This is a genomic window from Photobacterium sp. HL06 (assembly GCF_059552575.1).
Window position 1 is genome coordinate 2,591,873 of the sequence record NZ_CM183914.1, and the last position, 230,686, is coordinate 2,822,558.

187 protein-coding genes and 3 tRNA genes (2 of these 190 cut by a window edge) are annotated in these 230,686 nt (G+C 47.1%); 65 read left to right on the forward strand and 125 right to left on the reverse strand.

Features of this window, described 5'->3' with window-relative positions; genetic code table 11:
* Both AC51G0_RS11910 and AC51G0_RS11915 read right to left on the reverse strand, forming a co-directional pair.
* Positions 1 to 656: the start of a terminase gpA endonuclease subunit gene (locus AC51G0_RS11910; RefSeq protein WP_496298674.1), read on the reverse strand. It extends 1,438 nt beyond the left edge of the window; 656 of the gene's 2,094 nt are visible here — the first part of the coding sequence; the start codon lies at positions 654 to 656; its stop codon lies off the left edge, out of view.
* Positions 637 to 1,107, reverse strand: a complete 471-nt coding sequence (locus AC51G0_RS11915; RefSeq protein ID WP_496298675.1) for a DUF1441 family protein — start codon at positions 1,105 to 1,107, stop codon at positions 637 to 639. The genes AC51G0_RS11910 and AC51G0_RS11915 overlap by 20 nt, the downstream gene beginning before the upstream one ends.
* A gap of 294 nt (positions 1,108 to 1,401) precedes the next feature.
* Between AC51G0_RS11915 and AC51G0_RS11920 the strand changes: the two genes are divergently transcribed.
* Positions 1,402 to 1,605: a hypothetical protein gene (locus AC51G0_RS11920; protein WP_496298676.1), complete on the forward strand. Its 204-nt coding sequence runs from the start codon at positions 1,402 to 1,404 to the stop codon at positions 1,603 to 1,605.
* Between the two features lie 58 nt (positions 1,606 to 1,663).
* Here the strand turns inward: AC51G0_RS11920 and lysC are convergent, their stop codons facing one another.
* The 17 genes from lysC to AC51G0_RS12005 form a co-directional block, all read right to left on the reverse strand.
* On the reverse strand, positions 1,664 to 1,939 hold the full coding sequence (gene lysC / locus AC51G0_RS11925; RefSeq protein ID WP_496298678.1) for an Rz1-like lysis system protein LysC: 276 nt from the start codon (positions 1,937 to 1,939) through the stop codon (positions 1,664 to 1,666).
* Positions 1,878 to 2,249, reverse strand: a complete 372-nt coding sequence (locus AC51G0_RS11930) for a DUF2570 family protein (protein ID WP_496298679.1) — start codon at positions 2,247 to 2,249, stop codon at positions 1,878 to 1,880. The genes lysC and AC51G0_RS11930 overlap by 62 nt, the downstream gene beginning before the upstream one ends.
* A complete protein-coding gene (locus AC51G0_RS11935) occupies positions 2,239 to 2,745 on the reverse strand; it encodes a lysozyme (protein ID WP_496298680.1) in 507 nt (168 codons plus the stop codon). Before AC51G0_RS11935 ends, AC51G0_RS11930 begins: the two co-directional genes overlap by 11 nt.
* Positions 2,726 to 2,995: an HP1 family phage holin gene (locus tag AC51G0_RS11940; protein ID WP_496298682.1), complete on the reverse strand. Its 270-nt coding sequence runs from the start codon at positions 2,993 to 2,995 to the stop codon at positions 2,726 to 2,728. The genes AC51G0_RS11935 and AC51G0_RS11940 overlap by 20 nt, the downstream gene beginning before the upstream one ends.
* A 342-nt stretch (positions 2,996 to 3,337) precedes the next feature.
* A complete protein-coding gene (locus AC51G0_RS11945; protein WP_496298683.1) occupies positions 3,338 to 3,601 on the reverse strand; it encodes a hypothetical protein in 264 nt (87 codons plus the stop codon).
* A gap of 160 nt (positions 3,602 to 3,761) precedes the next feature.
* Positions 3,762 to 4,565, reverse strand: a complete 804-nt coding sequence (locus tag AC51G0_RS11950) for a DUF2971 domain-containing protein (RefSeq protein ID WP_496298684.1) — start codon at positions 4,563 to 4,565, stop codon at positions 3,762 to 3,764.
* A 147-nt stretch (positions 4,566 to 4,712) separates the two neighbouring features.
* Positions 4,713 to 5,318: a hypothetical protein gene (locus AC51G0_RS11955; protein ID WP_496298685.1), complete on the reverse strand. Its 606-nt coding sequence runs from the start codon at positions 5,316 to 5,318 to the stop codon at positions 4,713 to 4,715.
* A gap of 203 nt (positions 5,319 to 5,521) precedes the next feature.
* Positions 5,522 to 6,604: a hypothetical protein gene (locus AC51G0_RS11960; RefSeq protein ID WP_496298686.1), complete on the reverse strand. Its 1,083-nt coding sequence runs from the start codon at positions 6,602 to 6,604 to the stop codon at positions 5,522 to 5,524.
* A gap of 58 nt (positions 6,605 to 6,662) precedes the next feature.
* Positions 6,663 to 7,415, reverse strand: a complete 753-nt coding sequence (locus AC51G0_RS11965) for a hypothetical protein (RefSeq protein WP_496298688.1) — start codon at positions 7,413 to 7,415, stop codon at positions 6,663 to 6,665.
* Between the two features lie 120 nt (positions 7,416 to 7,535).
* The gene (locus tag AC51G0_RS11970) at positions 7,536 to 8,156 is read right to left on the reverse strand and encodes a hypothetical protein (RefSeq protein WP_496298689.1); all 621 of its coding nucleotides are present in this window, start codon (positions 8,154 to 8,156) and stop codon (positions 7,536 to 7,538) included.
* Between the two features lie 556 nt (positions 8,157 to 8,712).
* Positions 8,713 to 9,306 carry a hypothetical protein gene (locus AC51G0_RS11975; protein WP_496298690.1) on the reverse strand — a complete coding sequence of 198 codons (594 nt, stop codon included), beginning with the start codon at positions 9,304 to 9,306 and terminating at the stop codon, positions 8,713 to 8,715.
* A gap of 4 nt (positions 9,307 to 9,310) precedes the next feature.
* Positions 9,311 to 9,640, reverse strand: a complete 330-nt coding sequence (locus AC51G0_RS11980) for a hypothetical protein (RefSeq protein ID WP_496298692.1) — start codon at positions 9,638 to 9,640, stop codon at positions 9,311 to 9,313.
* Positions 9,637 to 10,245 carry a DNA N-6-adenine-methyltransferase gene (locus tag AC51G0_RS11985; protein WP_496298693.1) on the reverse strand — a complete coding sequence of 203 codons (609 nt, stop codon included), beginning with the start codon at positions 10,243 to 10,245 and terminating at the stop codon, positions 9,637 to 9,639. The genes AC51G0_RS11980 and AC51G0_RS11985 overlap by 4 nt, the downstream gene beginning before the upstream one ends.
* On the reverse strand, positions 10,245 to 10,973 hold the full coding sequence (locus AC51G0_RS11990; protein WP_496298695.1) for an ATP-binding protein: 729 nt from the start codon (positions 10,971 to 10,973) through the stop codon (positions 10,245 to 10,247). Before AC51G0_RS11990 ends, AC51G0_RS11985 begins: the two co-directional genes overlap by 1 nt.
* Positions 10,973 to 11,722: a helix-turn-helix domain-containing protein gene (locus AC51G0_RS11995; protein ID WP_496298696.1), complete on the reverse strand. Its 750-nt coding sequence runs from the start codon at positions 11,720 to 11,722 to the stop codon at positions 10,973 to 10,975. Before AC51G0_RS11995 ends, AC51G0_RS11990 begins: the two co-directional genes overlap by 1 nt.
* Positions 11,723 to 11,772: 50 nt before the next feature.
* Complete coding sequence (locus tag AC51G0_RS12000) at positions 11,773 to 12,318, reverse strand: toxin YdaT family protein (RefSeq protein WP_496298698.1); 546 nt, start codon at positions 12,316 to 12,318, stop codon at positions 11,773 to 11,775.
* Positions 12,319 to 12,388: 70 nt separating this feature from the next.
* Entirely contained in the window at positions 12,389 to 12,574 is a 186-nt protein-coding gene (locus AC51G0_RS12005) for a Cro/CI family transcriptional regulator (protein ID WP_496298700.1), read from the reverse strand.
* Between the two features lie 74 nt (positions 12,575 to 12,648).
* On the opposite strand from AC51G0_RS12005, the gene AC51G0_RS12010 reads away from it, so the two are divergent.
* From AC51G0_RS12010 to AC51G0_RS12040, 7 genes are all read left to right on the forward strand, one after another.
* Positions 12,649 to 13,287 carry a LexA family protein gene (locus AC51G0_RS12010; RefSeq protein WP_496298701.1) on the forward strand — a complete coding sequence of 213 codons (639 nt, stop codon included), beginning with the start codon at positions 12,649 to 12,651 and terminating at the stop codon, positions 13,285 to 13,287.
* A gap of 160 nt (positions 13,288 to 13,447) precedes the next feature.
* Positions 13,448 to 14,134, forward strand: coding sequence for a hypothetical protein (locus AC51G0_RS12015; protein ID WP_496298702.1), 687 nt, complete (start codon positions 13,448 to 13,450; stop codon positions 14,132 to 14,134).
* 148 nt (positions 14,135 to 14,282) lie between these two features.
* Positions 14,283 to 14,534 carry a hypothetical protein gene (locus AC51G0_RS12020; protein ID WP_496298703.1) on the forward strand — a complete coding sequence of 84 codons (252 nt, stop codon included), beginning with the start codon at positions 14,283 to 14,285 and terminating at the stop codon, positions 14,532 to 14,534.
* Entirely contained in the window at positions 14,531 to 14,911 is a 381-nt protein-coding gene (locus AC51G0_RS12025; RefSeq protein ID WP_496298704.1) for a hypothetical protein, read from the forward strand. Before AC51G0_RS12020 ends, AC51G0_RS12025 begins: the two co-directional genes overlap by 4 nt.
* Positions 14,912 to 15,128: 217 nt before the next feature.
* A complete protein-coding gene (xisR, locus tag AC51G0_RS12030; protein WP_496298706.1) occupies positions 15,129 to 15,368 on the forward strand; it encodes an excisionase family protein in 240 nt (79 codons plus the stop codon).
* Between the two features lie 8 nt (positions 15,369 to 15,376).
* Positions 15,377 to 16,618, forward strand: coding sequence for a site-specific integrase (locus AC51G0_RS12035; protein WP_496298707.1), 1,242 nt, complete (start codon positions 15,377 to 15,379; stop codon positions 16,616 to 16,618).
* 10 nt (positions 16,619 to 16,628) lie between these two features.
* The gene (locus tag AC51G0_RS12040) at positions 16,629 to 18,998 is read left to right on the forward strand and encodes a YgiQ family radical SAM protein (RefSeq protein WP_496298709.1); all 2,370 of its coding nucleotides are present in this window, start codon (positions 16,629 to 16,631) and stop codon (positions 18,996 to 18,998) included.
* Positions 18,999 to 19,088: 90 nt separating this feature from the next.
* On the opposite strand, the gene AC51G0_RS12045 is transcribed toward AC51G0_RS12040, so the two are convergent.
* The 3 genes from AC51G0_RS12045 to AC51G0_RS12055 all read right to left on the reverse strand — a co-directional run bounded on the left by AC51G0_RS12045 (position 19,089) and on the right by AC51G0_RS12055 (position 20,936).
* Complete coding sequence (locus tag AC51G0_RS12045) at positions 19,089 to 19,244, reverse strand: hypothetical protein (RefSeq protein ID WP_496298710.1); 156 nt, start codon at positions 19,242 to 19,244, stop codon at positions 19,089 to 19,091.
* Positions 19,245 to 19,377: 133 nt separating this feature from the next.
* The gene (locus AC51G0_RS12050; protein ID WP_496298711.1) at positions 19,378 to 19,869 is read right to left on the reverse strand and encodes a hypothetical protein; all 492 of its coding nucleotides are present in this window, start codon (positions 19,867 to 19,869) and stop codon (positions 19,378 to 19,380) included.
* A 308-nt stretch (positions 19,870 to 20,177) separates the two neighbouring features.
* On the reverse strand, positions 20,178 to 20,936 hold the full coding sequence (locus AC51G0_RS12055) for a YggN family protein (protein WP_496298713.1): 759 nt from the start codon (positions 20,934 to 20,936) through the stop codon (positions 20,178 to 20,180).
* Between the two features lie 162 nt (positions 20,937 to 21,098).
* On the opposite strand from AC51G0_RS12055, the gene AC51G0_RS12060 reads away from it, so the two are divergent.
* Positions 21,099 to 21,581: a LabA-like NYN domain-containing protein gene (locus AC51G0_RS12060; protein ID WP_496298714.1), complete on the forward strand. Its 483-nt coding sequence runs from the start codon at positions 21,099 to 21,101 to the stop codon at positions 21,579 to 21,581.
* Positions 21,582 to 21,621: 40 nt separating this feature from the next.
* Here the strand turns inward: AC51G0_RS12060 and AC51G0_RS12065 are convergent, their stop codons facing one another.
* On the reverse strand, positions 21,622 to 22,314 hold the full coding sequence (locus AC51G0_RS12065) for a cation efflux transmembrane domain-containing protein (RefSeq protein WP_496298715.1): 693 nt from the start codon (positions 22,312 to 22,314) through the stop codon (positions 21,622 to 21,624).
* A 192-nt stretch (positions 22,315 to 22,506) separates the two neighbouring features.
* On the opposite strand from AC51G0_RS12065, the gene AC51G0_RS12070 reads away from it, so the two are divergent.
* Positions 22,507 to 23,391: a LysR family transcriptional regulator gene (locus AC51G0_RS12070; RefSeq protein ID WP_496298716.1), complete on the forward strand. Its 885-nt coding sequence runs from the start codon at positions 22,507 to 22,509 to the stop codon at positions 23,389 to 23,391.
* 141 nt (positions 23,392 to 23,532) lie between these two features.
* On the forward strand, positions 23,533 to 24,219 hold the full coding sequence (aqpZ, locus tag AC51G0_RS12075) for an aquaporin Z (RefSeq protein ID WP_496301932.1): 687 nt from the start codon (positions 23,533 to 23,535) through the stop codon (positions 24,217 to 24,219).
* Positions 24,220 to 24,319: 100 nt separating this feature from the next.
* Here the strand turns inward: aqpZ and ydiJ are convergent, their stop codons facing one another.
* A complete protein-coding gene (gene ydiJ / locus AC51G0_RS12080) occupies positions 24,320 to 27,388 on the reverse strand; it encodes a D-2-hydroxyglutarate dehydrogenase YdiJ (protein WP_496298717.1) in 3,069 nt (1,022 codons plus the stop codon).
* A gap of 131 nt (positions 27,389 to 27,519) precedes the next feature.
* On the reverse strand, positions 27,520 to 29,013 hold the full coding sequence (locus AC51G0_RS12085) for a bifunctional NUDIX hydrolase/phosphatase PAP2 family protein (RefSeq protein WP_496298718.1): 1,494 nt from the start codon (positions 29,011 to 29,013) through the stop codon (positions 27,520 to 27,522).
* A 160-nt stretch (positions 29,014 to 29,173) separates the two neighbouring features.
* On the opposite strand from AC51G0_RS12085, the gene AC51G0_RS12090 reads away from it, so the two are divergent.
* Positions 29,174 to 30,793 carry a VRR-NUC domain-containing protein gene (locus AC51G0_RS12090; RefSeq protein WP_496298719.1) on the forward strand — a complete coding sequence of 540 codons (1,620 nt, stop codon included), beginning with the start codon at positions 29,174 to 29,176 and terminating at the stop codon, positions 30,791 to 30,793.
* A gap of 44 nt (positions 30,794 to 30,837) precedes the next feature.
* On the opposite strand, the gene AC51G0_RS12095 is transcribed toward AC51G0_RS12090, so the two are convergent.
* Positions 30,838 to 32,829: a carboxylesterase family protein gene (locus tag AC51G0_RS12095; protein ID WP_496298721.1), complete on the reverse strand. Its 1,992-nt coding sequence runs from the start codon at positions 32,827 to 32,829 to the stop codon at positions 30,838 to 30,840.
* Positions 32,830 to 33,547: 718 nt separating this feature from the next.
* Between AC51G0_RS12095 and AC51G0_RS12100 the strand changes: the two genes are divergently transcribed.
* From AC51G0_RS12100 to AC51G0_RS12115, 4 genes are all read left to right on the forward strand, one after another.
* The gene (locus AC51G0_RS12100; protein WP_496298723.1) at positions 33,548 to 34,855 is read left to right on the forward strand and encodes an outer membrane protein transport protein; all 1,308 of its coding nucleotides are present in this window, start codon (positions 33,548 to 33,550) and stop codon (positions 34,853 to 34,855) included.
* Positions 34,856 to 35,377: 522 nt separating this feature from the next.
* The gene (locus tag AC51G0_RS12105) at positions 35,378 to 36,217 is read left to right on the forward strand and encodes a pirin family protein (protein WP_496298725.1); all 840 of its coding nucleotides are present in this window, start codon (positions 35,378 to 35,380) and stop codon (positions 36,215 to 36,217) included.
* A gap of 361 nt (positions 36,218 to 36,578) precedes the next feature.
* A complete protein-coding gene (locus AC51G0_RS12110; RefSeq protein ID WP_496298727.1) occupies positions 36,579 to 37,148 on the forward strand; it encodes a YfiR family protein in 570 nt (189 codons plus the stop codon).
* Positions 37,141 to 39,144, forward strand: a complete 2,004-nt coding sequence (locus AC51G0_RS12115) for a diguanylate cyclase domain-containing protein (protein ID WP_496298729.1) — start codon at positions 37,141 to 37,143, stop codon at positions 39,142 to 39,144. The genes AC51G0_RS12110 and AC51G0_RS12115 overlap by 8 nt, the downstream gene beginning before the upstream one ends.
* 73 nt (positions 39,145 to 39,217) lie before the next feature.
* On the opposite strand, the gene AC51G0_RS12120 is transcribed toward AC51G0_RS12115, so the two are convergent.
* The gene (locus AC51G0_RS12120) at positions 39,218 to 39,691 is read right to left on the reverse strand and encodes a DUF2947 domain-containing protein (RefSeq protein WP_496298731.1); all 474 of its coding nucleotides are present in this window, start codon (positions 39,689 to 39,691) and stop codon (positions 39,218 to 39,220) included.
* A gap of 168 nt (positions 39,692 to 39,859) precedes the next feature.
* Positions 39,860 to 40,075 (reverse strand): hypothetical protein, encoded by a 216-nt coding sequence (locus tag AC51G0_RS12125; protein ID WP_496298732.1) that lies wholly within the window; start codon positions 40,073 to 40,075, stop codon positions 39,860 to 39,862.
* Between the two features lie 435 nt (positions 40,076 to 40,510).
* On the opposite strand from AC51G0_RS12125, the gene AC51G0_RS12130 reads away from it, so the two are divergent.
* Both AC51G0_RS12130 and AC51G0_RS12135 read left to right on the forward strand, forming a co-directional pair.
* Positions 40,511 to 42,058, forward strand: a complete 1,548-nt coding sequence (locus AC51G0_RS12130) for a long-chain-fatty-acid--CoA ligase (RefSeq protein ID WP_496298733.1) — start codon at positions 40,511 to 40,513, stop codon at positions 42,056 to 42,058.
* A 226-nt stretch (positions 42,059 to 42,284) separates the two neighbouring features.
* Entirely contained in the window at positions 42,285 to 43,043 is a 759-nt protein-coding gene (locus AC51G0_RS12135) for a DUF3108 domain-containing protein (RefSeq protein ID WP_496298734.1), read from the forward strand.
* A gap of 22 nt (positions 43,044 to 43,065) precedes the next feature.
* Here the strand turns inward: AC51G0_RS12135 and AC51G0_RS12140 are convergent, their stop codons facing one another.
* From AC51G0_RS12140 to nrfB, 18 genes are all read right to left on the reverse strand, one after another.
* Entirely contained in the window at positions 43,066 to 43,317 is a 252-nt protein-coding gene (locus AC51G0_RS12140) for a hypothetical protein (protein WP_496298735.1), read from the reverse strand.
* Positions 43,318 to 43,336: 19 nt separating this feature from the next.
* Positions 43,337 to 43,897, reverse strand: a complete 561-nt coding sequence (locus tag AC51G0_RS12145) for a gamma-glutamylcyclotransferase family protein (RefSeq protein WP_496298736.1) — start codon at positions 43,895 to 43,897, stop codon at positions 43,337 to 43,339.
* Positions 43,898 to 43,920: 23 nt separating this feature from the next.
* Positions 43,921 to 44,829 (reverse strand): 5-oxoprolinase subunit C family protein, encoded by a 909-nt coding sequence (locus AC51G0_RS12150; RefSeq protein ID WP_496301933.1) that lies wholly within the window; start codon positions 44,827 to 44,829, stop codon positions 43,921 to 43,923.
* An 11-nt stretch (positions 44,830 to 44,840) separates the two neighbouring features.
* Entirely contained in the window at positions 44,841 to 45,548 is a 708-nt protein-coding gene (gene pxpB, locus AC51G0_RS12155; RefSeq protein WP_496298737.1) for a 5-oxoprolinase subunit PxpB, read from the reverse strand.
* On the reverse strand, positions 45,545 to 46,285 hold the full coding sequence (locus AC51G0_RS12160) for a 5-oxoprolinase subunit PxpA (protein ID WP_496298738.1): 741 nt from the start codon (positions 46,283 to 46,285) through the stop codon (positions 45,545 to 45,547). Before AC51G0_RS12160 ends, pxpB begins: the two co-directional genes overlap by 4 nt.
* Before the next feature lie 153 nt (positions 46,286 to 46,438).
* Positions 46,439 to 46,525 (reverse strand) — tRNA-Leu (locus AC51G0_RS12165).
* Positions 46,526 to 46,668: 143 nt separating this feature from the next.
* Positions 46,669 to 46,744 (reverse strand) — tRNA-Gly (locus AC51G0_RS12170).
* 15 nt (positions 46,745 to 46,759) lie between these two features.
* Positions 46,760 to 46,833 (reverse strand) — tRNA-Cys (locus tag AC51G0_RS12175).
* Between the two features lie 409 nt (positions 46,834 to 47,242).
* Positions 47,243 to 47,875 carry a bifunctional 4-hydroxy-2-oxoglutarate aldolase/2-dehydro-3-deoxy-phosphogluconate aldolase gene (locus AC51G0_RS12180; protein ID WP_496298739.1) on the reverse strand — a complete coding sequence of 211 codons (633 nt, stop codon included), beginning with the start codon at positions 47,873 to 47,875 and terminating at the stop codon, positions 47,243 to 47,245.
* An 18-nt stretch (positions 47,876 to 47,893) separates the two neighbouring features.
* A complete protein-coding gene (locus AC51G0_RS12185; RefSeq protein WP_496298740.1) occupies positions 47,894 to 48,787 on the reverse strand; it encodes a sugar kinase in 894 nt (297 codons plus the stop codon).
* Positions 48,788 to 48,974: 187 nt separating this feature from the next.
* Entirely contained in the window at positions 48,975 to 49,358 is a 384-nt protein-coding gene (gene gloA2, locus AC51G0_RS12190) for an SMU1112c/YaeR family gloxylase I-like metalloprotein (protein WP_496298742.1), read from the reverse strand.
* A 654-nt stretch (positions 49,359 to 50,012) separates the two neighbouring features.
* Positions 50,013 to 51,659, reverse strand: a complete 1,647-nt coding sequence (locus AC51G0_RS12195; protein WP_496298744.1) for a tetratricopeptide repeat protein — start codon at positions 51,657 to 51,659, stop codon at positions 50,013 to 50,015.
* Between the two features lie 362 nt (positions 51,660 to 52,021).
* Positions 52,022 to 52,495 carry a heme lyase NrfEFG subunit NrfF gene (gene nrfF / locus AC51G0_RS12200; protein ID WP_496298745.1) on the reverse strand — a complete coding sequence of 158 codons (474 nt, stop codon included), beginning with the start codon at positions 52,493 to 52,495 and terminating at the stop codon, positions 52,022 to 52,024.
* Complete coding sequence (locus tag AC51G0_RS12205) at positions 52,492 to 53,028, reverse strand: DsbE family thiol:disulfide interchange protein (RefSeq protein WP_496298747.1); 537 nt, start codon at positions 53,026 to 53,028, stop codon at positions 52,492 to 52,494. The genes nrfF and AC51G0_RS12205 overlap by 4 nt, the downstream gene beginning before the upstream one ends.
* A gap of 14 nt (positions 53,029 to 53,042) precedes the next feature.
* Positions 53,043 to 55,019 carry a heme lyase CcmF/NrfE family subunit gene (locus AC51G0_RS12210; RefSeq protein WP_496298748.1) on the reverse strand — a complete coding sequence of 659 codons (1,977 nt, stop codon included), beginning with the start codon at positions 55,017 to 55,019 and terminating at the stop codon, positions 53,043 to 53,045.
* Positions 55,020 to 55,248: 229 nt separating this feature from the next.
* Positions 55,249 to 56,208, reverse strand: coding sequence for a cytochrome c nitrite reductase subunit NrfD (nrfD, locus tag AC51G0_RS12215; RefSeq protein WP_496298749.1), 960 nt, complete (start codon positions 56,206 to 56,208; stop codon positions 55,249 to 55,251).
* A complete protein-coding gene (gene nrfC / locus AC51G0_RS12220) occupies positions 56,205 to 56,894 on the reverse strand; it encodes a cytochrome c nitrite reductase Fe-S protein (protein WP_496298751.1) in 690 nt (229 codons plus the stop codon). Before nrfC ends, nrfD begins: the two co-directional genes overlap by 4 nt.
* A gap of 11 nt (positions 56,895 to 56,905) precedes the next feature.
* Positions 56,906 to 57,508, reverse strand: coding sequence for a cytochrome c nitrite reductase pentaheme subunit (gene nrfB / locus AC51G0_RS12225; protein ID WP_496298752.1), 603 nt, complete (start codon positions 57,506 to 57,508; stop codon positions 56,906 to 56,908).
* Between the two features lie 566 nt (positions 57,509 to 58,074).
* On the opposite strand from nrfB, the gene nrfA reads away from it, so the two are divergent.
* Positions 58,075 to 59,505, forward strand: a complete 1,431-nt coding sequence (nrfA, locus tag AC51G0_RS12230) for an ammonia-forming nitrite reductase cytochrome c552 subunit (protein WP_496298753.1) — start codon at positions 58,075 to 58,077, stop codon at positions 59,503 to 59,505.
* A gap of 463 nt (positions 59,506 to 59,968) precedes the next feature.
* Here nrfA and AC51G0_RS12235 read toward each other — a convergent pair whose 3' ends face one another.
* From AC51G0_RS12235 to amrS, 4 genes are all read right to left on the reverse strand, one after another.
* Complete coding sequence (locus AC51G0_RS12235; protein WP_496298755.1) at positions 59,969 to 60,634, reverse strand: TPR domain-containing protein; 666 nt, start codon at positions 60,632 to 60,634, stop codon at positions 59,969 to 59,971.
* 146 nt (positions 60,635 to 60,780) lie between these two features.
* The gene (locus AC51G0_RS12240) at positions 60,781 to 61,224 is read right to left on the reverse strand and encodes an OsmC family protein (protein ID WP_496298756.1); all 444 of its coding nucleotides are present in this window, start codon (positions 61,222 to 61,224) and stop codon (positions 60,781 to 60,783) included.
* Positions 61,225 to 61,299: 75 nt separating this feature from the next.
* Entirely contained in the window at positions 61,300 to 61,608 is a 309-nt protein-coding gene (locus tag AC51G0_RS12245) for a glutaredoxin domain-containing protein (protein ID WP_496298757.1), read from the reverse strand.
* A 104-nt stretch (positions 61,609 to 61,712) separates the two neighbouring features.
* The gene (amrS, locus tag AC51G0_RS12250) at positions 61,713 to 62,789 is read right to left on the reverse strand and encodes an AmmeMemoRadiSam system radical SAM enzyme (protein ID WP_496298759.1); all 1,077 of its coding nucleotides are present in this window, start codon (positions 62,787 to 62,789) and stop codon (positions 61,713 to 61,715) included.
* A gap of 71 nt (positions 62,790 to 62,860) precedes the next feature.
* Here amrS and amrB point away from each other — a divergent pair, with 71 nt between their 5' ends.
* Positions 62,861 to 63,646 carry an AmmeMemoRadiSam system protein B gene (amrB, locus tag AC51G0_RS12255; RefSeq protein ID WP_496298760.1) on the forward strand — a complete coding sequence of 262 codons (786 nt, stop codon included), beginning with the start codon at positions 62,861 to 62,863 and terminating at the stop codon, positions 63,644 to 63,646.
* Positions 63,615 to 64,202, forward strand: a complete 588-nt coding sequence (amrA, locus tag AC51G0_RS12260) for an AmmeMemoRadiSam system protein A (protein WP_496298761.1) — start codon at positions 63,615 to 63,617, stop codon at positions 64,200 to 64,202. Before amrB ends, amrA begins: the two co-directional genes overlap by 32 nt.
* Positions 64,203 to 64,289: 87 nt before the next feature.
* Here the strand turns inward: amrA and AC51G0_RS12265 are convergent, their stop codons facing one another.
* From AC51G0_RS12265 to AC51G0_RS12290, 6 genes are all read right to left on the reverse strand, one after another.
* Positions 64,290 to 65,390 carry a DUF3541 domain-containing protein gene (locus AC51G0_RS12265; protein WP_496298762.1) on the reverse strand — a complete coding sequence of 367 codons (1,101 nt, stop codon included), beginning with the start codon at positions 65,388 to 65,390 and terminating at the stop codon, positions 64,290 to 64,292.
* Positions 65,391 to 65,574: 184 nt separating this feature from the next.
* A complete protein-coding gene (locus tag AC51G0_RS12270) occupies positions 65,575 to 66,183 on the reverse strand; it encodes an alpha-ketoglutarate-dependent dioxygenase AlkB family protein (protein WP_496298763.1) in 609 nt (202 codons plus the stop codon).
* Positions 66,184 to 66,200: 17 nt separating this feature from the next.
* Positions 66,201 to 67,331 (reverse strand): bifunctional 2-methylcitrate synthase/citrate synthase, encoded by a 1,131-nt coding sequence (gene prpC, locus AC51G0_RS12275; protein ID WP_496298764.1) that lies wholly within the window; start codon positions 67,329 to 67,331, stop codon positions 66,201 to 66,203.
* A gap of 171 nt (positions 67,332 to 67,502) precedes the next feature.
* Positions 67,503 to 68,573 (reverse strand): endonuclease/exonuclease/phosphatase family protein, encoded by a 1,071-nt coding sequence (locus AC51G0_RS12280; RefSeq protein ID WP_496301934.1) that lies wholly within the window; start codon positions 68,571 to 68,573, stop codon positions 67,503 to 67,505.
* A gap of 207 nt (positions 68,574 to 68,780) precedes the next feature.
* Positions 68,781 to 69,266: a hypothetical protein gene (locus AC51G0_RS12285; RefSeq protein ID WP_496298765.1), complete on the reverse strand. Its 486-nt coding sequence runs from the start codon at positions 69,264 to 69,266 to the stop codon at positions 68,781 to 68,783.
* A gap of 219 nt (positions 69,267 to 69,485) precedes the next feature.
* Positions 69,486 to 69,995: an O-acetyl-ADP-ribose deacetylase gene (locus tag AC51G0_RS12290; protein WP_496298766.1), complete on the reverse strand. Its 510-nt coding sequence runs from the start codon at positions 69,993 to 69,995 to the stop codon at positions 69,486 to 69,488.
* Between the two features lie 132 nt (positions 69,996 to 70,127).
* Between AC51G0_RS12290 and mobB the strand changes: the two genes are divergently transcribed.
* On the forward strand, positions 70,128 to 70,643 hold the full coding sequence (mobB, locus tag AC51G0_RS12295; RefSeq protein ID WP_496298767.1) for a molybdopterin-guanine dinucleotide biosynthesis protein B: 516 nt from the start codon (positions 70,128 to 70,130) through the stop codon (positions 70,641 to 70,643).
* A 217-nt stretch (positions 70,644 to 70,860) separates the two neighbouring features.
* Here the strand turns inward: mobB and AC51G0_RS12300 are convergent, their stop codons facing one another.
* The 11 genes from AC51G0_RS12300 to mocA form a co-directional block, all read right to left on the reverse strand.
* Positions 70,861 to 72,243: an NCS2 family permease gene (locus tag AC51G0_RS12300; protein ID WP_496298768.1), complete on the reverse strand. Its 1,383-nt coding sequence runs from the start codon at positions 72,241 to 72,243 to the stop codon at positions 70,861 to 70,863.
* A gap of 165 nt (positions 72,244 to 72,408) precedes the next feature.
* Positions 72,409 to 73,725: a guanine deaminase gene (guaD, locus tag AC51G0_RS12305; protein ID WP_496298770.1), complete on the reverse strand. Its 1,317-nt coding sequence runs from the start codon at positions 73,723 to 73,725 to the stop codon at positions 72,409 to 72,411.
* 206 nt (positions 73,726 to 73,931) lie between these two features.
* Positions 73,932 to 75,347 (reverse strand): nucleobase:cation symporter-2 family protein, encoded by a 1,416-nt coding sequence (locus AC51G0_RS12310; protein WP_496298771.1) that lies wholly within the window; start codon positions 75,345 to 75,347, stop codon positions 73,932 to 73,934.
* Between the two features lie 314 nt (positions 75,348 to 75,661).
* Positions 75,662 to 78,538 carry a molybdopterin-dependent oxidoreductase Mo/Fe-S-binding subunit gene (locus AC51G0_RS12315; RefSeq protein WP_496298772.1) on the reverse strand — a complete coding sequence of 959 codons (2,877 nt, stop codon included), beginning with the start codon at positions 78,536 to 78,538 and terminating at the stop codon, positions 75,662 to 75,664.
* A gap of 2 nt (positions 78,539 to 78,540) precedes the next feature.
* Positions 78,541 to 79,335 carry a molybdopterin-dependent oxidoreductase FAD-binding subunit gene (gene ygfM / locus AC51G0_RS12320; RefSeq protein WP_496298774.1) on the reverse strand — a complete coding sequence of 265 codons (795 nt, stop codon included), beginning with the start codon at positions 79,333 to 79,335 and terminating at the stop codon, positions 78,541 to 78,543.
* Positions 79,336 to 80,256: 921 nt separating this feature from the next.
* Positions 80,257 to 81,156, reverse strand: a complete 900-nt coding sequence (locus AC51G0_RS12325) for an FAD binding domain-containing protein (protein WP_496298776.1) — start codon at positions 81,154 to 81,156, stop codon at positions 80,257 to 80,259.
* Complete coding sequence (locus AC51G0_RS12330; RefSeq protein ID WP_496298777.1) at positions 81,150 to 81,620, reverse strand: (2Fe-2S)-binding protein; 471 nt, start codon at positions 81,618 to 81,620, stop codon at positions 81,150 to 81,152. The genes AC51G0_RS12325 and AC51G0_RS12330 overlap by 7 nt, the downstream gene beginning before the upstream one ends.
* Positions 81,617 to 83,803: a xanthine dehydrogenase family protein molybdopterin-binding subunit gene (locus AC51G0_RS12335; protein ID WP_496298778.1), complete on the reverse strand. Its 2,187-nt coding sequence runs from the start codon at positions 83,801 to 83,803 to the stop codon at positions 81,617 to 81,619. The genes AC51G0_RS12330 and AC51G0_RS12335 overlap by 4 nt, the downstream gene beginning before the upstream one ends.
* A gap of 14 nt (positions 83,804 to 83,817) precedes the next feature.
* Positions 83,818 to 85,146, reverse strand: coding sequence for a putative aminohydrolase SsnA (ssnA, locus tag AC51G0_RS12340; RefSeq protein WP_496298780.1), 1,329 nt, complete (start codon positions 85,144 to 85,146; stop codon positions 83,818 to 83,820).
* Between the two features lie 14 nt (positions 85,147 to 85,160).
* On the reverse strand, positions 85,161 to 88,277 hold the full coding sequence (gene ygfK / locus AC51G0_RS12345; RefSeq protein ID WP_496298782.1) for a putative selenate reductase subunit YgfK: 3,117 nt from the start codon (positions 88,275 to 88,277) through the stop codon (positions 85,161 to 85,163).
* A gap of 471 nt (positions 88,278 to 88,748) precedes the next feature.
* Positions 88,749 to 89,351 carry a molybdenum cofactor cytidylyltransferase gene (gene mocA, locus AC51G0_RS12350; RefSeq protein WP_496298783.1) on the reverse strand — a complete coding sequence of 201 codons (603 nt, stop codon included), beginning with the start codon at positions 89,349 to 89,351 and terminating at the stop codon, positions 88,749 to 88,751.
* A 68-nt stretch (positions 89,352 to 89,419) separates the two neighbouring features.
* Here mocA and yqeC point away from each other — a divergent pair, with 68 nt between their 5' ends.
* The 4 genes from yqeC (at position 89,420) to AC51G0_RS12370 (ending at position 93,092) form a co-directional block, all read left to right on the forward strand.
* Positions 89,420 to 90,241 carry a selenium cofactor biosynthesis protein YqeC gene (yqeC, locus tag AC51G0_RS12355; protein WP_496298784.1) on the forward strand — a complete coding sequence of 274 codons (822 nt, stop codon included), beginning with the start codon at positions 89,420 to 89,422 and terminating at the stop codon, positions 90,239 to 90,241.
* Positions 90,242 to 90,285: 44 nt separating this feature from the next.
* On the forward strand, positions 90,286 to 91,884 hold the full coding sequence (gene yqeB / locus AC51G0_RS12360) for a selenium-dependent molybdenum cofactor biosynthesis protein YqeB (protein ID WP_496298785.1): 1,599 nt from the start codon (positions 90,286 to 90,288) through the stop codon (positions 91,882 to 91,884).
* Positions 91,885 to 92,015: 131 nt separating this feature from the next.
* Positions 92,016 to 92,462 carry a MauE/DoxX family redox-associated membrane protein gene (locus AC51G0_RS12365; RefSeq protein ID WP_496298786.1) on the forward strand — a complete coding sequence of 149 codons (447 nt, stop codon included), beginning with the start codon at positions 92,016 to 92,018 and terminating at the stop codon, positions 92,460 to 92,462.
* Between the two features lie 66 nt (positions 92,463 to 92,528).
* Positions 92,529 to 93,092 (forward strand): rhodanese-like domain-containing protein, encoded by a 564-nt coding sequence (locus AC51G0_RS12370; RefSeq protein ID WP_496298787.1) that lies wholly within the window; start codon positions 92,529 to 92,531, stop codon positions 93,090 to 93,092.
* A gap of 128 nt (positions 93,093 to 93,220) precedes the next feature.
* Here the strand turns inward: AC51G0_RS12370 and AC51G0_RS12375 are convergent, their stop codons facing one another.
* Positions 93,221 to 93,670, reverse strand: coding sequence for a hypothetical protein (locus AC51G0_RS12375; RefSeq protein ID WP_496298788.1), 450 nt, complete (start codon positions 93,668 to 93,670; stop codon positions 93,221 to 93,223).
* An 829-nt stretch (positions 93,671 to 94,499) separates the two neighbouring features.
* Complete coding sequence (locus AC51G0_RS12380; RefSeq protein ID WP_496298789.1) at positions 94,500 to 95,321, reverse strand: DUF4037 domain-containing protein; 822 nt, start codon at positions 95,319 to 95,321, stop codon at positions 94,500 to 94,502.
* Between the two features lie 559 nt (positions 95,322 to 95,880).
* Here AC51G0_RS12380 and AC51G0_RS12385 point away from each other — a divergent pair.
* The 3 genes from AC51G0_RS12385 to AC51G0_RS12395 all read left to right on the forward strand — a co-directional run bounded on the left by AC51G0_RS12385 (position 95,881) and on the right by AC51G0_RS12395 (position 101,102).
* Positions 95,881 to 99,141, forward strand: coding sequence for a molybdopterin cofactor-binding domain-containing protein (locus AC51G0_RS12385; protein ID WP_496298791.1), 3,261 nt, complete (start codon positions 95,881 to 95,883; stop codon positions 99,139 to 99,141).
* A complete protein-coding gene (locus tag AC51G0_RS12390) occupies positions 99,138 to 99,626 on the forward strand; it encodes a (2Fe-2S)-binding protein (RefSeq protein ID WP_496298792.1) in 489 nt (162 codons plus the stop codon). Before AC51G0_RS12385 ends, AC51G0_RS12390 begins: the two co-directional genes overlap by 4 nt.
* Before the next feature lie 72 nt (positions 99,627 to 99,698).
* Positions 99,699 to 101,102, forward strand: coding sequence for a nucleobase:cation symporter-2 family protein (locus tag AC51G0_RS12395; RefSeq protein ID WP_496298793.1), 1,404 nt, complete (start codon positions 99,699 to 99,701; stop codon positions 101,100 to 101,102).
* Between the two features lie 73 nt (positions 101,103 to 101,175).
* Here AC51G0_RS12395 and AC51G0_RS12400 read toward each other — a convergent pair whose 3' ends face one another.
* Positions 101,176 to 101,841, reverse strand: a complete 666-nt coding sequence (locus AC51G0_RS12400) for an NAD(P)-dependent oxidoreductase (protein ID WP_496298795.1) — start codon at positions 101,839 to 101,841, stop codon at positions 101,176 to 101,178.
* 102 nt (positions 101,842 to 101,943) lie between these two features.
* On the opposite strand from AC51G0_RS12400, the gene AC51G0_RS12405 reads away from it, so the two are divergent.
* A complete protein-coding gene (locus tag AC51G0_RS12405; RefSeq protein ID WP_496298796.1) occupies positions 101,944 to 102,858 on the forward strand; it encodes a LysR family transcriptional regulator in 915 nt (304 codons plus the stop codon).
* Between the two features lie 27 nt (positions 102,859 to 102,885).
* Here the strand turns inward: AC51G0_RS12405 and pdxR are convergent, their stop codons facing one another.
* The gene (gene pdxR, locus AC51G0_RS12410) at positions 102,886 to 104,355 is read right to left on the reverse strand and encodes a MocR-like pyridoxine biosynthesis transcription factor PdxR (protein WP_496298798.1); all 1,470 of its coding nucleotides are present in this window, start codon (positions 104,353 to 104,355) and stop codon (positions 102,886 to 102,888) included.
* Positions 104,356 to 104,447: 92 nt separating this feature from the next.
* On the opposite strand from pdxR, the gene AC51G0_RS12415 reads away from it, so the two are divergent.
* On the forward strand, positions 104,448 to 105,110 hold the full coding sequence (locus AC51G0_RS12415) for a pyridoxamine 5'-phosphate oxidase family protein (protein ID WP_496298799.1): 663 nt from the start codon (positions 104,448 to 104,450) through the stop codon (positions 105,108 to 105,110).
* Between the two features lie 32 nt (positions 105,111 to 105,142).
* Positions 105,143 to 105,496, forward strand: coding sequence for a tRNA-binding protein (locus AC51G0_RS12420; RefSeq protein WP_496298801.1), 354 nt, complete (start codon positions 105,143 to 105,145; stop codon positions 105,494 to 105,496).
* 131 nt (positions 105,497 to 105,627) lie between these two features.
* Here AC51G0_RS12420 and AC51G0_RS12425 read toward each other — a convergent pair whose 3' ends face one another.
* On the reverse strand, positions 105,628 to 109,083 hold the full coding sequence (locus AC51G0_RS12425; protein ID WP_496298803.1) for a bifunctional diguanylate cyclase/phosphodiesterase: 3,456 nt from the start codon (positions 109,081 to 109,083) through the stop codon (positions 105,628 to 105,630).
* A 299-nt stretch (positions 109,084 to 109,382) separates the two neighbouring features.
* Between AC51G0_RS12425 and AC51G0_RS12430 the strand changes: the two genes are divergently transcribed.
* Complete coding sequence (locus tag AC51G0_RS12430; RefSeq protein WP_496298805.1) at positions 109,383 to 111,893, forward strand: bifunctional diguanylate cyclase/phosphodiesterase; 2,511 nt, start codon at positions 109,383 to 109,385, stop codon at positions 111,891 to 111,893.
* Positions 111,894 to 111,972: 79 nt separating this feature from the next.
* Here AC51G0_RS12430 and AC51G0_RS12435 read toward each other — a convergent pair whose 3' ends face one another.
* Positions 111,973 to 112,263 carry a putative quinol monooxygenase gene (locus AC51G0_RS12435; RefSeq protein WP_496298806.1) on the reverse strand — a complete coding sequence of 97 codons (291 nt, stop codon included), beginning with the start codon at positions 112,261 to 112,263 and terminating at the stop codon, positions 111,973 to 111,975.
* Positions 112,264 to 112,653: 390 nt separating this feature from the next.
* Here AC51G0_RS12435 and AC51G0_RS12440 point away from each other — a divergent pair, with 390 nt between their 5' ends.
* Entirely contained in the window at positions 112,654 to 112,776 is a 123-nt protein-coding gene (locus AC51G0_RS12440; protein ID WP_496298808.1) for a hypothetical protein, read from the forward strand.
* Between the two features lie 184 nt (positions 112,777 to 112,960).
* The gene (locus AC51G0_RS12445; protein ID WP_496298809.1) at positions 112,961 to 113,194 is read left to right on the forward strand and encodes a hypothetical protein; all 234 of its coding nucleotides are present in this window, start codon (positions 112,961 to 112,963) and stop codon (positions 113,192 to 113,194) included.
* A 9-nt stretch (positions 113,195 to 113,203) separates the two neighbouring features.
* Here the strand turns inward: AC51G0_RS12445 and AC51G0_RS12450 are convergent, their stop codons facing one another.
* The 10 genes from AC51G0_RS12450 to ygeW all read right to left on the reverse strand — a co-directional run bounded on the left by AC51G0_RS12450 (position 113,204) and on the right by ygeW (position 127,932).
* On the reverse strand, positions 113,204 to 113,824 hold the full coding sequence (locus AC51G0_RS12450; RefSeq protein WP_496298810.1) for a trimeric intracellular cation channel family protein: 621 nt from the start codon (positions 113,822 to 113,824) through the stop codon (positions 113,204 to 113,206).
* 81 nt (positions 113,825 to 113,905) lie between these two features.
* Complete coding sequence (locus AC51G0_RS12455; protein WP_496298812.1) at positions 113,906 to 114,526, reverse strand: DUF3157 family protein; 621 nt, start codon at positions 114,524 to 114,526, stop codon at positions 113,906 to 113,908.
* A gap of 135 nt (positions 114,527 to 114,661) precedes the next feature.
* The gene (locus AC51G0_RS12460) at positions 114,662 to 115,669 is read right to left on the reverse strand and encodes a sensor domain-containing diguanylate cyclase (protein WP_496298813.1); all 1,008 of its coding nucleotides are present in this window, start codon (positions 115,667 to 115,669) and stop codon (positions 114,662 to 114,664) included.
* Positions 115,670 to 115,893: 224 nt separating this feature from the next.
* Positions 115,894 to 119,520, reverse strand: coding sequence for a pyruvate:ferredoxin (flavodoxin) oxidoreductase (gene nifJ, locus AC51G0_RS12465; RefSeq protein WP_496298815.1), 3,627 nt, complete (start codon positions 119,518 to 119,520; stop codon positions 115,894 to 115,896).
* A 9-nt stretch (positions 119,521 to 119,529) separates the two neighbouring features.
* Positions 119,530 to 121,161, reverse strand: a complete 1,632-nt coding sequence (locus AC51G0_RS12470; protein ID WP_496298816.1) for an NAD(P)-binding protein — start codon at positions 121,159 to 121,161, stop codon at positions 119,530 to 119,532.
* A gap of 206 nt (positions 121,162 to 121,367) precedes the next feature.
* Positions 121,368 to 122,270: a carbamate kinase gene (arcC, locus tag AC51G0_RS12475; protein ID WP_496298818.1), complete on the reverse strand. Its 903-nt coding sequence runs from the start codon at positions 122,268 to 122,270 to the stop codon at positions 121,368 to 121,370.
* A 48-nt stretch (positions 122,271 to 122,318) separates the two neighbouring features.
* Entirely contained in the window at positions 122,319 to 123,761 is a 1,443-nt protein-coding gene (gene hydA, locus AC51G0_RS12480) for a dihydropyrimidinase (protein ID WP_496298819.1), read from the reverse strand.
* Between the two features lie 212 nt (positions 123,762 to 123,973).
* Positions 123,974 to 125,191 (reverse strand): YgeY family selenium metabolism-linked hydrolase, encoded by a 1,218-nt coding sequence (locus AC51G0_RS12485; protein WP_496298820.1) that lies wholly within the window; start codon positions 125,189 to 125,191, stop codon positions 123,974 to 123,976.
* A 236-nt stretch (positions 125,192 to 125,427) separates the two neighbouring features.
* The gene (gene dpaL, locus AC51G0_RS12490) at positions 125,428 to 126,609 is read right to left on the reverse strand and encodes a diaminopropionate ammonia-lyase (RefSeq protein WP_496301935.1); all 1,182 of its coding nucleotides are present in this window, start codon (positions 126,607 to 126,609) and stop codon (positions 125,428 to 125,430) included.
* A 135-nt stretch (positions 126,610 to 126,744) separates the two neighbouring features.
* The gene (gene ygeW / locus AC51G0_RS12495) at positions 126,745 to 127,932 is read right to left on the reverse strand and encodes a knotted carbamoyltransferase YgeW (protein ID WP_496298821.1); all 1,188 of its coding nucleotides are present in this window, start codon (positions 127,930 to 127,932) and stop codon (positions 126,745 to 126,747) included.
* Positions 127,933 to 128,338: 406 nt separating this feature from the next.
* On the opposite strand from ygeW, the gene AC51G0_RS12500 reads away from it, so the two are divergent.
* A complete protein-coding gene (locus AC51G0_RS12500; protein ID WP_496298822.1) occupies positions 128,339 to 130,096 on the forward strand; it encodes a sigma 54-interacting transcriptional regulator in 1,758 nt (585 codons plus the stop codon).
* Positions 130,097 to 130,188: 92 nt separating this feature from the next.
* On the opposite strand, the gene AC51G0_RS12505 is transcribed toward AC51G0_RS12500, so the two are convergent.
* The gene (locus tag AC51G0_RS12505) at positions 130,189 to 130,641 is read right to left on the reverse strand and encodes an RNA-binding S4 domain-containing protein (RefSeq protein WP_496298824.1); all 453 of its coding nucleotides are present in this window, start codon (positions 130,639 to 130,641) and stop codon (positions 130,189 to 130,191) included.
* Positions 130,642 to 130,763: 122 nt separating this feature from the next.
* Between AC51G0_RS12505 and AC51G0_RS12510 the strand changes: the two genes are divergently transcribed.
* The 5 genes from AC51G0_RS12510 to AC51G0_RS12530 all read left to right on the forward strand — a co-directional run bounded on the left by AC51G0_RS12510 (position 130,764) and on the right by AC51G0_RS12530 (position 135,526).
* Complete coding sequence (locus tag AC51G0_RS12510; protein WP_496298825.1) at positions 130,764 to 131,255, forward strand: NUDIX hydrolase; 492 nt, start codon at positions 130,764 to 130,766, stop codon at positions 131,253 to 131,255.
* A gap of 150 nt (positions 131,256 to 131,405) precedes the next feature.
* Positions 131,406 to 131,579 carry a hypothetical protein gene (locus AC51G0_RS12515; protein ID WP_496298827.1) on the forward strand — a complete coding sequence of 58 codons (174 nt, stop codon included), beginning with the start codon at positions 131,406 to 131,408 and terminating at the stop codon, positions 131,577 to 131,579.
* Between the two features lie 177 nt (positions 131,580 to 131,756).
* Positions 131,757 to 132,599, forward strand: a complete 843-nt coding sequence (locus tag AC51G0_RS12520) for a TPR end-of-group domain-containing protein (RefSeq protein WP_496298829.1) — start codon at positions 131,757 to 131,759, stop codon at positions 132,597 to 132,599.
* Positions 132,600 to 132,734: 135 nt separating this feature from the next.
* Positions 132,735 to 134,156, forward strand: coding sequence for a DEAD/DEAH box helicase (locus AC51G0_RS12525; RefSeq protein ID WP_496298830.1), 1,422 nt, complete (start codon positions 132,735 to 132,737; stop codon positions 134,154 to 134,156).
* A gap of 77 nt (positions 134,157 to 134,233) precedes the next feature.
* A complete protein-coding gene (locus tag AC51G0_RS12530; protein WP_496298832.1) occupies positions 134,234 to 135,526 on the forward strand; it encodes a rhodanese-like domain-containing protein in 1,293 nt (430 codons plus the stop codon).
* Positions 135,527 to 135,776: 250 nt separating this feature from the next.
* Here AC51G0_RS12530 and AC51G0_RS12535 read toward each other — a convergent pair whose 3' ends face one another.
* The 3 genes from AC51G0_RS12535 to torS all read right to left on the reverse strand — a co-directional run bounded on the left by AC51G0_RS12535 (position 135,777) and on the right by torS (position 142,037).
* A complete protein-coding gene (locus AC51G0_RS12535; RefSeq protein ID WP_496298834.1) occupies positions 135,777 to 137,942 on the reverse strand; it encodes a DUF6351 family protein in 2,166 nt (721 codons plus the stop codon).
* A gap of 457 nt (positions 137,943 to 138,399) precedes the next feature.
* Positions 138,400 to 139,038: an HAD hydrolase-like protein gene (locus tag AC51G0_RS12540; RefSeq protein WP_496298836.1), complete on the reverse strand. Its 639-nt coding sequence runs from the start codon at positions 139,036 to 139,038 to the stop codon at positions 138,400 to 138,402.
* A gap of 56 nt (positions 139,039 to 139,094) precedes the next feature.
* Positions 139,095 to 142,037 carry a TMAO reductase system sensor histidine kinase/response regulator TorS gene (gene torS / locus AC51G0_RS12545; RefSeq protein ID WP_496298837.1) on the reverse strand — a complete coding sequence of 981 codons (2,943 nt, stop codon included), beginning with the start codon at positions 142,035 to 142,037 and terminating at the stop codon, positions 139,095 to 139,097.
* A 101-nt stretch (positions 142,038 to 142,138) separates the two neighbouring features.
* On the opposite strand from torS, the gene torT reads away from it, so the two are divergent.
* The 4 genes from torT to AC51G0_RS12565 all read left to right on the forward strand — a co-directional run bounded on the left by torT (position 142,139) and on the right by AC51G0_RS12565 (position 146,812).
* The gene (gene torT, locus AC51G0_RS12550) at positions 142,139 to 143,212 is read left to right on the forward strand and encodes a TMAO reductase system periplasmic protein TorT (RefSeq protein WP_496301937.1); all 1,074 of its coding nucleotides are present in this window, start codon (positions 142,139 to 142,141) and stop codon (positions 143,210 to 143,212) included.
* A gap of 186 nt (positions 143,213 to 143,398) precedes the next feature.
* A complete protein-coding gene (locus AC51G0_RS12555) occupies positions 143,399 to 143,857 on the forward strand; it encodes a methylglyoxal synthase (RefSeq protein ID WP_496298839.1) in 459 nt (152 codons plus the stop codon).
* 378 nt (positions 143,858 to 144,235) lie between these two features.
* Complete coding sequence (locus AC51G0_RS12560; protein ID WP_496298840.1) at positions 144,236 to 145,669, forward strand: hypothetical protein; 1,434 nt, start codon at positions 144,236 to 144,238, stop codon at positions 145,667 to 145,669.
* Between the two features lie 156 nt (positions 145,670 to 145,825).
* Complete coding sequence (locus AC51G0_RS12565) at positions 145,826 to 146,812, forward strand: alcohol dehydrogenase catalytic domain-containing protein (RefSeq protein ID WP_496298842.1); 987 nt, start codon at positions 145,826 to 145,828, stop codon at positions 146,810 to 146,812.
* A gap of 60 nt (positions 146,813 to 146,872) precedes the next feature.
* On the opposite strand, the gene helD is transcribed toward AC51G0_RS12565, so the two are convergent.
* On the reverse strand, positions 146,873 to 148,963 hold the full coding sequence (gene helD / locus AC51G0_RS12570; protein WP_496298843.1) for a DNA helicase IV: 2,091 nt from the start codon (positions 148,961 to 148,963) through the stop codon (positions 146,873 to 146,875).
* Positions 148,964 to 149,156: 193 nt separating this feature from the next.
* Here helD and yccS point away from each other — a divergent pair, with 193 nt between their 5' ends.
* The 3 genes from yccS to AC51G0_RS12585 all read left to right on the forward strand — a co-directional run bounded on the left by yccS (position 149,157) and on the right by AC51G0_RS12585 (position 152,314).
* On the forward strand, positions 149,157 to 151,328 hold the full coding sequence (gene yccS / locus AC51G0_RS12575) for a YccS family putative transporter (RefSeq protein ID WP_496298844.1): 2,172 nt from the start codon (positions 149,157 to 149,159) through the stop codon (positions 151,326 to 151,328).
* A gap of 88 nt (positions 151,329 to 151,416) precedes the next feature.
* A complete protein-coding gene (locus tag AC51G0_RS12580; RefSeq protein WP_496298846.1) occupies positions 151,417 to 151,734 on the forward strand; it encodes an antibiotic biosynthesis monooxygenase family protein in 318 nt (105 codons plus the stop codon).
* Between the two features lie 64 nt (positions 151,735 to 151,798).
* Positions 151,799 to 152,314, forward strand: coding sequence for a GNAT family N-acetyltransferase (locus AC51G0_RS12585; RefSeq protein WP_496298848.1), 516 nt, complete (start codon positions 151,799 to 151,801; stop codon positions 152,312 to 152,314).
* A gap of 35 nt (positions 152,315 to 152,349) precedes the next feature.
* On the opposite strand, the gene AC51G0_RS12590 is transcribed toward AC51G0_RS12585, so the two are convergent.
* The 5 genes from AC51G0_RS12590 to AC51G0_RS12610 all read right to left on the reverse strand — a co-directional run bounded on the left by AC51G0_RS12590 (position 152,350) and on the right by AC51G0_RS12610 (position 157,874).
* A complete protein-coding gene (locus tag AC51G0_RS12590; RefSeq protein WP_496298850.1) occupies positions 152,350 to 152,793 on the reverse strand; it encodes a hypothetical protein in 444 nt (147 codons plus the stop codon).
* Between the two features lie 79 nt (positions 152,794 to 152,872).
* Positions 152,873 to 153,982, reverse strand: a complete 1,110-nt coding sequence (gene oleD, locus AC51G0_RS12595) for a 2-alkyl-3-oxoalkanoate reductase (protein WP_496298852.1) — start codon at positions 153,980 to 153,982, stop codon at positions 152,873 to 152,875.
* 36 nt (positions 153,983 to 154,018) lie between these two features.
* A complete protein-coding gene (gene oleC / locus AC51G0_RS12600) occupies positions 154,019 to 155,890 on the reverse strand; it encodes an olefin beta-lactone synthetase (RefSeq protein WP_496298854.1) in 1,872 nt (623 codons plus the stop codon).
* Complete coding sequence (locus tag AC51G0_RS12605) at positions 155,890 to 156,786, reverse strand: alpha/beta fold hydrolase (protein ID WP_496298856.1); 897 nt, start codon at positions 156,784 to 156,786, stop codon at positions 155,890 to 155,892. The genes oleC and AC51G0_RS12605 overlap by 1 nt, the downstream gene beginning before the upstream one ends.
* Before the next feature lie 38 nt (positions 156,787 to 156,824).
* Positions 156,825 to 157,874, reverse strand: coding sequence for a 3-oxoacyl-ACP synthase III (locus AC51G0_RS12610; protein WP_496298858.1), 1,050 nt, complete (start codon positions 157,872 to 157,874; stop codon positions 156,825 to 156,827).
* 262 nt (positions 157,875 to 158,136) lie between these two features.
* On the opposite strand from AC51G0_RS12610, the gene AC51G0_RS12615 reads away from it, so the two are divergent.
* The 5 genes from AC51G0_RS12615 (at position 158,137) to pfaD (ending at position 176,690) form a co-directional block, all read left to right on the forward strand.
* Positions 158,137 to 158,538: a thioesterase family protein gene (locus tag AC51G0_RS12615; RefSeq protein WP_496298860.1), complete on the forward strand. Its 402-nt coding sequence runs from the start codon at positions 158,137 to 158,139 to the stop codon at positions 158,536 to 158,538.
* Between the two features lie 846 nt (positions 158,539 to 159,384).
* Positions 159,385 to 167,112 (forward strand): phosphopantetheine-binding protein, encoded by a 7,728-nt coding sequence (locus tag AC51G0_RS12620; protein WP_496298862.1) that lies wholly within the window; start codon positions 159,385 to 159,387, stop codon positions 167,110 to 167,112.
* Positions 167,113 to 167,135: 23 nt separating this feature from the next.
* Positions 167,136 to 169,169, forward strand: coding sequence for a PfaB family protein (locus tag AC51G0_RS12625; protein ID WP_496301938.1), 2,034 nt, complete (start codon positions 167,136 to 167,138; stop codon positions 169,167 to 169,169).
* Positions 169,166 to 175,036: a beta-ketoacyl synthase N-terminal-like domain-containing protein gene (locus AC51G0_RS12630; protein WP_496298864.1), complete on the forward strand. Its 5,871-nt coding sequence runs from the start codon at positions 169,166 to 169,168 to the stop codon at positions 175,034 to 175,036. Before AC51G0_RS12625 ends, AC51G0_RS12630 begins: the two co-directional genes overlap by 4 nt.
* 16 nt (positions 175,037 to 175,052) lie before the next feature.
* Positions 175,053 to 176,690 (forward strand): eicosapentaenoate synthase subunit PfaD, encoded by a 1,638-nt coding sequence (gene pfaD, locus AC51G0_RS12635; protein WP_496298866.1) that lies wholly within the window; start codon positions 175,053 to 175,055, stop codon positions 176,688 to 176,690.
* Positions 176,691 to 176,756: 66 nt separating this feature from the next.
* Here pfaD and AC51G0_RS12640 read toward each other — a convergent pair whose 3' ends face one another.
* Positions 176,757 to 178,622: an MFS transporter gene (locus AC51G0_RS12640; protein ID WP_496298867.1), complete on the reverse strand. Its 1,866-nt coding sequence runs from the start codon at positions 178,620 to 178,622 to the stop codon at positions 176,757 to 176,759.
* A 406-nt stretch (positions 178,623 to 179,028) separates the two neighbouring features.
* Between AC51G0_RS12640 and AC51G0_RS12645 the strand changes: the two genes are divergently transcribed.
* Positions 179,029 to 179,775 carry an RluA family pseudouridine synthase gene (locus AC51G0_RS12645; RefSeq protein ID WP_496298868.1) on the forward strand — a complete coding sequence of 249 codons (747 nt, stop codon included), beginning with the start codon at positions 179,029 to 179,031 and terminating at the stop codon, positions 179,773 to 179,775.
* A gap of 496 nt (positions 179,776 to 180,271) precedes the next feature.
* Here AC51G0_RS12645 and AC51G0_RS12650 read toward each other — a convergent pair whose 3' ends face one another.
* From AC51G0_RS12650 to AC51G0_RS12665, 4 genes are read right to left on the reverse strand one after another with little or no spacing between them, the layout of a single operon-like run.
* A complete protein-coding gene (locus tag AC51G0_RS12650) occupies positions 180,272 to 180,661 on the reverse strand; it encodes an HIT family protein (RefSeq protein WP_496298870.1) in 390 nt (129 codons plus the stop codon).
* A complete protein-coding gene (locus AC51G0_RS12655; RefSeq protein WP_496298872.1) occupies positions 180,658 to 181,038 on the reverse strand; it encodes a cytidine deaminase family protein in 381 nt (126 codons plus the stop codon). The genes AC51G0_RS12650 and AC51G0_RS12655 overlap by 4 nt, the downstream gene beginning before the upstream one ends.
* A 29-nt stretch (positions 181,039 to 181,067) precedes the next feature.
* A complete protein-coding gene (locus tag AC51G0_RS12660) occupies positions 181,068 to 181,583 on the reverse strand; it encodes a GNAT family N-acetyltransferase (protein WP_496298873.1) in 516 nt (171 codons plus the stop codon).
* Positions 181,580 to 182,080, reverse strand: a complete 501-nt coding sequence (locus AC51G0_RS12665; protein ID WP_496298875.1) for a P-loop nucleotide/nucleoside kinase family protein — start codon at positions 182,078 to 182,080, stop codon at positions 181,580 to 181,582. Before AC51G0_RS12665 ends, AC51G0_RS12660 begins: the two co-directional genes overlap by 4 nt.
* A 478-nt stretch (positions 182,081 to 182,558) precedes the next feature.
* Here AC51G0_RS12665 and AC51G0_RS12670 point away from each other — a divergent pair, with 478 nt between their 5' ends.
* Positions 182,559 to 182,711 (forward strand): hypothetical protein, encoded by a 153-nt coding sequence (locus AC51G0_RS12670; RefSeq protein ID WP_170107630.1) that lies wholly within the window; start codon positions 182,559 to 182,561, stop codon positions 182,709 to 182,711.
* Positions 182,712 to 183,022: 311 nt separating this feature from the next.
* On the opposite strand, the gene AC51G0_RS12675 is transcribed toward AC51G0_RS12670, so the two are convergent.
* The 5 genes from AC51G0_RS12675 to AC51G0_RS12695 all read right to left on the reverse strand — a co-directional run bounded on the left by AC51G0_RS12675 (position 183,023) and on the right by AC51G0_RS12695 (position 192,578).
* On the reverse strand, positions 183,023 to 184,099 hold the full coding sequence (locus tag AC51G0_RS12675) for a toxic anion resistance protein (protein WP_496298877.1): 1,077 nt from the start codon (positions 184,097 to 184,099) through the stop codon (positions 183,023 to 183,025).
* Positions 184,100 to 184,107: 8 nt separating this feature from the next.
* The gene (locus tag AC51G0_RS12680) at positions 184,108 to 184,812 is read right to left on the reverse strand and encodes a phospholipase D-like domain-containing protein (protein WP_496298879.1); all 705 of its coding nucleotides are present in this window, start codon (positions 184,810 to 184,812) and stop codon (positions 184,108 to 184,110) included.
* Entirely contained in the window at positions 184,796 to 189,721 is a 4,926-nt protein-coding gene (locus tag AC51G0_RS12685; RefSeq protein ID WP_496298881.1) for a DNA repair ATPase, read from the reverse strand. Before AC51G0_RS12685 ends, AC51G0_RS12680 begins: the two co-directional genes overlap by 17 nt.
* A 56-nt stretch (positions 189,722 to 189,777) precedes the next feature.
* On the reverse strand, positions 189,778 to 191,871 hold the full coding sequence (locus AC51G0_RS12690) for a flotillin family protein (protein ID WP_496298882.1): 2,094 nt from the start codon (positions 191,869 to 191,871) through the stop codon (positions 189,778 to 189,780).
* 98 nt (positions 191,872 to 191,969) lie between these two features.
* Positions 191,970 to 192,578 carry a DUF1449 domain-containing protein gene (locus AC51G0_RS12695; protein ID WP_496298883.1) on the reverse strand — a complete coding sequence of 203 codons (609 nt, stop codon included), beginning with the start codon at positions 192,576 to 192,578 and terminating at the stop codon, positions 191,970 to 191,972.
* Between the two features lie 332 nt (positions 192,579 to 192,910).
* Between AC51G0_RS12695 and AC51G0_RS12700 the strand changes: the two genes are divergently transcribed.
* Entirely contained in the window at positions 192,911 to 193,549 is a 639-nt protein-coding gene (locus tag AC51G0_RS12700; protein ID WP_496298885.1) for a LysE family translocator, read from the forward strand.
* Positions 193,550 to 193,615: 66 nt separating this feature from the next.
* Here the strand turns inward: AC51G0_RS12700 and AC51G0_RS12705 are convergent, their stop codons facing one another.
* The 4 genes from AC51G0_RS12705 to treR all read right to left on the reverse strand — a co-directional run bounded on the left by AC51G0_RS12705 (position 193,616) and on the right by treR (position 198,596).
* A complete protein-coding gene (locus AC51G0_RS12705; RefSeq protein WP_496298887.1) occupies positions 193,616 to 194,245 on the reverse strand; it encodes a DUF1349 domain-containing protein in 630 nt (209 codons plus the stop codon).
* Between the two features lie 29 nt (positions 194,246 to 194,274).
* Entirely contained in the window at positions 194,275 to 195,951 is a 1,677-nt protein-coding gene (gene treC, locus AC51G0_RS12710) for an alpha,alpha-phosphotrehalase (protein ID WP_496298888.1), read from the reverse strand.
* Positions 195,952 to 196,023: 72 nt separating this feature from the next.
* Positions 196,024 to 197,454 carry a PTS trehalose transporter subunit IIBC gene (gene treB / locus AC51G0_RS12715; RefSeq protein WP_496298889.1) on the reverse strand — a complete coding sequence of 477 codons (1,431 nt, stop codon included), beginning with the start codon at positions 197,452 to 197,454 and terminating at the stop codon, positions 196,024 to 196,026.
* Positions 197,455 to 197,651: 197 nt separating this feature from the next.
* A complete protein-coding gene (gene treR, locus AC51G0_RS12720) occupies positions 197,652 to 198,596 on the reverse strand; it encodes a trehalose operon repressor TreR (RefSeq protein WP_496298891.1) in 945 nt (314 codons plus the stop codon).
* Positions 198,597 to 198,988: 392 nt separating this feature from the next.
* Between treR and AC51G0_RS12725 the strand changes: the two genes are divergently transcribed.
* Positions 198,989 to 200,155: a Card1-like endonuclease domain-containing protein gene (locus AC51G0_RS12725; protein WP_496298892.1), complete on the forward strand. Its 1,167-nt coding sequence runs from the start codon at positions 198,989 to 198,991 to the stop codon at positions 200,153 to 200,155.
* A gap of 112 nt (positions 200,156 to 200,267) precedes the next feature.
* Here the strand turns inward: AC51G0_RS12725 and AC51G0_RS12730 are convergent, their stop codons facing one another.
* The 6 genes from AC51G0_RS12730 to AC51G0_RS12755 are packed head-to-tail and all read right to left on the reverse strand — an operon-like array spanning position 200,268 to position 206,041.
* Positions 200,268 to 201,389 (reverse strand): hypothetical protein, encoded by a 1,122-nt coding sequence (locus tag AC51G0_RS12730; protein WP_496301939.1) that lies wholly within the window; start codon positions 201,387 to 201,389, stop codon positions 200,268 to 200,270.
* A 41-nt stretch (positions 201,390 to 201,430) separates the two neighbouring features.
* Positions 201,431 to 202,114, reverse strand: coding sequence for an ABC transporter ATP-binding protein (locus AC51G0_RS12735; protein WP_496298894.1), 684 nt, complete (start codon positions 202,112 to 202,114; stop codon positions 201,431 to 201,433).
* A 2-nt stretch (positions 202,115 to 202,116) separates the two neighbouring features.
* Positions 202,117 to 203,334: an ABC transporter permease gene (locus AC51G0_RS12740; protein ID WP_496298895.1), complete on the reverse strand. Its 1,218-nt coding sequence runs from the start codon at positions 203,332 to 203,334 to the stop codon at positions 202,117 to 202,119.
* Complete coding sequence (locus tag AC51G0_RS12745) at positions 203,324 to 204,553, reverse strand: ABC transporter permease (RefSeq protein ID WP_496298896.1); 1,230 nt, start codon at positions 204,551 to 204,553, stop codon at positions 203,324 to 203,326. The genes AC51G0_RS12740 and AC51G0_RS12745 overlap by 11 nt, the downstream gene beginning before the upstream one ends.
* Positions 204,554 to 204,571: 18 nt before the next feature.
* Positions 204,572 to 205,324 (reverse strand): outer membrane lipoprotein-sorting protein, encoded by a 753-nt coding sequence (locus AC51G0_RS12750; protein ID WP_496298898.1) that lies wholly within the window; start codon positions 205,322 to 205,324, stop codon positions 204,572 to 204,574.
* A 39-nt stretch (positions 205,325 to 205,363) separates the two neighbouring features.
* On the reverse strand, positions 205,364 to 206,041 hold the full coding sequence (locus AC51G0_RS12755) for a TetR/AcrR family transcriptional regulator (RefSeq protein ID WP_496298900.1): 678 nt from the start codon (positions 206,039 to 206,041) through the stop codon (positions 205,364 to 205,366).
* Positions 206,042 to 206,554: 513 nt separating this feature from the next.
* On the opposite strand from AC51G0_RS12755, the gene ansA reads away from it, so the two are divergent.
* Positions 206,555 to 207,643: an asparaginase gene (gene ansA / locus AC51G0_RS12760; protein ID WP_496298901.1), complete on the forward strand. Its 1,089-nt coding sequence runs from the start codon at positions 206,555 to 206,557 to the stop codon at positions 207,641 to 207,643.
* Between the two features lie 94 nt (positions 207,644 to 207,737).
* The gene (locus AC51G0_RS12765; protein ID WP_496298903.1) at positions 207,738 to 208,550 is read left to right on the forward strand and encodes a helix-turn-helix domain-containing protein; all 813 of its coding nucleotides are present in this window, start codon (positions 207,738 to 207,740) and stop codon (positions 208,548 to 208,550) included.
* 204 nt (positions 208,551 to 208,754) lie between these two features.
* On the opposite strand, the gene udp is transcribed toward AC51G0_RS12765, so the two are convergent.
* Both udp and AC51G0_RS12775 read right to left on the reverse strand, forming a co-directional pair.
* A complete protein-coding gene (gene udp, locus AC51G0_RS12770; protein ID WP_496298905.1) occupies positions 208,755 to 209,522 on the reverse strand; it encodes a uridine phosphorylase in 768 nt (255 codons plus the stop codon).
* A gap of 312 nt (positions 209,523 to 209,834) precedes the next feature.
* A complete protein-coding gene (locus AC51G0_RS12775; RefSeq protein WP_496298907.1) occupies positions 209,835 to 212,387 on the reverse strand; it encodes a zinc/cadmium/mercury/lead-transporting ATPase in 2,553 nt (850 codons plus the stop codon).
* Between the two features lie 222 nt (positions 212,388 to 212,609).
* Between AC51G0_RS12775 and AC51G0_RS12780 the strand changes: the two genes are divergently transcribed.
* Positions 212,610 to 213,401, forward strand: a complete 792-nt coding sequence (locus tag AC51G0_RS12780; protein ID WP_496298908.1) for a substrate-binding periplasmic protein — start codon at positions 212,610 to 212,612, stop codon at positions 213,399 to 213,401.
* Positions 213,379 to 215,841, forward strand: coding sequence for an EAL domain-containing protein (locus AC51G0_RS12785; RefSeq protein ID WP_496298910.1), 2,463 nt, complete (start codon positions 213,379 to 213,381; stop codon positions 215,839 to 215,841). The genes AC51G0_RS12780 and AC51G0_RS12785 overlap by 23 nt, the downstream gene beginning before the upstream one ends.
* Positions 215,842 to 215,877: 36 nt before the next feature.
* On the opposite strand, the gene AC51G0_RS12790 is transcribed toward AC51G0_RS12785, so the two are convergent.
* The 8 genes from AC51G0_RS12790 to AC51G0_RS12825 all read right to left on the reverse strand — a co-directional run bounded on the left by AC51G0_RS12790 (position 215,878) and on the right by AC51G0_RS12825 (position 224,524).
* On the reverse strand, positions 215,878 to 216,057 hold the full coding sequence (locus AC51G0_RS12790) for a hypothetical protein (protein WP_496298912.1): 180 nt from the start codon (positions 216,055 to 216,057) through the stop codon (positions 215,878 to 215,880).
* 82 nt (positions 216,058 to 216,139) lie between these two features.
* Positions 216,140 to 217,054, reverse strand: a complete 915-nt coding sequence (locus AC51G0_RS12795; RefSeq protein ID WP_496298914.1) for a pseudouridine-5'-phosphate glycosidase — start codon at positions 217,052 to 217,054, stop codon at positions 216,140 to 216,142.
* Positions 217,055 to 217,288: 234 nt separating this feature from the next.
* Positions 217,289 to 217,762: a response regulator gene (locus AC51G0_RS12800; RefSeq protein WP_496298915.1), complete on the reverse strand. Its 474-nt coding sequence runs from the start codon at positions 217,760 to 217,762 to the stop codon at positions 217,289 to 217,291.
* 9 nt (positions 217,763 to 217,771) lie between these two features.
* Positions 217,772 to 219,097, reverse strand: coding sequence for an ATP-binding protein (locus AC51G0_RS12805; protein ID WP_496298917.1), 1,326 nt, complete (start codon positions 219,095 to 219,097; stop codon positions 217,772 to 217,774).
* A 36-nt stretch (positions 219,098 to 219,133) separates the two neighbouring features.
* Entirely contained in the window at positions 219,134 to 220,549 is a 1,416-nt protein-coding gene (locus tag AC51G0_RS12810; RefSeq protein ID WP_496298919.1) for an SLC13 family permease, read from the reverse strand.
* A 324-nt stretch (positions 220,550 to 220,873) separates the two neighbouring features.
* Entirely contained in the window at positions 220,874 to 222,274 is a 1,401-nt protein-coding gene (locus tag AC51G0_RS12815) for an MATE family efflux transporter (protein WP_496301940.1), read from the reverse strand.
* 286 nt (positions 222,275 to 222,560) lie between these two features.
* Positions 222,561 to 222,983: a CBS domain-containing protein gene (locus tag AC51G0_RS12820; protein ID WP_496298920.1), complete on the reverse strand. Its 423-nt coding sequence runs from the start codon at positions 222,981 to 222,983 to the stop codon at positions 222,561 to 222,563.
* Between the two features lie 233 nt (positions 222,984 to 223,216).
* Positions 223,217 to 224,524 (reverse strand): DUF945 family protein, encoded by a 1,308-nt coding sequence (locus tag AC51G0_RS12825; RefSeq protein WP_496298921.1) that lies wholly within the window; start codon positions 224,522 to 224,524, stop codon positions 223,217 to 223,219.
* Positions 224,525 to 224,699: 175 nt separating this feature from the next.
* On the opposite strand from AC51G0_RS12825, the gene AC51G0_RS12830 reads away from it, so the two are divergent.
* The 4 genes from AC51G0_RS12830 to AC51G0_RS12845 all read left to right on the forward strand — a co-directional run bounded on the left by AC51G0_RS12830 (position 224,700) and on the right by AC51G0_RS12845 (position 229,120).
* On the forward strand, positions 224,700 to 226,628 hold the full coding sequence (locus tag AC51G0_RS12830; protein ID WP_496298922.1) for an ATP-binding protein: 1,929 nt from the start codon (positions 224,700 to 224,702) through the stop codon (positions 226,626 to 226,628).
* Positions 226,629 to 226,772: 144 nt separating this feature from the next.
* A complete protein-coding gene (locus AC51G0_RS12835) occupies positions 226,773 to 227,273 on the forward strand; it encodes a response regulator (protein ID WP_496298924.1) in 501 nt (166 codons plus the stop codon).
* A 76-nt stretch (positions 227,274 to 227,349) separates the two neighbouring features.
* The gene (locus tag AC51G0_RS12840; protein WP_496298925.1) at positions 227,350 to 228,342 is read left to right on the forward strand and encodes a 2-hydroxyacid dehydrogenase; all 993 of its coding nucleotides are present in this window, start codon (positions 227,350 to 227,352) and stop codon (positions 228,340 to 228,342) included.
* Between the two features lie 229 nt (positions 228,343 to 228,571).
* A complete protein-coding gene (locus AC51G0_RS12845) occupies positions 228,572 to 229,120 on the forward strand; it encodes a hypothetical protein (RefSeq protein WP_496298927.1) in 549 nt (182 codons plus the stop codon).
* An 88-nt stretch (positions 229,121 to 229,208) separates the two neighbouring features.
* Here AC51G0_RS12845 and dsdC read toward each other — a convergent pair whose 3' ends face one another.
* A complete protein-coding gene (dsdC, locus tag AC51G0_RS12850; protein WP_496298929.1) occupies positions 229,209 to 230,114 on the reverse strand; it encodes a DNA-binding transcriptional regulator DsdC in 906 nt (301 codons plus the stop codon).
* 100 nt (positions 230,115 to 230,214) lie between these two features.
* Positions 230,215 to 230,686, reverse strand: the 3' portion of a protein-coding gene (locus AC51G0_RS12855; protein ID WP_496301941.1) for a TfoX/Sxy family DNA transformation protein. 50 nt of this gene lie beyond the right edge of the window; the window shows 472 of its 522 coding nt (coding positions 51-522); the start codon falls outside the window, past its right edge — the gene reads right to left on this strand; the stop codon is at positions 230,215 to 230,217.

Consider the following 230,686-nt stretch of genomic DNA (forward strand, 5'->3'; position numbering starts at 1 on the left):
CCGGGAGAAGATTCAGCCATCACCATGCCGGATGACTTGGCATTTTGAACACGCATCAGCATCAGCTCGAATTTCGAACCCTCCTGGCCTACCGCATCTTCTGCACGATCGTAGTCAGTCGCGCCTGCATAACGGTAAGTCGAAGCTGAAAGGCTGGTTTCCGTCGCGGAATCCAGCTTAATGTTCATACCATTCTTAAATTTTTTAGAGGTGATATTGTCGTCTGATTTACGACCTGTGCGTAGCTTAGCTATGCCAGACGTCGCGCTAAAACAGCGTTCTAAGTCTATCTTCGACATATCCGCTGCTTTGGTTTTGGTACTGTAAATCAGCAGCATATCGCCCGGAGCCTGAGTAACGGTGTAGTTAATCCACCCTTCCACCATGGCCTTGGTTTTTCCCGAACGCGCAGGGCCAACCACAATCACCGCTTCATAAATACGGCGAGCCAAGCAATCAAGTGGCTCCCGCATATATGGCACCAATGACGACAGAAACTTAGTCACATCCGTACCGTCTGAAATCCATAGATCGTCGTCTGAGGCCTCTACTGGTGTCTTATTCGCTGGCGCACACAGGTAAGCCAGATTCCGGCGGATTGACTTCGCATCGGCAAACTTCACACCTAATCGAGCATCAAACTGATACAAGCTCATCAGATACCGCCTGTAAGTCGAAGTTCAATAACTGTTCTAACGCTTCCAGCTGCTGGGGCGTGGCGGTTGGAATGGCTGACTCAATGCGAGTAATCACTTTGTCTTTAAAGCTTTTAACACCGGAGATACACACCGCAATTTCACTTTCAAAGTCATCCCGGGTCACTAGTGCACCGGAGTCTTGCCCCAGATTGATTTTTTCCCGCTCAGCCTGAATGAATGCCCTAAGCTCAGCCGCTGTCGGGAAGCCCATCAAATCAGGAGCATCCGATTCTTTAACTGGCGCCTTACACAGATAAGGGGCAACCTGACAGACATCGTAAAGCGGTGTATTGCCCTTGAATGCAACGGGCTCGATGCCTGCAGCCTTAAGACGTTTTCGAACAGTCGAACGGTGAGAACCAAACTGCTCTAATTCACTGGTATTCCAGAGCCGTTTTTCATTGTTCATAACCATCCTCGATAAAAGTAATCCCGTCTCTCCGGGTGTCACGCCTTTTGCGCATCTGGCCGACGTTTCCATTAATGAGGCTCTTTCGGCCCTGCTTGTACCTTTTTGAATGACTCATTGCGCTCGCGTTTAAGGAGATACAGCCTGCAAGCTGATCACGGTCTTAGCTAACAATGAACACAGCGAGGTACCAACGCTTCTAGTTTCGTAGTAATCATGAAAGGAAAAAATAATGCTGCAGTTTGCATTGAGAGTGGTAGCATAAGCTATCGAGTTGAAACCTAAGGAAAGGTTATGTTCGAAACCACATTAGAAAAACGCGTAGAGCGTCTGACCAAACTGACTGCAGCTCTTGATGCCCTGAACGAGGCCGAAAAACTTTACCTGGCTGAGCCTGAAAGCGAATTTGCATTTGATGAGATCTGCAGCTTACAAAAGGAATACCGAGTTGCGGCAGCGGCACTTCATCATGCAGTTAAGCAGCTAGATTCAGACTAAAGCTAAAAGGAACGGGCGACTAAATATAACGGTGGACGACCACCCAATAGGTAATGACTTATTCGCCCGTATTCGGGTTAACGTTCGAGAAGCCGTAGAAAGTTCTCACACGTTGAATTTTGTTGGCGCATTCTTTCCAAGAAGCAAACCATAAAGGATCACGTTCAACCGCCTCACCATAGGTGGCGGGAGGCAATTCAAACGGTTGTAGACATAAGGTAAGGTCTGAAGCGGGAGGCTTAACAACCACCTCCCGATATTCAGTGACAATTTCAGTAGTAGTGCATCCGTTCAGTAACAGTGTCAGGCAAAGGCTGAGCATAACAATCTTCATGTTGTATCACCGTCCGAACCTCTTTCAACCTGACCTGAGCATCGCGCCTTAGCTTCATCACCTCACGTTGAGTTTCGTCTGCGGCCAGCTGGGCCACATCACGAGCCTGCATCAATCCCTGCACTTGATGATCAAGCGCTTGGTTCTTGGCAGTTAGTGACTCAACAGTAAGATTGGAAGCAATAAGCTGTGTACTTAGGTTCTGGTTGATTTGAGATTGGGAATAATTGAATAAGAGGCTAACAACAAGGGAAACACCAAAGCCCATACCAAGCCCTTTACCGAAGATCGGCCGGAGACTAGAGAGCATTCAAGCACACCTCCTTTTCGGCATTCCTGCGTCGAACCAAACCGTTAAGGCGTTTGCCATCGGCATACACCCAGCGGGTTAGCTCGTTACAGGCACCGGTATAGTCTTCAGCATTGAGCTTTTTCAGCAACGTCGATTGTTTGAAGTTCCCTGCCCCAACGTTAAAAATAAAACTGACGAACGCATCGAACTGATATTGTTCAAGGGGAACAGTTACTAGCTTATCAACCACGGCCTCTGCCGACTGCACATCGCTAACCAGGTTCTCGACCACATCTTGGTGTGTCACCTCTGAATTAGGCGTGACTCCTACCGTGTGACCGTAGCCGTTAGTCCAGACATTGGCAGAGCATTGATAGGTATTTAACTGACACCCTTCGTAATCCATGATCAGCTTAAGCCCGGCATCACTGGTTTGCAGTGTACCGGTTGGCAAAGCCGATAACAGACCAACGATAACAACAACAGCACAGCGTTTAACTGTTGATATCTTCATACAGCTCCCTCAACTGGGGATGCTGCTGCAACAACTTGAAGCTTTTCTTTCGGTAGTGGCGATTAATACAAAATGTACCAATTGCCAAACCAACACCGATAAGGGTTGCCCAATCTTGCAGAGAGAACGCCCCGAAGAAAGCCAACAGCCAGGCGAAGAAATACGCCAAGGCTGAATTGAGTTTTTCCTGCATGCTTTCCACCCATACAAAAAAGCGCCGCTGATCCGAAGACCAGAGGCGCTGATTCATGTTGATAGTGCTAAAACGGAAAAACCCCGCCAATTAGGCGAGGTTTTCCAACAATGGGAATTAAACGGCATTTAGCGGTGAGTGTCAACACTCACCCACAAGGTGTAGTGTTTATATGAAGCAGTTCACACTTCCCAGCACCAACCAACGGTCACATCGAAGCCCCCATTAGTGAAACATTAGAAGATTACCTAGTACCGAAAAAGTCAGCCATTCACACCATGCTTGTTGATAGCGATCTACAGCTTAAACGCATCTTCAAGGGTGACGCAGTGACCATTGAACTAGGGAGAAATCCAACCTTGAGCTGAAAATGCTGAGTGTAATACATCGTGTTGATTATTATGCCTCTGAATTCTGCGGTGCTTCTAAGGTTTTTGGTTCTTTGATACTCAAAAACTCAAAAAGCTCCCGTTTAATTCTGTGAACTTCCTGAATAGGTAGAATAAAATCGCCGTAATTAGTTTTACCTTCTATACCAATATTCATAATTTCTCGAACATTTGCCGTAGTTGTTAGCTGAATCCCATCATCTTGAACGTACACAGCTAAAACATTATCCATATTCAGGTAAAAATCGTTATCTAGTTTTAAGCCTCTAGCCACTTCTGTATTCCTCTTAAATTATTAATTTCGCCTCAGACATCCACCTGAGGCATCGCCTGCGATAAGGTGCCCCACACTGAACTAACAAAGCGCACCGAACTTCAAACCAAAACCACCAAGTGTAACGGGTCACCTTGATTGCTTTGTATGTGCGCCGAATTCACACATATGGTGAGCTAGTTTCTGATACTTTGATCATTTTACCCATTCCGGATAAAAACAACTCTTGAATCATGAAATTATTTCGTTTATCAACTAAAGGCCCTGTTCTAATAGATTTGATACATTCAGGAGTAATCGGGACATTAACATAGCGTGTAAGACCTGTTGCACAAGGTTTAATTTTTATATCTCTATTGTAATTATCTTGAAGAATAAAAAAACGGATTTCGGACTCAGCTTCAAATGATTTGTGTTTAATCTGAATAGTCACTTCTTGAAGCGCTGTAATATACCTTGAACTAAAATGAGCATGATCCATAAAGTCTGGATGTAATTGATTCATTGCTTTATACCACTCATTATCTCTTACTGATTTCACATAGTTTTTGAGTAAATCACGCTCTTCATCTTTGGAGTATACGCATTCATATGAAACAGACATATCATGTCGTAACAATTTGAATAATTGCTTTTCCAATTCTTCTTTATCAAATTCAATACAAACACCTAAGCCTTTTTGGGTATAGGATCTCCATTGACTCAAGTCATCTCCAAATTTAGATGTCGAGAAACCAAAAGATCTATATTGAAATTCATCAGTATTATTACGTTTAAAATAAAACTTAGAGTGAAGCTCAGATTCACTAAATTCTTTTTCATATAATTGATGTAAGAGTTCATCGTCAATCTTTGTTTCAAGGGGATCATTCATCATACCAAAGCTACCAAAATGTAATGACTTATTAGTTACAATGTTAAAAAGAGCCTCGATACTCGTATAATGGTAGCAAGAATTTCCCATAAATCACCTTAAAATTTATAAATAAATGCTTGACTGATATTTAGCTGGCACATAAGGTGCGCCCCACCGAACTCACCAAGCCAACTGAACTTCAAACCAAAACTGCCGAGTGTAAAGCGTCACCTTGATGGCCTTGTTAGCTGGATTTTACAGCCCATTTCTAAGCGTATTTTTTGTGCCTTCAGCTATGCTCTTTATTTCTGCTTTAATATTTTCTAATTTATAACACCGCCCACCTAAGTCTCCCCAAAGATCATGGTCAACTAGGTCAAAGAAGCTCTTTACACGTTCACATGACCATTCATGTGTTGAAGCAATGTAAATTTTGTCAATATGATCTTCTTCAGGCCAAAGTCGCATGTTTAAAATTTCAGCACTAATTGCATTTAGGAGCATAAGTTCATTCGCCACCTCTCCTGAGTCTGTAGAAAGAGACTTCAAAATGTCTGACTCAACGGCAATTTCTGACATTGTTTTGATTAAGTTGACCCGATGATCATTGACCTTTGTTGTATTGGGGTTTGCCCTTGCAAACAACATATTTCCTGCATACACGACGATTGCACATATGTGCTTTATCAAAACAACTTTTGTCGAGTAGATAGTGTCATTTCGTTTCTGAGCTCTCCATTGGTGATATACATAAAGAGCAAAAATTGTAGCTATAAAGCCGGCTCCTCCACCAAGAATGGTAAAGCTCAATGACAATAACTCCGATATTGTCATTACACCTTCAGGGACAGAAAGTTCCATCAACACTCCTGCCCAGATACCCCCGACAAGACCCAAAGTGAAAATTAGAGCCGACAATAGAATATTCCACATTACTTTTAACTATCTCCAACATTCATTTTTCAGCTAGACCCCTGCAATAAGGTGCCCCGCACCGAACTAACAAAGCACACTGAACTTCAAACCAAAACTGCCGAGTAAAACGGGTCACCTTGATTGCCTTGTTAGCAAGTTTCATCACGAATTTCAAATGGTAACAGAGTTGTAGAACAGCCATTATCTCCAGACAGTATTTTGTACACGATACTTTTTTCTTTGTTAGCTATCACATCATCAAGAACAGGAACGAACTTCTCATGGGTAAATGCATTTTTTTCTAAGCTATAATCAGCTAATGTCGCTGCAATTAAGTCAGGTACTCGATTAAATGAATCGTACCAAAGTTTACCTGTTTTTTCTGGCAAACCAAATGTTAGTTTTTCTTTATAATTTTCATTTTCCTTGCTCATTAGAACATGAAATAAGTTTTTTGTCAGATCGAAGATAACTGGTTTTTTGAATTTGGCAGCTTTATGACTAAGCATTGCATCCCTATCAGAAAACCAACCTATAACCTCTACATTCGAAGTAATACAAATTTGACGCACTATATATGCAGTTAAGTTCGATACTATTTCAATATTTCTTATATTCTTTAAATTAACACCTTTCTTCGACACTTCAGATAACAACACGTTATACGCACTTAAAAGATCACTATAATGTGTTTTTTCACCTTCATTCTCTATCCACATTTTAACTTGGTTAATTGCTGTGTTGTAGGAAGTTTGTAACATTGCCCTTTCATTAAATGGATCTAATCTCACATTTTTATCAACCAGTATCGATAAGTTCAAAATCTCACTTCTATTGATAAATTCAATAAAACCTTTATTCACTCTTTTGAGTTTCTTTATATCCTTAAATGAAAGCTCATCTATAGCCGCACCTAATTCAGAAAACTTACTTGTGTAAGGCATAATCGAAAACGTTATTACATCATTCGGCTTGTTTCTGTCGTCTAACACATAGTCACTAAAAATCATCCACTTAGAAACATCAGAGTTTCTATCAAAAAAACTTTCAAAATGTGTATAGCTTGATTTATTAAACGTATCATCGAAGTGCACCAAAAAATTATGGAGCGTGATACCTGCTTTATGTTCACCATGATGAACCTGTTCAAATTTTTCATTGATTAGTCTCATATATACCTCTAACTTGCTAACGCCGAACATAAGTTGCGCCACGATGAACTTACCAAGCATTCATAACCCACACCAAAAATGCCGAATAAAATGCGTCAACTTGATGTTTTTGTTAGGCTTATATTTCATTAGTATCGAAAGTTCTAAGCTCTATATCTAAACTCTGTTCCGTTAAAGCATTACGCCAAGCATCAACTACCATACTGAAGTCTTTATTGTTTTCGTCAAATACAAGCGCCAATATGAATTTTGTGTCAATTTGCATGTATTCCTTTGTTAACTTTGCCCTATATATAAACTCATCAACAGTTTTGAAAACAATACGAGGGTGAGCATAGTATTTGACTTCAAGAAATGTAGCCTCATGTCCAGGTTTAATATATCCCGCGTCGAAAGTGTATTTTTCTTGTCCAATACGTATGTTTTCATCGGGTTGAATATTCAACTCAGTTGACAACAAGTTGGTAACGTATCTTTCAGCCTCAATAATTTTATCTTTAACCTTTGTATATAATTTAGATGGTTTACCTTTTTCTAGAGGCTGTTCACCCGAGGCCTCCTGAACATCAATTCTAAGTTTGTTCTCTTTTTCTTCCGGAGTTAGCGTACTCAAAAAGGAACGATCATTCTGGTAATCACTTGGGCTGTATAATTTTCCGTGATGTTCTGTAACTAGTTTATAGAACACCCAAAGCACCGAAAACGGAAAAAGAACAATAAAAATCAAAATAGGCCAACGTTCTGCTGACTCTAATTTATCTGCCGATGATCCCAGCAGTAATGAAGCAAATCCATATATCATGGAAATGAAAAGAGCAACGATACCTAACGGATTTCTTGCAAAGTCTTTAGTTGTTTTTGAAAATTCCATCTTACCTCTTTAAAGCCTAACGCCGGGCATAAGGTGCGCCACGACTAACCTACCAAGCGCACCAAACTCCATACCAAAACTGCCGAGTGTAACAAGTCACCTTGATGCCTTTGTTAGGTTTCATTTCGCATAACTAAGGATTCTTTGCTCTAAGTTTCCGCGTGCAGTACAGGTAACACCATCTAATGTAGAAAAGTCTGTTTTTGTTGAAAAATCGAATATAAAGTTATCATTACCAGCATATTGATTACTGAAATTATGATATTTTATATCAACATCGATAACATACTTTGTATTAACATTAACTATCGTACCATCGCCCTCTGGAGCTAAATAGATATTAGTTCTACCATTAAGCCTTGAAGTACGAGTTGCATTAAATGCATTACCTTGTGAGTTAGTAAACGTATATCTTGCACTATCCGCAGGATCATAAGTATATGTTTTCTTTCCATGAGCATTAGAAAATTCACGCGTGGAAGTGCCACAGTCAACATAATCTGAAGGTTTACTTGTTGAGAATGAAACGTTAATTATTCTAGAGTTTTTTTCGATGTTGTTTATTACAAAAAAATCTGAAGATAAATTTTTAACCAAACGGTCCCAGACAACATCAAAGCTTTCGTTGATTATTTCTTGGTTTTTTATGTTATATGTCTGCGGCTTACTATAATTTAAATTTGATGTTGCACACCCTGCAAGGGTTATAGAAATTGCTGCTAGTGTTAAAGTTTTCTTCATAACTTTTATTCCTTATCCTTTTTTATAAATCCATTCTGAAACCTAACATTTTATTATACGAACTGTGTTCGTATATCTTCCTTATATCTCCAACTATACGAAGAAGATTATCGAACTACGTTCTTATATCTCGCTATCAGCTAGCTCTTCCAGCCTTACCTGCTCATGCCTACTGTACAATGCTCTATCCCCCCAGAAGCATGGTTTACTTTATGATACGAAATTGGTCGTACTTAGCCTTTTACCATCAACTCGCTCACGTAAAAAAGCGAAACATTGACACAGTAAGCATAGAAACCTAACGCATAACCATAAGCCACGACAATGTCAATATTACCAGACATATAAGCCTAAATAATAATACAATTTACTAGCATGTAAATACACTACATTCTGTACCGCAACATTAGCTCTGATATCGCAAACCAGTATTAACAGCCTGTATATGGTTTTGGGCTCTGAATGAAAATAGGGCACTAGTAGGGCAGTTTTAATGCACGCTATTGACATAAAATTTACTTAAGACAACTGCCCCGCCAGTTCGACGGGACATCCATCAAGCCACCTCCCTCCTCGCCTCTCGTTCTTCCTTCTCTATCTGGCCTTGAATTGCCAATAGCGCCGCTGTGCGATTACAGGTGAGCCAATCAACCATATTCTCTAGCACTGGTTTGTAACGATTAAAACGGCTGTATGTTACCGGTAGCGTCTGAGCAAAATAAGCGAAGCGGGTTTCATTAGTCCACTTAATGCGGCCACCTGTACAGCATGGGCACTTACGGCTGTGCTTGCACTTGGAAAGCACCTTCCCTGTCCCTTCGCATTCTGGGCAGATTTGCCCGAACTGCTGGGTTGCTTCTGCAATGGCTGTTGCACATAGAGCATTGAGCGCTTTATCTGGATAGGTACCTCGCCAGTTCTGCATTTCACGTAGAGCCTCGCCCATTGTGGCTGTATGCAGCTGCTTAAGGGCATGTACATCCCCTAATCCTTCCACGAACAGCAAAAGCCAACCTACAGGTGATTCACTCCAACATATACCGACAGCGGCTAACTGTTCTTCGACAGAAAGCAAAGACTGTCCGCCAGTTCTGGGGCCGTAGGTGATTCCCTTGATTCCAAATTTACCTAGCAACTTTTCAATTTTCATATTCTTATGCCGCCTCTTCGAGCGTTGTTACCATACTGGCTGGTACCAGACGGTAGTAATAAACTAACTTGCTATTAACGGTCTTACACATCCGCTGTTTAACCAATCCGGTATTGCTTGGCTTTACTTCCCGTAAACGGGCACTGATAGCCGTTTGTGTATCGAAACAGTCGAATTTGGTTTGGATCCGTTGTTCTAAATCCCTGAGTGTTGACCACTCAAGGCCAAGCGCTGAGGAAACTACCCTGTTAAATTGTGTATCAGCACTCAGTATCAAGCGCTTTTTCGTTTTCAGGCTTTCTACTGCCTGGCTAAAGTCTTGTTGGCTAGTCATGCGGCAAACTCCAATTTTTCACGAAAGTTGATGGTTAGCTCATCCGCAATACCACGCTTAAAACGGATCCGCTGTGTCACAGGAAAATACCCCGGAGTGAACAGCACAAACACGCTACCGAAGTTAACACCTGTCTTTTTTGTTACCCCGTCTGGTTCTACAAAGTTGTATCGTCCGTCGGGTTCATAAATGGCTGCGGCTTTACCCTCAACATATTCTAACCACCAACCGGTTAGCGGTTCATAAGGTAATAGCATCATGCCTGATTTCCCTTTCTTAGCCTCTTCTGCTGCCTTGCCGATAAATTCAGGCTTCATGTCAAACGGCGGGTTACACCACCAGTGAGAAACCCAATCGCATTGCAAGGCATCGAAGCCACGAACCTTCGCATTTGGATTCAATCGGAAAGCACCCTGCTCCCGGCTTCTGTCGAACCAATCCGGCGACACATAGCATTCAGCGCACTTTGTGGTTTCCGGCTCTGCTGCAACATCCAGTTCAAACGGGCGGCCATAGAGAGCCTGCGCATCCCAGAAACATTCCCACTGTGTTCCCCAGCGGTTCTTGTCACTTGCTGACGTGTTGCTCTTAACGAGAATAGGCATTACGCAGCCCTCCCCTTACAGCGGAAACTCTGCCAATTGAAAGTCACCCACTTACCGTCTTCCATGATGCGATCAACCGCGGCGCGCCCCAGTGTCTTAACCAGCTCATCGCTTTGCAGGTTGGTGATGATGCCTGTGGGACGTTCTTGGGTGTAGCGTTCGTCGATGATGCGGTTGATCATCACCCGTTCGTTATTACTGTTGTGCTGAACACCCAGCTCATCAATCACCAACAAATCAACGCTGCTCAGATACCGGATAATTTCCGTTTCGCTGATCTCGGCATCCTTGCGGTAGGAGTCGCGAATCTTCAGCATCAGCTCGGCCACGGTGATCACCACTACTGAACGGCGTAGCTGTAACAGCTCATTCGCGATAGCACAGGCCAGATGGTTTTTACCTGTTCCAGATGTACCCGCAAAAATGAAGCCTCCTGAACGTCGATTGATGTAATCATCCAGCAAGGTTCGGGATTCAGCATACGCTGCTCGCTGGCCTTCGCAGTGGGTGAAGTAATTATCAAACTTGCAGCCCTGATGGCGCTTTTTGATACCTGAGCGACCTATTGCCTTTGCGGCTTTGACCTGTCGGTTTTCAGCATCCAGTCGTTGCCTGTATGCCTCCGACTCACGTTGATGAATCTCAGCCATTTGCTCTGCGGTGTAGGGCTGAATGTGCTTAGGCATTGCCGTTGGCATCGATTTGGCTAAACGTTCCATGATGTTCATTAGTAACCCTCCGGTGGTCCATAGTTGCCATTGCTGGCGCCCATTCGCATGGTGGCTGAAGTCTGTTTGCTACTGCGCTCACTCGCCCACTTGTTGGCGTTGCGCATCCCGTTTCGCCAGGCGGCAATCCAATCGGTGTATTTTGAGCCCCGAGCAATCATGGCGTCGGCCCATTGGTTGGTTGCATCGTGAATATCCAGAGTGAAGCCCTGCTGGGCATACCACTGATGCATTTCAGCTGTGGCAGAAAAACCTGCTGGCAGTTCAGTTTTGGTTTTCTTGCGAGTCTGTTTTTCAGATGATTGTTCAGAATCTCCCGCTTGGGGGACTATAGGGGGATCTTTAATATCTGATGGATCTAATGATGGTTTGGGGTCAGCCTCCGGCCCACCTTTTGGCGTATTCTGACCTAGGTCAGATTTAGCCCTAGGGCTATTTCCGCCCTGTGGCAAATCACTGCTTTGTAGCTTTCTTACATCAATCCAATACATGTTGGTGTCGTTATTTTTAACACCCTCTTTGGACGATTTAATACGGCACTCTTTGGTGATGATCCGTTGTTCACAAAGGCTTTTGATTTGAGCCTTAATCGTTGAACGAGATACACCACACTTCTTAGCAAGGCGGTCTAAGCTCGGCCAGCAGTACCCTTCATCGTTAGCGAAATCAGCCAGGCAAAGCATGATCAACTTTGAGTTACCTTTCAGGTTGTCGGCATCCCATACCGCCGACATAACTTTTACGCTCATACTGGCTGGCCTCGATTGATAATTTGATAAAGATTCATTGCACGAAATCCTTACGCGGCTTTTGAAGCCATCAAGTTTTCTAAATATCCCATTAGTGGTTTATGAGAACCCTCGCTCTCCTGCACTTCTTTGTAAGCAGCACGGAGTTGGTCCAGCGTGGCGTTCTCTGGCAGCATCAGTAGCGTGGTCAGTGCTTCTGATGATTCTTTGGAGAAATGAGCTAACAGGCGGTCTCTCCCTGATATCGAACTATTGTCACCAACCGCTGCCACTGAAAAACCCAACGGATTGAGGAAAGTATTAAGCGCATCACAAGCTCGTTGTTTGGGCATGGCTGTTAAGATAGCTGGCAGAAGATCCATGATGTTGGCTTTGGCCTCGGCAGACACCCGCTCGTTGTAACGCCAGAAGTTTTGCGAGTTATTGGCATCATCGGCACCAGGTACTTTAAGAATGAGCTTCTTCGGCGCATCCGGCTCGTGGTGCAGATTTAGCTTGTAGTAGAAATGCGCTACTTTGTTGGCGACAAAATCTTTCGAGACTTCACAACGCCAACTTTCGATAGCGTTACGCATAACGCTTTTTAAACTAAGCATGGTTGTATCCTTACTTTAGGTTACCTGATTGGTTGCAATCACCTAATTCTTAGAGCGACTGTTAAGATGCCTAAGCTGCCTTCGAATAAAGACATGCCTCATACTTGAGCTTTCCATTAGTTAAGCGCTCAAGCCTAAGAGCTTGTTTCTCCGGTATGACGTCTTTCCATTGAGAGACTGAACCAGATGAGATTCCAAGTGCCTTGGCAATATTGATTTTCTTTTTAAAGTGTTTAATCACATCAGACTTAAGCATGACGCACCTTTTGTTAGAAAACTAAGATTCTAATCTTAGGAAACTAAGCAAGTCAATGTTTAGAATACTTAATTATGGAAATTTCAGATCGCATCAAAGAAAGGATGCAAGCCTTAGGGCTTAAGGGCGTCGATATAAGCAAAGCTACTGGTGTTTCTAGTGGTGGTGTTAGCCAATGGGTTAACGGCATGACTAAGCCAAGAGGTGAAAAGCTTATCGCGCTTTCAAGAGTTTTGGAGTGCCAACCTGACTGGCTTTTATTTGGTCAAGATAAAGCACAAAAGAAATCACTCAGCTCAAACGTAACCTATGGACCTGAGATTAAAGGGCACTTCCCTTTAATTAGCTGGGTTCAGGCTGGTGCTTGGGCCTCAATTGAAGAAATAAGCATATCTGAAGCAACCCGTTACCCCTGCCCAGTAAAGTGCAGCGAAGATAGTTTTGTGCTGAAAGTACAAGGTATTAGCATGGAGCCAGTCTTTAGAGATGGCGACCTTATTTTCGTTGATCCGCAGGCAGAATGGCGCCATGGTTCATACATTGTCGCGCGACTAGACGATAAGAATGAAGCGACATTCAAGCAGTTAATTCTTGAAGGCGGGCATAAATTCTTAAAGCCTCTAAACCCTAACTGGCCAGAGCAAATCATTCCTATTAATGGGAACTGCACAATTGTTGGTGTTGTAGTCTTTTCAGGAAGAACCTTTAGCTAGCCTACGCAACAATAGTCTTTTCTATCATTTCTAAAAAACCGCGATTAGTGGTTTTTTTTTGCCTACAAGATCTTAGATAACTTAAATATCCTCTTGACTTAAAATCTTAGATAACTAAGAATAATTGCAAATCAACGTTAAAGTTAACTAAGGAATCACCATGAAAGAACTAAATGAAATCGTCACAACCAAACTCGCCACCATGATAGACGACGGTTCTATCGAGAAGATGATTGAAACCCGTTTAGAAAAGCTACTAGCTGAAACCGTCAATTCTGCAATGGAAAGCTACAGCGATTTTGGCAGATCACTGACTAAGACAATCGAAGCATCGATTGGCACATCACTTAATAAAGTTTCGTTCCCTGAGTACAACCACTTTGTTGCTCAACTAGTTCAGGAGAAATACGGCCAAGCGCTAGACCAACATGCCGCATCTCTGCTTGATAAGTTATTAGAGAAAGAGCTCAACCCTGCCCCAGCAGTACTTGATGCTCAGAAGATGCTTGATGAAATCCAAGAATGTTGGGAAGAAAATGCGCACCATAATAATGGCGTAATTGATATCGACTGGGAGGAAAGTGACTCCGCTATCTACATGACAATCAACCATCCAGCATATGACTGGCAATCTCTCAAAGTTACTTTCTATAGCCACGGCGAAAAAGACTGCCAATACCACATCGGATATATCAACGAAGGTGATAAACGTATTAGCGGCAGCATTACCGGAGCAACTCGCGCAATGGGGTTAGCTGGTTACTTCTACAAGTTGTATTGCCGTCAAACCAAGATCAGCGGCCTGCAGGATATCTACGGCGACTGTATTGATGTTAGTGAGTATTAAAAAAGAAAACCCCGCTCAGGGACCAATCCGAACGGGGCATCTCGTGCAATGAGTCCTCATTGAGGCTCGCTATAAAGAATAACGCAGGGCTGACCACCCTGCAAGACCACAACCTGAATACAAACATTCACCTTAAGGAAATCGTGCAATGAGAGAACCAGTGAATAACAGCATTGAAGCCTTTATCGTAAAGAATATTGATAAAAAGCTACAAGAAGAGGGTTATCCCCCCTCCGAAATAGATCGCGGTATTAATGAAGCCTTACGTTTTTATCGTAGTACCACATCGTTTGCTAAAGGAAAAGTATTTGATAGCTGTTTAACTAAAGCGCGCCTCTTAATTAAACCCAACAAGAAAACCGCCACCCGCAGTAAGAAAACAAAGCAGGTGGCAGCATGAATAAAGATGAACGAAGGCGAGAACAAGGTAAACGTCGAGCCCAACGCCTGCGAGATAGACGGAAGGACACTGGCGTAACTAACTTTCCGCTTCCTCTGGATGAGCAGGAACAAGAAAGGCTTGATGATATCTGCGAGTTTTTCTCGCACCCAGGTAAACCAGTTAAACAAGCTGAAGCTTTACAGCTGATGATTCATCGTATCTACGCTGAAATTCCAGCAATACGCGAGAGGTTAGGCACCTGCAAGCACTGTGGTGAGTCACTGCCTGAAGGCTGCGCCAAATTAAAGCCAGGCGGTTTATTTAAAGGTGACGCTCGTTGTTGGCATACAACAAATAGGGTAAGGATTTTCGACCCATTAAATACGGAGGTTTAATGATGGAATATTTATCACCAATTATTTATGCCATTGGCTGTGTTGTTTTTTATGTCGGTTATTCGCTTTCTAATTATAAAGGGGAATAAACCATCTCCAAATTCTATTTGGAAATACCTCCTGAATATTAGCAATCACCCTAATGATGTCGGCACCAATTACAATGGTGCCGCTAACACTGTCGTCTGACCATCGGCTTTTAATAAGGAAACGTGCAATGAGTTCTGACATCTCTTTAATTACACCACCACCTAACAAATGGGTTGGTAGCAACTATATTGTATTTATGTTCGGCCTTACCGAAGATAATCTCGCGAATTATCGGCGCAATTGGATGCAAGGCAAACACTACAGAAAGATTGGCCCTAGTGGGCAACCTTCGCTAAAGAAAGCGAAAATTCTGTACAACTTACCTGAAATCAACAAGTGGATTGAATCTTACCCTCAGCACTTTTAGGAGTAACAATGCCCCCTAAGTCATTACCAACTGGCGTCGAGATTCACTCAGGTATGTTGCGGATTTGGTTTATGTATAAGGGGGCGCGATGTCGTGAATCGCTTGGCGCTCCCCCTACTCCAAAGAATATTCGCCTGGCCGCTGAAAAACGAACCTCTGTTTGCCATGCCGTACGTACCGGCACCTTTGATTACATCGAGTGGTTTCCCGAGTCCAAAAACGCGCTTAAATTTTCCAAACCAAAGCAGCGAGAAATCACGCTAAACCAGCTTTGCGATTTATGGCTTGAGTTAAAGCGTATCGAAGTCACCCCGGCCACAATGAAGAACTACGAGCAGAGACTGAAGCAAGTGCGCCTTCATCTGGACGGTAACGCACTTGTCACTGACATCACACAGGCCACCCTACTCGATCTGCGTAAAGCGTTTCTAGAAAGCTGCTCTGCATCCACTACCAATACCTATATGCGAACCCTGAAAGGGCTAATTGGCTTCGCCATAGACAATGAGTACTGTGATCAACGTGTGCTGAACGGCCTGAAGGAACTTAAGCAAGATAAGAGCAAACCCAATCCTCTTTCACAGAGCGAGTTTAGCCGCTTAATTGAAAGCTGCTTGAATGACCAGGACCGCAATTTATGGCAAGTGGCCGTGTATACAGGCATGCGCCACGGTGAGTTATTGGCTCTCGCTTGGGAAGATATCGATCTGGAAGCAGGTACTATCACTGTAAGGCGCAATCTTACCCTTGAAGGAGTGTTCAAATTACCTAAAACCCTCTCTGGTGAAAGGGTTATTAGCCTACTAAACCCGGCAATTGACGCCCTAAAGCAACAACAACTACTAACATTCATGTATCCAGCCATAGAAATTGATGTTTTGCAGCGTGAACATGGTAAACTCATGCCCTTTTTTATACGCCCTGTTTTTTCGCCGAGAGTCACTGCGACTAGAGCAACAAAGGCCTACTATTTTCATACTAGCATCCACGATAAGTGGACCGCGGTGTGTAGGCGCTCAAAAGTGACTTATCGTAGGCCGTATCAAACGCGACATACTTATGCGTGCTGGATGCTATCAGCAGGGGCAAATCCAACATTTATAGCAAACCAAATGGGGCATTCTAGTGCTAAAGAAATCTATCAAACGTACGGTGACTGGGTGAGTGAGCACACCCAAGATCAACTGGACATACTAAACACAAAATACGGCAAGAATGCCCCCTATATGCCCCTAAAATTGAACAAGTAACTGTAAGCTTATGAATTTAATGAAAATTAACGAGTATCCCAAGTATTGGGCGGAGTGCTACGGAACAGCACCCTTCTTGCCGACGACCCGTGCAGAAATGGATGCTCTCGGCTGGGATAGCTGTGACATTATTATTGTTACAGGTGATGCTTATGTCGACCACCCGAGTTTTGGTATGGCCGTCATCGGGCGCTTACTGGAATCACAAGGGTTCCGTGTCGGTATGATTGCCCAGCCCGAATGGGATAATAAAGACGCTTTCATGGCGCTGGGACAGCCTAATCTGTTCTTTGGCATCACTGCCGGCAACATGGATTCCATGATCAACCGCTACACGGCAGACCGTAAACTTCGTCATGATGATGCATACACACCGAACAACGAAGGCGGTAAACGTCCTGATCGTGCGGTGCTTGTCTATTCCCAGCGCTGCCGTGAAGCTTATAAAGAGACGCCTATCGTGCTAGGTGGTATTGAGGCCAGCCTTCGCCGCTTAACCCATTATGACTACTGGTCAGATAAAGTGCGTCGCTCGGTAATTTTTGATGCCAAAGCTGACATTCTACTGTTTGGTAATGCTGAACGGGCATTGGTTGAAGTGGCACACCGCCTGGCGAATGGTGAAACCCTTGAAGAAGTGAAGCGTATCCCTGGTACAGCCGTCATGTTGAAGGAAGTGCCTGAAGGTTTACGTGAAATAGATTCGTCTCGTATCGAAAAGCCCGGCAAAACAATGCCGATGCTCAACCCTTACGCAACAGAGTCAGTATGCGAAACGAATCAAACAGAAGAGCAGCCGGTAGCTAAGCCGATCACCGTCTCGCCTTCTCGTCACGACGCTAAAAATAGTTTTGTGCGTTTGCCGTCATATGAAAAGCTGCGTAACGACCGTATTTTGTACGCACATGCCAGCCGCGTGATGCACCTGGAAGCCAATCCTTATTCAGCACGCGCGCTGGCACAAAAGCATGGCGATCGTGAGTTATGGGTCAATACTCCGCCGATCCCGCTAAGTACCGAAGAGATGGACTACGTGTTCGGCCTTCCTTATGCGCGCGTTCCACACCCTTCGTACGGTAAGGCAAAAATTCCGGCCTACGACATGATCAAGACTTCCGTCAATATTATGCGGGGCTGTTTTGGTGGTTGTTCATTCTGTTCAATTACGGAACATGAAGGCCGTATTATTCAAAACCGCTCTCATGAATCGATTATTGAAGAGCTGGAAGATATCCGCGATAAGGTTCCTGGCTTTACCGGTACCATTTCAGATCTTGGTGGCCCAACGGCAAACATGTACCGCCTGGGTTGTTCAGATCCACGCGCAGAAGCAAACTGTCGCCGCCCGTCTTGCATCTTCCCGGAGATCTGTAAGAAACTGGATACCGATCATAGGCACACTATCGATCTTTACCGTAAGGCGCGTAAGGTTGATGGGATCAAGAAAATCATGATTGCCTCTGGTGTCCGTTACGACTTAGCGGTTGAATCGCCAGAATACGTTCGTGAGCTGGTAACGCATCACGTAGGCGGCTACCTCAAAATTGCCCCTGAACATACAGAGAAAGGCACCCTTGATCTGATGATGAAGCCGGGGATGGGAACCTATGATCGCTTTAAAAATATGTTTGAAAAATACAGTAAGGATGCTGGTAAAAAACAGTACCTGATCCCTTACTTTATTTCGGCACACCCGGGCTCGACCAATGAAGATATGTTGAATCTGGCGCTATGGCTGAAGAAAAACGAATTTGAATGTGATCAGGTTCAGAACTTCTATCCATCACCGATGTGTAATGCTACGTCGATGTACCACTCTGAAACGAACCCGTTAAAGCGTGTTAAATACAAAAAACGTGAAGATTTGTTCGTCGCAAAAGGTGAGCGCCAGCGCCGTATCCATAAGGCCCTTCTGCGCTATCATGATCCGGCTAACTGGCCAATCATTCGTGATGCATTGATCGATATGGGGAAAAAACACCTTATTGGTGACAGACCAAATTGTTTGGTGCCAGAAGAAGGTAGCGAAGCCGAGATGACCCCGGCACAGCGCCGGGGATCTGGCCGCCATGGTGCAAAACGTTTTGCGACCAAACATCCAAACCAGCCAGATATTCGCAAAGACGGTAAGCGCAAGCCAGGCAGCCGTTCTAATGGCAATGGCAATGGCAATGGCAATGGCAATGGCAATGGCAATGGCAATGGCAATAATAAAGGCAACCAGCAAGGTAGCAGAGGAAAGACTGGAGGTAAGACCGCAGAACAGCAGTCAGGCAATCGCGGTAACAACAACTCTGGTCGTCCAAACCGAAATGGAAAACCTACAGCAGGTCAGCGCCAGGGTGGTAAGCCAAACAAAAGCCGGGCAAAAGCTCGCTAACACCAAGGTAGTCATTGCACTATAAACAACAAAGCCCGCATCTATAGCGGGCTTTGCTTCATCTGACTCTAACGATTTAAACTCGCCTGGTTAGCGCAGCAATTCAGTTGCCATCAAAAAAACGACGGCGCTACCTATAACGATACCAAGTCCTATCAGTACTTTTTTCTGAGCGTTGTCATCCAAGTACTTCGTCGCCAGAAAAGCCAGTAGCAACAAAACAAAAATAACGGCGATTTTTAACATATACTCACCCTCGATACCCAACTGACGACCTTCCACCACCCTAACACACTTAGAAAGTTTATTTTGCCAATGAAATCATAGATATGGTTTTTCTTCGCATCGCGGTAGAAACCACAACGGGTTACGAGCTACATTAATCTCTCAGCCATTTGATCATTGCCGGAAACACAACCATATTACCATTTAAGTCCCGGGTCGGTTCATTGGTCATTCCCGCCCACTGTAGCAAGGGGACACCAAAAAAACGCCCCGTATTAAACCTGTCGATAATATCTCCGGGACTTCTATTCCTATTATAAAAAATCACTTCAGGTGATAAATCGAGATGTTCTAATACAGCCCAGCACCAGGCAATCACCATTGCCTCATCACATGACTCGTGTTCAATATCACCATTAAAGCATGCACGCTCAGCAGGAGGCGCTACTGCAATTTGTCCTGCTTTATAGAGTAGCTCTCCCGGATATAGGAGTTTATCCCTATCGATATAGAGCCTTCCTTCGACGAGGAGAAACCCAGGCAATAACGTATTATTATCTAATTGTGTATATTCAACACCAAGGCCTATCTTGTTCAGGAATTCAACAATCGAAGAGATAGCATTGTACTTCTCACTTTCACTCACCTGAAATTTAACCTCTTAATTATCTCTAATGAAAAAATACCAACTAATTGATATTTATTGCAATGTTATAGAAATTTATTTAGCTGATGCCATTATTCTAATAAAGATGCATTTACACGTACTTTATAACCACCAATGAGAAATCACTATGCGTTAATGGGGAGTTATAGGTTCTATACAATTGATAATTGATGCTGTCGCTTATTCGAAAATAAAGCGATGAAATGGAAATGCTATTCAATTGAATAGCATTCACTACTAATAAATGTTGGTTTCAATTACAAATGCTTACAAATTTATAGCAACCACTAGATTTCAAACATTTGATAATTTTTTAATTCTGGGACTGTCCGGTGCAGCTGCTGTTCTTCCTCAGCAAGATCTTTTATTGAATCACACAGTTCATTTGCTTTGGTCGCAATTTCACCCGACCTTGAGCGTACTTTTTCCTCAATCCATACTTTCAGTTCAGAAAACTGTTTCTGAAGCTCGGTGAAATTAATCTCACCGTTTTTCATTTCTTGCGACAGGGCTGAAAATAATCCTGACATCGATTCCATACTGACGTGCTTCATCGCTTCTTCAAACTCCTGTTTCCAGTCTGAATCGACGTTGGCAAACATATCCGCAGGCATAACAAACTCGCCGTCCTGGTAGAATTTTTGCTGTGCCTTCTGGCCATAGTCTTCTATCAGCTCTTCTACCTTGGCAAACGACGCTTTAGAGTCAAAGCGAGCTGATACTTCATTGACGATATCCGAGGCGATACCGACACCATCATCAGCAAGATCCGCCATCTTAGGGAGGTACTCTTTCACTCCGTAGCTATAAGCTTCAACAGCCTGCTGCTGCACTGCATTCAGCTCCAAGTGCTTGCCATTGATGTAGACCTGGTTATTTTCATCAATCAACATCTTAGGCTGGCCATCTTGATAGACAGATACCTGCTCATCGGCAATATGGATATCGTTCTGTACATCAACAGGGCAACTCTGCGCAAATGCGGTAGTCGATCCAAGAATGAGACTAGCCACCAGGGTTTTCTTCATCATCATCGTCTTTTTCAAAATTTCAATTCTTCAGCTATGGCAAGTAGTTCGGCTTACTGTCACATTTTTTTATCATCTCTACAAGTGCAAACAATATTGCGGCCATTTACATTATCTTGCTTGAGTTTTTACTCGTTAATAGGCACTCTGTCTGCTTTCATTCACCGGGTCTGAGCTATTGTGGAAAAAGTCGCTATTTTTGTTGATGTGCAAAACATCTACTACACCGTAAAAGACACCTATAGTTGTAATTTTGATTACAACGCATTTTGGGCTGAAGCTACACAAGGGCGAGAAGTCGTAGCGGCCTATGCTTATGCCATTCACCGAGGTGATGAAAAGCAGCGTCAGTTTCAGAATATCCTGAGAGGGATTGGTTTTGAAGTGAAACTCAAGCCCTTTATCCAGCGTAGCGATGGATCTGCTAAAGGTGACTGGGATGTGGGGATCACCTTAGATGTGATTGAGCATGCCCCGGATGTCGACCGTATCATCCTGCTCTCTGGGGATGGTGATTTCGATCTCCTCGTTGAAAAGGTACAGTCTAAGTTTAACGTCGATGTCGAAATATATGGCGTGCCAGCACTAACTGCTACTTCGCTCATCAATACGGCTAATTACTTTCGTGAAATCGAAGAAACACTCCTTCTAGGCCGTAAATAAAACATAAATGGGAAGCTCTTTCTTGCTTCCCATCCAATGATTACTTCGCCACACTACTGATCACGCCATCATCACTTTGAACTACTGACAGCTTTCTAAGGTTGTTAACGGCGCCATATACCATTTTCAACGGCACAATTACGAAATAAATTGAGGCAATCACTACCATCATCGGATCGGCGTACACCGAATATTGTGCAAACTCGGTATATTTCATCATGGTTGCGATAATAAACCCTGCCATGACAGCCCCGCTAATCACAGTATCCATGACCCATTGCTTGACTTCTGCTTCTACCAACGCTGAATTTGCTTGTTTCCCTTTTTTCGCCATCACCCAAATCGTAGCCAAACATCCGATGATATTAATCACACCAAACAGAAGTGCCAAGCCAGTGTCTACCTCACGGCCACCATTCAATATTGCGACAACCGCAGAGCTAAACGAAATACAGCACATCACTGTGATCACTATCCCTTTCAATGCAATCACCATAGGCTCTATTTTGGCAACATTCTGAGGTTGCATTGTCACTTCGGGTTTGCGGATATACACAGCGGCGGCTAAAGACACCAGGGTCAAAGCCAGGCTGACAAACGAATAGGCGCCATCGAAAACAATAACCAAAGATCCCATCCACAGCCCGAGTCCGATCCCCATCATGGCAAACAGGAATGAGGAAAGGGTCGAAAACTGAAGCAGCCGCCGTTCAAGCTGCACATTACAAGACATATTCACCTCTATCACCCGACGTAATTTCCGTCGGGTATTCTTTACTTATCAAACTACAGGTATCTTACTTATTAATTAGTCATTGCTATAATCACTCAGCGACAACTATTTCGTCGCTGGGCATTACACCCTGTATCCAGAATCCATTTATCGCACAGGCCTATTAACCCTGCATATCAATAAGGCGTCCTTGTGAAAATCAGCCAGATAGAAATGTTCATTCATACCAGCCAAAGCGGCTCAATTGCCGAAGCCGCGCGAAAACTCAATAAAAGCCGCACCACGGTAAGTGCTGCGCTGAGCGCATTTGAAGATGATCTGGGGGTCCAGCTGTTGGACCGAACAGGAAACAAGGTTCAACTGACAGATATCGGAGAGGCGATAGCCAATGACTGTGAGCGCCTATTGATGATAGCCAATGACATTCAGGGTAAATGTGACCAACATCTTAATGGCGTTGAGTCTTCACTACGTATTGCGCGTGATGATGCGCTTCCCGAATCCTTATGGCGCCGTTTAGTCCAGCAAATGAGCGAACGATTTCCGGGCATAAGTATTTCGATTTATGTTGCACCGCCACCAGAACTTGAGCAAATGGTACAGCAAAATATCATCGACGTCGCTTACAGTCTCCTGCCCAGCGATCATCAGATCCCACGGGTGCACCATTACGAACTAGGTCAAATCCGGATGATGTCGGTTGCCCATAAAAGCCATCCCCTAAGCCGCTTACGAAAAGTGAACAGCACCGACATGGAACGCTATACCGAGATAGCTCTCGCGTATATTGATGATGAAAGCCTGAGAGCTGTAACGCCACGTTCCAGCAATTTTATTGCCCTCCCTTTCTTCGAGCACCTCCGAGATGCCGTGCTTGATGGCGCTGGTTGGTCTTACGTGCCTGCCTTACTGATCAATGAACACCTGCGAGACGGTACAATCACCGTGCTCAAACACAGCAAAGCAATGAGCTGGCAACCCTATGGGGAAATTGTTGAAAGTGAAGCCCGGCGCGGGGCTGTTATTCAATGGTTGTCTGATCAGCTTGAAAACTATTTACTGGAAGCCAACCACTAAGTGCTCAACGGTATGAGTTGAAGATAAATAATCACCATACCCACTTTTAGCTAGCTTTTCCATTTTTGAGCCTTTAGTCAGCCACTTCCATTTCTATACTCTGAACTGAGATTTCCCCAGTGCATGAGGATAACAACAATGATTAAGAAGCTAGTGGCGGAGTTCATCGGTACATTCTGGTTGGTGCTAGGCGGCTGCGGCAGTGCGGTTCTAGCAGCAGCCTTTCCGGAAGTAGGGATCGGGCTTTTAGGCGTCTCTTTGGCCTTTGGTTTAACCGTAGTCACTATGGCCTATGCGATTGGTCATATTTCCGGTTGCCATCTCAACCCGGCGGTGACTGTTGGCCTATGGTCCGGTGGACGCTTTCCTGCCAACGAAGTAGCCCCATACATTGTCTTTCAGGTATTAGGTGCGATGCTCGGTGCCTTTACACTCTATATCATTGCCAGCGGGCAAGCCGGGTTTGATCTTGCCGGCGGGTTAGCCTCTAACGGTTATGGCGATCACTCACCTGGCGGCTACACGTTAGTGTCTGGTTTTGTGACCGAGTTTGTTATGACCTTCATGTTTCTTATTGTGATCCTCGGTGTCACGCACAAGCTGGCAACCCCCGCGATGGCCGGGCTGGCAATCGGGTTAGCCCTTGTACTTATCCACTTAATCAGCATTCCGGTTACCAATACTTCGGTGAATCCGGCACGCAGTACGGGTCCCGCCATTATGGTGGGTGACTGGGCGATGGCTCAGCTTTGGTTATTCTGGGTTGCGCCGATACTCGGGGCTCTGGTGGCGGGATTTGCTTACCGGTGGTTAAGTCCGGACGAGTAGACGGAAGCGGGAAGCGGGGAAATTTTAGTATAACCGATTGGTTATAAAGAAATAATTCCACTTCCCTTTTATAGATTTAGCACCCGCAACTAATCCGGTGTTAGCGAAGGTTATTTATTACCTGCAGCAATACCTGTACCGGATGTTTCATTTTGATATGTTCAAAACGCTTCACCTGGCTGCGGCAAGAATAACCTGTCGCCATACAACGGTCAGTATCTAGCTGTTCGAGGTTTGGCTGCCAGCTTAGATCGTACACACCCCGGGACATTTCCAGCTTGTCTTTCTCATGGCCGAAAGTACCAGCCATACCACAGCAACCAACCGATACAGGCATCAGGTTGGCACCAAACTGGGCAAAGATGTCAGTCCACTCCTTCTCGGCATTGGGCATTTTGGTTTTTTCGGTGCAATGGGCAAACAAGTACCACCTATCATCTTCCCGTAATGGGTGAGAAGGTAACGAAGGCATTAACGGTAGCAACCATTCATGTGCTGTCATGACATGGAAATCACCCCGTTCTTCGCCGAGTACTTCCTCATATTCATCTCGGTAGCACAGTACCAGTGCCGGATCGACACCCACCAAAGGAATACCCAAGCCCGCCAGCTGATTTAAAAAGTCGGCAGTATTGCGTGCTGTCTTGGCAAACTGGCGCAGGAAGCCCTTAATATGCTGGGCCTTGCCATTTGGCTTAAATGGCACGAGCATCGGCTTTTTGCCTAACTTTTCAATCAAGTAGACAAAATCCTGCACAACATCGGCATCGTAATAGCTGGTAAACGGATCTTGCACAATCAGGACATATTCCTGACGTTCCTGCTCAGACAATGCCTGCAGCCATTGCAGGTCAAACCGCGTTGCATGATGGCCATTCAGCCCTTCCTTCAAGGTAGGTACCGACAAGCTCGGCATATCGACATAACCAATCGTTTTTTCGGTGAGCATCTTCGCCCACGACGGACGCATCATCGCATTAAAGGTTGCCGGTGCTTTCGCCATTATAGGTAGATAGCTTTCGACATAAGCAACCAGGTAGTCTTTAGCCGGACGCTGATAGCGGCTGTAGTACAGGTTCATAAAGCGGGAGCGGAAGCTAGGTACATCCACTTTTATCGGGCACTGGCTGGCACATGCCTTACATGCCAGACAACCATTCATAGCCTCCATGACTTCATGGGAAAAGTCATAGTCGCTCTTACCTGCACCAAATGTATTTCTAAAACGGTCGATGATCTGCTTCACAGAAGGCGACTGGCTCATTAGTTCCGCTTCCAGCTTAATCGGGTCAATGCCCCGCTCTGCCAGTTGCCGTAACCATTCGCGTACCAGCCCAGCCCGGCCTTTCGGGGAGTGGCGGCGATCAGCGGTGATCTTCATCGATGGGCACATCGGTGAGCTGGTATCGTAGTTAAAGCACAGGCCGTTACCATTACACTCCATCGCCTGTTTAAAGCTATCGCGCACTTTCACCGGGATCTGGCGATCGTAAAAGCCCCGTTTCACCCCGTCCACCTTAACCAGCTCAGCATCGCTGTTCAATGGCGTACAAATCTTGCCTGGATTCATCCGGTTATCCGGGTCAAACGCCGCTTTTATGCGTCTCAGCTCTGTGAACAGTTCATCGCCAAAGAATTCCGGACCATACTCTGAGCGGAAGCCTTTACCGTGCTCACCCCACATCAGGCCACCATATTTAGCAACCAATGCAACAACCTGATCCGATACTTCCTTCATCAAGCGTTCTTGTTCCGGATCGCACATATCCAGAGCAGGACGTACATGAAGCACCCCGGCGTCAACATGGCCGAACATACCGTAATCGAGCTGCTTTTCGTCTAGCAGCTGACGGAATTCAGCAATAAAGTCAGCCAGGTTTTCCGGTGGCACACAGGTATCTTCGGCAAAGGCAACAGGCTTTTTACTGCCTTTCGCCGCCCCCAGCAGGCCTACGGCCTTCTTGCGCATACCATATATTTTTTGGATGCTGGCAAGCTCATCACAAACCTGATAACCAATCACACCGCTCTGCGCATTGGCGATTAAACCATCAAGCTGCACACAAAGCGCTGCTACCTGACTCTGGTTTTCCTCAAGATCATTGCTGGCGAACTCAACCATATTGATGCCCAGCAGCTCTTTGCCCGGCACATCTGTCAGAAGATCACTCACGGTATGCCAAACAATATCTTGTTTAGCTAAATTCAAAACCCGTGAATCAACCGTTTCAACCGACAGTGCCTGCGCTTCAACCATCATAGGTGCATTACGTAGTGCCGAATCAAAGCTGTCGTATTTAATATTGACCAAAGTTCGAGATTTGGGGATCGGGGTAATATTAAGTTTCGCCTCCGCAATGAAGGCCAGTGAACCTTCGGCACCACAGAGCAAGCGAGCAATATCAAACTCAGCGAGTTTGTCGTCAAAGACATTCTTCAGATCATAACCGGTAAGAAAGCGGTTCAATGGCGGAAACTTGTCGACAATTTCCTGGCGCTTGTCTCGGCAAACCTGTGAAGAGATCTTCATTGCCGTGCTTGCCAAATCCTCACCCGGAGGCAAAGCAAGCAGTTCTTCTTGGGTAAGAGGCTCTGTTTCGAGTACTGAGCCGTCAACCAGGACTGCTTTCAGTGACAGGACGTGATCAGAAGTTTTGCCATATTTAAGCGATCCCTGACCAGAGGCATCGGTGTTGATCATGCCACCAACCGTCGCACGGTTACTGGTCGACAGGTCCGGTGAAAAGAAATAGCCATATGGGCGCAATGCGTCATTGAGCTGATCTTTGACAACACCTGTTTGGACTCGCACCCAACCTTGATCCGGATTCACTTCAATGATCTGATTCATATGGCGAGACAGATCAACCACGATACCCGGCGTCAATGACTGGCCATTAGTGCCAGTACCACCGCCTCGGGCAGAAAAAGTCACTTGCTTATAATCAGAGCCCTGGCCAACTCGGCCAATCAAAATGAGGTCATCTAGGTTGCGGGGGAATACCACTGCCTGCGGCAGCTGCTGGTAAACGCTATTATCAGTGGCAACCGCTAACCGGCTGGCATAGTTTTGCTCAATATCCCCGGTAAAACCGGCGTTATCCAATTCGCTCAGATATGACAGTACGACATCGTCGATACTATTCTGATGTGTCAGTACAGGTAACATTGCTCTCCTTGTCCAGTATCACTGCCGTATCCTACGACTACTGGCCTCTCTTATAGAATCGTTTGCATTCACTTTACCTCACTACGAATATGAAACAAAGTGTGACAGAGCGCAACACCGCAAAACACCAATTAAAGCGGATACTTTATAGTCAATCTATTTGATATAAACGAAGACCCAGCCACTAGCCAAATAGCAGCAAGCATGCATCCGCCCCCTCGAATAGCCAGGACGACCAAACTCACCGTCGAGAGCCCAGTCAGTAGCTCAACGCCATAACCAACGGCTATCAAGCCCACAAGCAAAATCCCCGCTACCAGCAATCGTACCTTGAATGAAGAAGCCACTGTATTTTCAACTACAGTCTCGACACTCAATACTATCCCCAGCAATACAGCAAAAACATACATATGCAAAGGTGCCAGGGTTAACCCGGCCGAAATACCACTCACCATCGCCATTGAAAGCCAGAACCACTTGTTAACGATGCAATGTCGAAAGGAAGAACGTGCCCTGGATTGCCAAGCCATTAAAACAGCAACGACTGCAAAACCAAGCAGAATGCTCATTAGCGTATCGCTAATAAAGTGAACCCCATACCATACCCGTGCGAGAGCCTGACAAAAGATAAGCAGCATAAAAAACGGTAAAGATAGCCACTTCACTGTATTACTCACGCGCTGGGTTAACTCATACCAGCACATGCCCCAAAGTATGGTCGCCATTAGAGTATGCCCACTCGGGAATCCAAAGCCATAAGCATTAATTTGCTGCAACTCAGGAATAATGTATGAAGGACGTGGGGAGGCAACACCCAGCTTTATCAAAGAGGCGGTAAAGGTTGCTAACAGCAATAATAATGCCAGCTTGAGCAAGCCCTGCGGGCCATAAAAACCAGCAACAACCACGACAAGCAGGGTTATAAACAGGGATTCGCCCGGTAGGTTCATCATAAACATGATGCCATCAAAAACGGTTTGAGCCCCCTCCGGCCATGACTTGATGAACTGCTGTAGCTGACGGATCCACTCAAGCTCTATGCGATGCATAGTGTTTACCTGATCACTGAGATCCGAATAGATCACGATCTCACTGGCTGGGGTTCTCTTTACCCAATCTGCTAGCAAAAGAGCATCTTTGGGATAACGATACTCTTGTGGCTCTATCGTATCCGGATCTATTAAATAAACACGTTGAACTTCAGTCGCAAAATGTTTGGCAAACCAAGATGCCACAATCGGGTGACCAGTATGATCTTTGAAAGATGAGACTAAAACTGGGGATTCGGCGACACAGCTATAAATGGCCGCACGACCACGATATTGCAATAAATCGCCGACTTTTACCTTAATACCGGTTTCTTCCAGCGCTTCTCGCGCAGCCGCCTGCTCAGGCGTGTCCCCTTCGTCAATATACCCCCCTGGCAAGGATATTTTTCTCGTGATAACTTCAGACAGCATGACCATTTTATTATCATGACGAATAACACAAACAGCCCCAACGATATCACCGGCAGCATGGGTATTTGTATCCGCGGACGCATTATTTGCTAGCACAGGGAAAGCAACAGCTGCAGTAAAGAGCATAATAAACAGACGAAGGAATATGTTTATCCGAACAAGCACAATGGACCTTATAGCGGAGGGATTCGACTTGCATAATATCAGCTGCGTTGACTGTAAGCCATTGATGAAAAGGCAAAATGTTATGCATTGGCTTTCTCATCAGCCTTCGGCAGGAAAACCACAACCGATAACCATGAATACATCGGATTAAGAAAATACCATGAAGCCCATAGAACTCGCACCAGATTACTACCTACACAACTTTCTGCTACTGATCGACAGTGTCGAACAGCGCTATTACGATCTGCTCAGCGAAGAAGAGTCAACTTGGGTCAAAGTATTTCGCGGCTTGCCAGCCAATGCTCAGATGCTGTGTGTCCGTTTATTGTCGAGAAAGGGGCCGTTCTTTCGATATGACAAACTTGCCTATAATGAAATTAGCAACCTGGCGATGGCAGTCGAAGCACTCAATGATGCCAAGCTCATCGAAGTCAATAACTCTGACTGGGCAACAGAAGATATCGCTGCGCTATTTACCAAACCGGAACTGCTGAAGCTATTTCCTGTCTTGTCACAGCATAAATTATTGCGCAAGCAAGCTCTCGTTGATGAACTAAACCAACATTCCCCTAGCCTGGGTGCATTCAAACAGAAAATACTGCAAATACGCCACCAGCAGTATCTCGATACTTTCCTATTGCTTTTTTTCGGTAACCGCCATCAAGATCTCAGTCAATTTATCCTCTCCGATCTTGGGCTACACCAGTTTGAAACTTACTCTGTCGATAAAAATACCCGGCTCTTTACCGAACGTCACCAAATCCAGCAATGGCTGACGCTTTCAGATCTCAGTGATCACTATTGGCTAGCCAAAGAGGAAAAAGATCAATTAGCTATCACTGCGCTTGCGGCTGAAACCCCCTCTGCTTATGAGTGGCCACCACTAGAGCGCAAACGCCAACAGCTCATTAACCATATCGCTCGTGATTTGGAACGCTTTGACATGCTTGACCAAGCGCTCACGCTATTTCGGGAAAGCATTATTCCCCCTGCCCGTGAGCGTCAGGTACGTATATTGGACAAACTGCAACAGCATGAGCAGGCATTACAACTCACGTTGGCAATCAAGCAGCAACCTAGCAATGAAGAAGAATCTGAAGTAGCAGCCAGGCTAGAAAAGAAATTAAGCCGAACGCTAAGCCGTACCTATCAGCAAGATCCAAAACCTAAGTTCAATGAAAGCCACCTCATTTTGCCCAACAGCGGGCAACGTGTTGAACTGGCTGTCGCCGAGTACTATGCCAGCCAAGGCTGGTCCGTTTACTATCTGGAAAACAGCTTGCTATGTGGATTATTCGGGCTTGCTTTCTGGGATATCATCTTCTCGCCAGTCCCCGGGGCATTTTTAAACCCTTATCAGCGTTCTCCCCGTGATATGTTTCACCAGGGATTTTACGAGCAGCGAGAGAGTGCAATTAAACAGCGCCTCGATGAAATTAGTTGTGCTAAATGGCAGCAATGGTCACAGGTTTACGATAACAAGCAGGGCTTAAGTAACGATTGGGTAAACTGGCAGTTGTTGTCCCCGGAAATAGTAAACCTAGCGACAGGAGCTATTCCTGTGGATGTGTTAGCCCGGTTATTTGAACGGGTGCTTTTTGATCCCAAGAACAATAGATCAGGGTTTCCTGACTTAATAATGTTTAAAGATAACCACTATCAATGGGTGGAAGTCAAAGGCCCGGGAGATAAATTGCAAAGCAACCAAGTTCGCTGGCTGAAAGTGTTTCAGAAGTTGGATGTACCGGCAATCGTGGCCTATGTGACATGGAGTGATTGAATTTGTAAAAGCTAAACGGGCGAGTCATGCTCGCCCTTTTAAACTCACTGAATATAGTTAAACAATAGGTTTTCTTTCTCTAGGGTATCACAACGGCCGTAATCCGTTCCCACTGCCGAATCAATACCCGCGTTTAGTTCTTTATCCCAATGATTTTTTTCCATGAAGTTACCTTCATGATCGATCAGCAATACATTATCGACATCATTCACAGCCTGATAGACTGCTGTTGAGAACAACTCTTTCTTAAACCACTTTCTAGACATACGATCCATTAAACTGCGATCAGCTTTGGTGGTATAGACTTTGTCACCAGTGATATCTACTGACTTATTAAATACAAACGGTAGCTCAGCAGCATGACACGCTTTACCCGAACCGTCTGTTTCCATGCAACTTAATGATGCTAGCTTATCTGACAAACCGCCGCCCATCGGCCAAATATTAAAGCTTGGTGCATAGTCAAAATGATACAGGGTCGTTGGCTGAGTCTGCTTTTTAACAACCTGGCGAGCCGCACAAGTAAACAGCATATCGTTTGCCAGCTTTCGAATGTTAGCCACATTTGTCGATGCACCGGACAGAAGGTGATCATCGGCAGGCTTATAGTCTTCAATCGCTAACACGTCTTTGGCGGTATTATTCATTAGACCCAAAAATATCCGGGTAAAGATTGGGTATAAGTTTTGTCGAATACGTGCATCATCAGGTAATAACTGGACTTCAGCTTTTAACTCCTTGAGCTTTCTTCTAAGATCTGGAGTACCATCAACATAAGATTTAGTAATCAAGATGTTTAATACAGTGATAACTTGTCCCTTTTGATTTGCGATATTAATCGTCTTATCAAGAGGTGTATCAGACAAAAATAGTGGGACTCGCTCACCACTCTCTTTATCAACCACCGTCACATTGTAATAGAACAGCATATCTATCATCGAAGTGAATATATTCGACTCATCACTGTTAAAACCAACCACGGTAGGAACGTTAAACTGCGTTTTTAATGGTTGATGGGTAACATGATACCCTGCATTTATAATGTTATCTTTTTTATCTCTTTTTTGTTCAATATACGGTGCAAACGGCAAGAAGCCTGCAGTAGCTGGCGAGTACATAACCAAGCCATTAAGCAACTCAGAGGGTTCTTTGGCATGCGCTTGTACTTTTTTGAGCTGGGCAAGAGAAAGATCCTCAAGCGCTTTGCCCTCAAAGAGTTCCTTATTCTCATTAATATATGCGCCAAAACTCTTTTTCATACTCTCCGCTGAGCCATAGTTTTTGTAAGCTATGCCATACGGGTTACTCTGCATAATGGCGCGCTGGTAGTATGAACCTGCAACATTGGTATCTTGCTGCAAAATACCAATCGACATCGCCCCTGCACTTTCACCAAATACCGTCACGTCATCAGGGTTACCACCAAAATCTGCAATATTCTGGTTTATCCACTCAAGTGCTCTTTTTTGGTCGCCAATACCATAGTTACCGCCCTGCGCATCTTCGGTCCACAAACTACCTAATAGGCCCAAACGGTAGTTAATCGATACCGAGATAAACGGATTACCGCCTTCCGCACCTTGAGCAACGATAGTGTCACCGTGGTTTAGTGGTGCTGAGCCAGAACCACTTTCAAACGATCCACCGTGAATGAAAACATAAACAGGCAGGTTATCTGATGGTTGGCTATCTTTCGGACGCCAGATGTTAAGGTGCAAACAATTCTCAGCCTGCTGTTCAGCCGTTGTGCCTAATTGCGGGCAAATCGCACCGAACTGAGTTGCATCAAGGTCGCCATCAAGCGTCTTAGTTTTACTGTGCTCAAAACGATGACTGGTCGCATATTGAATACCTTTAAACGACTCAACCCGACCATCTTCTTCTACCAGACCGGTTAGTGTCGCACCATTATTAGTTGTCACAGTTACGTATTCAACTCGATCGATTTTATCATCTTGAATCACACTGTCTTTATTACAGGCTGTTAGAGAAAGAGCAATGGCTGCAGCAATCAGGGATTGTTTTTTAAACTTCATTATAAGTATCTTTTCTGGCTTCTTGTTAGGTTCGTCATATCAAACGAACAACGCCTTTTAGCAATGTCTATATATTTTAAAGAGCAGGCGTTAAAATTTTTCAGAATTATAACCAAATGAAAAACAAATAAAACATCAATTAATCTGGTCAGACGTTGTTATAAAGTTTAAACATTACTAGTGGAATACAACAAACATAAATACTTTAAATCGCAAAGAGAGCAACAATAAGTCACAGCGCTAATTAGGTCATTTATTAAACCACAATAAAAACCCCAGCATAACATCATAAGCAGTTAAATAAATCAAGCCAATACCAATACACAATTACTCAACAAGAAACCATTAATCATCAATCAAATAAATAGCAACACACTAAACAATAACACACCACAGCCCTGCATTTCATATAAAGAAAAATATCGACATTCCTAAAATCGAGATTAAAGCATATAATAACACTCAGAAAGTTAACTAATAGAAACTAGTTATTACGTTGATTTAATTAACCAACACAAACACAGAGAGACAAAGCATACACGAAGCAAATAACAGCAACCATTTATAAACATAGATCGTTATCATTATTTTCATATTTTGCTTTTTTTATTATTTTCACACTGGTCTGATTTGTTTTAATAAATTCAATACCTAAAATCCCGCCCATTATTGACACTCGTCAGCTCTATTTATTATTCAAACTAAAATAAGCCTAATTATGTTCAAGAAGCGTCTGTTATCTTGTGCTGTCTTATCAGCCATTGCACTATCATCTGCCCCTTCACTGGCAGCAGGTTTCCAACTCAACAGCCAATCCGCTACTGGCCTTGGTCGAGCTTTCGCCGGCGATGCTGTCATTGCCGATAATGCTTCGGTTGCCGCACGCAACCCTGCTGCAATGGCACTTTTCAAAGAGAGCAACTTTTCATTAGGTTTTAATGTCATCGCTACAGATGTCAGCGTTAAAGAAGGGACGTATAACCAGCCTAGTATTATCACTAACGGTAGCGAGGTTCTTGCTGTTGAATCCAACCAGCACGATATTTCTGGTACCGATGGAATCGGTGGTACTTCCTTTGTACCCAACCTTCATTTGGTCGTCCCTCTAAATAACAAATGGGCATGGGGCGTGTCGCTTTACTCAAATTTTGGCACGGCGACCGAGTTTGAAGATGACTTTGCGGCCTCTGTTTTTGGTGGTACCACCAGTGTAAAAAGTATGAACTTAGGCACTAGCGTTTCATACCGCCTAAATGAAAGCCTGAGCTTCGGTGCCGGTTTGGATATTATTTATGGTGTCGGTAATATCAAGCGCGATCTTGATGCAGAAGCTTGTCTCGCTATCAGTGGCAAAAACACAGGCCTTTGCTCTGATCTAAAGAGAAATATCATTGATGTTGAAGCCTCTGGCATCGCGCTAGGCTGGAATACGGGTATGGTATATGAAGTTAATGAAAATCACCGTTTCGGCTTAAGCTACCGTTTCAGCCCAACGGTTGAAGCCAAAGGTGACGTACACTCTATTGCCGATAGCGGAAATAAAATCGATACCATCGATCTCCCGCTGCCAGATATTGCCGAGTTCTCAGGCTACCACCGCCTGACAGAACAATTTGCCGCCCATTATAGCCTTCAGTGGGTAGGCTGGAGTGCCTTTGATACCCTGCACATTGCCGGAATCGACAAACAGTATCAATGGAAAGATGCAGGACATGTCTCTGTTGGCGGTACTTACTACCTAAACAACGACTGGATCCTGCGTGCCGGCTATATGTATGATATTGCGGCAACCGACGAGCTTAAATCTATCTCAATCCCTGATTCCGACCGTCAGTGGCTCTCAGCCGGCTTTAGTTACCACTTCGATACCAAAGAGAGCATCGATTTTGGCTTTACTTATCTCATAGGCCAAGACGTCACTTTCAACGAAGAATTGGTTCCTGGCTTGGATGCGCCATCAATCACAGGGGCAACAACCCGTGCTGATGCAATCCTACTCGGCCTTCAGTACAGCCGCTCTTTCTAAGCCAACGGTTAGCAGCTCACCGTTCTAAGCCCTCGTAACGAGGGCTTTTCTATATACCCAAGCTACCTCAAGATACTCACTTCAGCGAGAATTACTTGGCTACTAGGTCGGGCCGCGCAGGCTAGGCACCGATTTGAAAATCTAGTGGCTCTAAATTAATAATCGGTAACAACGCATAGGAGCCAAGTAAACTCGCCCTTTGGGAGTGAGCCAGCGAACCCATTTCTGTGTCAAATAACGTTGAATGGGATTGCCATTCCTACCGCTATTTTCCTTGAACTGAGCACGCTGGTCTCACTCTGAACCCTGCATCTTGAGGTAGCTTGGGTATATGTATCAATTTGCAGACACTTTTATTCCCATTTAGCCTTGAGCTATTCAGAGTCTTAGGTCTAAGATTTAATCATTAAAACACATTATTAAGGCCAGTCTCATTAATATGAAGGCCTGTAGAATCGTTACCAGGCTCTATTGTATGTATTAGATGGCAAATCAGATCACCATAGCAATTGGTATTTGATCATGAAAAATACTAAAAAGATAAATAAGATCCGCTACGGCCAAAAAACAGGAGCTATCACGGCATTTATCAATGCTGATAACATCCATGAACTTGACCCATTTGTGCTGTGGGATCACTTTGAAGCCAAAGAAATTCTTCTTAACACCGGGCTCGACTATCACGGCCACTCTGGCGTGGACGCAATTAGTTACCCTGTAACGGGGAGGTTAAGGCACTTAGACTCTTCAGGCAGCCATGTCACCCTTGCAAGCGGTGATATCCATGTTATGACATCAGGTAATGGGATCATTCACAAAGACACAATGACCCCGCAAGATGGCCGAGTAGAATCTTTTAGCTTATGGACTGCACTACCGGCGGGTCAATCAGAGATGGCCGATGCCTCAAGTATTAACGTTTCATCCCACCAGATCCCACTGGTAGAGGAAACCGATTCCACCACCAAGGTTCTTATTGGTCGCTACAAAGACTCAATCAGCCCAATTCAATACAGTATTGCTGTCACTTACCTCGATATCATGATTGCACCTTATGGTGTTTGGCACTTTGAACCTGACAAGAAACAAACAACAGGATTCATTTATCTCCGGTCCGGACGAGCCTATATCAGTGGCAACCAGCTTCATCCTCACCAAATGGGTACCCTACACCCCTCTTCGCTACCATTGGAAATCAGAACAGGCAGCATTGGGGCCCGACTCTTTGTTTCATTAGGTGAGCCCTTACACCAGCCTTTAATTTCATCGGGGAGTTCAGTTCACTCCTCAACAATTAACATGTCACTGAGCACGCAAAAAATTGAGCAGCTAATGGCATCAAAAAAATTTGATGGCTTGTAAGAACAGCGTGTAAGTACCTTCACCCGCCTAGCCTATATAACCTTCGCTATATTGCAGCTCGTTTGGGCGGGTAACTATGGCTTTGGAATTACAATCTATAAGATCGGCAAAAGTGAGCTTCGGATTAATACCAGCTATAGCTATATTCATACTAAGCCTGCCTGTTTAAGCAGGGGCAGCGGGCCAGCGGTTAAGCACAAGGATACGGTGAGATTTGATAATACATTTATCGACTAAAGGATGCCGCCCACTTTCTCGCACCTTGGTAGGTCTTATGATATTCGCCTTCATTAGCAGTATTCGATTTCCGGCTATCTTTCACAGCAGGCTAACAGCCATTGCGAATAAGTGGCCGTTATTAATGGCATGTCGTTTTTCCCCGAAGCTGTGGTGCCTATGTACCTTTTGCTGCCTTCTCTTCTCTACCTATTCACAGGCTGATACCGCAGCTAAAAATAATGCTAACCTCACCAGTCACAAGATGAAGGCAATGTATGTTTACCACTTCGCCAACTTCGTACGATGGGCGGGTTCCCAGCCAGTATCAATTCGTTTTTGTACCTTAGGCAGAGACAGGGTTACCGTCACCCTGCAGCAACTCATCAACAAAAAAAATCAGACAAGCACGCCTGCTTCCATCACCGCATTGAACAACATCGATGATGCCATCGGTAGCTGTGAAATACTGTATATCACCGCAAACAGGTCGCGACTTTTAAAAAAGATCCCCCTTTATGCAGGAATGCTTACAGTAAGTGATAGTCAGCACTTTCTTCAAAACGGCGGAATGATAGAGCTTCGCTCCGTAAAAAAACGGGTTAAACCTGCAATCGCTTTGGATAATGTTAAACGGGGTCAGCTAACTATTAGCTCTCAATTATTAAGAATAGCGTTGCTGCCATCAGATCTCACTGGAGGCGTGCGTGAGTAAGTTTATCGACCGCCTATCACTAAGCCAACGGCTTTCAATTCCAGTAATGAGTTTTATCTTATTGATATTAGTCAGCTTCCAATTCGTCACCTATCAAAGCTATTTAGATATAGAAAAAGAAAACCTGCTAAGGCGAACCCAGGTGCTCGCTGAAGGTGTCGGTATGAACCTAACCGCGGCCGTTTTATTTGATGATAGGATCATTGGTGCTGAAATTCTGTCAGCCTTCAAAGCGGATCCTCTCGTTGCCCGAGTCCGCCTTGAGCACCCTGATCACAGCTTATTTGTACAGTATATCAATGACGAAATTGAATTCACTTCCCCTTCATCCAATCAACAACACCAGGTTTCAGCACAGAGTTACCATTTTGGTTCCGAGATGCTTTATCTCATTGTACCTATCATGCTGAATGGCGAACCTATCGCCCATATGCATATCGCAGTATCTTTGAAAACACTAAAGGAAATGCGCCTTACTCACTTCAAAATCAGCTTTTTCTTACTGCTCGCCTTATTTGTTATTAGTGCCTATATCGTGAATCGAGTGCAATACTGGGTTATCCAACCGATCACTCAACTAAACCAAGCCATGACCCGGATTATCAAGGATGAAAGCCCGATACCATTTCGTCCGCAGGCACAAACCTATGATGAGCTCGGCGAACTGGTTAGCTGCTTTAACAGTATGCAAGATAGGCTCAACGAGCGAGATACCAGGATCCAAGCAGCACTAAGCCAGCTTGGTGAAGAAAAAGCGTTTGCTGACGACGTTATCCGCACCGTTCAACATGCTTTGCTCGTGGTTGATCACCAGGGAAAAGTCACCTTAGCCAATGATGCTTGCCTTGATGTACTCGGCCTTCCGGCAGCAAAAGCACGTGGCCTAAATTTCATTGATATATTACATTGCGAGCACCCTGGTACGTTTAAACAACAACTTAAGGAGGTACTCGAGGGGCAAATTCAGCTCGACCACACTTTAATTATGGGTGCAGCCTCAACAGGCCAGGCGCGCACCTATCAGATAGTCAGCCGCCCACTGGTACACCGAAAACAAACACTCTTTGCCATTGAGGATGTGACCAAGAGGCAACAAGCAGCGAGACAACAGCAGATGGCAGCTAAAATCTTCGATTGTAGCCAGGATGCAATCTTGCTTTTAAGCGACTCAGGAAAAATAAACATGGTCAATCCTGCTTTCAGCCAGTTTCTCGGTTACAAAGCGGATGAAGTCATCGGGCAGCACTTCCATAAGCTACTTGATTTAGCCACCTACAGCAAAATGGAGTTATCTATTCGCCAGGCCCTCAAAACTGCAAAGCACTGGCAAGGTGAGATGAATCAGCTGTGCAAAGACGGTTCCTACATTCCTTTGTTTGTACGAATAAACAACATACAAGACAGCCATAGCAAGGAGGTTCAAACTGTCGTCATTGCCTCAGATCTACGTTCGATGAAGAAGATGCAACGGTTAGAACACCTTGCCACCCATGACCCATTAACCAACCTGGCCAACCGCAGCAAGTTACGACAGGAATTAAAACATCAACTCACAAAACAACAAACAAGCTCAGCCATATTTGCAGTCTTATTTATCGACCTTGATGACTTTAAGGCAGTCAATGACAGTTATGGTCATAACGCCGGGGATAAGGTACTCAAAATCATTGCTGAACGACTGATCCGCACCGTACGTAGAAGCGACCTGGTCGCCCGTTTAGCTGGCGATGAGTTTGTGACGATAATCAACCCCGCCAATAGCCGGGCTGATGTAACGCTAACCTGCAAACGAATATTATCAAGGATTAAAGAGCCGATGAATTTAGGCAAAAAAACGCAACTCAACGTAGGTGCCAGTATTGGTTGTTACTATGTTTTTGCTGGTGAATATCAGGACGTGGATGATATTTTACGGCGGGCAGATAAAGCGATGTATAGTGCGAAGCTCTCTGGCAAAGGGCAGATTATCGAGTTCAACCCATTCAAGCAAGACTAGAGCCCCCCCTCAACCATGGCACAGTCAACTGCGCCACTCCGACTAATAGGAGTGACGCGACTCGATGGCGTAGTTAGCTACGTTTTGCACACTTAAATGTACCATTCGAGTTGAACCAAAGTGCCTGTGATTTTTTACGACCGATTAAAATAGGGCCGTCATCAAAAAACAAAAAGTTCTTCCAGTTTCGCTTGAACACGCCCCACTTGGTCTCAATCACATTATACTTTTCGTAGCAGAAAAATACCGTGGTGTTATCTTCCCAATCAATAAACTCAAGCAGTTCGAGTGGTAGGTCAATGTCATCACTATCCCAGGCCTGCTGCCAGTCGACCGATTCAGACCATATTTTCTGTTCATGTGCCCAATCGCCTTTCTCAAAGTGATCGGCATCTGCGCTCTGGCTGCTAATATGCTCTCGCCAAATCTGTGCTGAACGTGCTTGGGTAAAGGGTTTAATCTGCTCTAAATCAGCTGCCTCGACAGGCATAGAGGCGTGGGTAAAAATCCACTTGCGGGAATAGCTATCTAACTCTACGTAGTTCATTCGTCGACCTAACAAAACATTGACGGGGCAATGTACCTTAGTCGATCACTTTGTTCCAGTATTCAGGCTCATTTCATCGTGAAATTGGTACAGCGGAAGGAAGCACCTCAATAGGAACCGGGGACGATGTAAACATTATCAATCAACCGGCTCCTTTTCTCGTATCAATTATTTAGCATCCCAGAAGTTGCTGACCCAACCACCAATATGCGCATCATAATGACAGCCACTAAACTGTTTTTCTGCCACCGGTGATGTTTGACTTTGTTCATCTAATAACTGAGAGATATGGCAGGCCATCGGATCCCCCCGATCCACCAGGCGTTTTCTCGTGGCCACTTCTTTGATGATCTGTAAACGATATGCCGAATTCATTTTTTTCATTGCACCTAACCTCTCTCAGTTAAACCCAACTAAAAATAGGAGTGAGTCCGCAAATCGTCAACTTTCCATCATCAAACCGTCATAATTATTCAGTAATACGTCGTATAAAAAACAAAATAAATTCAAAATGTTAGTAGCCAGTCCTAACCCTGCCTCATCGACAAGAAAATCACATATCCACTAACTCATTAATAATTAATGAGTTATTTTGAAAGAAAACTTTCATCTTTTTATCGTAAACCACAATCTCATAGATTAGAGCAAACCGGGAGTTTCATGCCCTGTATCAATTTTGCAATCATAAAAGCAGTTTTTCTGAGCCAATGCATTACAATACACGCTTCAGAAAATGGCACATCATACTGTTGCTATTCAACACGATGAGCCGCCTCAATAATGCCGGCCGTTGCTGCACCAATATAAGAACAGATAACTATGTATAACCTCGCCACCAACCTAGAACGCAATGCCACCTTCAGGGGTAACAATACCGCTCTCATATTTCAGGATGAAGCCACCAGCTACCAACAGCTCAATGTCATGGTAAACCAAGTTGCTAACCAACTGGTTAAGCTTGGTATTAAACCTGATGATAAAGTGGCGATTTCATGCCCAAACACCCCGGCTTTTGTGGTTGGTTATTATGCTATTCAAAAAATCGGAGCGATTACCGTTCCGTTAAATGTGATGCTAAAAGGGCCCGAGGTCGCATACCACCTGGATGATTCCGATGCCGTTGCACTTATTAGTTTTCAGGGCAACAGCGCCCTACCATGCGGGGAGTACTGTTACGAAGGATTCAGCCAGACAGATAGCTGCTTGCACTATATCCTGATTGAGTCTGAGGGCAATGGCACACCTATCCCTCAAGATGCCCACCGCTTCAATCAGTGGCTGCAGTCACCTGAGACCAATTTCGATGCTGTCTACAGAGCCGCAGAAGATACCTGTGTGATCCTCTACACCTCAGGAACAACGGGTAGAGCAAAAGGCGCCGAGTTAAGCCAGAGCAATATGTTGTGCAACGCACAAGCCTGCCAGGCCCTGACTAACCAGAAAGGAACCGATGTGAGCATGGCGATCCTGCCCTTGTTCCATACCTTTGGCCAGTCACTGATCATGAATACCTCAATCCTTGCTGGCAGCGCCCTGGTACTGATCCCGCGTTTCGTACCCAAAACCGTCATGCAGCAAATGCACCAGCACAAAGTCACTCATATTGCTGGCGTACCCACAATGTTTATTGGCCTACTGGCCTTTACCGAAAAGCATGCCAGTGACCACATCAAGGAAATAGCTGCCACTTTGAAAGTGGCTATTTCTGGCGGCGCGTCGATGCCTGTGGAAATTCTGAAGCAATTCGAGGCCAAGCTAAATGTACCAGTGATCGAAGGCTATGGCCTATCCGAATCGTCGCCGGTAGCAGCTTTTAACCACCTGGAATATGAGCGCAAGCCAGGCAGTATTGGTCAACCGCTGCCAGGCGTCACCATGAAGGTGGTTGATGACAAAGGTAACGAAGTTCCTCAAGGAAAAGAGGGCGAGCTACTGATCCGTGGCCATAACGTCATGAAAGGGTATTACAAGAAACCTGAAGAGACCGCAAAAACGGTGGTCGATGGCTGGTTGCATACCGGTGACATCGTACGTATGGATGAAGACGGTTATGTCTATGTGGTCGACCGCCTGAAAGAAGTTATTATCAAGGGTGGATATAATATTTATCCTCGTGATATTGAAGAAACCTTCATGACTCATCCCGATGTCCACCTGGTTGCCGTTATTGGCGTACCGCACAAAACCTACGGTGAGGAAGTAAAAGCCTTTATCGTGCTAAAGGAAGAGGCAACAACCACCAATAAAGCATTTGTTGCCTGGGGGCGTGAGCGCTTAGCTGATTATAAATATCCTCGTCAAGTAGAAATTGTCGATGCCCTACCAATGACAGCGACGGGTAAAATCCTGAAGCGATTGCTGCACTAAGGATACACTCCTAAAATAAGTGCTGAACAGTGACCTTTCCTCGTTACTGATAGCATCAACAATACTAATGCAGGCTGCTTGCAGCCTGCCTCTATAAACGCTCAAACAACAATCTAATTCTTTCCAGAACACAGGCGAAACACCGTCTACTCTTTGCGCAATCCTGCTCTCCCTGCTAACGTTTTACAGATATACAGTAAGACAGTCGCTGTCTAGTGGGGGTTGGGTGAAAACGCAGTTGGCAATGATTTTTTTGTGGCTCGGTACCTGGTTATATTCATCACTGCTCTTTGCCGTCCCCTCCCCGGCACTCCATCAATGCACCAAAGAATTTACCTACGATTTATATTTCAGCGGCCATAAAATTGGCCATCTTACCCGAACGCTCAAATGGCGAGGCAATAGCGTCGATATCCATTCATACAGCAAAGTCAATGTGATGGTGACCAAAAGCAAACTCAAGCAAGACAGCAAAGTCTACTGGTCCGAAGCGCAAAACTCGTTTTTAACCCAGTCTTTTACGCGTAAAATCACTGGCCTGCTGGCAGGAAAAACCTCTGCAACCTTTAGTGCCGACGGGCGTCAATCATCGATACGAAGTGATGGCAAAACACTAAACTTTAGCAGCAATGATATCCCAATACGCGATGGCGATGCCGTTGGCAGCCAAATCAGGCTTAATTTAATCGAAGGGAAAAAGAGCTTTAATTTCAAATTACAAGATACCGACGACATCGATCACTATTATTTTGAAGTAAAGCGAGAAGAGAAAATCGATACAAACTTTGGTCGCATAAATACATTCAGGGTGGAGCAAGTTCGTAAAAGCGATCGCAAACTGGTGATGTGGTTTGCACCTGATATTGACTACCAGCTTGTGAAAGCAACCTATAAACGCAAGATCCTCAACCTAAAAGCGATACTAAAACGTCAAAGCATTCAGTGCCCGCGGGCAAACCCACTAAAAACGGCAGAAAAACAATAACAGCAGCCAATCACAATCGTGATTACTTCATTGTTACCTTTCCACCAATCATTTTAAAGGTCGGCGCACCGCGAACAAGCGTATCACGGGCGAATACAACCTGGCAGTTTGGGCAGGTACACGGTTGTAGCGTATAGTCTTTACTTATCCTTTCCTTGAAACACTTAACCAGGGCACCTTTGCCCCCTTTTCGATATTTGAACAGTTGAGTTTTACAACCGGCGCAAAACACATCGACGGTTTTGGTCGGGCCTTTCTTGTTTGGTTTTGCCATATTTGGTCAGTTTGTACCTTTAAATGGGACTGCGGACATCGGCAATCAAGCGGTCAATCTGCGTCAATTGTTCATCTAGCACCCCAGCTAGATTGCCATACTTCGGCTGTTGGCGGTCATTTTCCAACGGATGATGCCAGCCTTGGGTCGTTTCAACAAATGTTTTGGCAAATTGTTCAGAGATAGACAAACATCCAGCTAAAACGGTGTCCACATAAGTCTGCATGATTGGTTGCAGTTCACAAGGAGCGTCGGGGTTAACCCTCACATAAGCCCAGATAGGATCGCTCAACGTCGCCTCGCCACTTACAACGACCTGCATCGGGTCCAACTCAATGCGCCGATAGCCTTTCTCTCTTTGATCGAACTCCGCCAGAGAGTCACAGCCAACGTTGACTAAGACCCCATTGCAGTGCCCCTCGCCAACTGCCGCAACCAGAGGTGCAATTTTATAACGACCATCAACTTTGCCCCATTGGCGCTGCAAGCCGTTCACAACCGCTGGAACAGCCTTGCCTGTTTGGCCCGTTAACTGGCGAGAATGGCGATTGATTAAACTTCCATATCCAAATATATACATGCGTGCTCCTCTACTAACTCTCCCTAAATGGGCAAACCAAAAAAGAGGGAAAAGTGCTGCCACTCTTGTTGCAGGATCTCCAAGTCCCCTTTTATGAACCTTACCTCTTTGCCAGGCATCGCCTGCGCCAGCTTAGGCATATCAACCCGAGCTATACAACCTAGTTTAGGGTATCCTCCCAAGGTCTGGCGATCATTGAGCAACACAATCGGCTGGCCATTAGGGGGAATTTGGATTGCTCCGTAAGCGATAGCCTCAGAAATAATTCCGTCAATATTTCCGGTAACGGCCGGGCCTTCCAACCGACAGCCCATACGATCCGTCTGTTGAGTTACTTTATAGGCCCCCTGGTAAAATAGCTGCTTTGCCCCAGAAGAAAAATGGTCGCACTGGTACGATTCAATAACCCGCAATTGTATCGGTGCTGAATAATCCGGAATATACCGGGTTGGTGACTGTAGGGGTTCAAAGTCGGCCCCTTCCGTGAAAGTATTCTCTACTTCCAGCCTATCTGCCAGCTGCAAGGCCCTTCCGGAGTCAATCCCGCCCATGCTGTTGCGTGTTACTGCAGAGCTACTGCCAAGCACCCTTGGGACTTTAAGACCGCCCTTAACCGCCAGGTAGGCACGCAAGCCAGCTCGTGGGAAGGAAAACTTAAGCTCCTGTCCTTCCCTTATCAGGAAGCTTTGCCAGGGGGAAATTGGTTCACCATCTACAGTCGCTGACATATCGGCCCCGGTGATCGCACAGATCACATCACCATGGGCCTTAAAGCATGCCTTTCCTAAAGTGATTTCAAGCTGTGGGCAGCCCATTGCATTGCCAACCAGGTAATTAGCCCAACAGTAGGCATGCAGATCTACTGCGCCGCCCTGGCTCAAGCCCTGATCGCCGACGCCCAACCGCCCGATATCCTGGATCAGCGTTAGCATGCCAGGGTGTATTACTTCCAATGAGGCCAAATACCACCTCCTAACTGTATGAACTTATCTCTGTCAATGGGTTCAAATTTCACCCGGTCGCCAACCTTGAACGGTGTCATCGGTTGCTGGTCCGGGGAAAACAGCTGCTGCGGGCAGTTACCTATAATTTGCCAGCCTCCTGGAGACTCTGCCGGATAGACCGCCGTTTGGTCATTGGCGATCCCGACGCTTCCTGCCGGGATTTTCAGCCTTGGCTCTGCGTGCCTTGGGGTTGCAACCAGGGGATCAACCGACGCCAAAAAAGCAAACCCCGGCGCAAAACCAATTGCACACACGGTATAGAGACGTTGGCTATGGCACTGAATGACCTGCTCAGGCGTTAATCCTGTCTTGCTGGCCACCGCCAATAAATCCGGCCCAACATCCTGATGGTAATAAACGGGCAAAGTGATCAGCTTACCGGCATGAGGCTCATTGGCAGGTATAGCCTGGGCCAGTTGCGGGGCATACTGCATAATCGCATTTTGCAAGGTGCGGTATGTTATCTGGCGGGGGTGATACTGGACAAAAAGAGACGTATAAGATGGAATAACTTCAACCAGCGACTTGGGATAAGCCTCTTTTAAGTACTGGGCTAACAACCCAATACGCTGCGTCAGTTGCGTATCAATATGCTCACCAAAATATACCATCAAGCTAGTTTCTGACACAGGCTCAACTCGAATCATGGATTGAGCACCTTATGTAGGGCAGCTATGGTGGCAATGGATTCGTCGTTATCACCATGAACGCATACCGTATCTGCTTTCAAAGTGAGTGTCTTGCCCGACATCGTTGTTACCCGTCCTTCGGCCAGTTCAATAACCTGCTGTTTGATCTGGGCGGCGTCATGATAAACCGCTCCAGGCTCAGTTCTAGCAACAAGTGAGCCGCTATCATCATAAGCCCGGTCAGCAAATGCCTCTTGCAACAGCTCGACATGATGGCGCTTGGCAATTTTCAAGTATTGGCGATTATCCGTTTTGGCTAGCACCACCAGCTTGAGCGCTATTTGACGCTTCAGGTTCAAACCTGCGACAGCTTCAACAATCGCTTCGAAGATAGCCTTATTGCCCATCATATCGTTATAGAGCGCGCCATGAGGCTTGATGTAGTTGATCTGGCCGCCCTGTAGCTGGCAGATCGCCTCTAGCGCACCGGCCTGATAAGCCACTAGCTGGGTAATAGAGGACAAAGAATGGGGAATACTGCGACGACCAAAGCCTACTTTATCGTCGTATCCAGGGTGAGCACCAATGTCGACCTGGTGCGAGAGTGCCCAAGAAACAGTTTTCGCCATCACATCCGGATCGGAAGCGTGAAAACCGCAGGCAATATTGGCCATATCGATCCAAGGCATCACCGCATGGTCATTGCCCATTTGCCAGGTACCAAAGCTTTCACCCATATCACAGTTCAATTTCATCGCGGATCCTTGCCTATGAAATAGTTACACTAATCTGATTAATTTAACCTTATACATAAACTAAACAGTAATCAATTAGAGTGAAATTAGCGAAAAGATCTGAAGGCGAGAGAACGAAAAAAGGCTTACCTTTCGGTAAGCCTTTTAATGAGATGGTGCCCCGGGCCGGACTTGAACCGGCACAACGCGAACGTCGAGGGATTTTAAATCCCTTGTGTCTACCAATTCCACCACCAGGGCACGCAATTCTGGATTGCGGTGCTCGTAACTGATTTAGTTAGACACCATCTTTGATATTGATTTAATCAACATCTCAAAATTTGTAGCGACGCGGCAGGCTAGATACACGAAGTTACTCGTGTGCAAACCACATCACTTAAAACTGGAGCGACACACGAGGTTCGAACTCGTGACCTCAACCTTGGCAAGGTTGCGCTCTACCAGCTGAGCTAGTGTCGCATAGTTGGAAAAGGATGGAGGCGCGTCCCGGAGTCGAACCGAGGTCCACGGATTTGCAATCCGCTGCATAGCCACTCTGCCAACGCGCCATCATTTTTCCTAACCGCTTATCGGGCCTCCCCGCTGCGGTATGTGGTGCATTCTACGTATTGCATCTCATGAGTCAACAGTAAAATACAAGAATTCCTTTTGTTTGCTTGAATTATGCGCAATTGCTCTATTTATATAAGCTTTTAGCTCGAATAATCACCTTTATGCCCATCTAGCTTTTCACACTATCAAGTCATAAGTATCCATAAGCCACTAAAAAGCGTCTTTTTAGTTTCATACAATTAGCCAAAAACGCTATATATCTCTTTCTCACTCTTGAGATCGCTTCAACGCGGTATCTCTCTACAAATTCCTAATGCACCCATCTAGGTAACTTATGCTAATGCCAATATCAAAAAAGCCACTCTGCAATGCAAAGTGGCTCTCATGTCTCTACTATACGGTTACCTAGCTATTGACCAACTCTACCGCTTCGCGTACCAATCGGCCTATTTCATCCCAATCACCCGACTCAATCAGCTTCGGCGCCACCATCCAAGTCCCGCCACAGCAATGTACACGATCTATCGCCAGGTAATCACAGACATTGGCTTTACCTATACCACCTGTCGGCATCATGGCAATATCAACATACGGTGCCAGCAGGGATTTAATCATATTGATCCCCCCTGAGGCTTCTGCCGGGAAGAACTTCAAAAATGTCAGTCCCAACTCTAAAGCTTGTTCAATCTGGCTAGGGTTATTGACCCCCGGCACCATCGGGATCTCTTGCTCTTGGCAATAACGAACTGTGTTTGGATTTAACCCTGGGGCTACCACAAACTCCGCACCTGCGGCTTTGGCCCGGTCAACCTGCTCGGCATTGAGTACCGTCCCGGCACCAATACACATATCTGGATACGCTTCACGCATCAGGCGAATAGATTGTTCAGCGGCCTCTGTCCGAAAAGTTACCTCGGCGACAGGCAGGCCATTTTCCACCAGCGTTTTGGCCAGTGGAACCGCTTGCTCAACATTATTGATTTGAATAACTGGAATAACTTTGAATGCTTTTAACTTTTCGATCAGTTGCTGAGACATTAATTTATGTTCCTTCAATTACATTAACTCTTTCATTGCATCAGACGGAATAATTGCACCTGGATATTGAATGACAATCGACGCCAAGTGGTGGCCTAATTCTGCAGCAGCGGTCTCCGAAACGCCGCTCAGCCGACCTGCCAAATAGCCAGCGGCAAATGAATCACCGGCCGCGCAGGTATCAATTACATTATCAATGATATTGGCAGCGACATAAACAGTCTCTGGTTGATCTGCCTGAAGTTTGGTAACTATCTTGCAAGGCTCACTTCCCCGCTTAATCACAATTTCCTGGCAACCAAAATCCTGGCACCGTCCAACAATATCACCGTTTCCCCAGACCAAGCGGTCATCACCTTCGGTGATCAGAGCAATATCAACAAATGGCAAAACCTGTGAGTACCAATACTGGGCTTGTTTCGATGTCCATAACTGCGGCCGGAAATTATTATCAAACAGTACCTTTCCGCCATTGGCTTTATGCTTATCTAACAACGTAATTAATACTGCTTTTGCTTCTTCGGCCAAAATAGCAAGGCTCACCCCACTGATATAGAGCGCATCAAAACGATGCTCGTCTATAGCCTGCTCTAGGGGTGACCATAGTTCCGAGAAATAAAATTTGGCTGCACTATCATTACGCCAATAGTGGAAATGGCGCTCGCCACTTGGCTCAGTTTCAACAAGGTAGATCCCCGGCAGTTTGTTCTTCAATTTTCGCACCATATGGGTATCAATCCCTTCAGCCTGCCATGCTCCTAGCATGTCTTGGCTGATGTTATCGACACCCAATGCTGTCGCGTAACTGACCACTAGTTGCCGTGAAGATCCCAGTCGAGCTAGGTAAAGCGCTGTATTGAGTGTATCGCCACCAAAAGTCCGTTGCAGAGGCTGACCACTCAGTTCGATCATGCACTCTCCAAAAAAAGCTATTTTCACGCTACCACCCTCGTTTTGTCTGCGCTTAATTAAAAGCCTAACGGATGTTGCAAACCTTACTGCACCATAAAGGTCTGCATTCAGACAACTTTTAGAGAATTATTTTGCAGCCTTCAAATTACTACTGTGTAGCAAGGCTTTGCACCACCAAACTCTCGTCTCATCCTTCATACAGCTCTAACGGTAGTCCATCTGGGTCTTGAAAAAAGGTGTACTTCTTACCGGTATACTCATCAATCCGGATCGGCTCAACTTCAACATGACAATTGACTAGGTGATCCACAAAGGCTTCAACAGACTCAACTACAAAGGCTAGGTGCCGTAAACCTCTGGCCTCTGGAAAGCTGGGCCTTGGCGGTGGTGAAGGAAACGAAAACAGCTCAACCTGGCTCCCATCAGGCAGCTGTAGATCCAGCTTGTATGAATCTCGGGCTTCTCGGTAGTTTTCGGCAATCACAGACAAGCCAAGGATTTCCACATAAAAATGTTTCGACTTCGCATAGTCAGCACAGATAATCGCTGCATGGTGTAACCCTTTTAGCATGAATTTTTATTCCTTTTAACTAACTGCCGCTTAGTCAACGGACTTGTTCGGTACGAAAGAGTATCAGGATCAATCCCAAGCAAGAAGCCCCTGCTCCGATTGACGAAAATAATATTGTTGACGCATGCTACCTCCTTGAACCTGACTTAAACTATCAACATTTCATAACGCTAACTCTTTTCTACCGTACTAAATCAAAAGGAGCCATAGTGAGCTCCTTTTCACATATATAGGCATCAAGAAATTAACTTAGCAGCTCATATTGAGTTAAAAGGTCAACGAACAAAATCGAAGTACATTAAATCATGTATAAACAATTGCGCAATTATCTAATATTTTATGTAAACATTACTTCTGCATGAGGTAAATACAATTAATTCAACATCAGCATATGAATGAATTGAGGCCTACAAATCGTGATGGCGCTCTAATTAAAACCTACAATAACTTTCACACTATATAACCCATTATCATATTAAAAGATAAAAAAGATAAAAAAGATAAAAAAGATATGGCTCATCATGGATGACGCTCTTAACAATAAACAACGACAATCTGATCAACAAAATAAAACTAACGTCTAAATGATAAAAGATGCAGCAATTCAATAGCCATAGATAAGGCACAAGTTATGTCCACTAATTGTAACGATAACTACGCCGCTTTATCTAGGCGCCTCAATGCTAATTTATAAAGCTTATCCGCTTTAAAGACCTCTTCCTTGCTTGGTCGTGTATCATTTCGATAGACCCAGTAACAGGATGTAATCACACCTCTTACTTCAGAAGCACTTAAAAAAGAAGGGGTGGCTAATGCTGTCAGTTCAAGAATCAAAAAGCATAGCTTGTAATGAAAAGGAACCATATGAAAGGCACGGTAGGCATCTTCAATAGCAGCTGTTGCTTTATTAGCATTGCGCTTTTCAAAAGCTTGCTCAACTAACTCTCCCCCTTCTTTTAGGCGTAGGTTGATTTCGGTATGACATGCTTCAAGCAGCTTAACCTGGCTTTGTATCAAAACATCATCATCAGCTTGTACACAGAGTTTTCGAGCTATCTGCATCGCTTTCTCATATTGTTCCGGCATACCACAAAAACCATATAGCCTGGCTATATTCAAAACGGCATAGTAATCATCAATAGGCTTGTCTTGAATATTTATCTTACTGACAATTGTAAAGCAACTTTCAATTTCACCATGTAGGCAAGCCAAAACAGCCACACCTACCAATGAGCATATTTCACTTTCGTAGCGCTCTTTTTCCGTATCACCCAACACATTCTGCTCATGGATACTGTGCCTCGCCTCATTGACAAGCTCTAGATGTTCAGCACTATCCTCGGTATAGATGCTAGCAAGCATTAATGAGATGGCAATATTGATATAAACGCCGTAACTATAACGATTTGTCCCTGAAACTTTGCTAATAAACCGCTGATAGCCAATTGCTGCTTTTTCATGCTGGTGCAAAACTGCGTATAAGTTGGCAATAACAAGCTCACGTAATGGATTAGCCGGGTTAACCTTATGTAACAAATGAAATTGCTCAAGCGCTTCAGGTACCCGATCAGATGCAATCAGGCAACCAGCCAAGTGTTTTCTCGCTAATGGCTGTTTGGGGTGTCTAGCCAATACTTCCTGGAATACAGCTTCTGCTTGTTTAAGGTCTCCTAATCCTTTAAGTGCCTGCCCAAGACCAATTCTTGGCCATGAATGATCAGTCTGTTTACAGGCTTCCTCATAAAACTGTTTTGCTTCCTGATGGCGTTCCGAGCGCAATAAACAATCCCCATGAATTCTATCTATATACCCTTTATATTGAGGGTGAGATACTTTAAACCGCTGACAAAGGCCAAGCGCGGTTTGATACTCTTTATTATCGACAGATAATAATAAGGGATACAAAGCTGACTTCCGTGCCGATACCATATTTATACGGCCAACAAACACTTCGGCAGAAAAAGGCTTGGTCAAATAATCATCGGGCTCTAATTCAATAAAATGTGATACGACTTGCTGGGTATTATCACCCGTGACACACATAAATACGCCATCACTAGGGAGGAGTTGACGTTGTTTAACTTCGTCAAAAATAAGTCCGCCGTCAATATGGTGACGCATGTTATAGTCACTAATTACGATATCGTAGTGATGGGTCGCTAACAGGCGAATAGCTTTGAGACTATCCATGGTACTGTCAATATTGTCATTAGAGATACCATGTGCATTCAACATCGAGCGCATCAACGAAATGGCAGTATTGCAGTCATCTATCAACAAATATTTCTTACCAGTGATCAACTTTGCAATCCTCCAAAGTTATTTACCTAGCAGATAAGCTCCCTCTTCAATAAAGAGTAGTAAAGAAAAACAGGCATATGCAACACAATACAACCACAAAAATTTAATACAATAGCCGTTATCACTAAATCAAACATTATACTGATCCGATGTGATCTGGCAGACATATATGCCTTGACAGCAATTGATTTCATTATCTTTTGCTGATAGGTGATTATAGCTAAGTGTTAAATCTTATAAGGGATGAGGTTTTTATAAATTTAGGATTATTTCGTCTACCTCAAAAGTATAAAAAGATGGGCAAAAGCCCATCTTTTTAATATTAAACTAATTGGAGATCACATTTGTTATAGAAATAACAATTATCTTTTCACTTGCCGCCGAATCGTCAAGTAGGCAATACAGCCAAATATTATAAATAGTAATATTGGCCCTCCCCAAAGAAGGTATGTTTTAGGTTCAAATTTTGGTTTATAAAGAACAAAGTCACCAAAACGACTGGTCATATACTCCACAACTTCATTATCAGATTTACCTTGATCGACCATCTGATAAACCTTTAAACGCAGGTCTTTAGCAACGGGCGAATTGGATTCAATTAAGTTTTGGTTTTGGCATTGTGGGCAACGTAAGTTCCGTGATAAGGCAATTGCCCGCGTCTGATCAACCGCAGTACGAAATTGGAACGTCTCTACCGACTCCACTAATCCACTCTCAGCAGCTACAAACACCTGCTGAACCTGGCTATATACCGGGGCAACCCAGCCAAGCCAACCCACAAGCAGAATACTTACGCCCACATGCCACCATCGCTTTACCGATAAAAACTGCATCATAATGTGGCACCTGATAGCTGCTTAATAACCGGGGCAAACTCCTGCTCCCAGATTTTAGGGGTTAGTGCTCCAACATAGCGGTGGCGGATCACGCCATGTTGATCAACAAGATAACTTTCAGGTGTACCATACACCCCTAAATCAATGGCCAGGCTCCCTTTCGGGTCAAAGATTACTGCTCGGTAAGGGTTCCCCGCACGGGCTAATTCCTCCAGTGCCGCCTGGCGCTCATCTCGATAGTTGAGTCCAATAATTTTTACCTGCCCTTGCTTTGCCAAATCCATCAAGAATGGGTGTTCAGACTTACAAATACCGCACCATGATGCCCAGACATTCAGCAATTGAACCTGTCCTGTCAGTGAGGCCTCTGTCAATGTCAGCTGATCTTGCTCAAGGCTGCCAAGGTTGAACTCCGGCACAGCCCTCCCCTGCAACGGCGACGTTGCAACTGTGCTTTGGGCTTGCATTGCCATAATAATGACACTGCCAGCTAACAGGACAAAAACCAAAGGGAGAAAACGGCTTATTTTCATTATTATCTCCGTCACTATTTCCAAACAACAATTGTTGCAGGGGCTAATACTTTATTCTCACTAAACTGTGCCGCTCTCAGCCTGTATCTTGCCAAGACAGCAAGGGCGCCACCTAGCATCATCATAATGCTACCAATCCATAACCAGCGAACAAACGGCTTATATTGTATCCTGACAGCATAATCAGTCCGGTTCAGTTTCTCTGCCAAAGTGATATAAATGTCGCCATTCCAATACCATTTGATCCCCGGCTCACTCATATTCATCGTACGAACCGTGTAGTGGCGACGCTGTGGCTGGATCATGGCTTCAAACTGACCCTCCTTGCTTACTTCGATATTGGCCTGCTCTGCCGTATAGTTTGGCCCTATAAATAATTCTGTTTCCCGGTAAGTAAACTGGTAGTCACCCAGAGTGAGGACATCACCTGGCCCCATTTTATTGCTCGTTTCTACAGAATAGTAACTCACCAGGACAGCTCCAATAATCGTCACGGCGACCCCGCAGTGGGCAATCACCATCGCTAACAACCTAAATGAAGACAGCGTCATTTTCCGCCCTCTTGAGGCTGTTGTTCGAAAGTAAAAAGCCTGTATTGCCGTTAATGAAATCCAGAGTGCCGTAATAAATGACAAACAAACAACGAGGTTAATACCACGCTCAAACCAAACGGAGAGTGCAACACCGAGAACGATTGAAACCGACATCGGAGCCAGACTTCTGGTGATCAAATCATCGGTTGACGCACGGTGCCAACGGATCAGCACGCCAAACCCCATAAAGATAAAGAACAGGAAGCTAAGCGGTACAAACAGCGTATTGAAATAAGGAGCCCCGACAGAGATATTCCCCAGATCCAATGCCTGGAAGACCATAGGGTAAAATGTTCCGAGCAAGATCGTCAGTGTGGCAACAGCGAGTAAATTATTACCTGCTAAGAATGTGGTCTCTTTCGACAAAAAACCAAACTTGCTCGGGTGACTATATCGGTCGATATTTATCGCGAATAGGGTTAGCGAGATAATCAGCAGCGCCCCGAGTATAGCAAGTAGCGTCATACCACGGGTGGGATCAACGGCAAAGGCATGAACAGAGGTTAGCACGCCCGAACGAACGATAAAGGTGCCAAGCAGGCTTAATGAAAAGGTAAAAATGGCCAGCAACAACGTCCAGCTTGTCAGTGCTTTACGATGCTCGGTAATGATTAAGGAATGCATCAAAGCCGTTCCTGTTAGCCAAGGCATTAAAGAGGCGTTTTCTACCGGATCCCAAAACCACCAGCCCCCCCAGCCAAGCTCATAGTATGCCCACCACGATCCGAGCGAGATACCGCCCGTCAGAAAAAACCAAGCGCCTACTGTCCATGGTCGGCTCCAGCGCGCCCACGGTATGGTGGTATCTTTGGTGGTCAATGCCGCGATGGCAAAAGCAAAACTCACCGCAAAGCCGACATAGCCGAGATACAACATAGGTGGGTGGAAAATCAAACCAATATCCTGCAGCATCGGATTGAGATCCCGCCCTTCCAAAGGTGCTGGAAGTAGGCGCAAAAACGGATTCGACACCAATAGGAGGAACAGGCAGAACACTGCAGTCAAGATAGCCAGAGTCACTAATACCTTGGCAATAAAGCGTTCATCACGCTGTCGGCAGCAAAAGGCAACGGCTGCCATCCATGCCGAAAGTGAAAACAACCAGAATAAAAACGACCCCTCATGCCCGCCCCATACCGCGGCAATTTTAAAAAACAACGGCAGTTGTGTATTGGAATGCTGGGCGATATACGCAACTGAAAAATCATCAGTTGCAAAGCTGTAGCCCAGCAAACTGATAGCAACAGCGATAAAGATAAAGGCGCCATAACTTAACGGCCAGGCATAGCGGATAAGGTATGAATCCTTCTTTAATAAACCGACGACTGGAACTGTCCCTCCCAGCAACGCAAAAGCAAATCCCAGTATTAATGCATAATGTCCAACTTCAGGGATCATTGAATTTCCTTAAAAATTTGTCCTACCACCATCATCCTGTAACCCAAGAATGCCAGCCTTGCCTTTGATCAATGAAGCTCGACTATTTGTCATATGTTTTATGCTTCATCGGACAAATCAGGCTATTAACAACCACCAAATATACAGCGAGTTGATTATATATACTGTACCTAAAACAAATCGTCACAGCGGGTGCTGTGACGATTTCAAGCAAGTCAACAAACAAGCATTACAGGGTAGTCATTTGGCCTGCATACAAAATGAATGTACGCAGCATCAGTACCCCCACCAGGCTCAACGTGGTAACAAGCATAATAAAGGCTTTATTGTGCTTAACACCTTGCGAGCTCACCGCATTGAGGCCAAGTGGTACTAGCATGCCTGCACCAATTACCCCATACCAAAACCATGTTGCCCAAAAGCCGCCACCGATGGCTGCCATCGCTGCTGCCTGGCTCTGCCCACCACCGAAGTAAAGCCCGGTGAAGAAAGCAACCAGTACAAACAACTCAAACATCACCACAGGTCGCTCGAACTTATGGATCCACTTCACACTGGCACTGTGCGCCGATTCTTTAAACGCCACCACTCCGAACAGCAGGCAAGCCGCTGCACCAGAAGACAAGCTAGAGAATAGGAACAGTATCGGTAGAATTGGATTGTTCAGTAATGGGAATGTCTGTAGTGCCGACAGTAAGAAACCTGTATAGGCTGCCAGAACCACAGCGAGGAAACCAAGGAACAGTTCCAGGCTATTCTCAAAATGCTCTATTAGATCCACGACCTTACCAACAATCGGCAGGCGGCCATTTAGCAGCTTCATCAAGTCATGTTTGAAGATCACTGCAATCCAGGCAAACAGCACAATCATGTAGACCTGGAACAGCAGAACCCCCATCGACATTACCGAGGTTGGGTTATAGAAGATCATGATCTTCCAGAACGACAACGGCTTGGTCAGGTGGAAAATCAAAATCGTCAGGCCAGCGATAATACCAAACGGCGCTAAAATTGCTGTCGCCTTAATGATCCCATTCAGACTCGGGTGGCCCTCGATCACCTTACGTTTCAGATAGATCGAAATCATTACCGCACCGGCAGACATCCCTGCCAGGAACAGATACACAGCGATGATCCAATCCCAAACTAGTGAATCAAAATAAAAGGCATCGGCAAATGTAGTACTCATCCTTTTATCTCCCCTTTTCCGTGTGGCACTTTATACAGTTTCGGCTGCGTTCCCAGTTCCACTTTTGAGCGATAGACTGTCTTTTGCTCAATCAGCTGAGACACCTTACTTTTTGGATCATTCAAGTCACCAAAAGTCAGTGCCTTAGTTGGACATGACTCCACACAAGCCGGCTCTTTACCTTCTTTCAAGTTAGTCTTACGGCAAAAATCACATTTATCCGCAGACTTGGTTTCAGGGTTAAAGAATCGGACCTGATAAGGACAAGCTGCCAGGCAGTAACCACAACCGACACACTTAAAGCCATCCACATCGACAATACCGGTTTCAGGATCTTTAAATGCCGCCCCTGTAGGGCAAACATGCACACAAGGTGCGTTATCACAATGCTGACAAGAGATACGGGTAAACTGATAGTCAACATTTGGGTACTCACCCTGAGGCTCGCTCCTGACTATCTGTAGTCGGGAAACACCTTCAGGTACCTTATTCACTTCACGGCAAGCTTCAGTACAGGCCGTACAACCAATACACAGTGTTTCGTCATGCACCATGCCGTAGCGCTTTGGCCCATCTTCCATCGTCGCTGCAAGCGTCTGGCGGCCCAGCAAGTTACTGCCACTCACACCAGTGGTAAAGATAACCGCCCCGGCACCGGCTAAAAAATTTCGTCTTGAACACGTCATACCATCATCTCCTACTTCTCTTTCTTCTGGTCTGAGTGACAGTCGACGCACATCTTGATCTTCGACTTTCTTTCAATACCTTTCATCGGATCCGTAGCCGGATGGATGGTGTGGCATGATGCACAGGAAAGATCGAGCGCATGGACATCATGGGTCCAGTTCACTTCTTGCAGATCTTTCGGTTCATGGCAGTTCACACAGGTTTCATTCTGCTTCGCTATCCATGCCGGATCAGCCGCTGGCTTCTCCGTCCCCGCAACAGTTTGTGCCGCGGCAAACTTCGTCACCTGTGGCGCACCGTCACGGTGATCTTTACTCACTTTGCTGTGGCAATCTGTACATGTCACATCACGATTAGTCTGAGCATGGATCACATCTCCATGCGCCCCTTCTAGCTTGTCTTTTTCATCTTTATGGCATTGCGTACATGCGTAATCGCGATCCCTGATAAATTTGACAACATGTTGACCTGACTCTTGAGTAATAACCGAAGGATTCGCGGTTGTGGCCCCTTCAGCTTTTGAGTCTGCGGCAACATTCATTGAGAAACCAAAAATACAGATAGCTACAAAAAATGTAATCACTGTATTCATGGCTACTTTACAATTGCCCATTTTTCACCTTTTTATCTTCCCTAATTACCAACCTCAACCCGAAGCTAGCAATTGGCGCTTATAATTGTTTTGCACATAATAGAGCTGCAATTAATTGTTTTAGGTGGTTCACTTAAAACAAGATTCAATTGCAATTGAAATCAATTCTTATTTACTTATATTATTAGCCACAACGCTTAACACTTATATTTAATAATGTTTTTGAATATGAAAAATTGAGTCAGATTGCAAATACCTCTTAAGTAGCATCATAAATGAACTTTTAATGATTGAGATCAATATTGAAAACAACAATAAGTAATTGATTTAATAGCAATATAAAATAAAACCCTCGCCACATGTACCACCAAAGTGTAAATACCCCTTTAGGGTTAATTGAGGTGTAACTATATCTAGGCCGCGCTTTTGACATCATCAATTTGATCCAAAACAACAAACACCTCAGTTTTATTAACACGGCTTCATTTTTTGTTATTATTTTCAGGAACTCCAATTCTTAGTTACTGACATTAGCTGCACTCACAACGCTTAGCTTTTTAATAATTAGAATACTGGAGTGACAAATCGTGAGAATTAAATGGACGCGAAATACTGCCGCAGTAGCAGCTTTGTTGTCTGCGTTATGTTTATCTGCCAATGCGAACGCAGCGCCAGAAGACAGCGGCAAAACGAGAATTGAACCTCGCAACGATCAGTTTGCGCAATCTCATATTGAGCAATACAAAACCTGGGAAGCGACGAAAGAAAGCGAAGAAATTGATGATGCGCTAGCCGGTGATCCCAATATGGTGATCATGTGGGCTGGTTATGGCTTTTCTAAAGACTATAACAAAGCTCGTGGACACTTCTACGCAATTACTGATGTTCGTCAGACACTACGTACTGGTGGCCCCAAGGACGCCAAATCAGGCCCGATGCCAATGGCTTGCTGGAGCTGTAAGAGCCCGGATGTTGCCCGTGTTATCGACGAGCGTGGTGAAGACGGTTACTTTGATGGCAAATGGGCACGCCTAGGTGCTGAAATCAATAATCCGATCGGTTGTTCTGATTGTCACAATACAGCGAGCAAAGAATTTGCCCAGGGTAAACCAGCCCTGACTTTGACGCGTCCTTATGTTGATCGCGCCATGGAAGCGATTGATATGAAGTTCGAGGATCAGTCTCGCTTCGATCAACAAGCTCAAGTATGTGGTCAGTGCCATGTTGAATATTACTTCACTGGACCGAAAAAGAGCGTTAAGTTCCCATGGGACAAAGGCACCGGTGTTGATGAGATGGAAGCCTACTACGACGAAATTGGCTTTAAAGACTGGACACACAAAGTATCAAAAGCACCAATGCTGAAAGCTCAGCATCCTGGTTACGAGACCTGGCGTGAAGGTATCCATGGCAAGAACAACGTAACATGTATCGACTGCCATATGCCTAAAGTCCAAAACGAAGATGGCAAGGTATTCACCGATCATAAAATCGGTAACCCATTTGACCGCTTTGAAGATACTTGTGCGCAATGTCATACTCAAGACAAAGAAACACTAGAAGACGTTGTTGCTACACGTAAAGCAAGCGTACAGGACATGAAGCTACGTGCTGAGAAACAAATTGTCGCTGCTCACTTCGAAGCCAAAGCCGCTTGGGATGCTGGTGCAACCGAAGAAGAGATGAAGCCTATCCTGATGGATATCCGTCATGCTCAGTGGCGCTGGGATTACGCAATTGCTTCCCATGGTGTTCACATGCACGCACCAGAAGTGGCATTACAAGTGCTAGGTACCGCGCTGGACAAAGCAACTGATGCCCGTACTAAAGTGGTTCGTTTGCTGGCAACGAAAGGTATCACAGAAGAGATTCAGATCCCTGATATCTCAACCAAGGTAAAAGCGCAGCAGGCTCTAGGTATGGATATGGACAAGATGAACGCTGATAAAGCTGAATTCCTGAAAAATGTCGCACCAGAGTGGAACAAGCAAGCGAAGGTACGTGAAGCGGCTTACTAATAGCTAAGTAGCCTTACTATATAAAGATAAAGCCCTCTCCATTTTATGGGGAGGGCTTTTATTTTGTTCCGCTATAACCCCACTCTAATACCAATCTGGATAAGTAAGTGTTCAGAAAATTGCGCAGGAAAAATCACCTAGGACAAGGAAGAATTTGCAGTAACTAGTGGCTCTAATTACAAAAATTCTAACGCAGTAATAGGTGATTTTAACCAGCAAGAATGATCAATTACTTATGCTGATTGGTATAACCCTCCCCTTGAAAAATGGAGGGGACTAATAGCCTGTAAGACATCAACTTTTGCATACAGGCTCAACGTGGCAGAGAATGGCTCCTCCCCATTTTCAAGGGGAAGGCTGGAAGGGGGTTACGCGAAATTACCAACTTTCACCAATAACTCAACAGGACAAAGATTGCTGCTGCGCTTTACAAGAAAGAGATTTGAAAGAGAGGAAGTAAAACTTACAACAATTTTTTGGCACGATTAATCGCAGTGATCAGCTCAACACGATCAAGATCAGGGTGCTCGCTATCAAGTGCCTGCTGCCAGGTATCAATCGCCTTTTGGTATCGGGCATTGAGAAAATAATCAGTTGCCAATAGCATCAGCGTCGGTAGGTTATTCTCATCTAATACCAGCGCTTGATCCAACAACTGATTGGCTTCAGCTCCCAAGCGTTGCCCATCCCGATAATAGATCGCCGTAGCCTGCGCCGAAAAGATATTTGCTTGCGGCTCATCCGCCAAGCGGGCTGAATAGCTGAATGAAAGCGCTGCATCTGCGTATTCGCTAGCATACATATATGCATTACCCAACGCATACCAAAGCTCACCATTTTGCTTATCGTCACGCAGTTTACTTTGGATCTCTTCGATACGTTTCTGATTAAACTCGGTAGCTGTTAATCCTGCCAGCTCACTATTTTCAAGCTCATTGCTGGCACCGCCCGCTGACTGATATATAGGCTGCCCTAAAAAAGCATAGACACCAACCGACATCGCAACCAATGCAATACTTAATAATAGCGGCGCTCGAGCACTCTCTCTATTGCTGCGAGTATGGCTTAGCCAAATAATAAGTAGCCCAGCCACCAGCAACACAGTAATACCAAATCCTAATTCCAACACTTGCCCCTGCTACACGATCACTAAATCCAGCGCTCATTTTACCTGTTTCGAACTCAACCCGTGAGTCTGGCGGCAAGATAATTGCCCACGTATTAACCTGGATCAATTCTCTCAACAAAACCTGAGTAAACATATGATTTTATTGATTATGCCTTCTTATTGATAATGACATCACATACTATGGTGTTAGCAATAAAACAGTTGGCATGGGCTTTTTGGTGCATTTTTTCCAACACCTCGTCGCTGACCGTCACACCATCGGCAAACACAATCTTTGGATTGAGCACAATTTGACTTACTTGAGTACGATTGTTTTCATTTTTACCCAACTCTGCGGTAGCCGTATCATGGTAGCTAACAACAGCTAGGCGCTTTAAATGGGCAATGGCAAGAAACGTCAGCATATGGCACGAAGACAAGGCGGCAATCAAGCTCTCCTCCGGATTAACATGGTCAGCACTCCCCTTGTATTCCGGCGCTGAAGAGCCCTTAACCTGCTGGCCACTGCCAAAGCTAATAACATGGTCGCGACTAAAATCCTGTTCCGTCTGTTTTGAATGTTGCCAATCAACATGTACCGTAAAACTCATCTTACTCTCCTTGTTTAACTATCCCCAGATAGTAAAAAGGCTCCATACGGAGCCCTTATTACGGGTGAACTGCACTTACAGTTCAAAGTCACCGAATGCTTCAGTGTCGACCTGGCGCTCAAGAAACGCAACCAAATCATCATGGCCACCGATGTATTGGCCATCAAGAATGATTTGCGGCACGGTGCGTACTGTTTGGCCAGTCTTTTGCTCGATGAACTCAACCATGGTGGTCTTTTCTAGGTCTGTACCCAGAACTAAAGTGGTGTATTCCGTTCCACGATCATCAAGGATTGCTTTCGCTTTAACGCAAAATGGGCAACGCGGTTGAGTGATAACTAAGTTCTGGTAGCCCGCAAGCTGTTCAATGGTCATGTCAGACATAAATTTCCAATATCTAAATCAGGTTCTATTTCCCGCTAAGATAATGGAAAGCAGGCCTGAATTACAAGCCTCTTGGCCATATCAGGATACCAGGCAATAGCAGATCAGGCGATTTTGACCGGAATACGATGGCGGCCAAATGCCTTTGGCGCGGCAAACCGTCCTGCGATTTGGTAGCCACAAAAATTGCACTCCCCTTGGCTGCTCAGCGCGCAATCACCTAATTCATACCAATTTCTCGATAACACTTTTTTCTTGCAACCAGGACAGTAGGTACTATCTCCGGCCTCATCAAAAATATTGCCGACATAGGCATAGTTAAGCCCGTTCTTGAGTGCGATTTCCCTCGCCCGTTTAACGGTTTCAGGAGGGGTACTTGGTTTATCCAGCATTTTGAAATCGGGATGGAAGGCACTAAAGTGAATAGGAATATCCGGGCCGAGGTTGTCATAGACCCAGCGGGTCAGCTCTTCTAGCTCAGCTGTACTGTCGTTTTCATCAGGGATCAATAAGGTGGTGATTTCAAACCAAACATCGGTTTCATGGTACAAGTACAGCAGGGTATCGAGTACTGGTGCCAAATGGCCGCTGCAGATTTTATGGTAGAAACGCTCGGTAAACCCCTTCAAGTCAATATTGGCAGCATCCATATAGCGATAAAACTCCACTCGGGGTTCATCACATATGTACCCTGCACTAACCGCTACGCTGTGTATGCCAAGCTCATGGCATGCCTGTGCGGCATCCACCGCATACTCCATGAAGATCACCGGGTCATTATAGGTAAAGGCAATGCTGTCGCAGCCATAACGCTTAGCGGCCTGCGCAATTTGTTCAGGCATCGCCGTTGCTCCCAGCGTATCGATTTCGCGAGATTTACTGATACTCCAGTTCTGGCAGAATTTGCAACTCAGGTTACAGCCAGCCGTCCCGAAGGATAATACTGAGCTACCTGGATAGAAGTGATTAAGCGGTTTTTTTTCTATCGGATCAATACAGAAGCCACTCGAACGCCCATAACTGGTCAAGACAATCTCGCCATCTAGCGCCTGCCTGACAAAACAGGCGCCGCGTTTACCGTCCCGTAATCGACAATGACGAGGGCATAAATCACAGATAACCCTGCCATCATCAAGGCGATGCCAGTAATGGGTTTTATATACACTTGGAGGTTGCAACATCTTAATCACTCGACGTGTAAATTTGTTCCTATACTAAATATAGTATTGCTAGAAATAACCGTGTGATTTCAATGAATATTCGCCCACCTGCCGTTGCGGGGAGCTTTTATGATAAGTCCCCGGAATACCTACAATGTCAGCTTGATAGCTGGCTAAAACCCGTTACAGAAAAAAGAAATATCCGAGCCATCGTCGTCCCCCATGCAGGCTACATTTATTCGGGAGAAGTGGCGGCTCAAGCATACCGCTATCTGAAATTACAGGCAGACACTATCCGCAGGGTGATCCTGGTTGGCCCTAGCCACCGTTATTTTTTCCAGGGCTGTGCCCTACCTTCGGTAAGTTATTTCTCTTCACCGCTTGGGAATATACCTATCGACACCCAAAGTGTTGAAAAATTAAGAGAAATAGAAGATATTGAAGTATCAGACCAGGTTCATGCCTTCGAGCATTGTCTCGAGGTACAACTGCCTTTTCTGCAAACTTGTTTAAATGAATTTACCTTGTTACCCATATTGACCAGTAATGTGTCGCCAGTAACCGTAGCAAATTTGATCGATTCGTTATGGCAAGATGAAAGTACCCTGCTGGTTATCAGCAGTGATCTCAGCCACTTTCATCCCTACTCTGAAGCACAACATATAGACCAGAACACCTGCTCTTTAATTGAACACTACGAGCCTTCACTCACCCCAGAGCAGGCATGCGGTTCGACCGGTATAAACACATTACTTTTACTCGCTAAGCAACGGGATTATCAGTTAACACGTATGGAATTAAAAAACTCAGGCGATACCGCCGGAGATAAGGAGAGAGTCGTTGGATATGTCAGTTACCTCGTATCAGAACCTAAATAAAGGGGAGCTTACCCAGCTACTAGATATTGCACGGGAAGCAATTCGTGGCCATTTTTCAGAAGAATTACCCCGCCCGCCTCAACTAGACCTGTATGGCAAGAAGTTACTCCAGCCAGGAGCCTGTTTCGTTACCCTCGAAGTCGATGGTGAACTGCAAGGCTGCCTCGGCTCTGTGACAGCCAATTCACCATTAGTACTCGAAGTTCACAATAAAGCCCGCGCCAGTGCTTATCAGGATCGGCGATTTATGCCGTTAACGGAAGAGCAGCTCGATCAATTGATGATTGAGATATCTGTCTTGTCGGAACCTGAAGTACTTACTGTCGGCTCAGAGCAAGAGCTCATTGATTTTCTGGCCAATAACAAAGTTGGCGTCGTGTTGTCAGATCATCACAGCCAAGCCTTGTTCTTACCCCAGGTGTGGGAGCAACTCAAATCACCAAAAGATTTTATCCGCCACTTGAAATCAAAAGCGGGCTGGAATGCCGTCTATTGGTCACCAAGCATGGAAGTAAAAACGTTTACCGTCACGAGTATCAAAGGCAAATACTATTAAGCCTTAATACCATTAACCTGAGTACCACTTGATAAAAATAAGCCCTTATCGCAAGGGCTTATTTATCTCGATAGCTGGCTTGTTTTCCTACTGCGCGATTAAACCATAAGGGATCGAGCTAAAGATGTCTGGCTGCTTGGTAACCGAAGGCACTTCGTGGGCGCCTCTCCAGTCCAACAACATGATGGTCAGCACATTTCGGTGCTCGCCATCAAGCAATTCGGTTTCCCCCTTAACCGATGGCACCATACCGGCTTCCCGGTCAATAGAGCCCTGAATCGCTTTGCGGGCTTTCTCTACCACGGGATCATTTTCAAGCCCGGCTAACAGGAAGTTAATACCCACTTCCGCTATCACATCTTCTTTCGAACGCGCCAAAATCGTATCAATATTCTTGCGGTAGTAATCGTAAACCCACTGGAATTCCTGCTCTTTGATTGGGTGCTGATAGTACTCAGACGCAGCAAAAATAATATGGGTCAGGCCGTAAATCTTATTCATGAACTGCTGATCAGTCAGTTCTGCATCCTTGCTATCAGGATAGGTTGCCCGGAAAGCATCAATGAACTCATCAACAACATCCTGCTCACCCAACTGGCGTAGCCAATACACCTGGTTTGCCAGTTGCGCCGCCCATGCGCGGATCATCTCCGGATCCGTGGCATACTTGGCGAAATCGTAACGACGGATCACCTGGCGCAACTTTGAATCTTCACGGTGCTTGAGGCCATATTCATTGGCGCGCGCCATCGAACCAAGCAAGTCGACCCCAAGATACAAATACTCGGGTTTCGACTGGGTAGCCGCATACCTTAGCTTGCCCCGTACATCGGTTTTCTTGCCGTAGTTCTGAATACGGGTATCAGAATAAGCCTTTATCTGTTTAGGTGTGTGTACCTCGGTAGCAAACTTATTCAGCCGGCTGGCAACCCGTGCCATGTCAGACCAAATCGCTGCACCATATTTAGCATCCTGGGTCTGGCGATACATACGAAGCCCATAGTGCCCCATCTTAAACGCAGGTAATGTATACAGCTTGGTCTCATAAGTATTTCGAATAAGATCAGCATCTTGCTGATAGGTAGGGAGAGCTTCGCCTTGCTGAACAGGCGCGGAGGCCGTTTCGGCATAGACACCCCATACAAGCAGAGATAGAAAAAACAGTAATCCAACGTTCAAAGACTTCATATATCTCTCCATAGTAATACCAAGCCACTGTTGATGCCCGACACGTAATCAATCCACTTGATAAAAGTACTAGACGCGTAAAAACGCTATCAGACGACCTTAATTGCTAAGTCAGCGCTAGGTCAATAATATGCGTATTGCGAGTCGAAACGGTGTGATCGGGCTTAATATCCTGAGTGATTTATCAGAAAACAGTTCGGAAGGTGAGGTTAATCCGGGCCGACTTAGGACGCTGGGTTTTCGGCACCGAGTGTGTCCAGAACTGTTGAGTCGTTCCTGCCATGATCAACAATGAGCCGGGTGTTAGGTTAAATTCCATTTTCTGTTTGCTTGCTAGGTGCTTCAGCACAAAACGTCTTTCTTCTCCCAGACTAACCGAGGCAATCACAGGCTGAGGGCCGAGCTCTGGCTCATTATCCTGGTGCCATCCCATGTAGTCCTGTCCGTTACGATACTGGTTTGCCAGCACAGAATTAAACGTGCTATCACAAACCTGTTCACAGGCAGATTTAATGGCTAGCAGCGATGGTGTCCAGGCCTGAGGATGCATAGTCAGCCCCGAATAGGTGTAGACAGCATCCCCACACCAGGCCTGCAGCCTGGGTTGCAACACATCGCGGCCAAACATCCTGATAGTTTCCTGCTGCCAGTTCAGCTCCGTTGAAAGCCGCCGGAAATAGTGCCGGGAATCCCGCCGGGGGAAAAAGTCTGGTGCCCAAAACAGCTTTCCATTAGCAATATCCAACCACTCACCGGATACCGTAGGCGACGAAAACAATTCCAGGTTTTCCATCACAGTCAGTCCTTAACTTAACGTTGGTCGATCGGCAACCAATCCTGATGCCCGGGCCCTACGTAGTCCGCACTCGGCCTGATGATCCTATTATGCGCCCTTTGCTCGAACACATGTGCAGCCCAGCCTGTTACCCTGCTCATCACAAAAATAGGGGTAAACAGTCGAGTAGGGATCCCCATAAAATGGTAAGCAGAGGCATGGAAGAAATCGGCATTGGCAAATAGCGCTTTTTCCCGCTTCATGACTTCCTCAACCCTCACCGAAATATCATACAGCACCGCATCATCAGCCTGCTCGGCCAGCTTCTGGGCCCACGCCTTAATCAAGGCATTTCTCGGATCAAATTCGCTATATATCGCATGGCCAAAGCCCATAATTTTCTCTTTGTTGGCCAGCATTGCCAATATGCCGGCTTCCGCTTCATCAGGACTCTGCCAGCGCTCGATCATCTCCATTGCCGCTTCGTTGGCACCACCGTGCAACGGGCCTCGCAAGGTACCAATTGCCGTTGTAATACAGGAAAACAGATCGGTAAGGGTAGAGGCACTAACCCGAGCGGAAAACGTCGATGCATTAAACTCATGCTCAGCATAGAGGATCAGGGAGCAGTTCATAACTTGCTTGTGCAACTCCGAAGGTGTTTCCCCAGTTAGCATTTTCAGGAAGTAACCGCCAATGCAGTCCTGATCACAATAAGTCTCAATTTTTACCCCATGGTGGCTATAGCAATACCAATAGCAGATAATTGCAGGCAGCAGAGCAAGCAGGCGATCAGCCCTGTCATACTCCTCAACAAAGTCATGCTCCTGCTCAAGGTTACCGAGCATAGAGCACCCGGTTCGCATCACATCCATTGGATGGGCATCAGCAGGGATCTGTTCAAGCACAATCTTCAATGCGATCGGTAAGCCTCGGTATGAGATTAACTTGGTCTTGTAAGCCGCCAGTTCAGCTTTAGTCGGCAGTTTTCCTTTAAGCAGCAGGTGCGCGACTTCCTCAAACTCAGCATGTGCCGCCAAGTCGGAAATATCATAACCACGGTAGGTCAGCCCCGTGCCAATTTTACCGACAGTACACAATGCCGTTGAGCCGGCGCTTTGGCCTCGCAATCCTTCACCACCTAATGCTTTTTGTGTACCAGGCATAATCTGACTCCCTGCATTTCAGTACCTTGACTAAAGATAGGCCAGAATATTGAAGTGAACCAATTGAGTAGGAAGCCTGTCCCCCCCAGTTCTGGAATAGTTTTGGTACAGTTGTGGGGTATTCCAGAGACAGTTCTAGCACTGCTCCTGAAACTCCACGGCAGTATTACGTTAGGCTTTCAGGGCTATATCAGCCCATACAAGACGATGATCTGAGCCAGCTTGTGGTCTGTCTCGTCCTTTCTCATCGCTGATCAGGTATCGCATCGGGTCTTTCTTATCAGGCCAGAAAACCCCGGCCTGCAATACCTCCAGATTTGCCGATGGCAGCACATAGTCCAACCTCAGCCCCGAGATATGAGTCCATTCAGTTGCCCTGCCCGTACGCTGCTGCCAAGGGATATGAAAACGGCCACCTAGGCTTTTGGGTGTCCCCTTTCCGGCACTTACAGAACGATTTATTCTTGGATGTAGAAGAAGGTCACGAATTGCCTGTTTCATCCCGTCACCATCCGCCATATCTGCATTGAGATCACCCATCACCACAAACCGATCCTGTACAGCCAAGCCACCAGGCTCCCCATTATCGTCACACAGATAACTAGCACTATTAATAATATCGGTGACTAATTTCAACTCATCATGATTACGACGCGCATTGCGCTTTTCGTCACCATCAAAGACTGGCGGAGTCGGATGGCAGCAAAGTAGGTTAACCACCTGCTCACCGAGTTCAATCGGCACCACGACATGGTTTTTCGAAGACAGCCGCAATACCTTTTCGGCTTGCTCACTGTAATAATTCTCCGGCATTAGATTTCCGGGAATATCTTGCCAAAGCAGGTGTTGCCAGCTTCGGATCTGCGCCTCCAAAATAGGGTAACGAGACAGGATGACAAAGCCGAAGTGGCCGTGGTGTTCACCAAAACCCAAGCCATCACCAGGCAGAGTCAGTACTCCATCACCGTCAAGATCATGTGGACTCATCAAGCCGGTATTGGTCGGTGGACAATAACAATATGGGTACGATATTGCCTCTCTCTGGTGTTGCGGGGATTCAAGATAGTGGCGACAGAAGTTAGCCACGCTGCCATCATCCCCCCCTTCCCCTAGGTGGTCAAACTCACATAGCATCAACACATCCGGGCGGGTATGCTGAATAACGGCTGCAAGCCGAGAAAGACGGGCATCCGTTGTCGATGCTGTTTGTTCGAGAATATGCCCAGGAATCGGCGAAGACATAGAAACATTGAAGACAGCACAACGAAGTGATTGTGACAAAGAAGGTTGCATTGATTCAGATCTAGGTTCAGATATCAAGGAAGGTACCCAGCAGCAAACGAAATAAGCGGAAATTATATACCAAACTAGAAACTTATCTGTATTTCATCACCGCCGCACAAACCAGCGAGACGATTTCCGCTTTCACCTAAGAGCACATATCCTCCATCACTCCACTAATTGAGTGATAGCTAATCTGATCTGTTGCGCATCCTGCATTGCACGATGCTTTACCGGGCCCAGCTCTTCCAGTGCAAGCTGAAAACGCGCTCTTTCAATGCCATTTTCCTGCATCAGCCAGTGACCGATTTCTGTTAGCATAAAAGACGGCCTCATGTGCGCAGCATGGTAAAGTTTTCCTAACCAAAACAGATCCCACTGACTATCGCAAAAGACATAGTCATATTGCCCAAGAACAGCATTGAGATGCTGGCACACTTCGACTACCTGCAATCCTTCAAGATGCAGTTCCTGACGGGAGATCCGATGAATTTCATGCTCGGCGTAATCATCCCAGTATTGCCAAACATCACTAGCTGTTAGCGGGTTAATCAGTAAGCTATTGCCACTACCATCTGGTAAGGAATATCCCACTTCAATCGGGTAAGACTGATCGGATAATCCAGATGCTTCAAAATCCAATGTTGCCCACATTGCACTCTCCCTGATGCTTATTCTGATATTCTCCGTGATACAGAACGGCGACTTCCTGTCGAAATTACACTGGACCACGAAACGCTGAATGTATACTGCAGCCTAGTTTACGTCTCATGCGCTAATAATAAATGTAAACGAACTACACAATAAATGTAGTCGGAATCTGCCTCTAAAGGGTAAAAAAGTCACCATAACTCACTATTGATACTCTAATGCTCAATGATGATTTAGCAGCGTTTGGTACGTTTGAAAATCATCATTAGCAAAACAGACAAAATCAACTTGTATAATCTTGTCATTGTGTTTTAGCGTTTCTTTTACTGTCGCGACCGCTATTTCAGCTGCGAGCTGCTTTGGAAAATGATAGACCCCGGTACTGATACAGGGAAAGGCAATGCTCTTGGCTTCTACTTGCCGGGCCAGTATTAATGCATTTCGATAACAGCTGGCCAGCAGCTCTTTTTCATGGTGAGCTCCCCCATGCCATACTGGCCCCACGGTATGAATAATATACTCTGCTGGCAGCCGGTAGCCTTTCGTTACTTTGGCTTCACCGGTTTTACAGCCCCCTAACGCCCTGCACTCGGCAAGAAGCTCAGGCCCTGCCGCACGGTGAATTGCACCATCGACACCGCCGCCGCCAAGTAGCGAAGTATTGGCGGCATTAACGATGGCATCGACCTCTAATGTTGTAATATCCGATTGAACTACTGATAGCTTGGTCATTGTCTTCCCGTTATCTGTTTCTTTTCCTAACCGTAGCAAAAGCACAATATTGGTACTTAATCGGCCCAACACCATGACGTGATGATCAATTTCAATTAGGATCAAGGCAAACAGACCTACTCAAATTACACCATGACTCCAATTATAGGTTTTGCCGGCTATAGCGGCTCGGGGAAAACAACGCTACTGGAACAACTGATCCCATTACTGAAGCAACAGGGCCTACGGATCGGTTTGGTCAAGCACAGCCACCACAGTATCGACCCTGATACTCCGGGCAAAGATAGCTACCGGCTACGCCATGCAGGTTGTGCACAAACATTGATGGCGACTAAAGAAAGGCACATGCTCTATTTCGAGTATCCAGAACCAGAACGGGAAGAGCCACAGCTACAAGAATGCCTACAACAACTCGACCACAGCCAGCTGGATTTAGTATTGGTGGAAGGTTTCCGCGATGAGCTATTTACCAAAATAGAAATTCACCGCCCGAGTTACGGCAAGCCGCTGCTATACCCGAACGACAGTAATATTATCGCCTTCGCCACCGACGGAGATTACCCGGAGGGTTGTACGCTACCCCAGCTCAATCTCAACCAGCCGGAAAAAGTGGCTGCGTTTATCGTTGATTGGCTGAACAACCGATAAAAGCGGGAAGCGTCGCAAATGATGGAAATAAAAAAGCGAGAGTCAACAGCTCTCGCTTTTTTTTGGGGTCCTGGGTCCTGGGTCCTGGGTCCTGGGTCCTGGGTCCTGGAAGTAACCTTCAGTAGCTAAGAATAGCTATCAAGGTTTTGCTCTTCCCAGAACTGAGGACCTGCTTTTCCTAGAAACCAGGATCTAGCTTCTCGTACCTTAAATCGTTCTAAATCGCCCAGCCACCCGCATAGAAAGCGACCAGCACAACGGCAATAACGACAGTACCCACATTCAGGCGCTTGTATTCACCAGAGATAACGCGGCCAATAACCAATGAGCTGAAACCTAGCATAATACCGGTAACGATATTACCCGTTAGTACGATAAACACCGCACACATAAGGCCAGACAAGGCATCAACGGTATCGCTCATATCTAGCTTGCTGACATTGCTCATCATCAACAAACCCACATACATCAGCGCAGGAGCCGTTGCATAAGCTGGTACCAAATAGCTAACAGGCGACAAGAACAGCATTAGCAGGAACAAGCCGCCGACAACGGTTGCTGTCAGGCCTGTTTTACCACCTGCAGCCGTACCGGCAGCCGACTCGATATATACAGCAGCAGGTGCACCACCAACAAAACCGGCAAAGATACTACTTACGGAATCCGCTGTCAGGGCTTTGCCCCCGTTAATGATCTGGCCATCTTTATCAAGCAAATTCGCCTGACCCGCCACCGCACGGATAGTACCGGTCGCATCGAAGATAGCTGTCATCACCAATGCCAACACACTAGGGATTACTATTGGGTTAAGCGCGCCCATGATATCCAAACTACCAAGCAACGACTCACCTTCAGCCCCGAATGACGGCATGGCAAACAAGCCTTGGTAAGTCACATTCGGGTCAAAAATCAAACCGAAAATTGAAATCGCCACAATCACCAGCAAAATACCACCCGGTACACGGCGCTTTTCCAAACCAAAGATCGCAGCCAAACCAATGACTGACATCAACACAGGCAACGAAGTAAATGCTCCTAAAGTAACCGGCAAGCCTGCGTGTGGGTTTTTCACTACCAGGCCAACACCATTAGCAGCAATCAACAACAGGAATAAACCAATACCAATACCCGTACCGTGGGCAATACCGAATGGCAAGTTCGTTAGTATCCACTGACGAACCCCAGTCACAGTAATCGCCGTAAACAGAACACCCATCAGGAAGACTGCACCCAACGCAACAGGAATACTGATCCCCTGCCCCAGCACCAGGCTAAATGCGGTGAATGCTGTCAGCGAAATGGCACAGCCAATCGCCATTGGCAACTTAGCCCACAGTCCCATCAGCAACGAACCAAATGCTGCCACCAGACAGGTCGCAACGAAAACAGCCCCTGGATTGAAACCCGCCGCCCCAAGCATACTCGGCACAACAATGACCGAATACACCATTGCAAGGAAGGTTGTTAAACCTGCAACCATTTCCTTCCGTACGGTACTGCCGCGCGCCGAAATTTGAAAATAACCGTCTAACCCACCTTGTGGTTTTACTTCTGAAGCTATATTGGCAGGATCACTTTGAATTGTACTATTTTCAGACATGATGATAGTTCCTTGTTTGTCATAGAGAATGAAAGGGCTATCCACCTCAATCTTTGAGATACCCTTTCATTGCCCAGAAAGTGTGTTGAGCTTCCTCTCAACGTAAATTTCAATTTCCTCTAGAACTTCTTTGAATCTTTAAAACCTTTAACGACGTTCGGCACATTAGCCGCGTTCATATACCAGACGTCCATCAACATAAGTCCGGTAGATACTGCGGTCATCACCCAGCGTCATTAATATAAATAATTTTTCTGCTAAGTCTTTCGAGCTATCAAAGCGCAATTGCTGAAGCGGAGTGGAACACGGATCGATGATGACAAAATCGGCCTCTTTGCCCACTTCGAAGTTACCAATCAAGTGATCTAGCGACAGGGACTTCGCAGCGCCTAGCGTAGCCAGATAGAAAGCTTCAAAAGCCGATAGCCTGTGTTGCTGTAGTTGCATCACCTTGTAGGCTTCATTCAGGGTTTGCATCATATTGAACGTAGTACCCGCACCAATATCCGTCCCCATACCGACTTTCACATTGCGCTTCCAGGCTTCCTGAAGCTTGAACAGGCCACTACCGAGGTAAAGGTTCGAGGTCGGGCAGAACGCGATAGCTGAATCGGTATCCTGCAGACAATCCCACTCTTTGTCTTCTAGGTGAATACAATGGGCGAAGACACTCTTAGAGCCTGTCAGGCCATGGTGATGGTAGACGTCAAGATAACCATCCTGCTCCGGATACAGCTCTTTCACCCACTCAATCTCATTCTTGTTCTCACAGAGGTGGGTATGAACATACGTATCTGGGTACTCTTCTTTCAGCTTGCCCGCCATTGCCAATTGTTCCGGGGTTGACGTCGGTGCAAAACGCGGGGTGATCGCATACAGCAAGCGGCCGCGTTTGTGCCATTTTTCGATCAGCTCCTTGGTTTGGTTATACCCGATCTCAGGGGTATCAAGCAGGTACTCTGGCGCATTGCGATCCATCATGACCTTGCCAGCAATCATTCGCATATTAATCTTTTCGGCTTCTTCAAACAGCGCGTCCACCGATTCTGGGTGAACCGTGCCGAACACCAACGCCGTAGTCGTACCGTTGCGCAATAGTTGCTTGATGAAGAAGGTCGACATTTCCCGCGAGTAGTCTTTGTCTTTGTAACGGGCTTCTGTCGGGAAGGTGTAATTATTCAGCCACTCAAGCAGCTGCTCCCCATAGGCACCAACCATTTCTGCCTGCGGATAGTGAATATGGGTATCAATGAAACCTGGCATGATCATCTTGCCCGGGTAGCTGCGAATCCGTACCGACGACGGTATTTTATCCTTACCCTCTTCCCAAGGGCCGACCCATTCAATACGGCCATTATCAACCAGCATCAAACCATCTTCGATAAAGCGCATGTTCTTCTCGATGTCTTCTGGCTTGTCGACCACGCGGCCAATATCCAAAATCGATGCACGAATCGCCTTAATAGATTGGGTATATTCCATAATTACCTCGTTGTATGTCTTTGTACGCCAAGCTGCTTCTATTCAAAACGTCTGTAGGGTGATGTCATGAATAAGCTACGTACTGACCTTTTATAAATCTGTTGTGTGGAGTATTTGATGTTCATTTTCCACAAAGAACCTAATTAGTTCCTGAACAGGTCCCTGAACAGGCTCCTGAACAGGTCCCTAAATTAGCTCTTTGTCACTTAATTACGCTCTGGCTCTGCCTGCTGGCGTGCGAGGTTTTCTTCCTCTTCCAGTGCACGGTTACACGCTTCACACTCTTTGATTTGCTCTTCCAAGGCTTCACGTTTTTCCTGAGCACTTTCCGCCTCATCGGCGCGGTTAATACCCATTGCAATATTCAACACCAGTGCAACAAGCGAGCCTGTGGTGATCCCGGAGCCCAAAATCACCCTTACTGAATCTGGCAAATGAGTGAGGATCTCTGGGCGAACTGTCACCGCCATACCGGAAGCCACACCGACGGCAATGATCAGCATGTTACGTTTGGTAAAATTAATGCGTGAAAGAATGCCAATACCAGCTGAAATGATCATCGCGAACATCACCAAGCCTGCACCACCCAATACCGGTGAAGGGATAGTCACTACAATGCCGCCCAGTTTCGGGAACATACCGGCCAGCAGCATGATAACGCCCGTAACAGCCACCACATGACGACTGGCAACACCAGTAATGGAGACAATACCCACATTCTGGCTGAACGATGAGAATGGCGTTGCACCAAACACTGATGCCAATGCACTGCCGATCCCATCACACAGGATCCCGCGTGACAGCTTCTTGCCTGTTAGCTTGGTATGGGTGGCATCACTCAGGGCAAGGAAATCCCCGGTTGATTCCATGATGGTCACCAGATAGGCGATCGACATGCCGATAATACCGCTGACGGTAAAACTCAGGCCAAACGGTACAATTTCAGGTAAAGCAAAGAAAGCAGCATTATGAACTGGCGAAAAGTCGACAATGCCCATGAAGATGGCCACCAGGTAACCGACTGCCATACCAATGACGATAGCAGCCGCTGAGATAATACCCTTGCCAACCTGTGACAGTACGATGACCACCACCAGCACCAGTAAGCCCAGCATCAAATTGCTAACCTGGCCATAGCCTTCCTGTCCGACAAAGCCACCAGCAAACCAGTCAACAGACACCGGCAAGATAGTCAGACCAATCAGTACCACAACAGTACCAGAGACTACTGGCGGGAACAGTTTGCGGATCTGAGGCATAAAACGGCTACCGATGATCATCACCAGTGACCCTACCAGCGAGGCGCCAAAAATACCTGAGACACCTGCGTCCAGACCGATAGAAATCGATATCGCCACAAAGGTAAAACTGGTACCCATCACGACAGGGAGCCGAATCCCGACCGGACCTACCCCCTTACACTGAATGATGGTCACTACGCCCGATACCATCAGAGCCGCATTGACCAAAATCACCATCTGATCGGTAGGCAAACCAATTGCACTGCCAACCACCAATGGCACCGCAATAATTGCACCCATTGCAGCAAGCATATGCTGCAAAGCAAGCAAAATAGCGGCTCCGACAGGAGGCTTGTCTTCTACGTTATAAAAGAGTTTCATTTCAATACCATCCGTTTATTAAAATTTCCCTGGATATGCACCCTGCCTTACGGCTTCTTCTGTGCCCATTCAGCAGAGCAGCATTCCGTAGAAACATTGGACGAGTATGGAATCGATAACCTAGCCAGAAAATCCCCAAGGGTCTCTCACCTAGCTCTTAGCCAAGTGTTGCCTCACCCTATAACACCACAACTGAATACATCTTCAGTCAATACCGGCCAAGCTATGACAGCTCACTCGTAATAAATATCAATCGATATATAAAAAAAGCGGCCATTTCCCATCCCCTGAAAATTAACCGCTTTTCGTATTACTTAGAGCTTATTAAGACCTCTGAGCACCTTCTCTGGTGTGAAGTTCCATTCTCGGATCCACACCCCGCAGGCATCATGAATCGCGGTAGCAATCGCCGGTGCGGCACCATTAACGCCAATTTCGGAGATTGACTTGGCACCAAACGGGCCGACAGGATCATCACTTGGCACCAAAGCCGCACGGAAATCACGTGGAATATCGCCGATCATAGGAGCACCGTAGCTCTTCAGATCGGTGTTCAGTGGCACCCCGTTTTCGTCGTACATTAGCTCTTCACACATACTGTGGCCAATGGCGCGCATGCTGGCACCGTAAATCTGGCCCAGAGCCAAATCAGGGTTGATTGGTGTGCCACAGTCAAGCAAGGCATGGAACTTGTTGAGTTTGATCTCACCGGTACGGGTATTGACCGCTACTTCGGCGAAGTTCGCACCATAAGGGAAGGCAAAATCAGAGGTAATGAAGCTACCACTGGTCAGCAGCTGGCCCCAGCCTTTACCGCCTTCAGCCTGATGAGCGATGTCACCAAAGGTCACTTGCTTGCCGTCTTTGCCTTCAACGGTTGCAGGGAAGACCAGTTTCACGTCAGTAACCTCTGCACCCAACATCTCGGCACCGCACATCAAGATACGTTCGCGCATGGCTTCCGCCGCTTTCTTCGCAGCATTACCCGAGAAGCAAGTACCTGAAGATGCATATGCACCCTTATCAAACGGACAGTGGTCGGTATCGCCCGAGATCACCGTGATTTCTTCTAATGGCATCTTCAGCGTTTCAGCCGCAATTTTGCCCACCACAAGATCAAGGCCTGTACCGATATCGGCACCACCAGAATGAACAATCAAGGTACCGTCAGACGCCAGTTTGGCCTTACAGTTCGCCTGGTCGATATCAGGGATCCCTGATTTCTGCTGGATAATGGCAACACCACGGCCTACCGTCCAATCTGAACCTAAGTCTTCTTTTGGCGTGTCCCAACCGAACTCTTCACGTCCCTGACGTAAGACTTCGTCCAGCGCGCAAGAGAGTACGCGAGGTGGCTCAGCAGGCAGATCACCCTCGCCGACCGCACCTTTGATCTTCAGCGCATCACCTTCGTGGACACGGTTCTTCTCGATGATATCGAGCAGGTCCATATCCAGCTCTTCAGCCAATTCTGCCAGCATCATGGTTAACGCAAACACCCCTTTCGGTGCCCCGTACCCCTGGTAGGCCCCGGTTGGACAGATGTTTGAGTAATACGTCGTGACCTTAAAGCGCACGTTATCAATCGGGTAAAGCGGCAATGACAGCGCAGGGCCATTTGAAGGCACGGTTAAAGCGTGGTTACCATAAGGACCAGTATTGGCCTGGAAGTCCATGTCGATCGCCGTCAACGTACCGTCTTTTTTCATACCCACTTTCAGGTTCACTTTCGCAACGTGGCGAGTTGAACACGCAGTGAACTCTTCTTCACGGGTGTAGTGCAAATAAACCGGACGGCCAGTTGTGAAGGTAGCAAACGCGGTTAAGTCTTCGACCAATATATCCTGTTTGGAGCCAAAGCCCCCGCCAACACGTTCTTTAACGACATGCACACGGTTCTGTTTAATGTCCAAGATCTTCGCTACCTGACGGCGTACGTGGAACGGCACCTGCGTTGAAGCGTGCATAACGACGCGGTTACCATCCATATAGGCATAACAGATATGCATTTCTGTTGGTGCCTGCTGGGCTTGCTTAGACTCGTAAGTACGCTCAAAGATCACGTCTGCATCAGCAAAGCCCTGGTCGATATCACCGATCTGGCCCTGAACGGCAGCAGCAATGTTCTTGCGCGGCTCACAACCGATCGGGAAATTGACAATCAGCTTGCCTTCACGCGGATCAGCATTTTTATTCTGCTCATCTAAATCAGCAGGCGCACCCGCCAAATACTCAATCGGCTCGTTGTGAATGATCGGCGCATCGGCTGCTTGTGCCTCATCTATGCTCATCACTGGCTTAAGCACTTCGTATTCAACTTCAATCAGTTTCAACGCAGCTTCTGCAATTTCAACACTTTCCGCAACAACGGCAGCCACACGGTCACCCACATGACGCAGTTTCTGGCAGAACATACGGCGGTCAAGCGGTGACGGCTCAGGGCCAGTCTGGCCACCCGGAGTGTAAGGAATATCTGGGCAGTTTTCATGGGTGATGATATGGACAACCCCATCCAGTGCTTCAGCTTTGCTCACATCTAAACGTTTGATCCACGCATGTGGATGCGGGCTGCGCAGCACCTTAAGGACACAGGCATCCGCCGGAATACGATCTTCAACATAACAAGGCTTGGCCTGAACCATTTTCACTGAATCATCTTTCGGACTCACTTTACCGACGACGTCCAGTTCATCACAAAATTCTGGTGCAACCTCTTCGGTATGTTCAGGTGCATTCTTACGCTTCGCCGCCAACTCCACCACTTGATAGAACTGCTGATAACCGGCATCTCGACTAAATAGTCCAGAGAGCGCATCATCGATTTCCTCACGAGTCGGCGCCGCAATGCGCTCAAGCAGCTCAGTTAAGATCAAAGCAGCCGCAGGATCGTTGTAACCCGACTGGACCACACCGACATCAATCATGGCTTGCTGGACGACACCTAGCTTGTTATGCGTGCTGAGTGATTCAGCGGTTTTCACTTCCGCACCTTCCAGCTGGGCAGCTATCAGCAAAGACGCATTCACCAATTCACCATTTAGCAAAATGACGTCTGATCCGGCAAAGCCATATCCATCATCACTGTTACGCACAGAGTGAAGACCCATACCGTGCAACAACTTTTGTACGTTTTCGCCAAGCTGGCACTGAAGTTCCTGAGGGCGGCCATTTAGAGTAAATTTAATAGTCATGGTTACGCCTCCTCTGCCAAATGCTGGCACTCAGCCAGCAAATCAGTCACGACGACTCCGGCAATATAACGTTTGTATTCAACACCGCCGCGAATATCGGCAATAGGGTGTACCGCATCGGCCACCGCTTGTTCTAGTAGCTCGCCTTTCAGATCTTGGCTTTCGACATCACGCAAGCGAACCGGTCTGGCCGCTCCCTCATGAAGTGGAGAAACACCATCAAGGGCAATGATTTTGTTACCTGCCTTGTCGATAGAAACAGCAGCCGTAACTATTGCCAAACCCGCTGCAGAGCGCGCAATGTTGTAACCAATGCAGGTTAGGTTCACATCCGGAATGATGACTGTGGCGATCAGGTCGCGCTTTTCAGCGACAATGTACTCTTCAACCTCACTTTCGCGGCCATCAGCCAACACAACGCGTGCTTTGAGTGCTATCAGGCTCGGTACCAGCAGAGCCTCAGGCTGGAGTGCTGCAATCTCACCACCTAAGGTGGCCTGGTTACGCACATGACGAGAATAGATAAATGCAGCAGCCTGCTTAAGCGCAACAGGGACCAGTTCGCTGTCAATCAAACTCTGAATATGGCACATCGCACCAATATGCAGGGCGTCACCGTGTTGTTCAATTTTGTCGAAAGCCAGGTTATCAAGCGAAATTGCCACCGTTTTATCGGTTTTGCTCGGAGCAGCATTGAGTTTGGAGCCACCAGCAAACCAGGTTGCAGCGCCAGCATGCTGCTGCATTAGGTCGAGTGCTTGGGCAGTAGAGTCCGGTCTCAAGTAGTGTTCAATCATTTTTCTTACCTTTTTAGAATTCTACTTATTTTTAAATTCATGCATCTCTTTAAAAACAGAGGTAATGAAGGTCTTTTTAAATTTCTTAAGCAGTAAAAAGGCAACTATTGAGCCAAGCTTGGCAGTCACTTTGATAAGAAGTGAGTTTCGTGAGCACGGTCAGAAATCGGGGCCGAAATGGGATCTAAGTCATTGGCCATATTCTGATTCATTGGAGGGACGAACACATTTAAGCCATACCAAATAAGATTGCTTCTCAGTCCGCAGGAATTATCTATCAAAATAATATTTCCACTATCAAATTGATAACTATCAAGAGTGATAGCTGCTCTGGAGTCCGAATAATTTAATTCATAAACAGTAGCTGTGCCCTTCTTCCACAACTTTATCTCGCCAACATAAAACTTCTTTTTGATAGTCAATGATTTCCCAAACTTCATGTCGTTTTTCAATGGTCAACTTCAAATCTTCACCACGAATCGAATCATCTAAGTAGGATAGCGTTTGACAATATAAGAATCTGACCAACTTTGTGAATTTGGGAAAAGTCTCAACAGGCAGAAAACCTAATAGTAATACCAAACTGAATAATTATCTGATCCAATCAGAGCGATTTGGGGCAGATATCGAGCGGCTGGCATGCTCCCGAAGGGCAAGTTGCAAAGGCTCAGCTACTGTGTTGCTCGATTTTGGTGGATATGAATACACCTGCAATCAAGCGCCTTGTATCTGAACCTTTTCAAGCTTGCTGATAGACCAGATAATTGTTCAGCTTGGTATAATTATCAACAATAACACTGTGATTTAGGCTCACACGTCCTGTTTAGAAGCTTGTTGCCTTCAGTACTCTATTCAGGCAAAAAAAAAGGGGGCCACCGCCCCCAAACATGAAAGATAAGAAAATAAGAGGATAGTTCTAACCTACTGGACGCTAAGCTGGCTGAGCCAGCGCCTTAATAGATTGAGGGACGCTTGATGACGATATTCAGCTGTTGAACGTTGATCGTCAATTGGGCGGATAATTTCGCTGTACATGGAGACAAATTCGTCGATAAACCTTGATTTAGCTAACTTTTCGGTTGGCTGACCAATTAACAACGATTCCAGCTCACGGCTGCGGACAACCGTTGGCCCGACGGCGCCAAAGGCAACCCGCCAGTCCACCAGCTTTCCTTTGCCAGTACGGCCTTTATGCACCTTTGCCAACCCGGCGACAGACAGCTTGGTCAGCGCATTGGCCGCACGGGTGCCAACCTTGTGGTAAAAGGTGATTGGTAGTTCTGATTGCGGGATCACCACATGGGTCAGCATCTCCCCTTGTCTTAGCTGAGTAAGACCAGGCGCCAGAATGAAATCTTCCAGCGCCATTTCGCGTTGTCCCTGTAGCGACGACAACACCACACGGGCATCAAGCAGATAAAGTGCTGGCAGCGAGTCTGCAGCCGGAGAGGCATTGCAGATATTCCCGGCCATGGTGGCACGATTTCGCAGGGCTGGCGCGGCAATTTTGGCGACACTCTGACGCAATACATCTGGCACCAACGAATGCTTTTCGATGTCATTCAAGGTAACCCCGGCACCAATAAATAGTGCCGAAGCTGTATCACCTTCTACTTGCGGCTCGAGACTGGCTTGGGTGATATGCTTGAGCTCATCGATAGCATCCACAAACACTACATCTTGGGTAAAACTTGGTGTCATACCCGGCCTGACACTGTGCTGCACCATCAGGTCCGTACCGCCGGAGAACAGAGTATGGTCGCCAACCGCCAGCTTATCTAACGCTTGCTCTAAAGTGTCAGGACGATAAACCTCTACCATAACCCTTCTCCTTTTTCGGCGGCGATCCGGGCAGCATCGACAATCATGCCGTAGCCCGTGCAACGACAAAGGTTACCGGAAATAGCAGTACGAATTTCCTGCTCAGTTGGCTTGGCATTAACATCAAGCAGCGCATACAGAGCCAACACCATACCCGGCGTACAAAAGCCACACTGAACCCCTTTGGCTTCCAGCAAAGCATTGATCACACACTGGCCCTTTTCGCTCTGCCGCAACCCTTCCAGGGTCATCAGCCTTGCCCCTTCAGCCTGGGCAATGGGCATCATGCAGGCATTAACCATCTTACCATTAAACAGGATCGAACACGCCCCGCACTCTCCTTCACCACATCCTTCTTTGGTCGCCGTTTTGCTGAGATTTTCGCGCAACGTGTTCAATAGTGATTTCATTGGGTCGGCATCTACCTCGACCAGCTCATTGTTTAAATAGAACTCGATCTTCATTTCGCCTTCCCTCCATCTACTGCTTGTCCTGCCTGTTCACCCCGGTATAGGGCCTGACAGATTTTCTCCGGTGTCACGGGTATTGATGACATCGGCTTACCTATTGCTGATTCCACTGCCGCGGCAAATGCCGCCGCCCCGCCGTTGTGGGTCAGCTCTCCTCCCCCTTTGGCGCCATTCGGACCAAACGGGTATGGGTTATCAACCAAATCACTTCCAATTGACGGTACATCCAACGCCGTCGGGATCACATAGTCAGCCATGGTCTTCTGGGCAAAGACACCGTCTTTGTTCATTTCCAGTTTTTCACAGCTGCCATAGCCGAGTGCCTGAACCAAGCCGCCATCAATCTGACCCTTGAACACGGTAGGATCAATTGCCCGGCCAATGTCATACACTGCCCAGGCACCAATGATATCGGTCTCGCCGGTGGCCATATCGACCTCGACCTCAACCGCATTGACTCCATAACTGGTTGCCTGATACGCATTGCCTTGGTAGGTACTTTGATCCCAAACGTGATAGTCCGGCTTTCGATAGACCTCTTCGATTTCCTGCGGTTCGCCTTCCTGCCAGTTTAGCTGCAGTTTTTGTGCGGCTTTTTCCAGTAGATAACCGACGATCAAGATCGAACGGGAAGCCACCGTCGGGCCGGAGTCCGGAACGATGCCAGTATCAGGTACTGCCAACTGGATGGTATCCAAAGGCTTATTCAGCGTTTCAGCAACAATCTTGCGGAACGTCAGGCTCAATCCCTGGCCGATGTCGGTATTGGAAGCCAGGATTTGAACAGTGCCGTCAGCAAGCTTGATCAAGCGTATCCTTGCCCGCACTAGAGTATCTTCCAAATCGCCTGCAAAACCGCAGCCGTGCTGGAATACCGCCAAACCAATCCCTTTGCGTTTTCCGCTACCCAGGCATTGCTCATGGATCTCGGGCTGGAAAGCATAGAGCGCAGTTTTGGTGTTGTAGTCGGACAAACTCAGGATCCGTTCCATCATTTGATCCAGTACCAGATCACCAAATATCTTGGCCCCGGTCAGGGTGGTAGAATCCGATTTAAGGAAATGTCGATGCTTGAAGGCAGCAGGTTCTTCGCCAAGCTGCTTGGCGATATGGCTCATGTGGGTTTCCATACAGAAGCAATTCTGTGGCGAACCAAAACCGCGGAAAGCACCGGTCGGCACCGTATTGGTGGTCCAGGCATGCCCTTCAACCCGCACATTGGGAATATCGTAGACATTGGTGGCAGTGGTAAGAGAGCGCTGCAGAACAATGCCTGAAAGGCTGAGGTAGGCGCCGGAGTTGATATCGAACTTCAAATCCATCGCTACAATATTGCCGTCAGCATCAATCCCGGTTCTGTAATGGAATTCAACCGGGTGGCGCTTCGACGTAAACTGGATGTCTTCGCTGCGCTCCAGGACTATCCGGATCGGCTGTTGCAGCCTCTCAACCGCAACGGCTAACGGCCCGGCGAGAACATCAGGGTAATCTTCTTTGCCACCAAAGCCACCACCAGTCGGGCACTGGATAGCGCGAACCTTGTCATGGCCGAGTAGCACTGCCATACAGTGATGAACATAGAAGGGGCACTGCATCGAGCCTTCAATAACGATTTTGCCGTCTTTGGGGTAACCCACGCAGCCTTGGGTTTCGAGGTAGATATGCTCTTGATACCCCGTGCTGCACGTTTCTTCAATAATCGTCACAGCCTGGGCAAAGCCCTCGTCGATATCACCTTTAGTCAACGTATGAGTATCAAGTACATTGTTTGTTGAATGAATGGCGCCATCGATGAGTGCTTTCGATTGCTCAATCGTATACGCAGGCGTCAGCGGTGTATATTCGACCTTAATTTGTTGCAGTAATTGTTCTATTACATCGGGGTTGGGGCCAACCAACAAAAAGATAACCTGGCCGACGAAGCGCACTTCTTTGTCAGCAAAGGCTGGCCAGTCAATTTCAACAATGGGTAGTACATTTTGTCCCGGCACATCGTCGGCACCAAACAAGTGGTAACCTTCCGGCATGTCCGGGATCTTAACCGATTTTATGACGCCTCTAGGGCAAGAAGAGCGGTAAAACCGCCCTTCTAATAGTCCCTCGTAATGGCGGTCGGCAATATACTTAGCTTCACCAGTGGCTTCAGACCACTTGAATCGAGTATTAACCGTATCCATAGCGGGATCTCACATTAGTCTAATTGGTCCATGGTTTTCCAAACACGCTGGGCTACCTTGCTTGCTTCTGCATAGATAGGTGCCACATCGAATGGGAATGCACGGTCCTCATACACGAAGCGACCTTCAACAATAACGCTGTTGACGTTGCCCGCATTGATGCCAAACGCAATATGTCCCGGCACGTTATCGGCCACAAACGGCGTTGGGCTGGTGTAATCGAGGATGGTCAGATCCGCTTTGTTGCCTGCATCCAGGCGGCCGAACTTGGCACCGAAGTTACGGGCAAGGATTTCATTACCGTTCCAAAGGTTGCGCAAGAAGCTATCCGGCCATAGCGGACCACCCGCATCGCGATGCTTGAAGAAGGCAAACTTGAGCTCTTCGAACATATCAGCGCCGATTCCATCGGTACCCAGGGCCACATTCTTAAAGCGAGTTAGCTTGTTGTTGTAACCCACATTATTGTTCATGTTTGAACGGGCGTTGTGGACCAGGAAGCCATCTTTAGCATTTAAGATATCGATATCGCGATCAGACAAGAACAAGCCATGCGCCAGCAGGGTTTTCTCGTTGATCAAGCCAAAGCTATCAAGGCGCTCGACAATATCCTGGTTGTAATGATGGTGGCTATGGGTCACATCGTAGCGATCTTCCGCCACATGGATGTGTATACCACGGCCAGTTGCCTGTACAGCCTCGGCCATCATACCCAACCCTTCATCGGTCACGGTAAATGGAGCATGGGCACCGATATGCGCTTCTACCAGATAGGGTTCGACGCCTTCGGCCTTGGCACGGTCGATAAGCTGAGCAAAGGCAATGTTCTCCTCGACACCCGCCATCATTTCTTTCATGCCACCGTTGCGGTCGGTAGTTTCAAAGCAAGTCATACCGCGCAGTCCGGCTTTCATGAAGCCCTTGCGCAGGGTATTGAGCGAGCCCGCAATATAGTTAGGCGAGGCATGGTGGTCAATCACTGCCGAACAGCCGCTTTTAATCGCTTCCAGCGAGCAGATCAGGCCGCTGTAGTAAAGGGCTTCTTCGTCAAGCGCGCGGTCCATCCGCCACCACAGATTCTTCAGTATCGAGATGAAATCTGGGCTTGGCTTGATATCGGCCATGATGCCGCGAGCAAGGCCAGAGTAGAAGTGGTTATGCGAGCAGACAATGCCCGGCATGACCAATTTACCCTTCATCTCCTTGATAGTGGCATCAGGGTATTTCACCGCCAAATTTGAACCTACTTCTTTGATCACGCCGCCATCAATCACGATATCAACGCTTTCTTTGATCAGTGCAGGTTCAAACTGCACTGCCGTTGCATTTTTTAGTAATAACATTCCTGACTCCTCACCTAAACATCTACTTTGCCAAGAAGATAACTATGATGTGCATGAACATAGCTGATCATGGTTGCTTCATCAGCCATCGACTCAGGCATATCCAATTCGCTTTGTGCATTAATGCTGAAGGTATATGTTTCGCCTTGGGTGCGAACTAGCACTTCTTCGCCTTCAATATAGAAACCGGCATTGGTGCTGTTGGCGAAGTCACCCCGTAGGTTAAATACGGTGAACTTGTCTTTGTAAGGCTTGCTATCCCATGGGCAGAACTGCGCACAGTTACCACATTCGTTACAGTAAGCGTCAATATGCAATGTCTGGTACTGATCTTTGAAACCAGGAATTGGCAGAGAAATATTGGCGCGGTTCGGGCACACATCCACACACTTGCTACAGATATACGAACATTCCAAACAACGTTTTGCTTCTTGCTCGATAAAGTCTTCGCGGTCAGCTTCTTCAAGCTTGTTCGCGCTAATCATCTTGACCTGAATATCCCCTTTACGGGCATAAACAGCCTCAGCCTTCACGTCAGAGGACACATCTTGCTGCTGCTCCAACTGGGTTTCGCGGGCCAAAATTGCCGTTGCCGCTTTGCGACCACCGGAAATGGCTGAAACAATCGAAGAAGGGCCAGTTTGGGCATCACCCATCAAGAACACATTCTCAACAGCCGTTTCACAGGTTTTCGCGTCAACAGCCGGCCAGCCATCTTCACCCATTGGGACACCGATACGGGTCAGAACATCACGGTTTGACTGCTCACCGACAGCGGTGACTAGCGCATCAACCTGAAGCTCAATAGTTTTGTCGGTCGCAACAGGACGGCGACGGCCTTTCTCATCAGGCTCACCCAACTCCATCACACGGGCTGTTAGCTTGCCATCAGCATCAAACTGCTCAGGATTGGTCAGGAACATGAACTGAACGCCATCTTCAACGGCTTCTTCATACTCTTCCTTGTACGCTGGCATTTCTGCAATCGTACGACGGTATAGGATGGTCACTTTCTCTACGCCGTCCACTTTGAGGGCAGCACGAGCACTATCCATCGCGGTGTTACCGGCACCGACAACCGCTACATGTTTACCAAGCTCCAGCTTCTCGCCATCATTGAAGCTGCGGAGGAATTCCAGAGACTTGAACACATTAGTATTGTCGCCAGAGAGCGAGATTGGGTTACCCTTATCAGCACCTATGCCCAGGCAGATATACTTGAAGCCACTTGATTTCAGCGTATCTACGGTCATGTTCGGGTTGCAGCCGTATTCGATATGAACACCATGATCCTTAACGAAATCAATGTCGTGCTGAATAACTTCGGCTGGAATACGGAACTGAGGAATGATGTTTTTCACCACACCACCTGCATTGTGCTCTTTCTCGAATACAGTAACAGGGTGGCCAGCACGTGCCATAAAGTACGCTGCTGATAAGCCTGCAGGACCTGCACCTATCACAGCCACAGGCTGCTTCGACTTGGCCATGTCCGGCTCATGCCACTTGGACTTGTATTCATCCCAACCTTTCGCCAGTGCAATCTTCTTCATTTCACGAATGTTCAACGCACCTTCGTAATCACGGCGAGTACAGTTGTACTGACACTGGTGATCACAGATATGGCCAGTGATAGCAGGCAGGGCATTACGCGAGTAAATCACTTCCAGCGCTTCAGTGTACTTGTGCTCGCCCATCAGGCGAATGTACTCAGGAATATCCTGGCTGATCGGGCAGGCCGTGACACAAGGTGCAACATAACAGTCATTCAGAGGCAGTGCCTTCTTCACGCTGATCTCTTCAGGCCCACGCCACTCTTTCTGGACATAGTCAGCAACCAGAGATTTCGCCGCCAATGCTTCGAGCTTGACAAGGTCAACTTTCTGCATGCCCCACTCTTCGCTGGTTTCCAGCTCTTGGGCACAGTCGGCCAAACGCAGGTAGCCACCAGGCTTAAGCAAGTCGGTCGCCATAGTGATTGGGCGGATACCGGTTTCGAAGATTTCTTTAATGTTGAACTTGCTTGCACCACCTGAATAGGAAATCGGTAGTGTACCGTCGAACTCACGGGATAGTTCCAGCGCAACATTGATTGATAGCGGGAACAAAGCGCGGCCTGACATGTACATTTCTTTGTCTGGCAGACGACCTTTGCGGTTCAGCGTACCCAGAGTATTGGTCAGCTTAACCCCAAAACCGATGCCTTTCTCTTTGCCCAAGTCAACCAGGCGATGCAGCATAGCTTTGGCGTCATCAATTTGTAGATCATGGCTGAACGACTCTTCGCTCAAGGCAACATAGTCAAAGCCAGCATTATCAAGAATTCCGCGCACGCGCTCGAAGCCCAATAGCGTCGGGTTCAGTTTTACAAATGTATTGATACCCTTTTCTTCAATCATGTAGCGACAGATCGCTTCGATTTCATTCGGTGGGCAACCGTGCATGGTGGAAAGCGTAACACCGCGGGTTAGCTGAGCAGGAATGGTGTCTGACAGCTTGTTGAGGCGTTCGAAACGATGCTCGAAGCCAAACTCTTGTACGAACTCAGGATCAGCAATAAACGCATTTAGCTCAGCAATATAAGCATGGAAGTTTTCATGCTTGCTTGAGTCGACCATATCGTCGATGTATTTCTGCATCGGTTCGGTCTGAATACCTGCCAAGTCATAACCCACACTCATGTTGAAGATGAAGGACTTCTCTTCGCCTTCACCACGCGGAGCGAATACTTCTTCCAATAGGTGAAGGGCAATCCACGCTTTCAAGTATTCATCATAGGCTTTGATCAGGGTGAATTCCGTTGACCATTCGGTATTGAAGCATTCATCTTCGGCATCAATACATGGTTTGGCAATTTCCAGCTGATCCAATTTCTGAACTGTTTTCAGCTCCATGAAACGACCACCGGCAAGCCAGGAACAAATGATGTTCTGCGCCAACTGGGTATGCGGGCCTGCAGCCGGACCTACCGGAGTCTCGCAGTTCTCACCCCATACAGATAAGTCCTTTGCATTATCCTTACGGTAAAATTGCTTCGATGGAATCCCAAAAATTGACTGGCTCTCTTTATACTCGCTAAAAATGCGATTAAGTAGCTCGCCAAACGGAACGGGACGCATGATGTCTCCCATGATAAATCTCCTTGATGCTGTTTTTTTGTTCTATTTTCACAGCCAGCACATTTCGTCGTGCAATGCGTAGGGCTCAGAGTGATAGGCCGAATTAAATCAGCCAGCTATGGTTCCTATTGAGCAACTACTGCGCCAAACTTTAAAATCAAGATCACTAAGGTGAATTTTCATGGTTAATTTCGTGACCGATGTCGAAACTAAGGGCAATTGTGTGAACACACGCAATATAAGCATCGAGAGTAAATAATTGTAATATTATAACTGAAATGAGTATGATTCTTAATTAAAGTGAATTTTCTATCAAATTAATAAATTACTATCACTTTGATACCGATAAATATGATAGCAATACAAAATGGAAAGAAATTGAATTATGGCTCGGCATTCATTTTTTATTTTGGCAGGAGAAAAGATTTCTGACAATCACCCAATTATTATTCAGCTTGATATCAAATTGATAAAATAACGCTATCAATTCTCAATATGATAGGGTGACTGTGAGCGCAGACACAAATTACGGTAAGCCTCTGGTGTATCCACATCGAGGTGAATTTCAGGCCTGGTTAAGCCAACGTATTTAACATCATGACTGGAAATAATCCGTTTCATTTTGTTATCAATACCTGCCGCTTGTATTTTATCTATCAAAATAGAGGGTAACAAGACCGGGTGTCCCGGTTGTGCTTTTGTCCCTGGGAACACAGTATGATGGCCTCTGTGCTGCCAGACTTGCTGATATATTTCGGGAGACACACAAGGCATATCACCATGACAAATAAAGAAATGTTCAGTTTCTATCAAACCAACACCCTGCTGGATCGAACTAAACATCCCTCGCTCATAGTGAGTATTAACTATCACCTCAACACCTGATTTATTTTGATACCTTTGGAGCAGTTCATCCCCTCGATACCCCGCAACCAGTACCACCCTAGAGCAAAAGCGAAGTGCATTTTCGATACTTTCATCAAGGATCGTATGGTGTTGGTAAGGTAGCATCAACTTCCAGCGCCCCATACGAGATGACAAGCCGGCAGCAGGCATAAGACAGTCTACTTGTTTAGGACGATTCATTGTTACTTCTCACTATTTAATGCTTTCAACAACACTATAACTATTTTAGCCATGATAAAAGAGGCAACATGAAACCGGAAACGCATTATTACTCGTTACGTTCAGCCCAATTCGGGCACTTGGTAACTTCCCCTTTTGTTATTTCCCTGGTTGGTGGCGGTGGCAAAACAACGACTGCTTTTTGGCTGGCTAACCAGTTCAAAAAACAAGGGCATAATGTATTTGTCAGTACGACGACAAAGATGTTTTTACCCGAGCAAGAGCAGGCCGATAACTTTATTAATCTTGATAATTCATCTCTCTCATCATTAACACGAACAACAAATCACTCACCTGATCCCAGCATCACTTTTGGCTACAGAAACATAAAAAACGGCAACAATAAAAACACCAGAAATAAAGTGTCTGGCGTCACAAGTGAGCTCATTAACGAATTAAAAAATGACTCACCATTCACAGTTTTCATTATTGAAGCCGATGGTGCCAAATGTTTACCCATTAAAGCTCCTGACAGGCATGAGCCTTGCATTCCAATAACCTCGGATATGGTTATCGGTGTAACCGGTGCAGAAGCTATTCATACTCGGGCAACCCCCGAGAGAATTCATCGATGGAACACGTTTTCTGCCCTCACCCAATGTGCAAATGGTGACATTATAGACCACCGCGTACTGGGTAAACTGATTGAACATCAACAAGGAATGTTTAAGCACAGCCCTGAACAGGCCATCAAAGTCTGGTTAATAAATAAAATCGACCTGGCCGCTAACTACCAGCAACTGACCCAGTTAGCCCAGCAGGTGATGACTCAGACCACGCGACTTGATGCCATCTGGCTTGCTGCAATGAACAATCACACACCGATGAAAGACGTACTGACGAGGTGCTAGGCATTTCTAGCGCACCCCGTCGTGAGACATTGAGGTCATGATTGATGAACATTTTCGCAAAGGCAGCGCAACTCGAAGAACAAAACATCCCTTTTGCACTGGCAAATATTATTGAAACACGCGGCTCGGCACCACGCCACTCAGGACAAATGATCGTCAAGGCCGATGGCTCGATCATCGGAACGGTCGGCGGCGGTATGATTGAGCGCTATGTTATCGAGCAATCGCTGGAAGCCCTGCAGGAGAGAAAGGCCCGTGTCGTCAAAGGCCGTATGACACGCTCTGGCCCCGAAGCGATGGGCATGGACTGCGGCGGTGCCATGAGTGTCTTCATCGATGTTTACGGCCTACGTCCAAGCTTGGTATTGATTGGAGGCGGGCACGTCAACCGCGCTGTTGCCCATGCCGCCCATGTGCTTGGGTTTGATATTACGGTTGCCGATGCGTATGCCGACAGCCTGGCTGAGGAGTATTTTCCGGCCGGAACCAAACGCGTCCTTGGCCAGAGCATGGAAGATGCTATCGACAAGCTGGATATCAACAAAGACAGCTTTGTGGTTATCGCCACCAACCACCAAGATCAGGATGCCATCACCAAGGTCGTCGACTGCGACACCCAATACACAGGCCTGATGGCTAGCCGCCGCAAAGTGCAAACCTTGTTCAACCACCTGCGTAAATGCAATGTCAGCGAAGCGCACATCCAGGCTATCCATTCCCCTATTGGCTTCAACATCGGCGCAGAGACGCCCGATGAAATCGCCATCAGCATTATGGCTGAAATCCTAAAAGTGAAGCATCAGTCAGCTGGTGGCCTAATGAAAGATGATACGCGTTTGAAGCGCAACAAGCTGGTACTGATCCGGGGTGCGGGTGACATCGCGACTGGTGTCGCAGTCCGCTTGCACAACGCAGGCTTTAAAGTAGTCATGACCGATATTGCCCAGCCAACAGTCATTCGCTGCACCGTCTCTTTTGCCCAGTGCCTATACGGCGATCCGGCAGAAGTTGAAGGCGTTACAGCCCAGAAAGCAAAAAGCTGCGAAGAGGTATTTAAACTCCTTGATGACAAGAAAATTCCGGTGATGGTTGACGAAGATTGCTGCTCACTGGCCAACCTCAAGCCAACCTTTGTTGTCGACGCGATTTTGGCGAAGCGCAACCTGGGCACAACCCGTGACATGGCGCCAATCACCATTGCTCTCGGCCCGGGTTTTACCGCCGGAGAAGACTGTGATGCCGTTATCGAAACCAACCGGGGCCACCACCTAGGCCGTATTATCTACAATGGGGTGACACAGGCAAATACCGGGATCCCTGGCAATATAGCAGGCTACACCCACCAGCGTGTCCTGCGCGCTCCATGCGACGGGATTATGCATAACCACGTCAAACTTGGCGATATCGTCGAAGAAGGCGACGTAATCGCCCATGTTGGCGACAATCCGGTGATTGCTCCCCTCGGCGGCATGGTGCGGGGCTTGCTCAACGATGGGCTAACCGTGACAGAAGGTTTTAAAATTGGCGATATCGACCCACGGGGTATCGAGGCTGATTTCACCACGGTTTCCGACAAAGCCCGGGCAATCGGTGGCAGCGTGCTCGAAGCCATGCTTCACCTGGAGCATACCGCCTTGAATTAATCATTAACATCAGGCCATTTGGCAAACCTACTCGCCAGTGGCATTGCTACTGGCATAGCAGGGCATCGTTACCATGGCGGCAGGTCGATATATTTATCAACACGTCGCCATCAAAGGAAGTGAGTATCGCTATGAAAACACGTGGATATGTTCATCATTTCATTACTAGTTTCGTACTTATGTCGGCTGCGGCCATCGCTCTGGAAGGCTTCTTCCTGCCCGAACAGACAGCACTATTGCTGTTAGATACCGGGATGGTACCAGCTATGTATGCTGACGTACTGGCGTTTGCCCTTCCCTTTGCCCTGGCAGTGTGCGCCCTGCTGGCATTTACTGAACTGACCTCCATTGCACCGATTATTGCCTGCCTGGCCCTCTATGCCCTTCCTTCCGGTATAGCCCTGTATCAGGGGCTACACTTCGACTGCGGTTGCTATCTACCCGACTCGTTGGAATCACAAGTATATAGCGAGCTAGAGCCTCAGTTCTTGGTGCTGTTGCTCGTCACTGCCATCACTGGCGGACTGCACTATTTCAACACCCATCGTCCTGTTCGCACCAAAGCACACTTAGCCTAAGTTGTTTAATTTTCATTTCATATTCGCTGCTTTTCTGCAGCGAATAACACCTAAAAGGATCCTTTCATGCTACTCAGTAAATACCGCTTTCAACGTCCCCACCGTAGCTTCTGGCTCAATGTTTTCATTCTCGCTTCAGTCCTTCTGATCTTACCCCTGACGGCAAATGCTGGGCTGTTTGACAATAAATTTAAGACTGAAGTACAGATTGAGCAAGTCGCTATCAAACTTCATACTGACACACTAGCTGGCGGCTACCAGTTGATTGATACCCGTGGCCTGAAAACCCTGCTCGACAGCAAGAAAGAGATACTGATCGTCGATGCAATGCCATATCAAGATAGCTACAAGAAAGAACATATCCCAAGTGCACTGCAATTTGAGTTCCCAATCGCTTCAATGCCAGAATGGAACACTGCTGAAACGGATGGCAAGAACCAAGCGAGCTTTGCCAAATTGCTTGGCGCTAACAAAGACAAAACCCTGGTCTTCTACTGCGGCTTTGTAAAATGCGGTCGTAGCCACAATGCCGCGGCATGGGCCATCAAGCTAGGTTATGACAATGTCTATCGCTATCCGGGCGGTATTTATGCGTGGAAAGGCGCTGGGCTCGAAACCGAAGGCGAATAAGCTCTCAGATCTGCCCATTCGGCAATTGCTCGCCAATAGTAACCGGACAATGAAAAGGTGGGGAGGAGCTCACCTTTTCTCTTTTATACCAATGTGATTATTCTTTTCAAAGCATTACCTGGGATTATCTAAAACGTAATTTGCGAATCTAACGTCACAACGAGGTTATAGTTTTTCGTATCGATCATGCCAACGGGTGCTACCCCCAAATTAAAACTAAACCAATCTATGGGGAGTACTCTAAAATAAGGCTGGGCCAGTGGAACCACGTCCATCCCTGACTCCTCCTTGTATCCTGTCACCCCACCCAAACGAATACCCAGGCCCATGTAAGGGTTGACGCCATACTCAAAAGCCTTGTATGCCGCAACACTCTGCCGAGAATAGCTATTTTCGAAACTGATAATGCCGTAGCCAGCATACTCGACCCCTAGGCCAAGATTTGTTTCATTGAGTTCAATACACTGTTTACTTGCACAAAAGTAATGTTTGCTCGCCAGCGGTATTGTCATGCGAAACTCACTGGCACTAGTTGATAGAGCAGCAAAAGCGAAAAAAGTCGCGAATGCTATTTTCATTTTTAATCCTTGCTATGTAAAAAGGCAAATACAGCGCACCTCCACTCACTAGAGTGCTAATCCCCAGGTGCGTTAATACCGACATTTCAAAAAATTGATACTAGATAACAATTACTGAATTAGGTTATTATCTTTAGGTCATTGATATTTAACTTCTAGATCCTTTTTATTCATCCTTAGCAAATGTATATAACTTCTTTGGCTGTGTTATTTTAAATGCCATCATGCCTAACAATGCAGGCAGTACTAACCAGTACCTTTAATAGACAGTAAAAAACATACTAACAAGCGGGATACAATTTATTTCATATGGAATATTAACAAACCAAAATTTCAATAAGTTTAAAATTCATCACTCTTGAGACTCGTCTTTTTACTGAGAAAATACATAATGACGAATAATAATATTCAGTCAAATATCAATCATCACTTTTTTGCCTTTATAAGTCTTGATTATGAGAAATTTTAAACTTTTTTAAGCTAACGCTCTGAGTAAAAAACGTTTTATATGAAGAATTCATTTTGGGATATTCACCCCATTTTTGTCAATTTAATGTCAAAACAGGAGTTGATATAAAACACGTGGAGTATTGCTTTTATTTCGGTTGGAACAACTTCATCCTCTATGAATAATCGACTATACCTCCAGCGTTTTACCCACTAAAAATAGAGCTTATACTCTTATCTGGCTTAATCGCCACGAGCCTTCAACCAATACCACGGCGAGGCCCGTCGACTCAATTTTGATAATAAACCTGCTAAGCAGCTAATAACCTATTTCCAGACAGGTCCAGGCAGATGCTGACATCTTTCTATGCATGCAACAGGCTTAAGTCTTCAATCTAGCTTTATCAAAGCCTTCCTGTCGGAGTAAATCAGCCAGCGAGACAATAAGTTGCTCAATAATACGATCAACACAAGGACTCATTCGCCCTCCCAGACTTAATAGCTCACTGATATTGTCCTCAAATGCGGCAGGTAGTAATTCACATTGAGAAAGTGAATACTCCATTAGCCTTTTTTCACCGGGGTGAGGGATTTTATTCAAGGCAAATATAATATCAAAATAGCTTGCCAGAAACTCACTAATACGATGATTAACACTGATAGCATCATTGCGACTAATCGCTTTACTTATCTGCTTTCTATAAGCAGGCATGCTTTGACTTAATAATGGATAGTTTTTATCAATAATATTATTTCTTAATTTACTTGGATAACTAATTCGAAACTTATTAATCAGTTCTGCCGCTTTACCACTTCGATCAAATAGTACTTTTGAGTTTAACAAATTCGCCCAGAAGCAAGTACTGTAACCCGTACTTGCCTGACAATGAAAAAGCACACGCTCAAGCTCATTATTCAGCCAACTTAACTCTCTGTATATTAGTTCAATTTCAGTTCCATCCTTTAATATACCGTCATCTTCTGTTTCCCAAAATTGATTATTTATCTCCATGTAGGAGCAATATTTCCTCGCTATCTCTTCTCGTTTTGCTAACGGTACCTCTGCACTAACATAAACATAAACATCGTAATCAGATAAATCATCCGCGGAATCAGTTGCTCTTGAGCCTGCCAATAAAATCGCTTCAACTTCATCCAATTGAGCTAGACTATCCATCATCTGATCAAAATATGCCTTCCCCATTTTCGCAATTCCTTTTCTATATAAACCAACACAACAAGTATGAAGGGTAGCGACATCAGTATGCACAATGTGTGCGATCACTAACATTAATCGGTTAAGGGAATCCACGGAAGTTGTACAAGGGAGATGTTTGCCTCAAAGCTATCAAAACGAGCGACTCAATATCATTTTGATACTTGCTAATAAATAACAACTTTCACTTTCATTCATCACTTTCTTTCACTCTGTGGCGCTATCACACATTTGGATACTTTTCCTTAGCGTGAACGTTTTTAATGCTGCCATTGACCAATAACTGACACTCAATATCTCGTTAAGATCACGTTTAACAATGTAAGCCTCTGATTTGACTACAAGATGGTCTAAATCCTGCCTATTGCTCTGTGTCGAAGTCGCCACTGGCCTCAAGGTGTTAATCACGTAACTAAGGGAAAACCCTGCTGTCGTTTTGCTGACTACAAGACAGGCCAGTGTTTAATCCTCCTCGATGCAGCAATTCAAATTAACAAGTTGTTTGTCATTGGTGCTAACACCGTGCCAATGTAAGAGGGAGTAATACATGACGCGTTACAACCACGTAGGTAAAGACCTACCCCGTGTAGACGGCCAGGCCAAAGTAACAGGCCAGGCTATATATGGAGATGATATTAAACTGCCCGGCATGCTGTATGGTGTGTGTCGCTATACCGATATTCCCGCGGGCAAAATCTTAAGCATTGACACATCTGAAGCTGACGCCATTGAAGGCGTGGTACGGATTGCTACTTTCAACGATATTCCTGGCGACCCTACCGCTGGGGTTATCATTCGAGACTACCAGCCTATTTGTAGCGATCTGGTCCGCTACAGCGGTGATGTGATTGCAGTTGTTGCCGCCGAAACCTATGAAGCAGCCTGCCTGGCGGCCGATAAAATCAAGATAGACTATGAACCATTCGATCCGATCAGCACGGTTCATGAAGCGCTAGAGAGCGGTGCGAGACTTATTCATCCGGCATCAGGTTCCAATATTGTTGCCGAGCACCATACCCACAAGGGCGATGCTGATCTAGCTATTGAACATGCAGATGTCATGCTTGAGCGCACCTACCGGGTTGGCTTCCAGGAACATGGTTATATCGAACCGGAGTCTGTGACTGCTTATCAGGATCCGACCTCACGGGATCTCATCGTTACCGGATCGATTCAGAATCCTCACCGTGTGCGGGGGTTCGTGGCCAGCTTCATGGGGATCAACCAGGCCAAGGTTAATGTTTGTCGCGCAGTCATGGGTGGCTCGTTCGGAGGCAAAGATGACGGCATCGATCACCTTGCCTGTAGAACGGCCTTGATGGCCACGCTCACGGGTCGACCGGTGAAATTCAGCTATACCCGTGAACAGTCCATCATCGAGAGTACCAAGCGTCACCCCTATCACATGAACTACAAGGTGGGCTTTAACCGCGACGGCCGCATTCAGGGTATCAAAATCAATATCCTTGCCGACGCCGGTGCCTATGCCGCCTGTACGCCATTTGTGACTTGGCGATCTGTAGTTCAGGCAGCTGGCCCCTATGACATCGATCATGTCCGCGTTGATATCAAAGGGGTTTACACCAATAACAGTATGTCAGGGGCGATGCGGGGATTTGGTTCACCGCAGATCATCTTTGCCAACGAGTCACTGATGGACGAAATCGCCGAGGCCTGCCAGCTTGATCCAATCGAAATACGGGCAATCAATGCCTTGAAGCAAGGCAGCCACAGCATTACCAACCAGCCATTCGACAATCATACGGTCTCTGCGACAGAAGTGCTCCGCAAGGCCGCAGTCCAGTCTGAGTTCCTGGCCAAGCAGGAACACTACCGTAGCCTGAATGCTGGAATCGACCCCATTAAGTATGGTGTCGGCCTGGCATTAAGCTATCGGGGCTGCTCAATGGGTGCCGAGGGCGTCGATACCTCCAGTGCTCTAGTCACTGTCAACGCCGACGGTAGTGTCAACGTCTCTACCGGGGTATGTGAAAACGGGCAAGGGTTACAGACCACAATGTCTACTCTTGCCGCCGAGGTTCTGGGCCTTGAGCTGAATGCTGTCAACTTTGTCGAGCCTCCGACATCGCTGATTGCCGATGGCGGCCCCACCGTGGCATCACGGGCGACGATGACAGGTGGAAATGCCGTAAAAAATGGTGCCGAGACTCTCAAAAAACGGATTTTCGAGGTGATCAAAACCGATCTTGGGGTTACCAAGTTAGAACAGACTCTCTGGGCTGATGGGCTAATAAAAAACAAGCAGGATCCGGCTAGGCAAATAACCTTTGCCGATGCGGCCAATAGCACCAAATGGGCGAGGGTCAACCTTGCAGCCTACGGCTGGTTCGATCAACCTGCAATCCATTGGGACGAAGATAAAGGCTGCGGATCCCCCTACTTCACCTGGGTCTATGGCTGTCAGGTTGTCGATCTCAAGGTCGATACCAGTACCGGGAAAGTTGAACTGCTCGATATCACAGCCGTCCATGATGTCGGCCAGGTTATCAACCAAGTCGGCTTTGAAGGCCAGGTTGCAGGGGGCATAGCACAAGGTGTTGGTCTAGGGGTACTCGAAGACTTCAATATTGAGCACGGTAACGTCAAATCAGAAAACCTCGATAGCTACCTGCTACCGACAATCAAAGATATCCCGGCACTAACGATACAGGCAGTTGAGAATGCCGATAACGGCGGGCCATTCGGGGCCAAGAGTATCGGGGAGCCGGCTACAGAGCTTGCCGCCGTTGCCATTACCAATGCCGTTGCATTTGCCACCGGTACTCGCCATCGCCAGCTGCCGCTGACCCTTGAGCAGGTTTACCTTGGCTACAACCTTAGAAAACCAGCCAGGCAAAGTGAGTTAGTACATGCTTCGGAAGAGAAAAAGCAGACTCATCGCCTCAATGGCTTTAGCGTCGAGAACCCTCAGTCGCTCGATGATGCCCTTGCTCTGCTTGCTAACGGCCAAGCCACGGCCCTCGCTGGCGGGACTGACATTCTGGTACAAGGGCGTTTGCAAAGCACACCGCGCCAGCTGATCAACATTGCTAACCTGGACGAGCTTTGCAGTATTGAGGAGACCGACCATGAGGTTATTATTGGTGGTGGTATCAACTTCAACCGCCTGACTGAGCATCCAGCGGTGAAGGCGCATTTCCCACTACTCTCAGAGGCTTGCCACACTATTGGCTCAAACCAAATTCGCAACCGGGCAACCATTGGCGGCAATATCGTCAATGCTGCACCCTGTGCGGACTCTGTTCCCCCTCTCGTCATCTACGATGCCGATGTTGAACTGCGTACCGCCAATACCACCCGCCGATTGCCGCTGTCTCAGTTCATCACAGGAGGTTATCGTACCGAGTTGCAGCAAGGTGAATTGCTCACCCGGGTATTTATTCCAAAACTGCCACACCCGCATTATATCCAGCACTACCGCCAGCTCGGTCGACGAAATGCACTCAACATTACGCGACTAAGCCTGACGTGCCTGATAGACACCGATAACAGTGGTGTAGTTAGAGAGTGCCGTTTGGTTGACGGGGCATTGTTTAGCAAGCCACAGCGGCTCACCAACGCCGAACAGGCACTGGAAGGCAAGCCACTAACCGATCAAAGTATCCACCAGGCCAGCCAAGTGCTGATGGACATGATTGATTCTGCCATCGGCGGTCGCTGGTCTGCCGTCTACAAGCAGCCGGTCTACCTCAATATGTTCCGTGATTTGATGAATGATATCCGCATGCAACCAGAGAATACCGAGTCTTCGCATAACATCGCCCCTTCGCAAGGAGAAACACTATGAGTCTGTTGGCAACAAACCTAACCCCGCTGGCAGTCACTGTTAACGGCAAGAAATACCAACTTGAGGTTGATGGCAATACCCGCCTGCTCGATTTGCTGCGAAATGAACTCGGGCTTACCGGTACCAAAGAAGGTTGCGCCGTGGGTGAATGTGGGGCCTGTACCGTGGTAATGAACGGCAATGCCGTCTGTTCCTGCATGGTATTGGCCGCACAGTGCAACCAGGCTGAAGTAGTTACAATTGAAGGACTTAAAGACGACCCGCTTGCCCAGCACTTGCAACAGTCATTCATTGAAAAAGGCGGTGTCCAGTGCGGCTTTTGTACCCCTGGGGTACTGATGAGCACATGGGCACTGATGAAAAAGCATCCAAGGCCTGATAATGCCGCGATCCTCGATGCCCTTGAAGGCAATCTATGTCGCTGCACTGGCTATCAACCGATCCTGAATGCGATAAACGCCGTCATCGACGATATCGCTCTGTAATTGTAGCCCCCTGCCTATGTAGGGGGCTTGCTTTGTTCCAAATCATCAGCGCATTAGCGTAAGGAAACAACCATGCAATTACTCTACACCCTAAACCAAAAGCCCCCCAAAGGGGTGACCTTCTTTCTGGCCCTTCAGCATATGCTGGCCTCCATTGGTGGTATTGTGGCCGTCCCGTTGATAGTCGGCGGGGCAATTGGTCTGCCGGAAGGTGAAGTGGTTACTTTGATCAGCGCTTCCTTGTTTGTCTCAGGGCTTGCAACCATTGTCCAGTGTATCGGGGCCGGCCCTATCGGGATCCGCCTACCTGTGGTCATGGGATCAAGTTTTGCCTTTCTCGGCACCCTGATCGCGATCGGTAAAACATCCGGAATGTCGACGATCCTAGGCGCGGCATTTGTCGGATCCTTCATGGTGATCATTGCCAGCTTCTACATGGAACAGATCCGCAAGCTGTTTCCAAACCTAGTAAGTGGTGTAGTGGTAACCCTGATCGGTCTGACTATCCTACCTGTTGCGATGAACTGGATCGGTGATGCGCCTGCTGGCGATCCAGATTTTGCTTCGCTACCCAAGATCTTTCTGGCAGCAGCCTCATTGGCTGTGGTGATCGGTGTCTCTGTCTTTTGCAAAGGGGCCATTGCCGCCTCGGCCATTGTCATTGGCCTGGCCGCTGGCTATGTGTTGGCTATCCCGATGGGCATGGTCGATCTCACCCAGCTATACGAGGCACAATGGGTCGCTTCTCCTGAACCTTTCAAATACGGTATGACTTTCTCGATGCCAGCAATTATCAGTATGACCTTGGTCTACCTGGTTGTTGTCGCAGAAGCCACCGGGGACTTTATGGCCTTAGGTAGCAACTGCCATGTTGAGGTATCCGGCAAGGATCTCAAGCAAGGCTTGCTCGGAGATGGCTTGGGCAGTACCTTCGGGGCAATGCTATCGGCCATGCCTGTAGCCAGCTTCAGCCAGAATGTCGGGATCGTCGGGATCAGTGGTGTTGCCAGCCGCTTTGTGGTTGCCGTTACCGGTATCCTGTTAGTATTAGGCGGCCTGTTTCCGAAACTTGCAGCACTGGCAGTAACCGTTCCCAAACCCGTACTTGGCGGGGTTGGTTTTGTGATGTTCGGGATGATTGCCTATGCGGGGATCCGAATGCTGCTCAATGCTGCTGATTCCAGACGTAACGCATTGGTTGTCTGTGTCGGGCTTGCTTCCGGGCTGGCCGTCACCCTTGAGCCTAGACTACTACAGCACTTCCCCGAAGATCTGAAAATGGTGTTCCACTCGGGGATCACCACCGGTACGCTAGCCACCGTCGTTCTAAACCAACTATTGCCAAAATCGAAGAAAAAGGCGACATCTGACGAGAAAATGACAGCAAAAGGGATCTTAATCAAACCGGACAAGCACGCAGCGCGGCTACTCCAAGCCAAAGCGCGACGAGCTGAGCAGTTGGCGGCAGAAAAATAAGCCATCGATGAGCTAAAACCGAACCGGGCCTAGGCCCGGTTTTCCTTGATGACACGACGAAGAATTGCCGCAATCAACTCGCTAGATAAACGCCCTTACGATAAAATTGCTCATCATCCAGCTGATCTAACAAAAAACAAGCAAGATGATGTTTTGATATCTTACTGCCCTGAAATTGATTACTGCTATACCTTAATGGCTTGCTCGATGGCTCATCAATGATCCCGCCGCAGCGGGCGATGGTCCAGTCGATATCAGACTTGCTCAATAGCTGATATTCCTTTTCGCGATCAACACACAAATCACCTAAGATTTTTGGCGCAAACATGGTCAGCATAAAATGGGTAAACAACCCATTGTTATCTCCAGGCTGTTTCAAACTCGCCCCACCAGTTAATAAGAATCGGCGAATGCCATGCTCCTTTAGTAATGGCAGCAATGTCTGGGTACTGCTGGAACAGAGCATCTCTTTGGCCGCATTCTTAGCCTGCTTGATACTCTGGTTTATACCTGCCGGGCCCAATGTTGACACCACAGCATCAGCCCCTTGCAACAGTTGATTCAAACTCTCGCTGCTGCGAGCATCGCCCTCAATCACCGTTATGTTTGCATGCGCCTGCACTTTTTGAGGACTACGCGCCAATACCCGTAGGGAATAACTACGAGATAATGCTTCACTGATCACTTGTTGTCCCGCACGCCCGGTAGCCCCAATCAAGGCTAATGTTCTAACCGTCATAATAAACTCCTCAAATTACTTTGACGGTATTATTGCACTTGCTGATTGATTGGATTAGTCGCTAATATTGCGCACATCTGATCCTAAAAAGGTATCAATGGAATGTTACTTAACTACTTAAAGCCAATGGCAGTGTTTGCGACAGTGGTTGAAACAGGCAGCTTTACTGCGGCTGGAAAACGTTTAGACATGCCCCGAGGCAAAGTCAGCGAACAGGTCAGCCGACTAGAATCCTATTTGGGAGTTAAGTTATTTCAACGTAGCACGCGTAAAGTCGCTATTACTGTCGAAGGTGAAGCGCTGTATCAGCACGCACAAAAGCTGCTTCGCAGTGGCGTATCTGGTGTTGAAGAAGTTAAAAGTTTTGCCGAGGAGGTAAAAGGGACGATTCGCATCACCACCACCAACGACTTTTATGAATATCAATTATTGCCCATACTTAAAAAATTTCACCACAAATACCCTAAGATCCAATTTGATCTGCTAATTACCGAAGAAACACTTCCCGTGATTGATGACTCAATTGATCTGGCAATACGCTCCGGTGACTTGCCCGATTCCAACCTCATTTCGCTACCTCTGACGACGACTCAGCTTAAAGTGTATGCCAGCCCTCTGCTTCAACAGCCTCTACCCAGCCACCCAGAGCAGCTAAGTCAATTTGATTGGGTAGCTATCAGTGAAAATGAAAAAGTGGAGTCAGTCACACTAACCCACCGCCAAGGTATGCAAGCCAGCTTTGTGCCTAACTATCAGCACCAAGCCAACAGCATCTCCAGCTACCGCCAATTAATCGAGCAAGGGTTCGGAGTGGGTTTGATGGCAAAATTGACCGCTGATATACTGGTTGAGCAAGGACGGCTTACCCCGTTATTGGAAGATTGGTCTTATCAAACCATGCCAGTATCACTGCTCTACCCCGCACGGCTACATATGGCCAACCGCACTCGTTTATTGATAGAAGATATTCGCAAGGCAATGGCTGAGCAGCCACCAGTCCAGGAAGAGAAAGAATAAAATAAAGGGCTAGCGAACCTTTGAAGATTAACCAAAACATTTTTTTAATTTGATAGCCAACGGCTCAATATCTGTAAGTGCGACATTTCCAAAACCAAGCACAACCGATCGCCATTCACGTCTAGCCTCCTTTAGCGGTATATGTTCATAATACGAGAGTGGCCTGACAATAATGCCTTGTTGCTGCGCAGCAAGGCAAAACTGATGCTCAGACAGCCCACCGTACCACCTTACAGTCACATGAAGACCCGCCGCCTGGCTAACAACCTCCCACTGCTGGCCGAAATGCTTGCCTATCGCCTCTATCATCACGCTATGTTTTTGATGGTATAATCGGCGCATCTTCCGAATATGCCTCAGCAGATCACCTTCGATGATGAAATCAGCCAAGGCGGCCTGCATATGATTAGGTGTATCACCACTAATGGCATCTTTTATCTCCAGGCAGCGCTCAACCAACGACTCCGGCACTACCATGTACCCTATCCTCAGTGCGTTGAACATCGTCTTACTGAACGAGCCAATATAAATACAACGGCTGGCAGAACCTGATTGGCTGGCTAACCCCTGTAACGACGTATACGGACGGTGGGCAAATTGAAACTCGCTATCGTAGTCATCCTCGATGATCCAGCTATTACTCTGGTTCGCCCATTCTATGAGTGCTAGACGCTGCTCGGTGTTTAGGCTGGTGCCAAGCGGATATTGGTTGCTCGGGGTGATATAAAGAGCTGCCGCCTGCTGCTGCAAGACTTCATCCAACTTCAAACCCTGCCTTGGTGAAACGGTAACAGGACATAGTTCAACCCGGGATAAAGCCAATGCCTTTCTCATCTGGGTATAGCCCGGATTTTCAACCAACACTTTCTGCCCTGCCGCCAATGTCGCCATAATAGCGATAGAAAGGGCCTGCTGGGCGCCCGAGGTGATAATAACCCTGCCAGGTGCACAATCAACCGAGCGGCTCGATGACAGGTAATGGCTCAGGGCCTCCCTTAGTAACGGCAAGCCCTGAAGATCACTATGGCCCGATAACACCGGACGGGATAAGTGCCTTTGCACCACCCGTTGCCACTTACTGTAAGGAAAGGCTTTCAAGTCCGGAATACCGGGTGCAAATGGTTGGTTCAGCGAATCGAATGGGATCGAGTCATGATCGGCAGGACAGTTAGAAGCTACTTTTTCACTGGATGTTTGTTGTCTGTCCATCTGCAGCTTTCCCGTTTGCAAATAGCTCTCAGGAATAGCCACTGCGACAAAAAAACCGGATCCCTTGCGGCTTTCTATATAACCTTCGGCGGCAAGCTGCTCGTACGCGGCGATCACGGAATTCCGGCTGATCCCCAACGCATCGGCAAACTTACGCGTTGACGGTAATTTACCGCCATTGCTCCACAACCTGTTGATTATCTTGTTCCTCACAGCATCAAATAACGCTTGCTGAAGCGTCGAACAATGAGAAGGCAAGGCAAAGTCACCGATATCAATTGGCGGCATAACTGGATCCATACTCTTAATGAAACTGGCTCTCTTCAAAATACCAGTTGATAGATATATTACCAACATATGGATTACAGGAGGAAGCCACGATGCTATCTAAGACCGCAAGAACAACCATCAAAAAAGGCGCGCACAAGGCAAGTTTCGATGTTAACGAGATCTATAACATAATTGATGAAAGCCTTCTCGCGCATGTCTCCATCATCGATTCCGGGATGCCGGTTGTGATCCCGATGCTGGCATGGCGGGTTGATAACAACGTTTATGTTCACGGGGCACGTAACAGCCGATTGCTAAAAAACCTCAAAAGTGACGAGCAAACCTGCCTGACATTTACGTTATTTGATGGCTGGGTATTGGCACGATCTGCAATGCATCACAGTGCTCATTACCGTTCTGCGGTAGTATTCGGCCAGTTCGAAATTATCGAAGACAATCAGGAAAAAGACAGGTTGCTTAACCTTTTTGTTGAGCAAATTGCTCCCGGTCGAACCCAGCATATTCGCCTAGGCAGTGAAAAGGAGTTAAATGCTACCGAGTTGCTATCAATAACCCTTGATGAGGTATCGGTGAAAATTGCCAACGGGGGCGTAAATGATGATCGCGCTGACTTGGATATCCCGGTTTGGGCAGGCGTTCTCCCCTACCGAACGGTGGTTGGCCCAATGCTAGATACGCCAGATCTCGCCGAAGGGATTGTACAACCAGATTACTCTGAAGCTTATGGTGCTCGCTGGCATAACTTAGATTAGATTCAACGTTATCAATGATGAAGGACATTCAGATGGAACAAGCTCCAATTAAAGAACTAATCACATTCGATGATTTTGAAAAACTCGACATTCGAGTTGGTACCATTACAACCGTGTCAGAAGTTAAAAAATCCGAAAAATTGATGAAGTTAACAGTAGATTTTGGTGATCATGTTCGTTCCATTCTCGCCGGTATAAAGCAAGAACGTGACAATCCATACGAAATTGAAGGCAAACAAGCGCTGTTTGTTGTGAACTTGCCAGAGCGGAAAATGGCCGGAGAAATCTCTCAAGGGATGCTTTTCGATATTGGTTATGCTGACAAACTCACGCCTTGCTTAGCAGTGCCGGAAGTTAAGATACCAAACGGAAGCAGAGCGGGATAAGATTAACTTGCGTCCAGAGCCTAACAAGGCAAGCACAAGCGCTCCACTTCACTCAGAGGCTCAAATAAAGGATTAGGTGCGCTTTGTCGGTTCAGCAGAGCACACCATTTTCCAGCATCAAACCGCGCAACTTACAATGAATATTCCAAGGCTAAATTTTCTTGCGGCATGGGTTTGGCAATGTAATAGCCTTGGGAGAAGTCACAACCCTGCGCTATCAAATAATCGAGCTGTTCTTGGTTTTCAACCCCTTCAGCCACGGTTGTCAGCCCCAGCACATCTGCAATAGAAATAATGGCACTTACAAGCTTGGCCGCCTCTTCTTCATCGGCAATATCTCCGATAAAGGAACGGTCGATTTTCAGCGTATCAAACGGAAAACGCCGCAAATAGCTCAGCGATGAATAGCCAGTACCAAAATCATCAATGGCTAGACGCACCCCCATCTCAGCAAGCACTTCTAACGTTTTACGGTTCCCCTCGGGATCATCTAGCAGCACGCTTTCGGTAATTTCCAATTCAAGTGCTGTAGGCGGCAACCCGGTTTCAGCTAATACCTGCTCGATAGTCTGGACAAAATCAGGCGCCTTGAGCTGGTGGCCAGATACATTGACTGCAACGTATCTAGGCATCCCTTTGTCCCTATGCCATTGCTTGGCCTGCCAGCAGGCCGTTTTCAAGACCCAAAGACCAATATCGACAATCAGCCCTGTGGATTCTGCCACAGGAATAAACTCCGCCGGGCTAACTTGCCCTAACGCAGGGTTGTGCCAGCGCAATAGCGCCTCAGCACCAACCACCTCACAACTGGTTGTCGCAACCAAGGGCTGGTAATGCAGCGTGAATTCTTGGCGCTCCAGTGCCCGGCGCAATTCAGTTTCCAGCTTAATCTGTGCCTGGGTCTGCTCGTTCATCTGCTTGGTATAGAAATAGTATTGGTTACGGCCTGCCTCTTTGCTCTTATACATAGCGATGTCGGCATTATGTATCAACTGCTCATAATCCGAGCCATCTTCAGGAAACAGAGTAATACCGATACTGGCGCTGATTGAGACTTCATTTCCGCCCACAGACAAAGGCGACGAGCATGCCTCGGTAATTTTTCTCGCGACAATTTCCGCACCCGATGCATCCTTGAGTCCTGTCAATATGACAGTAAATTCATCCCCACCAAGACGAGCAACCGTATCACTTTGACGAACACACTCTGTTAAGCGCCTAGACACTTCAACCAGCAGCTGATCACCCGCACTGTGCCCTAGGCTATCATTGACATTTTTAAACAGATCCAGGTCGATGAACAACAAGGCAACAAGTTTCTGCTCGCTCACGGCCCTTTCCAAGGCATATTCTAACCGCTCAAAGGCCAGTACCCGATTAGGTAGCCCCGTCAAGTTGTCATAGTTTGCCTGATGGTAAAGCTGGTTTTCATATCGTTTACGCTCGGTGAGATCAGAAATACTGATCACCAACGCCATTTCTTCATCATGAACAACCTGGCGACATGAGATAGATGCCCAAAACAACTCACCGCTGGATTTCTTCATCTGCAGCTCAAACCCTTCAAGGCGGTTTTGTTGCTGCACAGCAGACAGGAACGACTGAACATCATCCGCCCCATAGAAAAAATCACTGATACTCCGCCCAACGAGGGAACCACCTAAGTGGCTAAACAGCTCATGAGCCTGCTGGTTGGCATATAAGAGACAGTGTGTGCTCTGGTTAACCATCATGACTGCGGTTGGCGAAGCTTGAGCAATCGCATGGAAATGCTGCTGACTCTCATGCAATGCCTTACTTATCTGCCATTGCTTGTAACTTTCTCGATACTGCAACCACATGCTAAGGCCCACACCAGCAGCCAGCACTATTGCCAGCAGCATGAAAATCCTTTCATTCTGGTTAGGTCCTTGCTCATAAGCGTTTAATCGTAGCCACAAGCTGCCAGGGGTTGGCTTAATCGGTACTGTTTTTGATAACCCTGCAAAAGTTTGGCCATCGCTATTGCGATAAAAAACGTCTCCAGCCGTATTGAGCACTTCAATTTCATAGCGAGCAGCGAGAACCTTGGAGATCTCGCTATCAAGCAACTCCTTGATCGAATAGACTCCCCCCAGCGTGCCAAGGAATTTCCCGCCTTTGAAAATAGGAACATACAACTCGAAGGCCGGTTTTCCCTGAATCACCATAAAGGGTTTGGTATAGGTAGGTTTATGGCTTTTATAGGCCAGTCTGGATGCTCGCTCAGGCTCAGGCAGAGACAGCTTAAGACCAAGCACCTGCTGGTTACCTTCAAGCGGAGCGGTATTGCGAATAACAAAATCGCGATCAGACCAGGTAACATTAATCAATCCTGAGTGATCATTAACATAACGCGAAAGCCTTGTCTGAAAAGACGAAATATCAAGCGTACCTTGGGCCAACTCCTGCGCAACCAGCAACAGATATTCACGATCGGCATCCAGCTTTCGCTCAAGATTGTTAGTTATTTGCCCTATAGAGCGTGTAAGTTGATATTTCTGTACCGAATCATCACTTCCCTTAATAAAGCTGTGAAAGCCAATCACCGCAGCGATAATCGCTGTTGAGGTCAGTAAGGGAGATAACCACCCTGGTGGGGTGAACGGGCTTTTAATAGATAAGCTTGGCAGTGGCTTCAGTTGAGTGAAACGTCTTGGCTGGCGGTCTGAGCTTACCCTCTGCTGTGTTTTTGCCGGAAACAGCACAAAACCAACCCCGCACAACAGGACTAAAAATGCAGCCGTGATCGCCTTAAAGATTATTAGGTTATTGTTTCTGCTAAGGCTGGTTATTGGCATTGCAGCCATTTCCCAATACCCATCAGGCATGTTCACCTGTTTGGTTATTTCTGATTGCTCAAAGACCTGTGGTGAGCCAAAGAAAACCCGACCCTGGCTATCCCGGAGCGCCATAATGATATTGGCCTCCTCGCTCATCAAACCCGCATCTTCTATAACGGGAGCGATATCAAGAACCATACTGACGAGCCCCCAGTAGCCTTTGGCATCATAGATTGCCTTTCTAGCGACGAGTCCCAAACCACCTTGCCGAAGTTCATAAGGGTCCGAATGTGCTATATCCCGGCTTCCAATCGCACGAAGAGAAACAGTTCGTACTCCTGGATGAGGATCATTAATAAGATCATGACCGATCGCTCTCTCATTGCCATCTAGCGGAGAAACGAAATCGATAACACCTCCAGGGGCGATGGCAAAATTGCGTATCCCCTCATCAGATGAGCGCAACCCTGCAAGAAAAGTCTCTGCTTGTTTTTTTTCAGATTCAGCAGTAATAGTCGAAAATTGAACAATATCCGTCTCGACAAATGACCCCAGCGCATGAAGTAGTGTCAATCGTTTGTTAATCACCGCAGATAAGCTCTGAGCGTATTGATTCAACTCATATTGCGTTTGGATCGAATACTCATCTTCCAGATAAGACTCATACCAATGAGCCAGCTGCCACCAAGTGCCGAGGCATAGTATGACAACAAGTAAAGATGCAGCACGCCGCCTGAAGAGAGCAAGGAAATCGGCTTTGGTTGGAGACGACACGGAATCCATCATATTCGGAATTCTTCTTATTTTTTATTAGGCCGTTAAGCGCACTAAGCAAGGGCTAAAGCATTTAGAAAAGGAGATTATAAACGGATAAAAGATAACCACAAATATGACACCGAACACACAGCATGCTTGATAGCAACTCAAAATTACTTTGCCACGGTTAAGCACCAACATAACAAACATCACAGTAAATCGTGTTCATACGGGTTAACAGATAGCATCGGGCAATCTTCAATAGAAAAAACATAAAAAATACATATAATTGTCGTCCTTTTATACCCAATTAGGCTGTCAGAAGTGTTATGGATGGAATCAGCGATGAAAGATTACTTCGCCTGATCAAAGTGACCCCGGTAATTATGGTGGGCATATTCACGCTCATCATAAACTTGTCTGTGATCTACAATAACCAGGCAAAAGCTAAACATAATATTGAGCTATTACGTACGGATATCATTGAACGCCAGCGCACACTGTCAAAAAATCAAGTTCAGCAAGCTGTCATGCAAGTTGAATATGAAAAGAACCGCGCCATTGAGACGCTAAAGGAAAATATCCGAGACCGCACTTACGAGGCCCACGCGATCGCAACATCGATCTACCAACAAAACAGCGATAAGTCGAAAGAGCAGGTTACTAAGTTAATCACAGATGCATTGCGTAATATCCGTTTCAATGACGGACGCGGCTACTTTTTCATCGATCAGATGGACGGTACCAACGTGATGCATCCGCTTCTCCCCCACCTTAAAGGTGTCTCTAGGTGGGAGTTCACGGACAGCCGTGGACAATATGCGATGAAGAAAATGATCCATCTTGTAGAAACTGAGAAAGAAGGTTACCTGCGTTGGTGGTTTATCAAGAACAAAAAAGATACCGAAGAGTTTGAAAAAATTGGTTTTGCCAAATACTTCGAGCCCCTTGATTGGTTAATTGCTACAGGTGATTACATTGTCGATGTAGAAAAAGATATTCAAAAAAAATTACTTAATCAGCTGACCAACATTCGCTACGGCGATAGCGGATTCTTCGTCGTACTTAACCAGGACGGAACGTTGCTTGCTCACGCGGCACCTGAGTATGTAGGGTTAAACCATATCAACAGACAAGACAGTCAAGGCAATTACTTTGTTAAAGCGATGCTCGAAGCGGGTAAAAATGGCGGTGGCTATGTTCAATTCCTCGGCCCGCCTACGCCACTGACAAACGGTGAAACGGAGAAAGTGAGTTATGTCATGAATGTTCAGGGTTGGAACTGGACAGTCGGAACAGGTTGGTATGTCAGCGAGCTGAACGAATTCATCGAACAACGCCAATCCCAGCTAACAGAACAAAACCAGCAAGAGTTAGTTAAGATTATCCTACTAAGCCTGCTACTCACCGCAGCCGCCCTTTTTCTTTCCATCCGTTTAAGTAAAGCTACTGCCCGTCGCTTCAGGTTATTCCAACAGAAAATCAACAGTGATTTTCGTAAGTTGCAAGCAACCAAAAACCAAATGCAGTATATGGCGCAGCATGATGCTCTCACCGATCTGCCTAACCGCGCCCTTCTCCATGACAATATCTACAAAGGAATAGAGCAAGCCACGATATCTAATAAGCTGCTTGCTGTGATGTTTGTTGATTTAGATGATTTCAAAAAGGTCAACGACCTACATGGCCATACCGTTGGCGATCAGCTCCTGAGTGCCATTAGTCATGAATTTAAGAAAATAATCGGGCCTGGCGATACTGTCTCACGTTTCGGTGGTGATGAATTTATTTTTTGTTTTCAAGGGCTAAATAACGAACACTGTGCACGAAAAAAGGTTGAACAGATCAAGCAGGTTTTTGCCAATCAGTTTTATATCGACGGTAAATGGATCTTCTCTAGCAGCAGTATTGGTGTAGCCATGTATCCTGCTGATGGCAAAGCTCCGGAGGAGCTGATCAGCAAAGCCGATATTGTGCTGTACAAGTCCAAAGCTCGTCATAAGGGAGAAGTGCTTTTCTACGACGACAGCATCAACAAACGGGTTCTCTATGATTTCACCCTAGAAGAGCAATTAAGGCAGGTACTAGACAATAATGAACTATCCGTCGTCTACCAACCGCAAATTGATGTCACTACCGGGCGTATTAATGGTGTTGAAGCACTTTGCCGCTGGCACAATAAAAAACTCGGCCATGTCTCTCCCGTCGACTTCATCGCCGTGGCTGAAAATATCGGTATGATCCATGACATTGGTTGGTTTGTGATCAAGCAAGCCTGTTCAGATTTTAAAGGGTTTATACAATCCCAGCCTGGGCCTGTCTCATTATCTATTAATATTTCACCAAAGCAGCTCATACAACCCGGCTTTGCAGAGAAGATCACTCGTGAAATACGCGTCAATGGTATTGAAACTGATTCGATCACGCTAGAAATTACCGAGAATATCCTGATCAGCGACATTGTCTCTGTCGCACCGATCCTTGAGCAGCTGAAAGCGCTCGGTTTTGGACTCTCCCTTGATGACTTTGGTACCGGATACTCTTCACTGAGTTACCTGAACAACTTGCCGATCAGTGAAATCAAAATCGACCGCTCGTTTATCGACAAGCTTCTTACCAGTAGTGAAAGCGAGTCTCTGGTCAAAGCCATCATCGCGATTGGCAAATCATGCAACATGCAGATAGTCGCTGAAGGTGTCGAAACCCAAGAGCAGTACCAGCATCTAAGTCAATATCACTGTAATGTCGTACAGGGGTACTTTTTTGATAAGCCGCTCTCTATTGCGGAATTAATGGATAAGTATGCGATCACTAACCAAGCGACAGGTATGCCACAATAATAGTGCGGTGTTTAACTGGAAAGAGTTGGAAGGGCAGCGGTTGTAACTGCCCCCTACTTGCTATAACGCTACCTTCAACCTATCCAATCCGGCTCATTTCGTTCAGGGTGAACTGAGCCACAGCACCTTCAGTGGCCTGCATATAAGCTTTTAGATGATCATTATTCATATGTTCTTGCCAAAGTTCACGGCTTTCCCAGTTTTCGTAAAAAACAAACACTTCAGGATTGTTGTTATCTTGGTGCAAATCGTACTGGATGCACCCTTTCTCTTTGCGTGTCGGCTCGATAAGCTTCAGTAACTCTGTTTTAACCAAGTCAATCTTGTCGTGCTTTGCTTCAATTTTGGCAACAATCGTAAGTGTACTCATTCTGCTGAATTTCCTATTGTTTAGTATCTACGTCAGATAGTGATATTGTGGTTCATCTAAGCCAAACGAAAAACAGGGCAATACGCCAAACACTTTCAATTTATTTTTGATAATAGTAATTATCGACGACTCTCTTTTTATACAACTAGTTAAGCCTATACAGTACTTAACCTGAATGGCTTACCCCAATCCACCAAACCAAGCGCTACAGCCTTCCACGGAATTCTCAAGCAATCTGTTCACCCTAAGCGTATTTATCGTATATACATTATAAGTACTTTGCGGATTCAATTGCGGGGGGATCAATTACGATGGCAGAGGCAACACAGCGGAAGAAAAGATGAAACAGGACAACCTCGCCTTCACACTCCAATCTCGAGGAGAATCACAATGGCCAAAGTTTCAAAAAAAGTGAAGTCACTCAAAGACGAAATCAAAACTCGTAAAGCTAAAGTTGCCAAGCAGCAAGGCAAGCTTAAGAAGCTGAAAAAAGCGCTGAAGAAAGCCTCTTAGATTCGTGCCTTTTCATCACCTCGGCATGCTTCGGCTATGCCGAGGTGAGGGCGTAAAAACTGATTGAACACAAGCCAACCTGTCATCCGGTTGCATAACATCAGAGTGCAAACTGACTGTCACAATTCGCGCATACAATGCATCTCGCCCGAAGCCAGAACAACAAAAAGCGAGAACACCAGTAATGACCAATACCAATACCAATACCAGCACCAATACAGAAACACTGAAAGATGCGATTGCCACTATCTACAATACATTCCCGAACCTTAGCTACAAACCTCGCCCTGATGACGTAAAACTGCTAGCGGCTTATATGAAAAGCAGGGATAGCGACTACCCTAAGAGCCTGGATTTGCTACTTAATGTCAATAATCGGGAAATTGAACTGGAGCTATTGAAGTACAAGCGCCATTAAGAGGCGTTGTTACTTCAAAATTAAAAAGTCCGGATACCTGATTTGCTTTGCCACTACATACAACCGCATCATTACAATAAATGCCATAGCTAAAATGGAAGCTATGTAATCAATCACACCTACATTGTGCATCAGAATATATAAGCCGCTCCCCAAAATCACAGGTGTGGCATACAACTCTGTATTGTTAAACATGTTTGAGCGGTGGGCGAGAATATCACGGAGCACTCCTCCGAATACCGCGGTAACCATCCCCATACTAATCGCAACGTAGGCAGCATAACCCGTTGAGTACAGCTTTGCTGTTACCAACACAGCGAAAAGAGAGACGCCAATCGTGTCGAAAAACGTCACCATCTTCTCTACTTTTGACTTTCTTATCTCGGTAATTAGAAAGAAACCAACGCTGGCGCTCAACAACGCTACCCAGAAATACGTTGAATCGCGGATCCAGAATACCTGTTCGGTGTTGATGATAATATCCCGAAGTGTCCCACCACCTAAGGCCGTTACCCACCCTAGCAGCAACACGCTGACTATATCTTTGCCTCGGTTTGACTCAACCAGCACGCCACTAAGGGCAAAAGCAACAATGCACACCATTTCAAGGATATAAGTAAACACGTTCATTCTCTCTACGATTTTACATACCGGTTTGCGTCTCGATATTTGGCCTATCAATCAATTGTCGTAACCGTTATCCCCGGCCCATCACCAATGTTCGACTTCAACAATTTCTGCTTCGATAAAATACCCTTTGGCTTGTGGCACCTTTATCTCCAACGGTTTGCCATCCTGCTGGGTTTTAGGACGGAAATAAGTCTCTGCTATACGTTTTACCGACGTCCAGATCTTATCTTGTTGACTGGCCAGCTCACGGCCTTGCTCATCACGAATTGTGACTTTCAGCTCGACCAAAATGACCGACTCTGTGCTTTGGTTCGTCAGTGAGGTTGGGATCACCAATTTGCCATTACTGTATGTGGCAGGACGCAGCAACACATCAACTCCCGAGCGATTCAATTGCTGGATATTTTTATTGGTGCCAGGAGCAAAATAAACACCTTTAGCGGCAGTCATTACCGGTACAGCGGTAATTACAGCCGGTGCGGCAATGACCGCCGAGCCCGCTTTTGCATCGGCTTTAGGTTGTGCTCCTTGCAGATGCTCTCTTTGTTCAACAGGAACAACATACTGCCAGGTAAAATCATCGTGCAATACAACCTGACGGCCATCTTCTAACGTTGCCACCTGCGGTGCTGCCAAGACACTACCAGCAGCAACGAACCCAGCCAATGCACCCAAACAAGACAACCATTTAATTTTTATCATTTTCTCACTCAATCATCAGTCAAGACGGTAATAATACCAAACACAATAATTATCAGGTTCAGCAACAACAATGAAAAGGTTCAGATTCAAATTTCTTGTCACTACCCTAGATCATTCTCTGCTAGCCTTGTCTTATTATGTATTAGTCCAGCAAATATCATTAAAATGATTGATTTGGTCTCGACCATTCTGCTTAGAATAATACAGCGCTTTATCAGCATCGAGCATGGCATTACCCAAAGGCGATGGGCTATTACTGAGGGGCTCACAACCACTAATCGTGGTGATCCCAAAACTTACAGTTACCTTTTGCTTATCCCACGGATAGGCATGAAATGCAGCACGAATTCTTTGGCAAGCGATAATACTTTTTGACTTATTACAGGCAGGCAAAATAACAGCAAACTCCTCCCCACCTATCCGCGCCAATACATCTGTTTCACGCGTAAATTCAGACAAAATAGCACTAACGATTTTCAATATGCCGTCACCATAAGAATGGCCAAACGTGTCGTTATATTGCTTGAAATTGTCCACATCTAGCATGATCAAAGAGAGTGGCTGATTGTCGCGCAATGACCGATTAACCAAAGACTCCAACTGTTCATCAAAAAAACGTCGGTTATGCAGTTGAGTCAGCTCATCGGTGATGACTAGTTTTTTAAGCTCATTATTCAAGCGTTCAAGTTCGGCTTGCTGTTCAGAAATCTTACGTTCAGCCAGGATAAGTTTCGTAAGATCAGTATGTGCTCCTAGCATCCTGACAGGTTTGCCGGACGAGTCTCTAATGGCAGTTCCGCGACAGCGGACCCATACGGATGAACCATCTTTGTGCTGGTATCGAACAACTTGATCATAGCGGTGATTTAGGTCTTCACAGTGCTTTTTGAAGTTCTCTATAGCAACCTGTAAATCATTAGGGTCAATAATGTCTTTCCACTCTGAAACCAAATGTTGCTTCTCTTCAGGCGAATATCCTAATAACTCCCAAAAGCGAGGACTCATCCACTCATTTTCGCAGTTTTCCAGATCCCAATACCATATTCCATCCAATGATCCCTCATGCAGATAATCAAAAATAGCCTTATCTTTCTTTACAAGGTCATACAGTTCACGCTCCAAATAATGGATTTTCCTGCTCATATACTGTCTGCTTTATCCTAGATGCGACAAAACGACGCCACTCAAGAAAGGCGCCTGCATTTATAATATTTCTTATTGCTTTACTGCATACTACCCGTATTTTTTACGAGGTTAAATATGCAACAAATAGGAGCAATAAATTGCAGGTAATATTAAGCTAAAATTTCAAACACAACAGGAAAAGGGCCTGACGGCCCTTTGATATTATTTAAGTCCAGCCGCAATTAGTGACTATCTAGCTCCACATGCGGTGCAACCGAACCTTGGTTACGGGTCGCTAGCTCTTCATAAAGCTGCCACTTACGCTTGGCAACCTGCTGAGCCTGAGCAGTAATGTCTGCAGCGGCTTCTGGATTGCTACGACGCAAGATCTGATAGCGTGCTTCGTTATAGCGGTATTCCTCAAGCGGGATCGTTGGACGCAGCGTATCGAGCGAGAACGGATTTTCGCCAACATCGCGCAGTGCCGGGTTGTAGCGGAATAACGGCCAGTGGCCGGATTTAACAGCCAGTTGCTGCTGATGCAAGCCGTCTTCCATATTGATACCGTGAGCAATACAGTGGCTGTAGGCAATGATAATTGACGGGCCTTTATAGGCTTCTGCTTCTCGCATCGCCAGCAGCACCTGCTGCGGATCGGCACCCAGCGCTACCCGGGCAACGTACACGTTGTTGTACGATATCGCCTGCATGGCCACATCTTTCTTGGTAGCCTGTTTACCGGCAGCAGCAAACTTCGCTACGGCACCGAGCGGCGTGGATTTCGACATCTGGCCACCGGTATTGGAATACACTTCGGTATCCATCACCAGCACATTGACATCAGCACCACTGGCAAGCACATGATCAAGGCCGCTTGAACCAATGTCATATGCCCAGCCATCACCACCTACAATCCAGATCGAGCGACGGATCAGCTGATCGGCTACTGACATCAGATTCAATGCTGATTCAGTGCCTATGGTCTCCAATTGGGTTTTCAGGGCATCCACCCGTTTGATCTGGGCCTGAATATCCGTTTCGGTAAGCTGCTCGGCATGCAATAGCTGGTCAACCAGCAATGGATCAAGCTGCTCGCGGTTTTCCACCACCAACTGCTCGGCCATCTCATGTTGTTTAACCGCCGCCAACCGGAAACCAAAACCAAACTCGGCATTATCTTCAAACAAGGAGTTAGCCCATGCCGGACCACGACCGTCGGCATTCTTCGACCATGGTGTAGTGGGTAGGTTACCGCCATAGATAGACGAACATCCCGTTGCATTGGCTATCATTAGGCGATCACCAAACAACTGGGACATCAGCTTAAGATATGGCGTTTCACCACAACCGGAACACGCTCCCGAGAACTCAAACAATGGCTGTAGGAACTGGGCCCCACGCACGTTAGAGAAATCGACACGGGCGCGCTCGTTATATGGAATAGTTTCAAAGAAGTCGAGGTTCTGCTTCTCCTGCTCCATATATGGCGCTTTAAGTTCCATGTTAATCGCCTTACGCTCCGGCTGATCATCCGTTGCTTCCTGCGTCACCATCGGACAGGCATCGACACACAAGCTACATCCGGTACAGTCTTCTGCGTAGACCTGTAACGTATAGCGGGTATCCGGGAAGCCACGTGCAGTGATCCCTGCAGACTTGAAGCCTTCCGGCGCCTCATCAAGTTTCGACTTATCATAGAACTTGGCGCGAATCGCGGCATGCGGACACACTATGCTGCAGTTACCACACTGAATACAGTCCTGCGGCTCCCAAACCGGGATCTTCTGGGCAATGTTACGTTTCTCCCACTGGGTCGTGCCTGACGGATAGGTGCCATCAATCGGCAACATGGAAACCGGGATCAAATCCCCCTTGCCTGCCATCATCTGCGCCGTTACTTTCTGCACAAACTCTGGAGCTTGCTCGGAAACCACTGGCTTATCCAGCTCGCTGGCAGTCACAGCATCCGATACTTCAACCTGGTAGAGGTGGGCAAGCGTATGGTCAACAGCGGCAAAGTTTTTCTGTACCACTTCCGGGCCTTTACGGGCATAGGTCTTCTCGATGGCCTTTTTGATCTTGGCTATCGCCAGATCTTTTTCCAGCACGCCAGATAATGCAAAGAAACAAGTCTGCATGATGGTATTGATACGGTTCCCCATACCGGTATCACGCGCAACTTTGTAGGCATCAATGATATGGAGTTGCATCTTGCGTTCGATCAGCTGTTGCTGCATGCGAGCTGGCAAGCTATCCCAAACCGTATCAGCCGACTCGGTAGTATTGAGCAAGAAGGTGGCATTATCAGCCGCTTTTGCCAACATATCGGTACTTTCGACAAACGTCGACTGATGGCAGGCCACAAAGTTAGCCGATTGGATCAGGTAAGGGCTATTTACCGGATGATGGCCAAACCTTAAGTGAGATTCGGTTTGCGAGCCGGATTTTTTCGAGTCATAGACAAAATAACCCTGGGCGAAATAATCCGGATCATCACCAATGATCTTGATGGTGTTTTTGTTCGCCCCGACCGTGCCGTCAGCGCCCAAACCATAGAACATTGCGCGTACTACATCGTTGGACTCAATATCAAATGTCGTATCCACATCAAGGTGGGAATGGCTGACATCATCGATGATACCAACAGTAAAGTGATGCTTGGGTTTGGCCAGTTCGAGATTATCAAACACAGCTTTAACCATTGCCGGTGTAAATTCCTTACTCGACAAGCCATAACGCCCGGCAATCAGGCGCGGCATCTGCGCAAAGTGATCCTGCCCGCCTTCATTGAAAGAATCCATCAGAGCGGTCAAGATATCCTGATACAGCGGATCGGCATTGGCGCCCGGCTCTTTGGTTCTGTCAAGGATTGTGATCTTCTGAGTCGTCAACGGCAGCGCTTCTAGCAAATGCTTAGCTGACAATGGACGATACAAGCGCACCTGCAACACACCCACTTTCTTGCCCTGTGCAACAAGGTACTCGACAGTCTCTTTCACTGTTTCGATACCTGAGCCCATAGCAATCACCACATGCTCAGCATCCGGGGCTCCGAAAAACTCCATCAGCTTATAGTGACGCCCAGTAAGCTCGCCCAACTTGTCCATGCACGCCTCAACAATCGCAGGTGTTTTGGCATAGTACGGGTTGACGGTTTCCCGCCCCTGGAAATAAACATCCGGATTTTGTGCCGTCCCGCGAATGAACGGTGAGTCCGGACTTAGGCCACGCTCACGGTGTGCCCGCACCAGCTCATCGGAAATCATAGTGCGAATATCAGCATCCTGGATCAGGCTGATTTTATTGACTTCATGTGAGGTTCGGAAACCATCAAAAAAGTGGATGAACGGGATCCGCGCATCCAGCGTGGCAGCATGGGCCACCAGCGCCATATCATGGGCTTCCTGAACTGACGATGATGCCAACAGCGCAAAGCCTGTACCACGCGCAGCCATAATATCCTGGTGATCACCAAAGATAGACAGCCCCTGCGCGGCCAGCGAACGTGCGGCAACATGGAAAACAGCCGAGGTAAGCTCACCAGCGATCTTGTACATGTTTGGCAGCATCAGCATCAGGCCCTGGGATGCAGTGAAAGTGGTAGTAAGCGCACCACTTTGCAAGGCACCGTGAACCGTACCGGCAGCACCACCTTCACTTTGCATTTCAGCGATCAGCGGGATATTACCCCAGATATTGCGTTGATCTTCTGCCGCCCACTGATCGGCAAACTCTGCCATGGTGGAAGACGGGGTAATTGGATATATTGCACACACTTCACTCACGCGATAGGCAATGTGCGCCGCGGCTTCGTTTCCGTCGCAAGTATGCATGACGGGCTCGGACGAAAGGATCGTTTTCTCAGTCATGATCAGCTCCTACTCCATTTCTGCCGCGACCATTTCGATCGCATGACAAGGACATTGCGAGTAACACGCTTCGCATCCGGTACACTTGTCGTAATCTATCTTGTAGCCTTTACCTTTTCCGAGGCGGGTAATTGCCCCTTGCGGACAGGCACCAAAACAACCATTACACTCAAAACAGTTACCACAGGAGTAACAACGCTGGGCCTCGAACAAGGCTTCCTGCTCGGTCAGGCCACCGACAACTTCATCGAATGACGTTGCACGCTTGATCACCGGGATCGCAGGCTGCTCACTCTGCTCGGCATCGGTTTTGTACCATAGGTGCAGCTTGTCGAATCGGATCAGTGGTTGCTTGGAGACTTTACTGAAAATACGTTTATTGAGGAATGCATCGATATTGGCGGCTGCTTTTTTGCCGTGGCCGACAGCAATGGTCACAGTACGATCACTTGGCACCATATCACCTCCGGCAAATAAGCCGTGGTAACCTGTCATCATCTGCTCGTTGACCATGACGGTGCCATCCCTCTTATGCTCAACACCCGGAATATCATTGGTTAGCTTGGTATCGATATTCTGGCCCAATGCCAGAATGAGCGAGTCTGCTTCAACGGTTTCAAACTCACCCGTTGGCTGAGGTCGACCGTTGTCGTCAATGGCCATTTTTTCCAGGTTGAACGTTGTACCGTCTATCTGGTTAATTGTCCGCTGCCAGTGGAAAGTGACTCCCTCCTCCATCGCTTCGACACATTCAAAGTCATGGGCAGGCATATGGGCACGGTCACGGCGATAGATCACCATAACATCCGCCCCCATCCGGCGTGCAGTACGTGCCGCATCCATTGCGGTGTTACCGCCACCGTACACGGCCACACGCTGGCCTAGCTTAGGAGCCGAGTTCATCTCAATCGCCCGGAGGTAGGACACCGCATCAATCACCTTGCCAGGATCGTCATTCGGGATCTCAACACCTCGGCCAACATGGGCACCGATCGCAAGAAAGACAGCGTCGAACTGTCCTTTCACTTTCTCGGCTAATAGATCCTCAACCGTATGGTTGAGCACTATCTTGATACCCATTGCTTCGATACGGGCAATTTCGTTTTCAAGAATATTGCGCGGTAAACGGTAGGCCGGAATACCAAAGTGCATCATGCCACCCGCCATCGGAGCCGCATCGCGAATCTCGACATCGTGACCTTTGCGCTTCAGGTGATACGCCGTCGCAAGACCGCTCGGCCCTGCCCCAACAATTAATACCCGCTTACCCGTCGGTTCGGCATTAAACCGAACCTGCCATTTTTTTTCTAACGCCTGATCACCCAAGAATCGTTCGACAGCATGAATACTTACCGCTTGGTCAACATTGGCGCGGTTACAGGCAGACTCACAAGGGTGATAACAAACTCGTCCATGGATAGCAGGCATTGGGTTGTTTTTGATAAGTGCCTGAAAAGCATCTTCATATTGCTCAGACTGAGCCAGGGACAGCCATTCTTGGATGTTGCTGCCTGTCGGACAAGCATGATTACAGGGAGGTAGGGAGTTGGAATAGATGGGGAACTTGGTGCGAACCGGCCCAGATCCTTTTTTCATACTGAGGTCTGGTGGCAGTGTCATATCCTTCGGACAATTGCTCATAATGTTCTACCTTTTTTGGGTAAAAGGATGAGACGTACCCTTATGTTGTTATGCTGCTTCAGATATTACTTATTATGTTGTCTAGGCCAGGCTATGCAGAAAACTATCTGATAAAACCTGTCGGTATGGCCTTTCGCGCAGCACTGTTTTTATACATTTTTACTTAGGTACGTCTCGTTTTGTTATCTGTAGGGAATTATTAGTGGTTAAACAGCAACGCAGGTACCTGCACGCTCAGCCAAGACTTCCAGGCCTTCCTCAAGGGCACCGATATAGGCACGGCCACCGAACTGAGCAAAGTCTGCTGCGGCTTCAACTTTCGGCCCCATTGAGCCTGCCGGGAACTGGTATTCACTTAGCTGAGCAGGAGTTGCTGCCCGCAACGCGCGCTGTTGCTCTGTGCCCCAATCCAGATAAACTGCATCGGCGTCAGTTAGGATCAGCAGTTTGTCGGCCTTGAGCTGTTTCGCCAGCAAGGTTGCCGCCAGATCTTTATCAATTACCCCTTCGACGCCCTGGTAGCCAAACTCACTGCGGCAGACTGGGATCCCGCCGCCGCCACAGCAAATCACAATCTGCCCGGCATCAAGCAAGGTATCGATAGACTTCTTATCAATGATGTTGATAGGTTTTGGTGATGGCACAACACGGCGAACATATTCACCATCGCGCTTCATGATCCAGTTATTGGCTTCGGCCAAAATGCCAGCTTCATCTTCGTTATAAACAGGGCCGACAAACTTGGAAGGATCGAGCATGCTAGGATCGTTAGCATCCACTTCAATTCGAGTCAGCAGGCTGGTCACTTCAGCATCAGGCATTAGGTTTTGCAGCTCTTGGGCTAGCATATAGCCGATCATCCCTTCACTTTCTGCACCCAGGACATCGAGCGGATAAGGCGAGACTTTATCGTAAGCCAGGTTTTGCAGGGCAAGCAGGCCGACCTGCGGTCCATTACCGTGGACAATCGCAACCTGATATTCCTTTGCAATTTCGGCAATTGCCTTGGCTGCAATCTTGATGTTAGCCAACTGGTTGTCAAAGCTTGGTGCGTCGCCACGACGCAATAATGCATTGCCGCCAAGGGCAACCACAGCAGTGGGTTTCATGTTAACTCCTTGAATTCTAATTGTGGTTTAACACCGTTTCTGACACATCTATTGATGCGGAAACGGTTTACGGCGAACAAAGCGGCCATTCCCGGCTTTCCCCATAAATTCGCCATTACATGCGACAACCTGTCCACGGCTAATAGTCATCATCGGCCAACCGTGACACTTCATATCTTCATACGGGGTGTAATCGATGTTGTCGTGTAATAAATCGTGAGTGATGGTGATCTGTTGTTTGGGATCAAACAGCACCAGATCGGCATCGGCACCTTTGGCCAAACTGCCTTTTTGCGGATATAAGCCAAACAGTTTGGCAGGCATATAACTGGTCAATTCAACAAAACGGCTCGGGCTGATCCGCCCGGCCATCACGCCTTCTGAAAACAGCAACGGCATCCGGTTCTCAACGCCCGGCATCCCATTCGGACAAGCGCTGAAATTATCTTTACCACGCTGTTTTTGCTCGTGATAGGTAAAGGAACAATGATCGGTTGCTACCGTATCAATACTGCCATCCATCAGCCCCTGCCAGAGTTTTTCGCGCTCTTCGACCGGGCGTAGCGGCGGGCTGAGAATAAACTTCAGCGCATCTTCACGCTCATAACAGCGCTCATCGAGCAATAGGTATTGCGGGCAAGTTTCGGCCCATACCGGCTGTTTGTTCTGCCGGGCAAGCCGGACATAATCCAAGCCAAGCCCGTTAGAGAGGTGAACGATATACAGCGGTGCATCACCAGCCAGCTTAGCCAGGTTAATCATTCTGGCAATGGCTTCAGCCTCGCATTCCAGCGGACGGCTCTGGGCGTGGTATTTGGGTGCAGTTTTCCCCTGCTCAAGCAACTGGCTACGACGCAACGCGATAGCGGCATCATTCTCAGGATGAACAGTGGTGAGGGCATTGACCTTATTGAGTTGGGTTAAGGCACGCAGTACCGATTCATCGTCAAGCTTATAGCCATAGGTCAGATACAGCTTGAAACTCGAAATCCCCTCAACCTCGACCATCGCGGCCATTTCAGACAAGATCTCTTCATTTATATGCTGGATCACCCCATGGAAGCTGTAATCGACAACGGCAGTATCTTTGGCATATTCCTTATAGACAGCCAACTGATGATGCAGATTGCAGCCTTTTGGGCCAAACCCCATGTGATCAACCACCATGGTAGTGCCGCCGCAGGCCGCGGCTCTGGTCCCGGTATAAAAATCATCGCTGCTACGAGCAATCCCGACATCAATATTAAAATGAGTGTGAACATCAATTCCCCCCGGCATGACATACAGGCCAGCGGCATCGATAATATGTATATTGTCGGGAATATCAGAGATTGCGGGGGCTATTTCGGCAATTTTGCCATCAACTATCAAGATATCGGCTTTTCGTTCGGCTTGATGGTCAACCACGATCCCCTGTCGGATCAAGGTGGCTTCTGGCTCAGCCGTTGCGACATTTTCTGACTTCAAGGAAAAAGAATGGGGAGAGATCATAACGCTATCCTTTGCCTTTTCTTTATACAAAAGGGGTGGCTTAATTCACTAATACCTGCTCGAAGTACCAGTCAACCAACTGATACTTCGAGCAGATAAAGCTTTAACAATAAATCCATCCCGAGGGGGATATGAGGTCAGCATTAAGGCAGAGCGTACTGACACCCTCGGGACGGAAAACGGTATTAATGTTGGTTATTCAACATTGATGATTATTTCTTTAGCTCTTCGAGGTACATCTGTGGGATCACCGCGTACATCGCAGCACAGGTAACAAGGTGATCTTTCCAGGTCTTCTCGTTTGGCGCGTGTGCTTCTGGCTCTTTACCTGGGCCAAAGCCAATCACAGGGATACCGTAGCGGCCCATGATAGAAACGCCGTTGGTTGAGAATGTCCACTTATCAACAGTTGGTTTCTTGTCGAACAATAGCTCGTAAGAGGCTTCCAATGTCTTAGTCGCTACATGCTCTTCATCGATTAGCCATGTTGGGAAGTAACACTCTGTTGGGTAAACCAAACCTGTGTAGGCAGGACGGTCATATTCATACATAGAAACCACGGCTTTCGCTTCTTGTACCGCAGGCAGTGCACGAATTTCGTCTAGTGCACCTTCCCATGTTTCACCCCAGGTCAAACGACGGTCAATAGAAACCGCGCAGCTATCAGCTACCGCACAACGGCTTGGCGAAGTGAAGAAGATTTCTGATACAGTCAGTGTGCCTTTGCCCAGGAATGGGTCGTCTTTTAGGTTGTGAGACAGGTCTTCTAGCTGGTTAAGGATTGGGCCCATTTTGAAGATAGCGTTATCACCACGCTCAGGTGCAGAACCGTGGCAGCTCACACCGGCAACATCGATGCGAATTTCCATACGGCCACGCTGGCCACGGTAGATCTGGCAATCTGTTGGCTCGGTAGATACCACGAACTCAGGGCGGATCTTGCTTTCTTCGATGATGTACTGCCAGCAAAGACCGTCACAGTCTTCTTCCTGAACCGTACCTGTTACCAACAAGGTGTATTCGTCTTCAAGGCCTAGGTCTTTGATGATCTTACCGGCATAAACCATAGAAGCCATACCGCCTTCCTGATCCGAGGCACCACGGCCACCGATCACTTCGTCATCTTCCATACCTTGGTAAGGGTCGAATTCCCAGTTATCCATGTTACCCACACCAACGGTATCGATATGGGCATCCATTGCAATCAAGTGCGGACCATGACCAATCCAACCCAGTACGTTACCCATTGGGTCAATTTCAACTTTGTCGAAACCGACTTTTTCCATTTCCTCTTTGATGCGCAATACCACTTTTTCTTCATCACAGCTTTCGCTCGGGATCGCAATCATGTCACGTAGGAAACGGCTCATATCCGCTTTGTAGTCTTGGGCTTTTTCCAACACTTTTTCGAATGGGATGTTCATTGTCATTGTAATTCTCCTTGGGCCGGACGGTGGTCATCGCATCCGGCATGATCTATTTTCGAGGCACCTTGTATTTTCGATGACACGTACAAGGCGCTAATTAATTCTTTTAATATTTCTTTGAGCTACCTTTGCTTTTTTATTGAAGCTAGTTAGTGCAAGAACAAAGAGAAAGCGCGGAGTTTATGGATATAAATGAGCACTTTCGATACCGTAATTGTGCTAACTAGCAAAAATAAAAATCAAAGAGTTGGGTGTTTGCCTTGCCATACAACTTCGCGATAGTGAACAGGATCGGTATCACCTTCGGTATTGATCAGCAGGATGACTGAGTCTTGGTTCAGCCCTAGTTTTTCCATCAGCTTTTCACGCTCAGGATGGTAGTAAACTGCCGCCAGCAAGCCCGCGCCAACAGCGCCAGATTCACCGGAAACCACCCTTGGGTCATTGCCTAGCGGATTACCCAGTACCCGCATGCCCAGCGCAGCAACACTGTCTTGGCATGAGACAAACTGAGTGGAGCAATCGCGCAGCACCGGCCAACCAAGTGGGTTTGGCTCACCGCAAGCCAGGCCAACCATGATGGTGGCAAGGTCGCCGTCAACGTTGATCATCTCACCCTGCTCGCTGATACCTGAGCGGTAGATACAGTCAGCCTGATCCGGCTCAACAACAACAGAGTGAAGCTTATCGGCACCGAACTGGTCGCATAGGTAACCCAGTACACCACCAGCCATGGCACCCACGCCAGCCTGTAGGAATACGTGTGTCGGGCGCTCAATCTGCTGATCTTTCATTTGATCAACCGCTTCAGCCGCCATAGTGGTATAGCCCTGCATGATCCAGGTCGGGATTTCGGTGTAGCCTTCCCAAGCTGTGTCCTGCACCACTTTCCAGTTATTCTCTTCAGCTGTTTTAATTGCCAGGCGAACGGTATCGTCATAGTTCATGTCGGTAACAATACACTCGGCACCCAAGGCACGAATGTTGTTAACGCGCTCGTCTGCCGCGCCTTTTGGCATGTACACCACGGCATTTTGTCCAAGTTTATTGGCTGCCCATGCCACACCACGTCCGTGGTTACCGTCGGTTGCGGTAGCAAAGGTCATTTTTTCCGGAATATCGTTTTTCAGTTTGTCGAAATCAAAAGCATTGATATCGAGTTTGAATTCATCGCAAAGCAAACGGGCGATGGCGTAGGCACCACCTAACATTTTGAATGCACATAAGTCGAAGCGATGTGCTTCATCTTTTACCAGGATTTTGCCAACGCCGATCTCTTTGGCTAAGCAGTCGAGAGAGTGCAAAGGCGTTGGCTGGTAGCCTTCAACTTTCTGATGGAAGGCGCGGGCTTTTTCCGCTTCATCAATGGTGAATAGAGGAGATTGCTGACCGTTATAATGGCGGTTATCGGCTATCTCCATTTTTAGAGAGAATGTAGACACGACCAGACCTCATTGAATGAATTGAGAGAAAATGCGGGGGGACCGGAATCAGTGCCCCCGCGAAAGGGCTAGAATTACCCAAGCTTTGTAGCTATTTTGCGTATAATCGGTGAATTACTTAACGCGCTTTTCAGCGTCATCCAGCAACTCTTGAAGAACTAAGCTAGGATCCTGGTACTTACGGTTCATAATCATTGCAGCAATGATATATGGCTTCCAGCTTGCTTCTTTGTAAGTGGCGATACGGTATTTCTCAAATACTGACTCTTCCACTTCACCTTCTTCACAAGACACGCCAGTGATATCGGCTGGTAGGCAGTGCATGTAAAGCGCTTCGCCTTCTTTGGTCAGCTTCATCATCTCTTCGGTGCAGTGCCAGTCTTTGTGGTTGGCATTCTGAGCCAGACATTCCTGCTCAAGCGCTTTCAGGCCATCGTGGTCGTTGGCACGAAGCAGCTCGGTACGGCGACCCATCACCTGGTAAGGAGCCCAAGATTTAGGGTAAACGATGTCAGCATCTTTGAATGCTTCGTCCATTGAGGCAACTTGAGTGAAGCTACCACCAGAGGCTTCTGCGTTCTTACGCGCTTCTTCAACCACTTCAGGGATCAGGTCGTAACCTTCTGGGTGAGCCAGAGTGACGTCCATACCAAAGCGTGTCATCAGGCCGATGATACCCTGAGGCACAGATAGCGGCTTACCGTAGCTTGGGGAGTATGCCCAAGTCATCGCAATCTTCTTGCCTTTTAGCTTGTCCAAGCCACCGAAGTGCTCTTCCAGCCAAGCCAGATCAGCCATTGACTGAGTTGGGTGGTCGACATCACACTGCAAGTTGACCAATGCTGGACGGTGCGGCAATACGCCTTCTTTCACGCCGTCATCCAAGGCTTCACCCACTTCACGCATATAAGCGTTACCGGCACCTAGGTACATGTCATCACGGATACCGATAGCATCAGCACAGAATGAAATCATGTTGGCGGTTTCACGCACGGTTTCACCGTGAGCAATTTGTGATTTGCCTTCATCTAGATCCTGCTGCGCAAGGCCAAGCATGTTAATGGCAGAAGCGTAAGAGAAACGGGTACGGGTTGAGTTATCACGGAACAGTGAAATACCCAGGCCATTCTTAAATACGTTTGTCGCAATATTTTCCTGTCGCATTGCTTTTAAAGCTTGTGCGGTTTTTAGAACACGCTCTAACTCTTCAGGGCTCTGTTCCCAGGTTAAAAGGAAATCTTTATTATGAAGTTCAGATTTTAGTTCATTGATTTCCTTGATCAGTTCATTAATGCTTTTCATTTTATTCTTCCCAGTAATTAAATTGTTTATCGTATGCGGCTGGAAAAAGTCTGTAGGGTCATAACAGACAACTGATACACATATTCCAATATCTATGCCAACAACGACTAAAACTGAAAAAATAATCAAAAAAACACCGCCAGGCCTTGAATTACAAGGGGTAAGATTTTTGGTTGCACTTTATTGCTTCCCCTATACCTTGTCGAACGCTATCAACTACTATCAGCGATAGCGACCAAAATGATAGCGCCCTAAAAGCCGTTTATCATATTGATATTCAGATGTGACCTTGCTTGCAATTCCTATTTCGCATCGCGAATCTGACGGAAAACACTGACTTATATCAAGCAGGTTTCATTCAATATTGTTTAACTTTGTTAAGTCTTTCCCAAAATAGCCCTGAATTATGTTGAAAAACGCCCAGCAATCCGAACTCATGCAACTGCAGCCAACCATACTGCGCTTTACTCAAATGCTTTCAGCCGTACTTCAGCTGGACGCAGAGGTCGTTGATGCCGATTTGGTCCGTATCGCCGGCACCGGGCCTTACAGCAAATTCTTTGGCAAAAAACTCAATACCAGCTCAAGAATATTTAGGTATATCCTTGAAACACACCAAGAAAAAGTGGTTGTTAAATCACGTACAGATCCACTTTGCAATGGCTGCAGCAACAAAGGAACCTGCCGTGAGACCGCTTTTCTCGGCGTGCCCATCATGGCGGATGACCGCTGTATCGGGGTGATAAGCCTCGTGGCATTTACCGAAGAGTCACGCGAGAGAATTAAAGAGAACGTCCAGTTATTCTCTGACTACATTCAGCACATTTCCCAAATTGTGGTCTCTAAGGTACTGGCCAGCAACAATGAACATGATGACGGACTTGATGAAGTATTTACCAGCCTGATCGAAAATATGGATCAGGGGGTATTAGTCCTCGATGGTAATAGCCGGGTAAAATATGGTAACCAGCCCGCACTGAATAACCTCAATATTGAACGTGAAGAGCTATCACGTGTCGAAGTCAATATTCAGCCGCTGTCTTTTCATAATAATGAATTAAAAGGCCACCAGCAGCACATCATTTCTCTCGGTGAGCGGCAAGAACTCGTCGTCGGTCAATTTCATGATGCCCGTGGCCACCAGCTTTTTTTAATGGCCTTCCACCAGCCAAATAAATCATTTGCGATCAATGAACCCCAACCGCAATTTACCAGTGTGATCGGTGAATGCAAAAAAATGCATCAGTTAAAAACCTTAATTTCACGTATTGCCAGCAGCCCTTCAAGCGTGCTTATTAATGGTGAAAGCGGCACCGGGAAAGAGGTAATTGCCCATGCGGTTCATGATTTGAGTACCCGCAGTGATAAACCTTTTATTGCCATTAACTGTGCCGCTATTCCTGATCAGCTGCTTGAAAGTGAGCTATTCGGCTACGTTAAAGGAGCCTTTACCGGCGCTTCTACTAAAGGCAAAACCGGCCTTATCCAGGCAGCAAACAAAGGGACACTGTTCCTCGATGAAATTGGTGATATGTCGATGACGCTCCAGGCCAAACTGCTACGGGTACTGGAAGAGCGCGAAGTGATGCCGATTGGTTCAAACACGGCGATTCCGATTGATATCCGAATTGTCTCGGCGACCAACCGCAACTTTGCTGAAATGATTGCCACCAACAAGTTCCGAGAAGATTTGTATTACCGCCTCAACGTGATCCCAATTCACCTACCACCGCTTAAAGAGCGCGAGGGCGATGTAGAGTTGCTGGTGCAGTTTTTCCTTGAGATACATACCCGCAAGATTGGCGTGGGCTATCCGGGTATTACTAACGAAGCAATGGCACGCCTCAATGCCTACCATTGGCCTGGCAACGTGCGTGAGCTGAGCAACTTAATAGAGTACCTGGTCAATGTCGTGCCGGAAGGCGACACCATTGATGTCGACTTGCTTCCTCCTTACTTTGAGCAGGTGAAAACGGAGCATCATGTTGAGAGTATCAACTCCGACGAATGCGCCATGAGCCTTGAGGAAATGGAAAAAATCAGAATTGAGGAGGCTATCAGCCGGCTTAGCAACCGTAAGCTGGTTGCCGACGAACTGGGTATTGGTATTGCGACCCTCTACCGCAAAATCAAGAAGTACGGACTGAGCGTTAATAACCACTAATACTTGCTGGTAATAATGAGAAACTGCCATTCACGGCAGTTTCTCTCTTCAACGCTAAGAGTCTTAACTCATCGATTCTACTTGCTATAGGCCTAAAAGCTTATTGGCTTACGACCAGTTGACTGATCGGCAGGGCCGGTAGTTTTCTCGGCTTTTTTAGCTTTGCTTCCCGCTTTTTTATTCGCAGTTTTTTTGTTGGAAGAAGGCTTTTTAGCAGCACTCTTTCCTGATGCTTTTTTACCAACTGGCTTATCCGCTTTTTTCGCAGGCTTTGGTTCAACCACCTGTGGCGTTTCATCGACAGGCTGGTCGCAGATCACGACATAAAATTCATTGTTGAATTCAATCACATCGCCATCATACATCTTGCGACGTTTGCGTTGTTCCAGCTCACCATTAACGGCCACATAACCTTCGGAAATCGCAAATTTTGCTTCACCGCCACCACTGACCGCATTGGCGATTTTCAATACCTTGTAGAGCTCGATTGGCTGATTTGAAACCTCAACCGCTAACGCTTCTACTTCATACTCTTCTTCAGACATTTTATTAACCAGAGATGGACTATTTCGACGTATATTACCCTATTCTACCACATGGCATAACTGGCAATCCCTTTACAGCTGCGATATCCTCGCGCCTTTCGAGCCAACAGTAGCCTAGCAGCATGTATTGTCCTTCTTGCGGTCAACCCGCGTTCACAGCACAGTCAGATAAATCCTTTCACTGTAGCCAGTGTGACTTTACCTACTTTCATAATAGCGCCTCGGCAGTACTTGCTATTATCCGCTGCCAGGATGAAGTGCTGGTTGCTATCCGGGGACGAGAGCCCGGCAAGGGGATGTGGGACTTTCCGGGCGGCTTTGTCGATCATGATGAATCACTAGAACAGGCATTGTTTCGTGAATTGCAGGAAGAGCTGATGTTTCAACCACACCACGCTCAGTATTTCGGCTCCTACCCAAACACATATCAGTATAAAACTATCGAATACAAAACCTGTGACACCTTTTTCGCTGTCGAGCTTGAACAGAAGCCTGCATTAAAGGCTGGAGATGACGTGGCTAGTGTTGAGTGGGTGAAAATCACTGACTTGCAACCAGAAAAATTTGCCTTTGCATCCGCCAGGGAAGCCATCGCACTTTACCTCAAGAAATAGCACTCTCTACGCCTACAACCTTGCGATTTATATGATCTACGCCTGTTTACTCATCCCTTACAAATAATAATAAGGATGATGCTTTTTTAACCATCAAACGACAGGATGTTGTTATTCAACCAATTGTATTAACTTCGAGGGTATAACTACATGCTTACATTTAACAAGGCTCACGTCTTTTCAAAGCGACCGGACAGTGAGATTGGTGACGATACGCCGTCTACTTCTAGTGCCACGCAGGAACTAGAAGCAAAACGTCAGGCAATGCTAGCAACGGTTCAGCAGACTGGCGGATTTGAACGCCCGGAGTGCCACCAGCATTAGCTCCCCTCGCTTTTGATTTTGAGAGTTGCCACAGCTTGAACTAGCAATAAGTGGCAACTCTTAACCAATATTCAAACAACTATCATCAAAACTCTCCATTACCACACTTTATCTGCCCGGCTTATTAGGTATATAGTCTGCTAATTATTGGCTAATTGAATGTTAAAGGACTCAGATATGTACCAATGGCTGTTATCTGTTCTCGTTGTGGCTTTATTGTCACTACCCGCCTGGGGACAGGAAAAATACTCACAAGAGAGTATTTATGACAAACCCCTGATGGAACGTTATGTCCTGGACGAACTCAAATCTCTGCGTAAAGACCAGCAAGATTTAGAACGCAAGCTCACTATCGAGATCACCGATCGTGAATTGAGTGTCGCCGATAAGTCGATGAACTATGCCAATGTCACCGTTACTTACTTTTTCTACCTGATCGCCGGTGCCGCCTCCCTATTTGCATTAGTTGGCTGGCAGTCTTTAAAAGAGATTAAAGAAAATACCAAGCAGATGGCTGATGAAAAGTTACGGGATATTGCTGATCAATATGAAAAGAAATTCCAGTTGCTTGAACGCGACCTGAAACGCAAAACCCGGATCATCGCCCAGAACAACAAAGAGATAGAGATCATCAATGAGGTCCATAATCTCTGGCTAAGAGCGCAAGGCTCACAGACCCCCGAACAGAAAATGGAAGTGTATGATGAAATCCTCAAAATCCGCCCCGGCGATCTCGAGGCCCTGACCCACAAAGCCGACGCCGCGATGGAGATCCGTGAGTTCCACTGGGCCCTGAGTCTGTGTAACCGGGTGCTGGAATTCGATACCACCAATGCCCATGCCTTGTATCAACGTGCTTGTGCCTATGCCTGCCTGGGAGCCGAAGAGCAGGCCATTTCCGATCTAGAACAGGCTATCCTTGGCAGTGCCTCGCTCAAAGAGCTGGCCAGGGAGGAGCAAGACTTCGATTCACTTGTGGGGAACGAGCGCTTTGAAAACTTGATTGCAGCGGTCGAATAACGAATCGCACCCAGAGAGGTGTAGCCGCCTAAATAAGTTCTTACCTAGCACTTTATCCTAAGCTGCTGTAAGCTAGCCGGCTTCCTGTCTCTGTGAGGCAGGTCAACTTTTGTTACTTTTGACTGAGACTATCTTATGAGTTTTGCCTCTCTGGGCTTATGTACCCCGATCCTTGAAGCTGTCGCTAATCAAGGCTATGAAACACCTTCGCCAATTCAAGCTCAAGCAATTCCTGCAGTGCTAGAAGGCAAGGATGTCATGGCGGCTGCGCAAACAGGAACAGGCAAAACTGCTGGTTTCACCCTGCCTATTCTAGAGCGCTTGTCGAAAGGCCCTAAAGTACGCCCAAACCAGGTGCGAGCGCTGATTCTTACCCCAACCCGTGAGCTTGCCGCCCAGGTTGGTGTCAACGTAGCAACTTATTCAAAGCGGCTACCGCTAAGCTCAGCCGTTGTGTTTGGTGGCGTAAAAATCAACCCGCAAATGATGCGCATGCGCCAAGGTGCCGATGTACTGGTAGCCACTCCAGGTCGCCTGCTGGATCTTTATAACCAAAAAGCCATTCGGTTCAACCAGCTTGAAGTACTGGTACTGGATGAAGCCGACCGTATGCTGGACATGGGCTTTATCCGCGATATTCGTAAGATTTTGGCTGTGTTGCCAAAAAATCGTCAGAACCTTCTGTTCTCTGCCACTTTCTCTGATGAAATTCGTCAACTGGCAAAAGGCCTAGTAAATGATCCGGTAGAGATTTCTGTTACCCCGCGAAACGCGACTGCACCCACGGTAAAACAGTGGATTCACCCGGTTGATAAAAAGAAAAAACCGGCGGTACTGGCCAAGCTGATCCAAGACAACAAATGGAAACAGGCGCTGGTATTTACCAAAACCAAGCACGGCGCTAACCGCCTGACAACTTTCCTTGATGAACGCAACATCAAGGCTGCAGCCATTCACGGAAACAAGAGCCAGGGCGCTCGTACCAAAGCCCTTGCCAATTTCAAAAGTGGTGAGGTTCGCATTCTGGTTGCTACAGACATCGCCGCTCGTGGTATCGATATCGACCAACTGCCACAGGTCGTTAACTTTGATCTGCCAAATATCGCAGAAGATTATGTTCACCGTATTGGCCGTACCGGCCGTGCAGGAGCAGAAGGCCAGGCTATCTCGCTGGTCTGTGGTGACGAATTCAAAGAATTAACGGCTATTGAGCGCTTAACACAGCAAATTTTGCCGCGTGAAGATGTGTTTGGCTTTATTCCGGTCAACAAACTGCCTGAATCTCTGCCGCTAAAACCACTAAAAGCGAAAAAACCAAAGAAGCCGAAAAAGCCAAAGGTTGAACACAAGGACGGTCAGCGTTCTGGCGAGAATGCAAGTGGTCACCGCACGACAACTAAAAAGCCCGGCGCAAATAAGCCTAGTGGCAACAAAAAGCCGCAGTCACGTCGTACCAATAGCGACAAGAATGACGGCAAACCCCAGGGCCGAAAGCCACAAAACAATAAATCAACAGGATCCGGCACTAGAAACAAAAAACCACGCACTTCTGCCTAAGTCTGTGATCTTATGTAAATAACCAGCCTGGCTAGCATTATATAATGCTAGCCTCCTTTCATTACTGGGCTACGAACATGTTTTCTGTCAGACGGCTACTGTTACCTCTATTTACCCTAATAAGTACCCCGCTTATGGCAACCACTTTTGATGAGCTAGCCAAGCTACCTGTTTCCGACATTCAAGTGATCGACTGTCGTTCCAGCAATCACTACAACGGATGGCCTGAAGCTTTACAAACCCGCGGTGGACACTTTCCCGGCGCGATCAACTTTGATTCCGACTGGCTAAGCACCTTGCGTCCGCCACATCTGCAGCAGCTGTTACAGAGCAAAGGCATTGAATTTACCAAGCCAACTTACCTTTACTGCGGCGCAGAGAAAGCGACTGTTCTTCGCAAGCAGCTGGACAGCATCGGCATCAATAATGTCTCGGTCATTTCTCAGGATATCGACACCTATTCCGGTGAGCTGAAGCGGCTACCAAGATTTCAACAGCTAGTTTCACCACAATGGCTAAAGCAGGTTATCAACGGTGATCACGCCCTGTATGCACCGGAAAAAGGGTTCAAAGTCGTTGAAGTTGCCTGGGGGCCACCAACCAAATACCTCGCATCTCATATCCCAGGTGCACTGTACCTCAATACCAACAAGATTGAGTCTGAACCTTGGTGGAACCGGGTTGATGATTCGAAGCTGGCCAAAACCATCAAGCAACTCGGCATCCGATTCGATACCACGGTCGTGTTATACGGCAGAGACAATACGGCGGCGGCCCGTGCCGCCAGTATCTTGATGTACGCGGGTGTCGATGACGTGCGTTTGCTTAATGGTGGTTGGAAGTCATGGGTCAACGCAGGCTATATCACAGAGCCACTTCTTAACAAAGCAAGCCAGCATGTTGATTTCGGCCGCCCTATCCCATCACGTCCTGAGCTGATCATTGATGTACCACAAGCCAAATCAATGCTAGACGATCCTGAGCATCAGTCACTAGTCAGCATTCGTAGCTGGGAAGAATATATCGGTAACACCAGCGGCTATAAATACATCAAGCCCAAAGGTCGTATTACCGGGTCAAAATGGGGGCATGCCGGTTCTGATGCCTACCACCTAGAAGACTTCCGCAATCCGGATGACACGATGATCAGTGCTGATATCATCGAAGCCTTCTGGAAGGATTGGGGAATTAACCAAGCGCAAAATGTTTCTTTCTATTGCGGCACCGGATGGCGTGCTTCCGAAACCTTCTTCTATGCCTACGTCATGGGCTGGGAAAATATCAGTGTCTTTGACGGCGGCTGGTTCGAGTGGAGTGGCGATGCTGCCAACCCGAGTTCAACGGGTGAGATCTCACCAAACGAAAGCTAATTAGGCACTTAGTCCCGCCAATACCAGAGCCATCTCTAGCCAAAAGAGGTGGCTCTTTTTTATGTTTTAGGGACCGAGCAGTTATCGTTATACCAATCGGGATAAGTAAGTGTTCAGATAGTTGCGCAGGAAAAATCACCTAAGACAAGGAAGAATTTGCAGTAACTAGTGGTTCTAATTACAAAAATTCTAACGCAGTAATAGGTAATTTTAACCAGCAAGAATGATCAAATACTTATGCTGATTGGTATTAATGGCTTAGATGTTTTGGCCTGCCCATATCACCAAGCGTATAATCACAAACCCCATCCGGAAAGGTTTGCTGTAATACGCTCACTTTGGCAGACAAATCCAAATCGCCATACAGGCCATTTTCAATGGCTATTTCGATAGGAATGGTATGACACTTAAAAATGCTTCCTTGCCAGGGAGCGCCTGCTTTTATTCGACTATTACTATAGATGGGAAAACGGTTAGTACAGGTACCATTTGCTTGGTGATTCCAATCACCATTAAAAACGCCTTTGCCTGAGGCAATGATGTTACCGTTTTCGGCAAAACAGGTGTCTTTAGCCATAATGGGCTTAGCCCTTTGTACTTTTTGTTGATAAGACAAATGATCGGGTAGCTGGTTTATGGTCATCAGCCATTTATCCATAACATCATAGGCTTTTTCAATTGGAGTATATTGCTTATCTGATATCCATATCACATGATTCTGAGCATGTTTTTGCGAGTCGAGGATCCGTAAGCGGCTGACAAAAGAGGCCGATGTATGGTGCATATTCAAATCGCCTTCAAGATAAGGGCGAATATCAATGATGGGTAAGGAAATACGGCCAATAAACACCTGACCATACTCATAGGCCTTGTTAATGGCTGCTAATGGAGCCGATTGTCGTTTCGCCGAGACAGTGTCGACTTTGGTAATATTATGATTTCCCCATAGCGATAACCAAATTGGCGGAATATTGGCACTAAGGCTGAGCATTCGTTCTGCCTTCATTTCTTTTAGAGGCTTCCATGAGCCTATTTTTCTATTTAAATCAATAAATTCATCAAACGTAATATGGTTGTTGAGCAACGCTTTCAGGCCATATTGAACCCCTACATTATCCCAGGTTGATAAGCCAAAACCGTGTTCATCCTGGCCAAATATATGCACCATATCCTGCCAATAATTCCAGTTGACTTGTTCAACAACAGAATCATGAAAGTAGGGTTTCAGAAAGCCTTGCTTAGGGTTGTTAAGGTAACTGCTTAAACCAAAATAGCCGTTGATACATTCATTATTACCTCGTGGAAATTCTGGTTTTTGCCAACGCAATAACTGATTTAACGGTTGCAGCCAACCGGCCTTTTGTTTCGCACCATTTATTGCCCGTAGACCTTCCACATATTGTCGATTTTGCCAATCTTGCCATCGGACTCTATCGCTAGCTAGAAAGCTGAAATAGTTGTTAAGTAAGTCACAATCTAAGGCATAAGTGGCGACGCTTACCATGTCTGGGTAAGAATACAAAGGCAGTAAACCGTCTAATATTCCCTGGCTATTTTGGCCGATAAGGTATTGCGATAGGCCACCGCCAGAGCCTCCGATCCCAACGGTATACAAAGGTTTACCGAATAAGCTTACAAATTGTACCTTTACCCGCCTGGCGGTATCTTCTGCCAGCAACATATTATATCCATAACTGGTTTTATTACCGCTGGAGGTAATTAAGGCGTAGCCTTTTTTCAATTGGGTAAGCTCTTTATTAATTAATCTGAACAGCTTAATTCGCCCTTGTCTGTAACCTATGCCTGAGCCTCCTTCAAAGCGATAAATCAAGCGTTTATTCCAGGCATTGGCACTGCTTTGATTGCCGATCTCAGTGGCATTAATAGGCATTAAAATGGTGTAGATATAACGGTTGATAGTGCCTTGTTCTACCCTAATTAATAAGTCATCTTTGTTTAGTGGCGATTGCTTGAGCTCAAGTTCAGTTTTGCTATGTAACTTGTTGTTTTTATCGACAACAACATAGGCGAGACGCGTTTTTAATAAACAATCCTTAGAATAACCAAGGTGTTTTTCGCCGTTAACCATGTCATAAACGGGAACCCCAAAACCTGCTTGATTATCTATTAAAGGCTGGCCTAAACCTGAGTCTAAAGTCATGCAATAAAAAGGGTATTGACTGGGGCCAGAATAAAGGGACTGCACAGGTCCAATGTTCCCCACCTTAATGGGAAATGGAAAAGTCTCTTCAGGCCGTTGGGTTTTGCTGATGTGCTGATTAATATTTAGCAGATAATTAGCTTCAGGTGTGGCAATGGCTTTTACTTGCCTTGCAATTAAGCTGTCCTGATTAATCATCTGACTGAAGATGATTAATAAGAGTAAGAAGCCAACCAACCCAACTATTTTTTTCATAGCCGCATTTGATCTTTATGACCCATATCTATGAGTTTAGCTTCACAACACCGGGATTGACTTAAATGTAGCGAAGTTTCTAGCCGGATTTTCATGGGTGGGCACCACTGGTAGCAATTGGCGCTATCAGTTAACTACTAATTTCAAGGTATTAGCGTGAATGTGTGATTATAAAGGGACATAACCACGTTAGATTTAATGCTCTAACTCGGGCATATTGGATGAATAAAAGTACCATAAATAGCACGACTTTTGTCTGAGCCATTGGCAGTTTGATATACGTTAAAGATACTCGTTGACAATAAATTTGATTCTGGGTCAATAAGTGTCATTGATGGTTCTAGACTGTCAACGACACTCAAGCTTTAGTTACATAGCAGAGCTCTGATAAATAGGAACCATCTCACCAAGATATATAAAGCTAGTAATGGCCTTCGGGTATTGGAAGCCCTTTAATTCAACGTAACAACTCAAGCAGTTGTTCCGGCCGACTAAACAGGTGTGTAGGAGAAGCCTGCTTCAGTTCCGCCTCTGAGCCATAACCCCACAGCACTCCGGCAGAGTCGAGCTTATTGCATTGCGCCGCTGTCAGATCAACGGCCCGATCACCAATCATGACTGCGCGCTGGCTAATCACCCCCTGTTGACGAAGCGCTTCAAGCTGTTGCCATTTTTCGATCCCGATATCCCCGCCGCTGACGAATTCAAATACGTCGAGCAATCCAAACATCGCCAGGATTTTTTCGGCAAAATCTGCCCGCTTCGAGGTACAAACACCAAGCTGGCAACGGCCTTTCGCCTTCAACTCCAACAATGTCTGCTTAATATCGGGGTAGAGGTGGTTTTCGGCATAACCAATTTCGGCATACCGCTCTCGATACTTGGCCACCAGCATTTCGACAAACAGCGGATCGCTGTTTCCAGTTAGCTGGATAAATGTTTGATCCAATGGCGGACCAATATAGGTTGCTATCTCAACATCACTCCGGGAAGTAAACCCATAGTGATGCAGCGCAAAGTTGAATGACTTTACAATACCTTCCTTGGGATCGCTGATCGTGCCGTCTAAATCAAAAATCAACCATTCATAGCTCACAAAAACCTCCTTGTCTTTTAACCTATCAAATCAGAGACCAAGTCTTACTTCTTAGGCTAACCGTTACTAAACGCGTTAGTCAGTGCTTGCTTTGAATCTTCAAATACCGCTGATAGAACGGCGCTATCAAGATGCTCGATTGCGCCCTCTTTGGCAGATTTTTCAAATTCTAGGCAGGATTTATGAAGCCTTGTGAGACCCATGGTCCCAGCAGCACCTTTCAGTGTATGGGCAAGGCTTGAGACTTGTTGCAAATTCCTATCATCAATAGCAACCAACAACTTATCAAGCGTCTCGGAGGAGGATTCAATAAACAGATTAATAAGCTTATTCACCTGCGCTTCACCCAGTACCTGCAGATCGCTGCCTAACACTTTGTCATCCAGTATTGGCCATACTTGTTCTTCCACCACTTCACTTTGCTCCTGCTCTGTATTCATTTCAGGGGGATCTTGATTCAGGCTCTCTTCTATTACGACGCGTTTATCACCCGATAGGATACTGCCTATCGTTTCTACCAACTGCTTCTCAACTAAAGGTTTTGGCAAGAACCCGGCAAAGCCTGACGCCAAATACACTTCAACCTCTTCACGGAAAACATGTGCCGAGAAAGCCACCATCGGTGTTGGCTCAAACCAGGCCTCCCTATGACGGGCTTCCTCAATCCGGCGCAGCCGATGGAGTAAAGTCACCCCATCAGTATCAGGCAAGTTAATATCTAATAAAGCAATATCAAACTCCTGCTCCGCATACGCCTGCTCAGCCTGCCTGCCATCTTCGGCAATCACAACACGGTGGCCGAGGCGATGCAGAAAGCCTTCGGCAACCAAACTGTTGACCGGATTATCCTCTACCAGCAAAATATGCGCAGATGACACGGCTTGTTGCTGACTATCAACAACATGGGATCGTTCTCCTGGTTGCAGCTGGAGGCTAAACCAGAAGCTGCTGCCAACATTCGGTATAGAATTCACGCCAATATTGCCGTCCATCGCCTCGATGATCCGCTTGCTGATTGCCAGACCTAGACCAGTTCCACCAACTGTCTGACGCCCTTCGAGCGACTGTTGAAAGGCATCAAACATGCTTTGCTGCTCATCTTCTGCAATACCAATCCCTGTATCTTCAACTTCGAACAATAGTTCATCGTTAAACATCGGGTCTAACCGTACATGAATACGAACCTGCCCCTCATCGGTAAACTTAATTGCATTGCTGACCAGGTTGACCAGCACCTGGCGGATCCGGGTCGCATCACCGATCCAGTAGTCATTCGTATCGGGTTCAATATAACTAGCTAGCTGAATACGCTTGGCCAGAGCACGGTTTTCAAGCATGCCATGCACATCTGAAACCAGCTCAGATAGCGAGAAGGCATTAAGGCGGATATCAAGATGCCCGGCTTCAATCTTCGAATAATCCAGCACGTCATTGAGGATATCCAGCAACGATTCACCACTGCGGTTGATCACTTCAAGGTATCTTGCCTGCTTATCGGTCAGGCCGGTATCAGCGAGCAAGGATGCGGTACCCAGCACCCCATTCATCGGGGTGCGAATTTCATGGCTCATCGTCGCCAGAAACGCGGACTTTGCCCGGTTGGCTTTTTCAGCTTCAGCACGGGCCTTGGCATGGTTGGTCACTTCCTCATTCAACTTGCTATTGGCTTTTTCCAGTTCGCAGGTTCGCTGGGCAACAAGGCGCTCAAGGCTGGTTTTATGCTCTTGTAGCTCCATACGAATCTTCGATTCCACCTGTGCAAGGCGATGACGTTCATAGGCCGTATCACGTGCAACCATGATCGCCCGCCCCATCTGTGCCAGTTCATCTTCTCCCTGGACAGATAACTGAACTTCCAAGTCACCGCGAGCCAGCGACATCAATGCGTGGCTATAGTCGTTGATCCGGCGGATCACCCGCGCGTAAACATAGCGCCACATGATCAGTACCAATGCAAACAACCCAAGGACAGAGATCCCAATTAGGCCGTTTCGTGCTACCGTCAGGGTTTCGTCGACTTTGGTAATTGCCTGCTGGGTTCCTTCATTTGCCGCCGTTATGATGTCACCTACGGTCTGATTCAGTTGCTGAAACAGTACCAAGTTCTGTTGCTCCATTCTTTCAACATCTTTTTTGGCATACAGCAGCTGCTCCTGAGTGCTAAACAACAGCCCACCACGATTCAAGATCCGAGTTTGTGCCAGCAACTGCACCGATCGGCTAGGATCTTCCACTGATTTAACCCGGTGATGCATCACTGAGACAGCGCTGGTAAAGCGATCCTTAATTTTTGATAATGACGCTATCGTGTCTACCCTATTGGAGTCATCGAGCATATTGATCACCTGCAAAGATAAGAAGCGCAGCTCAAACAAACGCTCGGTGAGATCCATATCTACCTCAACCAGGCTATCAAGTGCTTTAAAGATCGCAGCTCTATTACCGTCATCAACAAGATCATAAATACGGGAGACATTCGCCACCGCAATGGTATTGGCATTGGACACCTGAGACTGAGACAAGGAATCAATCTGTATCGTGGCGCTAGCCATTTCTTCAGTCAGTGTGTTCACTTTGGCCTGTAAGTCGATCTTACGTCCGACAAGCAACCCCAGCATGGCCAAGTTATCGACAATTCTCTTCACATCCCCGTCCAGCTGATCCACCAGCTTTGACTCGAAAGAATATTGTTCCAACTCGCGCAAGCTATGCTTCAATCCTTCAATATGAATTGTCAGTGCTTTTCCCTGACGTTCTCGCTCTTTCTCGTTGGTGGACTTGGCCAATACTTGTGCAGTAAAAATAATCCGGGTACTTAAGTCAGAAAGCTCACGGGCCTCAGCCAAAGCCGGAACTGCAGAGTTGATAACCGTTCGTTCGGTTTTAGCGACCAAAGAAAAACCAGCCACGCCGATAACCGCAGCAATTATCATCAGCCCGGCCATCATAGAGAAGGCAATCAGTAATTTCCGACCGATACCGCTAGGAGTGAATGTCATACAGAAGAACCACAATAGGAAAAATTAGGTTTAATCACACAAAATAAAGCATTACTATTTTGCCAGCGATGACGGTATAGATGCTATTAATCATGAATAAAATGCGGACTTTTTCTTTCTTATTACTCTTTTTTTCTTTTCATTCGGCAAACGGGGTGGAAATAATTGCCCATAAGCCACCTTTTGCCAACAATAAACAGTCACGCACTATCGATTACCAACCGCTACAGACGGCATCTAAGGCCTGGAAAATCTGTACTGTATACCCGCACCTGAAAGACTCCTATTGGCTTTCTGTCAATTACGGCATGGTCGAACATGCCAAACAATTAGGGGTTGAATTAAAGGTATTTGAGGCCGGCGGGTACCCAAACCTTGAAAAGCAGCAGTCCCAAATTATGGACTGCCAGCAATGGGGAGCCGATGCCATAATTCTCGGTACCGTCGATAGCACAGCCTATCAAGGGATGCTGTCTCGGCTGACGGGTGAGATCCCTGTTTTCGCCACGATCAACGATATCGACCTCTACGATCCCGATACCCGGAAAAATGTCACCGCCAAAGTCGGAGTAGATTGGTATGAGATGGGCCAGGCCGCAGGAGAATTTCTCGCCAAGCGCCACCCTCGAGGCAGTGGTATTGTCAATATTGCCTGGTTACCAGGGCCCGCCCAACGTGGCGGAACCAAACCTGTTTCCCAGGGATTCAGTGATGCTGTAAAAAACAGCGATATCAATATCGTTACCACCCTGTGGGCCGATAACAGCAAAGAATTGCAACGCAACCTGATCCAGCAATTGTTTGCCAGCGGGCAGCATTTCGATTACATCGTTGGCGGCGCTGTTGCCGCTGAAGTGGCGATCAGTGAATTGAGAGCCAATGGTAAATCGAACGATATCAGTATTGTCTCGACCTATCTCAGTCATGGCGTCTACCGTGGATTGCGCCGTGAGAAAATTTTGTTCGCCCCCACCGACAAAATGGCCCAACAGGCAATGCTGTCGATTGATCAAGCCGTCCGCCACCTTGAAAAAAAACCGATAGAACGCGACTTGTCGCCCAAGATTGAATGGCTGACCCCAACACACCTGCCAAGCAAGGTGATAAGCGACTCCCTATCGCCTGCTGAATTTCGGCCTGCCTTTAATGTCTTGAGCCACAAGGCGCAGCGCTAAACAAGATACATGGTCATGTGACATATTTTCTCAGCCATTTGGTGCCAAACCATGCCTGATAAGCGCATTATTGTTATCCACCTTGGATTTCAAGTATTTGCGTTGTACTTCTTTGGTAGGCTTTGATATTAATGTTAATAGTTTTTTTCAGTCGGTAATATTCTCACGATCTAAGTGGAGTCCTGAATGCACGTAACGACCCGCACAATGCAAGCCAACAAGCACATCGCACTTGTAGCACACGATAACTGTAAAACTCACCTTCTGCGTTGGGTAGCAGAGCATAAGGACAAGCTGCAAAACCATACCTTATACGCAACGGGTACAACCGGGCATATGCTCTCGCGCGAAACCGGCCTTCCGGTAAACTGTTTGCTCAGTGGCCCGATGGGTGGAGATCAGCAACTAGGCGCCCTAATCTCCGAAGGAAAGATCGATATGATGATTTTCTTCTGGGATCCACTCAATGCCGTGCCGCATGATCCGGATGTCAAAGCACTACTGCGAATTTCTGCGGTCTGGAACATCCCTGTTGCAACAAACCGTGCCAGTGCGAATTTCATGATTTCATCGCCAAAACTCACTGAAGAAGTTGAAATCGAGATCCCCGATTATAATGCCTACCTGTCTGAGCGTTTAGACTAACCCGGCGACGGTTTAACCCACCAAGATTCTAATCAAGCCTTCTCGGTCGAGAAGGCTTTTTGTTTTTCTTCTCATGAACCTTCTTTTGTACTGATAAAAGCACGGGTGAACAATCTCAGTTTCGGCCCCTACCGAGTTATAAACGAACTCTCGTACCACAAAGTTAATAAAAGGTTGGGAGTACTGTAGTAAATACCAAATATCTTTTATCTACTCTGTCCAATCATACTGTCACCTCCGAGCCAGTGCTAAAGTCAACCCCGTTAGTGATCCAACTCATTCACCCGACAAATAACGCTGCCCCCATTCCCAATCACCCCATACAATACCAAACAAGTTGAGTATTAAGTAAAGTGATAACATCTTAAAGGTATTAATATGCAACATAAAATTTTGGTTGCCCTTATGACTTCAGTTCTGCTGTCAGCTTGTGATGTTAATGATCGTAATGCGGTCTGTGACTGTGTCGTTCCAGTATTTGTTAACGGTAAGGCCATCGACGGTTACTTGACTGGGGCTAACGTGTTCCTAGACATGAACTACAATGGTAAAGCTGATGATGGCGAGCCTACAGCTGTTACAGATGAAACTGGTAACTACGAGCTGGCCCTAGGTTATACTCCCTTTGACTGTAGTGAATATGCTCCAATTATCATCGATGTACCCGTAGGTGCAGTGGATTCTGATACTGGTAAGGTAACTGAAGCATACCGCTTGAGCTACCCGCCTACATTCGCAATGGCGACCAACGAAAACATCCGTAACACCACCCCGTTGACTACGCTGGTTTGGAACAGCATTCAAGCTGAGTTTGCCACAGGCGATGGAGATTACACGTGTGACAATATCCAATCCAGCATTGAAATGCGTGAACAAATCATCACTCGTGTTGAAGAACAAGAGTACCGTGTGGCTAACCGCTATAACATCACAGTAGATGAAATGTACGGTGACTTTATCGCTGAAGGTGAAGATAACATCCACCAGTTTGCACGGGATATCATACCTTCGCTGCAGAAGTCTTACGATGAAACTAAGGCTTTACAGGAAGCAAATCCTAATGCCGTATACGCACTCGTGGAATACTTCAATGGTCTCTGGGAAGCTAAAAAGCAGATTGGTACTGGGTGGTATCGTAAAACTGCAGTCTACACTGACGCTGGCTACACTACAGAAACAGTCGCCTTCGACGACACGCTGGAAATCCTAGGAGACCTAGTTTCCAAAGAAACCTCTGAGCAGTCTGCTGATAACGGAATCAAGTACGAATTCACCCTTGGCATCTCTCCAGTCGAAGGTGTAGACGATCAGTACACTTGTGATATGCAAGAGTTCATCGCTCAAGATGCCGATCCTTCTTACGGTGTCCATAACGCACTGCACACTCAGGTCACTGACTGGGCTTCTTGTAACGCAGTTGTGTGGGCTGACCAAAACCTATCTCAGGTTGCACTTACTCATAAAGAAGGTGCTACATCTGAGCACATCTTCGATGATTCCGGTGTATCGGGTCTAGCTCACCTAGTGAACGTGAAGGATACTGTAGACAATATCAATGCAACTGACTTGAACGCAGTAAACTTCATCAGTATGGATTTCACAGATACTCAAGACCACGGTGCTGTTTACTGGCAACGTATCAACAGCGAGTTCTCCGATGGTGGTGTAGGAATCATGACTGGGCACAACTCTCGTAACGAATGGTTCCGTATAACTTTAGATATTTTCAATTCTCCCACTTACACAACTGAATGTTCTACTGACGGTTCTACTTGGAGTATTGGTACAAACATCTCTAGCTGTGGTTTCTAAGCTACATCATCTTATGAAAGGGGAGGATATAGTCTCCCTTTTTTGTACCAAATCATGAGCCTTTACACTTAATTCAACCACCATATTCTCACTCCTTGTCATGCAAGTCGCTGAATTTGGTTTATGTTTATAAGAAACACAAACTAATGGTGGTACATGAAAGCATGGAAACTCACTAAACCGGAAGGACTCGACTGCCTGAAACTCTCCCGCGCAGCGAAACCGACACCAGTAGCCGATGAAGTCTGCATCAAGGTGATGGCTGCCGGGCTAAATCCTATCGACTACAAACTCGCCAGCTGGGGCTATGCAACCTGGCAATACCCACAGATTATAGGGCTTGATATTGCCGGTACTGTGGCGACGGTGGGCAAAGATGTCACTCATTTTCGGTCTGGTGATCGGGTGGTTTGTTTTGCCGATCCCCGATATGCAGGCGGCTTTGCCTACTACGCGACGGTCAAGGCCCATGCCCTGAGCCGTATTCCTGAACAAGTCAGCTTTGAACAGGCTGCCGCCCTACCCTGTGCTGGCTATAGCGCCTGGCTGGCCGTGCACGATAAGTTAGATGTCCAGCCCGGACAAAGAATAGCTATCACAGGTGCTGGTGGCGGGGTTGGTGGCTTTGCGGCACAATTAGCAAAACTAGCAGGGGCAACCGTTTATGCGATTGCCGAGCAGCGACACCATCAACGGCTCCTTAGCTACGGAGTCGATGCGGTTCTTGACCCAAAGTCAGACAATGTGGCCATGAAGTTAATTGAGCTCACTGAAGATCAGCTTGTTCATTCTGTGATTGACTGTGTCTCAGCAAAATCGGGCAGCATCATGAGCGCCCTCATCCGCTACAACGGTGAAATAGTGATGGTTGCCGACCAATTTAATCAGGTACCGCTACTGGCCACCACCAAAGCCCTGAGCTTGCATGAGGTCGCCCTGCATGGTACCTATGCCCATGGCACTCTCGAGCATATCCATCACCTGGCAGATATTGGTAACACAATGAGCAACCTGGTGGCAGAAGGCAGACTCGATCCAATGATCGAACAGGTACTGCCATTTGAGAAACTCGCCGACGGGCTGGAAACACTGAAACAGCAAGAGCACAGCGGCAAGCTGGTGGTAACGACCGATCAGCCCTGAGCTTGGTTCAACTCACCTATTCGTGACAGAGCAACTGACTAAGTGCCAGAGTAATAGCCGTTAGCTTTTAGCGACCTTTACCCGCTTGATTTTATTCATCACCGGGTATTTTTCGTCAATCAGCTCATTAACAAACGAGGAAGTCTTTTCCGGATCAGCACAAACCCAAACATGCTTTTTCGCTCGGGTCAGTGCTACGTAAAACAAACGGCGCTCTTCGGCATCAGTAAAGTGTTCATTTCTGGCCTGCAGGCAGCCCGCCAAGCCTGTTTCTCGATCAGGAGCCGGGAAAATCCCCCTATTCACATCCAGTATAAACACATAATCGGCTTCTCGGCCTTTGCTGGCGTGACAGGTCATAAAGTTAAGCGCTAGTTGCGGCCACTGTTTCTGCCATGCCTTTAATTTTTCCGGACGCTGGTTGTTATTCCGCCCAAGTAGCAACACAGAGGTCGGGTTACTGTTTTGCGAGGCCAGCTGTACCAACTCCTGCTCCAGCAAATCTTGACACAAGAGCGTCACCGCTTTGCGTTTTTGCTTCTTATGGCTAGTCAGGTTCTTTTTCAGCTGCTGAGGGTTTTGCTGAATAAAGGTGTTGGCCACTTCACCAATCATACTGTTAAAACGGTATGTCGTTCCTAGCTCTGTGATATGGCATGAACCAAAGCGCTCTTCAAATCCGGTGGTTAAGTTGACATCAGCCCCGGCAAAACGGTAAATCGCCTGCCAGTCATCACCTACCGCGAACAAGGTCGGGCGAGCGTGTTCGGCTTGTGTCGACTGGCACAGTGCTTCAATCAACGCCAAACGATGCGGTGAGATATCTTGATATTCATCCACCATGACAAAACGCCACTCAGAAACAAATCTCCCTTCCGCCACATACTCGGTCGCTTTTTGGATCATGCTGTTAAAGTCGATCTGCTTAGTGGTTTTCAAGTGCTGCTGATAGGCCCGGTAGCACGGCCATAGTAATGCCAGCTCACTCTTCATCCTTGGCAGTGATGCTTTACCATCACTGGCTTCGATACTCTGGCTCAATTCTGACTTGTTGGCACCGCGTTGGCCGATAAGCTCGATATGACGCCAGATCCAGGCAGCCAGCTGCTCGCTTCTTGCCTGCTTTTCCATCGAATTATCTGATTTAAATCCAGGGATCCGCCATTGGGTAAGGTGCTTTTGCCAACGTTTGGCGGATGCAGCAGTCTGCCATTGTTCCGTCAGCATCTTGGCAATCCAATCTGCCCGAGCTTTTTCATCCAGAGCCAGTGGCGAGACATTTGGTTGTTCGCCTTCTACCACTTTTATAATCTGCGTACCCAGGCTGTGGAAAGTGGCAACCTTAATATTGTTGTTTACTTTCTGGCTGAGGCGCTCGCTCATCTCCTCCGCCGCTTTTCGGCCAAAGGCCAGCATCAGGATCTCTTCCGGCTGCGCGACCTGGTTGGCAACCAGATACCCCGCACGTGCGATCAGCACACTGGTTTTGCCGGTTCCGGCTCCCGCCAATACCAAGTTGTGGTCTTGGTTGATCAGCACAGCTTCTCGCTGTGATTCGTTCAATGGGGATGACTCAAACTTATCAAACCAAGAAGACCACTTGTCGGCTTCCTGACGTAACCATTGCTGGTTGGTATCTTCTATCCAACCAGTATTGTCTTCGAGCCAGGGGGCAACTTTCTCGAACGCCATCGGCCGGAACGAGGCCGCTAATTCTTGGGTCAACCCCGTCATCGCCAGTGACTGCTGCAGAAATTGGTTAAGACTACGGTGCTCGGACTGACGTAAATAAGTCGTTTGACCGACAAATGAATCAATGCGGTTAAGCATATCAGGCAGCTTTTCGTCCAACTTCTCAACCCGGCCCTGCGCCCAGCTGCGGTAAGCATCGAGAAGAATGCTGGCAAATTGCTTGCATTGACGCCATGGCAAACCGTGTACCACCCAGCAATATTCCTGATCGGCTGAGGTAATTTCCAATGATCCCCAGATCACACCGCGATGCACAGCGATCGCGCCATCCCAGTCATCAAAAGGGATTTCCTCTGATTCAGTCTGACTATCTAAAACGAGGCTGTTTTCACTCAACGCGATACTACAATAATCACCCTGAACCAACCACTGTGCGAGCCAACTGGCTGTTAAACGCATGCTGTCACCAAAAGCTTTCAAAAAAACCAGATAAAGAGTAGCAAGAACTCCTGTTTGGCCATAGCGCCTGAACAGTCATTTGCGTAAAATTTCTGCTAATAAATGCATTAGCCACTATTTTTCATAGGGGCTTATACCCTTACCGATATGAACTTTGCTATCTTTAGCGCTTCACCTAACTGACTGAGCCAACATGCAATCCAGCCGCTTAAAACTTGCTTTACGCCGCTACTGGGCGAACGACAGAATTAACTACAGTATTCGGGTACTTATTGCGCTGGTCGGTATTGCGCTCCCCTGCTGGTATTTGGATGCCACCACTGAAGTCACACCGCTAGTTTTAGGGATCATTGCAGCTGCACTGGCAGAAACCGACGATAACCTGACCGGACGGATCAAAGCCCTTTTGATGACGCTGGCCTGCTTCCTGATTGCCGCATTTTCAATTGAAATTCTGTTTGATTACCCGCTGCTATTTGCTATTGGCCTATTCTGTTCGACCTTTGGTTTTATTATGCTGGGGGCGATGGGCGCTCGCTATGCCAGCATAGCTTTTGCCTCGCTACTGTTGGCCGTCTATACCATGCTGGGTGCCGACAATAGCGCTAACCTATGGTACCAACCGATGTTGTTGCTAGCCGGTGCCTCCTGGTATGGCTTACTCTCCCTGACCTGGCAGATCCTGTGGCCCAATCAGCCAGTACAGCAGAGCCTGGCTGCTGTCTTTTCAGAGTTTGCCCATTATCTCGACAGCAAGAGTAAATTGTTCGAGCCGGTCTCCAACATGGTCCCACAGCCGCTACGACTGGAGGCGGCAGGGCAAAATGCCCGTGTCGTTGCAGCGCTCAACAGTGCTAAGGCTACCCTGCTTAACCGTGCCCGCCGCGGGCAACCAAACGAAACCGGTGACAAGTTCCTAAAAATTTACTTCCTGGCACAGGATATCCATGAGCGAGCCAGTTCTTCGCATCACCGTTATCAAGATTTGTCGGCGACTTTTCAGCGTAGTGACGTTCTGTTCCGTTTTCAACGTTTGCTGACCAACCAGGCCGATGCCTGCCGGGCAATTTCGCACGCCCTTGCAATGGGAAAACCGTACCGGCACGGCGCAGACAGCGTAAGAGCCCTCGATGAATTGCAAGAATCGCTGCTGTACCTGAAAAATCAACACAACCCGCAATGGCGGACATTTCTAATCCAGCTCGAATATCTGTTCAATAACCTCGCGACCGTTGAACGCCAGCTATCAAATGTCAGCAACCCAGATGTCGCTCAAACGGGCAATGATATCGAACTGGCCGATAACGAAGCGCGCAGTATGAAAGAGCGCTGGCAGCGGATCACCAGCCAGTTCAGCCCGGACTCAATGCTGTTTCGCCATGCACTGCGAATGGCTATCGCCCTGACAATCGGCTACGGCTGTATCCAGGCTCTGGAGTTGGAACGAGGTTACTGGATCCTGCTCACCACACTGTTTGTCTGCCAGCCTAACTACAGTGCCACCCGACAGAAGCTGGTCCAGCGAGTACTGGGCACTCTGGGCGGCTTGCTGGCCGGGATCCCTTTGCTATATCTATTTCCGGGCCAAGAAGGCCAGCTGGTACTGATGGTACTGGCCGGGGTATTGTTCTTTGCCTTCCGCACCGTTCGCTACGGCTTGGCAACAGCGTTTATTACCCTGCTGGTCCTGTTCTGCTTTAACCAGCTTGGTGAAGGTTATGCCGTCATTCTGCCTCGTCTCGGCGACACCTTACTAGGTTGTTTGCTTGCTGTACTGGCCGTCAGCTTTATTTTGCCGGACTGGCAAGCAAACCGACTGCACAAAGTGATGGCCTCAGCTATTACTACTAACCGAGACTACCTCGGCCAGATCATTGGCCAGTACCGGATCGGCAAGAAAGACAGCTTGAGCTACCGTATAGCCCGCCGAGATGCTCACAATACCGATGCCCAGCTCAGTACCGCTATCAGCAATATGCTGGCCGAGCCCGGACGGTACCGGATGGCGACTGACGAAAGCTTCCGCTTCCTCACGCTTAACCATGCAATGCTGAGCTATATCTCGGCGTTGGGTGCCCACCGTACTCGCCTTGAAGACGAGCGCACCCACCATCTGGTTGCCCAAGCCCATCGCCAAATCCACGCCCACCTGGAGTGTTTGGCCGAGCAGCTAGACGGCAACCATTGCGGTCAGGCTCCGGGGTCGGATACGGAGCTTGAGCAGCGACTTGCTCAGTGGCGCGATGAGGACTGTACCTCTGTCCGGATGGTATTGCAGCAGCTCCACCTGATCCAGCGGATGCTGCCGGAGCTGCATTCACTGGCCAATAAGCTGGCGGCAAGAACCCGCAAAGAAACGGCTTAATTCAATTATCAGAAGGCTTGCCGTCGCATTGTGTTATTGTGCCATTTCAAGCCAACTGATATTACATACATCACTGAAAGGAGTCAGTATGTCCGAAATAGCTAACACGCCGAAACCGCCCTATTATGCCGTTATCTTTACTTCACAAAGAACCGAGGTAGACAACGGCTATGGCGCGATGGCTGATAAAATGGTCGAGCTTGCCAGCCTCCAACCTGGGTTTCTAGGGGTAGAATCTGCGCGAGAGGAGGTCGGGATCACCGTCTCTTACTGGCGTGACTTAGAAGCCATCAAAGCGTGGAAAGAGAATTCAGCCCACCAAGTAGCCCGAAAAAAAGGACGCGAGGAATGGTACTCATCATTCAAGCTCAGAATAGCTAAGGTCGAGCGTGACTACGGGCTCTAAATTGGATATGACCAAACCAACAAGTATTTCTAAAGCGCTTATTACCAATCCACAAGGCAACACTATGATAATTGCTGAAACCGAACGACTCCGCATTCGCCGGCTGACAGAAGATGATGCGGCTTTCGCCCTTAGGTTATACACCACTGAGCCCTTTCTTCGTTTTGTCGGCGACAAGCAGCTTCAGTCGGTAGAAGATGCAAGAAAATACTTAATCGATGGCCCCATTAGCATGTATCAGAGCCATGGGGTTGGTTTGTATATGGTTGAGCTCAAAGGTTGCCACAGCCCAATAGGTATTTGCGGCCTGATCAAGCGTGATTCTCTCGATGAGATCGATATTGGCTATGGTTTCCTCCCTGAATACTTCAGCCAAGGATATGGCTATGAGTCAGCACAAGCGGTAATGAATTTCGGCAAAAACAAGCTTAAATTAAAGAAAGTTGTCGCGATCACTACAGAAGATAACACTAACTGCATCAAACTGCTTTCACGTCTGGGGCTGAGTTTTGTCCGCAACATTGAAGAGCCTGAAGATCAGCCTGCACTAAGGCTCTACGAGATATCATTTTTATCGTAAAAATAGCGACAGGAAAACGGAACGACCGACATAGCTTAACGATATCGCTTGACGTAATACGCTTTGCTCCGACAATGAAAATCGTGGTATGGCGTATAATCGGCAAAATGCCCCTTGCTGTCAGGAACATGCCCTTGCTGGATATAATCCTCAATCATGTTTTTTAGCACACGGTAATACTCTGTCTCGCTCTGACAGTGTTTCTTCATCTGCTCCAGGTATGACGTATAGCTTGTACTATCGAGTGACCGAAGTATGAAGGCAACCATTTTCAGGTCGGCACTCAATTCACCGCTTTCAGCCAGTTCGACAAAGGTCTCGGCTAACCCTTTGTGACGTGTATACAATAGACATTCTTTGGCCATCAGCTCTCTTGCTGCCGTATTGATATTATCAGAAGCACTGATCACAAACAGGTTTTTGGGGTGGTCACTGACGGCAAACGGAGACTTGATTTGATGCAGATATAACTTATCCATCCAAAATAATCCCTAGCAATAAACTGATTTTTGATTAGGTACTACAGGTTAGTTTGGCTCAAGATGAGTTGCTCTGCTCTCACTTCGAAAGTGAAGCTTTTAATTCCTCCATTCCACAGTCAATACTGACTAATGGCGTATAGCCCAGATCTCGTTTGGCGGCTGTAATATCAAAGTAATGGCTGGTCGAGAGTTGTCGCGCGACAAAGCGTGTCATGATCGGCTCTTCAGTTTTACCCAAGACACCATAAACCCACTCTAAAAATGCCCCAACCCGATAAGCCAAGCCTGCAGGCACTCGTTTACCGACTTCAGGTAACGCTGCACAGGCCAGTATTTTGTTCAGCATTGCCGCCATGGTAATGGGCTCATCGTTACTGAGAAAATACGCCTTACCAGCACATACTTTTTTATATTCTGTTAGCTTAACGGCTGCAAGAATATGGGCATAAGCGGCATTATCGACATAGATAGTATCGACAAGCTTATCCTCATTGCCAACAAGTTTTAGTCGACCAGCACGAGCACGTTCAATCACTCGTGGGACAAGATGTGGATCACCAGGGCCCCAGATCAGATGAGGGCGAAGCGCCACAGTACTCAGCGTTCGATTACCCTCTATCTCCCCCGAAAGCGGCAGGCCATTAGCCTTAAGTACCATCTTCTCGGCGACAGCTTTTGATTCAGCATAAAAGTTAAGATAGTTATCTGCATAGGGCGCTGACTCATCAATCCCCGCTTCATCGGTACCAGCAAACGTCACACTTGGCGTACTGGTATAAACCAACCTATCTATACCAAGTGCCTGACAAGCTTCAATGATATTACGAGCACCATCCACGTTCGGACCAAAATAATCACTTTTTGAACCCCAGACACCGGCCTTTGATGCGACATGAAAGACCACATCACAACCTTGCATTGCCTCCAGCAAAGTCGATTTGTCGCAGATATCCCCTTTAACCATCCGAACTCCCATCTGCTGCAGTTCCGGATAGTTACCACGAGCGAATCCTGTAACCTGAATACCCACGGCGCGTAAATAGCGGCAAATGGCTTTCCCTAAAAAACCTCCAGCACCCGTCACAAACGCATGGTTTGCCGTCGAAGCCAAGGCGTTTAGCGCCTTTGATTCTTCAGGTAGAAGTTGATGGTGCATCACGTTGGCAGAGGTATTTTGATCACTCACAATTTAGTGCCTTTTTAGAACTGTTTCAGGGTTTGCTTATTTTTCAGAAATGCTGGCCTGCGCCCATACTGCAAGTTTCTCTCTAAAAATTTTTGCATTATGGCGAATATCGACAGGGAAATCGGGATGAATTAAGAAGTCAGTGATCCCGGCAGTTTGGTGATGTTTCGCACCGATGGCTTTCAGTTCATCATAAAAAATATTTATGGCCTGATCTGATTGTTTAAACTCAACCCCTTGCTCTAGTTCCACACACAGCAAAGGAGCAGTTTCGCCATTGATCTCGACACCGACTAACGCAGTACGCTTCACCTTAGGGTGGGTATTGAAAATGCGCTCGCAAGGAATCGAAAAATAGGGGTTCTCATCGAAATTAGAATCAACGCGGTTTGCTTCAACACGGTGTGCCTTTCGACCACACATCCACAGCAGACCTTGCTGGTCGAGATAACCTAAATCACCCATTCTGTGACGAACACTTTGCCCACAACTGCCGATTTCGCCGTTACCGGGCTCGATATCAGCATGGCTATCAAGGATTTTTGCAGTTTCTGTCGCGCTGTCACGGCAGTAATAGCGACGGCTTACCATCGGCCCCTTCACTACAATTTCACCAATCGTATTGACTGGTAACCGAAGTGCCTCACTCCACGTCGCTATTGGCTCTTCAGTAATCGCAATAATCGCAACATCAACACCATCGACAGGTTTCCCCACACAAATGCCGCCACCACTGTCGGTGATCGTCGTGGTTTTCAGCAGCTGTTCACTGCCTATCATAGTCAATGGCAATGATTCAGTGGCACCATATGAGTTAAGCACTTCAACCCCATCATTGAGCATCTCGCTAAATCGCGCAATGGATGAAATGGTTGCCGGAGCCCCGGCAGAAATTACACGCCGAATACTCGGTAAGGTATGCGGTTTCGTTCGAGAGTTTCTCCCTTGTACCACCTGGCCTGTGCCTGCTTTCCCCAAACGCTCAATAAGAGCAGGGTTTACGAACATATTGCTACATTGGTATTGCTCAATAGCCGCAAAGAGATTGTCAGGATTGGCGGTGATTGGTTTGCTGGCATCCATGTCTGGGACAACGGATGCCATGCCAAGTGCAGGCCCGAATAGAGAGAACAGCGGGAACGTTGCAAGATCACGTTCACCGTGAACAATGCCATAATCGTTTTTCAGCACATTGATTTGTGCTTCAAACATGGCATGGGTATAGACCACGCCTTTCGGTGTTCCGGTACTGCCGCTGGTAAAGAGGATCGCCGCCATCTCATCGCTGCCAAGCTGTGCCATTTCAAAAGCAACATGCGGCGTTGCTTGATTTCGAGGTTTTGCAACAGCATTTCGATTTAGCAAAGCCCTTAAACTGGTACCACCAAAGACTTTGGCAAAAAGCTCACTGCCGCCAACTGTCAGCAAACGACGAACGCTTGGCTTGCCCCAGCCGAACAAACAACGTGCTATGTGAGCTTTCGGGATCCCAATGAAAGCATCGGGTTCTGCCTCAGAAAAACATTGCTTGAGATTTTTAATCCCCATGCCGGGGTCGACAAGGATCGGGATCACACCGGCTTTGAATAGTGCAAACGTCAAGGCAAAGAAATCGAGGCTTGGCGTCACCATCAGTACTGCTTTCATGCCGCGTGTAATACCATACTCGGCAAGAGCCCGGGCAATACGATCACTGTCAGCGTCAAGTTCACCAAAACTCAATTCGTCATAGCGAAATTTTCCCGCCAGCAACCTCTTTTGCACCGCAACCGCGAGTGATACAGGCGTTTCTTTTGCTGCTCGCTTCAGATGGCGACAGATATTGGCTGTATTTGAGTCATGTTCACAGCCAAAAGCGTCCGCCTTCACTGAGCTCGTGAAGGCTTTAGCTTGACCCTCACCGACCATTAAGGGTGTACCTCACTCGGCTGGTCGTCTTTCAGAAAGTCAGTAATTAGCGGTACAACCTCGTCACTCGCATCTTCGAGAATATAGTGGCCGCAGTCGGCAAACTCATGCACTGTTGCATGTGGCATGCACTCACGCCAAACCGCCAGGAAGTGCTTATCAAAAACGAAATCTTTCAGCCCCCAACAGACCAATGTCGGTACCTGTGAAAACTTCGGTAGACTAGCGGCAATCTCTGAAACTAAATCATAGTTTCTATCGCCTTTTCGTAGCGGAATATCCTGAACAAAGCGCAAGGTTGAAATACGATTCGCCCATGAATCAAACGGTGCGACATATGCCTTTCGTACTTCCGGGCTCATCGGTTTACGCTTTACACCGACATAAGAAGCGATAGATGAAAAGGCATTGAAGCCACGTACCAACCCCGTGCCTAATAAGGTATTACGACAAATCCATAATGCCCAAGGGAAAGGCTTAGCATCTGGCAGGTGGAAGGCTCCCGTATTTAGGATCACTAAACGCTTAATTCGATCAGGGTAACGAGCGGCGTAACCCATTCCGATCATCCCACCCCAATCATGCACAACGAGGGTAATATTTTCTCGAACATCCAAGTGTTCAAGCAAGGCTTCAAGATCGTCAATACGATTGTTCAGGGTATAATCATACCCATCGTCATCCGGCTTATCGGACAAACCGCAGCCAATGTGATCAGGCACAATGCACTGGTGCCTCTCACTTAATGCCGTTACCAGGTTTCGATAATAAAAAGACCAACTTGGATTACCGTGAACCATAACAACCGGCTCACCTTGTCCCTCATTCAGGTAATGGAGTTGGTGACCATTCCGATCGAGGAAGTTACGCTTAAAAGGAAACAACGTGTCTAACATGACCATCCTTATTTTGTACTATTCGGCACTATCGGTTGTTACCACTTCAGGCCCAACATCATGCAATTAAGCCCGCTTCCTATACCAAGGAAGCTCACATTATTGCCCGGCTTTAAAAAACCATGATCATGCGCCATTGCAGCAGTAACCGGCAATGAAACACTGCCCATGTTCCCCATCAGCTTATAGGTTGGAAACTCTTTGCCTACAGGGATGTTCAGCGCATTTAGCACCTGTTTACGGTTAGATGCCCCCACTTGGTGGCAAATGACCTTATCAACCTGATCAACAACCCAATTGCGTTGCTCGAGGAAATGCTCCCAGGTATCACGTGCTAGCTGGACCCCCTCCTTGAGTAAGCTAACCCCATCGGTACGCATGTACTCCCGGAACAGTTGCGGCCCAACCTCCTGCAAACCCCATTGACAAAGGTCATGGTGCTCAGGTGCCGATAAATGGCTCGCGCCCAGCAGTTGATGCTGACGCGTATTGCACAGAGGAAGGCTACCGTCAGTCAACAACACAGCAACAGCACCCGAGCCCCCGGTCAGGGTTGCCAATGATTGGGCAAAGTTCTGCATCGTCGGCTCGGCTAACATATGGTCAATGGTAATATCGACAATGTGTCGTGCTGATTCACAGGAAACAACCAAACCGGCTTTGATTTGGCCCAGCTCAATACGGTTGGCAATATCTAAAATGCCTGACAGCACACCGAGGCAGGCATTGCTGATATCGTAGATGGCAGTATCGTTCGAGACACCTAGCTCAGACGCAATTCTACAAGCGGTGGCAGGTTCGTGTTGATCGCGGCATACGCCGGTATACACAACAGCGCCTAAATCCTCGACTCGGACACCCGTTTCATCTATCGCTTTACGGGCTGCGGCAAGTGCGCCATCTGACAATACATGTCCTTTCGGCCACCAGCGGCGCTCCTCGATCCCCGTTAATGCAGCAAGTTGCCCCATCGGGATTCGAAACTTTTGATATAAGGGAGCTAAACGAGATTCTAACTCAGAGCTTGATACCACTTGTGGTGCTAGCTCGTAAGCCAGACTATTGATAAAAACGCGGGAATATTTCATTCAACTATGTAACTACTCACTATCACGGTCAAAACAGCACCGTTCGTCATTATTTGTGCACACTTGCGCGTCATTGGAGCAAGAAATGGACGTTGATTCAATAGAAACTGCCAGATAACGAGATGTGGACAGGCTCATATGACCAGTACAAAAGATATTAAGTTAGTGGCAAACGTGATGTAAAGTGCCACTCTTGGTATTGGTTCTTGTACAGGCAAGAACAGTATAGACAGATCTGATTGATTAAGAGACAGAGCCCGAAATGAGCAAGGTATATCACCACCCGGTACAAATTTACTACGAAGATACTGACCATTCAGGTGTGGTATATCACCCCAACTTTCTCAAATATTTCGAACGTGCGCGTGAACATGTCATTGATAGCGATAAGCTGGCCACACTGTGGAACGAACACGGATTAGGGTTTGCGGTCTATAAAGCGAATATGACTTTCCAAGATGGCGTTGAGTTTGCGGAAATCTGCGACATTCGTACCACTTTCACAGTAGATGGCAAGTATAAAACCCTGTGGCGTCAAGAGGTATGGCGGCCGGGAGCAACCCGAGCTGCCGTTATTGGTGATATTGAAATGGTCTGTTTGGATAAAGAAAAACGCCTACAGCCCGTTCCCAATGATATTCTGGCATCCATGATGCGGGACTAATCTTACCAGCCCCCGTTAGCCTGGGTATAACGCTCTTAGTTGGTCTGGGCTGATCCATCTCACATCGAGCTCCATTTCTATTGTGACACTTTACTTTTGAAACAACAGCACTAAGCCAATCCTATGTACTATAAATTCAACAATAATCAGGATTAAAACGGGCTTAACTTACCACCTTCATGTCTAGATGCTTTTTTTGTCCCTACTGGCACAAAGCCCCTTGTAACAACTGTTGCATCACACTTATTTATATAATTGGGGCACACGTCACACTTTCACTTAAAGCTGAGTATTTACACTAAAAACAGGTAATAATTAAAATATAATCAACAACTTAATCAACAACACATTGCAAAAAATTGAAAAATGACATTTTTAACTGGTCTGAAGAGATCCAACCTCCGTCTCAGGCGATTGTATCAAAAAGCGACCTCGGGTAGTCTGCTCAACCATCAACAGATTTAGCTGTCTTCATAACGGATATTTGGCGCATCCTTTTCGATAGTCACAGCAGTAATTTCAGCAGGATTATGATGGATATTGCCTCTAACGGATGAAAGCTCAATCGCATTCCAACTCGTATCAACTTTGTGCCATAACCAGCACACAAGCCAGCGACGAGACAATAATACGGCACATTAATGCCACCCGTCACGACATGACTTGTGAACTTCCACATGAGTCAGCACACTCACGACCTTTAAATTTACGACTGTTGCTTGCCCGCAACATCCGTACCTTTTTGCCGAGCTTTTTCGGAGCCAATTCCAATCAGCGCTCCGTACATGTAAAAGCCCAGCCCGTAAATATGACACCCGACTACGGGTGTTCAGTGGAGACTCATAAATGAGCCAAACCCCAAAAACCACGCCTGAATCGCAAGAAGATAAGCGACTCAACAAACGTCTTAAAGACATGCCCGTTGCTATCGTCGGCATGGCGAGCATCTTTGCGAATTCCCGCTACCTGAACAAATTTTGGGATTTAATCAGCGAGAAGATTGATGCGATCACCGAGGTGCCAGATACACACTGGCGCCCTGAAGATTACTACGATGCCGATAAGAGCACACCAGACAAGTCTTACTGTAAGCGTGGTGGTTTCATGCCTGAGGTTGACTTCAACCCAATGGAGTTTGGCCTTCCACCTAATATTCTTGAACTAACAGACACTTCACAACTGCTATCGTTGATTGTCGCTAAAGAAGTTCTGGCGGATGCCAAACTGCCAGCGGATTACGACAAAGATAAAATCGGTATTACTTTAGGCGTTGGCGGTGGTCAGAAGATCAGTCAGAGCCTAAATGCCCGTCTGCAATACCCTGTCCTAAAGAAAGTATTCAAAAACAGCGGCATTAGTGACGAAGACAGCGAGATGCTGATCAAGAAGTTCCAAGATCAGTACATTCACTGGGAAGAAAACTCTTTTCCTGGTTCGCTAGGCAACGTAATCGCCGGCCGTATCGCTAACCGTTTCGACCTAGGCGGCATTAACTGCGTCGTTGATGCGGCCTGTGCAGGCTCCCTTGCCGCACTTCGTATGGCACTAGGTGAATTGGTAGATGGCCGCAGTGAGATGATGATCACAGGTGGTGTATGTACCGATAACTCGCCAACCATGTACATGAGTTTCTCTAAAACACCTGCATTCACCACCAATGAGACCATCCAACCGTTTGATATTGATTCAAAGGGGATGATGATTGGTGAAGGCATCGGCATGATCGCGCTGAAACGTCTAGAAGACGCAGAACGTGATGGCGACCGTATCTACTCGGTGATTAAAGGTGTCGGTGCATCTTCAGATGGTAAGTTCAAGAGTATCTATGCACCCCGTCCTGAAGGTCAGGCGAAAGCCCTTAAGCGAGCTTACGATGATGCAGGTTTTGCTCCTCACACCCTAGGCTTATTAGAAGCCCACGGTACCGGTACTGCTGCGGGTGACGTTGCCGAGTTCAAAGGCCTAAGTTCAGTCTTTAGCGAAAACAATGACGAAAAACAGCACATTGCATTAGGCTCAGTAAAGTCGCAGATTGGCCATACTAAATCGACAGCCGGTACAGCAGGTTTAATCAAAGCAGCATTGGCGCTGCACCACAAAGTGCTGCCGCCAACAATCAATGTTACTAGCCCAAATCCAAAGCTAGACATTGAAGACTCGCCTTTTTACCTCAACACCCAAACCCGCCCATGGATGCAACGTGTTGATGGCACCCCTCGCCGTGCGGGTATCAGTTCATTTGGCTTCGGTGGTACCAACTTCCACGTCGTATTGGAAGAGTACAACCAAGAACATGCTCGCGGTGACAAATATCGCCAGCGAGAAGTCGCTCAAACACTGCTATTTAGTGCTCCGTCTCGTGAAGCGTTGCTTGCTAACCTGAAAGAAACGTCTGCGAATATCGCAAACAACAGTACAACTCTAGAAGCACTGGTTGAAGCCTACGGCTTGCGTAGTATCGAGACATCCCATGCTCGTTTAGGCTTAGTGGTTAAAACGGGTGAAGAGCTTCAAGTTCAGCTGGCCCAGGCAATCTCAACGCTTGAAAATCAGACAAAAGCGCACTGGCAGCTACCAAGCGGTACCAGCTACCGTGAATCAGCCCTTGTGAGTGAAAAGGGTTCTGCGAAAGTGGCCGCGCTGTTTGCCGGCCAAGGTTCTCAGTACCTGAATATGGGTCGTGAACTGGCTTGCCATTATCCTGAGATGCGTCAGCAACTCGCAAATGCAGATAAGGTATTCGGCCAGAATAAGAAGACACCATTATCACAGGTTCTTTTCCCAATACCAGTCTTCAACAAGCAAGATACTGCCGCTCAAGAAGCAACGTTAACCAATACCGCTAATGCCCAAAGTGCTATCGGTGTGGTTTCTATGGGTCAATACGAGCTAATGACTCAAGCGGGCTTTAAAGCCGACATGGTAGCAGGTCACAGCTTTGGGGAACTCAGTGCCCTATGCGCTTCTGGTGTTATCTCTCAAGATGATTATTACCAGCTTGCTTTTGCACGTGGCAACGCCATGGCAGCAACGCCAGCAGAAGGTGATAGCGGTACCATGTATGCCGTTATTCTGGATGCAGATAAGTTAGCAGCGGTTGAACAGTGCATCAGCGCATTTGATGGCGTGAGCATCGCCAACTATAACGCACCAACTCAGCTTGTTATTGCGGGTCCTACCGACAATGCACAGCTTGCAGCAAAAGCACTAGGTGAACAAGGCTTCAAAGCAATTCCACTGCCAGTATCTGGTGCCTTCCACACACCATTGGTTGCCCACGCGCAGAAACCATTTGCTGCAGCCATTGATAAGTCGACATTTAGCAAACCTGCATTGCCGCTTTATTCCAATGCGACAGGCGAGCTGTACAAGAATGACGGCAAAGTCATTAAGAAAGCATTTAAACAACACATGCTGCAGTCAGTACGTTTCAGCACTCAGCTTGAAGCCATGTACGATGCTGGTGCTCGTGTATTTATCGAGTTTGGACCGAAGAATATTCTGCAGAAGCTGGTTGAGAAAACACTAACAGGCAAAGCCGATGAGCTTTGTACGATTAGCATCAACCCGAACCCTAAAGGTGATAGTGATCAGCAGCTGCGTCTAGCCGCCGTTCAACTCGCCGTTGCTGGTATCACGCTAAACAATATCGACCCGTACCAGGCGGATATTGACCAGCCAGCAGCAACATCGCCAATGAACATCAAGCTAAATGCATCGAACTACATCAGTGCTTCGACCCGAGCAAAAATGACCAAGTCATTAGAAACGGGAACCGTCAGCAAGCAAACTGAAGTCGTTGAGAAGATTGTGGAAAAAGAAGTGATTAAAACCGAAATCCGCGAAGTACCTGTAGCCGTAGCTGCTACGCCAGAAGTAACAGTTCAGGAAGTAACACACGTTGTTGCTCAAACTGTTGCTCAAGAGCCGCGTCAAGCCGTTGCAACAGCACAGGCGACAACAGCACAACTTCCTGTGGGTGATGCGTCATTACATGCATTCTTTGCAGCTCAACAACAAGCTGCAGAGGTGCATCAACAGTTCCTCGCAATTCCACAGCAATACGGCGACACTTTCACAACGTTAATGACAGAGCAAGCCAAAATGGCGGCATCTGGTGTCGCTATTCCAGATAGCCTGCAACGTTCAATGGAAATGTTCCACCAGCATCAGGCAGAGACCCTGAAGGCTCACGCGCATTACCTTGAGCTTCAAGCGAACAGCAATAGCTCTGCGCTAGGGTTGTTGACGTCACAGGGTTCAGCGTCTTCTATTCAAACATCAACAGTTGCTCCAGAACCTGTTCAGCAAGCACCTGTTCAGCAAGCACCAGCTGCTACATCAGTTGTGGCTCCTGCACCTGTTGCGGCACCGGCTCCAGTCGTTACTCCAGCTCCGGTTAAAGCGGCGGTTCCGACTCAACAAGTTGCGCCAATGGCGGCACCGGTTGCACCGGCAGTTAAACCTGTAGCTGTTGTTGAAGCCGCTCCTGTACAACAAGCAGTTGTTCAACAAACAGTAAACCCAGAGCAAGTGATGCTGGAAGTGGTTGCTGAGAAAACGGGCTACCCTACCGAGATGCTAGATCTTGATATGGATATGGAAGCGGACCTGGGTATCGATTCCATCAAGCGTGTTGAAATTCTGGGTACGGTTCAAGACCAAATGCCGAACCTACCAGAACTGAATCCTGAAGATTTAGCTGAGTGTCGTACTCTGGGCGAAATCGTTACTTACATGAACAGCAAGCTAGGTGCCCAATCTGCACCAGCAGTCGCGCCGATTGTGGCTGAAGCCGCTCCTGCCGGTTTAGAGGCTGCTCAAGTTCAAAACACCATGCTTGAAGTTGTTGCTGACAAGACTGGCTACCCAACAGAAATGCTGGATCTAGAAATGGATATGGAAGCCGATTTAGGTATCGATTCCATCAAGCGTGTTGAGATCCTGGGTACGGTTCAAGACCAGCTTCCGACTCTTCCAGAACTAAACCCTGAAGATTTAGCTGAGTGTCGTACACTGGGCGAAATCGTTAGCTACATGAACAGCAAACTGCCTGCTGTGACAGTATCTGCAGTAGCTCCTGTTGTAGCTGCGGCACCAGCAGCAACAAGCGGCTTAGATGCTGCGCAAGTTCAAAGCACCATGTTGGAAGTTGTAGCAGACAAAACTGGCTACCCAACAGAAATGCTGGACCTTGCGATGGACATGGAAGCGGACTTAGGCATCGATTCCATCAAGCGTGTAGAGATCCTGGGTACAGTTCAAGACCAGCTTCCGACTCTTCCAGAGCTAAACCCTGAAGATCTTGCTGAGTGTCGTACGCTTGGCGAAATCGTTGACTACATGAACAGCAAGCTACCTGCATCGGCTGTATCAGTAGCGCCGGCGGCTGTTTCAACAATGGCACCGACATCAACGCCTGCATCAAACGGCCTGGATGCTGCACAAGTTCAGAGCACCATGCTTGACGTTGTAGCAGACAAAACCGGCTACCCAACAGAAATGCTAGATCTGGCGATGGATATGGAAGCCGATCTTGGTATCGATTCTATTAAACGTGTTGAGATCCTAGGTACAGTTCAAGATCAGCTCCCAGGTTTACCTGAACTGAATCCTGAAGATTTAGCTGAGTGTCGCACACTGGGTGAAATCGTTGACTACATGAACAGCAAACTGCCTGCTGCACCAGTTGCAACAGCCATTTCGATTGAAACTGCACCAGCGGCAAGCGGCCTGGATGCTGCGCACGTACAAAGCACCATGTTAGATGTCGTCGCTGACAAAACCGGCTACCCAGCAGAAATGCTTGATCTTGCCATGGATATGGAAGCGGACTTAGGTATCGATTCTATCAAGCGTGTTGAAATCCTGGGTACGGTTCAAGACCAACTACCTGGCTTACCAGAGCTAAACCCTGAAGATTTGGCTGAGTGTCGTACACTGGGCGAAATCGTTACTTACATGCAGAGCAAGCTATCAGGCGCTTCATCTGCAGCATCAACAACGGCTCCAGTCGTTAAAGCTGCTCCTGAAAACGTGGTTGAAACTGCAACGGTAGAGCTTCCTCCTCACAGCGAGGTGGCGCTAAAAAAGTTACCAGCGGTAGATAAATTAGCAGACTGTTTTTCCAAAGAAGCATGTATTGTGATCACAGATGATGGTCATAATGCTGGCGTCCTAGCAGAAAAGCTAAGTGCTCACGGCCTTCAAGTCGCCGTTGTGCGCAGTCCTCTATCTGCCGCTTCACCACTAAATAGCGAAATCAACAGCTATCCGTTAGCAAGTGTTGATGAAGCTGGCGTGAACGCTGTTATCACTGAGATTGAAAGCGCGCACAAAGAGATTGGTGGATTCATTCACCTGCAACCTCTTGCGGCTGACACGCAATCTGACAATGCCGCTATTGCATTGAATGCCGATGCAAAATCTAGCATTTCAATTGCGTTCTTGTTCGCTAAATTGCTTCACGCTCAGTTAAACACGGCATCAGCATCAGGCCGTCGTAACTTCTTCACGGTAAGCCGTATTGATGGTGGCTTTGGTTACCTTGATACCAAGCAGCTAGTTAACGCTGAACTAAACCAGGCGGCATTGTCCGGTTTGACTAAAACGTTAAGCCACGAATGGGCGAACGTATTCTGTCGTGCTTTAGATGTTGCGCCGACTCTTGATGCTCGCCATCTGGCAGAAGCCGTCACTGCAGAGTTGTTTGATATTGATACTCACACCGTTGAAATTGGTATCAGTGAATCATCTCGAGCTACCTTAAGTGCAGCAGAAGCAGGTACAGCTCAAACGAAAAATGTTGCTGCGAAGCTAACCACGTCCGATAAGGTTCTGGTAACGGGCGGCGCGAAAGGCGTCACGTTTGAATGTGCGCTAACACTGGCTAAGAAGTGTCAGTCACACTTCATTCTTGCAGGCCGCAGTAAGCACATTACAGCTGCTGAACTACCAGAATGGGCACAAGGCAAGCAAGAAAGCGAACTGAAAGTAGCGGCTATTGCTCACCTTCAGGCATCAGGTGATAAACCAACGCCGAAGAAAGTGGATGCCTTGCTTAAGCCTGTTTTAAGCAGCCTTGAAATCAATAGCGCACTACAAGCCTTTGCAAATGTTGGCGCAAGTGCTGAATACCTGAGCCTCGATGTCTCAAACAGTGAATCAGTTGCCAACACATTGTCTCAGTTCATTGACATCACCGGCCTGATCCATGGTGCGGGTGTACTGGCAGATAAGCATATTCAAGACAAAACATTGGATGAACTAAACCTTGTTTACGGAACCAAAGTTGGCGGTCTTGATGCTGTACTGAGTGCATTAGATTGCAGCAAGCTAAAACTATTAGCGATGTTCTCTTCTGCGGCAGGATTCTACGGCAACAAAGGACAGAGCGATTACGCGATGTCTAATGACATCCTGAACAAAGCAGCACTTCAGTTCTCGGCGCGTTACCCTGAAGCGAAAGTAATGAGCTTCAACTGGGGCCCATGGGATGGCGGCATGGTTAATCCGGCTCTGAAGAAAATGTTCACCGAACGTGGTGTCTATGTCATTCCTCTACAAGCTGGCGCTGAGCTATTTAGCTCACAGCTTCTGAGTGAAACAGGCATTCAACTGCTTGTAGGCACAAGCATGCAAGGTTCAGAAAACAAGGAAAACGCTGTAAAAAAGCTTGATGCGGAGTCTGTGCTGGTAGCAAAGAGTCCGCTGAAAACAAGCATCACTGTAACACGCGACCTTGACCCGAAAGCGATACCTTTCATCAAGGATCACTGCATTGCCGGTAACCCCGTGTTACCGACAGTGTGTGCCATCCAATGGATGCGTGAAGCAGCAGAGCAACTGTTAGGTGCGAACGTCACTGTTCGCAACTACAAACTGCTTAAAGGCGTGATTTTTGAAACCGATGATGTGCAAACACTGACGTTGAAACTGACACCCGACGCAAAAGCCGATGATCAAGTCAAAGCCTTGATCAGCTGCCAGGGTCGACCACAGTATCAAGCGATGTTGGTCTTAGAGCAGATCACAAAATCGGTTGAATCAGCGCAGGCTAAAACCTTTGCGGCGGATCCAAATCAATCCGTCACAACGGCTGATGCATTGTACAGTAATGGCACCCTGTTCCATGGTCCAAGGCTACAAGGCATCCAGACTGTTGAACGTTTTGATGACGCAGGCTTACTCGCACAGTGCCAGCTACCAACCATTGCTGATGCTGACTGTGGTGCATTTGTACCGAGCCAGCATACAGGTGGTTGTCAGCCGTTCGCTGAAGACTACTTGCTGCAAGCCATGCTGGTTTGGGCAAGATTGAAGTACGGCGCAGCTAGCCTACCGTCTGCAATTGGTGAATTTGTTTCTTATGAACCAATGCAAGCGGAAGACAAAGGTTGGTTAGAACTTGAAGTGATTAAAACCACCTCTCGTTCGCTACAAGCTAACATCTCGCTTTACCATCAAGATGGTCGCTTGAGCGCCGTAATGAAAGGCGCAAAAGTGACGATCAGCAAGAGCCTTAACGAGGCATTTTTGGTGAAGTCCGAGCCAGAAAAGGAGCTTCTGTCATAGTGGCTGACTCTTCTAATAAAGCGATGCCGTTGCGCATCGCTCTTTTAGCCCAGCCAGCGCATGCTGCTGGGCTTTCTGCCGATTGTTTTTCCTCATTACCGCCGATTGAGAACATCTCTATTGGTGATAGCTTTGATGGCGATAGTTTTGAAACCGCGCTGCAAGCAGCGATTGATGCGGTAAGCCAAGGCAAGTTGGTTCGACTCATCGCTGGTACTGAGCATGATGAATCACAGCCCGCACTCTTGATGCTTGCGGGTTTAATGGCTGCCCAAAACAAAATTCATCCTCATGCGTACCTGTCAGGTTTTGCTGATAGCATCACGCAAGCACTTTCTCAATCACGACGCCATGAAGCCGACCTAAGCAACCGGCAAACGTTTGATACGCTAACAGCGACTCAAAAATTCTCTGCTTTTTGCCAGATGGTTGAAGACCTTGCAAGCCGTACAATCACAGACCATTACTGGTTCACTGAACCGCATAAAGCACGAGTGGCTAGCTTAACGTTTAGTGAGCAAAGCAGCCTTGTATTAACTCAAGCTACGGGGCTACAAGCCGCTAGCTCTCTGCTTTCAGCCACTCGATTGTTATTGATTGTATCGGGGCATGATGAATCAGAGTTACAAGCAAAGCTTGGCCAACTTGCTCAGCGTTTACATAACCTGCCAGAGAGTGGCGATGCATCAAATACCCTGATTCACTTGATGAGCGAAAACCTCAAGCAATATCAGGCTGATGCTTCAGGCAAACTGTCACTACAGGTCGTTGTCCTGCAAGGGACTTCAGTCGCCGCTGTGCAGCAAGAGATCTCTGCCATCAGTAACGCCCTGCCGAAAGTAATGGCTGAAAACAGCCACTATAAAACGCCGGCAGGCAGCTGTTTTTCGCCGTCACCAAACAGCAAAGGCGGAGTAACCTTTGTCTACCCCGGCGTCGGCACCGTTTACCCAGGAATGTTCCGCGAACTACATCAATATTTCCCAGCGCTTTACGCCCGCCTTGAACGTGAAGGTAACCTCAAGGAAATGCTACAAGCCGATAAGACATATGGTGACAATGCAGCCGAAATGAGTTTGGGTGAACTGGCCATTGCCGGTGTAGGTAGCAGCTATCTGTTAACCCAGTTGTTATGCGAAGAATTCGCAGTTAAACCTGATTTCGCTTTGGGTTACTCCAAAGGCGAAGCATCGATGTGGGCAAGTTTAGGCGTATGGAAAAATCCACACGCACTGATCGAAATGACCCAAACCAGTCCGATCTTTACCACCGCTATTTCTGGCAAATTAACCGCTGTACGTGAGGCGTGGCAGTTAAGCGACAGCGACGACATCACCTGGAACAGCTTTGTTGTCCGTTGTGAACCAGAAGCGATTGAAGCATTGCTACCTGAGTTTCCACATGCTTACCTTGCGATTATTCAAGGTGATACCTGTGTATTGGCTGGCTGCGAAAATGACTGCCGTGCACTTCTCAAAAAGCTGGGTAAACGCGGTATTGCGGCCAATCGAGTCACAGCAATGCACACCACACCAGCGTTGAGCCAGCATCAGCAAGTCACTGAGTTCTACCGCCAGCCACTATGCGATGAGCTGCCTGAGCACATTCGCTTTATCAGTGCTGCCGGCCTATTGCCCAAGAACCAGAATCAGCCGATAAACATCGATAGCCAAAGTATCGCTAATTCAATTGCGGATACCTTTTGCTCGACACTCGACTTTACGGCGCTGATACGCAGTGCCCGTGAGCAAGGTGCACGTTTATTTGTTGAAGTTGGCGCAGATAGGCAAACCAGCACCCTCATCGATAAGATTAATCGTGCAGATAAGGTGACAACAGAGAGTTGCACCGTTGCGGCAAATGCTAAAGGTGGAGACGATATTCTCACCCTGCTCAAATGCCTTGGTCAGCTCATCACGCATCAAATCCCTCTGTCACTGGAGCCCCTATTGAAAGGGCTTGAACAGCAGCAAGTGAATACTTCGTCGGCAGAGAATGGGGTGCTACCTGCGAACAAAGCACTACCTGCGAACAAAATACAAGGAGAGCCAGTGTGAGTTCTCAACAGAAAACGACTTCCTCAAGCAATAAAATCGCGATTGTTGGTTTAGCTAACCAGTATCCCGATGCGGATACACCGAAAGCATTTTGGCAAAACCTGCTGGATAAGAGAGACTCTCGCAGCACGTTAAGCCCTGAGAAGCTCGGTGCAAACCCTGATGATTATCAAGGTCAGCAGGGAGAGTCAGACCGCTTTTACTGCGATAAAGGCGGCTACATCCAGAACTTCACTTTCGATGCTAGCGGATACCGCTTATCCACCGAGAAGTTCGAAGGCCTAGACGACAGCTTTCTTTGGGCTCTGGACACCAGCCGGAAAGCACTGGCTGATGCTGGTATTCCGTTAGATGCCACAGTACTTGAACGTACCGGCGTGATCATGGGTGCCTTGTCTTTTCCGACCACCCGCTCCAATGATCTATTCCTACCGCTTTATCACTCTGCGGTAGAGAAAGCGCTCCAAGCAAAACTGGCTAACGACCATTTTTCGTTGAGCCCGTCGAATAACCAAGCAAAAAGTATCAACCCAGCCAATGGTGCGGCTGCCCATAATGCGTCTAAGCTAGTCGCCGACGCACTTGGCCTTGGTAGCGCCCAGTTGAGCCTCGATGCGGCCTGTGCCAGCTCGGTCTATTCGCTTAAACTCGCCTGTGATTACCTTAGTACCGGCAAAGCTGACATGATGCTGGCGGGCGCGGTTTCAGGTGCCGACCCATTCTTCATCAACATGGGCTTCTCCATCTTCCACGCCTACCCAGACCACGGTGTCTCGGTGCCGTTCGATAGCAACAGCAAAGGCCTGTTTGCCGGTGAAGGCGCGGGCGTGTTAGTTCTTAAGCGCCTTGAAGATGCTGAGCGCGATGGCGACAAGATCTACGCAGTTGTTAGCGGTATTGGCTTATCCAATGATGGTCGTGGTCAGTTTGTCCTTAGCCCGAACAGCAAAGGACAGGTCAAAGCATTCGAGCGTGCGTATGAAGCCACCGACCTGTCTCCGGATAGTATCGAAGTGATTGAATGTCACGCAACAGGTACCCCTCTGGGTGATAAAGTCGAGCTGACATCGATGGAGCGCTTCTTTGCCGACAAACTTAACGGCACGCAGGCACCGCTTATCGGTTCAGCAAAATCCAACTTAGGCCACTTGCTAACCGCTGCGGGTATGCCGGGGATCATGAAAATGATCTTCGCCATGAAAGAAGGCGTACTACCGCCAAGCATTAATTTATCAACGCCGCTTTCTTCACCTGATGGTTTATTTGGTTCGCACACACTGCCAACCCAAGTTCAGCCATGGCCTGACAAAGCAGGCAACCCTGAACGTCGCGCTGGCGTTTCGGTATTTGGTTTCGGCGGCTGTAACGCTCACCTGTTACTCGAAGCATATTCATCTCAGTCAGAGCCAACTGTATCGACATACGCAGCGCCGATTCAAAAATCTAAGCCGACTGTATCGACTCCGTTGAAAATCACCGGTTTAGCCTCGCACTTTGGTTCATTAAAAACCATCAATGCCTTGGATCATGCAATTGAAACAGGCGCAGATGCATTTGCAGCCTTGCCGAAGAAGCGCTGGAAAGGCCTTGATCAACACCCTGAGCTATTAAGCCAATTTGGTTTACATACCGTGCCGCACGGTGCGTACATCGATCAGTTCGAGCTGGATTTCTTGCGCTTCAAAGTGCCACCGAACGAAGATGACCGTCTGATTTCTCAGCAACTTTTACTGATGAAAGTCGCTGATGAAGCCATTCGTGACGCCAAGCTTGAAGCCGGACAAAAAGTTGCCGTTCTGGTTGCGATGGAAACTGAACTGGAAATGCACCAGTTCCGTGGCCGTGTTAACTTGCATACGCAGCTTGCCGATAGCCTGAAGAACATGGGTGTCGAACTGAGTGATAGCGAATACCAAGCCCTTGAAGCTATCGCCATGGACAGTGTGCTGGATGCTGCCAAGCTAAATCAGTACACCAGTTTTATCGGCAACATCATGGCATCGCGGATTGCCTCGCTGTGGGACTTCAACGGCCCTGCATTTACCATTTCTGCAGCTGAGCAGTCTGTCGCTCGTTGTATCGATGTCGCTCAAAACTTGATGTCGCAAGAGTCCCTGGATGCAGTCGTGATCGCCGCGGTAGATCTCAGCGGTAGTGCCGAGCAAGTTATTCTCAAAAACAGCATTACGCCAGTGGCTTCGACGGCACAAGATAGTGGTTGGCATGTCGGCGAAGGTGCTGGTGCGATTGTTCTTGTCGATGCTGAAAGTCAACAAAAGCAGCAAAACGTCAACAGCAGCGTAAGCTATGGCGAAATCAGCGCACTGGGTTTTGGTTCAATCAATCAAAGTCACTCTGTCGCTGATCGTCTTCTGGCTGAAACAGGTATTGCCGCAAACAACATCAGTTTGCTGGAGCTCAACCAAGCGCCAGAAAGCGCCGATGTCATGCACCTACCGCTTTCTCATGCATCGCAAACTCAGGCCAGCCAGCGCATGGGCCACTGTTATGCCGCATCGGGTATGGCGAGCATGCTCCACGGACTGTTGAACCTAAACAAAACGGTATCCAACACTGGTACAAAAGCAGCTATCGTCGCTAACCTCAGTGAGGGTCAGTGCTCGCAGCTTCTTGTCACGCAATCAGGCAACGAGACACAATCACTGACTGTGCGCCTTGATAGCGAATTGCCTGCCAACGCTACACGTCAGCTAGTCAAGCAAGTTACCCTTGGTGGACGCGATATCTATCAGCATATCGTGACAACGGATCTTCCTGAGCTACAGCAGATCCAGCAGAAAGTCGCTAACGCGAAACCGCGAGTACAAGCCATTGTACAAAAAGCTGTACAGCCTGTCGCGCAGGCGCCAAGAATGACACCAATTACGCCTAGCAAAGCGCCGACGCCATCAGTATCCCCGAATCTGGCAGCAGCTAGCCAGACACCGAACACAGGTATTCAAAGCAGTATGACAAACGTCCTATCCGCTAAAGAGCAAAATGATTTAAGCTCACTCAAGAGCGCATCATTTGTAGAAAATCAACAGTTGGCACAGCAGATCCACCAAGCCTTCTTGCAAAACCGCGAGCAAGGTTTGAAGATGGCTGACGCTCTACTGAAGGCACAGCTTAACGAAGTTACCGCGCAAATGAATGCGGGTACAGGCCAGGTCTTTAATCATCAACCTGACGCTGTTTCGGAACCTAACGCAACTTCAGAACAAGCCACACCGGCACAGAATGTAATGGCTGCACCAGCTGAAACAACGGCTATCGCAAAACCTATTCGCAAACCATGTATTTGGGACTATGAAGACTTAGTCGAATACGCTGAAGGCGATATTGCCAATGTCTTTGGCCCTGACTACGCGATCATCGACAGCTATTCCCGCCGTGTAAGGCTGCCAACTACCGATTACCTGCTGGTATCGCGCGTCACCAAGCTTGATGCAACCATGCTTGAGTACAAACCAAGCACCATGACAACAGAATACGATATCCCTGTGGATGCACCGTACTTGGTTGATGGCCAAATTCCTTGGGCCGTTGCTGTAGAATCAGGTCAATGTGACTTGATGCTAATTAGCTACCTCGGCATCGATTTTGAAAACAAAGGCGAGCGTGTTTATCGTCTGCTTGATTGTACCCTCACCTTCCTGGGCGACTTGCCGCGTGGTGGCGATACATTGCGTTACGATATCTCGATCAACAACTTTGCCCGTAATGGCGATACCTTACTGTTCTTCTTCTCTTACGAATGTTTTGTCGGCGACAAGATGATCCTGAAGATGGATAACGGCTGTGCTGGTTTCTTTACTGATGAAGAGCTGGCAGATGGTAAAGGTGTTATTCGCACTGAAGATGAAATCAAATCAAGAAACCTAGCGGTTAAACAGCGTTTTAACCCGCTTCTTCATTGTCAAAAAACGCAATTCGATTATCAGACACTACATAACTTGCTAAGCGCGAATATCGCGGGTTGTTTCGGTGACAGTCATATTTCAGATCGTCACCAACCATCACTGTGCTTTAGCTCAGATAAGTTCATGATGATTGAACAAGTTAGCCATGTAGATCCACAAGGTGGTGCATGGGGACTTGGCCTGATCGAAGGTCACAAGCAACTTGAAGCTGATCACTGGTACTTCCCTTGTCACTTCAAAGATGACTCAGTCATGGCTGGATCATTGATGGCTGAAGGTTGTGGTCAGTTACTGCAGTTCTTCATGATGTATCTGGGTATGCACACGCAAGTTCAGAATGGTCGTTTCCAGCCACTTGAAAGTGCACCACAACAAGTACGTTGCCGTGGCCAGGTGCTACCTCAATCTGCAGTGTTAACTTACCGTATGGAAGTCACTGAGATTGGTTTAAGCCCTCGCCCGTATGCGAAAGCAAACATCGATATCTTGCTTGATGGCAAAGTGGTTGTTGATTTCCAAAACTTGGGTGTAATGATCAAAGAAGAAGCGGAATGTACTCGCTACACCGGCTCATCAGAATATGTTGCCCAAGACAGTGCAGCTACTCTGGCTAACAACCTTACAGAAGATGTTGTTGTAGAAACAGCTGCACCCACTGTGAGCAAGCAAGCTTCTGCCAATGCACCTCTAATGGCGCAGATCCCCGACTTGAACACGGCACCTAACAAGGGTGTTATCCCGCTTCAGCACGTTGAAGCTCCAACAACACCAGATTACCCGAACCGCACGCCAGACACGGTACCGTTCACGCCGTACCACATGTTTGAGTTTGCAACCGGTGACATCGAAAAATGTTTTGGTCCTGATTTCTCAATCTATCGCGGCATGATCCCACCACGTACGCCGTGTGGCGATCTACAGCTAACCACCCGTGTGATAGAAGTGAACGGTACCCGTGGTGACTTTAAAACACCGTCGTCATGTATTGCTGAATATGAAGTGCCGGAAAATGCTTGGTACTTTGAAGAAAACAGCCACAACACACTGATGCCTTACTCGGTGTTGATGGAAATTTCGCTACAGCCAAATGGCTTTATTTCAGGCTACATGGGCACCACCCTGGGCTTCCCTGGGCAAGAGCTGTTTTTCCGTAACCTTGATGGTAGCGGTAAGATGCTACGCAATGTTGACCTGCGCGGTAAGACCATCGTTAATGATTCCCGCCTGCTTTCAACAGTCATGATGGGTACCAACATCGTTCAAAGCTTTAGCTTCGAGCTAAGCACTGATGGTGTGCCTTTCTATGAAGGTACCGCAGTATTTGGTTACTTCAAAGGTGCAGCGCTAAAAGATCAGCTTGGTCTGGATAACGGTAAAGTGACGCAACCTTGGCACATCGAAAACAATCGTACGCCAGATGTCAGTATCAACCTGCTTGATAAAGAAAGCCGTTACTTTAATGCGCCAGTTTCCGCAACAGGTGAAGCTCAACCACACTACCAGCTAGCTGGCGGTCGCCTTAACTTCATCGACAAAGTTGATATCACCAGCGATGGTGGTAAAGCGGGCTTAGGTTACCTGTATGCAGAGCGTACCATCGACCCAAGCGATTGGTTCTTCCAGTTCCATTTCCACCAAGATCCTGTGATGCCGGGTTCCCTGGGTGTCGAAGCGATTATCGAACTGATGCAAACTTATGCCCTAAACAAAGATTTAGGCGCAGGTTTCCGTTCACCGAAGTTTGGTCAGATTCAATCTGAAGTGAAATGGAAATATCGCGGTCAGATCAACCCACTGAACAAGCAAATGTCTCTGGATGTCCATATCACCGCGATTAAAGATGAAGACGGTAAACGCATCATCATTGGTGATGCCAACCTAAGTAAAGACGGCCTGCGTATTTACGAAGTAAAAGACATTGCAATCTGTATTGAAGAAGCTTGAGTTAGGAATGAATAATATGACAACGCAAACAACCATGAATAACGAAAAGCTATCACCATGGCCGTGGCAGGTAGAAGAAAATGCGATCCACTTCGATAACGCAGCAATGGCCAAAGTCCTAAAAGACTTGAGCCTTGGTTGTTACGTGGTTAATCATCCAGAAAAAGGCTTAGGTATTAGTCAACAAGCCGAGCTTACTTCAGGTGAGAGTGCAAGTGCTGACAATACTCACCCAGTAAGTGCATTCGCCCCGGCTCTAGGTACACAAAGCCTCGGTGACAATGACTTCCGTCGGGTACACGGCGTGAAATATGCCTATTATGCCGGTGCCATGGCCAATGGTATCTCTTCGGAAGAGCTGGTTATCGCTCTTGGTCAAGCAGGCATTCTGTGCTCATTCGGTGCGGCAGGCCTGATCCCGGCACGCGTCGAACAGGCCATTAACCGTATTCAGGCTGCGCTACCAAGTGGCCCTTATGCGTTTAACCTGATCCACAGCCCAAGCGAGCCTGCGCTGGAACGCGGCAGTGTCGAACTGTTCCTCAAGCACAAAGTACGCACCGTTGAAGCGTCAGCATTCTTAGGTCTGACACCACAAATCGTTCAATACCGCGCTGCTGGTTTAAGCCGCGATGCACAAGGCGAAATCGTTATTGCTAACAAAGTGATTGCGAAAGTTAGCCGAACTGAAGTCGCGATTAAGTTCATGGAACCAGCACCGGCTAAAATGCTTCAAGGCTTAGTTGATGAAGGCCGTATTACTGCAGAACAAATGGAATTGGCCCAGCTAGTGCCAATGGCTGATGATATTACTGCCGAAGCCGATTCTGGTGGTCACACCGATAACCGCCCTCTTGTAACGCTACTGCCAACAATTTTGGCGTTAAAAGAGACGATTCAAGCTAAACACCAATTCAAAACACCACTACGTGTTGGCTCTGGTGGCGGCATCGGTACTCCTGATGCAGCACTGGCTGCATTCAACATGGGTGCCGCGTATATCGTAACAGGTTCTATTAACCAAGCTTGTATCGAAGCTGGCGCGAGTGAGCACACTCGTAAGCTGCTTGCTACGACAGAAATGGCCGATGTGACCATGGCTCCTGCTGCCGATATGTTCGAAATGGGTGTTAAGCTACAGGTAGTTAAACGCGGCACTTTGTTCCCAATGCGCGCGAACAAGCTGTATGACATCTATACCCGCTACGATTCGATTGAAGCAATTCCTGCCGACGAGCGTCATAAGCTCGAAACTCAGGTATTCCGCTCTACCCTTGATGAAATCTGGGCCGGAACAGTGGCTCACTTTAACGAGCGCGATCCAAAGCAAATCGAACGCGCACAAGATAATCCAAAACGTAAGATGGCACTGATCTTCCGTTGGTATCTTGGCCTTTCAAGCCGTTGGTCAAACACCGGCGAAACAGGCCGTGAAATGGATTATCAAATCTGGGCGGGCCCGGCACTCGGTGCATTCAACGCGTGGGCAAAAGGTAGTTACTTAGATAACTACCAAGATCGACGGGCCGTTGATCTAGCCAAACATCTGATGCACGGTGCCGCTTACCTGTCACGTATTAACTTGTTAGCCTCACAAGGTATCAGATTGCCTGCGGAGCTGGCTCGCTGGAAGCCTGAGCACAAGATGGCTTAACAAAGATCAGTTTTTAGAAACCTACTAGCAAGCGGCCTTCAATTGAAGGCCGCTTTTTCGGGCCACTTAGTCAGCAATCAAAGCAGCAACTCTCTCCTGCAGCCCCCTCGCCGAGACATATTCTGGTGCCACAGCCTTCCCGGCAGCAATTTCTATTTTTGACCAAAACCGTGATGGCAATGTGGTAAATGCTCGCCCTCTCTCATGACTGAAAAACGATCCCCACACACCTATCAGGCCCAGAGGCACGACGGGTACCGGGTTTCGGCTGATGATTTTCTCAATCCCTTTTTTAAACGTATTCATCTCGCCGGTTCTAGTCAGCTTGCCTTCTGGGAAGATACAGACAATTTCACCTGCTGCCAGCTCTTGGCTGATGCTATCAAAAGCCTGCTGGTAGATCTTCGGAGACTTACCGTGGGCACAAATTGGAATAGCCTTGATCCATTTGAAAAAATACTTGGCAACCGGCATGTTGGCTATATCTTTGTCCATCACAAACCTTACCGGGCGACGGCAGGCACCTGCTATCAACAATGCATCGACATAGCTGACATGGTTACAGACAAGCACCGCGGCTCCCTGCTCGGGAATATTGTCCAACCCTTTGTGGTTGATTCGATATAACGTATGGGTCAGCAACCAGACCACAAAACGCAGTAGGAACTCATGTACCTGAGAGAACACATAGGTAGCCACCAGCACATTGCCGACTGACAGAACAAGAAACAGCTCAAGAATTGAAAGCTCAAAGACATTTAGTAAGAGTACGGCAGCAACGGCACTTAATACCATGAACAACGCATTCATGACATTATTGGCGGCAATGGTCTGAGCACGGCTTTTAGCCTCGCTGCGCTGCTGGATCAAGGCGTTCAAAGGCACGACAAAAATCCCGCCGAATGCGCTTACCATAGCAAGGTCAAACAGCATTCGCAGATTTTCGCCATGAGTCAGGAACGCTCGAGCTGTAATACCCGATTCGACAACAAGCTGCTGGCTGGCGAAAAACAAATCAAAACCAAACAGACTAATGCCAATGGCACCAATTGGAATAATACCCAGCTCAACTTGACCTCCGGAGAGCTTCTCGCAAACCAGTGATCCCATTGCTATACCAACTGAAAACACCGTCAGAAGTACTGTCACCAACTGCGGATTACCGCCAAGGTAATCACGGGCAAAATTAGGAAGCTGTGTCAGGTAGGTGGCCCCAATAAACCAGAACCAGCTAATGGCCAAGATTGAGAGGAAAATAGTCCGATCTTGGCGAGCATGGTTAACAGTTCTTACCAATTGAGTGAAGGGATTCCAGTTCACCACCAGCGACGGGTCGTTGGCTTTGGCCCGGGGAATGAACCGGCTGCTCAAATACCCCAGCACGGATAACACCAATACCGAAGCAGCAATCAACAGCGTCGAATCGCTCGCTGAAAATAACAAGCCTGCTGCAACGGTACCACCAAGGATCGCTACAAACGTACCCATTTCTACCACAGCATTACCACCCACCAGCTCCCGGTCGGCAAGATGCTGCGGCATCAAGGCAAACTTAGCAGGGCCAAACAAGGCTGACTGAGCCCCCATCAGGAATAATATCGCTAATAGTCCCGGCACATAGTTAAACCAGAGTGCAACAGCGCCAGCCGACATGATGGTAATTTCAGCCAGTTTAATTTTCCGGATCAACGAAGATTTCTCATACTTGTCAGCCAGTTGTCCCCCAATTGGCGACAGTAGGAAAAAAGGCAGGATGAACAGCCCGGCAGCTAAGTTGATCAGAGCGGTACTGGCCTCTTGGCTATAGAGCCCGGAAAATGCAATAAACAACAGCAAGACATTCTTAAACAAGTTGTCATTGAATGCGCCAAGTGCCTGAGTACTGAAAAAGGGTAAAAAACGCCTTTTCCCCAATAACGTAAACTGATTCATATCCTGCCCTCGTTGTTTTCAATCTTTGAATTCCTTGATTCAGTTAATCTACAACACAATCGAACAGTGTTCAATTGAATTCTATGAGATTTCCTCACTTCCAAATAAAATCAATGATATATAGATAATAAAGTTTATCCGTAACACGTAAACTAATGATTCAGTGTTGGATTATTGGGGAAGGTTAAAAGCACAGGTGACTTGATAATACAGCTTAGATGGAAAGAGGAAAAAGTTCATACCGACTCAAGTTGGGACAAAACCTTGTTGCGAATTTCAAGAGACTGAGAAATTTCGGATAATCTCTGCTATTGCAAAGCAATCGGTTTACCGACAAAGTAGTGGCCAACTTAACTCATCCACTACAACTTGAACCTTCTCTCTTTTATTACATCAGGACCCTTAAATGTCTAAATCTGACTCTTCTACTAGTGAAATCATTGATAATTTTGTGGCACCTGAGTGTCAGGCTAGGGTAGAGATCCTTTATCAAGATGATGATATTTTATTGATTAATAAGCCGAGTGGTTTGTTAAGTTTATCGGGTAAAAACCCTCTTAATTGGGATTCAGTGCATTATCGTTTAGTTAACGGTCAAGGCGCTACCCAGACTAAAAAAGCGACGCCTGCTTTTATGGATGCTAAATTGCCACATCGGCTAGATTTAGGGACTTCTGGTGTTATGGTGGTGGGGCTTAACAGTGCTGCATCTAAGAGTCTGAATAAACAGTTTCAAGCACGGACAGTGCAAAAGCGTTACCTCGCTATGTTAACGGGATGGGTTAAAGCTGACAGTGGCCAAATATCTGCCCCTATTGCTAAAGATAAGACTTTGTTCCCCCGTGTAAAGATTTGCCACGGTACAGGGAAAAGTGCCACTAGTGACTATCAGGTAATTAGTCGTTTGGATAACCCCCCTAGAACTTTAGTGCAATACACACCCATTACAGGTCGCACCCATCAATTGCGGATCCATAGCCTTGAATTTGGCTACCCTATTTTAGGTTGTGATCTTTATAACAGCCCAGAGCTAAGCAACAACCTTGAAGCGAATGACATCTCACAGCGCTTAATGCTCCATGCCAGCGATATTTACTTCACTCACCCAGCCACAGGCGAGCCTATCCATGGTCATAGCCCAAATCCATTTTAAGTAATAAGTGTCACGTCTATACTTGGTTCGAGCTTGTGCGCTCAAATCTTCAGTATTCCGAACTTATGCTCAGATGAGATAACGTATCTTTTAACCTTATACGTTTGTTTGTCGTGGCGCTTATTTTAAGGAAAAGGGTCGAGTGCCTTGGTTTCAGTTCAGGGAGGCAAAATAAGAGTCTCTCTAAATTGTTTGTTTCCAGCTCTATGACTGCGTGACTTCTACGACTCCGTTACGTTTAATTGCGAGCCAAATGTAAACAGAGTTTTCGGATGACAGAGTTTTCAGAGTTCTCCTAACTCGCCTTTGGACAAAAACGAGTTTGGAACAACGGGAGAAATCTACCCTTAGGATAACTTCTGGTATCCCAAAACAGACCAACCACCGCTATTACGCGATGGTAGAGTTGCACAGTTCTGGACAAATTCTTTCAAAACACAAGCTGTCGACGCTGCTACAGAATTGCATATAAATCCAAGAAAAATGCATACCGCACTTAAAGATCACTCATCGAAGCTCTGAGTTTATCTCTTGTTTGTACGCCTAAATTGCTGCTAGTCCAACCAAACTGATCACTGTGAAATCTCGGAAAAATGTGGAGGTGGTAATGGCCTAGTTCGTTAAAATCCCCGTTATTCTGGATGAAGCTGATTCCATCAGGACAAAACTTAGCCTCAATCCTACGATATAGATCTTTAGCCACAGTATTTATCTCATCCAGAATACGTTGCGGAAGCTCAGGGAAAGAAGCGTATGGTTGCTTCGGGGCAATTAGTATGTGGCCGAAGTTAATTGGATCATGGTCGGCAAATGCAATCACATCCTGCGATTCATAAACTATCACAGCGTCAATTTCACGATTCGCAATCTGTTCAACAATAGTCATGAATCCCCCCACCATTGAGGCATAAGCTCGCTTAGTTTTATAGTTTCACCATTACCATTTATTAAAACATCTAAGTTTCGGTTTTGGGGATGAAGTTGCATTAATAATTCAATACAGGCACCGCAAGGAAGAATAAAGTCGCTCTCTTTGATACACACTAACCTAGTAATTCGGAATTCTCCCTCAGTTACCATAGAACCGATAGCATTCCTTTCTGCACAGATACCCAGTGAACACGCAGCGTCTATGCAAACACCGCTATAGAGATGACCACTGGATGTTTCAATAGCTGCTGATACCTGTCCGCATGTAATGCGTCCGCTGGACTCTTGAGCCCTAACTTTTGAGCGAGCAAGATTGATGAGATTCTCGTACATATACTATCTTTCCTCTTTGGCATAAGCAGCTAAAATGGAATTCCTACCAACTTTACTTCATCAGACGGCCACTCTTTGTTCAGTGGATAAGCCATTGTATGCCCAGTAACTGCCCACGCTTTACTATCATTCAATGCGTTTAAATTATTGACACACCTGTAACCGCTAGAGCCGTAGACTTCCTCATCGCCAAACAGAACAGAAAACGCGTCACCTTGGCTGAGTCGGTCTGAGTGAACCTTTTCCAACAGTTTTTTAACCAATCCTTGTTTTCTGTGTTCTGGGTGAACACAAACTTCCGCGACCCCACAAATGGGCGTAGCCTTTCCATTGATTAGCACTTTCTTCTCATGCACAGCAATATGAGCAACTAATTTATCGCTGACCCAAAGCATATACCTGTGCTGGGGAGTTTCGTTGTAATACCGCTGCTTACCGAATATTTCTGCATCATGACCCTTAATGAAACAAGAGCTAAGTAGGGTACGAAGCTTTAGATCTAACTCTTCTGACACATCGGAATCTTTAACATACTGAAAATTCATTCAACAATTTCCTGATTACTTGCCGAACCATATACCTTCTTTAGCCGCTCGTTAGGTTTGGGAACCTCAAACCAAGACCAAAATTGGGATAGCATTTCAGGTGTCATCTCAAAGGACTCTTTCCCACTCACTGAGTTTCTTGATAAAGCTCGCTGGCTACATGTATCGAAATCCACATCAAGATAAATCATTTCGTAGTCTGCATTTATGCTCTTAGCCCAATCTTCGATTTCCTTTCTATCTGCTTGTTTCCAGAATCCAAAATCGAAAATTACAGATACCTGTAGCTCAAGCATCCGTATCGTGGATTGCTTAAATAGGTCTGTTAAGGTAGCTATTCGGGCATCGAAAACATCTCTCTCCATATGTTCACCATATAGAGGGATCATCCACTCGTCTATTGAGAAACGGAATGCAGACTCATTTTCCGCCAGTTGTTTCGAGAATGTGGTTTTGCCTGAGCCAATGAAACCACAAATAAAGTAAATTTTAGCCATACCACCCACATTGAAAGCGCTTTCTTGTGGGTAAGATTACAGATAATGCACTGAATTAATTGTGATTACGCTCAGACTTATAAGATTATTATGTGAAATGTGTGAGTTTTTGCTTATGAGGAATAACTATGCAATTACTCGATACGTAACATTAGATGCGAAATGAAAGAAAATGGGAGAAACCTTGCACCGCGTCTTAGCTTCCGTTCGTGCAGATAGTGCCGATAAGTCAGGGACAGAATTTATCGACCTAAATCCTTACTGGCACACAATGGGGCATTATTGAGTGTTCGAGTTAAATCTGATCACATACTTATTGTTCGATTTCTGGTATTGAGAGTAATAGCAAATGTTTAAGCGCAGAGGCGTTGAGAAGCCAGTTTTGATGCCTAATCTATGAGTTTACCGTAATGGGCATAATGAGCACTTCAAATCTCCCTAATGTTTTGAAAAGATTCCATATATCAAGGGGAAATCTATGGGTACGATATTAGGATTCATTATTTTAGCTATCATCGCTTATTTTATAAAAAAGCGCTATGGCTTAACTATGACTAAATTCTTCGAGAAAAAAATAGCTGAGCATAACCAAAAGAAAAAAAAGAAAGAAGAAAAGAAAAATCGATATTAAACAATATTCCCATACAATGCTCCATGAATGAAAGCCTGTCACTAACGACCTTAGTGTTGTGTTCTAAACCGACAAGCACGATTAGAAATGTATCGTAAAATCACATGAACAGCATGTGAGTGAGCTTTGGCTCTAAATGGTTTTGGGGCAAAAATAACTTAAAGCAACCTGTCGAATCTGATTGAGCGGAGTCAAGCAAGATGACAGATTACGCCTAGCTTAAAGCACATAATTACCATTAGCCTATTTAAGCAATTGCGACAGAATAAAGCCGCGCTGAATTTCGCGGCTTTGTTGGTCAGGAGAGAGGGTTAACCTGGCATCTCATCAAAGGTATCTTGCAGGGCAAGCTTCAGATCCTGCTCAGCTTGTGCCAGCGCCTTACCAGCCTGCTGGCGTTTGATCCGCCCTTCCTTGACATGGCCGAGGGTATTTTTCAACGTGTCGATCGTGAGCTGGTTAACTGTTTGCAGCGACTCAATATCCAAAATACCACGCTGGTAGTTTTCTGAAATTTGCTCTTCCAGCGCCTTCAGCTTCTCGGCATTTCGGACATACTGCTTGTTGGTATAGTCTTTCACCGTACGAGTGACTTTCAATGCTTTCTCTTTCTCAAAGTTAGAGATAGCAATCAGGAACTGGCGCTTCCACAGCGGTAAGGTATTGTGAATGATGTCCTGGATATCTTCCATTAGCATCTTATTACCTTCCTGCGACAGGCGGATCTGCGGCGCTGTCTGAATCGCTGCCATTCTGGCAAGGCTGAGGTTGTGAACCCGCTTTTCAAGCCGTGACATTGCCTGCAGCGCATCCCGGTATGCTTGACCATCTAAGGGATCGTTACTCGCGTCCGCCTTAGCCCTCAAGTCGGCCAGCTCTTCGTTCTTCAGCCTATCCAGACGGATATTCCCGGCATGGATATAGATATCTAGCTGCTGCAGCAAGCCGAGGTTTTCATCGTACAGGCTATCGAGCTGTTGGATATCCTGGGCCAGTTTGACTTCCTGTGCTTCCAGGTGGTTTGCCAGCTCATCAAGCTGATCTTTCACGGTATCAAACCCTTTGACAAACTTGCCAAACGACTGAAACAGCTCACCAATCAAAGGCAGGCGGGACAGAAAACTCTCCTTGCCCAGCTCATCAAACTGAGAGCTGCTCATGTTGGTTACCATGGCATGGAGAATATCGCCGGCATCGCCGCTATCTTTGGCCCTGACATCTGCAAGCACCCGATCTGAAAAAGCGGTAATACTTTGCAGGGCCTCTTTCCCAAAGACCAATGTGGACACGGTATCGAACGGGTTTAGCTGCTCAGCCAGTGTTGTCGCCTTTTTCAGCTCTGCATCACTTAACCGCTGTTCGATAGTATTCGATGATTCTTGTGTCATAGCATTCCTTATACATTGTAATTGGGGAAAAAGCGCCATAATTGCTCGAACTGGCGGGCAAATGCCTCAACTTGGCGTTTATCGTCAGTGAGGGTAAGGTCTTCTGTATTGAACTGCGACGCGCTGCGGGTCCAATTAAAACTGCCGTTGATCAAACGTTCGTTATCAAACAAGGCGAACTTGTGGTGCATGTGGTAGCTAGTATTATCAACTTTAATCTCGACACCCTGACGAGCAAGGTAGTCAATATCGCTGCCAATATCGTTGACTTTGTCGTTATCGGTAATGATCCTCAACTTAACGCCACGTTGATGAGTAGCTAATACCGCCTTTGTCAAGGTGTCATCCGCAATGGTAAAGACGCAGATATCAACAGACTTCACCGCCCGCTCCAGCTGATGCTTAATACCGTTCAAACAGCGGTTACCCGGCGAGAACCAAGATTCTGCCAGCACCTCATTCCCTGCGCCGCGAACTTTATCCAGTTGCTTAATAACCTGCTCCAACCATTTCAATGCCTGCAAACCGTCACCAGATCCCCGCAGTGTCTGCTGAACCAGATGAAAACTCTGATTGCGAAGGTATGACAAATCGTCGACCTTGAGCTCCGCTGTCGCGAGCTTATCGGCCAAATCACGGCGCTCAGTGTTATCCAACTTGTAATCGTCAAAGCTTTGTTTTAACAACGTCTGTATATCAAACTTTGTCACCATCGGCCTCCTTATGCGAAGTCGTATCGGCACTCTGTGTCAATGTTCTCGCCACCTTAGTCACGTTCTGGTTTAACGCCACCATCTGCTGGACCATCTGTCCGGCCCGATCCTCTGAATCACCCATCTGCTGGCGACGGTGGTAACCATCCTTGATAAGCTGCCAGCGTTGCTGCTGTTCATCACTCATATCACTTCGTAGTTCAGCAAGTTTGAGCAGGTTTTCTTCTGTACCAACGGTTAGCGTCTGCGCCTCGCCTTGATAGTGATCCTGAAGCAAAGTCTGCAGCTCTTCATCTGTCATTACCGGGGATATCTTCTCACCCAGCTTGTTCATATTCCGGTATGAACCCTGAAGCTTGAACGGAGGCTCAACCCGGTATTCATCGGCCATCGCTGCAGAAGCAATGTATTGCTGGTTCACTTTCAATACTGTCTGCTGGACCTTCAATAACTTATCAAGAGTAGCAACGATCTCATTGGCCTCGGTGGCAGAATAAGGATGGCTGAGATCACTCAGTGCAATATTCTCTCCTCTGGCCATATCAATCATGCGGTAGAGATCATTGAGATCGCGCGTTGCCAATGGTGCCAATATAGGATTTGAAGTCAGTGAGTTCTCGATGAAGGAGAGCTCAAAAGCAGCTTTCTGATCAGAAAGCATATCCCCCAGGTTGTAGATATCCGCACGGTTAGCCAGCATATCGGGGATTTTAAACACATCGCCCGATTCGGTGTACGGGTTTCCTGCCATCACAACAGCAAACTTCTTACCGCGCATATCATAGGTTTTGGTTTCCCCTTTCCAGCTCCCCTCTACCCGCCGAGTTCCATCACACAGTGAGATAAACTTCTGCAGGAATTCAGGGTTGGTGTGCTGGATATCATCAAGGTACAGCAAGACATTGTTGCCCATCTCGAACGCTAGGTTGATCTTTTCGACCTCACGCGCAGCATTTTGATCCGGTGCATCCTGCGGATCGAGCGAAGTGACCTCATGGCCAATTGAAGGACCATTGATCTTCATAAAGACCAAGCCTAACTTGTGGGCAACATACTCGATCAATGTCGTTTTACCGTAACCCGGCGGCGAGATCAGCAGTAGCATGCCCATTAAATCAGTTCGTTTATTATCCCCCAGCGCGCCCATCTGTTTTGCCAGGTTATCGCCAATCAATGGCAGGTAACTGTCACTAATTAGCTTGTTACGGACAAATGAGGTTAGCGGACGCGGATTGAACTCACTCAGGCGAATAGTTTTCTTGGCTTGCTCCAATAGAGCAGCTCGCTGCTTAAGGTAGGCGTCATACTGCACAATAGTATGGCTATTATGGTGCTGACAACGCTGAAGAAACTCATCTAGAGTAATCGTTAGCGTGCCCTCTTTCACCCTAGGATGCTCACCCAGCAAGGACGGCACCTTGAGCTGCAAAGAAAAATCAACCGGACTCAGCATAACCCGGCTATTATCGCGGATCGTCGCCAGCGCGGCGGCCTCAGTCACGAAGGCCTGCCCTTGCTGCTGGTGCTCACTGTAGGCTTTAAGCCACTGGTAATGATCAGCAAGTAAGGCAATATCGCTTTCAGGTTCAGGCTGCCAGCCTAAGCTGCGACGGAAAGCCAGATAGACATCGCATAGCTCAATCGCATCTCGGCTGACGTCAGCCTGCAACCCAGGTTGTCCCAGTAGGCGAATCGCATAATCAGCACTGCGTTCACGATCGCAAGGTACATGCTGCGGCAACTGTTCAATCAATGCCGTTTTGAGTGCATCGAATGCTGCCGCTGATGATAGGTGCTGTTTCATCAACAATGCATTGCGAGCCTGTTTCCGCCACTGCTCAACAGCCTCACCTGTTGTTGCCACCAACCACAGCAACGCGTTGGCTCTAGAGGCCTGATCAAACCGAAGTAACCCGGCCTGCTCATAGCAAGGCAGCAGGGCCGATAATATCTTCTCGGCATCGTGATCATGCACACCTTTGACATAGCCTTCACGATAACGTGGCGCGGCGTACGTTTGGATCAGCTTAAGCAAGCCACTCTCTTTCACTGCCTGAAGCAATCCCTCGACGGACAAACCATCTTGCTGTTGCTGGGCAGATCTGAGTACGCTATAGGCAAGGTATTCCGCCCGGTAGACACTGTCTGTTTCCGAGGCCACATCCAATTTAGCCATCGACTGCAAATCCAGGAATGCCTGATCGGCCACTGGCTCGTAATAGTCAGTCCCCGAGATATGCAGGCTCAGTACATTGGCATGTTCTACCAGGCTGAGATCCAATGCCTGTTGATTAACACTAAAGCGATGCTTGCCGAGCCGCAGTACTTTGCCGCCCTGCTCGAAAATATCTTGGTTGTCCCGCAATGAGCGCAGAGCCTGATCCTGCGCGGCCTTGAGCCTGCTATCAATCGCATCGGCCTTAACACTATCGCCAAGATCGCGAATTGACAGAGAGAGCTGGTGCAGCTTCTGAACCATATTATCGGTGGCAAAAAAGCTATTGAGTGCCGCGACATCATCAAAACGGGCCACCCGCTTCTCAATGCTTTTGAAAGTCACATCAGCCGCTTGGTTTAAGTTCTGAACCCGCCGCTGCTGCGCGGTGATCAACTGTTGCTTGTGACCTTCTAAGGTAGACTGAATTTCATCACGCTTAGCGTAAATTTCTGCCAGAAACTCATCAAAATCGGCAAATCGTGATTCCAGCTTTTCCAGCTGGCCAATGAGTTTGGCCAATTGTTCATCACACTGATCAGGAGTTTGTGCCTGCTCCATCGCACTATTAACGGCTTGAGCCAACAACTTGAATTGTGAACTGAACTCCGCTTTTGCTTCGCCACCACGCAGGGCCTGATGCTTTTGCTTAAGCCGGGCTGATGTCGCGTTAAGCTTGGCAGTGACTTCAGTGGTCAGATCCAGGATCCGGGTAGCCTGGGTCGGATCATCGGTCTCAATGTCTGCGACTTCTTCCGTCACCAGTGCCAGATCGTGTCTAACTTTATCGACACGCTGCTGCAATGCGACCAATTCGGTCGTTTTCTCGGCCGTTTGCAGCTGATCATCAATAGAGGCGATATCTTGTTTGTAAGGGCGATATGCTTTTTCTTCTTGCAAAAGCCCCAGCAAGACTTTGTTGAGATCTTGCCGTTGGTGGTCAAGCTGCTCTTGAAGCGCGACAACCTGTTGTTCTGGCATGTAGCGATGTTCGCGCAACGCCATCACATTGCCCACTTCAGCTTTTAACTGAGACAACAAGCTCAGCAGCGTATTGGCTTCATCACGGGGTGCCAGCTTCAGGGTACCAATCAGTTCACTGACTTTCTCCTGCTGCTTCGCCATCGCAGCTTCAGCATGTTGCTGGAGCTGACGTACCTTGGCAAATTCATCAATGATGAGATCAGCCGTTGCCATCAGCTGGCTGACGGCCTCACCCAGTCCTATCGCTGTCGCATTGTTCAGCCAGTGGTAGTTGTCAAGTGTTGCCTGGCATGTTTTAAGCAGCGATTCATAGGCTGTCTGGCTAACTTCATCGCTCTGTGCTAGCTGACAAATTGACAATAATGAGGAAAGTGCACGAACCAGCTCAGCATTGCCGAGGTTGACCAGAAATGAGTCTGCACCTTCCTTGTTCTTCTGAGTATAACTCTCAATATCGGTGAAAGGAGTTTGCCAGATCCGCAACGGGTGAATAGTAGCCGCTTCGGCATTTTCGGAGACCCGAAACATCAGCATCCGGCCATCCGGGTACAGGCTATAGCCATGACTGTGCATCGGCGATGAAAACGCCTTTTCAATCAGATTGTAGGTATAGATAACATACGAGCCTTTCTCGACATCAAAGAAGAAGTAGAGAATATCTTCCCCGTTAGGCGAACTGACCTGTTTAAAAAAGCGCAATCCCTGCCAGGACTCGTCGTAATGCTTGCTTTCGCCATTTGCCAACACATAACCATGTGAAAACAAAATACCATGATCTTCCGGCAGGGCTTTGGCGCTCATACCAATGGCATCCGCCCTGACAACCTGATGGTTCAGTGAGTTAAAGATAAAATAGCGGTATGCTTTTTCGCGGTTCGGCAACACTTTCAACAGAATAAGATCGCCCACTTCGGCGTAGGCGATCTCGGCGTCGGCAATGGTTTGATAGGCATCATCAACCAGCTCGTCGTAAATCCCCTGTCCCTGGTCGGTATTGTTTTCAATCTTGATAGTCAGATCGCCGCCGACACATTCAACAAACAACCGATCTTTAACCGAGACATGCGGGTGTTCGCCGCTGATATGATCTTCACGGGTGGTCATCACCCACTCAAAGTCATGCTGCAGGGCCGCGGTCAGGGCATGCTGCCCTTGTGCATCCAAATAACGCACAGCATCTTTGCCGATCTCAAAACGAAACACCTTACGGTCTTCTGCCCGCATCCCGATCTGAAAGGCCAGATACAGCATGTTTTCCTGTCGTGAGATCTGTGACAGTCGGGCATCTTTGTAGTAGGTAAAAAGCTCTGTAAATTCTTGGGTAAACTGGGGATCGCTGAGAAATGAACCCTCAAGGCATATCGGCTCCATTCGGAACGTATCATCATGCTCAGCCAGGGTATACAGGCCGAAAACATCACTCAGTGCAGGTGTCGTTTTTAGCCCCATATAGACTTGGTAACCAAATAGCAGCTGACCATTTACCTGGGCCATATCCACCGGGATGCTGCGGGTATCGGTCTGGACATTGGCTTTGCCCGTTAGTGAAAACTCACTCCCGCCAAATGTCTCTTGGCGTTTCTGATTAAACGTCTGCGCCAGCGATTTTAACGTTTCGCCTTGCTGGGAAAGCCGGGACTTGAGAACCTCATAAGCCCCAGCTTCACCAACCGCTTTATCAATTGCATTATCAGTCGTTGTTTCTGTCACTTTACTCAATCCTTGAAAACCCCTTATGCCAGCAGCATAAGGGGTATACCTGTCAGTTAACTATCCAGTGAGCTATCCGCATCACCTGATAATTTCTCTTTCAGCGTTGAAATCAAATCAGATGGGCTCTTGGCCGAATTCAACAAATTAGCAATCGCTATATTGCTGATATCATTAGATTTGAGTTCCGTGTTTTCAAGGATGTCCTTCAAGTCCTGTGGCAGGCTGCGATTGCCATTCATGTACTCGCTCACCAACGGCGAGAGCACTTCAGATTCAGTGAAGCGATTATCCAGAGCCGCCGAATCAATCACGGTACGACGAATTTGTTCCATACCTTCGCCACCGAACAGCTTGATATCGGCTGCGGCCAGTGCCTGAGCCAAAGCTTTCGCACTCTCAGACGATACTTCCTGCTGCGCCGTAATACGGGCGATCTCCAGCTCTTTCTGCTGCTGCAGCTGCATCACCCACTTATCGTGTTCGCGAGTCTGATCGTCGTACTGGCGAGCAGCCTCAAAACGGGCTGTTTGGGCTTCGGCTTCTGCCAAGCCTTTAGCACGCAGTGCTCCTGCTTCCGCCTCACCGGCTGATTGCAGAGCAAAGGCTTCGGCTTCACCAGTTTCCTTGATAGCAACAGCACGTTCACGCTCAACTTCAACCTCAGCCAGGCCTGTCGCACTGATTTCCTCTTTCTCAGCTTGCGCCATACGTTCTTTTGCCGCAGCCTCGCGATCTTGCTTGACGAACTCAGCTTCCGCCTGTTTGGTCTGCACGGCATATTCAGCTTCTGCGATACGCGTCTTCACTGCCAGCTCATTCTCGGCATCTCGGGTACGGACCTTAATCTCCGCATCATTTTCAATCAGTAGCTTATCGGCTTTCTCTTTGGCGGCTTCTTTCTCTGCCTTCGCAGCCACCAACAGTTCAAGCTGCTTGGCTTCCGCTTCCGCTTCGGCCTCAACCATCCGGACTTTCTTCTGGCGGTTAACCTGCTCGGTAGCACGCAGGTTCTCGGTTTCTTCTTCCTCACGAGCGATCTTGCGCTCAATTTCAACACGCTGGGAACGGGTTTCCGCCACAGACTTCAACGCCTCTTCAACGGTCGTTTCTTTGTCCATTTCCTTTTGCGCGACTTCTGTCGCCGTCCGTACTTTTTCTGTTTCAACGGCCCGGCTTAGCTCTTCCTGCTGAATCGCAACCTGGCGCTGGTTGGCGATGCGGGTCATCTCTACTTCCATGTCGACCGTTTCTTTTTTCTTCGACACTTCTTCTTCAGTTTCTAGCTGAGCTAAGCGAGTAATACGTTCATACTCCTGGCGCTTCTCTTCGGCCAGCGCATGTTCCTGGGCCTTAATGATATCCACTTCGCGCTGGGTACGGGCGATACTCTCTTTTTCTTGCTTATCAAGCTGAAGGCGGTTCGCTTCCGCTTCGACATTTTTCTTTTTGATCGAGGTCTGCTCATCCTGGCGGATCGCATTGGTTTCGGTATTTTTTACCGACGTGATTGATGAGATCTTGCGGATCCCTTCAACATCCAGAATGTTATTAGGATCATGGGCTTCCAATGCGGTCTGATCCACCTTGTCGATCACCACATCATAAATTTTGAAGCCATCCATTTCACTGCCGATCACCGCGACAACCGCATCTCGAAAAGCACGACGGTTAGTCAGCAGCTCTTCAAACCCAAATTGCTTGACCGCTGTCTTCAATGCCTCGGAAAACTTAGGCTGGAAATGATCTTTCAACCGTTCAGGGTTAGATGCACCGAGGGTAGTGAATAGTTTAGCCACTCGAACAATGTCATCTTCTTCATGGTTAACTCCGATATAGAAATCTACTTTGAGATCGGCCCGAATATTGTCTTTGCAATGCAAGCCTTCATACTCTTCACCTTCCTGATCTTTTCGCCCGCTGCGGATCACCGAAATTTTCTTCCGGGTAATATCCATGTACTCCGCGCGATTGACAATCGGCCAGACAAACGTACCGGTAAGAGATGCGCGGGTACGATCAACTCCGTTAATAATTAAGGCTTCACCTTCATTGCGGACTTTGCGATAGCGTGCGGTTAGGAACAGTAAAATCACCAAAGCGATTCCAATACCAGCAAGAATAAATATCATGCTCGGAGACAAAACCATCGTACAACTCCTTTGTAAACTCAATAAAATAATAAGGTTCAGAGCTAACCTGCTAAATCAGGTTAACTCTATATTCGGTAGGCTAAAGACAAGAGAAATTAAATCTTGGCGACTAGGTATTTTTCTAGGTCCGGATGCTTCGAGACAATGACAACATCATCGCCATACTGAACCTCATCCTCCCCTTCAATATAGGCATCTAGCTGAATTTCATTGCCACCCTGATGGATAACAACTTCACCATGACTCGAGGAAACCTGGTTGCTCCTGACACTTGCTCTCATCCCTTCATAGCTCATTTTGGCGAACGCATTCTTGGCATTGAATACCGGAGCAAGCGGCTTCAAGGCAAAAGCCGAGATGTGTAGCGAGAGGTAATAAATCACAAATAACGCTGGCACCGTGACAGCGTAAAAGACCGTGCCAGTAAGCAGGCTGAACAAGTACTGCTGGAGGTAATAGCTGAGTACCGTCGCAACAAAACTGCTGACCGTTAGTGCAACAGGTAGCGGTACCTGGGAAACAATGGGTGGTAATAGTAACTTGGCCGACCAGCCCGAATCGAAATCCACACCTTCAGCATCACCAAGACTGCCGTCTGACAAATCAAAGATCAGATCGATAAGCATCAACCCAAAAAACAAACCAAACGGAATAGAAAAAATAGCAACTGGATAAGACAACAGGGCATCAATGAAAGTTAACATTAATAGACAAACCTCAGCAAATGGAGCCCAACTATCACGACATAATATGCAACTATCAAACCCCCAACAAGATGAATATTGCTGCAACAGATTTTTTGCGGTTTAGCTCACAGCAGATAAACTTAAACAAAAACAATAACTACCGAAACACCTTTCGTCTTGAGATTGGAACTTCAGTTAACTCAACCTCCAGCCCCTCAAACGGCAGCAGTACAAAAAACCACCATCGCTGGCCAATGCGGAAATATCAACCAATTTTCTGACGTTTAATGTTCAATTGAGCTGAATTTAGAGGTAGAATCCAGCCCTTCTTTCTGAACCGCACTTTGAACATGATAGATTTCACCATACTACCGGTATACCTAACAGCAGTAATCGCCCTATTACTGATCCCCGGGCCGGATATGTTATTGATCGCCAGCTCTAGCCTGAGCTATGGCAAAAAGGTAGGGGTATTCGCAAGCCTAGGTAATGCGACCTCTGGAGTGGTATTGACCGTTCTTGCCGCTATGGGGGTTTCAGCCTTGATAGCCATGAACCCTATCGCTCTGCAAGTTCTTCGCCTGCTGGGTGGGGCTTACTTGCTGAAGATGGGCTGGGATTGCATGCGCACCAACCCGGCAGATGCGCCGGATGTTGAGAAGGCTTCAGGCCTGGCGATGACACTCTATCGCCGTGCGGTGATCAGTAACCTGCTTAACCCTAAAGCTCTAATTTTCTTTGTTCTTTTCTTGCCACAATTTGTTTCGGTCCAGATTTCCGCCTCGTCCGGTGAACAAATGCTGGTACTGGGATTACTGCTAAACGTACTCGGGCTGCTGTTTAACCTGTTTCTGGTTACCATGGTTGGCAGCTTAGGCCAGCCTCTGCTGAAAAACGAAAAGTTCAGAACCAACCAGCATAAGTTCATGGGGCTGGTATTCTTTGTCCTTGCTATCTGGTTACTGGCATCTCAAGTCCCAACACCTTAACTGCCAGGTGATATTACAGACACAATCAAAAAGAGCGCCCAAGGCGCTCTTTTTATTTATCCATATTTATACATTCGCGGCAGCCCAACTGCATAGCCCCAGTTGGACTTCATCAAACCGAGCTTCAAAACTCGACTCCAAAGGGCTACACGCATAGTAACCAACACTAACCGGCAATGAGGCTGGTGGTGGGGGATTCACCCGCCCCATTTCCCGTGTTGTTTCACCCAACATATGCAAGTGGAACACCCGCATCTGCTGGTAGTGCTTACCATCTAATGATGATTCAACCATGAAATCCGGGCCACGGCGGCTGAGCCGAAACCAAACTTCATTGATCGAGGCTATATCTGTGGTCGCCCGATCGGAATAGCCAAAATTTGTCACGACACTACTTAGCCTCGACAAGTACGAATTTTCATATTCGAGCGATGCCTTGAACCAATTATCTTTATTGAGATAGATAACGATCCCAGCCTGATCAAAGCGTGCTTTATGATCGAAGCGCACCCTCACCGACAGCGTGAAATTCTCATCAATAGTAGCCAGCAGTGCCGGGGCATTTTCATTTTGGCGGCCACAATAGCTACGCTGCCAGAAGTCCGTTTCAGGCTCGGTGACTATTGTTAGCTCACCGTCCTCTACCGAAAAGTGTTTTGGCTTGTTAAGCCAAGTCATTGCTTCAGCATTCATCACCTAATCCCTGCCAACACTGCTCGCTGTTATTACCGGTTAATCAGTAATACACGGGTTTCATAAGGTTGCAGGGTAAAACAATGCGCCGGGCTCTGCTCGGTTACACCTGCATAGTTAGACAACACATATTTGCCCTTCTCGAGTGCAATCTCCTTAGGCAAAAAGCACTCAACCACTTCACCGTAGTAGTTATTAATACAAATCAATACCTGGGACTCAGACTCGCGCTTGTAGCAAAAGAGGCTATCGTGCTCCGGCATCATATCGGTGTAGTCACCGGTCGTGATCACATCAATTTCTTTACGCAAAGCAATCAGCTGGCGGTAGAAATGGAATACCGAACTATCGTCAGCAACCGCTTTTTCCGCATTGATCTCAGGATAATTTTCAGCCACATCCAGCCATGGTTTACCCGCCGAGAATCCCGCATATTGGCTGTCATTCCACTGCATTGGCGTTCGGGAGTTATCACGGGACTTCTGAGCCAAAATGGCCAGCATGTCCTGATCACTCACTTCGTGCTGGTTCACCATAATGTCGTACATATTGGTACTTTCGACATCACGGTATTGTTCAATTGATGTGTAACCCGGGTTGGTCATCCCAATCTCTTCCCCTTGGTACACATAAGGCGTGCCTTGCATCATATGAACAGATGCTGCCAGCATTTTTGCCGACTCGACACGGTATTGCTTGTCATCACCCAGGCGGCTAACAACCCGAGGCTGATCATGGTTACACCAGAACAATGCTCCCCAGCCTTTACCGTTAAGCCCTTGCTGCCAGTGATTGAATATCTCTTTCAGCTGATGGAAATCAAACGGTGCCTTGGTCCACTTCTCGCCATTTGAATAATCCACTTTCAGGTGGTGGAAGTTAAATACCATCGACAGCTCTTTCCCATCAAGTGATGAGTATTGCTGGCAATGTTCCAGAGTCGTTGATGACATCTCGCCGACTGTGACTGAACCATATTTCTGAAAAACGGCTTCGCTGATTTCCTGCAGGTAGTCATGAACCCGAGGGCCATCGGTATAAAAGCGGCGACCATCACCAAGGCAGTCATTCGGAAAATCCTGCAGCTTGGAAATCAAGTTGATAACATCTAGTCGGAAACCGTCGACACCTTTTTCTGCCCAGAAGCTGATCACATCTTTCACTTCCTGGCGGACCTTTGGGTTTTCCCAGTTCAAGTCCGCTTGCTCTTTGGCAAACAGGTGAAGGTAATATTGGCCTGTTGCTTCATCTAGCTCCCAGGCATTACCACCAAATTTCGACTGCCAGTTAGTCGGCTCGCCACCATCGACCGGATCTTTCCAGATATAGTAGTCACGGTAAGGGCTGTTCTTGTCACCCAAGGCAGACTGGAACCAAGCATGCTCGGTGGATGTGTGGTTAACCACGATATCCATGACAATCCGGATCCCCCGCTGGTGAGCTTGCGCCAGCAACAGTTCAAAATCTGCCATGGTGCCAAAATCAGGGTTGATATTGTAATAGTCGGAAATGTCGTAACCGTTATCGATCATTGGCGAACAGTAAACTGGCGTTAGCCAAATTGCATCAACACCCAATGTTTTCAGATAATCGAGCTTTGAGATAATTCCTTGAATATCACCCGTACCCTGACTTCCGCTGTCACAAAAGCTCTTAGGATAAATTTGGTAAATAGTCGCCGTACGCCACCATTCAAATTGCTCTTTCATCGTCTCTAGCCTGATATTTTATTGAAATTTGATGAGGTCGCCGGTATGTACCGGCGACCAAGGAAGTGCTTATTAAGCTGTTTGAGGAGCTTGTTCGATTTCGCCTTTAGCCTGGGCACGCTTGTACATAATCAGAGTCAGAGCCATTGGAACAGTAATTGCCACTAGCATTGCAACCAGATACACCGTCCAATACTGAGGCTGGATAGACAAGATGCCTGGCAGGCCACCTACACCGATACCATTTGCCATAACCCCTGCGCTACCACAAATCGCTGCCGCAATGGCCGAGCCAATCATGGCGCTAAGCATTGGGAACTTGTACTTAAGGTTAATACCGTACATCGCAGGCTCTGTTACGCCAAGGTAAGCTGAAATTGCTGCAGGTACCGATATTTCACGCTCGTTGTGTTTCTTGCTAATCCAGATAATACCCACAACTGCTGAAGCCTGAGCAATATTTGACAGTGCAATCAGTGGCCAGATTGGTGTACCACCCATGTCCTGCATCAGCTGAAGGTCAATGGCATTGGTTGTGTGGTGAACACCGGTGATAACCAGTGGTGCGTACAAGAAACCAAAGACCATCGCGCCAAGAATCGCAAAGTCACCCGTCATCGCAACTTTCGCTGCGTAACCGACGGCATCACCAAGCATACGACCGAATGGACCGATAAATGCGTGGGCAAGAATGACCGACAGGATAATTGACACAAACGGTACGATTACCAGGTATAGGTAGGCTGGAATAATACGCTTCAGGTTGGTCTCAATCAGTGCCAGCGCAATACCCGCCAGCATCGCCGGGATCACCTGGGCCTGATAACCCACTTTTTCTATGACGAACAAGCCGAAGTCCCAACTCTCCGGTGCCTGCTGCCCTATGAGGTAGGCATTCATTAACTGTGGTGATACCAAGGTCACACCCAGCGTAATACCCAGGATTGGCGTTCCGCCCAGTTTCTTCACCGTCGACCAACACACACCAACCGGCAGGAAGAAGAAGATTGCTTCACCAATTAACCACAGGAAGGAGTGCACGGTTGCCCAGAACTGGCTGATTTCAGTCAGCGTCTGGCCATCAAACATCCGAATGTCGCCGATAACATTACGGAAACCGAGGATCAAACCACCGGTAATAATGGCTGGTAGCAAAGGAACAAAAATTTCGGCAAGGTGTGAAATTCCGCGCTCCAGCAAGCTCATATTTTGGCGAGCTGCCACTTTTGCCTCTTCCTTACTGGCGCCAGCACTACCCGTCATCTCTTTTAATACTTTATATACCTCATCTACTTCCGTGCCGATCACTACCTGAAATTGACCCGCATTGGTAAAACACCCTTTCACCATTGGGATTTCTTCAATTTCTTTGACGTTAGCCTTGTCAGTATCGCTAAGAACAAAACGCAGTCGGGTCAAACAGTGGCTAACGCTGGCAATGTTTTCACTACCGCCGATTAGTTCCACCAGACGCTCGATTTGCTGTCGATTAATCTTACTCATGCCGATGTCCATGTTTATATTTGATAGGGAATATCGTTATTGTTATCCCGCAATGGGAATGTTCCCATCGCTCGAGATAATAATGGCAAAGCTATCGGAAAATTTAAATGGGAACATTCCCATTGCGTGAATCAGTTCACACATTCAGTTCAATTATTAAACTGAACCCTAGCTATACAAAGATTTTAGAACGCAAGCTATAAACTTGCCTGCTGGGTTAAATGGGTAATGGTGTGCTGGCCGGTAAGTTGCTTAATCAACAAGTTGGCAGAGGCATGCCCGGCCTTGAAATAACCAGGATCAATACTGAAGGTATTAGGGAAGATAAAAGAGAGAAGATCGGTTGCACCGACGCCGGAAACCTGGATATCCGTACGACCCAACTCCTGAAGCCGCTTGGCAACCCCCATTGCCAGGGTATCACTGGCGCAGACGATCGCTTGGGTATCAGAAAGGATCACCCTATCTGTCAGCTGATAGGCACTTTCATGGCTAAGCTGCCCAGTCTGGTAGCAAGGTTCAATACCTACCTGCTCACAGCATGCCTTATAGGCATCCAAACGCATCTGGCCGGTTGTTTTATCACTGGGATCAACGCCGATATAACTAATATGCCGCTTGCCCTGCAGCAAAAAGTGGTTCATCGCCAACTCGATAATGCCATGGTTATCGTAACCTACCGACGAGATCCTATCTGTATCAACGGCAATCACTACCGCTTTGTGCTTGAGGGACTCAACCACCGTTAAGTCACAATCAGAAAAACCAAATACAATCACCCCATCAACATTGCGCTTTTGCAACACTGCAAGGTGCTCATTGGTTTTCTCGGCGCTGAATTGGCTCTCCATGATCACGGCATCATAGCCAGCCTGGTAGATCACCTCCAAAATACCACTCACCGCCTTATTTTCTGAAGGTGAGTCCAATCGGGAAAGTATGATCCCAACCACTTTGGCACTGCCTCCCCGCATAGCCTGCGCTGACTTGGACGGCACATAGCCAGAATCCCGGATCACCTGCTCAACCTTTTCACGGGTTTCAGGTTTTACTTTGGGATCATTGGTGAGAACACGAGAAACCGTTGATTTTCCAACCCCGGCCAATTTCGCAATATCTAAAATAGTGAGCTTCTGAGTCATAAATCTATACAAGCTAATACAATCCACCCTATTGTCACTGTCAGGCTCAGGATTTCAATCATTTTCCTCATCTCCGGTTCAAAATCACAGCTATCAGCGACAAATAACATCCAGTACCTGTTCAAAAACGAAAAAATGACAAAGTAGTGATTAATGACAAATACTTACAGTAAGCAGACATTCTCTGAAGCAGAATTGGATAAATTGAGCCCAGTGACGGTATTTACTTGAATTAGTTATGTTCCGTCCCCATATCTGATATCAAACTGAACATTATTTGTTTGGTGTCATAAATAAATATTAAAGCTATAAATTGCTAAAAGTCGTGTTGGCCTGTTCTTTTGCTTCTCCCTTTTTAATATGCCCACACGAGTAAAAGCATAAGGATGATTATGATTACTCACGTTGGCATTATCGATCAGGATCCAGTAAGACTGATAACCCCTCTGCTCGACCATGGCATTCCCGCTGATAAAATGATTTTTATTGGCACCGAGTCGCAACAGGAGCAGTATGATCGCCTGGCGAGCATTCTTGTTCCACGCAACATTGAATCTGAATTCTTCATCATCTCAGACTCGATTAATATTAGCTGTATACGACGCAAGCTCAATGAGTTAGCCGAACAGCTAAAACAGCAGCAGTCAGAAGTCTGGTTTAACGCCAGCTGTGGCCTTCGTCACCGCCTGCTTTCCGCCTATGAGGTTTTTCGTACTTACCATTGGCCTATCTATGTAATTGAACCTTTCAGTGACGAGATGTGCTGGCTATACCCTTCTGACCGTGATCAACAGCAGGTAGAAGACCGGATTCAGCTGACTGACTATTTGACCATTTTCGGCGCCCGCAGTGAGCTACCCGAAACGACTGTTCCGGAAGCGCTCAATGATCAACTGTGGGAACTGGGCCAACGCTGGGCAAGTTCGGCGCTGGAACTGGGGCCGGGGCTTGCCACCCTCAATTACCTGGCGACAACCTGCCGTAAAGAACAAAAGCTAGATGTCGCGCTGAGTGAAAAACAACAAGGCTATAAAGAGCTCGGGATGCTGCTGGCCGATCTGGAAGATACCGGGCTTGCCACTTACCAAAATGGTATACTGACGTTTAAACACGAAGAAGCCCGCCGCTTTGCCAACGGTGAATGGCTAGAGAACTTAGTACACAGTACCGTACGTGCTATTCAGAATGAACTACCGACGATTCAGGATCACTCATTAGGCGTGCAGGTATACCGTAAAATTGGGGATCGCGAAGTTCGCAATGAGCTCGATGTGGCCACCGTGGTGAATAACAAGCTTCATATCATTGAATGCAAAACCAAAGGCATGCGTGATGACGGTGATGACACCCTGTACAAACTCGAATCACTGCGTGATCTGCTCGGCGGCCTGCAGGCACGTGCCATGCTGGTCAGCTTCCGCCCGCTGCGCCATCATGACTTAGTTCGAGCGCAAGATTTAGGGTTGGCAATTATCGGCCCGGATCAGCTAGGCGAATTGCAAACCCACCTACATAACTGGCTCAAGGATGCCGGTGGCCAAAGCCATAATATGGCTTAAAGAGCGGGTTGTGGGATCCTAGATCCTGGTTCCTGGACTAGGTTCTAGGTTCTAGGTTCTAGGTTCTAGGTTCTAGGTTCTAGGTTCTAGTAACCAGTATCTATGCTCTTCCCTAAAAACTCCACCTTATCTGCCAGTACAGCAACGTACTTGCCGTTTGGCCGAACAGGCTATCACTGCTACCGTCAAAGCGCTGAATGACGGTGAGCATCTGCCAGTCATCAGATAATGAATAGGTATTGTTCGCCCCAATAAAGAACGAGCCGTCATCGTAATAAGTAGCAGAAAAAATCAAACGGCTCAGTGGCGAAACATCAAAGCCGGCATCGGCATACCAACTCAGGTTAGTGAAGCTCAACGTACGGGCCGTCAGCGGAAGATTAAGAAACAACAAGGCATTTTGTGGGTCTTGGGGGTTGGAGATGTGTAGCACTGCAGTCCGGGCCATCCAGTTACGTTTGCCGCCAAAACTATAGTCAACTTCTAAGCTAGCAACAGAGGACGATTCCAGAGCCTCGCCTTTCCAGCCATCATATACCGGATCGAACCAGCTTAACTCGCCGCGAAAGCCCGCTCCTTTGATATCACCAGCAAAACCTGCACCTATCACATGGTCGAGGCCTGATTTACCCACCAGCAGTTGCCCATCCCAACCCTGACGATTGAAGAAGTAGCGGCCAGCATAGCTGTCCAACTCACTGTCTTGGCTCGGGCTATAGACAACATCAACCGAGCTGGCAAAACCCAGCTTGCGGCTAAGCATCACTGCATCACTGCCGGAGCGCTCTTCATAATCAAAATCATAGATAGAATACGAGTTGAAAATATCATTGGGATTCCAGAGCGTCGCCATCCCCCAGTTAATCCGAAAGCGCCCAGTCTGCAGCTGCCAGTCGTCATGTTGCCAGGTAAGATAAAGGCGATCGAACTGAGTCGTACCGACAACGCCCTTCTTATCCAACCAATTGGTCGACAAATCCATATAGCCAGGATCAAAACCCACCAGCTGGCCGAACCCCGGGGTCTCAGCCGTATCACCAAATAACAGGCGATTTCGCATACCAACATTAAAGCGAATATCACTGTTAAAGCGATATTCAAAATTAAACCGCTGATGAACAAGATGATCCAAGCCGCTGCTTTGGCTATCAGGCAAGGTCGCCGTGGCCATGTATTTCACATAACCATTTAAATCCCAGTCTTGCTCCGGCTCTAGGCCTGGCACCTGTGCCATTACCGAAGCACTGAGTACACCAGCGACCACTAGGTATTTCTTCACTGGCGGCGATCCTCTTTCAGCTCCCCGTCCTCAAATACAATCACCCGCCGCGCCCTCTTGATAACCCTAGGATCATGAGTTGAAAAGATAAACGTCGTGCCTTCTTTCTCATTCAGTTGCTGCATGATATCAAGCAGCTCTGCGGTGCTTTGCGCATCTAAATTGGCAGTCGGTTCATCAGCCATCACAAACCTTGGTCTTGGCGCTAATGCCCGAGCCACCGCTACCCGTTGCTGCTGGCCGCCTGAAAGCTTGGCTGGGATCTTATGCTGCTGATCGGATAGGCCAACCTGGGCCAGCAGCTCACTGGCTCGCTGCCGACACGCTTGCTCGCTATGACCTTGAAGCTGCATCACAAACTCGACATTTTCCAACGCGGTCAGTACCGGCAACAAGCTGTAATCTTGGAAAATGAAACCAATATGATCGCGGCGAAAGGCGATTAGCTCTTTTTCTTTCAACTCGCAGATATCACAGTCATCAATACGTACCTCGCCCGAAGTTGGCTGATCGATACCACCAAGCATATTGAGTAATGTCGTCTTACCAGAACCCGACGGCCCCATCACGGCCACAAACTCTCCTTGTTCAATCATCAGATCAAGACTTTTCACCGCATGAACCGGAAAATCTGAATCAGGATTATACGTTTTACATAGCTGGTTGGTTTGGATGGTCATGCTCAATGTTTCTCCGCCATTGCATCAACAGGGCGCTGCTTCAAAATCTGCCGCGCCGGATACAGTGCAGCCAAAATACTGGCAGCCACTACTGTGATAAAAATCATCTGGTAATCAGTCACAGAGACCTCCGGGTACAACGTTGTATCAACACCGAACGCCCCTAACCCTTCAGCCACCTTGCCTAGCGGGACCCCGGTATGCTGAAGCAGCTGCATTAACCCCAAGCTGCTTAATAGTCCTAGCAATGCACCGGTGATCCCAAGCCAAGCCGTCTCTAGCATGATCAGAAGAAAGATCCTGTGCTTTTGCATACCAACCGCCATCAATACCCCGAACTCCCGGGTACGCTCGAACACCGACATCAGCATGATATTGACGATCCCAAAGCCTAGTGCGAGGACAAAAATCCCTAGCATGATCGCATTGCTAGGACCCATTTGTTTGATGATAGAAGCGAGCATCGGTTGGACCTGCTGCCAGTCCCTTACTGTATTTTGCTCCGCTACCTGCGTTTGGAGAGCCTGGCGCAGTGAAAATGCCGCATCATCATCATCAAGCAGTATCGCTATTTCATGACTGCCCTTGATACCTGCTAATGTCATTAAGTCACCACGGCGAACAAAGACATTCGCCTCGTCAAAGCCAGACGAGGGCGTTTTGAAGATCCCGCGAACACGAAATGCCGCGCCAGTCACATCACCGCTGGCATTGGTAAAAGTCAGCACCACTTTGGAGCCAACTCGCAGCCGTAGCCGCTCAGCCGTTTTGCTTGAGAGCAAAACAGGATTGCGTCCCTCCAGTGATAACCATTCACCTTGCTTGATGCTGGTCGCTAACGGCGTCACTGAAGCTTCCGATTCCAAATCAATGCCATTGATCCTTACCCCGCGGGCACTACGCGCCGAAGCCACCATCCCGTCGGCAACAAACCGGGCAGACCAGGCTTTGACTTGTGGCAATTGCTCAAGCAGTGCGTTCAGTTTCTTTGAATCAACAATGGTGGAATTAATGTCGGGATTGGTAAGATAACGCGTGTTGTGAACCTGAATATGGCTGGTCTGCCAGGCAATGGCGTTATCAATCATGCTGCCATACATGCCAGTCATAAATCCCATCATGCTAACAACCCCCATCAGGCCGAAGACCATGGCACTGAGCATGATGCTGGTTCGTAATTTATTGCGCCATAAATTGCGCCAGGCCAATTTAACCAGCATGCCCACCTCCTTTCAGTGCCCTGACTAAATCCAGCCGATAGACACGCCACATCGGGTATATCATGCAAAGAAACAATAGGCCCAGCACGATCACAATCTGGTTGATAAACAACCAAGGCTCTAGCAAGACAGGCAGAACGGGATCCCATCCCATTTCCAGGATCATCTCCGCGGTTTCGCCTGTTAGCACTATTGGATTGAAGTAAAACCAGATCAAAATCGGCACGGCAATAATCAGCCCAATAACGACACCAAGCAGCGCGATGAAAAGAGATTCAATGCTGATCAATACAATCAGCCTCTTTCGCAATAACCCGGTTGCCAACATGACACCAAACTCACGTTGACGCTCAAGGGTCATCATCAATAAGGTGGCAAACAGGCCAAATCCCACCACTCCATAGAGCAGGTACATCATGATAATACCACCAGCTTTATCCATCAGGATTTGCTGCGCCATCTCTGGTGAGAGATCTTGCCAGTCACGAACATTGGTCTGCCCTGTATAGTCCGCGCTGAGCTCGGCAACGGTTTGCGGTAGTTCAGACAAGGTACGGGTATGCAGCACCCAGGCTGTCACTTGCTGCTCGGTACTGTATAAGATCTGTGCAAGTGCCAATGGCATATACACCAGCTGATTATCAAGCTGGGGCATCGGGAAATCCAATATCCCCTTGATTGGGTACAGACCTGCTGCAGTCTGGCCACGGTAACCCTGGCCATAGAGAATGATTTCATCCCCAACGTGCAGATCCAGATAACGCGCCAGGCCTTCACCGATCAACACCTGCCGATCACCAGCGTTCAAGAATTCTCCTGCGCTCAGCTTAGCGGCTATTCCCGAATAGTCGTTTTCTAGCTCGGGAAGTACCCCCATCACCATCACCCCTTTCGACTTATCGCCAGCGGCTGCCAACGCAAAAGATTCTACCCTCGGCAAGCTACGTTCGATATTCGGGTGATTTTGGGCCGCAGCAATAAATTGGCTGCTCGCTGGCAGCAAATCATCAATGCTCTGGCTATCAGAGAATTCAGGGTGCTGTATTTGTATCAGCCCGGTATAAAAACGGGCGGCATTCTCAATATTGTTGGCATAGCTCCCCTCTTGCAGGCAGCGCATAAACAGCGACAACGCCAGTGCTAATGCCAATGCAGAAGCTGTCAGGATTGTTCGACGCTTCTGTCGCCATAGATTCCGCCAAGCTAGTTTCACTAACATAAAGGCTCCTGTTCTACGTTAGTCACGCAGCGCTTTCATTTGGCTGAGCGAAAAGAAGCTGTCTTTAATAGCAAAATCAAATTGCGCTTGATGGGTTATGATCTGGGTTTTATTACCCGGTTTGTCAGCAGGCAGCATTTCCATCCGTGAGGCAAGCTGTCGCCCTCCGAGCAATTTTACATCGTAGGTTTTCATGGTGTTGACCAGTTCATCAAACTCGTCATAGAACTCGACCTTGCGCTGCAGGTAGGTCTTTTGAGAGATCCACAAGCGCACCTTATTCCACACCACCGGGGCATTGGACTTGGCAATTGAATCGATAACCCAGGTCGGATCGTTGTCAAATACCTCCTTGCCGACCATCTGATGACGGTAGTCAACTACAATAGAAGACTGGTTGATTAGATCATCATTGGTGAAGTCCGATCCCATCCAGGACTGGCTTAACATTGAAGGGGCTATCTTAATAACCCGTTCAATACTCGGGATCCAGTTCCACATTTCCCGCTGGCGTTTGAGCGAGGAGCTGCCTTTGTCTTTCGCTGGTGCCGTCACCAATACCAACGACAAATCCATCCCCTTGCTCCATGTTTTCATGCTCATGGTACGCGTCCAGCTAGGACGAATGATCTTCATCGTCGCTTCGGTATAGCTAGAATCGCCTCGCATTTGCAGATCAGATTTTCTGACGATTTCTGTCGCGGTCTCGGCTAGCAGTGGTGTCGAGCAAAGACCAACCACAATGAAAAGTAGAACGGATAAAACGCGCATAACCCTTCCTTAGCAAATTTTTTATTCAAACAGACACGCTTATTCAAACCAGGCAGCCAACGTTGCCTGATCTATTAAAGATAATGACCCTTTGGGAGCACCAAGGATACGCTCGACAGATGCCTGGGTAGCCGTGGTTTTATTGATCGCATATTGAAGCGATTGCCCTTTGGTATCTGGATGTAACAGCAACTCCGTCAACCCATCAGAAAAAGTACGTAGTACCGCAACAACCAGTTCAGCAACAACATTAGGATCCTGGGTCTCAAATACTCCTTCATCAACTCCTTGCTGGATAATCACCGCATAGTCTGAAGCCAATAACTTTGAGCTTTTCGTCATCAACTTATGCTTTAACGGCAGGTTCTCATCCATATTGATGATCTGGGCAAAACTGATAAGCGCTTCTTTCTGCTCAATCTTCCATTGGTTAGTCACCTCAAGCAGTAGATTCCACTTACTTATCGCATCCAAACCCGGTTCAATGATCAGCCCGCCAACCAAGGTTTGATATTGCGATAACATATCGTCGACCAACGCTTCTAAAATCGCCTGTTTCGAGTCGAAATAATGATAGAAAGCACCTTTTGAGACACCAACAGCTGCGATCAGATCATTCACTGATGTGCTTTCATACCCTTTGGTATAGAACAGGCCCTGTGCAGCCGTAATGAATTCACTACGCCTTTCATCAGGGGCTTTGATCACTCTGGCCATAAGAATTTTCTCTGAATATATTCAATACAGACGCAACAGACCGACCGTCGGTATGTGTTTAAAATATAATCAACACATTGTGTTTTTTCAATTCTAACGCTCATAAATTGAGTGATTAAATACTCAAACTGTTACATAACGAGTTGGCTATATTGCGATGGAAAAACGGTACACCTAATAAACCGTAGTAACATGGGGCTTAATAATTTTCTTATCAATTGCCTCGTACCTCTATGTTGGAGGGTCCAAATAAGCTGTATACCAATGTCAAGATGGCGCTTATTGGCGCTATTTACGCGTCAGATCGAATCATATAACTTCAGTTAGTCAAATTACATTGTTGGGTCATACATGCTGAAATAGCCTTGTTCAATAACACTTAGGGACACTAATTCGGCAATGAGGCCTGTAACCAACAAGCACCTAATTCCCTCCCCGCTGGCTCTCGTTGAATTACCTTCCCAGTTTACTTAAGGCTTGTTTTCAGCCCTCTATTTTGTGGAGTTAAACCTGATGAATGCGCGTATAGAACACGACATGCTGGGAGATATAGAGAGCCCTGCCACGGCCTGGAGCTGCGACCGTATGAAACGCCGTATCTTGATCATTTATACTGGCGGCACTATTGGCATGCAGCCGACTGAAAATGGTTATCTGCCGATGACCGGGTTTCACGACCTGGTGGCACAGCACCTTAAAACTGGTGCCGTAGATAAACTGCCGAACTTTGAAGTAATGGAATGCAGCCAGTTGATTGACAGCGCAAACTTGATACCGGCAGACTGGACCCGAATTGGAAAGCTCCTGGCTAACCACTGGCAAGATTACGATGGCTTTGTTGTATTGCATGGTACCGACACCATGGCCTATTCCGCATCGGCGCTTTCCTTCATCTTACAGAACATAGACAAGCCAGTGATTTTCACAGGATCTCAGATCCCTCTGCTTGAATTGCGCAACGATGCACTGGATAACCTGATCACCGCCCTGCTCTTAGCTGCTAACTACGATATTCCTGAAGTCTGTATTTATTTTAACGGGCGCTTATTGCGTGGTAACCGCAGCTCCAAGATACAGAGCACAGGCTTTGATGCCTTCGATTCCCCTAATTTCCCCTGGTTAGCCAAGGTGGGCATTCATATCGACTTGCAAGAGAGCTTGCTACTGGCAAAAAAAGCACCTTCACTGTGTATTCCGGAGTTTGATGCTGAAGCGGTAGCCATAGTGCAGACCTATCCGGGGATGACTGCCCGTTCGCTAGAATCGATGGTGGATAACGCTTCAGTCAGGGGGCTTATTCTGCAAACCTATGGCAGCGGAAATCCCCCCGATGCCAATAAGGCTCTGATCCAGACGTTACAGCAGGCCTCAAATAATGGCATTGCGGTATTAAACGTCACTCAATGTCCTCAAGGCAGAGTCAGCCAAGGCGCCTACGCTACTGGTGCTACGCTCAATCGAATTGGTGTGATACCGGGTTCCGATATGACCCTGGAAGCCGCCTTCACCAAAATGCATTATCTGTTAAGCCAATCCCTAGAGGTCGATGCTATATATGAAGCATTACGGCGGCCGCTCTGTGGTGAGCTGACCGAGACTTAATGCCATATTCACAGCTAATAGCAACTACTGTTGTCTATATAGATTGTTATCATGAAATACTATCTTGCAATGGATCTACGAGGTACGCATTACAATGAACGATGACTTTGCACGCAACCTGCGGCTGTTGTGCAGCTATTATAAGTCGATAGCCGAAGTCTGTCGTCGCCTGAAGATTAACCGTCCCCAATTTAATCGCTACCTGAGCGCTCGCTCTAAGCCCTCAGCCAGTAACATGCGCAGGTTTTGTGATTTTTTTGGTGTAGAAGAGTATGAGATTCTGCTGCCCCATAGCCAGTTTCAGCGCCTGATCCAGGTACGCCCCAGAGCAGCTATGCCTGAAACCGCCTCCCTGCCGGAAACCCCGCACCTGGAGCACCTCAGTCAAGTGGGCAGCGCCGGACTGGATAAGTATCTTGGTTACTATTTTGAATATTATCAATCATTTGCTTGTCCAGGAAGCTTACTGAGAACGCTGGTTTGCTTTGAACGGCGCAGCGATAAAGTTTACTACCAGCGAACCGAACGGTTGGTTGAAAGCCCCCACAACAAGCCTTGTCATGCTATCTATTTGGGTATTGCGCATTTTCTTACCGATCGCATATTCATGGTGGATTATGAATCGCTGACCGGCCATGAGATCTCCCAGACAATTCTGTTTCCAACCTTTAAGAATCGTGTTTCCTGGTTGACAGGCCTGAAACTAGGCGTGTCCGGCAGTGGCGAGCGGATGCCCTGTTGCGCCAGAGTACTCTACGAATATCTGGGTAGCGAAGTGGATAAACGAAGGGCATTGGCACTGTGCGGGCTCTATGATCTCGACTCTCCCGATATCGACGGATCAATCAAGAAAGCTGTCATCAATGATATCAGCGATGAGGAGTGGCACTTCCGGGCGCGGCATTAATACCTAACAGCATAAGTCATATCTAGAAAACTTAACTTTAAGTCATGCACACACAAAAAACCGATGCTTGTGCATCGGTTTCAACAGTTAGTGGTAAACAACTTCGCCGAAATTTAATTCGAGAGCAAGGCGGAAGCGCGCAGTTGATGATAATCAATGAGCACTTCCAACACAGCTATCGTATTAAATAACAAGAGGTTGTTATCACTCAGCTAGCATGCGGCGAGCTGCGTCCACTACCACTTTGATAGAACGCGCTTCAGTTTCTTTCAACGTCGCATGATCTGGGGTTTCTTTCTGGGTGCGGTTGATGATAACACCAGCTACACAACCTGCACGCAGGCCAGAGCTTGCACACATGGTTAGCAGAGTTGCAGATTCCATCTCGAAGTTAAGCACGCCCATTTGCTGCCACTCATCCATTGAACCTTGGAAGCGACGAACAACACGGCCTGTGAACGTATCGTAACGCTCCTGGCCCGGGTAGAAAGTATCGGATGATGCAGTTACACCGGTGTGTACTGTTGCGCCATCGGCGTCACAAGCTTCTTTCATTGCAGTTGCTACGCTGAAATCCGCAACAGCAGGGAATTCCATTGGAGCAAAATGTAGGCTGGCACCGTCTAGACGAACTGAACCTGTTGATACAATCATGTCACCAACATTGATATTTGGCTGGATTGCGCCTGTGGTACCTACACGTAGGAAAGTACGAACACCTAGCTGCGCAAGTTCTTCTACAGCGATAGATGTTGACGGACCACCGATACCTGTAGAACAAACAACAACAGACTTGCCGTCTAGCTTAGCGCGGTAAACCGTGTATTCACGAGCACTTGCCAAGAATTCAGGGTTATCCATCAGGTTAGCAATTTTTTCAACACGTGCTGGATCGCCAGGAATAATAGCTAGCTCTGCACCGTTAAGATCTGCTTTGTTAACACCTAAATGGAATACTGCGTTGTCAGACATAATCATATCCTTTTTATACTATACCGCTCGTTAGGGAAGTTTGAGGCCTGCGGCTGTTCATCAAAATAAATCGTGTTTTGGCAATGCTCTAAATAAAAGCACTCTCAAAACACATGTTAACGATAGCCGATAGAATTCCAGTTTTTAGTGACTGATGTCACAATGATCAAAATAGAGTCAATTTCATTTTTCATTAAACAGTGACGAAGATCACGCTAAATCGATTACTTATGCTCTTCCTCACAAATTTAGAAACAAAAAAAGAGCACCCGATTAGTGGTGCTCTTAATGCTTTCTATTAATTTATCGCTATTACTCTTCGCCTTTTACCTTAAAACGAAGCAGCCTTAAAGCGTTCAGCGTCACTAAAGCTGTTGCTCCACTATCCGCCAATACCGCAACCCATAATCCCGTCATGCCGAGTAAGGTGGTTACGAGGAAAACCCCTTTCAACCCCAATGACAAAAAGATGTTCTGGTGGATATTGGCAAGCGTGGCACGAGACAGCGCAATCATCACGGGTAGCTCCGATACCCGGTTATGGGTTAACGCCGCATCGGCAGTTTCAAGCGCAACATCAGTACCGCCTCCCATCGCAATACCAATAGAAGCTGTTTTCATCGCCGGCGCATCATTAATGCCATCACCGACCATGGCCACTTTCGCACTCTGGTTAGCAAGTTCAACTTCAGCGGCTTTGTCAGCCGGAAGCAACCCCGCCCGGAAATCAATATCAATCTCACCGGCGATTGCTGCCGCTGCACGAGGGTTATCCCCTGTCAGCATCACGGCGTGAATACCCATTGCCTTCAAGTTTTTGATTGCCTTATGACTATCATCACGCAAGTTATCACGCCAAGCGATCAGGCCAACAGGCAAACCGTTACGAACGGCTACCACGAGGGTTTTTCCTTCTCCTTCCAGGTGCTCGGCCTCAGCTTGCTGCAAGAGAGTTAATGTTACCGATTCAGGCAGGCGATCAGCAGCCGCCAGCAATAAAGTATCACCCTCTATTACGCCCTGGATCCCACGCCCTGGCAGTGCTTCTCGATCACCAGCCTCGACCACTGACAGCCCTCGCCCTTCCGCGGCACTGACAACCGCTTGGGCAAGTGGGTGTAATGACCCAGCTTCAACGGCTGCAGACTGACGCAACAACTTGTCTTCGTCGCCATCCCAGCTAACAATATCTGTCATCACTGGCTTACCCTGGGTTAGCGTACCGGTTTTGTCGAAGGCAACCGTTTCAATATGCCCCAGCTGTTCTAACGCTGCTCCCCCTTTGATCAAGGCGCCACGGCGAGCTGCAGCCGCTAACCCTGAGGTGATTGCCGCAGGTATTGAAATAACCAAAGCACACGGACAGGCAATCAACAGCAAGGTAAGCCCTTTATAAATCCATTCATCCCAAGACTGGGCAAACAACAGAGGCGGTATCACAATCACTAATGCAGCCAGTGCTATCATCGCAGGCGTATACCAGCGGCTAAAGCGGTCTATAAATCGCTCCAGTGGCGCCTTGCGAGATTCTGCATCTTCAATAAGGTGTAAAATCCGGTCGATTGCATTGTCACCCTGCTCGGAAACAATTGTCAGGCGCACCACCTTATCGGTGACCAGTGAGCCCGCCATCACTTGTTCGCCCGGCAGGCGTTCAACTGGCACAGACTCGCCAGTCAACGCACTTTCATCAAAGCTTGCTGTAATATCAATGATCTCGGCATCGGCTGGCAAACGGCCACCCGGTGCGACTTCAATAACATCACCTTTTTTCAGTTCATCTGCTGCAACTTTTTCCTTGCTACCATCAGGGCGGATCACCATGGCCTGCTCAGGCACAAGATCCATCAAGGCTTTAACCCCGCTTCGAGCTCGGGAAGACGCATAACCTTCAAGCCGCTCACCAACCAAAAATAGCAGCAATACCATCGCAGCCTCAGCGGTTTCCCCCAAGTAAAGCGCACCAATGGCAGCGACACTCATCAAGGTCTCGATTGAAAACGGAGAGCCGCCTTTAGCGAGGACAAAGGCTCTGTTAACAATCGGGATCAGGCCAAGTACGGTAGTTAATGTAAACGCAACTAAGCCATAGGTTTCCGAGCTTTGGTTTATGAGGAAGGAGACAAACATCATTACCGCAATCACGATAATGGGTAAATTCTGCTGTAGAAAGCTATCGCTCTCTGTTTCATTTTCTTTGCTGCGGGTTGAGACTAGCGGGAATCCTGTTTCTTTCGCTTTGGCTTCTATAACACCCGCCATCTCTTCGGTACGGCAATTGACGATCAATTTTTGTGTCGCAAACATCACTTTGGCCGTTTCGATGCCATCAACACCGGACAAGGCTTTTTCCAATTTGCTGGCGCAGCTAGGACAATCCATATTCTGGACTTTCCAGCTCAGTGTTTTGCTGTGTGTCGATTGGGCTAATGCGGCTTCAAGCTCGGGTTCATCTTCGGCAGTAACAGAGGCTGTACAGCAGCTGCTTGAACAGCCATCCAATGTATCAGAAGAAGCCTCTTCACTGTTCTGCTGAATATTATCTTCAATGTTGCGCTCAATCGAAGGCTCTAGCGCAATGGAAGGCCGTGCCTGAGAGGCTGATGAAATTGAAAACGCAGCAGGCTTGACTAGGCCGCTAGTCGGAGCATGAATAGCTTGTATGGAAGGTCGACCGGCAGCGGGTTCCTCATCAGCACCAGGGTCGCCACAACTACCCGGATCAGCGGAATCGCTGCCAGTCGCTGTCATTGAACTACAGCAATCCTGTACAGTTCCGCTCTCAACTCGCACGGAGCTCGCATTAGCTGTGGCTGATTTTACAGTGTGGATATGTGGTTTTTTGTTATTGCATTGAGCACACATGGTTACTCTCCTCGGCATGCTTTATATGACCAATACAGTAACTATAAACCTTGGAGCTGAGTCCAAGGTCAAGGGGAAAGTTAGGGCAATGCAATATTGGCTGTATTCTCCTTGAACTATGCGGAATTCAACTATACTCAAAATGCATATAAGTGCAGTGCAACAGAAGTAGTCATATTTAAACAATCAGGGAAGTTGAGTTGAAACGGAGAAGGAATATCCATGGACGTTACAAAAACTATGACCACGTCAATAATGCTATTACTTGCTTGTAGTAGCTCTAATTTAATTGCGCAAGAGACGTTGGTAAGAGTTGCCGGCGACCCTTACCCTCCTTGGACAGAGGGTGAGCAAGGGGCGAAAGCCACTGGCGGGATCGCCGTCGAAGTTGTGGAGGAACTATTCAAACGCTTGAATATGGAAACACGAGTTGTTGTTTACCCGTTCAAGAGAGGCCTGGAACAGATCAGGCATGGGGAGGAAGACGTCATCTTAATGGTCTCCAAGTCCAAGGAGCGTGAGCAATATATGGCGTTTACCCTTCCGATAAGGCATGTACAGCATGGTTTTTTCTATTCTGCCGAATTGAATAATTTTGATTGGAACGAATGGAAAGATCTACAGCAATACACGATAGGCAATATATCCGGATATAACCTTGGTGAGGGCTGGAAAGAAGCAGTTACTAAATATAATTTGAATGTTGAAGAAGTCAAAGCTGACATCTTTAATGCCAATAAACTATTACTTGGGCGGATTGATGCCTTTATTGCAGATAAAGAGGTCATGGAGCGTTTTATCGAAGATAACCCTAAGTACCAAGGAAAATTCAAATGGCATAAAAAGCCCGTCTTTGAGAGCATAAATAATTTTGGCATTTCCAAAAAGTCATTTCTGGCATCAAAACTTCCTGAGGTTAATGCAGTTATTACGGATATGAAGAGCGACGGAACATTCCAAAATATATTTTGTGGCTATGAGAAGGAATTTAATGGGCGTTGTAAGCAAAATTAATTACAAGCATAGCATAAGTAAGCGGCTGATTTTTTACATTGTCACATTTAGCTCGCTTATTACTTTGCTGATTACAGCTTACCAATTAATTCAGGAGTACTCATCTGGTGTCCACCAAGTTAAAGGAAAGATAGCACAAATAGAAACCCTCTCCATGCCTGGGCTAACAGATTCTGTATGGAACCTCTATGATCAACAAATCCAGGCACAACTGTACGCTCTTGTACAGCTTCCAGATATACGTTATTTGGAAATACGCTTCAAAGGAGAGGTAATCGCCTCGGAGGGAGTAATGGTATCTGAGAGTACCATCTCCCGCATCATTCCTATGCTTTATCATCGCAGAGATGAAGCGAACCTGATTGGTGAATTACTCGTGGTCGCCACTCTGGAGGAAGTATTTAATAACATCTACGATAAAGCAGTAACAATATTCATCTCCAATGCAATTAAAACCACATTGGTATCTGTTTTCATATTTATAATATTCCAACATATCGTCACAAGACATCTCGTAACAATTTCCAAACACCTTAAGAACCTATCTCCCGATCATCCAGATAGAAAGCTAAGTTTAGCTCGTCATAACAGTGAAGATGAGTTAAGCCAAGTTGTAACGACAATTAATGAATTAGGCAGAAACTTAAATGAAAAAACGGTTTCTAAAAATTATATAGAAACCATATTTTCGTCAATGACCAATTCTCTTATCGTCCTCAATCCTGATACCACGATTAAACAGGCCAACAAGGCAAGTTACAGCCTCTTAGGCTATGACGAACAAGAGCTCATCGGTCAGCCTATAACGGTTTTATTACATGATAAGAAAGATATATTCAGGGAAACAGGGATTGAGGATTTAATAAAGCATGGGGGCAAGCAAGATAAAGAAACAACCTATTTAGCAAAGGACGGTAAAAAAATCCCCGTACTGTTATCAGCTTCCATCATGCAAGTGGAGAATAATCAGACAAAAGAGATTGTTTGCATAGCCCGTGATATTACCGAGCTAAAAGAAGCAGAACGGCAGATCACCCGCCTGGCCTTTTTCGATCCACTCACCAATTTAGCGAACCGTTTCACATTCAACAACTACCTCGGCAAAGCTGTCGACCGTTTCAACAGAGAAAACCAATCATTTGCGGTACTCATGCTGGATCTCGATCGTTTCAAGGACGTCAACGATACCCTAGGTCACCCTATTGGCGATAAATTACTAAAGGCTGTTAGCAACCGGCTAGTTAAATCACTGCGCCAGACCGATAGGATGGTAAGGTTCATCACTGAATTCCCCGAACCATGGAGCAACGGGATAATGATGGCCCGCTTAGGCGGTGATGAATTCGCCATCATTCAAGCGGTTCATCCCGAAAAGCATGCCGCCATTCTGGCCCAGAGGATATTAGACAACTTATCGAAGCCGTTTTCTATTGAGGGCCATGAAATCCATGTCACCGCGAGTGTGGGTATCAGCATTTACAACTCCCCACAAAATAACGCCAACGAACTCATGAGGCAGGCCGACACGGCCTTATATAAAGCGAAAGAAAGTGGCCGCAGCATGTTTTTCTTCTTCGATGAAGAGATGAACCAGGAAGTTTATGCCAGGGCCCAAATCAACAAGGAACTTCGCCATGCGATTGAAAGGGACGAATTTGTCCTTTTCTATCAGCCTCAGGTGGATACCATTAACGGCCAAATCATTGGTCTCGAAGCATTAATTCGTTGGCAGCACCCCAAGCGAGGTTTGATCCCCCCGCTGGACTTTATCCCTGCTGCAGAGAGAACCGGGCAAATCATAGCCATCGGGGAATGGGTCCTGCGCCATGCCTGTAAACAGAGGCTAGCATGGACCCGGCAAGGGCTGCTACCGGACGCCCAAATTGCCATTAACCTATCTGCTCTGCAAATACGGCAACATGATTTTGAAAACAAAGTGTTAGAAATACTCGACGAAACAGGTGTCGATCCATCATTGATCGAGCTTGAGATCACCGAGACGCTCCTGCTAGAGCGCGCAGATGAGGTTATCTCTCTCATCGAAAGGGTAAGGAAACAAAATGTTAGTTTTTCGATTGATGATTTTGGTACTGGCTACTCCTCACTTCAATACCTAAAGCGGCTACCGGTACAACGGTTAAAAGTGGCGCAGGAGTTCGTTCACAACGCACCGCATGATTTGGGAGATGTTGCTATCATCACGGCAATAATTGAACTGGCTAGACAATTCGGCCTGCGTTCCATCGCCGAGGGAGTTGAGACCGAGGAACAACTAGCCTTACTACAAGAAAAGGGGTGCGATGAAATACAAGGGTACTACTTCTCTCGCCCACTTGCTGTGAAAGATCTCATGCCGCTCTTAGAGGCTGGAATGATCATGCGTAATGGAATCGAGCCTGTTGAACATACCCCAGTATTAGATGCTCAAAGTACAGGCTAGGCTCAGCATCTAGAGGTACAACACCCCTACCTTGGCTTATTTTGTTAGGGAAGGACTCTCTGTATGGCCTTTTTCATCACCAGGATCACCCGTTGATTTTAATTCCTTGGCTTGCTTTTCATGTAAGGCTTCAATCAGCTTACGATCCAGTTCAGCGAAATACATATCTTCTTCAGCCTTTCCCTTCCGGCGCATGTTTTCAGTAAAATCAACCATGTCCTATCCCTCAAGTCGTCCATTCACCTTAATAATAGTTGATGAACAAACGGAGGGATTGAAACCGAGGTGTAACTATATCTTATTTCATATATTCCTTCGCAATCTGTGCAGCTAGGCGGGCATTATTCAATACCAAGGCAATGTTCGATTTCAGGCTATCTCCTGCTGTTTTCTCTGCCACTTTGGCCAACAGAAACGGTGTCGCTTCTTTGCCATAAATCTCTTTTCGCTCCATTTCGGCCAACGAATCTACAATAACCTCATCAATCAAGGAACTATCCATCGAATAGGGCTCAGGCACTGGATTAGCTATGATCACACCTCCTTTCAAGCCCATCTCCCATTTGGTCTTCATCGCCATTGCAACTTGTGCAGGGCTATCCAACTGGTAATCAACACCAAAGCCACTCTCTCGGGTATAGAAAGCCGGTAGTTGCTCCGTCTGGTAGCCCACAACCGGAACCCCCTGCGTTTCCAAATATTCCAACGTCAAACCAATATCGAGAACGGATTTCACCCCGGCACAAACAACAGCGACATCTGTCTTTGCCAATTCTTGCAAATCAGCTGATATATCGAAAGATTGCTGCGCACCACGGTGAACACCGCCGATACCACCTGTGGCGAAAACCCTGATACCGGCCATATCAGCCAAAATCATTGTCGACGCTACGGTAGTTGCCCCATCAGCCCGCTTCGCCACGATAAATGGAATATCACGCCGACTGGTTTTCGCGACTTCTTGCCCCGCTTTGCCTAAAAACTCAAGCTCATCGGGAGACAAACCAACTTTCAGCCGACCTTTGAGAATGGCGATTGTTGCGGGTATTGCACCATTATCACGGACAACCTGCTCTACCCTGCGTGCAGTTTCAACATTTTGCGGATAAGGCATACCATGTGAAATGATTGTCGATTCAAGCGCAACAACAGGGTTCCCTGTTTCCAGTGCTGCTGCCACCTCAGGCTGAATATCCAAATAGCTATCTAACATATAATACCCCGGCAATGGTTTCCGAGTAGTTCCTAAAGAGTTTCTCAGAGATATCATTTGGATAGTAGTTAGAGTTTTCTAGCTCGGCAAACTCACAATTTTGCTTTAACAGAGCTATCGATGGGTTATTTGTAAGCGCAGTTACTAATTAAAGGAGTAAAAGGGAGAGTCAATGCAAGGAAAAGACTTCCCTTGCATTGAGATATGCAGATGTCGGTCGCGATAACACAGTTACTAGCGAAGGCGCCGGAATACCACACTGTTATCAAGAATATCGGTCCATGGCTGGTAATCTAAGCCCATATCAAACACATATTCAGTGATCAGGCTGCGTGCCGTGGTCAGTAATGCCTCGGCTTTCCATGGCTTCTCGAAGTAGCTTTCGATACGGGCACGGTTAATGGCTGCGATCGTATCTTGGTGGGTTGCCTGGCCTGTCAGCAACACTTTCTTGGTCTGCGTGAAGCGCGGATCCTGAGAAACCTCAGTCAGTAGCTCAACACCGGTTTTTCCGGGCATCACATGATCCGAGATCACCAAGGCGATAAACTCACCTTCTGCATCCAACTCGTCCATCAGCTCCAATGCCTCGTCCGCCGACTCACAGTCTTCAACGTGGAAAAAGTCGTTCAGTGGTGCCAAGTCCTTAAGTACTGCACTCAGCACTTCCCTCTGGTCATCTACACAAATGATATTTAGCTTTTCCATAACCATCCCTTACGCGATTGGCAGTTTTATTCGAAATTTTGTTTTCTCTGGATCACTCTTCAGCGCTATCGTGCCGCCATAGCTATGAACGATTCGCTGAACAATCGATAAACCCAGCCCTAACCCAAACGACAACCCGCCTTTCTTGGTGGTGAAGTTTGGTTGAAAAACTTTCCTTCGTGTTGCTTCATCGATCATCGGGCCATTGTTACTGATGGTGATAAGCAACCGGTTTTTTGAATGTCGGGTAATGATCTCAATCTGCGGATTTGGAGTATGCTCCATTGCATCGCAGGCATTTTTGATAATGTTCACCCATACCTGCACCAACTCGGTAGTACTGGCCGTAATGGTCGGCAGCACGGCCGGGCGCAACACCACATTGACTCGCCGAAGATTACTTTGCAGCAATGACAGTGATTTGTGGATCGTATCGTTGATATCAATATCAGGCTGACGGGCATGGTCGGTACCACCAAGCTGCTTAACCGACCGCACAATACTGGCCGCATGCATGGAAGCTAGCCGCATATCATGCAAATCACGCCCCATGTCCCAGTACTGCAATGCCTCATCAAGATTGCCAAACCAATACTCGGGGATCTCTCCCTTCGGTTGCGCCCGTGCGAGCTGCCTGGCCTGATCCCTCTCGAGGCCGTACCTTCCTTGCAACTCCTTGGCCCTTTTTCTCGCTTCGGCAGAGGTCGATGACTGCCCGTCACAAATACCGAGATCAAGAAACGAGCTAACCTCCGGCTTGTTTTCATCCAGAAACTGACAGATAGCATTCTGCAGCCCTTCTGTCTTGCTGCTCAGCACCCCCACTGCATTATTCAGCTCGTGGGCAATACCGGCAGCCAGCTGGCCTAGCGTTGTCATCTGCTCTGCTGCATACAACTTCTGCAGTGCTTTTTCCTTCTCCAGTGCCTGCATGCCAGTCATCATCTGACGCTGCGCCAGCTCATGGACCATCACTGGCATGAACTGCTCACTGAGGGAGCCATAGTTTTCCGGCTCCACTGCTTTTGTATCGAGGTCGATCCAGGCCAGCTCGCTGTCTTTTTCGGCGATCACCGTGGTCGAAGCCTGTAGTGTCTGGGCAAAAAAACTATGCACACCAAAAAACATCCCCTGCTCGACCCGAAATACTCTTGCCGTCAGTTCACTGTTTTCCTTGCTCAAATAGCCTGAAAGCTCACCTTTTTTCACCCAGTACAACCGGTCGTTGAAGCCGTCCTGCTTAAGCACTTCAGTACCCGCTTTAACAGCAATCGAACGCGTTGGCTCTCGAAAATAGACATCGACAATTCGCTGTAGGGCTTTGGGTTGATGCATTTTTTCTCCGTTGGTCAAAAGCAGGTCCTGCTGTTATCAGATATGATCAATTAAATGTAACACCCAAATCATCGCGAAACTTAGCAGCACGCCTACCGCACCAATAACTACCCCCACTCGGGCCATCTGGTTGCTCTGGACATGGCCTGTTGCATGAGCAAGCGCATTCGGTGGAGTACTGATCGGCAAAGACATACCCAGTGACGCTGCAAAAGTCACGACCAAAATCAAGGTGATCTCGCCGCCCAACGGCACCAATGATGTCATTGATGTACCGAGCGCAGCCATAATCGGCATCAGCAAGTTGGCTGTCGCCGTATGTGACATAAAGTTAGCCATCAACAAACACAGCAACGCCGAACCTGCCAGGACAACATAGGGTGAATAACTATCAAACGGGATACTGTGAACCATCAGACGCGCCAGGCCTGTTTGGTCTAGCGCCAAGCCAAGCGCAATACCACCAGAGACCAACCACAGGACATCCCAGGAAATTTTCTTTAAGTCTTCTTTATTGATGATACCGGTTAGCGAGAACACGGCGACAGGAATAAGTGCAACGGTATAGGAGTTCATACCGTGTGATGAACCCATCAGCCACAGAATAATGGTTAGGGCAAAGGTAAGATATACCGTTATCGCTTTGGGGGTTTTCAGGAATTTCCCTTTGATGGTGAGCTCAATTTTTTCTTGTTTGGCCGGATAGAGCATATTGATAAGCATCCAGGCAAACACCAGTAGTACGGCAACAAAAGGCACGCCAAAGAACATCCACTCACCGAATGTAATCATGTTTTCAGCTGTCAGGTACTTTAAGGCGATCGCATTGGGCGGGGTACCAATAGGGGTTCCGATACCACCGATATTGGCAGCGACCGGAATACATAGAGCAAAAGCAATTTTACCAGGGTCCTTAGCGCCGAACAGCGCAATTACCGGAGCCAGAATCGACAGCATCATTGCCGTTGTCGCTGTGTTCGACATAAACATCGAAAAGATAGCTGTGATCAGCATCAGGCCAAACATGACATACTTAGGCTGAGTACCAAACGGTTTTAGCAATACACGGGCTAAGTTAACATCCAGTCGATACTTAGTTGCTGCCATTGCGAGGAAAAAACCACCCAAAAACAGCATAATAATCGGGCTGGCAAAGGTGGCCATGATATCACTGTAAGTCAGTAGCTCACCAAAATGAGCTTGCCCCTCACCGCCACGAAACAGGTATAGTCCCTTGTTCGACAATAACAATAACTCCAGCACGATGATCACCACGGACGTGGCGTAAATCGGGATCGGCTCCAATACCCAACACAACGCCGCTAACAAGAAAATGGCAATGACTCGTTGCTGGATAACCGTTAGGCCTTCTACCGGAAATGCCGAAGCCGGCAAGATTAATATCAGAAGAGGGATCAGGATAGGTACAATGTACCTTATGTATTGACGCATGACGTGGTTATTCCCTTAAAACAAAAAAATCTGCTCATCATGCCTGTATTCATCCTTTGGGATGTTCCGAGTATTTCCATACCAATCTGATATTTATGCTGATTGGTATTTTTCAGAGGAAACGGCAACAGACATAAGCATCTACCCGCAAAAGTACCCTATTTGCGTATAGATATATAACTCTTTGGTAGTAAGCATTGTGCGTGCAATGCTGAGGGATTTCTTCGAATCAGATCAATAAACAAGTGAAATGTAACTAATTCTGAACCTTACAACGCTAAGGGACGGCGGCAGAAGCCGCAGACAAAAAGGAAGTAGACAACACTATTTTGTTTCAGGGATTAACTGCTCCTCCAGAGCATCTTCCTGTCCCATATAGGTACGGGAAGAACAAAATGGGGTTAGCGGAACGTGTGGCTCAAGCACTTCAAGCTCGTCCTGCCTTTGCTCGTGCTCCTGCGCCATAATTTTCACCTGCTTGGTGACCAATACCACGCCTAAAACGCCAAACACCACTGAGCCGATAGCTTGACCAATCAATACCCCGCCCGCACCTGCGATATAACCGCCAATCATAACGAAAGGAATCGTTCCTATGGTCGCTTTCCCCATATTAAGCGCCGTCGACCAGGTTGGACGGTTCAGGTTATTAAATGCAGCATTGGCAACAAACAAGGCACCATTGAAAATAAAGGTTATTGCAACGAACGAACAGAAAATAGAAAGTAACTCTGCTGCATCGCCTTGCAGGCTAAATATGGCGATCAAGCTATCCTGCGCTGACCATAAAACGCCAGCGACCACTATACAATAGAGGGAAACAAACAGCATGGCATCGCGCAATGACCGGGTGATCCGATCCCAGCGTTCCGCCCCAAAGTTCTGCCCAATAATCGGCCCAATCGCCCCTGACAAAGAAAAAATCAAGGCAAAACTCACCGGCATGATACGTCCTATCACCGCGTATCCGGCAACAAAGCTCTCGCCAAATTGCGCAATATTGCTGGTAACAATCGCATTGCCAATGGGTGTCGCTGTATTGGTTAGGATAGCCGGAAAAGCAATTGCCGATACGGGCAACAACGAAGCCGCAAACGATTTTACCTCGGGCCTGGCAACCAGATCATGACGCACAATCACAGCATGCAACGAAAACAACATCACGGCCAAACGGGCAAACACAGAAGCAATGGCTGCCCCCTCAACTCCCATTGATAACCCGAAGATAAACAAGGGATCGAGCACTGCGTTGGTCGCCCCGCCAATTAAGGTTGCGACCATCGATCGCCTTGCATCCCCGACACCACGTAGTGCAGCACCGGCTGACATTGAAATCACAATCATAGGGGCACTGGGCAGCAAGATCGTCAAGTAATCTGTAGCCGCCTCAGCAACCCGACCTTTTGCACCTATCATTGCCAACAGCTGGGGTAGCTGCCACATCATAAGCGAAACTAAAATACAGCTGATAATAAACGCCATAATCATGACATTAACCGTCATGCTACGGGCCTTCTCTTTTTCTCCCGCCCCCAGTGCACGGGAAACCAGTGCGCCCATAGCAATGGAGGTACCAATTGATGCTGAAGTAGAAAAGAAGACTAAGGTACCAGCAAAGCCAATGGCAGCGGCCAGTTCAATCTCGCCCAGTAAACTGATAAAAAACATATCCAGCAGATCAACCAAAAACAGCGCCATCAAGCCAACCGCCCCCGTCCCTGACATCACGATGATATGCTTCATCGTTGAGCCAGTGACAAACTTGGCATGGGCATTATCTCGTGGGCTTTTATCTTGACGTGATTCGGTCACTACGGCTCCTTTATACCCAAATTGCTTCGATGTAGAACTGCTATATCATCATCAATTTGGGTTGCTCTCAAACAGCTGAGAACGCTCTGATGGGATCAGATCATTGTTCAGTTTGGTATTATATCTGGATTTTGAGGTTTTCAGGCAATAAGAAAAGGCGCATTAAGCGCCTTTTCACAATCATTTTACAAAGTGTGTTTTATACTGGATGTTTGAAACAGTCAACAATCTGGTTACTGATTGCCGTTAGCACATCCCGGCGGGTGATCACTCCAATCAACCGACTGGTTTCACTGTCAACAACCGGATAAATCTTTGGTTTTTGACCTGTCATCACTTCTGCCAACTCAATAATGGAATCATCAGGTGACACAGTCAGTACATCCTGACGCATACACTCGCCAACAGTATGAGTATCTTGGCAGTAGTAGCCAACTTTCAGTAATTTGTGGATCATATCCTGTTCGGATAAAAAGCCGACAACTTTCATCGTTTCGTTAACAACCGGGCCACCTATCTGCTTGGCGGTCAATAATTTATCAAGAGCCTGAGACAGTGACATCTTTGAATCAAATGTTACCGGGCGCGCATTCATGTAATCTTTAACTTTTAACGACTCCATGCATCCCCCTAAACGAAATATTAATGCAAGAAAAACAGGCGGTTCGTTTTTTTTACCTGTCGCGTTAAATTAAGTGTCGCCCATTTATTTGAAATTACTAAATAGAAATAAGCAATTTCATCAATAGATTTGTTCTATTAAACACTGACCCAGGCATTCCATTATAAAAAACCCGCTTTGTTACAAGCGGGTTAGTCAGGCTAATTGGCCATTCACTTGGCTATCAACATTGATTACATAAACAACATCAACAGCATCGCCAATGGCAGCTGATCGCCAGAAGCAAGAATGATTTTGTCCCCTTCAATCTGCATCTGCAGCGAGTAATAGTCACTGCCTTTCTCAACGATACCGCCTTGTTCCATCATCGTTGCTTTTTCAAGTAGAGCCGGATCCTCTTCAACCAGTTTGATCGGTAAGATCACACTGATGTCACCTGTTAGTTTCTCAGCAATTTGAGCCATATTTTCTGATGCGCGGGCTATCCCCGGAGCAATCACCAGATTGACATGGCTTTTCACATCCCCTTTCGGCGTCATGAGGCTCAAGTCTTCAATGGTAAATTTCAGCCCTTTGGCCACCAGCAGATCAAGCGCTAGAGCCGCCTCTTTCGCTTGTTGTTCGGACATCTGCTCATCAATCTCATCGGCCATATTGCCCAGTCGGCTGATTGCCTGATAATTTAGATCTGAAAATGCCAGCTTGAAATTAAAGTTACGGTATTCCTGGCCATCCAAAGAGACAATTTTTTCAATCGTCATCATGTTGGTGTTGGTCAGCTGCTGCTCTGCTTGCCCTGATGACTGTTCAGGTTGAGAGAGCACATTGTTCATCCCCAATACGACGTTGTCGATTTCAACACTTTTGTTGTTAATCAGATCTTTGAAGCTGACATGTTCCAGCGAGAAATCCTGGCTGCCAATCCAGAACTGGCCATCAAGCAGACCTTTGCCGCCGCCTTTAAGCCCGGTCATCTCCATGGCTTCATTTGCCGTGGTCGTTATTGTCGCCTCAGGTAGTTGGTAATGAAATTCACCAGCACCTTTTGCATCGACCGTTCCTTCCAGCACAAACGCCTTGATATCAGCCTTTGCCCCTTGTCCATTATTGAAGTTCACCGGTTTCATCGTAATGTTAAAATCAGTTTTCCGAGTCAGAGCTGTGGTCGTTGTAAAACTGAGTGGTGAAACGCCTTCTCCCCAAAGCTCATCGGCAACAGGTTTTAGCTCTTCATCAAGCACCAACTCGCTGGTAGAGGTGACTCCCATAAAACCATGAGTAACCTTATGGTGAACATACCAAACGGTCGGCAGGCCTTCCTCGTCAAATACCGGCTTCCAATCCTCTTTGATTTCAATGCGGGACACTGCATCTGAGTTTAAATAACCACGATCGTAGCTTTCACTGCTGATGGTCAGGTAAGGATTCTCATATTTACCCACTGTATCTAGGTAAATTTGCTCACCTATCTGCCCAGTTGCAAATGGCCAGCACAGTGCGATTGCCACTGCACCGCCAACAGCACCAATTTTTTTCAACATTTTGTGTCCCAATCTCTGAAGATGAAACAATTAGTCTACCACACCAAACCGAACAATCGTTGCATATACTCTATTTATCAACCACTAATACCAAAGGTTTGTAATCCGCTTCTCAGTCTCTGCTGGTGATTTCTTATACACTTTAAGCAATAAAACAAAAAGTAGGAACTTGAGGGTGAACAATTTTGTCATTGTCTGTCTGGATGACGATCCGGAAATAGTCGAGCGCTTAAACCAAGATCTGGCAACGTTTGCTGCGCTGTTCGATATCTGCAATGCCTACAGCATCGAAGAAGCCCATGACACCCTGCATTTTATTGAAGAAAGTGGCCAACGCGTCGCGATGGTGATCTGTGACAATGAACTCGGCAGCGACAATGGCGTCGACTTTCTGGTTCAGTTGGATCAGTACCCGGTAGCAAACCAGGCTCGCTCAATATTACTCAATGACAAACCCCAGCTTGATACCATCATGCAAGCCGTTAATGAGGGGCGCCTGCATTACTGCCTAACCAAACCCTGGAACAAAAAAGAACTGCATCAGGTACTGCTCAAAGAGCTCACGACCTTTGTTCTCAAGCACACCGAAGAAGACTGGCTGCGCTATAGCCAGATATTGGATCACCGCCGGATCCTCAATGCCCACATAGAAAGGCAAATGTCGAGTTTCCGCTCTGGTTTTATTCAAAACACCAATGACCTCGATGATGCCAGCCTTGCCCAGCAAGTGGCCGATGCGCTACATGAATTTTTTAATGGCAATGATGAAGACCGGGCCTGCCGTACCTATAGTGAAGACCACCTGCTCACCAAGGAAGGTGAAGCGAACAACTTCCTTTGGTTTATCACCCAGGGCGAAATTGCCCTGTATAAGAAAGACGAGCATGGCTGCAAACATGAAGTGGTACGGGTCGGCCCCGGCCACCTTGTTGGCGGCATGTCTTTTGTCACCGGAGAGCCCTCTTTCTCCACGGGTATTACCTTAGGCACCACCAATGTTATCAAACTCGATCGGCAGCTATTTAATAAAGTGATGAATTCACGCAGTGAGCTACTCCCCCTGTTTACCAACCTCTTGCTACGTAACTTCAACCGCCGTCTTCAGGGTAGTATCCAGACCGAAATGCGCCTACAGCAAACCCTAAAGTCCCTTGACGAGGCCTACCACCAACTAGTCGAAAAAGAAAAAATGGCAATGCTTGGGCAGCTAGTGGCTGGGGTCGCCCATGAGCTGAACAACCCGGTATCGGCTATCTTGCGTGGCAGCGACACTCTCAAGCAAACAATTAGCAAGCTCACCGACTCACAGCTAAGCCGCGAAAACCAAGCTAGGGGCAACTACATTCTGCAACAGGCCATGCAGTCACGGCCGTTATCAACCTCGGAAACCCGTCAACGGGCCAAACGGCTCGAATCGACATTAGATGATCGCCAGCTAGCCCGTAAGGCAGTACAGATGGGAATTGATGACCTTGAGCACATAGATAGCTGGTTACTTCCGCAAAAATCGCAGCTCAAACCGGTAATGTCCGAATGGGACAACTATTATCAAATGGGGAATTTCCTCCGCTCAATCAATGTCTGTGCCCAGCGGATCGCGGATCTGGTCAAGAGCCTGAAGAGCTATGCCCGCCAGGATGACGAAACCATCCACACTGTCGATCTGCATGAAGGACTCGAAGATACCCTGGTTATTTTTGAAAACCGTCTCAAGCGCCATCATGTGACCAAAGAATACTCAGCCCTGCCGCAGATGAGCTGCCAACCCATCGCCCTGCAGCAAGTATGGACGAACCTGATTTCCAATGCGCTCGATGCCATAGAAGAGCCAGGAGAAATACACATTTCCACCCATTATACGCCCGGCTCTGCACAGCAAAAAATCGATGTCGTGGTTGAAGATAACGGCAAAGGGATCCCGCTAGAGCAGCAGCAGCAGATTTTTGAGCTTAACTACACCACCAAACGTGAAGGTAATTTTGGATTAGGTATCGGCTTGTCGGTTTGCCAGCAAATCATCCAGCAGCATGACGGAGCGATCCGGGTTGAATCGGAGCCTGGTGAATACACCCGGATGATTGTAACGCTGCCGCTTAATCATTAAAGCCAAATACTGCAGTGACAAACATAGGCGACACAAGCGGTTCAAGAACAGGCCAGCCAAGTGTTGACGTTTTATACCCAAACAATTTGGGGCAGTTATCAAGCTGCCCGCACGCTCATAAGAGCGAGTTGAAAAGGAGGCCACATGAACAAATACCTCATCTTATGCGTTGATGATGAAAGAGAAGTCCTCGACAGTGTGTTGCATGATCTGAGCAGTCTTGAAGAGTATTTTATTATTGAAGCTGCCGAGTCTGTCGACGAGGCCAAGGAGGTGCTCGCCGATACCATTGCCGATCATATCCCCTTAGCGTTGATCCTATGTGATCATATTATGCCTGGCGAAACTGGGATTGATTTTCTGATTGAGCTTAAGCACCAATCAGAAACAACCCGATCGCGCAGGGTGCTGCTGACCGGTCAGGCCGGGCTTGAAGAAACCGTTCAGGCCGTCAACAATGCCAGCCTAGACTACTACATTTCCAAACCGTGGGATGGTAACCAGCTCAAAGACATTGTTATCGATCAGCTAACGACATACATCATTGATAATGAAAAAGAATTAATGCCTTGGGCCAGAGTGCTTGATACCAGCAGGATCATGGTGGCTCTCAGTGATAAACGCTTATCGCTATCAGACATATAATTGTCATACAAACCTTTCCGGGTAAATATAAAAATGTTATGTTGATCACATAATCAGTTCTCCGGAAAGGTGACATATGAAAGTAGCAGTCTTCAGCACCAAGAAATATGACCAAAAGTCATTCGAGATCATCAACGACAATTACCAACACGAATTGGCCTTTTTTGAATTTCGTCTAACCGAACAAACAGCCAGAATGGCACAGGGATTTGATGCAGTATGCGCATTTGTAAATGATGACCTGAGCCAAGCTGTACTTGAAGAGCTCGCTCACAACAATATTCGCCTGATTGCCATGCGCTGTGCCGGCTTTGATAAAGTCGATCTCGATGCGGCCAAAACACTGGGTATCCAGGTTGTTCGCGTGCCGGCTTATTCACCAGAAGCCATTGCCGAGCATACCTTGGGGCTGATGCTGAGCTTAAACCGCAGGATCCACCGCGCCTATCAACGAACCCGAGATGCCAACTTCTCTCTCGAGGGACTCACCGGCTTTAACTTCCACGGCAAAACGGTCGGGGTCATAGGGACCGGCAAGATAGGTATTGCGACGATCCGCATTCTCAAAGGCCTAGGCATGAATATTTTGGCCTACGACCCGTATGAAAATCCCATTGCCATTGATTTAGGCGTCACTTATACCTCCCTGGATGATATTTACCAACAGGCCGATGTAATCACCCTGCATTGTCCGATGACCCAGGAAAACTACCATATGCTCAATGCCGATGCCTTTAAAAAAATGCGGGATGGGGTAATGCTCATTAATACCAGCCGTGGTGAACTGCTTAACTCCAAAGATGCAATTGAAGCCCTGAAAAACAGTAAAATTGGCTCACTGGGTATCGATGTGTACGAAAATGAAAAAGACCTGTTCTTCGAAGACAAATCCAATGATGTGATTAAGGACGATGTATTCCGTCGCCTGTCAGCCTGTCACAACGTGTTGTTTACTGGTCATCAAGCATTCCTTACCGAGGAAGCGCTGGGCAACATCGCTGATACCACACTGAACAACATTTCTCACTTCGAAGCAGGTAGCGCATCAAGCAACGAATTAATTCAATAATACGATCTGCGGGAGCCCGCTCCCGCTAACCTTCCAATAGCTTACGAAAATATACTCTGCTAACGACAAAACAAATAATCGCGCTTCAGATCACGTTTTTTTGTGATTTTTGCTGCATTTTTACTCTGCTCTCTGCCTAAATAGCAACTTACTGCAGTAAAAATCTATGATTGGTCTGCTTTGTCCATTAAAATGTCCTCATTATTTTAGGCTCCACGGACTAATTTTCATGCGTAAAACACTCCTTGCCACAGGCATTATCTTGGCATCTATTTCAGCGTCTCATGCTGAGTCACAGACGACCATGAGTAATTTCAGTTACGACTACGCTGAAGCGCGTATTGGTATTAGCCCTCTGACTTATGGTGCTGGCTTCAGTAAATCTATTCACCCTAATGCTCACCTTACCGGCTCTGTTGATACCGAGTTCGACAGCGACTGGGATGTAGCCCTAGGTGTCGGCTTCCACGCACCAGTGAATAACTGGGCAGACATTACCGGTGAGATTAAAGCTCGAAATGCCAAGAACAAAGGCGAGTTTGACAGCTCTGGCGGTAAGCTGGGCATGGAAGTCAATATCGGTGTTCGTCAATGGCTTGGCCCGCAACTTGAAGTTGGCGGCCAAATTGGTCACCTGAACATTGATGACCACGAGAAAACAATCGGTATGATTTATGGCCGATTCCACGCGACTGAACTGTTTTCTATCGGTGTTCAAGGCCGCTTCAACGAAATCTATAGTGATCAGATCATGCTGACCACACGCTTCAAGTACTAATCAGTGCCTGAGCCCTGTAACACATAATCTCTTAAGCAGCCCCTAACAGGGGCTGTTTTCTTTTTACCACTTTCACCCTGTGGTATTGCTATTCAATTTCGGCTTTTAACCAATCGATAAAAGCCTCAATCCTAGGTGATAGCGCCATCTCTCGCCGGCAAACAATGTAATAGCTCAGCGGTGATAACACCGACATGGCAAATGGAGCCACCAATCGCTCGTCGTCAAGCTGCTCGGCAATGAATGACTTCCGCCCCATCGCCACTCCAATCCCACGCTCGGCGGCTTGCAGCGCCAAATCTGCACGATCAAAGGTACAGCCAGCCTCTGGCAATGTCACACCATGGCGCTGCGCCCAGTATTGCCACTCATCATTGCGTCCCGCTCTTGCCCACGGGGCTGCATCATGCAGTAACAAACACGCACTCAACTTTTCAGGCTTACCATACAAGTCATGGGCCACCGCATATTCGTGGCTACATACCGGGAGCATACTCTCATCCATTAACTTTTCAGAGTGTAGGCCCGCATATTTGCCATGACCAAAATAGATTGCACAATCAAAGGTTTCGGTTTGGAAATCAATTAGCTCATTACGGGTACGAAGATGAAAGCGCAGAGCTGGATATTTATCGATAAACTGCTTCAGCCTTGGCAGTAGCCAAGTTTGGGCAAATGTTGGCGGTACCGCAACATTAAAATCCCCGCTCAGCTCGAGCGTTTTTAAATCTCTTATTTCGTGAGCAATATCGCCAAAATTATGGGCAACAACCGTTTTTAGCCGCTTCCCTTCTTCCGTCAGCATTAACTTCCTTGGCTGACGAATAAAAAGCTGTACCCCAAGACTCTCTTCGAGATTCTTGATTTTATGGCTAACGGCACTTTGGGTTAGGCACAGTATTTCGGCCGCCCGGGTAAAACTCATTTGATCGGCAGCAATCAGGAAACAATGCAGCCCGGAGAGAACCGGGCCAGTCAGTCTGGGTAGTCGCATATAGCTTTATTTTAAATCAAGAAATTGCTGCCATCTTACAATAAAAAAAGCCACCGAAATATGGTGGCCAATCACTACCCACTTAAATGACTAATGCCTGTTACTCAATGGCACGCAACAAACGCTCTTTGTGATCATCTTTAAGTAATGTCCAATGGCAGCCATCAATAGCCCCGGCGAACATCCACAGTAACTTTACATCAATATCTTTACCGTGCGAGCTGCGTACCTTCCGATAGACCTCCGCCGCCCCCAGCGAAATAAAGCTGCTTACATCCGGAATACCAGCCTTCTTAACCATACGCTCCAAGGTTAGGCGCATATTCGGCAGATCACGAAGACGCTTGCTCTGTTCTGATGATTTGAATGCTTTCTCTTTATTAGAGACCTGAATAGATTCTTTAACCAGCTCATCACATTGTTCTCTGTCATCTAAGAACAGGTGCGTCACATCATAATAATTTACAACAGCCGTGGTACTACGTTTTATGTGCTTAAACTTACTGCAGTCAAACGAAGCCAATTTTTCATCAAGAGCTTCGCCACCACGCAGAAACATCGATTGATCAGTT

Coding starts and splice junctions, on each gene's coding strand:
- AC51G0_RS11915 (WP_496298675.1), bottom strand. CDS start 1,107: ATGAACAATGAAAAACGGCTCTGGAATACCAGTGAATTAGAGCAGTTT.
- AC51G0_RS11920 (WP_496298676.1), top strand. CDS start 1,402: ATGTTCGAAACCACATTAGAAAAACGCGTAGAGCGTCTGACCAAACTG.
- lysC (WP_496298678.1), bottom strand. CDS start 1,939: ATGAAGATTGTTATGCTCAGCCTTTGCCTGACACTGTTACTGAACGGA.
- AC51G0_RS11930 (WP_496298679.1), bottom strand. CDS start 2,249: ATGCTCTCTAGTCTCCGGCCGATCTTCGGTAAAGGGCTTGGTATGGGC.
- AC51G0_RS11935 (WP_496298680.1), bottom strand. CDS start 2,745: ATGAAGATATCAACAGTTAAACGCTGTGCTGTTGTTGTTATCGTTGGT.
- AC51G0_RS11940 (WP_496298682.1), bottom strand. CDS start 2,995: ATGAATCAGCGCCTCTGGTCTTCGGATCAGCGGCGCTTTTTTGTATGG.
- AC51G0_RS11950 (WP_496298684.1), bottom strand. CDS start 4,565: ATGGGAAATTCTTGCTACCATTATACGAGTATCGAGGCTCTTTTTAAC.
- AC51G0_RS11955 (WP_496298685.1), bottom strand. CDS start 5,318: ATGGAACTTTCTGTCCCTGAAGGTGTAATGACAATATCGGAGTTATTG.
- AC51G0_RS11960 (WP_496298686.1), bottom strand. CDS start 6,604: ATGCTTGGTAAGTTCATCGTGGCGCAACTTATGTTCGGCGTTAGCAAG.
- AC51G0_RS11965 (WP_496298688.1), bottom strand. CDS start 7,415: ATGGAATTTTCAAAAACAACTAAAGACTTTGCAAGAAATCCGTTAGGT.
- AC51G0_RS11970 (WP_496298689.1), bottom strand. CDS start 8,156: ATGAAGAAAACTTTAACACTAGCAGCAATTTCTATAACCCTTGCAGGG.
- AC51G0_RS11975 (WP_496298690.1), bottom strand. CDS start 9,306: ATGAAAATTGAAAAGTTGCTAGGTAAATTTGGAATCAAGGGAATCACC.
- AC51G0_RS11980 (WP_496298692.1), bottom strand. CDS start 9,640: ATGACTAGCCAACAAGACTTTAGCCAGGCAGTAGAAAGCCTGAAAACG.
- AC51G0_RS11985 (WP_496298693.1), bottom strand. CDS start 10,245: ATGCCTATTCTCGTTAAGAGCAACACGTCAGCAAGTGACAAGAACCGC.
- AC51G0_RS11990 (WP_496298695.1), bottom strand. CDS start 10,973: ATGAACATCATGGAACGTTTAGCCAAATCGATGCCAACGGCAATGCCT.
- AC51G0_RS11995 (WP_496298696.1), bottom strand. CDS start 11,722: ATGAGCGTAAAAGTTATGTCGGCGGTATGGGATGCCGACAACCTGAAA.
- AC51G0_RS12000 (WP_496298698.1), bottom strand. CDS start 12,318: ATGCTTAGTTTAAAAAGCGTTATGCGTAACGCTATCGAAAGTTGGCGT.
- AC51G0_RS12005 (WP_496298700.1), bottom strand. CDS start 12,574: ATGCTTAAGTCTGATGTGATTAAACACTTTAAAAAGAAAATCAATATT.
- AC51G0_RS12010 (WP_496298701.1), top strand. CDS start 12,649: ATGGAAATTTCAGATCGCATCAAAGAAAGGATGCAAGCCTTAGGGCTT.
- AC51G0_RS12015 (WP_496298702.1), top strand. CDS start 13,448: ATGAAAGAACTAAATGAAATCGTCACAACCAAACTCGCCACCATGATA.
- AC51G0_RS12020 (WP_496298703.1), top strand. CDS start 14,283: ATGAGAGAACCAGTGAATAACAGCATTGAAGCCTTTATCGTAAAGAAT.
- AC51G0_RS12025 (WP_496298704.1), top strand. CDS start 14,531: ATGAATAAAGATGAACGAAGGCGAGAACAAGGTAAACGTCGAGCCCAA.
- xisR (WP_496298706.1), top strand. CDS start 15,129: ATGAGTTCTGACATCTCTTTAATTACACCACCACCTAACAAATGGGTT.
- AC51G0_RS12035 (WP_496298707.1), top strand. CDS start 15,377: ATGCCCCCTAAGTCATTACCAACTGGCGTCGAGATTCACTCAGGTATG.
- AC51G0_RS12040 (WP_496298709.1), top strand. CDS start 16,629: ATGAATTTAATGAAAATTAACGAGTATCCCAAGTATTGGGCGGAGTGC.
- AC51G0_RS12045 (WP_496298710.1), bottom strand. CDS start 19,244: ATGTTAAAAATCGCCGTTATTTTTGTTTTGTTGCTACTGGCTTTTCTG.
- AC51G0_RS12065 (WP_496298715.1), bottom strand. CDS start 22,314: ATGTCTTGTAATGTGCAGCTTGAACGGCGGCTGCTTCAGTTTTCGACC.
- ydiJ (WP_496298717.1), bottom strand. CDS start 27,388: ATGTTACCTGTACTGACACATCAGAATAGTATCGACGATGTCGTACTG.
- AC51G0_RS12090 (WP_496298719.1), top strand. CDS start 29,174: ATGAAGCCCATAGAACTCGCACCAGATTACTACCTACACAACTTTCTG.
- AC51G0_RS12095 (WP_496298721.1), bottom strand. CDS start 32,829: ATGAAGTTTAAAAAACAATCCCTGATTGCTGCAGCCATTGCTCTTTCT.
- AC51G0_RS12100 (WP_496298723.1), top strand. CDS start 33,548: ATGTTCAAGAAGCGTCTGTTATCTTGTGCTGTCTTATCAGCCATTGCA.
- AC51G0_RS12105 (WP_496298725.1), top strand. CDS start 35,378: ATGAAAAATACTAAAAAGATAAATAAGATCCGCTACGGCCAAAAAACA.
- AC51G0_RS12110 (WP_496298727.1), top strand. CDS start 36,579: ATGGCATGTCGTTTTTCCCCGAAGCTGTGGTGCCTATGTACCTTTTGC.
- AC51G0_RS12120 (WP_496298731.1), bottom strand. CDS start 39,691: ATGAACTACGTAGAGTTAGATAGCTATTCCCGCAAGTGGATTTTTACC.
- AC51G0_RS12125 (WP_496298732.1), bottom strand. CDS start 40,075: ATGAAAAAAATGAATTCGGCATATCGTTTACAGATCATCAAAGAAGTG.
- AC51G0_RS12130 (WP_496298733.1), top strand. CDS start 40,511: ATGTATAACCTCGCCACCAACCTAGAACGCAATGCCACCTTCAGGGGT.
- AC51G0_RS12140 (WP_496298735.1), bottom strand. CDS start 43,317: ATGGCAAAACCAAACAAGAAAGGCCCGACCAAAACCGTCGATGTGTTT.
- AC51G0_RS12145 (WP_496298736.1), bottom strand. CDS start 43,897: ATGTATATATTTGGATATGGAAGTTTAATCAATCGCCATTCTCGCCAG.
- AC51G0_RS12150 (WP_496301933.1), bottom strand. CDS start 44,829: ATGCTAACGCTGATCCAGGATATCGGGCGGTTGGGCGTCGGCGATCAG.
- pxpB (WP_496298737.1), bottom strand. CDS start 45,548: ATGATTCGAGTTGAGCCTGTGTCAGAAACTAGCTTGATGGTATATTTT.
- AC51G0_RS12160 (WP_496298738.1), bottom strand. CDS start 46,285: ATGAAATTGAACTGTGATATGGGTGAAAGCTTTGGTACCTGGCAAATG.
- AC51G0_RS12180 (WP_496298739.1), bottom strand. CDS start 47,875: ATGTCTCAGCAACTGATCGAAAAGTTAAAAGCATTCAAAGTTATTCCA.
- AC51G0_RS12185 (WP_496298740.1), bottom strand. CDS start 48,787: ATGATCGAACTGAGTGGTCAGCCTCTGCAACGGACTTTTGGTGGCGAT.
- gloA2 (WP_496298742.1), bottom strand. CDS start 49,358: ATGCTAAAAGGGTTACACCATGCAGCGATTATCTGTGCTGACTATGCG.
- nrfF (WP_496298745.1), bottom strand. CDS start 52,495: ATGATGCAGTTTTTATCGGTAAAGCGATGGTGGCATGTGGGCGTAAGT.
- AC51G0_RS12205 (WP_496298747.1), bottom strand. CDS start 53,028: ATGAAAATAAGCCGTTTTCTCCCTTTGGTTTTTGTCCTGTTAGCTGGC.
- AC51G0_RS12210 (WP_496298748.1), bottom strand. CDS start 55,019: ATGATCCCTGAAGTTGGACATTATGCATTAATACTGGGATTTGCTTTT.
- nrfD (WP_496298749.1), bottom strand. CDS start 56,208: ATGAGTACTACATTTGCCGATGCCTTTTATTTTGATTCACTAGTTTGG.
- nrfC (WP_496298751.1), bottom strand. CDS start 56,894: ATGACGTGTTCAAGACGAAATTTTTTAGCCGGTGCCGGGGCGGTTATC.
- nrfB (WP_496298752.1), bottom strand. CDS start 57,508: ATGGGCAATTGTAAAGTAGCCATGAATACAGTGATTACATTTTTTGTA.
- AC51G0_RS12240 (WP_496298756.1), bottom strand. CDS start 61,224: ATGAGTTTTACGGTACATGTTGATTGGCAACATTCAAAACAGACGGAA.
- AC51G0_RS12245 (WP_496298757.1), bottom strand. CDS start 61,608: ATGTCTGACATGACCATTGAACAGCTTGCGGGCTACCAGAACTTAGTT.
- amrS (WP_496298759.1), bottom strand. CDS start 62,789: ATGTTGCAACCTCCAAGTGTATATAAAACCCATTACTGGCATCGCCTT.
- amrB (WP_496298760.1), top strand. CDS start 62,861: ATGAATATTCGCCCACCTGCCGTTGCGGGGAGCTTTTATGATAAGTCC.
- amrA (WP_496298761.1), top strand. CDS start 63,615: ATGTCAGTTACCTCGTATCAGAACCTAAATAAAGGGGAGCTTACCCAG.
- AC51G0_RS12265 (WP_496298762.1), bottom strand. CDS start 65,390: ATGAAGTCTTTGAACGTTGGATTACTGTTTTTTCTATCTCTGCTTGTA.
- AC51G0_RS12270 (WP_496298763.1), bottom strand. CDS start 66,183: ATGGAAAACCTGGAATTGTTTTCGTCGCCTACGGTATCCGGTGAGTGG.
- prpC (WP_496298764.1), bottom strand. CDS start 67,331: ATGCCTGGTACACAAAAAGCATTAGGTGGTGAAGGATTGCGAGGCCAA.
- AC51G0_RS12280 (WP_496301934.1), bottom strand. CDS start 68,573: ATGTCTTCGCCGATTCCTGGGCATATTCTCGAACAAACAGCATCGACA.
- AC51G0_RS12285 (WP_496298765.1), bottom strand. CDS start 69,266: ATGTGGGCAACATTGGATTTTGAAGCATCTGGATTATCCGATCAGTCT.
- AC51G0_RS12290 (WP_496298766.1), bottom strand. CDS start 69,995: ATGACCAAGCTATCAGTAGTTCAATCGGATATTACAACATTAGAGGTC.
- mobB (WP_496298767.1), top strand. CDS start 70,128: ATGACTCCAATTATAGGTTTTGCCGGCTATAGCGGCTCGGGGAAAACA.
- AC51G0_RS12300 (WP_496298768.1), bottom strand. CDS start 72,243: ATGTCTGAAAATAGTACAATTCAAAGTGATCCTGCCAATATAGCTTCA.
- guaD (WP_496298770.1), bottom strand. CDS start 73,725: ATGGAATATACCCAATCTATTAAGGCGATTCGTGCATCGATTTTGGAT.
- AC51G0_RS12310 (WP_496298771.1), bottom strand. CDS start 75,347: ATGAAACTCTTTTATAACGTAGAAGACAAGCCTCCTGTCGGAGCCGCT.
- AC51G0_RS12315 (WP_496298772.1), bottom strand. CDS start 78,538: ATGACTATTAAATTTACTCTAAATGGCCGCCCTCAGGAACTTCAGTGC.
- ygfM (WP_496298774.1), bottom strand. CDS start 79,335: ATGATTGAACACTACTTGAGACCGGACTCTACTGCCCAAGCACTCGAC.
- AC51G0_RS12325 (WP_496298776.1), bottom strand. CDS start 81,156: ATGGTAGAGGTTTATCGTCCTGACACTTTAGAGCAAGCGTTAGATAAG.
- AC51G0_RS12330 (WP_496298777.1), bottom strand. CDS start 81,620: ATGAAGATCGAGTTCTATTTAAACAATGAGCTGGTCGAGGTAGATGCC.
- AC51G0_RS12335 (WP_496298778.1), bottom strand. CDS start 83,803: ATGGATACGGTTAATACTCGATTCAAGTGGTCTGAAGCCACTGGTGAA.
- ssnA (WP_496298780.1), bottom strand. CDS start 85,146: ATGTTATTACTAAAAAATGCAACGGCAGTGCAGTTTGAACCTGCACTG.
- ygfK (WP_496298782.1), bottom strand. CDS start 88,277: ATGGGAGACATCATGCGTCCCGTTCCGTTTGGCGAGCTACTTAATCGC.
- mocA (WP_496298783.1), bottom strand. CDS start 89,351: ATGAATCGTCCTAAACAAGTAGACTGTCTTATGCCTGCTGCCGGCTTG.
- yqeC (WP_496298784.1), top strand. CDS start 89,420: ATGAAACCGGAAACGCATTATTACTCGTTACGTTCAGCCCAATTCGGG.
- yqeB (WP_496298785.1), top strand. CDS start 90,286: ATGAACATTTTCGCAAAGGCAGCGCAACTCGAAGAACAAAACATCCCT.
- AC51G0_RS12365 (WP_496298786.1), top strand. CDS start 92,016: ATGAAAACACGTGGATATGTTCATCATTTCATTACTAGTTTCGTACTT.
- AC51G0_RS12370 (WP_496298787.1), top strand. CDS start 92,529: ATGCTACTCAGTAAATACCGCTTTCAACGTCCCCACCGTAGCTTCTGG.
- AC51G0_RS12375 (WP_496298788.1), bottom strand. CDS start 93,670: ATGAAAATAGCATTCGCGACTTTTTTCGCTTTTGCTGCTCTATCAACT.
- AC51G0_RS12380 (WP_496298789.1), bottom strand. CDS start 95,321: ATGGGGAAGGCATATTTTGATCAGATGATGGATAGTCTAGCTCAATTG.
- AC51G0_RS12385 (WP_496298791.1), top strand. CDS start 95,881: ATGACGCGTTACAACCACGTAGGTAAAGACCTACCCCGTGTAGACGGC.
- AC51G0_RS12390 (WP_496298792.1), top strand. CDS start 99,138: ATGAGTCTGTTGGCAACAAACCTAACCCCGCTGGCAGTCACTGTTAAC.
- AC51G0_RS12395 (WP_496298793.1), top strand. CDS start 99,699: ATGCAATTACTCTACACCCTAAACCAAAAGCCCCCCAAAGGGGTGACC.
- AC51G0_RS12400 (WP_496298795.1), bottom strand. CDS start 101,841: ATGACGGTTAGAACATTAGCCTTGATTGGGGCTACCGGGCGTGCGGGA.
- AC51G0_RS12405 (WP_496298796.1), top strand. CDS start 101,944: ATGTTACTTAACTACTTAAAGCCAATGGCAGTGTTTGCGACAGTGGTT.
- pdxR (WP_496298798.1), bottom strand. CDS start 104,355: ATGCCGCCAATTGATATCGGTGACTTTGCCTTGCCTTCTCATTGTTCG.
- AC51G0_RS12415 (WP_496298799.1), top strand. CDS start 104,448: ATGCTATCTAAGACCGCAAGAACAACCATCAAAAAAGGCGCGCACAAG.
- AC51G0_RS12420 (WP_496298801.1), top strand. CDS start 105,143: ATGGAACAAGCTCCAATTAAAGAACTAATCACATTCGATGATTTTGAA.
- AC51G0_RS12425 (WP_496298803.1), bottom strand. CDS start 109,083: ATGATGGATTCCGTGTCGTCTCCAACCAAAGCCGATTTCCTTGCTCTC.
- AC51G0_RS12430 (WP_496298805.1), top strand. CDS start 109,383: ATGGATGGAATCAGCGATGAAAGATTACTTCGCCTGATCAAAGTGACC.
- AC51G0_RS12435 (WP_496298806.1), bottom strand. CDS start 112,263: ATGAGTACACTTACGATTGTTGCCAAAATTGAAGCAAAGCACGACAAG.
- AC51G0_RS12440 (WP_496298808.1), top strand. CDS start 112,654: ATGGCCAAAGTTTCAAAAAAAGTGAAGTCACTCAAAGACGAAATCAAA.
- AC51G0_RS12445 (WP_496298809.1), top strand. CDS start 112,961: ATGACCAATACCAATACCAATACCAGCACCAATACAGAAACACTGAAA.
- AC51G0_RS12450 (WP_496298810.1), bottom strand. CDS start 113,824: ATGAACGTGTTTACTTATATCCTTGAAATGGTGTGCATTGTTGCTTTT.
- AC51G0_RS12455 (WP_496298812.1), bottom strand. CDS start 114,526: ATGATAAAAATTAAATGGTTGTCTTGTTTGGGTGCATTGGCTGGGTTC.
- AC51G0_RS12460 (WP_496298813.1), bottom strand. CDS start 115,669: ATGAGCAGGAAAATCCATTATTTGGAGCGTGAACTGTATGACCTTGTA.
- nifJ (WP_496298815.1), bottom strand. CDS start 119,520: ATGACTGAGAAAACGATCCTTTCGTCCGAGCCCGTCATGCATACTTGC.
- AC51G0_RS12470 (WP_496298816.1), bottom strand. CDS start 121,161: ATGAGCAATTGTCCGAAGGATATGACACTGCCACCAGACCTCAGTATG.
- arcC (WP_496298818.1), bottom strand. CDS start 122,270: ATGAAACCCACTGCTGTGGTTGCCCTTGGCGGCAATGCATTATTGCGT.
- hydA (WP_496298819.1), bottom strand. CDS start 123,761: ATGATCTCTCCCCATTCTTTTTCCTTGAAGTCAGAAAATGTCGCAACG.
- AC51G0_RS12485 (WP_496298820.1), bottom strand. CDS start 125,191: ATGACAATGAACATCCCATTCGAAAAAGTGTTGGAAAAAGCCCAAGAC.
- dpaL (WP_496301935.1), bottom strand. CDS start 126,609: ATGGAGATAGCCGATAACCGCCATTATAACGGTCAGCAATCTCCTCTA.
- ygeW (WP_496298821.1), bottom strand. CDS start 127,932: ATGAAAAGCATTAATGAACTGATCAAGGAAATCAATGAACTAAAATCT.
- AC51G0_RS12500 (WP_496298822.1), top strand. CDS start 128,339: ATGTTGAAAAACGCCCAGCAATCCGAACTCATGCAACTGCAGCCAACC.
- AC51G0_RS12505 (WP_496298824.1), bottom strand. CDS start 130,641: ATGTCTGAAGAAGAGTATGAAGTAGAAGCGTTAGCGGTTGAGGTTTCA.
- AC51G0_RS12510 (WP_496298825.1), top strand. CDS start 130,764: ATGTATTGTCCTTCTTGCGGTCAACCCGCGTTCACAGCACAGTCAGAT.
- AC51G0_RS12515 (WP_496298827.1), top strand. CDS start 131,406: ATGCTTACATTTAACAAGGCTCACGTCTTTTCAAAGCGACCGGACAGT.
- AC51G0_RS12520 (WP_496298829.1), top strand. CDS start 131,757: ATGTACCAATGGCTGTTATCTGTTCTCGTTGTGGCTTTATTGTCACTA.
- AC51G0_RS12525 (WP_496298830.1), top strand. CDS start 132,735: ATGAGTTTTGCCTCTCTGGGCTTATGTACCCCGATCCTTGAAGCTGTC.
- AC51G0_RS12530 (WP_496298832.1), top strand. CDS start 134,234: ATGTTTTCTGTCAGACGGCTACTGTTACCTCTATTTACCCTAATAAGT.
- AC51G0_RS12535 (WP_496298834.1), bottom strand. CDS start 137,942: ATGAAAAAAATAGTTGGGTTGGTTGGCTTCTTACTCTTATTAATCATC.
- torS (WP_496298837.1), bottom strand. CDS start 142,037: ATGACATTCACTCCTAGCGGTATCGGTCGGAAATTACTGATTGCCTTC.
- torT (WP_496301937.1), top strand. CDS start 142,139: ATGCGGACTTTTTCTTTCTTATTACTCTTTTTTTCTTTTCATTCGGCA.
- AC51G0_RS12555 (WP_496298839.1), top strand. CDS start 143,399: ATGCACGTAACGACCCGCACAATGCAAGCCAACAAGCACATCGCACTT.
- AC51G0_RS12560 (WP_496298840.1), top strand. CDS start 144,236: ATGCAACATAAAATTTTGGTTGCCCTTATGACTTCAGTTCTGCTGTCA.
- AC51G0_RS12565 (WP_496298842.1), top strand. CDS start 145,826: ATGAAAGCATGGAAACTCACTAAACCGGAAGGACTCGACTGCCTGAAA.
- helD (WP_496298843.1), bottom strand. CDS start 148,963: ATGCGTTTAACAGCCAGTTGGCTCGCACAGTGGTTGGTTCAGGGTGAT.
- yccS (WP_496298844.1), top strand. CDS start 149,157: ATGCAATCCAGCCGCTTAAAACTTGCTTTACGCCGCTACTGGGCGAAC.
- AC51G0_RS12580 (WP_496298846.1), top strand. CDS start 151,417: ATGTCCGAAATAGCTAACACGCCGAAACCGCCCTATTATGCCGTTATC.
- AC51G0_RS12585 (WP_496298848.1), top strand. CDS start 151,799: ATGATAATTGCTGAAACCGAACGACTCCGCATTCGCCGGCTGACAGAA.
- AC51G0_RS12590 (WP_496298850.1), bottom strand. CDS start 152,793: ATGGATAAGTTATATCTGCATCAAATCAAGTCTCCGTTTGCCGTCAGT.
- oleC (WP_496298854.1), bottom strand. CDS start 155,890: ATGGTCGGTGAGGGTCAAGCTAAAGCCTTCACGAGCTCAGTGAAGGCG.
- AC51G0_RS12605 (WP_496298856.1), bottom strand. CDS start 156,786: ATGTTAGACACGTTGTTTCCTTTTAAGCGTAACTTCCTCGATCGGAAT.
- AC51G0_RS12610 (WP_496298858.1), bottom strand. CDS start 157,874: ATGAAATATTCCCGCGTTTTTATCAATAGTCTGGCTTACGAGCTAGCA.
- AC51G0_RS12615 (WP_496298860.1), top strand. CDS start 158,137: ATGAGCAAGGTATATCACCACCCGGTACAAATTTACTACGAAGATACT.
- AC51G0_RS12620 (WP_496298862.1), top strand. CDS start 159,385: ATGAGCCAAACCCCAAAAACCACGCCTGAATCGCAAGAAGATAAGCGA.
- AC51G0_RS12625 (WP_496301938.1), top strand. CDS start 167,136: ATGCCGTTGCGCATCGCTCTTTTAGCCCAGCCAGCGCATGCTGCTGGG.
- pfaD (WP_496298866.1), top strand. CDS start 175,053: ATGACAACGCAAACAACCATGAATAACGAAAAGCTATCACCATGGCCG.
- AC51G0_RS12640 (WP_496298867.1), bottom strand. CDS start 178,622: ATGAATCAGTTTACGTTATTGGGGAAAAGGCGTTTTTTACCCTTTTTC.
- AC51G0_RS12645 (WP_496298868.1), top strand. CDS start 179,029: ATGTCTAAATCTGACTCTTCTACTAGTGAAATCATTGATAATTTTGTG.
- AC51G0_RS12650 (WP_496298870.1), bottom strand. CDS start 180,661: ATGACTATTGTTGAACAGATTGCGAATCGTGAAATTGACGCTGTGATA.
- AC51G0_RS12655 (WP_496298872.1), bottom strand. CDS start 181,038: ATGTACGAGAATCTCATCAATCTTGCTCGCTCAAAAGTTAGGGCTCAA.
- AC51G0_RS12660 (WP_496298873.1), bottom strand. CDS start 181,583: ATGAATTTTCAGTATGTTAAAGATTCCGATGTGTCAGAAGAGTTAGAT.
- AC51G0_RS12665 (WP_496298875.1), bottom strand. CDS start 182,080: ATGGCTAAAATTTACTTTATTTGTGGTTTCATTGGCTCAGGCAAAACC.
- AC51G0_RS12670 (WP_170107630.1), top strand. CDS start 182,559: ATGGGTACGATATTAGGATTCATTATTTTAGCTATCATCGCTTATTTT.
- AC51G0_RS12675 (WP_496298877.1), bottom strand. CDS start 184,099: ATGACACAAGAATCATCGAATACTATCGAACAGCGGTTAAGTGATGCA.
- AC51G0_RS12680 (WP_496298879.1), bottom strand. CDS start 184,812: ATGGTGACAAAGTTTGATATACAGACGTTGTTAAAACAAAGCTTTGAC.
- AC51G0_RS12690 (WP_496298882.1), bottom strand. CDS start 191,871: ATGGTTTTGTCTCCGAGCATGATATTTATTCTTGCTGGTATTGGAATC.
- AC51G0_RS12695 (WP_496298883.1), bottom strand. CDS start 192,578: ATGTTAACTTTCATTGATGCCCTGTTGTCTTATCCAGTTGCTATTTTT.
- AC51G0_RS12700 (WP_496298885.1), top strand. CDS start 192,911: ATGATAGATTTCACCATACTACCGGTATACCTAACAGCAGTAATCGCC.
- treC (WP_496298888.1), bottom strand. CDS start 195,951: ATGAAAGAGCAATTTGAATGGTGGCGTACGGCGACTATTTACCAAATT.
- treB (WP_496298889.1), bottom strand. CDS start 197,454: ATGAGTAAGATTAATCGACAGCAAATCGAGCGTCTGGTGGAACTAATC.
- treR (WP_496298891.1), bottom strand. CDS start 198,596: ATGACTCAGAAGCTCACTATTTTAGATATTGCGAAATTGGCCGGGGTT.
- AC51G0_RS12725 (WP_496298892.1), top strand. CDS start 198,989: ATGATTACTCACGTTGGCATTATCGATCAGGATCCAGTAAGACTGATA.
- AC51G0_RS12730 (WP_496301939.1), bottom strand. CDS start 201,389: ATGGCACAGGTGCCAGGCCTAGAGCCGGAGCAAGACTGGGATTTAAAT.
- AC51G0_RS12735 (WP_496298894.1), bottom strand. CDS start 202,114: ATGACCATCCAAACCAACCAGCTATGTAAAACGTATAATCCTGATTCA.
- AC51G0_RS12740 (WP_496298895.1), bottom strand. CDS start 203,334: ATGCTGGTTAAATTGGCCTGGCGCAATTTATGGCGCAATAAATTACGA.
- AC51G0_RS12745 (WP_496298896.1), bottom strand. CDS start 204,553: ATGTTAGTGAAACTAGCTTGGCGGAATCTATGGCGACAGAAGCGTCGA.
- AC51G0_RS12750 (WP_496298898.1), bottom strand. CDS start 205,324: ATGCGCGTTTTATCCGTTCTACTTTTCATTGTGGTTGGTCTTTGCTCG.
- AC51G0_RS12755 (WP_496298900.1), bottom strand. CDS start 206,041: ATGGCCAGAGTGATCAAAGCCCCTGATGAAAGGCGTAGTGAATTCATT.
- ansA (WP_496298901.1), top strand. CDS start 206,555: ATGAATGCGCGTATAGAACACGACATGCTGGGAGATATAGAGAGCCCT.
- AC51G0_RS12765 (WP_496298903.1), top strand. CDS start 207,738: ATGAACGATGACTTTGCACGCAACCTGCGGCTGTTGTGCAGCTATTAT.
- udp (WP_496298905.1), bottom strand. CDS start 209,522: ATGTCTGACAACGCAGTATTCCATTTAGGTGTTAACAAAGCAGATCTT.
- AC51G0_RS12775 (WP_496298907.1), bottom strand. CDS start 212,387: ATGTGTGCTCAATGCAATAACAAAAAACCACATATCCACACTGTAAAA.
- AC51G0_RS12780 (WP_496298908.1), top strand. CDS start 212,610: ATGGACGTTACAAAAACTATGACCACGTCAATAATGCTATTACTTGCT.
- AC51G0_RS12785 (WP_496298910.1), top strand. CDS start 213,379: ATGGGCGTTGTAAGCAAAATTAATTACAAGCATAGCATAAGTAAGCGG.
- AC51G0_RS12790 (WP_496298912.1), bottom strand. CDS start 216,057: ATGGTTGATTTTACTGAAAACATGCGCCGGAAGGGAAAGGCTGAAGAA.
- AC51G0_RS12795 (WP_496298914.1), bottom strand. CDS start 217,054: ATGTTAGATAGCTATTTGGATATTCAGCCTGAGGTGGCAGCAGCACTG.
- AC51G0_RS12800 (WP_496298915.1), bottom strand. CDS start 217,762: ATGGAAAAGCTAAATATCATTTGTGTAGATGACCAGAGGGAAGTGCTG.
- AC51G0_RS12805 (WP_496298917.1), bottom strand. CDS start 219,097: ATGCATCAACCCAAAGCCCTACAGCGAATTGTCGATGTCTATTTTCGA.
- AC51G0_RS12810 (WP_496298919.1), bottom strand. CDS start 220,549: ATGCGTCAATACATAAGGTACATTGTACCTATCCTGATCCCTCTTCTG.
- AC51G0_RS12815 (WP_496301940.1), bottom strand. CDS start 222,274: ATGTCAGGGACGGGGGCGGTTGGCTTGATGGCGCTGTTTTTGGTTGAT.
- AC51G0_RS12820 (WP_496298920.1), bottom strand. CDS start 222,983: ATGGAGTCGTTAAAAGTTAAAGATTACATGAATGCGCGCCCGGTAACA.
- AC51G0_RS12825 (WP_496298921.1), bottom strand. CDS start 224,524: ATGTTGAAAAAAATTGGTGCTGTTGGCGGTGCAGTGGCAATCGCACTG.
- AC51G0_RS12835 (WP_496298924.1), top strand. CDS start 226,773: ATGAACAAATACCTCATCTTATGCGTTGATGATGAAAGAGAAGTCCTC.
- AC51G0_RS12840 (WP_496298925.1), top strand. CDS start 227,350: ATGAAAGTAGCAGTCTTCAGCACCAAGAAATATGACCAAAAGTCATTC.
- AC51G0_RS12845 (WP_496298927.1), top strand. CDS start 228,572: ATGCGTAAAACACTCCTTGCCACAGGCATTATCTTGGCATCTATTTCA.
- dsdC (WP_496298929.1), bottom strand. CDS start 230,114: ATGCGACTACCCAGACTGACTGGCCCGGTTCTCTCCGGGCTGCATTGT.